This window comes from Streptomyces sp. PTL18, from assembly GCF_059510295.1.
In genome coordinates this window covers 227,707-440,572 of sequence record NZ_JCAJZO010000006.1, presented here as the reverse complement: position 1 = coordinate 440,572, position 212,866 = coordinate 227,707, and the positions used below count along the sequence as shown (strand labels likewise).

The 212,866-nt window shown below is 71.1% G+C and carries 199 protein-coding genes, 1 tRNA gene, 2 pseudogenes and 2 riboswitches (1 of these 204 cut by a window edge); of the genes and pseudogenes, 78 read left to right on the top strand and 124 right to left on the bottom strand.

Annotation, left to right across the window (positions count from 1 at the left end; genetic code table 11):
- From AC5WS8_RS15215 to AC5WS8_RS15205, 3 genes are all read right to left on the bottom strand, one after another.
- Nucleotides 1–812 (bottom strand): SAM-dependent methyltransferase (locus tag AC5WS8_RS15215; RefSeq protein ID WP_496103905.1); only part of this gene is annotated, 812 nt, incomplete at its 3' end.
- A 91-nt stretch (nt 813–903) separates the two neighbouring features.
- On the bottom strand, nt 904–1,158 hold the full coding sequence (locus AC5WS8_RS15210; RefSeq protein WP_496103904.1) for a DUF397 domain-containing protein: 255 nt from the start codon (nt 1,156–1,158) through the stop codon (nt 904–906).
- A complete protein-coding gene (locus AC5WS8_RS15205; RefSeq protein WP_496103903.1) occupies nt 1,159–2,019 on the bottom strand; it encodes a Sco1979 family transcriptional regulator in 861 nt (286 codons plus the stop codon).
- A 261-nt stretch (nt 2,020–2,280) separates the two neighbouring features.
- On the opposite strand from AC5WS8_RS15205, the gene AC5WS8_RS15200 reads away from it, so the two are divergent.
- Nucleotides 2,281–3,045 carry an ATP-binding protein gene (locus tag AC5WS8_RS15200; protein ID WP_496103902.1) on the top strand — a complete coding sequence of 255 codons (765 nt, stop codon included), beginning with the start codon at nt 2,281–2,283 and terminating at the stop codon, nt 3,043–3,045.
- A complete protein-coding gene (locus tag AC5WS8_RS15195; RefSeq protein ID WP_496103901.1) occupies nt 3,036–3,494 on the top strand; it encodes a hypothetical protein in 459 nt (152 codons plus the stop codon). Before AC5WS8_RS15200 ends, AC5WS8_RS15195 begins: the two co-directional genes overlap by 10 nt.
- Nucleotides 3,495–3,740: 246 nt before the next feature.
- Here AC5WS8_RS15195 and AC5WS8_RS15190 read toward each other — a convergent pair whose 3' ends face one another.
- The 4 genes from AC5WS8_RS15190 to AC5WS8_RS15175 form a co-directional block, all read right to left on the bottom strand.
- Complete coding sequence (locus AC5WS8_RS15190; RefSeq protein WP_496103900.1) at nt 3,741–3,914, bottom strand: DUF8839 family protein; 174 nt, start codon at nt 3,912–3,914, stop codon at nt 3,741–3,743.
- Nucleotides 3,915–4,106: 192 nt separating this feature from the next.
- Nucleotides 4,107–5,975 (bottom strand): FUSC family protein, encoded by a 1,869-nt coding sequence (locus AC5WS8_RS15185; protein ID WP_496103899.1) that lies wholly within the window; start codon nt 5,973–5,975, stop codon nt 4,107–4,109.
- 365 nt (nt 5,976–6,340) lie between these two features.
- The gene (locus AC5WS8_RS15180; protein WP_496103898.1) at nt 6,341–6,508 is read right to left on the bottom strand and encodes a hypothetical protein; all 168 of its coding nucleotides are present in this window, start codon (nt 6,506–6,508) and stop codon (nt 6,341–6,343) included.
- A 195-nt stretch (nt 6,509–6,703) separates the two neighbouring features.
- Nucleotides 6,704–7,405, bottom strand: coding sequence for a uracil-DNA glycosylase (locus AC5WS8_RS15175; RefSeq protein ID WP_496103897.1), 702 nt, complete (start codon nt 7,403–7,405; stop codon nt 6,704–6,706).
- Between the two features lie 111 nt (nt 7,406–7,516).
- Here AC5WS8_RS15175 and AC5WS8_RS15170 point away from each other — a divergent pair, with 111 nt between their 5' ends.
- Nucleotides 7,517–8,149, top strand: coding sequence for an RNA-binding S4 domain-containing protein (locus tag AC5WS8_RS15170; protein ID WP_496103896.1), 633 nt, complete (start codon nt 7,517–7,519; stop codon nt 8,147–8,149).
- Nucleotides 8,150–8,222: 73 nt separating this feature from the next.
- Here the strand turns inward: AC5WS8_RS15170 and AC5WS8_RS15165 are convergent, their stop codons facing one another.
- Complete coding sequence (locus AC5WS8_RS15165; protein WP_496103895.1) at nt 8,223–9,209, bottom strand: acyltransferase domain-containing protein; 987 nt, start codon at nt 9,207–9,209, stop codon at nt 8,223–8,225.
- Nucleotides 9,210–9,322: 113 nt separating this feature from the next.
- Here AC5WS8_RS15165 and AC5WS8_RS15160 point away from each other — a divergent pair, with 113 nt between their 5' ends.
- Complete coding sequence (locus AC5WS8_RS15160; RefSeq protein WP_496103894.1) at nt 9,323–9,595, top strand: DUF6343 family protein; 273 nt, start codon at nt 9,323–9,325, stop codon at nt 9,593–9,595.
- Nucleotides 9,596–9,641: 46 nt separating this feature from the next.
- Here the strand turns inward: AC5WS8_RS15160 and AC5WS8_RS15155 are convergent, their stop codons facing one another.
- The 4 genes from AC5WS8_RS15155 to rpsA form a co-directional block, all read right to left on the bottom strand.
- Nucleotides 9,642–10,022: a tetratricopeptide repeat protein gene (locus tag AC5WS8_RS15155; protein ID WP_366027749.1), complete on the bottom strand. Its 381-nt coding sequence runs from the start codon at nt 10,020–10,022 to the stop codon at nt 9,642–9,644.
- A 50-nt stretch (nt 10,023–10,072) separates the two neighbouring features.
- Nucleotides 10,073–10,681, bottom strand: coding sequence for a dephospho-CoA kinase (gene coaE / locus AC5WS8_RS15150; RefSeq protein ID WP_496103893.1), 609 nt, complete (start codon nt 10,679–10,681; stop codon nt 10,073–10,075).
- Between the two features lie 69 nt (nt 10,682–10,750).
- Nucleotides 10,751–11,689, bottom strand: coding sequence for a PAC2 family protein (locus AC5WS8_RS15145; protein ID WP_496103892.1), 939 nt, complete (start codon nt 11,687–11,689; stop codon nt 10,751–10,753).
- Nucleotides 11,690–11,960: 271 nt separating this feature from the next.
- Nucleotides 11,961–13,451: a 30S ribosomal protein S1 gene (rpsA, locus tag AC5WS8_RS15140; RefSeq protein WP_496103891.1), complete on the bottom strand. Its 1,491-nt coding sequence runs from the start codon at nt 13,449–13,451 to the stop codon at nt 11,961–11,963.
- Nucleotides 13,452–13,795: 344 nt separating this feature from the next.
- Here rpsA and AC5WS8_RS15135 point away from each other — a divergent pair, with 344 nt between their 5' ends.
- From AC5WS8_RS15135 to hrpB, 3 genes are all read left to right on the top strand, one after another.
- Complete coding sequence (locus tag AC5WS8_RS15135; protein WP_496103890.1) at nt 13,796–14,665, top strand: class I SAM-dependent methyltransferase; 870 nt, start codon at nt 13,796–13,798, stop codon at nt 14,663–14,665.
- A 143-nt stretch (nt 14,666–14,808) separates the two neighbouring features.
- Nucleotides 14,809–15,135 carry a hypothetical protein gene (locus AC5WS8_RS15130; RefSeq protein WP_496103889.1) on the top strand — a complete coding sequence of 109 codons (327 nt, stop codon included), beginning with the start codon at nt 14,809–14,811 and terminating at the stop codon, nt 15,133–15,135.
- Nucleotides 15,136–15,160: 25 nt separating this feature from the next.
- Complete coding sequence (gene hrpB / locus AC5WS8_RS15125) at nt 15,161–17,692, top strand: ATP-dependent helicase HrpB (protein ID WP_496103925.1); 2,532 nt, start codon at nt 15,161–15,163, stop codon at nt 17,690–17,692.
- Here hrpB and pgfA read toward each other — a convergent pair.
- The 3 genes from pgfA to AC5WS8_RS15110 all read right to left on the bottom strand — a co-directional run bounded on the left by pgfA (nt 17,682) and on the right by AC5WS8_RS15110 (nt 20,705).
- Nucleotides 17,682–18,674, bottom strand: coding sequence for a cell envelope lipid trafficking protein PgfA (pgfA, locus tag AC5WS8_RS15120; protein WP_496103888.1), 993 nt, complete (start codon nt 18,672–18,674; stop codon nt 17,682–17,684). The genes hrpB and pgfA overlap by 11 nt on opposite strands.
- A gap of 24 nt (nt 18,675–18,698) precedes the next feature.
- Nucleotides 18,699–18,833, bottom strand: a complete 135-nt coding sequence (locus tag AC5WS8_RS15115) for an SPW_0924 family protein (RefSeq protein WP_496103887.1) — start codon at nt 18,831–18,833, stop codon at nt 18,699–18,701.
- A gap of 138 nt (nt 18,834–18,971) precedes the next feature.
- Complete coding sequence (locus AC5WS8_RS15110; RefSeq protein ID WP_496103886.1) at nt 18,972–20,705, bottom strand: lytic transglycosylase domain-containing protein; 1,734 nt, start codon at nt 20,703–20,705, stop codon at nt 18,972–18,974.
- Between the two features lie 272 nt (nt 20,706–20,977).
- Between AC5WS8_RS15110 and AC5WS8_RS15105 the strand changes: the two genes are divergently transcribed.
- On the top strand, nt 20,978–21,823 hold the full coding sequence (locus AC5WS8_RS15105) for a DUF4184 family protein (RefSeq protein WP_496103885.1): 846 nt from the start codon (nt 20,978–20,980) through the stop codon (nt 21,821–21,823).
- Between the two features lie 247 nt (nt 21,824–22,070).
- Here the strand turns inward: AC5WS8_RS15105 and polA are convergent, their stop codons facing one another.
- The gene (polA, locus tag AC5WS8_RS15100) at nt 22,071–24,797 is read right to left on the bottom strand and encodes a DNA polymerase I (RefSeq protein ID WP_496103884.1); all 2,727 of its coding nucleotides are present in this window, start codon (nt 24,795–24,797) and stop codon (nt 22,071–22,073) included.
- 229 nt (nt 24,798–25,026) lie between these two features.
- On the opposite strand from polA, the gene AC5WS8_RS15095 reads away from it, so the two are divergent.
- The 9 genes from AC5WS8_RS15095 to AC5WS8_RS15055 all read left to right on the top strand — a co-directional run bounded on the left by AC5WS8_RS15095 (nt 25,027) and on the right by AC5WS8_RS15055 (nt 34,956).
- Entirely contained in the window at nt 25,027–27,306 is a 2,280-nt protein-coding gene (locus AC5WS8_RS15095; RefSeq protein ID WP_496103883.1) for an FdhF/YdeP family oxidoreductase, read from the top strand.
- 49 nt (nt 27,307–27,355) lie between these two features.
- Nucleotides 27,356–27,844 (top strand): PaaI family thioesterase, encoded by a 489-nt coding sequence (locus AC5WS8_RS15090; protein ID WP_496103882.1) that lies wholly within the window; start codon nt 27,356–27,358, stop codon nt 27,842–27,844.
- 63 nt (nt 27,845–27,907) lie between these two features.
- Nucleotides 27,908–28,330, top strand: a complete 423-nt coding sequence (locus tag AC5WS8_RS15085) for a hypothetical protein (protein WP_496103881.1) — start codon at nt 27,908–27,910, stop codon at nt 28,328–28,330.
- Entirely contained in the window at nt 28,327–28,935 is a 609-nt protein-coding gene (locus AC5WS8_RS15080) for a Tat pathway signal sequence domain protein (protein ID WP_496103880.1), read from the top strand. The genes AC5WS8_RS15085 and AC5WS8_RS15080 overlap by 4 nt, the downstream gene beginning before the upstream one ends.
- A 287-nt stretch (nt 28,936–29,222) precedes the next feature.
- A complete protein-coding gene (locus AC5WS8_RS15075; protein WP_496103879.1) occupies nt 29,223–30,452 on the top strand; it encodes a branched-chain amino acid ABC transporter substrate-binding protein in 1,230 nt (409 codons plus the stop codon).
- A gap of 112 nt (nt 30,453–30,564) precedes the next feature.
- Nucleotides 30,565–31,497, top strand: a complete 933-nt coding sequence (locus tag AC5WS8_RS15070; protein ID WP_496103878.1) for a branched-chain amino acid ABC transporter permease — start codon at nt 30,565–30,567, stop codon at nt 31,495–31,497.
- Between the two features lie 5 nt (nt 31,498–31,502).
- Complete coding sequence (locus AC5WS8_RS15065) at nt 31,503–33,329, top strand: branched-chain amino acid ABC transporter permease (protein WP_496103877.1); 1,827 nt, start codon at nt 31,503–31,505, stop codon at nt 33,327–33,329.
- 5 nt (nt 33,330–33,334) lie between these two features.
- A complete protein-coding gene (locus tag AC5WS8_RS15060) occupies nt 33,335–34,243 on the top strand; it encodes an ABC transporter ATP-binding protein (protein ID WP_496103876.1) in 909 nt (302 codons plus the stop codon).
- Nucleotides 34,240–34,956: an ABC transporter ATP-binding protein gene (locus tag AC5WS8_RS15055; protein WP_496103875.1), complete on the top strand. Its 717-nt coding sequence runs from the start codon at nt 34,240–34,242 to the stop codon at nt 34,954–34,956. Before AC5WS8_RS15060 ends, AC5WS8_RS15055 begins: the two co-directional genes overlap by 4 nt.
- An 80-nt stretch (nt 34,957–35,036) precedes the next feature.
- On the opposite strand, the gene AC5WS8_RS15050 is transcribed toward AC5WS8_RS15055, so the two are convergent.
- Nucleotides 35,037–35,687, bottom strand: coding sequence for an ANTAR domain-containing response regulator (locus tag AC5WS8_RS15050; RefSeq protein ID WP_496103874.1), 651 nt, complete (start codon nt 35,685–35,687; stop codon nt 35,037–35,039).
- 96 nt (nt 35,688–35,783) lie between these two features.
- Here AC5WS8_RS15050 and AC5WS8_RS15045 point away from each other — a divergent pair.
- Nucleotides 35,784–35,867 (top strand) — tRNA-Leu (locus tag AC5WS8_RS15045).
- A gap of 99 nt (nt 35,868–35,966) precedes the next feature.
- Here AC5WS8_RS15045 and pyk read toward each other — a convergent pair.
- The 6 genes from pyk to AC5WS8_RS15015 all read right to left on the bottom strand — a co-directional run bounded on the left by pyk (nt 35,967) and on the right by AC5WS8_RS15015 (nt 44,549).
- Nucleotides 35,967–37,403, bottom strand: a complete 1,437-nt coding sequence (pyk, locus tag AC5WS8_RS15040) for a pyruvate kinase (RefSeq protein WP_496103873.1) — start codon at nt 37,401–37,403, stop codon at nt 35,967–35,969.
- Nucleotides 37,404–37,752: 349 nt separating this feature from the next.
- Entirely contained in the window at nt 37,753–39,219 is a 1,467-nt protein-coding gene (locus tag AC5WS8_RS15035; RefSeq protein WP_496103872.1) for a lysine N(6)-hydroxylase/L-ornithine N(5)-oxygenase family protein, read from the bottom strand.
- Entirely contained in the window at nt 39,216–40,607 is a 1,392-nt protein-coding gene (locus tag AC5WS8_RS15030; RefSeq protein WP_496103871.1) for a pyridoxal phosphate-dependent decarboxylase family protein, read from the bottom strand. The genes AC5WS8_RS15035 and AC5WS8_RS15030 overlap by 4 nt, the downstream gene beginning before the upstream one ends.
- 189 nt (nt 40,608–40,796) lie before the next feature.
- Complete coding sequence (gene pepN / locus AC5WS8_RS15025) at nt 40,797–43,289, bottom strand: aminopeptidase N (protein WP_496103870.1); 2,493 nt, start codon at nt 43,287–43,289, stop codon at nt 40,797–40,799.
- A gap of 56 nt (nt 43,290–43,345) precedes the next feature.
- Nucleotides 43,346–43,903: a response regulator gene (locus tag AC5WS8_RS15020; protein ID WP_496103869.1), complete on the bottom strand. Its 558-nt coding sequence runs from the start codon at nt 43,901–43,903 to the stop codon at nt 43,346–43,348.
- A gap of 295 nt (nt 43,904–44,198) precedes the next feature.
- Nucleotides 44,199–44,549: a chorismate mutase gene (locus AC5WS8_RS15015; protein ID WP_496103868.1), complete on the bottom strand. Its 351-nt coding sequence runs from the start codon at nt 44,547–44,549 to the stop codon at nt 44,199–44,201.
- A 219-nt stretch (nt 44,550–44,768) separates the two neighbouring features.
- On the opposite strand from AC5WS8_RS15015, the gene AC5WS8_RS15010 reads away from it, so the two are divergent.
- Nucleotides 44,769–45,665, top strand: coding sequence for a hypothetical protein (locus AC5WS8_RS15010; RefSeq protein ID WP_496103867.1), 897 nt, complete (start codon nt 44,769–44,771; stop codon nt 45,663–45,665).
- Nucleotides 45,666–45,788: 123 nt separating this feature from the next.
- The gene (locus AC5WS8_RS15005) at nt 45,789–46,532 is read left to right on the top strand and encodes an ankyrin repeat domain-containing protein (protein WP_496103866.1); all 744 of its coding nucleotides are present in this window, start codon (nt 45,789–45,791) and stop codon (nt 46,530–46,532) included.
- Nucleotides 46,533–46,590: 58 nt separating this feature from the next.
- Here the strand turns inward: AC5WS8_RS15005 and AC5WS8_RS15000 are convergent, their stop codons facing one another.
- The 4 genes and pseudogenes from AC5WS8_RS15000 to AC5WS8_RS14985 all read right to left on the bottom strand — a co-directional run.
- Nucleotides 46,591–46,776 (bottom strand): hypothetical protein, encoded by a 186-nt coding sequence (locus AC5WS8_RS15000; RefSeq protein ID WP_496103865.1) that lies wholly within the window; start codon nt 46,774–46,776, stop codon nt 46,591–46,593.
- A gap of 77 nt (nt 46,777–46,853) precedes the next feature.
- Complete coding sequence (locus AC5WS8_RS14995; RefSeq protein ID WP_496103864.1) at nt 46,854–47,678, bottom strand: thiolase family protein; 825 nt, start codon at nt 47,676–47,678, stop codon at nt 46,854–46,856.
- A gap of 27 nt (nt 47,679–47,705) precedes the next feature.
- Nucleotides 47,706–48,326: a TetR/AcrR family transcriptional regulator gene (locus tag AC5WS8_RS14990; protein WP_496103863.1), complete on the bottom strand. Its 621-nt coding sequence runs from the start codon at nt 48,324–48,326 to the stop codon at nt 47,706–47,708.
- Between the two features lie 123 nt (nt 48,327–48,449).
- Nucleotides 48,450–48,920: pseudogene (locus AC5WS8_RS14985) on the bottom strand (VWA domain-containing protein); the annotation flags it as partial.
- A 48-nt stretch (nt 48,921–48,968) separates the two neighbouring features.
- Here AC5WS8_RS14985 and AC5WS8_RS14980 point away from each other — a divergent pair.
- From AC5WS8_RS14980 to AC5WS8_RS14950, 7 genes are all read left to right on the top strand, one after another.
- Nucleotides 48,969–50,453 carry a recombinase family protein gene (locus AC5WS8_RS14980; RefSeq protein WP_496103862.1) on the top strand — a complete coding sequence of 495 codons (1,485 nt, stop codon included), beginning with the start codon at nt 48,969–48,971 and terminating at the stop codon, nt 50,451–50,453.
- 232 nt (nt 50,454–50,685) lie between these two features.
- Nucleotides 50,686–50,976: a helix-turn-helix domain-containing protein gene (locus tag AC5WS8_RS14975; RefSeq protein WP_496103861.1), complete on the top strand. Its 291-nt coding sequence runs from the start codon at nt 50,686–50,688 to the stop codon at nt 50,974–50,976.
- Nucleotides 50,973–51,122 carry a hypothetical protein gene (locus tag AC5WS8_RS14970; RefSeq protein WP_496103860.1) on the top strand — a complete coding sequence of 50 codons (150 nt, stop codon included), beginning with the start codon at nt 50,973–50,975 and terminating at the stop codon, nt 51,120–51,122. Before AC5WS8_RS14975 ends, AC5WS8_RS14970 begins: the two co-directional genes overlap by 4 nt.
- 217 nt (nt 51,123–51,339) lie before the next feature.
- On the top strand, nt 51,340–53,970 hold the full coding sequence (locus AC5WS8_RS14965) for a phage/plasmid primase, P4 family (protein WP_496103859.1): 2,631 nt from the start codon (nt 51,340–51,342) through the stop codon (nt 53,968–53,970).
- A 14-nt stretch (nt 53,971–53,984) separates the two neighbouring features.
- The gene (locus AC5WS8_RS14960) at nt 53,985–54,254 is read left to right on the top strand and encodes a zinc finger domain-containing protein (RefSeq protein WP_496103858.1); all 270 of its coding nucleotides are present in this window, start codon (nt 53,985–53,987) and stop codon (nt 54,252–54,254) included.
- A 488-nt stretch (nt 54,255–54,742) separates the two neighbouring features.
- Entirely contained in the window at nt 54,743–55,216 is a 474-nt protein-coding gene (locus AC5WS8_RS14955) for a hypothetical protein (protein ID WP_496103857.1), read from the top strand.
- Nucleotides 55,216–55,461, top strand: coding sequence for a hypothetical protein (locus AC5WS8_RS14950; RefSeq protein ID WP_496103856.1), 246 nt, complete (start codon nt 55,216–55,218; stop codon nt 55,459–55,461). The genes AC5WS8_RS14955 and AC5WS8_RS14950 overlap by 1 nt, the downstream gene beginning before the upstream one ends.
- A 264-nt stretch (nt 55,462–55,725) precedes the next feature.
- On the opposite strand, the gene AC5WS8_RS14945 is transcribed toward AC5WS8_RS14950, so the two are convergent.
- Both AC5WS8_RS14945 and AC5WS8_RS14940 read right to left on the bottom strand, forming a co-directional pair.
- The gene (locus AC5WS8_RS14945; RefSeq protein ID WP_496103855.1) at nt 55,726–55,896 is read right to left on the bottom strand and encodes a hypothetical protein; all 171 of its coding nucleotides are present in this window, start codon (nt 55,894–55,896) and stop codon (nt 55,726–55,728) included.
- Nucleotides 55,893–56,273 (bottom strand): DUF6415 family natural product biosynthesis protein, encoded by a 381-nt coding sequence (locus AC5WS8_RS14940; protein WP_496103854.1) that lies wholly within the window; start codon nt 56,271–56,273, stop codon nt 55,893–55,895. The genes AC5WS8_RS14945 and AC5WS8_RS14940 overlap by 4 nt, the downstream gene beginning before the upstream one ends.
- 153 nt (nt 56,274–56,426) lie before the next feature.
- On the opposite strand from AC5WS8_RS14940, the gene AC5WS8_RS14935 reads away from it, so the two are divergent.
- Nucleotides 56,427–56,669: a GntR family transcriptional regulator gene (locus tag AC5WS8_RS14935; RefSeq protein ID WP_496103853.1), complete on the top strand. Its 243-nt coding sequence runs from the start codon at nt 56,427–56,429 to the stop codon at nt 56,667–56,669.
- A gap of 784 nt (nt 56,670–57,453) precedes the next feature.
- Here the strand turns inward: AC5WS8_RS14935 and AC5WS8_RS14930 are convergent.
- Nucleotides 57,454–57,711: pseudogene (locus AC5WS8_RS14930) on the bottom strand (VWA domain-containing protein); the annotation flags it as partial.
- Nucleotides 57,712–57,852: 141 nt separating this feature from the next.
- Between AC5WS8_RS14930 and AC5WS8_RS14925 the strand changes: the two are divergent.
- Nucleotides 57,853–58,764, top strand: a complete 912-nt coding sequence (locus AC5WS8_RS14925) for a rhomboid family intramembrane serine protease (protein ID WP_496103852.1) — start codon at nt 57,853–57,855, stop codon at nt 58,762–58,764.
- A gap of 175 nt (nt 58,765–58,939) precedes the next feature.
- Here the strand turns inward: AC5WS8_RS14925 and AC5WS8_RS14920 are convergent, their stop codons facing one another.
- From AC5WS8_RS14920 to AC5WS8_RS14910, 3 genes are all read right to left on the bottom strand, one after another.
- Entirely contained in the window at nt 58,940–60,403 is a 1,464-nt protein-coding gene (locus AC5WS8_RS14920; RefSeq protein ID WP_496103851.1) for a glutamate synthase subunit beta, read from the bottom strand.
- Nucleotides 60,396–64,991 carry a glutamate synthase large subunit gene (gene gltB / locus AC5WS8_RS14915; protein ID WP_496103924.1) on the bottom strand — a complete coding sequence of 1,532 codons (4,596 nt, stop codon included), beginning with the start codon at nt 64,989–64,991 and terminating at the stop codon, nt 60,396–60,398. The genes AC5WS8_RS14920 and gltB overlap by 8 nt, the downstream gene beginning before the upstream one ends.
- 366 nt (nt 64,992–65,357) lie before the next feature.
- Complete coding sequence (locus tag AC5WS8_RS14910; RefSeq protein WP_496103850.1) at nt 65,358–66,089, bottom strand: VIT1/CCC1 transporter family protein; 732 nt, start codon at nt 66,087–66,089, stop codon at nt 65,358–65,360.
- Between the two features lie 259 nt (nt 66,090–66,348).
- Here AC5WS8_RS14910 and AC5WS8_RS14905 point away from each other — a divergent pair, with 259 nt between their 5' ends.
- Genes AC5WS8_RS14905 through AC5WS8_RS14880 form a run of 6 tightly spaced genes read left to right on the top strand, consistent with a single transcriptional unit; the run spans nt 66,349 to nt 73,212 of the window.
- Nucleotides 66,349–67,530, top strand: a complete 1,182-nt coding sequence (locus AC5WS8_RS14905; RefSeq protein ID WP_496103849.1) for an ADP-ribosylglycohydrolase family protein — start codon at nt 66,349–66,351, stop codon at nt 67,528–67,530.
- On the top strand, nt 67,527–68,648 hold the full coding sequence (locus AC5WS8_RS14900; RefSeq protein ID WP_496103848.1) for an ADP-ribosylglycohydrolase family protein: 1,122 nt from the start codon (nt 67,527–67,529) through the stop codon (nt 68,646–68,648). Before AC5WS8_RS14905 ends, AC5WS8_RS14900 begins: the two co-directional genes overlap by 4 nt.
- 7 nt (nt 68,649–68,655) lie before the next feature.
- A complete protein-coding gene (locus AC5WS8_RS14895) occupies nt 68,656–69,825 on the top strand; it encodes an ADP-ribosylglycohydrolase family protein (protein WP_496103847.1) in 1,170 nt (389 codons plus the stop codon).
- A complete protein-coding gene (locus tag AC5WS8_RS14890) occupies nt 69,813–71,201 on the top strand; it encodes an ADP-ribosylglycohydrolase family protein (RefSeq protein WP_496103846.1) in 1,389 nt (462 codons plus the stop codon). The genes AC5WS8_RS14895 and AC5WS8_RS14890 overlap by 13 nt, the downstream gene beginning before the upstream one ends.
- On the top strand, nt 71,198–72,388 hold the full coding sequence (locus tag AC5WS8_RS14885; RefSeq protein WP_496103845.1) for a CaiB/BaiF CoA transferase family protein: 1,191 nt from the start codon (nt 71,198–71,200) through the stop codon (nt 72,386–72,388). The genes AC5WS8_RS14890 and AC5WS8_RS14885 overlap by 4 nt, the downstream gene beginning before the upstream one ends.
- A complete protein-coding gene (locus AC5WS8_RS14880) occupies nt 72,385–73,212 on the top strand; it encodes an HpcH/HpaI aldolase/citrate lyase family protein (protein ID WP_496103844.1) in 828 nt (275 codons plus the stop codon). Before AC5WS8_RS14885 ends, AC5WS8_RS14880 begins: the two co-directional genes overlap by 4 nt.
- A 67-nt stretch (nt 73,213–73,279) precedes the next feature.
- On the opposite strand, the gene lgt is transcribed toward AC5WS8_RS14880, so the two are convergent.
- From lgt to AC5WS8_RS14835, 9 genes are all read right to left on the bottom strand, one after another.
- A complete protein-coding gene (gene lgt / locus AC5WS8_RS14875; protein ID WP_496103843.1) occupies nt 73,280–74,266 on the bottom strand; it encodes a prolipoprotein diacylglyceryl transferase in 987 nt (328 codons plus the stop codon).
- Nucleotides 74,267–74,394: 128 nt separating this feature from the next.
- Nucleotides 74,395–75,171, bottom strand: a complete 777-nt coding sequence (locus tag AC5WS8_RS14870; protein ID WP_496103842.1) for a DsbA family protein — start codon at nt 75,169–75,171, stop codon at nt 74,395–74,397.
- A 94-nt stretch (nt 75,172–75,265) separates the two neighbouring features.
- Complete coding sequence (trpA, locus tag AC5WS8_RS14865; RefSeq protein ID WP_496103841.1) at nt 75,266–76,081, bottom strand: tryptophan synthase subunit alpha; 816 nt, start codon at nt 76,079–76,081, stop codon at nt 75,266–75,268.
- Nucleotides 76,078–77,364: a tryptophan synthase subunit beta gene (gene trpB / locus AC5WS8_RS14860; protein ID WP_496103840.1), complete on the bottom strand. Its 1,287-nt coding sequence runs from the start codon at nt 77,362–77,364 to the stop codon at nt 76,078–76,080. Before trpB ends, trpA begins: the two co-directional genes overlap by 4 nt.
- A gap of 65 nt (nt 77,365–77,429) precedes the next feature.
- A complete protein-coding gene (gene trpM, locus AC5WS8_RS14855; protein WP_496103839.1) occupies nt 77,430–77,669 on the bottom strand; it encodes a tryptophan biosynthesis modulator TrpM in 240 nt (79 codons plus the stop codon).
- Nucleotides 77,670–77,691: 22 nt separating this feature from the next.
- Complete coding sequence (gene trpC / locus AC5WS8_RS14850; RefSeq protein ID WP_496103838.1) at nt 77,692–78,501, bottom strand: indole-3-glycerol phosphate synthase TrpC; 810 nt, start codon at nt 78,499–78,501, stop codon at nt 77,692–77,694.
- Nucleotides 78,502–78,674: 173 nt separating this feature from the next.
- Nucleotides 78,675–79,133 (bottom strand): DUF2752 domain-containing protein, encoded by a 459-nt coding sequence (locus AC5WS8_RS14845; RefSeq protein WP_496103837.1) that lies wholly within the window; start codon nt 79,131–79,133, stop codon nt 78,675–78,677.
- Between the two features lie 92 nt (nt 79,134–79,225).
- A complete protein-coding gene (locus tag AC5WS8_RS14840) occupies nt 79,226–79,456 on the bottom strand; it encodes an HGxxPAAW family protein (RefSeq protein ID WP_496103836.1) in 231 nt (76 codons plus the stop codon).
- A gap of 219 nt (nt 79,457–79,675) precedes the next feature.
- A complete protein-coding gene (locus AC5WS8_RS14835; protein WP_496103835.1) occupies nt 79,676–80,314 on the bottom strand; it encodes a TIGR02234 family membrane protein in 639 nt (212 codons plus the stop codon).
- Nucleotides 80,315–80,537: 223 nt separating this feature from the next.
- Here AC5WS8_RS14835 and AC5WS8_RS14830 point away from each other — a divergent pair, with 223 nt between their 5' ends.
- Nucleotides 80,538–81,791 carry a S53 family peptidase gene (locus AC5WS8_RS14830; RefSeq protein WP_496103923.1) on the top strand — a complete coding sequence of 418 codons (1,254 nt, stop codon included), beginning with the start codon at nt 80,538–80,540 and terminating at the stop codon, nt 81,789–81,791.
- Nucleotides 81,792–81,794: 3 nt separating this feature from the next.
- Here AC5WS8_RS14830 and AC5WS8_RS14825 read toward each other — a convergent pair whose 3' ends face one another.
- Both AC5WS8_RS14825 and hisI read right to left on the bottom strand, forming a co-directional pair.
- Entirely contained in the window at nt 81,795–83,297 is a 1,503-nt protein-coding gene (locus AC5WS8_RS14825) for an anthranilate synthase component I (RefSeq protein ID WP_496103834.1), read from the bottom strand.
- An 11-nt stretch (nt 83,298–83,308) separates the two neighbouring features.
- Nucleotides 83,309–83,710, bottom strand: coding sequence for a phosphoribosyl-AMP cyclohydrolase (gene hisI, locus AC5WS8_RS14820; RefSeq protein ID WP_496103833.1), 402 nt, complete (start codon nt 83,708–83,710; stop codon nt 83,309–83,311).
- An 82-nt stretch (nt 83,711–83,792) separates the two neighbouring features.
- Here hisI and AC5WS8_RS14815 point away from each other — a divergent pair, with 82 nt between their 5' ends.
- Nucleotides 83,793–84,428 (top strand): TIGR03085 family metal-binding protein, encoded by a 636-nt coding sequence (locus tag AC5WS8_RS14815; RefSeq protein WP_496103832.1) that lies wholly within the window; start codon nt 83,793–83,795, stop codon nt 84,426–84,428.
- 122 nt (nt 84,429–84,550) lie between these two features.
- Here AC5WS8_RS14815 and hisF read toward each other — a convergent pair whose 3' ends face one another.
- From hisF to hisD, 8 genes are read right to left on the bottom strand one after another with little or no spacing between them, the layout of a single operon-like run.
- Complete coding sequence (gene hisF, locus AC5WS8_RS14810) at nt 84,551–85,306, bottom strand: imidazole glycerol phosphate synthase subunit HisF (RefSeq protein WP_496103831.1); 756 nt, start codon at nt 85,304–85,306, stop codon at nt 84,551–84,553.
- 25 nt (nt 85,307–85,331) lie between these two features.
- Nucleotides 85,332–85,724 (bottom strand): RidA family protein, encoded by a 393-nt coding sequence (locus AC5WS8_RS14805; protein WP_496103830.1) that lies wholly within the window; start codon nt 85,722–85,724, stop codon nt 85,332–85,334.
- A complete protein-coding gene (priA, locus tag AC5WS8_RS14800; protein WP_496103829.1) occupies nt 85,721–86,446 on the bottom strand; it encodes a bifunctional 1-(5-phosphoribosyl)-5-((5-phosphoribosylamino)methylideneamino)imidazole-4-carboxamide isomerase/phosphoribosylanthranilate isomerase PriA in 726 nt (241 codons plus the stop codon). The genes AC5WS8_RS14805 and priA overlap by 4 nt, the downstream gene beginning before the upstream one ends.
- A 3-nt stretch (nt 86,447–86,449) precedes the next feature.
- On the bottom strand, nt 86,450–87,097 hold the full coding sequence (gene hisH / locus AC5WS8_RS14795) for an imidazole glycerol phosphate synthase subunit HisH (protein ID WP_496103828.1): 648 nt from the start codon (nt 87,095–87,097) through the stop codon (nt 86,450–86,452).
- On the bottom strand, nt 87,088–87,252 hold the full coding sequence (locus tag AC5WS8_RS14790; RefSeq protein ID WP_496103827.1) for a hypothetical protein: 165 nt from the start codon (nt 87,250–87,252) through the stop codon (nt 87,088–87,090). The genes hisH and AC5WS8_RS14790 overlap by 10 nt, the downstream gene beginning before the upstream one ends.
- Nucleotides 87,253–87,255: 3 nt before the next feature.
- Nucleotides 87,256–87,849 (bottom strand): imidazoleglycerol-phosphate dehydratase HisB, encoded by a 594-nt coding sequence (hisB, locus tag AC5WS8_RS14785; protein WP_030783530.1) that lies wholly within the window; start codon nt 87,847–87,849, stop codon nt 87,256–87,258.
- Nucleotides 87,846–88,985, bottom strand: a complete 1,140-nt coding sequence (locus tag AC5WS8_RS14780; protein ID WP_496103826.1) for a histidinol-phosphate transaminase — start codon at nt 88,983–88,985, stop codon at nt 87,846–87,848. Before AC5WS8_RS14780 ends, hisB begins: the two co-directional genes overlap by 4 nt.
- Nucleotides 88,982–90,307 (bottom strand): histidinol dehydrogenase, encoded by a 1,326-nt coding sequence (gene hisD, locus AC5WS8_RS14775; protein ID WP_496103825.1) that lies wholly within the window; start codon nt 90,305–90,307, stop codon nt 88,982–88,984. Before hisD ends, AC5WS8_RS14780 begins: the two co-directional genes overlap by 4 nt.
- Before the next feature lie 309 nt (nt 90,308–90,616).
- Here hisD and AC5WS8_RS14770 point away from each other — a divergent pair, with 309 nt between their 5' ends.
- The 5 genes from AC5WS8_RS14770 (at nt 90,617) to AC5WS8_RS14750 (ending at nt 94,904) form a co-directional block, all read left to right on the top strand.
- The gene (locus AC5WS8_RS14770) at nt 90,617–92,197 is read left to right on the top strand and encodes an oxidoreductase (protein ID WP_496103824.1); all 1,581 of its coding nucleotides are present in this window, start codon (nt 90,617–90,619) and stop codon (nt 92,195–92,197) included.
- Nucleotides 92,198–92,373: 176 nt separating this feature from the next.
- Nucleotides 92,374–93,492 carry a hypothetical protein gene (locus AC5WS8_RS14765; protein ID WP_496103823.1) on the top strand — a complete coding sequence of 373 codons (1,119 nt, stop codon included), beginning with the start codon at nt 92,374–92,376 and terminating at the stop codon, nt 93,490–93,492.
- A gap of 11 nt (nt 93,493–93,503) precedes the next feature.
- The gene (locus tag AC5WS8_RS14760) at nt 93,504–94,244 is read left to right on the top strand and encodes an LON peptidase substrate-binding domain-containing protein (RefSeq protein ID WP_496103822.1); all 741 of its coding nucleotides are present in this window, start codon (nt 93,504–93,506) and stop codon (nt 94,242–94,244) included.
- 45 nt (nt 94,245–94,289) lie between these two features.
- Nucleotides 94,290–94,790 carry a Cys-tRNA(Pro) deacylase gene (gene ybaK, locus AC5WS8_RS14755; protein WP_496103821.1) on the top strand — a complete coding sequence of 167 codons (501 nt, stop codon included), beginning with the start codon at nt 94,290–94,292 and terminating at the stop codon, nt 94,788–94,790.
- 39 nt (nt 94,791–94,829) lie between these two features.
- Nucleotides 94,830–94,904 carry a hypothetical protein gene (locus AC5WS8_RS14750; protein WP_465269763.1) on the top strand — a complete coding sequence of 25 codons (75 nt, stop codon included), beginning with the start codon at nt 94,830–94,832 and terminating at the stop codon, nt 94,902–94,904.
- A 206-nt stretch (nt 94,905–95,110) separates the two neighbouring features.
- On the opposite strand, the gene AC5WS8_RS14745 is transcribed toward AC5WS8_RS14750, so the two are convergent.
- The 4 genes from AC5WS8_RS14745 to AC5WS8_RS14730 all read right to left on the bottom strand — a co-directional run bounded on the left by AC5WS8_RS14745 (nt 95,111) and on the right by AC5WS8_RS14730 (nt 99,043).
- Nucleotides 95,111–95,785 (bottom strand): AAA family ATPase, encoded by a 675-nt coding sequence (locus AC5WS8_RS14745; protein ID WP_496103820.1) that lies wholly within the window; start codon nt 95,783–95,785, stop codon nt 95,111–95,113.
- Between the two features lie 34 nt (nt 95,786–95,819).
- Nucleotides 95,820–96,641: an ABC transporter permease gene (locus AC5WS8_RS14740; RefSeq protein WP_496103819.1), complete on the bottom strand. Its 822-nt coding sequence runs from the start codon at nt 96,639–96,641 to the stop codon at nt 95,820–95,822.
- 103 nt (nt 96,642–96,744) lie between these two features.
- Complete coding sequence (locus AC5WS8_RS14735; protein ID WP_496103922.1) at nt 96,745–97,716, bottom strand: ABC transporter ATP-binding protein; 972 nt, start codon at nt 97,714–97,716, stop codon at nt 96,745–96,747.
- 121 nt (nt 97,717–97,837) lie between these two features.
- The gene (locus AC5WS8_RS14730) at nt 97,838–99,043 is read right to left on the bottom strand and encodes an NYN domain-containing protein (protein WP_496103818.1); all 1,206 of its coding nucleotides are present in this window, start codon (nt 99,041–99,043) and stop codon (nt 97,838–97,840) included.
- Nucleotides 99,044–99,264: 221 nt separating this feature from the next.
- Between AC5WS8_RS14730 and AC5WS8_RS14725 the strand changes: the two genes are divergently transcribed.
- Entirely contained in the window at nt 99,265–99,444 is a 180-nt protein-coding gene (locus AC5WS8_RS14725) for a hypothetical protein (RefSeq protein ID WP_496103817.1), read from the top strand.
- 126 nt (nt 99,445–99,570) lie between these two features.
- Here the strand turns inward: AC5WS8_RS14725 and dnaE are convergent, their stop codons facing one another.
- The gene (gene dnaE, locus AC5WS8_RS14720; RefSeq protein ID WP_496103816.1) at nt 99,571–103,107 is read right to left on the bottom strand and encodes a DNA polymerase III subunit alpha; all 3,537 of its coding nucleotides are present in this window, start codon (nt 103,105–103,107) and stop codon (nt 99,571–99,573) included.
- A 286-nt stretch (nt 103,108–103,393) separates the two neighbouring features.
- Here dnaE and AC5WS8_RS14715 point away from each other — a divergent pair, with 286 nt between their 5' ends.
- The 4 genes from AC5WS8_RS14715 (at nt 103,394) to AC5WS8_RS14700 (ending at nt 108,132) form a co-directional block, all read left to right on the top strand.
- Nucleotides 103,394–104,719 (top strand): DUF2252 domain-containing protein, encoded by a 1,326-nt coding sequence (locus AC5WS8_RS14715; RefSeq protein ID WP_496103815.1) that lies wholly within the window; start codon nt 103,394–103,396, stop codon nt 104,717–104,719.
- A gap of 69 nt (nt 104,720–104,788) precedes the next feature.
- Complete coding sequence (locus AC5WS8_RS14710; protein ID WP_496103814.1) at nt 104,789–105,475, top strand: hypothetical protein; 687 nt, start codon at nt 104,789–104,791, stop codon at nt 105,473–105,475.
- A 76-nt stretch (nt 105,476–105,551) separates the two neighbouring features.
- Entirely contained in the window at nt 105,552–106,364 is an 813-nt protein-coding gene (locus AC5WS8_RS14705) for a DsbA family protein (RefSeq protein WP_496103813.1), read from the top strand.
- Between the two features lie 106 nt (nt 106,365–106,470).
- A complete protein-coding gene (locus AC5WS8_RS14700; protein WP_496103812.1) occupies nt 106,471–108,132 on the top strand; it encodes an alkaline phosphatase D family protein in 1,662 nt (553 codons plus the stop codon).
- Nucleotides 108,133–108,154: 22 nt separating this feature from the next.
- On the opposite strand, the gene AC5WS8_RS14695 is transcribed toward AC5WS8_RS14700, so the two are convergent.
- The gene (locus tag AC5WS8_RS14695; protein ID WP_496103811.1) at nt 108,155–108,736 is read right to left on the bottom strand and encodes a dienelactone hydrolase family protein; all 582 of its coding nucleotides are present in this window, start codon (nt 108,734–108,736) and stop codon (nt 108,155–108,157) included.
- A 102-nt stretch (nt 108,737–108,838) separates the two neighbouring features.
- Between AC5WS8_RS14695 and AC5WS8_RS14690 the strand changes: the two genes are divergently transcribed.
- A complete protein-coding gene (locus tag AC5WS8_RS14690; protein WP_496103810.1) occupies nt 108,839–109,948 on the top strand; it encodes a mechanosensitive ion channel family protein in 1,110 nt (369 codons plus the stop codon).
- Nucleotides 109,949–109,958: 10 nt separating this feature from the next.
- Here the strand turns inward: AC5WS8_RS14690 and AC5WS8_RS14685 are convergent, their stop codons facing one another.
- The 6 genes from AC5WS8_RS14685 to AC5WS8_RS14660 all read right to left on the bottom strand — a co-directional run bounded on the left by AC5WS8_RS14685 (nt 109,959) and on the right by AC5WS8_RS14660 (nt 115,371).
- Nucleotides 109,959–110,699 carry an SDR family NAD(P)-dependent oxidoreductase gene (locus tag AC5WS8_RS14685; protein ID WP_496103809.1) on the bottom strand — a complete coding sequence of 247 codons (741 nt, stop codon included), beginning with the start codon at nt 110,697–110,699 and terminating at the stop codon, nt 109,959–109,961.
- Between the two features lie 73 nt (nt 110,700–110,772).
- Complete coding sequence (locus tag AC5WS8_RS14680; protein ID WP_496103921.1) at nt 110,773–111,480, bottom strand: cation:proton antiporter domain-containing protein; 708 nt, start codon at nt 111,478–111,480, stop codon at nt 110,773–110,775.
- Nucleotides 111,481–111,564: 84 nt separating this feature from the next.
- Nucleotides 111,565–112,041, bottom strand: coding sequence for a GNAT family N-acetyltransferase (locus tag AC5WS8_RS14675; RefSeq protein WP_496103808.1), 477 nt, complete (start codon nt 112,039–112,041; stop codon nt 111,565–111,567).
- Complete coding sequence (locus tag AC5WS8_RS14670) at nt 112,038–112,982, bottom strand: RluA family pseudouridine synthase (protein WP_496103807.1); 945 nt, start codon at nt 112,980–112,982, stop codon at nt 112,038–112,040. Before AC5WS8_RS14670 ends, AC5WS8_RS14675 begins: the two co-directional genes overlap by 4 nt.
- A 62-nt stretch (nt 112,983–113,044) precedes the next feature.
- Nucleotides 113,045–113,665, bottom strand: a complete 621-nt coding sequence (lspA, locus tag AC5WS8_RS14665; protein WP_496103806.1) for a signal peptidase II — start codon at nt 113,663–113,665, stop codon at nt 113,045–113,047.
- Nucleotides 113,666–113,742: 77 nt separating this feature from the next.
- Complete coding sequence (locus AC5WS8_RS14660) at nt 113,743–115,371, bottom strand: TraR/DksA family transcriptional regulator (RefSeq protein ID WP_496103805.1); 1,629 nt, start codon at nt 115,369–115,371, stop codon at nt 113,743–113,745.
- Nucleotides 115,372–115,981: 610 nt separating this feature from the next.
- On the opposite strand from AC5WS8_RS14660, the gene ileS reads away from it, so the two are divergent.
- Nucleotides 115,982–119,128 carry an isoleucine--tRNA ligase gene (ileS, locus tag AC5WS8_RS14655; RefSeq protein ID WP_496103804.1) on the top strand — a complete coding sequence of 1,049 codons (3,147 nt, stop codon included), beginning with the start codon at nt 115,982–115,984 and terminating at the stop codon, nt 119,126–119,128.
- Between the two features lie 206 nt (nt 119,129–119,334).
- Here ileS and AC5WS8_RS14650 read toward each other — a convergent pair whose 3' ends face one another.
- From AC5WS8_RS14650 to rsmH, 16 genes are all read right to left on the bottom strand, one after another.
- The gene (locus AC5WS8_RS14650) at nt 119,335–120,480 is read right to left on the bottom strand and encodes a DivIVA domain-containing protein (protein WP_496103803.1); all 1,146 of its coding nucleotides are present in this window, start codon (nt 120,478–120,480) and stop codon (nt 119,335–119,337) included.
- 52 nt (nt 120,481–120,532) lie between these two features.
- The gene (locus AC5WS8_RS14645) at nt 120,533–120,823 is read right to left on the bottom strand and encodes a YggT family protein (protein ID WP_103839876.1); all 291 of its coding nucleotides are present in this window, start codon (nt 120,821–120,823) and stop codon (nt 120,533–120,535) included.
- 52 nt (nt 120,824–120,875) lie between these two features.
- Complete coding sequence (locus AC5WS8_RS14640) at nt 120,876–121,508, bottom strand: cell division protein SepF (RefSeq protein ID WP_496103802.1); 633 nt, start codon at nt 121,506–121,508, stop codon at nt 120,876–120,878.
- Between the two features lie 129 nt (nt 121,509–121,637).
- Nucleotides 121,638–122,357, bottom strand: a complete 720-nt coding sequence (locus tag AC5WS8_RS14635; protein ID WP_496103801.1) for a YggS family pyridoxal phosphate-dependent enzyme — start codon at nt 122,355–122,357, stop codon at nt 121,638–121,640.
- Nucleotides 122,358–122,363: 6 nt separating this feature from the next.
- Nucleotides 122,364–123,092, bottom strand: a complete 729-nt coding sequence (gene pgeF, locus AC5WS8_RS14630; RefSeq protein ID WP_496103800.1) for a peptidoglycan editing factor PgeF — start codon at nt 123,090–123,092, stop codon at nt 122,364–122,366.
- Nucleotides 123,089–124,276: a cell division protein FtsZ gene (gene ftsZ, locus AC5WS8_RS14625; RefSeq protein WP_496103799.1), complete on the bottom strand. Its 1,188-nt coding sequence runs from the start codon at nt 124,274–124,276 to the stop codon at nt 123,089–123,091. The genes pgeF and ftsZ overlap by 4 nt, the downstream gene beginning before the upstream one ends.
- A 279-nt stretch (nt 124,277–124,555) precedes the next feature.
- Nucleotides 124,556–125,341 carry a cell division protein FtsQ/DivIB gene (locus AC5WS8_RS14620; protein ID WP_496103798.1) on the bottom strand — a complete coding sequence of 262 codons (786 nt, stop codon included), beginning with the start codon at nt 125,339–125,341 and terminating at the stop codon, nt 124,556–124,558.
- 22 nt (nt 125,342–125,363) lie between these two features.
- Entirely contained in the window at nt 125,364–126,455 is a 1,092-nt protein-coding gene (gene murG, locus AC5WS8_RS14615) for an undecaprenyldiphospho-muramoylpentapeptide beta-N-acetylglucosaminyltransferase (RefSeq protein ID WP_496103797.1), read from the bottom strand.
- A gap of 6 nt (nt 126,456–126,461) precedes the next feature.
- The gene (ftsW, locus tag AC5WS8_RS14610; RefSeq protein WP_496103796.1) at nt 126,462–127,781 is read right to left on the bottom strand and encodes a putative lipid II flippase FtsW; all 1,320 of its coding nucleotides are present in this window, start codon (nt 127,779–127,781) and stop codon (nt 126,462–126,464) included.
- Nucleotides 127,782–128,058: 277 nt separating this feature from the next.
- On the bottom strand, nt 128,059–129,489 hold the full coding sequence (gene murD, locus AC5WS8_RS14605; RefSeq protein ID WP_496103795.1) for a UDP-N-acetylmuramoyl-L-alanine--D-glutamate ligase: 1,431 nt from the start codon (nt 129,487–129,489) through the stop codon (nt 128,059–128,061).
- A complete protein-coding gene (gene mraY, locus AC5WS8_RS14600) occupies nt 129,471–130,544 on the bottom strand; it encodes a phospho-N-acetylmuramoyl-pentapeptide-transferase (RefSeq protein WP_388987537.1) in 1,074 nt (357 codons plus the stop codon). The genes murD and mraY overlap by 19 nt, the downstream gene beginning before the upstream one ends.
- Nucleotides 130,541–131,956 carry a UDP-N-acetylmuramoyl-tripeptide--D-alanyl-D-alanine ligase gene (locus tag AC5WS8_RS14595; protein ID WP_496103794.1) on the bottom strand — a complete coding sequence of 472 codons (1,416 nt, stop codon included), beginning with the start codon at nt 131,954–131,956 and terminating at the stop codon, nt 130,541–130,543. Before AC5WS8_RS14595 ends, mraY begins: the two co-directional genes overlap by 4 nt.
- A 4-nt stretch (nt 131,957–131,960) precedes the next feature.
- The gene (locus AC5WS8_RS14590; RefSeq protein ID WP_496103920.1) at nt 131,961–133,481 is read right to left on the bottom strand and encodes a UDP-N-acetylmuramoyl-L-alanyl-D-glutamate--2,6-diaminopimelate ligase; all 1,521 of its coding nucleotides are present in this window, start codon (nt 133,479–133,481) and stop codon (nt 131,961–131,963) included.
- Between the two features lie 180 nt (nt 133,482–133,661).
- Complete coding sequence (locus AC5WS8_RS14585) at nt 133,662–135,632, bottom strand: peptidoglycan D,D-transpeptidase FtsI family protein (protein WP_496103793.1); 1,971 nt, start codon at nt 135,630–135,632, stop codon at nt 133,662–133,664.
- 5 nt (nt 135,633–135,637) lie between these two features.
- The gene (gene ftsL, locus AC5WS8_RS14580; RefSeq protein ID WP_496103792.1) at nt 135,638–136,258 is read right to left on the bottom strand and encodes a cell division protein FtsL; all 621 of its coding nucleotides are present in this window, start codon (nt 136,256–136,258) and stop codon (nt 135,638–135,640) included.
- Nucleotides 136,259–136,364: 106 nt separating this feature from the next.
- Nucleotides 136,365–137,321: a 16S rRNA (cytosine(1402)-N(4))-methyltransferase RsmH gene (gene rsmH / locus AC5WS8_RS14575; protein ID WP_496103791.1), complete on the bottom strand. Its 957-nt coding sequence runs from the start codon at nt 137,319–137,321 to the stop codon at nt 136,365–136,367.
- 415 nt (nt 137,322–137,736) lie between these two features.
- Here rsmH and AC5WS8_RS14570 point away from each other — a divergent pair, with 415 nt between their 5' ends.
- From AC5WS8_RS14570 to AC5WS8_RS14555, 4 genes are all read left to right on the top strand, one after another.
- Nucleotides 137,737–138,279 (top strand): beta-class carbonic anhydrase, encoded by a 543-nt coding sequence (locus tag AC5WS8_RS14570; RefSeq protein ID WP_496103790.1) that lies wholly within the window; start codon nt 137,737–137,739, stop codon nt 138,277–138,279.
- A 280-nt stretch (nt 138,280–138,559) separates the two neighbouring features.
- A complete protein-coding gene (locus AC5WS8_RS14565; protein WP_496103789.1) occupies nt 138,560–139,588 on the top strand; it encodes an AAA family ATPase in 1,029 nt (342 codons plus the stop codon).
- The gene (locus AC5WS8_RS14560) at nt 139,588–140,946 is read left to right on the top strand and encodes a DUF58 domain-containing protein (RefSeq protein ID WP_496103788.1); all 1,359 of its coding nucleotides are present in this window, start codon (nt 139,588–139,590) and stop codon (nt 140,944–140,946) included. The genes AC5WS8_RS14565 and AC5WS8_RS14560 overlap by 1 nt, the downstream gene beginning before the upstream one ends.
- On the top strand, nt 140,943–143,444 hold the full coding sequence (locus tag AC5WS8_RS14555; RefSeq protein WP_496103787.1) for a transglutaminase TgpA family protein: 2,502 nt from the start codon (nt 140,943–140,945) through the stop codon (nt 143,442–143,444). The genes AC5WS8_RS14560 and AC5WS8_RS14555 overlap by 4 nt, the downstream gene beginning before the upstream one ends.
- Before the next feature lie 263 nt (nt 143,445–143,707).
- On the opposite strand, the gene AC5WS8_RS14550 is transcribed toward AC5WS8_RS14555, so the two are convergent.
- The 3 genes from AC5WS8_RS14550 to AC5WS8_RS14540 form a co-directional block, all read right to left on the bottom strand.
- Nucleotides 143,708–144,091: an SCO2097 family morphological protein gene (locus AC5WS8_RS14550; RefSeq protein ID WP_496103786.1), complete on the bottom strand. Its 384-nt coding sequence runs from the start codon at nt 144,089–144,091 to the stop codon at nt 143,708–143,710.
- 276 nt (nt 144,092–144,367) lie between these two features.
- Nucleotides 144,368–145,138 carry a methyltransferase gene (locus AC5WS8_RS14545; RefSeq protein WP_496103785.1) on the bottom strand — a complete coding sequence of 257 codons (771 nt, stop codon included), beginning with the start codon at nt 145,136–145,138 and terminating at the stop codon, nt 144,368–144,370.
- A 147-nt stretch (nt 145,139–145,285) separates the two neighbouring features.
- Complete coding sequence (locus tag AC5WS8_RS14540) at nt 145,286–145,825, bottom strand: SAV_6107 family HEPN domain-containing protein (protein WP_496103784.1); 540 nt, start codon at nt 145,823–145,825, stop codon at nt 145,286–145,288.
- 213 nt (nt 145,826–146,038) lie between these two features.
- Between AC5WS8_RS14540 and AC5WS8_RS14535 the strand changes: the two genes are divergently transcribed.
- The 4 genes from AC5WS8_RS14535 (at nt 146,039) to AC5WS8_RS14520 (ending at nt 151,524) form a co-directional block, all read left to right on the top strand.
- On the top strand, nt 146,039–146,845 hold the full coding sequence (locus tag AC5WS8_RS14535) for an ATP-binding cassette domain-containing protein (protein ID WP_496103783.1): 807 nt from the start codon (nt 146,039–146,041) through the stop codon (nt 146,843–146,845).
- Nucleotides 146,817–148,901: a YhgE/Pip family protein gene (locus AC5WS8_RS14530; RefSeq protein WP_496103782.1), complete on the top strand. Its 2,085-nt coding sequence runs from the start codon at nt 146,817–146,819 to the stop codon at nt 148,899–148,901. Before AC5WS8_RS14535 ends, AC5WS8_RS14530 begins: the two co-directional genes overlap by 29 nt.
- A 44-nt stretch (nt 148,902–148,945) precedes the next feature.
- A complete protein-coding gene (locus AC5WS8_RS14525; protein ID WP_496103781.1) occupies nt 148,946–149,593 on the top strand; it encodes a TetR/AcrR family transcriptional regulator in 648 nt (215 codons plus the stop codon).
- Nucleotides 149,594–150,015: 422 nt separating this feature from the next.
- Nucleotides 150,016–151,524, top strand: a complete 1,509-nt coding sequence (locus tag AC5WS8_RS14520; RefSeq protein WP_496103780.1) for a phytoene desaturase family protein — start codon at nt 150,016–150,018, stop codon at nt 151,522–151,524.
- A gap of 40 nt (nt 151,525–151,564) precedes the next feature.
- Here the strand turns inward: AC5WS8_RS14520 and AC5WS8_RS14515 are convergent, their stop codons facing one another.
- From AC5WS8_RS14515 to AC5WS8_RS14495, 5 genes are all read right to left on the bottom strand, one after another.
- The gene (locus AC5WS8_RS14515; protein WP_496103779.1) at nt 151,565–152,479 is read right to left on the bottom strand and encodes an SCO2102 family sporulation regulator; all 915 of its coding nucleotides are present in this window, start codon (nt 152,477–152,479) and stop codon (nt 151,565–151,567) included.
- Between the two features lie 55 nt (nt 152,480–152,534).
- Nucleotides 152,535–153,458 carry a methylenetetrahydrofolate reductase [NAD(P)H] gene (metF, locus tag AC5WS8_RS14510; protein ID WP_496103778.1) on the bottom strand — a complete coding sequence of 308 codons (924 nt, stop codon included), beginning with the start codon at nt 153,456–153,458 and terminating at the stop codon, nt 152,535–152,537.
- 119 nt (nt 153,459–153,577) lie between these two features.
- The gene (thiE, locus tag AC5WS8_RS14505) at nt 153,578–154,228 is read right to left on the bottom strand and encodes a thiamine phosphate synthase (protein ID WP_496103777.1); all 651 of its coding nucleotides are present in this window, start codon (nt 154,226–154,228) and stop codon (nt 153,578–153,580) included.
- Nucleotides 154,229–154,422: 194 nt separating this feature from the next.
- The gene (locus AC5WS8_RS14500) at nt 154,423–154,788 is read right to left on the bottom strand and encodes an Rv2175c family DNA-binding protein (protein ID WP_496103776.1); all 366 of its coding nucleotides are present in this window, start codon (nt 154,786–154,788) and stop codon (nt 154,423–154,425) included.
- A gap of 148 nt (nt 154,789–154,936) precedes the next feature.
- A complete protein-coding gene (locus AC5WS8_RS14495; protein WP_496103775.1) occupies nt 154,937–156,163 on the bottom strand; it encodes an NAD(P)/FAD-dependent oxidoreductase in 1,227 nt (408 codons plus the stop codon).
- A 124-nt stretch (nt 156,164–156,287) separates the two neighbouring features.
- Nucleotides 156,288–156,401, top strand: a riboswitch (TPP riboswitch).
- Here AC5WS8_RS14495 and thiO point away from each other — a divergent pair.
- The 5 genes from thiO (at nt 156,399) to AC5WS8_RS14470 (ending at nt 161,741) form a co-directional block, all read left to right on the top strand.
- The gene (gene thiO / locus AC5WS8_RS14490; RefSeq protein WP_496103774.1) at nt 156,399–157,598 is read left to right on the top strand and encodes a glycine oxidase ThiO; all 1,200 of its coding nucleotides are present in this window, start codon (nt 156,399–156,401) and stop codon (nt 157,596–157,598) included. (Overlaps the previous riboswitch by 3 nt.)
- Nucleotides 157,595–157,795, top strand: coding sequence for a sulfur carrier protein ThiS (gene thiS, locus AC5WS8_RS14485; RefSeq protein WP_496103773.1), 201 nt, complete (start codon nt 157,595–157,597; stop codon nt 157,793–157,795). The genes thiO and thiS overlap by 4 nt, the downstream gene beginning before the upstream one ends.
- Before the next feature lie 3 nt (nt 157,796–157,798).
- Nucleotides 157,799–158,593: a thiazole synthase gene (locus AC5WS8_RS14480; protein WP_496103772.1), complete on the top strand. Its 795-nt coding sequence runs from the start codon at nt 157,799–157,801 to the stop codon at nt 158,591–158,593.
- Between the two features lie 286 nt (nt 158,594–158,879).
- The gene (gene pknB / locus AC5WS8_RS14475) at nt 158,880–160,793 is read left to right on the top strand and encodes a Stk1 family PASTA domain-containing Ser/Thr kinase (RefSeq protein ID WP_496103771.1); all 1,914 of its coding nucleotides are present in this window, start codon (nt 158,880–158,882) and stop codon (nt 160,791–160,793) included.
- 48 nt (nt 160,794–160,841) lie between these two features.
- Entirely contained in the window at nt 160,842–161,741 is a 900-nt protein-coding gene (locus AC5WS8_RS14470) for a deoxyribonuclease IV (protein WP_496103770.1), read from the top strand.
- 19 nt (nt 161,742–161,760) lie between these two features.
- Here AC5WS8_RS14470 and AC5WS8_RS14465 read toward each other — a convergent pair whose 3' ends face one another.
- Nucleotides 161,761–162,393: a sulfite oxidase-like oxidoreductase gene (locus AC5WS8_RS14465; protein ID WP_496103769.1), complete on the bottom strand. Its 633-nt coding sequence runs from the start codon at nt 162,391–162,393 to the stop codon at nt 161,761–161,763.
- A gap of 151 nt (nt 162,394–162,544) precedes the next feature.
- Between AC5WS8_RS14465 and bfr the strand changes: the two genes are divergently transcribed.
- Nucleotides 162,545–163,024 (top strand): bacterioferritin, encoded by a 480-nt coding sequence (bfr, locus tag AC5WS8_RS14460; protein ID WP_496103768.1) that lies wholly within the window; start codon nt 162,545–162,547, stop codon nt 163,022–163,024.
- Between the two features lie 7 nt (nt 163,025–163,031).
- Here the strand turns inward: bfr and AC5WS8_RS14455 are convergent, their stop codons facing one another.
- Both AC5WS8_RS14455 and AC5WS8_RS14450 read right to left on the bottom strand, forming a co-directional pair.
- Nucleotides 163,032–163,256 (bottom strand): (2Fe-2S)-binding protein, encoded by a 225-nt coding sequence (locus tag AC5WS8_RS14455; protein WP_496103767.1) that lies wholly within the window; start codon nt 163,254–163,256, stop codon nt 163,032–163,034.
- A gap of 140 nt (nt 163,257–163,396) precedes the next feature.
- A complete protein-coding gene (locus tag AC5WS8_RS14450) occupies nt 163,397–164,749 on the bottom strand; it encodes a class II 3-deoxy-7-phosphoheptulonate synthase (RefSeq protein WP_496103766.1) in 1,353 nt (450 codons plus the stop codon).
- A 72-nt stretch (nt 164,750–164,821) separates the two neighbouring features.
- Here AC5WS8_RS14450 and AC5WS8_RS14445 point away from each other — a divergent pair, with 72 nt between their 5' ends.
- Nucleotides 164,822–164,935 (top strand): trp operon leader peptide, encoded by a 114-nt coding sequence (locus AC5WS8_RS14445; protein ID WP_496103765.1) that lies wholly within the window; start codon nt 164,822–164,824, stop codon nt 164,933–164,935.
- A gap of 101 nt (nt 164,936–165,036) precedes the next feature.
- Nucleotides 165,037–166,977, top strand: coding sequence for an anthranilate synthase family protein (locus AC5WS8_RS14440; RefSeq protein WP_496103764.1), 1,941 nt, complete (start codon nt 165,037–165,039; stop codon nt 166,975–166,977).
- 59 nt (nt 166,978–167,036) lie between these two features.
- On the opposite strand, the gene AC5WS8_RS14435 is transcribed toward AC5WS8_RS14440, so the two are convergent.
- From AC5WS8_RS14435 to AC5WS8_RS14420, 4 genes are all read right to left on the bottom strand, one after another.
- Entirely contained in the window at nt 167,037–168,065 is a 1,029-nt protein-coding gene (locus AC5WS8_RS14435) for a 6-phosphofructokinase (protein ID WP_496103763.1), read from the bottom strand.
- Between the two features lie 212 nt (nt 168,066–168,277).
- Nucleotides 168,278–168,925: a response regulator gene (locus AC5WS8_RS14430; protein WP_496103919.1), complete on the bottom strand. Its 648-nt coding sequence runs from the start codon at nt 168,923–168,925 to the stop codon at nt 168,278–168,280.
- Between the two features lie 50 nt (nt 168,926–168,975).
- Nucleotides 168,976–170,220 (bottom strand): MacS family sensor histidine kinase, encoded by a 1,245-nt coding sequence (macS, locus tag AC5WS8_RS14425; RefSeq protein ID WP_496103762.1) that lies wholly within the window; start codon nt 170,218–170,220, stop codon nt 168,976–168,978.
- Between the two features lie 38 nt (nt 170,221–170,258).
- Entirely contained in the window at nt 170,259–171,008 is a 750-nt protein-coding gene (locus AC5WS8_RS14420; RefSeq protein WP_496103918.1) for a lysophospholipid acyltransferase family protein, read from the bottom strand.
- Nucleotides 171,009–171,158: 150 nt separating this feature from the next.
- Here AC5WS8_RS14420 and AC5WS8_RS14415 point away from each other — a divergent pair, with 150 nt between their 5' ends.
- The 3 genes from AC5WS8_RS14415 to AC5WS8_RS14405 all read left to right on the top strand — a co-directional run bounded on the left by AC5WS8_RS14415 (nt 171,159) and on the right by AC5WS8_RS14405 (nt 173,251).
- Nucleotides 171,159–171,938, top strand: a complete 780-nt coding sequence (locus tag AC5WS8_RS14415; protein ID WP_496103761.1) for an alpha/beta hydrolase — start codon at nt 171,159–171,161, stop codon at nt 171,936–171,938.
- Nucleotides 171,931–172,497 (top strand): hypothetical protein, encoded by a 567-nt coding sequence (locus tag AC5WS8_RS14410; protein ID WP_496103760.1) that lies wholly within the window; start codon nt 171,931–171,933, stop codon nt 172,495–172,497. The genes AC5WS8_RS14415 and AC5WS8_RS14410 overlap by 8 nt, the downstream gene beginning before the upstream one ends.
- A gap of 304 nt (nt 172,498–172,801) precedes the next feature.
- Nucleotides 172,802–173,251: a DUF3885 domain-containing protein gene (locus AC5WS8_RS14405; protein ID WP_496103759.1), complete on the top strand. Its 450-nt coding sequence runs from the start codon at nt 172,802–172,804 to the stop codon at nt 173,249–173,251.
- On the opposite strand, the gene AC5WS8_RS14400 is transcribed toward AC5WS8_RS14405, so the two are convergent.
- A complete protein-coding gene (locus tag AC5WS8_RS14400) occupies nt 173,233–173,817 on the bottom strand; it encodes a YrhB domain-containing protein (RefSeq protein ID WP_496103758.1) in 585 nt (194 codons plus the stop codon). The two genes, AC5WS8_RS14405 and AC5WS8_RS14400, sit on opposite strands and share 19 nt — an antisense overlap.
- Before the next feature lie 423 nt (nt 173,818–174,240).
- On the opposite strand from AC5WS8_RS14400, the gene AC5WS8_RS14395 reads away from it, so the two are divergent.
- Both AC5WS8_RS14395 and AC5WS8_RS14390 read left to right on the top strand, forming a co-directional pair.
- Entirely contained in the window at nt 174,241–174,564 is a 324-nt protein-coding gene (locus AC5WS8_RS14395) for a hypothetical protein (RefSeq protein WP_496103917.1), read from the top strand.
- Between the two features lies 1 nt (nt 174,565).
- Entirely contained in the window at nt 174,566–174,733 is a 168-nt protein-coding gene (locus AC5WS8_RS14390) for a pRL2-8 (RefSeq protein ID WP_496103757.1), read from the top strand.
- 230 nt (nt 174,734–174,963) lie between these two features.
- On the opposite strand, the gene AC5WS8_RS14385 is transcribed toward AC5WS8_RS14390, so the two are convergent.
- From AC5WS8_RS14385 to AC5WS8_RS14350, 8 genes are all read right to left on the bottom strand, one after another.
- The gene (locus AC5WS8_RS14385) at nt 174,964–176,247 is read right to left on the bottom strand and encodes a hypothetical protein (protein WP_496103756.1); all 1,284 of its coding nucleotides are present in this window, start codon (nt 176,245–176,247) and stop codon (nt 174,964–174,966) included.
- A gap of 84 nt (nt 176,248–176,331) precedes the next feature.
- Complete coding sequence (locus AC5WS8_RS14380; protein WP_496103755.1) at nt 176,332–176,706, bottom strand: hypothetical protein; 375 nt, start codon at nt 176,704–176,706, stop codon at nt 176,332–176,334.
- 168 nt (nt 176,707–176,874) lie between these two features.
- A complete protein-coding gene (locus tag AC5WS8_RS14375; RefSeq protein WP_496103754.1) occupies nt 176,875–177,654 on the bottom strand; it encodes an endonuclease/exonuclease/phosphatase family protein in 780 nt (259 codons plus the stop codon).
- Between the two features lie 280 nt (nt 177,655–177,934).
- Nucleotides 177,935–178,888: an ROK family glucokinase gene (locus AC5WS8_RS14370; protein WP_496103753.1), complete on the bottom strand. Its 954-nt coding sequence runs from the start codon at nt 178,886–178,888 to the stop codon at nt 177,935–177,937.
- Nucleotides 178,889–179,014: 126 nt separating this feature from the next.
- Complete coding sequence (locus AC5WS8_RS14365; protein WP_496103752.1) at nt 179,015–179,500, bottom strand: DUF5304 domain-containing protein; 486 nt, start codon at nt 179,498–179,500, stop codon at nt 179,015–179,017.
- Nucleotides 179,501–179,590: 90 nt separating this feature from the next.
- Entirely contained in the window at nt 179,591–180,760 is a 1,170-nt protein-coding gene (locus AC5WS8_RS14360) for an ArsA family ATPase (protein WP_496103751.1), read from the bottom strand.
- 141 nt (nt 180,761–180,901) lie between these two features.
- Nucleotides 180,902–181,345 (bottom strand): SRPBCC family protein, encoded by a 444-nt coding sequence (locus tag AC5WS8_RS14355; RefSeq protein ID WP_496103750.1) that lies wholly within the window; start codon nt 181,343–181,345, stop codon nt 180,902–180,904.
- Nucleotides 181,346–181,551: 206 nt separating this feature from the next.
- Complete coding sequence (locus tag AC5WS8_RS14350; RefSeq protein ID WP_496103749.1) at nt 181,552–182,349, bottom strand: metallophosphoesterase family protein; 798 nt, start codon at nt 182,347–182,349, stop codon at nt 181,552–181,554.
- 306 nt (nt 182,350–182,655) lie between these two features.
- On the opposite strand from AC5WS8_RS14350, the gene AC5WS8_RS14345 reads away from it, so the two are divergent.
- Complete coding sequence (locus tag AC5WS8_RS14345; protein WP_496103748.1) at nt 182,656–184,452, top strand: AMP-dependent synthetase/ligase; 1,797 nt, start codon at nt 182,656–182,658, stop codon at nt 184,450–184,452.
- A 23-nt stretch (nt 184,453–184,475) separates the two neighbouring features.
- Here AC5WS8_RS14345 and AC5WS8_RS14340 read toward each other — a convergent pair whose 3' ends face one another.
- Nucleotides 184,476–186,098 carry a GMC oxidoreductase gene (locus tag AC5WS8_RS14340; RefSeq protein WP_496103747.1) on the bottom strand — a complete coding sequence of 541 codons (1,623 nt, stop codon included), beginning with the start codon at nt 186,096–186,098 and terminating at the stop codon, nt 184,476–184,478.
- 140 nt (nt 186,099–186,238) lie between these two features.
- Nucleotides 186,239–187,381: a glycosyltransferase family 4 protein gene (locus tag AC5WS8_RS14335; RefSeq protein ID WP_496103746.1), complete on the bottom strand. Its 1,143-nt coding sequence runs from the start codon at nt 187,379–187,381 to the stop codon at nt 186,239–186,241.
- A gap of 147 nt (nt 187,382–187,528) precedes the next feature.
- Between AC5WS8_RS14335 and AC5WS8_RS14330 the strand changes: the two genes are divergently transcribed.
- Complete coding sequence (locus AC5WS8_RS14330) at nt 187,529–188,755, top strand: glycosyltransferase 87 family protein (RefSeq protein WP_496103745.1); 1,227 nt, start codon at nt 187,529–187,531, stop codon at nt 188,753–188,755.
- A gap of 258 nt (nt 188,756–189,013) precedes the next feature.
- On the opposite strand, the gene AC5WS8_RS14325 is transcribed toward AC5WS8_RS14330, so the two are convergent.
- The 5 genes from AC5WS8_RS14325 to AC5WS8_RS14305 all read right to left on the bottom strand — a co-directional run bounded on the left by AC5WS8_RS14325 (nt 189,014) and on the right by AC5WS8_RS14305 (nt 194,393).
- Complete coding sequence (locus tag AC5WS8_RS14325; RefSeq protein WP_496103744.1) at nt 189,014–190,207, bottom strand: hypothetical protein; 1,194 nt, start codon at nt 190,205–190,207, stop codon at nt 189,014–189,016.
- Between the two features lie 31 nt (nt 190,208–190,238).
- Nucleotides 190,239–191,282, bottom strand: coding sequence for a C40 family peptidase (locus AC5WS8_RS14320; protein WP_496103743.1), 1,044 nt, complete (start codon nt 191,280–191,282; stop codon nt 190,239–190,241).
- A gap of 217 nt (nt 191,283–191,499) precedes the next feature.
- Complete coding sequence (locus tag AC5WS8_RS14315; RefSeq protein ID WP_496103742.1) at nt 191,500–192,531, bottom strand: C40 family peptidase; 1,032 nt, start codon at nt 192,529–192,531, stop codon at nt 191,500–191,502.
- A 238-nt stretch (nt 192,532–192,769) separates the two neighbouring features.
- Nucleotides 192,770–194,119, bottom strand: coding sequence for an NYN domain-containing protein (locus AC5WS8_RS14310; protein ID WP_496103741.1), 1,350 nt, complete (start codon nt 194,117–194,119; stop codon nt 192,770–192,772).
- A gap of 34 nt (nt 194,120–194,153) precedes the next feature.
- Nucleotides 194,154–194,393 (bottom strand): hypothetical protein, encoded by a 240-nt coding sequence (locus AC5WS8_RS14305; RefSeq protein ID WP_496103740.1) that lies wholly within the window; start codon nt 194,391–194,393, stop codon nt 194,154–194,156.
- Nucleotides 194,394–194,550: 157 nt separating this feature from the next.
- On the opposite strand from AC5WS8_RS14305, the gene AC5WS8_RS14300 reads away from it, so the two are divergent.
- Together AC5WS8_RS14300 and AC5WS8_RS14295 are read left to right on the top strand one after the other, a co-directional pair.
- Complete coding sequence (locus AC5WS8_RS14300) at nt 194,551–195,282, top strand: rhomboid family intramembrane serine protease (protein WP_496103739.1); 732 nt, start codon at nt 194,551–194,553, stop codon at nt 195,280–195,282.
- On the top strand, nt 195,279–195,560 hold the full coding sequence (locus tag AC5WS8_RS14295; RefSeq protein WP_496103738.1) for an Lrp/AsnC family transcriptional regulator: 282 nt from the start codon (nt 195,279–195,281) through the stop codon (nt 195,558–195,560). Before AC5WS8_RS14300 ends, AC5WS8_RS14295 begins: the two co-directional genes overlap by 4 nt.
- Before the next feature lie 64 nt (nt 195,561–195,624).
- On the opposite strand, the gene AC5WS8_RS14290 is transcribed toward AC5WS8_RS14295, so the two are convergent.
- From AC5WS8_RS14290 to ctaE, 8 genes are all read right to left on the bottom strand, one after another.
- Nucleotides 195,625–197,001, bottom strand: coding sequence for an aminotransferase class V-fold PLP-dependent enzyme (locus tag AC5WS8_RS14290; RefSeq protein WP_496103737.1), 1,377 nt, complete (start codon nt 196,999–197,001; stop codon nt 195,625–195,627).
- A gap of 204 nt (nt 197,002–197,205) precedes the next feature.
- Nucleotides 197,206–197,322: riboswitch (SAM riboswitch) on the bottom strand.
- 80 nt (nt 197,323–197,402) lie between these two features.
- Complete coding sequence (locus AC5WS8_RS14285; protein WP_496103736.1) at nt 197,403–197,573, bottom strand: hypothetical protein; 171 nt, start codon at nt 197,571–197,573, stop codon at nt 197,403–197,405.
- A 27-nt stretch (nt 197,574–197,600) separates the two neighbouring features.
- Complete coding sequence (locus tag AC5WS8_RS14280) at nt 197,601–197,957, bottom strand: PRC-barrel domain-containing protein (RefSeq protein WP_496103735.1); 357 nt, start codon at nt 197,955–197,957, stop codon at nt 197,601–197,603.
- Nucleotides 197,958–198,051: 94 nt separating this feature from the next.
- Nucleotides 198,052–199,116, bottom strand: a complete 1,065-nt coding sequence (gene trpD, locus AC5WS8_RS14275; protein WP_496103734.1) for an anthranilate phosphoribosyltransferase — start codon at nt 199,114–199,116, stop codon at nt 198,052–198,054.
- A gap of 137 nt (nt 199,117–199,253) precedes the next feature.
- Nucleotides 199,254–200,891: a cytochrome bc1 complex cytochrome b subunit gene (gene qcrB, locus AC5WS8_RS14270; protein WP_496103733.1), complete on the bottom strand. Its 1,638-nt coding sequence runs from the start codon at nt 200,889–200,891 to the stop codon at nt 199,254–199,256.
- Complete coding sequence (gene qcrA, locus AC5WS8_RS14265; RefSeq protein ID WP_496103732.1) at nt 200,888–201,943, bottom strand: cytochrome bc1 complex Rieske iron-sulfur subunit; 1,056 nt, start codon at nt 201,941–201,943, stop codon at nt 200,888–200,890. Before qcrA ends, qcrB begins: the two co-directional genes overlap by 4 nt.
- Nucleotides 201,940–202,752, bottom strand: a complete 813-nt coding sequence (gene qcrC / locus AC5WS8_RS14260) for a cytochrome bc1 complex diheme cytochrome c subunit (RefSeq protein WP_496103731.1) — start codon at nt 202,750–202,752, stop codon at nt 201,940–201,942. The genes qcrA and qcrC overlap by 4 nt, the downstream gene beginning before the upstream one ends.
- Nucleotides 202,753–202,817: 65 nt before the next feature.
- Nucleotides 202,818–203,438, bottom strand: a complete 621-nt coding sequence (ctaE, locus tag AC5WS8_RS14255) for an aa3-type cytochrome oxidase subunit III (protein ID WP_468238903.1) — start codon at nt 203,436–203,438, stop codon at nt 202,818–202,820.
- A 179-nt stretch (nt 203,439–203,617) separates the two neighbouring features.
- On the opposite strand from ctaE, the gene AC5WS8_RS14250 reads away from it, so the two are divergent.
- Nucleotides 203,618–204,019 (top strand): response regulator, encoded by a 402-nt coding sequence (locus AC5WS8_RS14250; RefSeq protein WP_496103730.1) that lies wholly within the window; start codon nt 203,618–203,620, stop codon nt 204,017–204,019.
- Between the two features lie 28 nt (nt 204,020–204,047).
- Here the strand turns inward: AC5WS8_RS14250 and AC5WS8_RS14245 are convergent, their stop codons facing one another.
- From AC5WS8_RS14245 to ctaC, 4 genes are all read right to left on the bottom strand, one after another.
- Complete coding sequence (locus tag AC5WS8_RS14245) at nt 204,048–205,304, bottom strand: L,D-transpeptidase (RefSeq protein ID WP_496103729.1); 1,257 nt, start codon at nt 205,302–205,304, stop codon at nt 204,048–204,050.
- Between the two features lie 131 nt (nt 205,305–205,435).
- On the bottom strand, nt 205,436–205,834 hold the full coding sequence (locus tag AC5WS8_RS14240; protein ID WP_496103728.1) for a cytochrome c oxidase subunit 4: 399 nt from the start codon (nt 205,832–205,834) through the stop codon (nt 205,436–205,438).
- On the bottom strand, nt 205,831–207,564 hold the full coding sequence (gene ctaD, locus AC5WS8_RS14235) for an aa3-type cytochrome oxidase subunit I (protein WP_496103727.1): 1,734 nt from the start codon (nt 207,562–207,564) through the stop codon (nt 205,831–205,833). The genes AC5WS8_RS14240 and ctaD overlap by 4 nt, the downstream gene beginning before the upstream one ends.
- Nucleotides 207,561–208,520 (bottom strand): aa3-type cytochrome oxidase subunit II, encoded by a 960-nt coding sequence (gene ctaC / locus AC5WS8_RS14230; RefSeq protein ID WP_496103726.1) that lies wholly within the window; start codon nt 208,518–208,520, stop codon nt 207,561–207,563. Before ctaC ends, ctaD begins: the two co-directional genes overlap by 4 nt.
- A 270-nt stretch (nt 208,521–208,790) precedes the next feature.
- On the opposite strand from ctaC, the gene AC5WS8_RS14225 reads away from it, so the two are divergent.
- On the top strand, nt 208,791–210,167 hold the full coding sequence (locus AC5WS8_RS14225) for a cysteine desulfurase/sulfurtransferase TusA family protein (RefSeq protein WP_496103725.1): 1,377 nt from the start codon (nt 208,791–208,793) through the stop codon (nt 210,165–210,167).
- 24 nt (nt 210,168–210,191) lie between these two features.
- Here AC5WS8_RS14225 and AC5WS8_RS14220 read toward each other — a convergent pair whose 3' ends face one another.
- Nucleotides 210,192–211,166 carry a carbohydrate kinase family protein gene (locus AC5WS8_RS14220; RefSeq protein WP_496103724.1) on the bottom strand — a complete coding sequence of 325 codons (975 nt, stop codon included), beginning with the start codon at nt 211,164–211,166 and terminating at the stop codon, nt 210,192–210,194.
- Nucleotides 211,167–211,298: 132 nt separating this feature from the next.
- Here AC5WS8_RS14220 and AC5WS8_RS14215 point away from each other — a divergent pair, with 132 nt between their 5' ends.
- Both AC5WS8_RS14215 and AC5WS8_RS14210 read left to right on the top strand, forming a co-directional pair.
- On the top strand, nt 211,299–211,514 hold the full coding sequence (locus AC5WS8_RS14215) for a hypothetical protein (protein WP_496103723.1): 216 nt from the start codon (nt 211,299–211,301) through the stop codon (nt 211,512–211,514).
- Nucleotides 211,515–211,675: 161 nt separating this feature from the next.
- Nucleotides 211,676–212,866, top strand: the 5' portion of a protein-coding gene (locus AC5WS8_RS14210; RefSeq protein ID WP_496103722.1) for a hypothetical protein. Its footprint extends 339 nt past the window's final position; the window shows 1,191 of its 1,530 coding nt (coding positions 1–1,191); it begins with the start codon at nt 211,676–211,678; its stop codon lies beyond the right edge, outside the window.

Genomic DNA, 212,866 nt, shown 5'->3' with positions numbered 1-212,866 from the left:
CCCTTGCGCGCCACCGCCCCGTAGCCCGGAATGATCCCGTCGTCCTGGCCGGGGACCGGTTCGCCGAGTTCCGGGTGCCATCTGTGGACCACTTCGACGCCGGGGTCGACGAGGTCGAGGCCGTCGAAGAAGCGGGCGAACTCCTCGCGGGAGCGGAGCGCCAGCGTGACCCCGGCCGCCTTGAGCTTCTCCGTGGCCGCCGCCGACTCCTCCGGTGTGAAGTCGGCCGTGGCGTGGGTCATCACCAGGCAGCTGCCGGGCGGCAGTTCGGACAGCAGCCGATCGACCAGTTCGTGCGCACCGTCCTCGTCGGAGACGAAGTGCAGCAGAGCGACAAGCGACAACGCCACGGGCCGGGAGAAGTCCAGGACCTTCCCGGCTCCGTCGAGAATGGTCGCGGGGTCCCGCACGTCGGCCTGCAGGTACTCGGTCACGCCCTGGGGCGTGCTGCGCAGCAGGGCAGCCGCGTGGGCCAGCACGATCGGGTCGTTGTCGCAGTAGACGACGCGTGCGTCAGGCGCGATCCGCTGGGCCACCTGGTGCAGGTTCGGTTCGGTCGGGATGCCCGTGCCGACGTCCAGGAACTGTCGCACGCCGTTGTGGGCCAGCCAGCGTGTGGCGCGGTGCATGAACGCGCGGTTGACGCGCGCCATCACCGGCACCCTCGGGTCGAGGGCGAGCATCTGCCGGCCCATCTCCTCGTCGACGGGGTAGTTGTCCTTCCCGCCGAGGTACCAGTCGTACATGCGCGCCGGGTGCGGTCTGCTCGTATCGATGACGACGGCGTCCTGGGCGGGGTCCTGCCCGGTCATGAGGAACTCCGTAAGGGTCTGGGGAACTCGGTGGTCAACTGAACGCCAGGGTGGTGATGCGGATGACAAGCGCGGGGGCCCAACAAGGTGGTCATGACAGCAGGAAGTCGGCCTCCCCCGCCTTGGCCCCTTCGATGAACGCGGTCATCTCGTCGGAGGTGTAGATCAGCGCGGGCCCGTCCGGGTCCGTGGACTGGCGGACGGCGATCCGGCCGTCGGGGAGCTTCATCGCCTCCAGGCAGTTGCCGCCGTTGCCTCCGCTCCACGGCTTGTGCCAGCCCTCGCTGCCCAGTTCACGAGCCGGCATGCCGTTGTAGACGCGTATGCGCGGCGTGATGCGATCCATTCACAGCTCCTCGCGGAGATCCTCGAGGATCTCCTTCGTGCGTTGTGCAGGGGCGGCCTGGGCCGCCATGCGGTCCATGACCTCGAGGTGGGTCGCCACCTCGGTGCGCGCGTCCAGATAGACGGCGCCGGTCAGGTACTCGCTGTAGACCATGTCCGGCAGTTCCGGCATGGCGAAACGGAACAGGACGAAGGGGCCGTAGGTGCCGGGATGGGGACCGGAGGAGAACTCGAGCACCTGCAGCGTCACATGGGGCAGCCGCGTGACCTCCAGCAGCCGTTCGACCTGGGCCCGCATGACCGCGGGGCCGCCGACCGGGCGGCGCAGCGCGGTCTCCTCCATCACGGCCCAGACGCGGGGCGCGTCGTCGCGGGTGAGCAGTTCCTGGCGCTGCATGCGCAACGCCACGTGCCGCTCGATGTCCTCGGGCCTGGTCTGTCCGATGGCACCCGACCTCAGTACCCCTCGGGCGTAGTCCTCGGTCTGCATGATCCCGGGTACGAAGTGGGGTTCGTACTGGCGGATGAGCGCCGCCGCGCCCTCCAGGCTGACGTACAGCGAGAACCAGCCCGGAAGAATGTCGTGAAACCGCTGCCACCAGCCGGGCTTGTTGGCCTCCTCGGCCAGTTGGACGAAGGCCTCGGCCTCCTCGTCGCTGACCCCGTAGGCCTTCAGAAGGAGTTGCAGGTAGGGGATCTTGAGGGCGACTTCCGCGGTCTCCATGCGGCGGACGGTGGCGGGTGCGACGCGCAGGATGCGCGCGGCCTCCTCCCGTTTGAGGCCGGCACGTTCACGCAGGTCCAGCAGACGCCGGCCGAGAACGACCTGACCGACCGTCGGCGCCGAGCGCGGCTCGCTCACCTCGCACCTCCTCCCGTCCCAGTGGGCGCTGACCTGCCGGGGCGACGTCGTTCGGACTCTTTCCGCACCGCCACCCACGACGTTCGATCACGGCTCACGGACTTTCGACGCGGGCCCCGGACTCGGACGTCCGTGCCTCAGATCCCAACTGGCGCCGTTCGGCGTGCCGTTGCGAGCAGTGTGCCATGTCCCTTCTCGGCGTCACACAGCACTCTGCAATTTCCAGAGTGACTCTTGCCAAGTGTTCATGTCACGGCGATAGTGGCAAGCGTGATTCCGCCCGCGTCGTTAGCAACAGACGCCCCCGCAGACCGACCCGGCCTGGGTGGCGCCTCAGGACTGCGCCCCGGCACGGCCGCCGAACGCCGGTTCCGTTTCGAGCTGGCCGCGCATCCGGGTTCCGTCGCACGGGCGCGGCAGCTGACGCGTGCCCGGCTGGCCGGGTGGGCGGTGTGCGAGGACACGTGCGACACGGCCGTCCTGGTCGTCTCCGAACTGGTCACCAATGCGATCGTGCACACCGCCGGGGAGCATGTCGTGTGCGAACTGCACGACGAGGACGACCTGGTGCGCATAGCCGTGCGCGACGAGGGATGCGCACCCGGTGAACCGCGGCCCGCACCGCGGCGCCCCGAGGAGGAGCACGGGAGGGGGTTGCTTCTCGTAGCGGCCCTGTGCCGCGCCTGGGGAGCCCAGGAGGCAGGGGTCGGTCTGTTGGTCTGGGCCGAACTGGCACGCGGCGCCGACCGGTCGGCGCCCGCCCGGCTCCCCCGCCCCACTCAGCCGTCCGGGGACCTGCCGTGTTCCGGCGACAGGTCCCGGGAGCGGAAGGAGGCGGCGCCACGTCCCGATCTCGGCGGAGGAGGCGGCACGATGACGCGGTCCGACCCGGGCTGGAGCGCCAAGAAGCCGCCCGCGGACGACGGTGCGCGCTTCGACCTCGGCTGGAGTGCGAAGCGCCCCCCGGCGGACGGCCGGGGTTCCGGGGCGGAGCCGCCGTCGGGAACGGGGAGCGCATGGGCGTGAGGGGGACGTGGGCCGCGGGGCCCGGCTTCACCCGGGTCCCGACCCTGGACTCCCTGGTCCGTGTCGACCGGGCGCGGCGGGCGTCCGCCACGGCGCCCGGACGACTCCCTCTGCCCGACGACACGACCGTCCCGCTCGGCTGCGACGCGGTGGCCGCGCCCGCCCGCTACGGGCCCCTGGTACTGCCCAGACTGCCGCGGCTGGGCTGTGTGTACGCCGACCGGGCCGACTGGTGGTGGATCGTGCCGTCCGACTCCGATGTCGCCATGGACTGGCCGGCACCCAGCCGCTACGCCCGCGGCGCACTCGTTCCGGACCCGGAGGGGGTCCCCGAGCTCATCCACCGGGCGGACGGCAGCGTGCCGTACACCCCGCCGATCCCCCTGTATCTGGCGCTGTGCTGGGTCACGGGCACCACTCCGGCATGGACACGCCCGATCAGCACATGACCGTGCCCCCGCCCCATCACGCGGAGACGCGCACAATGACACGACACGCGCACGTGTGCACCACGAACCCACGGACGAGTACCTCACGAATCCGAGCACGCATGCGCCCGTAGGGCATCACCCGGGCGCACGCTACGAAGACCACGCACGCGCGCCCCCGGCCTGCACGGCGTGTGCCGGTGCCGAATGCGCCCACGCGTGCCCCGACACATGCGTGCACGCGCCCTGCCGAACCGACCGGCGCGGTCACTCGGCGGCGTCGGCCCCCCGCACGACCACCAGGAACGCGTCCGTCGCGAGGTCCATCACGACCTCCGCGGGCTGCCCCTCCAGGCGCCGCGCCTGCGCGAACTCCTCCGCCGGCCACGAGCCTCGCGGCCCGCCTGCGGGAAAGCGCGCCAGCACTGTTCGCCCGTTCACCCTGTACCTCCTTGCAGCGCCGTGTTCCGGCGAGCCGATCACGGTCGGCTCCTAGAGTTAAACGCATCTCTTTGGGGGAACGGCGCGTCCGGTGCGGCTACTGAGACGCATTTGACACGTGGCCCGTGCGAAATCGCGGTGAATTCATCGGAACAGCCCGGTTGGTCCCGCCGGAAGCCGGGACGGCCTCGGCTACACCGCCAGGGGCAGTTGAGGGCTCTCCTCCGTGTCCAGTCCGGCGTGCGCGCGGCGCTCGGCGAGTTCGTCGAGGAGTTCGGCGAGCCGTCGGCGGTGCCGGGACGTGAGATGTCCGATGTCGTCGAGGTGCACGGCACAGGCGGTGGTGGTGTCGATGAGCCGTTCGAGCGTGACGGCCACCTCGTCCGTGCCCTCGGTGTGCCGGGCGAGGGCAGGGTGCTCGGCGGCGGCGAGGTCGATCGCGAGACGGGCCTCGGCGAGCGCGCGGTAGGCCTCGCGGCGCAGCGCCCAGCGCCCGAAGCGGTCGTCCTCCCGGGTCAGGACGTGCGCGAGGTAGGCGTGTGCGGCCTCCACCGCACGTCCCAGCCGGGCGCGTACGGTGCCGCCGCGCTGCCCCGGCGCCGGCAGGTGCCCGACGAGCAGCACGATCCCGCAGGCCAGGAGTGTCTCCCCGATCCTGCTCCAGGAGGCCTGCGACTCGCCGCCGACCATGACCAGGGCGAGGACGAGGACGGTGACGACGGTGGTCTGCGCGGCGAAGTGCCGTGTGGCGACCGGGACGAGCGCCCCGCACAGCGTCACGATCACGACGAGCCCCGCGGGCCTGGGCACGACGGCGGCGAGGGCGGCGAAGACGGCGGCACCCAGCACCGTCCCGGCCGCCCGGCACAGCACACGGGAGACCAGCGGTCCGAGATCGGGCTTGACCAGGAAGACGGCGGTCACGGGGAGCCAGTACCAGTGGGTGTGGTGCCCGTACCAGTGGGTGCGATGCAGGGCCTGCGCGATGGCGGCGCTGGCACCGAAACCGAGGGCGACACGGAGTCCGTACTCGCGTCCCCCGGCACCGAGGACGATGCTCAGCACGGAGGTGGCGGTACGGCGCTGGGCGTGCAGGCCGTGTCCGTCGCCGCCCCGGTCGAAGGTGTCGGCGGCGTGCAGGAGGGCGTCGTCGAGGGCGCGCAGAGCGGCGGCGTCGCGGGTCGGTGCGGGCAGGGGTCCGGTGTGCGTGTTGCCGCGGACGGCGGCGGCGAGGCGGCGCGGCCCCTCCGCTGCCCGCGCGGGAACGGGGTCCCCGGCCCAGGCGAGCGCGGTGGCGGCCTCGGCGAGGGGGAGAGCCGCGGCGTACTGCGCATGCAGGCGCCGTTCGGCCGGGGAGAAGGACGCGTACCGCCGCAGCCGGGGCCCGGCGAGGGCGTCCTGGGCGTGGTCCAGGGCAGCGGTCAGGGCCGCCCTGCGCGCGGTGGCGTCCGAAGTACCGGTGGCGAGGAGCAGGTCGGCGACGGCGTCGTACACCTCGGCGACGGCGTCACGTTCCCCGTCGAAGCGGTAGTCGCCTGTAGTCGCGCCGGACGTGGGCAGCACCAGGCGCAGCGCCAGCAGCCAGCCGGCGCCGGCGAGGAAGGCCAGGGCCCGCTGCCAGCCGCTCTCCGGCAGCGGCATCCCGGCACCGATGGCCGCGCCGACGAGCAGCTGGGTACCGGCCCCGGAGGCGACGGGGCCCACGGCGCTGACGGCTCCGGCGAGGAGTCCGAGGGCGGTGAGCACGAGGGTGAGGAGGACGGCTTCTGTGTGCTGCCCGGCGTACGTCCCGGTGAGCAGCCCACCGGCCCCCGCGAGCGCGGGCACCCCGAGGCGCTGCACGGAGGCCCGTCGGCTGCCGGGCCGGTCGTTGATCCCTGCGAGCAAGGCCCCGAGGGCGGCGAGGACACCCGCCGGCGTACGCCCGGTGAGCAGGGCGGCCAGCAGCAGCGGCCCCGCCGCGAGGGCACCCCGGACGACGGCGCTCCAGGGCACGGGGCCGCGCTGGGCGCGCAGGGCGTGGGCGAGCCAGGGGGGCAGGGCGAACGCGGGACGCGACACAGGGCTCCTGTCCGGACGAGGGCGGGGGTGTGCCTTCGGGCGACGGTGGCCGGGCGGTGTGGGGTCAACGGTAGGGCGTGTTCCCGGAGCGAAGGGGGCGTGAACGTTTCGGCGGTGTGAAAGGGCGGGCGGTCCTTGCGTTCTTTATGAACGCAAGTCCGTGTGGGCGGGGACCGGGAAGGCGGACGTGCCCTGCGATGTCACCGTCCGGTGTCGGCGGCTTCCCGCCGCGTCAGCGCGGCCGCGATGAGGGACCGGCGTCCTTGAGCCGGCCCGCGTCAGCGTGCTCGGCTGCGCGTCCAGGGGCTCCATGACTCCGGCGATGCCGCGCAGACCGGCGCGCTCCAGCAGCCGTTTCTCGTTGGTCACCCACTCCCCTCGTCCGGCGGGAACGGCGTGCGCCGCTTGGCCGAGGCCACCGCGGGGGCGCCCGCGACCTCAGTGAGGCGGCCCTTCGGGACGTGGTTGGCCCGTGCGTACGCGAGCGTGGCGCGGGCCGTGTCGTACCTCCGCCCGGCGGCGGAAGCGCGCATTCTTCCCGGGGTACGACCGCGGGCACGGGAGTGCGCCTCGCACGCGGTTGACGGCGAGCTCCGCCACCACCAGGTGGCTCGTCCGTTTCCACCACCGGATCCCCGCCACGGCGGCAACAGCCTGCTGATGTCCGTCAGGGAACCGGTCGACGGTGCGGCACCTGTTCGGAGGCGAACTGTCCGTGTGGAGCGCGGTCACGCCTCGGCCGGCAGCCCCGCCGCCTCCGCCGCCGTGCGCAGCACGTCCCGCAGCATCTGAGGGGTGAGCCGCCCGGTGAAGGTGTTGCGCTGGCTGACGTGGAAGCAGCCGAAGAGCTCCAGTCCCTCCAATGACACGCGGGCCCCGTGGCCGAAGCCCGGCCGCGGCCGGGGTACCACCCAGCCCGCCTCCCCGAGTGCGGTCAGCGCGGCCTGCCAGCCGAAGGAGCCGAGCGCGACGACGCACCTCAGCGACGGACGCAGCAGCCGCAGTTCCTGAACCAGCCACGGCCGGCAGGTGTTCCGTTCCTCGGGCGTCGGCTTGTTGGCGGGCGGGGCGCAGTGCACGGGCGCGGTGACGCGTACGCCGTGGAGCTCCAGGCCGTCGTCGGCGGCCACCGACGTGGGCTGCGACGCCAGTCCCACGGCGTGCAGCGCCGCGTAGAGCACGTCCCCGGACCGGTCCCCGGTGAACATCCGCCCGGTCCGGTTTCCGCCGTGGGCGGCGGGGGCAAGGCCGATGACGAGCAGCCGTGCGTCCGGCGGCCCGAAGCCCGGCACCGGCCGCCCCCAGTACGTCCAGTCGGCGAACGCGGCCCGCTTGGCCGAGGCCACCTCCTCGCGCCATGCGACCAGGCGCGGGCAGGCGCGGCATCCCGTGATCCGCTCGTCCAGCCGGGCGAGGCTGCTGCTGTCCATGCCTCCACGGTAGGACCGGGCGAGGGGGACTCCTGCGGCACCCGGCCGACCGGTGATCAGGCGCGGAAAAGGCGTCCGGTCCACCCGGCTCGGCGAGCTAAGGTCGGAGGCATGGCTTCTGAAGGCGCGGACCACGAGACGGCGGGCGGGGACTCCGGGGCGCGCCGCGGCGGCGACCCGGACCGGCGGGAGGCCGGCGCGGGCGCGGAAGGCCGGACCACCGGCACCGGAGGCTCCGCCGCCCCGACGGCCGCCGATCCGAAGACCGCTGCCGCGGTGGCCGCCGCGGAGGCGGCCGGCCCCGGGAGCGGGGAGAGCGTCCGCATCGACAGCTGGATCTGGTCCGTACGGCTCGTCAAGACCCGCTCGATGGGTGCGGCTGCCTGCCGGGGCGGCCATCTGCGGGTGAACGGCGAACGCGTGAAGCCCGCGTACAGCGTGCGCGTCGGCGACGAGGTGCGCCTCAGGCACGAGGGCCGGGAGCGTGTCGTCGTGGTGAAGCGTCTGATCCGCAAGCGCGTCGGCGCCCCGGTGGCCGTCCAGTGCTACATCGACAACAGCCCGCCCCCGCCACCCCGCGAAGCCGTCGGCCCGGCAGGTGTCCGCGACCGTGGCGCGGGCCGGCCCACCAAGCGCGACCGCCGCGAGATCGAGCGGCTCCGCGGCCTGGCAGCGGCGGGTGGCGGCTTCGCGAGCGGTTCGGGCACGCAGGGCCGCTCCGGGGGCCGGAGCCGGCCCGAATGATCACGTCGGGGTCGTGCCCCGTGGCCGGTCCGCTGTCACTCGACGGGGCGGAACGTGCGGGGGCCGAACGGCTTCACAGCGGGAACCAGCCGTGGCCCCCGTACCAGTGCCCGCCCGACCGCAGATGATCCCCCACCGCCCGCTCCACGCTGCTGCGCCGGGGCAACTCCCCGACCGGCAGCTCCGGGTCGCCGAAGACGAAACCTACCGGTGCCCCGTCGTCCGGTGCCGTGTCCTGGTGGGCGAGCCGGAACCGGTTCTGGAAGCGGATGATGTTGGAGTCCTCCGGGAGATACCGCTTGAGCTGGGGATCGAGGAGCCAGGAGTGGCACACGGCGATCTCATGGCGCTCGTCCGGGTAGTGCCGGGCGAAGAAGGCCCGTGCCTGCGCCAGGGACCGCTCACAGGCGGACGGTGACAGCGGGCCCCGGAAGTCGGGTATGTGCAGGCTCAGGCAGTGGTCGCCGGGTCCGAACGCCCGGCCCGCCGCCCCGATCGCCTGCCCGGTACGTTGCCCCAGCCGCGCCCGCTGGAACTGCAGCCGTCCCAGTTCGAACAGCTCCCCGTGGAAGTGCAGCGCGATCCACCAGGGGAACAGCAGCCCGCCCGTGCCGTGCCGTCGGCGGTGCACCGCCATGTGCCGGCCCAGGTCGGCGAGCGTGCGCCGGGACACCTCCTGGGGGATGCCGCGCTCGCGGTGGTACGCCCGCACGTACGGCAGCGCCGCGACGAAGACGTACACGGGGAAGAGCCGGCCCAGCGGCCCCGCCGACGCGGGGAACCGCGGTGGCTCCCAGCCCTTGCCGATCTCCCCCATGTCCCGCACCAGGCGGGCGACGCACCGCTCCAGCAGCGTCGTCACCCCCGGGTCCTGGTGGAGCCCGGCGCGGTGGGCGACGAGTTCGTTGATGTCCTCGTGGGGCACGGAGAGGTCGAGCAGGACATCGGGCAACTCGTCCGCGTCGGGCAGGGCGGCCCCCACGCCCGTGTCGCCGGCGCCGTCGAGGTCCCTCAGCCACTCGGCAAGCCGGGCGTCAGCCCGCAACGTCTGGAGCAGCACCGTCGCCTCCCCGCACGGATCCGGCCCCGCTGCTGTGCGCGGCCGCCCGGATCCGGTCGCCCTCCCATGGTGAACGTGCACCACGAAGGGTACTGGAGCCCTGAGGAGCAGTGATGGCGATGCGGACGGGCAGTGAACCGACGACGGCCCGCAGTGCACTGCGGGCCCGCTTCTGGCTGAGCCTGTGGGGTCTGGTGTGGGCCACCTTCGGCCTCGTGGCGTTCGCCCTCCTCGGCAGGCCGGGCTGGGCGGCCGCATGCGGTGCGCTGTGGCTGGTCGTGGCGGCGGACCTGACGGTGATCGTGCGGCACATCCGTCAGGGTCCGCACTGGCAGCCGGGCCGTGACGTGCCGCCGTACCTGCCGCCGGAACGCCGCGACAGGTAGCCACCGAGAGGATCGTGCCGGCCATGCGCGCACACCTGCCGGGGCCCTAGGAGTCGAAGCGTGCCGCCTTCAGGTACTGCGGGTTCGGGTCCAGGGCGGCGGCCAGCCGGAAGTGCCGCTTCGCCTCGTCCGGCCGGGCTTGGCGCTCGTACGTGCGGGCGAGGGCGAAGTGCGCGTACGCGTTGTCCGGCTCGCGTTCCAGCACGATGCTGAACTCCAGTTCGGCCGGTCGCAGTTGCGCGGCGGCGAAGAAGGCACGCGCACGCAGCAGCCGGGCGGCGGTGTTCTCGGGGTGGGCGGCGATCACGCCGTCGAGCAGTTTGACCGCGCCCCGGGGGTCCCGTGCGGCGAGGAGTTGCTCCGCGGCGCGGAAGTCGATGACATGCGTCTCCGGAGTGGGTCCGGTGGAATCGCTGGTCTCGGGCACGGCAGATTCCTTCCCTTGCTGCAGCGGTTCAACGCCCCCGGAGGCGGCCGCTATTCCTGTGAACGCCGCGCTCTGCGGACGAGTTCCTCCCATACGTCCCTTACGCGCTGCCTCAGCTGCTCCAGGGGCGCATCGTTGTCGATCACGATGTCCGCGACGTCCAGACGCTTCTCGCGGGGCGCCTGGGCGGCCATGCGGGCGCGTGCGTCCTCCTCGGTCATCCCGCGCAGGCGGACCAGCCGGTCCAGTTGGGTGGCAGGGCTCGCGTCCACGACGATCACGACGTCGTAGAGCGGGGCGAGTGCGTTCTCGGCGAGGAGGGGGACGTCGTGGACGACCACGGCGTCCTCGGGAGCGGCGCTCTCCAGTTCGCGGGAGCGGGCGCCCACCAAGGGGTGCACGATCGAGTTCAGGACCGCCAGTCTGTCCGGGTCGGCGAAGACGATGGAGCCGAGCCTGGGGCGGTCGAGGCTGCCGTCCGGGGCGAGGACGTCCTCCCCGAACGCCTCGACGACCGCCGCGAGCCCGGGGGTGCCGGGAGCGACGACCTCGCGCGCGATGCGGTCCGCGTCGATCAGCACGGCGCCGCGCTCCACGAGCAGCCGCGACACCTCGCTCTTACCGGCACCGATACCGCCGGTCAGCCCTACCTTCAGCATGACGGGAAGCTTACGGCCCGGCACTGACGGTGTGGACGGCAGGCGGTCGGCCGAGCTGTCCGCCCGGGTTCAGCCGTCGCCCTCGCGCTCCGCGAGAAAGCGCTCGAATTCCTGTCCGATCTCGTCCGCGGACGGGATCTCGAGGGGCTCGGCGAGCATGTTGCCGCGTGTCTCGGCGCCCGCGGCGGCGTCGTACTGGTGCTCGAGCCCCTCGACGAGTCGCACCAGGTCCTCGTCGCCTTCCCGGATCTGCCGTTCGATCTCCGTCTGCGTGCGGTGCGCGTCGTTGCGCAGGGAGTGCGCGACGGCCGGCAGGACGAGACCGGTGGCGGCCGTGATGGCCTCCAGGACGGTGAGCGCGGCGTCCGGATACGGGGAGCGGGCGATGTAGTGGGGGACGTGCGCGGCGACGCCCAGAACGTCGTGTCCGGCCTCCGCGAGCCGGTATTCCACCAGGGACTCGGCACTGCCCGGTACCTGCGCCTCCTCGAAGGGGCTGCGGTGGCCCGGTACCAGGTCGGTACGGTTGCCGTGCGGGGTCAGGCCCACCGGCCGGGTGTGCGGCACGCCCATGGGGATGCCGTGGAAGTTCACGGACAGCCGGACGCCGAGCCGCTCCACGATCTGCCCCACCGCCGCGGCGAACCGCTCCCACTCCACGTCCGGCTCGGGCCCCGACAGCAGCAGGAAGGGCGCTCCGGTGGCGTCCTGGAGGAGACGCACCTCGATCTCGGGGACCTCGTAGTCGGTCCAGCGGTCGCGGCGGAAGGTGAGCAGGGGGCGGCGGGCGCGGTAGTCCACGAGCCGGTCGTGGTCGAAGCGGGCCACGACCTGCTGGGGCAGCGCGTCGAGGAGCCGGTCGACGATCAGGTCGCCGGTCTCACCCGCGTCGATGTATCCGTCGAAGTGATAGAGCATGACCAGTCCGGCCGATTCCTGGGCGAGCGCCATGTCGACGACGGCGAGGCCCTTCGGCTCCCATGCGTACAAACCCTGCGGATCAAGCACTGTAGACCGCTCCTCCTCGTGTTCGTACGGACACAACGCGGGCCGGGGGCACGGGCATTCCCCGTGCGTGCTCCGGCAGCGCGGTTTTTACCGGCCTTTCGTCGCTGTTCGCACTCCGCCGTGGGCACTCTGCCGGGGGCCTCCTGGCCGCTTTCGGGTTCACCGCGGCGGAGTGGTGCGGCATCCGCGGCCCAGGACCGAACACGCTGAGGGCCCGCCCCCTGGTGGGGGCGGGCCCTCAGTCATCCGCTAACGCCTGGCGGGCGAGCGCTCAGCTCTGGCCGCCTGCCAGCTTCTCACGCAGGGCCGCCAGCGCCTCGTCCGACGCCAGGGCGCCGGAGTTGTCGCCGCCCTCGGAGGAGTACGAACCGCCGGACGCGGCCGGAGCGGCGGCCTCGCCACCCTCGGCAGCGGCAGCGGCGTCCGCCTCGCGGGACTTGATGACCTGCTGCTGGTGCTGCTCGAAGCGGGTCTGCGCCTCGGCGTACTGGCGCTCCCACTCCTCGCGCTGCTTCTCGTAGCCCGGCAGCCAGTCGTTGGTCTCCGGGTCGAAGCCCTCGGGGTAGATGTAGTTGCCCTGGTCGTCGTAGGACGCGGCCATGCCGTACAGGGTCGGGTCGAACTCGACCGCGGTCGGGTCGGCACCGAAGGACTCGTTGGCCTGCTTGAGGGACAGCGAGATCCGGCGACGCTCGAGGTCGATGTCGATGACCTTGACGAAGATCTCGTCGTTGACCTGGACGACCTGCTCCGGGATCTCCACGTGGCGCTCGGCCAGCTCGGAGATGTGGACCAGACCCTCGATCCCCTCGTCCACGCGGACGAACGCACCGAACGGAACCAGCTTCGTGACCTTGCCGGGCACGACCTGGCCGATCTGGTGGGTGCGGGCGAACTGCTGCCACGGGTCTTCCTGGGTCGCCTTCAGCGACAGGGAGACACGCTCGCGGTCCATGTCGACGTCGAGAACCTCGACGGTGACCTCCTGGCCCACCTCGACGACCTCGGACGGGTGGTCGATGTGCTTCCAGGACAGCTCGGAGACGTGGACCAGGCCGTCGACGCCACCCAGGTCCACGAAGGCGCCGAAGTTGACGATCGAGGAGACGACACCGGACCGGACCTGACCCTTCTGCAGGGTCGTGAGGAAGGTCTGGCGGACCTCGGACTGGGTCTGCTCGAGCCAGGCGCGGCGGGACAGGACCACGTTGTTGCGGTTCTTGTCCAGCTCGATGATCTTCGCCTCGAGCTCCTTGCCGACGTACGGCTGCAGGTCGCGGACGCGGCGCATCTCGACCAGGGAGGCGGGGAGGAAGCCGCGGAGGCCGATGTCGAGGATGAGACCACCCTTGACGACCTCGATGACGGTACCGGTGACGATGCCGTCCTCTTCCTTGATCTTCTCGATGGTGCCCCAGGCACGCTCGTACTGGGCGCGCTTCTTCGAGAGGATCAGGCGGCCTTCCTTGTCCTCCTTCTGGAGGACCAGGGCCTCGATCTCGTCGCCCACGGCGACGACCTCGTTCGGGTCGACGTCGTGCTTGATCGAGAGCTCGCGGCTCGGGATGACACCTTCGGTCTTGTAACCGATGTCGAGCAGGACCTCGTCCCGGTCGACCTTCACGATGACGCCGTCGACGATGTCGCCGTCGTTGAAGTACTTGATCGTCTCGTCGATCGCTGCGAGGAACGCTTCCTCGTTACCGATGTCGTTGACCGCTACCTGCGGGGTGGTGGCGGTGGTCTCGGTGCTGCTCGTCATGTGGAAAAGGGCTCCGGTACGGACATTGAAGTCGTAGGTACTGCTCACGCCGGAGCCCGTTTCGCTCTGCAGAAGCCGGACAGCCAAGGAAGCGCCCCACCAGCCGACCGGTGATGGCGCCTCGACAACCGAGGGGACATACAACAGATGCGAGCGCAGCCTGCTACGTCTGAGGTGCGCAGGCCCGCAGCGCAACTTGTAGCATACGGGGGCAGCCGGACAGGGTCAATGCGCGAAGGCGCACACCCGGGGCGGATCGCCGCATTTCCGGCACAAGTCGTCGTGCACCACCGGCCGCACCCGGCCGACGCCACGAGACCGCACAGGCCACAGGACCCTTTTCCGTGACACCGCCGCGTCGGGCTGGACGGAAGAGTACGACGAGGGAGCCCATCATCCAAGAGCCCGAACAGTTCGAGCCGGAAGCCACCCGACGTGCGGCGGGTGTCACGGAGAGTTCCCGGGCCAACCGGGGCTGGTGGGACCGGAACGCCGACGAGTACCAGATCGAGCACGGCACGTTCCTCGGCGACGACCGCTTCGTCTGGGGGCCCGAGGGCCTGGACGAGGTCGACGCCGCGTTGCTCGGCCCGCTCGAGGACCTCAAGGGCAAGGACGTCCTGGAGATGGGCGCCGGCGCGGCGCAGTGCTCCCGCTGGCTCGCCCGGCAGGGCGCCCGCCCGGTGGCCCTCGACCTCTCCCACCGCCAGCTCCAGCACGCCCTGCGGATCGGCGCCGGCTTCCCCCTGGTGCAGGCCGACGCCTGCGTCCTGCCCTTCCGGGACGCCTCCTTCGACCTGGCGTGCTCGGCGTACGGGGCGCTGCCGTTCGTGGCGGATCCGCGACTGGTGCTGCGCGAGGTGCACCGGGTGCTGCGCCCCGGCGGCCGTTTCGTGTTCTCGGTGACCCACCCGATCCGCTGGGCGTTCCCGGACGAGCCGGGTCCGGAGGGCCTCACCGTGTCGGCCTCCTACTTCGACCGCACGCCGTACGTCGAGCAGGACGAGCGGGGCCGGGCGGTCTACGTCGAGCACCACCGCACGCTCGGCGACCGGGTGAGGGACATCGTGTCGTCCGGCTTCCGGCTCGTCGACCTGGTCGAGCCCGAGTGGCCGGCCTGGAACACGTCCGAGTGGGGCGGGTGGTCGCCGCTGCGCGGCGGGCTGGTCCCGGGAACGGCGATCTTCGTCTGCGAACGGGACCAGCGGGTCTGAGACCCCAGCGGGGCGGTTCCGGCCGATTCGCAAAGGTGGCGGCCGTGCGCGCATGCCGGCCGCACCGGCAGGGCACAACCGGTGAGTCGACATATCGCCCTCGAGGCCGCGGTCCGCGCTGCCAGGCGGTGGGGGGTACGCACATGCACGTCTGCCCGGTCTGCCGGCGAGGGGACAGGACCGTCCGGCTCCGCACGTACTGGAGGACGCTGTCGCCCGGGGCGCGGGCCGGGGCGCCGCACCTGGCGCGGCCCGCGCTGGACGAGGAGCGCTGGGCGGCGCCGTTCGGGCTGCTGGCCCTGGGCTGTGCCCTGCTCGTCTCGGACGTGTGGCTGGGGTTCGTCGGGCTGGCCGGCGGGGGCGTGTGGCTGGTGTCCCTGCGCGGGAGCGTCGCGCAGGCGGCCCGGCAGCGGGCCGACTGGCGCAGGCAGATGTTCTGCCTGCGCTGCCACCATGCCTTTCTCCCGTGACGCGACCGCCTGGAACACTGGTGCGGTGATCCGCCACGACGCCCTGGACCGCCTGCCCGTCCGTACCGCCGTCCCCGCCCTCCGGGCCGCTCTGGGCGAGCACGGTACGGCGGTGCTGTGCGCGCCGCCGGGTACCGGCAAGACGACGCTGGTGCCGCTCGCCCTGGCGGGGCTGCTGGGCGGCGGTCCCGCTCGGCGGGTGGTGGTGGCCGAGCCGCGGCGGATCGCGGCGCGTGCGGCGGCCCGGCGGATGGCGTGGCTGCTGGGCGAGAGGACCGGTGAGAGTGTCGGCTGCACCGTGCGCGGGGAGCGGGTGGTCGGGCGGCACACGCGCGTGGAGGTCGTCACCACCGGTGTGCTGCTGCAGCGGCTCCAGCGGGACCAGGAGCTGGCGGACGTCGACGTGGTGGTGCTCGACGAGGTCCACGAGCGGCACCTGGACGCCGACACGGTCGCCGCCTTCCTGCTCGACGTGCGTCAGACCCTGCGGCCCGAGCTGAAGATGGTGGCGGCCTCCGCGACGACGGATGCCGGGGGCTGGGCACGGCTGCTGGGCGGTGCCCCGGTCGTCGAGGCGGAGGACGTGTCGTACCCCGTGGAGGTGGTGTGGGCGCCTCCCGCGCGCCCCGTGCGGCCGCCGCACGGGATGCGGGTGGATCCGGCGCTGCTCGCGCACGTGGCGTCGGTGGTGCGGCGGGCGCTCGCCGAGTGCGAGGGGGACGTGTTGTGCTTCCTGCCCGGCGTCGGGGAGATCGCCCGCGTGGCGGGTCGGCTGGGGGATCTGGGCGGCACCGAGGTGCTCCGGGTGCACGGGCGGGCGCCGGCTGCCGTGCAGGAGGCCGTGCTGTCGCCGGGCTCGGGGCGGCGCGTGGTGCTGGCCACGGCCGTGGCGGAGTCGTCCCTCACCGTGCCGGGGGTCCGGGTGGTCGTCGACTCCGGTCTCGCGCGGCAGCCGCGGGTCGACCATGCGCGGGGGCTGAGCGCGCTGACGACGGTACGGGCCTCGCAGGCGGCGGGGCGGCAGCGCGCGGGCCGGGCGGGGCGTGAGGCGCCGGGCCGGGTGTACCGCTGCTGGCCCGAGGCCGAGGACGCGCGGCTGCCGCGCTTCCCGGCGCCGGAGATCCTGCTGGCCGATCTGACGGCGTTCGCCTTGCAGGCGGCGTGCTGGGGCGATCCGGACGCGTCCGGGCTGGCACTCCTCGACGCACCACCGGGTGGGGCGATGGCGGCGGCGCGCTCGGTGCTGACGGCGATCGGCGCGGTCGACGCGGCGGGGCGGGCCACGCAGCGGGGCGTGCGGATGTCCCGGCTGGGGCTGCACCCACGGCTGGCGCGGGCGCTGCTGGACGCGGCCCCGCTGGTCGGCGCGGAGCGGGCCGCGCAGGCGGTGGCTCTGCTGAGCGAGGAGCCGCCGCGGGAGTACGGCGACGACCTGGCGGCCGTGTGGCGGGCGGCCCGGTACGGGGGCGACGCGTACGCGGCGCGCTGGCGGGAGGAGGCGCGCCGGCTGCGGGCCGCGGCGGGCGGCGCGCCGGTCGGCCGGGCCGAGGCGGGCGATGCCCCTGTCGCCGGCGCCGAGGTGCGCGACGACCATGCGGTGGGACTCGTCGCCGCTCTTGCCTTCCCGGAGCGGCTCGCGCGGGCCGACGGCGGCTCGTGCCTCATGGTGAACGGCACCCGCGCCGAGCTGAGGGAGGGATCGGGGCTGCGTGGTGCCCCGTGGCTGGCGGTGGCCGTGGCGGACCGGCCCGTCGGTGCCGGGCACGCGCGCGTGGGGCTCGCCGCAGTGGTCGACGAGGAGGTGGCACGGTGGGCGGCCGCGGCACTGTACGCCACGGGCGAGGAGGTGCACTGGGCCGAGGGGGATGTCGTCGCCCGGAGTACCGAGCGGCTCGGGGCCGTCGAGCTGGCCGTTCGGCCGCTGCGGGACCCCGATTCCGCCCTCGTACGCCGGGCGCTGCTCGACGGGCTGCGGCAGGAGGGCTTCGGTCTGCTGCGGTGGTCCCCGCAGGCTCATGTACTGCGGCAACGGCTCGCCTTCCTGCGCCTCCACCTGGGCGAGCCATGGCCGGACGTCCGCGACGACGCGCTCCATGCGCGCGTGGACGAGTGGCTGGAGCCCGAGCTGAGCCGTGCCCGGCGGCGGGCCGACCTCGCCCGGATCGACGCGGGGCAGTCCTTGGCCCGGCTGCTGCCCTGGTCCACGGGGGAGGCGGCCCGGCTCGACGAACTCGCCCCGGAGCGGATCACCGTCCCGAGCGGGTCCGCGGTGCGGATCGACTACGCCGACCCCGAGCGGCCGGTCCTCGCCGTGAAGCTGCAGGAGATGTTCGGGCTGCAGGCCTCGCCCGAGATCGCCGGTGTGCCCGTCGTGGTGCACCTGCTCTCCCCCGCCGGGCGGCCCGCGGCCGTCACCGCCGACCTCGCCTCCTTCTGGCGGGACGGCTACAGGGCCGTACGGGCGGAGCTGCGCGGCCGGTACCCCAAGCACCCCTGGCCGGAGGACCCGGCCACCGCGGAGCCGACCCGGCACACGAACGCGCGGCTCAGGCGGTGACCGGCTCGCGCTCCCCGGCCGCGGCGGGCTCCGGGTCGTCCGGGCGGCGGCCGCGCGCCTCCAGGTACAGGGAGAGCGCCAGCAGGACGGCGCCGAGGACCAGGAGGCCCCACGGCAGGGCGGACGTCAGCAGCAGGATCAGCAGGCGGTCGTGCTTGACCAGGGCGACCGTCGAGGCGATGTAGTCCTCGCGCATCTTCACGTCTCCCGCGAAGACGGTGACCCGGTCACGGCCCCCGAGGAGCGTGCCGCCGCGCAGTTCCTCCCTGTGGATCTCCTCGCCGTAGACGGGCGCGCCGGTCAGGGGTTCGACCCAGAATTTCCGGATCGTGGTGTACCAGCGGGTCGTGCCGGTCCTCGCGACCGACTCCGGGGTGATGCCCTTGACGGGCATGACCTTCGGGAAGGGGACCTTGGTCCACGGGATCGTCTGCTCGAAGCAGTAGACCCTGACGCCGCGGAAGGTCTGCGTGCCCTTGTAGTGGATGGGGGCGGTGACGCGGGCCTGCGCGTCGAAGTACTCGTAGTCCCGCTTCTGGGTCAGGAACGGCCATTTGAACTCGATGCCGTCGCGGTGGACGGGGTCGCCGTCGACCATCTCACCGGTGGCGTGGACGGGTTCCTGGCTGTGGGCGTCGAAGATGTATCGCTCCGGGATGCGGGACACCATGGCGCCGTGGGGCCCCTGCACGTAGGACAGGCCGTCCCAGACGACCACGTCACGGCCCGCGGTCTGCTCGATCTTCGCCGCGGCCTCCACGTCGCCCTTGAGGGTCTGCACGATGGTGACGTCGGGGACCGTTCGGGACGTCATGGTGCCGTAGTCGAGGAGGGTGGCGTTCTTCGCCTCGAGCACCATGGTCTGGTACTCGTTCGCGGGGACCTCGGCCAGGCGCGGGAAGGCGTACCAGCGCAGCAGTGGGGCCAGCGCCGTGCAGAACACGGCGAGGGCGAGCAGGATCAGACCGGCCTTGCGGCGCATCTCGGCGTCCTCCCTGCGCGTGCGTCACGGATGGCTGGGGACCGTCGTCAGCAGTGGTTTCGGGGAGGTCGTGCCGGACGGCGAGCCCAGGGCCGTCAGGGCGAAAACCAGGACGAACGCCGCGACCAGGCCGATCGCGGCGGCGACGAGGGCGCGCATACGGGCCTCCCCGTGGCTGGCAGCTGATGCACCGTCAGGTCCGGCACCGTAGCAACGAGCGTGCGAGATGAGAACAGAGCGCGCGAAAAGGCGGCGGCGCCCCTCCGTCAGGGAGGGGCGCCGCCGTGCGTTCCCGGCTCAGGAACTCGGGCTGGGTGTCGGGCTCGGGCTGGGGGACGCGTCGGCCGCCGCCACCTTGAGCTCGACCGTCAGGGTGGCCCCGCCCGCGGTGGTGATGCGGAGCAGGAACGTGCCGGTCGTGTCGTCGGCGTACAGCTTCGGCAACTTCAGCAGGCCGTTCGCGTCGGTCCTGAGGTCGGTGAGGGTGCGTACGGTCTTGCCGTTCGCGTCCTTGAAGTAGGGGCCCTTGTCGTTCTCGGTCGGGTCGTCGGCCGACTTGACGAGGGTCGCGGTGGCCGCGACGCCGTCCGCGACGGCGCCCTTGTAGGTGGCCTTCACCTCGACCTGGTCCGCGAACTCACCGCCCGGTGTGCAGGTCAACTCGGTGTCGCCGGTACGGACGAGGGTGTCCGCCTGGCGTTCGACGACGGTGGCCGAGTAGTCGAGACCGGTGACCGTGCGGCCCACGACCAGCGCGCGGACCGTGAAACCGCCGGTCTTCCGGCCGGCGACGAGCACGGGCGCGGCGGCCTTGCCCGAGCTGTCGGTGACGACGGTCGCGACGGTCTCCCCGCCGGTGAAGGTGGTGTCCGTGTCGCCGATGACCGTGAACCGCACGCGCACCTTCGGCACGGCCTTGCCCGCCTTGGTGACGGCCTTCACCACGATCTGCCGGTCGAAGGTGTCGCCCGTCTTCGCGGAGAGTTCCCCGGTGCCGCCGTCGGCCAGGTGGTCCACCGTGTCGGTGGGGGTGGGGGCGGGCGGCGTCGGCTTCGGCGGGGTGGGCCTGTTCGTGGACGGCGGGGTGGGGGTGGGGCTGGGGCTCGTGCGTCCGCCGGGCTTGGAGGTGCCGGGCTTGCCCGTCCTCCGCGGCCCCGGGTCGTGGTTCGCACCGGAGGCGTGGCCACTGCGGTGCGAGGGCAGGGTGCCGGTGCCGTCCGGGATCGAGTGGGTGCCCTTGCGGTAGTACTCGTACCAGGACAGAACGGTGTTCAGGTAGTCCTGCGAGTTGTTGTAGCCGAGTATCGCGGCGTTGATGTCGGTCTGGACCGACAGGTCACGGTCCCCGCGGCACAGATAGTGCGCGGCGGCCAGGGCGGCGTCGTAGACGTTGTTGGGGTCCTTGACGCCGTCGCCGTTGCCGTCGCGGCCCGCCCACGCCCAGGTGGACGGGATGAACTGCATGGGCCCGACCGCACGGTCATAGGTGCTGTCGCCGTCGTAGGCGCCGTTGTCGGTGTCCTTGATGCTGGCGAAGCCGTTGCCGTCCAGGACCGGGCCGAGGATCTTCGTGTATGTGGTGCCGTCCGCGTCGACCCGGCCGCCGTCGGCCTGGCCGGACTCCACCTCGCCGATGGCGGCGAGGAGTTGCCAGGGCAGGTTGCAACCCGGCTTGGAGCGCTGGAGTTCCTCCGCGGCCTTTTTGTACGCGTCGAGAACGGTGGCGGGGATGCCGGCCTCTCCGGCGCCGGGAGAGCCCGTGGTGGGCGTGGCGGTAGGGCCGGGGGACTCGGTGGGGCTGTTGAGCGGCGGCAGGTCGGTGTAGTAGCCGCCGTTGCCCGTGGCGGTGCCATCGCCGCTGACGGTGCCGCCGGTCGTCTCGGGGGTGGACTGCGCGCCGGTCGCCTGTCTGCCCTGGCCGTCGGTGGCGACTCCCGGAGCCTGGGACGCCGCCAGAGCCGCGACCGCGGCCGCGGCCACAGCGCTGGTTGCCGCCCCCTTGCGCAGCCTCCTGCCGAAACGCGCCGCCATTGAGTGAACCCCTCCCGTCGACGACCTGGTGTGTGCTGCCCTGTTGTGTCCGTGTTCGACCACCCACCCGGGCGCGGCAACCCAGTGACCCTACGACAACTTGCGACCCGCGGACACCGGTTGGTGCCCGATATTCACCAGTTGGCCATGTCCGCTCCGGCTGGACGCACAAACAGGGAGGGGCCGCCTCACCATTCTCATCCCTCCCTCATACTGGACGTTCGTGATCGCCGGGTGGTTGTGCTCGGTCAACATCTGCGGCAGGAGGCGTCGTGCCGTTCACCCTCAGCCATGCCGCGGCCGTCCTGCCGGCCGTACGCAGGGACGGGTCGGGGCGGGGGCAGCTGGTGCCCGCCGTTCTCGTCGCGGGGTCGCTCGCGCCCGACATGACCTATTTCGCGGCGAGTGTGGTGTCCGGAGGCATGGAGTTCGGTACGGTCACGCACTCCTTCACCGGGGTGTTCACCGTCGATGTGCTCATCGCCTGGGCGCTGGTGGGGGTGTGGCTGATACTGCGGGAGCCGTTGGTGGCGCTGCTGCCACCGGCGACGCAGGGTCGGGTGGCGGCGCTGGTGCGCTGCGGTACGCCGCTGCGCAGGGTCTCGTTCCCCCTGGTGGCGCGGTGGTACGTCTCCGCGGTGCTGGGTGCGCTGACGCATGTGGTGTGGGACGCGTTCACCCATGCCGACCGGTGGGGAGTACGGCTGTTGCCGCAGCTTGCCCGGCCGATGACGGGTGTGCCGCTGTACACGTGTCTGCAGTACGGGAGTTCGGCCGCGGCGGGCCTGGTGATCGCGGTGTTCGTGGCGGTCGCGCTGCGGCGGGCGCCGGCCGGTTCGCCGACGGTGCCGGTGCTGTCGTGGGCGGACCGGTGGCTGGCGGCGGCGGTGATCGGCGGGTGCGCGGCAGCGGGGGCGGCGCAGCGGGCGTCGCGGTGGTGGGCCTACTGGGGAACCCACGCGAAAGCGTGGGAGGTGATCCCGCCGGCGTGCTTCGGGGCGGGCGCGGGACTCGCGGTGGGGCTGGCGCTCTACGTGACGGGGGTCAGGGCCCTGCGTCGCACGGCGCCGGACGGCCACGGCAGCGGCCGGGAACCGGCCCGGCCGGCGTCGCACTGATCTCCTCGGCCGACGGCAGGTGGGTTGCGCGGACAGCGGGTGCCTGCGCGGACAGCGGGCCGCAAGCCACTGGTTCCGCCCTGAGACGCCCCCGGGGCGTCCGGCGCCGGGGAAGCCCGGGGCGGGCCGGGTCCGGTGGGCCGCCTCGCCGAAGGCCCACCGGTCGGGTCGACGGTGACCGACGGGCCACCGGTCAAGGCCACCTGCCGCGCGCCCGGAGGCCGCGCGGCCCCTGCCCGCCGCGGGCTCAGTGTGCCGCCGACTCCCAGTCCGTCCCGTAGCCCACCGAGACGTCCAGCGGTGCCCTCAGCCGCACCGCTGCCGCCATTTCCCGGCGGACCAGTTCCTCCGTCCGCTGCCGCTCGCCCGGGGCGATCTCCAGGACGATTTCGTCGTGGACCTGCAGCAGCATCCGGGACCTCAGGTCCGCCTCACGCAGCGCCCGGTCCACGTTCAGCATGGCGATCTTGACGATGTCCGCCGCCGTGCCCTGGATCGGGGCGTTCAGCGCCATGCGTTCCGCCATCTCCCGGCGTTGGCGGTTGTCGCTGCTCAGGTCGGGCAGATAGCGGCGGCGGCCGAAGAGCGTCTCGGTGTAGCCCGTCGCCCTCGCCTCGTCCACCACACGGCGCAGATAGTCCCGCACCCCGCCGAACCGCTCGAAGTACGTGTCCATCAGCGCCCGCGCCTCGGCCGCCTCGATGTTCAGCTGCTGGGACAGGCCGAACGCCGACAGCCCGTACGCCAGGCCGTACGACATGGCCTTGATCTTGCGGCGCATCTCCGCGTCGACCGCGTCACGTCCGACCCCGAAGACCTGGGAGGCGACCGTGGTGTGCAGGTCCTCCCCGGAGGTGAACGCCTCGATCAGGCCCACGTCCTCGGACAGGTGGGCCATCACGCGCAGCTCGATCTGGCTGTAGTCCGCGGTCATCAGGGATTCGAAGCCCTCACCGACCACGAAGCCGCGGCGGATCGCCCTGCCCTCGTCCGTGCGCACCGGGATGTTCTGCAGGTTCGGGTCCGTCGACGACAGGCGGCCCGTCGCCGCGACCGTCTGGTTGAACGTGGTGTGGATGCGGCCGTCCGTCGCGATCGTCTTGATCAGGCCCTCGACCGTCACCCGCAGCTTCGCCTGCTCACGGTGGCGCAGCATGATCACCGGCAGTTCGTTGTCCGTCTGGGTCGCCAGCCACGCCAGCGCGTCCGCGTCCGTCGTGTAGCCCGTCTTCGTCTTCTTCGTCTTCGGCAGGCCCAGCTCGCCGAAGAGGACCTCCTGGAGCTGCTTGGGCGAGCCCAGGTTGAACTCGTGCCCCGCCGCCGCGTACGCCTCCTTCACCGCCTGCTGGACGGCGCCCGCGAACATCTGCTCCATGGCCTCCAGATGCGTGCGGTCCGCGGCGATGCCGTGCCGCTCCATCCTCGCCAGCAGGGCGGAGGTGGGCAGCTCCATGTCGCGCAGCAGATCCGCCGCACCGGCCTCCCGCAGCTTCTCCTCGAACGCCTGGCCCAGGTCGAGGATCGCCCGGGCCTGGATCATCAGCGCCTCGGCCTCGGCGCCCTCGTCCGTGCCGAAGGCCAGCTGCCCGTCGGCCGTGGCCGCGGGCGCCAGCTCACGGCCCAGGTACTCCAGCGAGAGCGCGTCCAGCGCGAAGGAGCGGCGGCCCGGCTTGACCAGGTACGCGGCGAGCGCCGTGTCCATGGTCACGCCCTGAAGGGACCAGCCGTGCTCGGGAAGGACGCGCATCGCGCCCTTGGCGTTGTGCAGCACCTTGGGCCTCGCCGGATCGGCGAGCCACTCCGCGAACGCCCTCTCGTCGGCCTCGTCCAGCTCCGCCGGATCGAACCAGGCCGCCGCCCCGTCGGCCGCGGCGAGCGCGATCTCGGCCACCGCGCCCGTGCCCAGCGCCCACGAGTCGACCGTGGCGACACCCAGGACCTGCGTGCCGTGCTCGGCGAGCCACGGCTTCAGCTCTCCCGCGCCCAGCACCACGCCGTCCAGCTCGACGCCGTCCGCCGCGACCGGGGTCGCCGGGGCCTCCTCGGCACCGGGATCGACAGCGAAGAGCCGCTCGCGCAACGAGGGGTTCCTGATCTCCAGGGTGTCCAGGACCACGGCCACGGTCTTGCGGTCGTACGGGGCGCGCTTCAGATCCGCGACCGCCTTCGGCAACTGCACCTGCCGCTCCAGCTCGGTCAGCCGGCGGTTCAGCTTCACCGACTCCAGGTGGTCGCGCAGGTTCTGCCCGGCCTTGCCCTTGACCTCGTCGACGCGCTCGACCAGCTCCGCGAACGAGCCGAACTGGTTGATCCACTTGGCGGCCGTCTTCTCGCCGACGCCCGGGATGCCCGGCAGGTTGTCCGACGGGTCGCCGCGCAGCGCCGCGAAGTCCGGGTACTGCGCCGGCGTCAACCCGTACTTCTCGAGCACCTTCTGAGGGGTGAACCGGGTCAGCTCCGAGACGCCCTTGGTCGGGTACAGCACCGTCGTGTGCTCGCTGACCAGCTGGAAGGAGTCGCGGTCACCGGTGACGATCAGCACCTCGAAGCCCTCCGCCTCGGCCTGGGTGGCGAGCGTGGCGATCACGTCGTCCGCCTCGTACCCCTCGACTGCGAAGCGGGCGGCGTGCATGGCGTCCAGCAGCTCGCAGATCAGCTCCACCTGGCCCTTGAACTCGTCCGGGGTCTTGGAACGGTTCGCCTTGTACTCGGTGAACTCCTCGGAGCGCCAGGTCCTGCGGGAGACGTCGAAGGCCACCGCGAAGTGTGTGGGCGCCTCGTCGCGCAGCGTGTTGGCCAGCATCGACGCGAAACCGTAGATCGCGTTCGTCGGCTGGCCGGTCGCGGTGGTGAAGTTCTCCGCGGGCAGCGCGAAGAACGCGCGGTAGGCCAGGGAGTGCCCGTCCATGAGCATCAGCCGGGGACGGTCTCCGCCGGTGGTCTTGTCGGTCTGCTTCGATGCTGTCTCTGCCACGCCCCCGATCCTGCCACGCCCCACTGACACTCGGCCTCGGGCGCCGGTCGGATCCGGCGTACCGCTGCGCTCGCTCACCGTCGCCCCGACCGCCACCCCGGCCTCGGCGCGCGCCGTCGTCGGCAGCCATGGCCGCCGCGCTCCGCAAACCCGGCCGTCCCCGATGTCGGTGGCGCGTGCGAGGATGCGCAGACACAGGTCACAGGTGCACGCGAAGGGGAGGGCCGCGATGGCCGGCAAGCCGCCCATGGACGATCCGGTTCAGGACGCTCCGCAGGTCGCCGGGCCGCAGCACGCCGCGGCGGGGCTGCCGGCGATCGGGCACACCCTGCGCATCGCCCAGCAGCAGATGGGTGTGCGCCGCACCGCGCTGACCCTCCTGCGCGTCAACCAGAAGGACGGCTTCGACTGCCCCGGCTGCGCCTGGCCCGAGCCGGACCACCGGCACAAGGCCGAGTTCTGTGAGAACGGCGCGAAGGCGGTGGCCGAAGAGGCCACCCTGCGCCGGGTCACCCCAGAGTTCTTCGCCGCGCACCCGGTGACCGATCTCACCGGCCGCAGCGGCTACTGGCTGGGCCAGCAGGGACGGCTGACGCACCCCATGTACCTGCCGGAGGGCGCCGACCACTACGAGCCGGTCACCTGGGAGCGGGCCTTCGACATCATCGCGGAGGAGATCGCCGCCCTGGACTCCCCCGACCAGGCCGTCTTCTACACCTCCGGCCGCACCAGCAACGAGGCCGCCTTCCTCTACCAGCTGTTCGCCCGCGAGCTGGGCACCAACAACCTGCCCGACTGCTCCAACATGTGCCACGAGTCGTCGGGCTCCGCGCTCTCCGAGACGATCGGCATCGGCAAGGGCAGCGTCCTGCTCGAGGACCTCCACAAGGCGGACCTGATCATCGTCGCCGGACAGAACCCCGGCACGAACCATCCGCGCATGCTCTCCGCCCTGGAGAAGGCGAAGGAGAACGGCGCGCGGATCATCAGCGTCAACCCGCTGCCCGAAGCCGGCCTGGAGCGGTTCAAGAACCCGCAGACACCCAAGGGCCTCACCACCGGCGCCGCACTCACCGACCTCTTCCTGCAGATCCGCATCGGCGGCGACCAGGCCCTCTTCCGTCTCCTCAACAAGCTGATCGTCGAGACGGAGGGCGCGGTCGACGAGGAGTTCGTCCGCGCGCACACCCACGGCTTCGAGGAGTTCGCGCAGGCCGCCCGCGCCGCCGACTGGGAGGAGACGCTGGCCGCGACCGGCCTCACGCGCGAGGAGATCGAGAAGGCCCTGCGGATGGTCCTCGCCTCCCGGCGCACCATCGTCTGCTGGGCGATGGGCCTGACCCAGCACAAGCACGCGGTGCCCACCATCCGGGAGGTGGTCAACCTCCTGCTGCTGCGCGGCGACATCGGCCGCCCGGGCGCCGGCGTGTGCCCGGTGCGCGGTCACTCGAACGTGCAGGGCGACCGTACGATGGGCATCTTCGAACGGCCCGCGCCCGCCTTCCTGGACGCCCTGGAGAGGGAGTTCGGTTTCGCGCCGCCGCGCGAGCACGGCTACGACGTCGTCCGGGCCATCCGCGCCCTGCGCGACGGCGAGGCGAAGGTCTTCTTCGCGATGGGCGGCAACTTCGTGTCCGCCTCCCCCGACACCGAGGTGACGGAGGCCGCCATGCGGCGGGCGCGTCTCACCGTGCACGTGTCGACGAAGCTGAACCGCTCGCACGCCGTCACCGGCGCGCGCGCCCTGATCCTGCCCACCCTCGGCCGCACCGAGCGCGACCTCCAGGGCAGCGGGGAGCAGTTCGTGACCGTCGAGGACTCCATGGGCATGGTGCACGCCTCCCGCGGCCGGCTGGCGCCCGCGAGCCCGCACCTGCTCTCCGAGCCGGCCATCGTCTGCCGCCTCGCCCGCCGGGTGCTCGGCGACGGCAGCAGGGTGCCGTGGGAGGAGTTCGAGAAGGACTACGCGACCATCCGCGACCGCATCGCGCGCGTGATCCCCGGCTTCGAGGACTTCAACGCGCGCGTGGCGCGCCCGGGCGGTTTCGCGCTCCCCCACGCGCCCCGCGACGAGCGCCGCTTCCCCACCGCCACCGGCAAGGCCAACTTCACGGCGGCCCCGGTGGAGTACCCGAAGCTGCCCGAGGGCCGGCTCCTGCTGCAGACCCTGCGCTCCCACGACCAGTACAACACCACGGTCTACGGCCTCGACGACCGCTACCGCGGCATCAGGAACGGCCGCCGCGTCGTCCTCGTCCACCCCGAGGACGCCCGTGCGCTCGGCGTGGCGGACGGCTCGTACGTCGACCTGGTCGGCGAGTGGAAGGACGGTGTCGAACGGCGCGCCCCCGGCTTCCGCGTCGTGCACTACCCCACCGCGCGAGGCTGCGCGGCCGCCTACTACCCGGAGACCAACGTGCTGGTCCCGCTGGACGCCACCGCCGACACGAGCAACACCCCCGCGAGCAAGTCCGTGGTGGTCCGCCTGGAACAATCGGCAACCGACTGAGCGTTTGCTCAGTCGGAGTGACCCACCACCACGAACGGAGCCGTGCCCCATGGGCGAGCAGCACACCGTGAAGTTCCCCCAGGAAGTCGTCGACGAGTACGCCGCGCTCGGCGTCGACCTGCCCGCCCTCTTCTCCGCCGGGCACCTCGGCACGCGGATGGGCGTCCAGATCGTCGAGGCCTCGGCGGAGCGCGTCGTCGGCACCATGCCCGTGGAGGGCAACACCCAGCCGTACGGACTGCTCCACGGCGGCGCCTCCGCCGTCCTCGCCGAGACCCTCGGCTCCGTCGGCGCCATGCTGCACGGCGGCAGCTCCAAGATCGCCGTCGGTGTCGACCTGAACTGCACCCACCATCGCGGAGTGCGCTCGGGCCTGGTCACCGGCGTCGCCACCCCCGTGCACCGGGGACGCTCCACGGCGACGTACGAAATCGTGATCACCGAGGAGAGCGGCAAGCGTGTGTGCACCGCGCGTCTCACCTGCCTGCTGCGCGACGTGAAGCCCGGCGACGAGGCACATCTGCACACGGCCGGCTGAGCCGCCGAAGCCCGCGCCCGCAGCGCCGTTGCCCCCGGGCACCCGGCGGCATAGCGTCATGGCATGACAACGGGAGGAGTCCCGCGGCCGGGGCTGACGGCGCTCGGACACCGGCTCGCAATGGCACTGCTGACGGGCGCGTTGGCCACCGGCTGCGGCGCCCCCGGCCGGAGCGGCGCGGCGAGCACGGAGCGGCCCGCCTCCGCCACGGCGTCACCCCGGGCCACGCCCGACGAGGAGTTGTGCACGCGGGTCGTCTCCTACTGGTCGCGCAGGGTGCTGGACACCCGGACCTACGGCGACTACCAGTCGATGGGGCTGTCCAACGGCCAGTACGAGATCCTGCGGTCGGTCGTGGAGGCCGCGCGAACCGAGAAGAAGCTGCACGGCCCCCGAGCCGCGGACAGGTTGATCGACCGTCAGGTCCGCGAGGGCTGTGCCGCCTGGTACCGCACCGGCGGCCCGACCAAGGGCCCTTGGGGTTGAGCGGCGTGGGCCCCGTCGAGCCGGGCGAGGGCACGCGCGCGGGGGACATGGAGCGGGAGGACGTCCCCGGTGTCCGTCACGGCCCCCTGAGCCGGCTGTCCGACCGGCACCGCCGGGCCGCCCTCACGGCCGCGGCAGCCGCCGTCCTCCTCGCGGGCGGCGGCTACCTCTACGCGACCAGGCCCCACGAGCCACCGGCCCCGGCCCCGCCGTACCCCTCCCAGGTGGTCGACGTCACCTACCTGCACACCGAGGTCACACCTGCGAGCGCACCCGTCAGGAGCTTCGGTCTCGAGGTCGCACTGAATGTGCTGTCCGGCCCGCCGGTCACCGTGACCCGGATCACCCAGCCCTACGCCGGTCTGTCACTGACCTCCGCACCCGCGGTCCCCTTCCGGACGGCGGGAGGATCGACGCGCAAGATCACCATCACCATGCATGTGACGGATTGCGGGAAAGTCCCGGAGAACGCCGGACTCCCTTTCCTGGACGTAACTCTGCGTAATACACGCGCAATAGAGGTTCACAGCTACATCCCTGGATCACGGTATGCGCACGACCTCTCAGAAGCACTGCAAGTCGCCTGCAGCAACCGCTCCGCGTAATCACCAAAACAGCCGAGACACCTGAACGCACCATGTGCCGTCCTGCGCGTTCTCACTATGCGGACCGGGCGAATCAGTCCGAATTCCGCTCTTCCACCCACCCGACACCGCTCTGCATTACCCGGTGTCATAACAAGAGCGTCACAGCCTCGTTCAACCTCTCCTTTACCTCCCCCACACGCGCTTAGAGTCACGGCCAGTCACCGCGCGGTCTGAATGTCACTTCGGCCCAGCGCTCGACTCGGCCGCTTCCAGGGGGGAGGGCCGTGCCAGGGAAAGGACTGATCGTGCGTCAACGTTCGCTCATCGCCATCACCGCCGCGCTGGCGGCGGGAGCACTCACCCTCACCGCCTGCGGCTCGCGCGACGGCGGCAAGAGCTCGGATTCCGGCAACGGCGGCACCACCGTCACCATCGGAGTCGACGCGCCGCTGACCGGCGACCTGTCCGCCATGGGCCTCGGCATCAAGAACTCGGCCGACCTCGCCGCCAAGAACGCCAACAAGCAGAACTACGTCAAGGGCATCACCTTCAAGATCGAAGCCCTCGACGACCAGGCGCAGCCGTCCGCCGGCCAGCAGAACGCCACCAAGCTCGTCGCCGACAGCAACGTCCTCGGCGTCGTCGGCCCGCTGAACTCCTCCGTCGCCGAGTCGATGCAGAAGGTCTTCGACGACGCCAAGCTCGTCGAGGTCTCCCCCGCCAACACCGGCCCCGCACTCACCCAGGGCCCGGACTGGCAGACCAAGAAGGTACGCCCCTACAAGTCGTACTTCCGTACCGCCACCACGGACGCCATCCAGGGCCCCTTCGCCGCCCAGTACATCTTCAACGACGCCAAGAAGAAGAAGGTCTTCGTCATCGACGACAAGAAGACCTACGGCAAGGGCCTCGCCGCCACCTTCACCGACGAGTTCAAGAAGCTCGGCGGCCAGGTCGTCGGCACCGAGCACATCAACCCCGACACCAAGGACTTCTCCGCGGTCGCCACCAAGGTGAAGAACTCCGGCGCCGACATCGTCTACTACGGCGGCGAATACCCGCAGGCAGGCCCCCTGAGCAAGCAGATCAAGGCCGCCGGCGCCAAGATCCCGCTGGCCGGCGGCGACGGCATCCAGGACAAGACCTACGGCCAGCTGGCCGGCCCCGAGGCCACCGGCGACCTCGCCACCTCGGTCGGCGCCCCCGTCGACTCCCTCCCCTCGGCCAAGCAGTTCGTCGCCGACTACAAGGCGGCCGGCTACAAGGAGGAGTACTCGGCCTACGGCGGCTACTCCTACGACTCCGCCTGGGCGATCATCGAGGCCGTGAAGAAGGTCGTCGACGACAACGGCGGCAAGCTCCCCTCCGACGCCCGCGCCAAGGTCACGGCCGCCATGCAGAACGTCTCCTTCGACGGTGTGACCGGCAAGGTCTCCTTCGACGAATTCGGTGACGCCACCAACAAGCAGCTCACCGTCTACGCCATCAAGAACGGCGTCTTCACGGCCGTCAAGTCCGGCACCTTCACCGGCTGATCCAACCCGCACCACTCAAGAGCCGCGCGGGGCGCTGTTCCACTGGCGTCCCGCGCGGACTCGCATCCGGCCTCATCCGTCGAACTTTTCCGAACGTCTCGGAGGACATGCGGTGAACGAACTGCCGCAGCAGCTGGTCAACGGCCTGCTACTGGGATCCATGTACGGGCTGGTCGCCATCGGCTACACAATGGTCTACGGCATCGTCCAGCTCATCAACTTCGCCCACGGCGAAATCTTCATGACCGGCGCCTTCGGCGCCCTGACGGTCTACGCCTACGTGCTGCCCGACGGCACGTCCATGTGGATCGCCCTGCCGCTGATGCTCGTCGGCGCCGTCCTGGTCGCCGTCCTGGTCGCCGTGGGAGCGGAACGATTCGCGTACCGCCCCCTGCGCAACGCCCCGCGCCTGGCACCCCTCATCACCGCGATCGGCCTCTCCCTCGCCCTCCAGCAGGCGGTCTGGGCCTGGTACCCGGACGCCAAGTCCGCGCGCACCTTCCCGCAGATCCACGGAGGCCCCTTCCACATCGGCAGCGTCACCATCCAGACCGGTGACATCTTCCTCCTCGCCGCGGCCCCCACCAGCATGGCCATCCTCGCCTACTTCGTCATGAAGACCCGCACCGGACGCGGCATGCAGGCCACCGCCCAGGACCCGGACACCGCCAAACTCATGGGCATCGACACCGACCGCATCATCGTGATCGCCTTCGCCCTGGGCGCCACCTTCGCCGCGGTCGGAGGAGTCGCCTACGGCCTCAAGTACGGCCAGATCGACTTCAAGATGGGCTTCCTCCTCGGCCTCAAGGCCTTCACCGCGGCCGTCCTCGGTGGCATCGGCAACATCTACGGCGCCATGATCGGCGGCATCGTCCTCGGCATCGCCGAAACCCTCGCCGCCGCCTACATCGCCGACCTCCCCGGCATGGCGAAGTTCGGCAGCCAGTCCTGGGCAGACGTCTGGGCCTTCGTACTCCTCATTCTCGTGCTCCTGTTCCGGCCCCAGGGCCTGCTCGGCGAGCGCGTCGCGGACAGGGCGTGACACCGATGACCACACAGACCACCGCACCCGACACCCCCAGCACCCCCACCACCGGCACGAACACGGGCCTCATCGGCATCCCGCCGCACATCGGCCGCGCCCTCGCCACCGCCGGCGGCGCCCTCACCATCGCCTCCACCTTCCTCTGCTGGACGTGGACCGACGCCTTCCCCGGCAACCTCACCATCAACGGCTACCCCGGCGGCCTGCAGATCCTCGTCCTCATCGGCGGTGCCCTCACCACCCTCTTCGCCCTCGCCTCCTACGGCGTCAAGGGCCTCACCTGGCTCGTGCCCGCCGGCGCCGACGCGGCCGTCAAATTCGCCGCCCTCACCGCCTTCGCCACCGCCTGGTACACCGTCATCTCGATCAGCGTCGAACTCGGCGGCCTCGTCAACCTCCAACCCGGCGGCTTCATCGTGGCCGTCACCAGCCTCGCCGCCCTCCTCGGCGCCCTCGCGCTGCCCTTCGAACGACCCGAGCCCGACCCGATCGACCCCGACGACACGTCCTGGGAACACTTCAAGCACAAGGCCGCCCACCAGTGGCAAACGGTCAAGGCCGCCTTCTCCTCCGGCACGGCCCGCCCCGTGGGCAAGCTGCCCGCCTACGCCGAAATCCTGATCATCGTCGCCGTCCTCGCGCTCGGCCTCACCGTCTTCACCTACGGCATCGGCACCCAGTACGACGAACTCTTCGTCGGCTTCCTGATCACCGCCTGCTTCGGCTTCGCCGCCCTCAACAAGTCCGGCCTGATCAACCACGCCTCCCAGATCACCGCCCGCCACCAGAACATCACCATCTGCGGCGCCTTCGTCGCGGCGGCGCTGTTCCCCTTCACCCAGACCGACGACCAGTACGCGACCCTCGGGGTCTACATCCTGATCTTCGCCACCGTCGCCCTCGGCCTGAACATCGTCGTCGGCCTCGCCGGCCTCCTGGACCTCGGCTACGTCGCCTTCCTCGGCGTCGGCGCCTACGCCGCAGCCCTGGTCTCCGGCTCCCCCAGCTCACCCTTCCACGTGCACTTCCCCTTCTGGGCGGCCGTCATCATCGGCGCCCTCGCCTCGCTCGTCTTCGGCGTCCTCATCGGCGCCCCGACCCTGCGACTGCGCGGCGACTACCTCGCCATCGTCACCCTCGGCTTCGGTGAGATCTTCCGCATCACCGCCAACAACCTGGACGGCACCTCCGGACCGTCCCTCACCAACGGCTCCAACGGCATCTCCTCGATCCCGAACCTCGACATCCTCGGGTTCGACTTCGGCGCCCAGCACAGCATCGCCGGGTTCACCATCGGCCGCTTCGCCAACTACTTCTTCCTGATGCTGATCATCACCGCCCTGGTCGTCCTCGTCTTCCGCCGCAGCGGCAACTCCCGCCTCGGCCGAGCCTGGGTCGCCATCCGCGAAGACGAGACAGCCGCCCTCGCCATGGGCATCAACGGCTTCCGCGTCAAGCTCATCGCCTTCGCCGTCGGCGCCTGCCTCGCCGGTCTCGCCGGCACCGTCCAGGCCCACGTCACCTACACGGTCACCCCCGAGCAGTACCTCTTCGCCGGCCCCATCCCACCCAACTCCGCCTTCCTGCTCGCCGCAGTCGTCCTCGGCGGCATGGGCACCATCAGCGGCCCCCTCATCGGCGCCGCACTCCTCTTCCTCATCCCGAACAAGCTGCAGTTCCTCGGCGACTACCAGCTCTTCGCCTTCGGCGTCGCACTCATCCTGCTCATGCGCTTCCGCCCCGAGGGCCTCATCCCCAACCGGCGCCGACAGCTCGAATTCCACGAAGAGGCGGAACCGCCCGCAGTCCTCAGCAAGACAGGGGCCTGAACACGATGACCACCGACACCACCACCAAGGACGCCACCGGAGCCACCGCCCCGGGCCAGGCCGTACTCGACGCACGCGGCGTCACCATGCGCTTCGGCGGACTCACCGCGGTACGAGGCGTCGACCTCACCGTGAACAGCGGCGAGATCGTCGGTCTCATCGGCCCCAACGGCGCCGGCAAGACCACCTTCTTCAACTGCCTGACCGGGCTCTACGTCCCCACCGAAGGCGAAGTCCGCTACAAGGGCAACGTCCTGCCCCCCAAATCCTTCAAAGTCACCGCCGCAGGCATCGCCCGCACCTTCCAGAACATCCGCCTGTTCGCCAACATGACCGTGCTGGAGAACGTCCTCGTCGGCCGCCACACCCGCACCAAGGAAGGCTTCTGGTCCGCCGTCCTGCGCGGCCCCGGCTTCCACAGGGCGGAGGCCGCCTCCCGCGAACGCGCCATGGAACTCCTGGAATTCGTGGGCCTGGCAGGAAAAGCCGAACACCTCGCCCGCAACCTCCCCTACGGCGAACAACGCAAACTCGAGATCGCACGCGCCCTGGCCAGCGAACCCGGCCTGCTCCTGCTCGACGAGCCCACCGCCGGCATGAACCCCCAGGAAACACGGACCACCGAGGACCTCGTCTTCGCCATCCGCGACAAGGGAATCGCCATCCTCGTCATCGAGCACGACATGCGATTCATCTTCAACCTCTGCGACCGCGTCGCCGTCCTCGTCCAGGGCGAAAAGCTCATCGAAGGCGACAGCGCCACCGTCCAGGGCGACGAACGCGTCATCGCCGCCTACCTCGGCGAACCCTTCGAGAACGCCCCCGGCGAGGATGAGATCGCCGAGGTGGAAGCCGCCGAAGCAACGGCCGGGACCACGACGGACGCCGCGCCCGGCAAGGAGAACGACCGATGACCGCACTGCTCGAAGTCGAGGACCTCAGGGTCGCCTACGGCAAGATCGAGGCCGTCAAAGGCATCTCCTTCAAAGTCGACGCCGGCGAGATCGTCACCCTGATCGGCACCAACGGCGCCGGCAAGACCACCACCCTGCGCACCCTGTCAGGCCTGCTGAAGCCCATCGGCGGACAGATCAAGTTCAACGGCAAGTCACTGAAGAAGACCCCCGCCCACCAGGTCGTCTCCCTCGGCCTGGCCCATTCCCCCGAAGGGCGGCACATCTTCCCCCGCATGGCCATCGAGGACAACCTCCGCCTCGGAGCATTCCTGCGCAACGACAAACAGGGAATCGAAAAGGACATCCAGCGCGCCTACGACCTCTTCCCCATCCTCGGGGAACGCAGGAAGCAGGCCGCGGGCACCCTCTCCGGCGGCGAACAGCAGATGCTCGCCATGGGCCGCGCCCTGATGTCCCAGCCCAAACTGCTCATGCTCGACGAACCCTCCATGGGCCTCTCGCCGATCATGATGCAGAAGATCATGGCGACGATCGCCGAACTGAAATCCCAGGGCACCACCATCCTGCTCGTCGAACAGAACGCCCAGGCGGCCCTGTCCCTGGCCGACCACGGCCACGTGATGGAGGTCGGCAGCATCGTCCTGTCGGGCACCGGACGGAACCTGCTGCACGACGAATCGGTACGCAAGGCGTACCTCGGCGAGGACTGAGCACGCGCCCTCGGGCACACGAGGAGGCCCGCACCCCGCGACGACGGGGTGCGGGCCTCTCCCACGTGCTGCCGGCGATGTCAGCCCTTGGCGGCCTTCTTCTCCTCGGCGTCCTGAATGACCGCCTCCGCGACCTGCTGCATCGACATACGACGGTCCATCGAGGTCTTCTGGATCCACCGGAACGCAGCAGGCTCCGTCAGCCCGTACTCCGTCTGGAGAACCGACTTCGCCCGGTCCACGAGCTTCCGCGTCTCCAGCCGCTGTGAGAGGTCCGCGACCTCCTTCTCCAGCGCCTTCAGCTCAGTGAACCGCGAGACGGCCATCTCGATGGCCGGAACGACGTCACTCTTGCTGAACGGCTTCACCAGATACGCCATCGCACCCGCGTCCCGAGCCCGCTCCACCAGGTCACGCTGCGAGAACGCGGTCAGCATCAACACCGGGGCGATACGCTCCTCGGCGATCTTCTCCGCCGCGGAGATACCGTCGAGCTTCGGCATCTTCACATCGAGAATCACCAGGTCGGGCTTGTGCTCACGGGCCAGCTCGACGGCCTGCTCACCGTCGCCGGCCTCACCGACGACGGAGTAGCCCTCCTCCTCGAGCATCTCTTTGAGGTCGAGCCGGATGAGCGCCTCGTCCTCGGCGATGACCACACGGGTCGTCAGCGGAGGCACGTGCGACTTGTCGTCGTCGGGTACGGGCTGGGGCGACTCGGCGGCGGTCAACGGGGACTCCTCGTTCAGGGCAGGGGTACTGCTTTTCAGAAGCCTACCTAGCTGAACTCGGCAGGGGTCACCGGGTACACTCCGATCAGTGCTCTCGCCGGGTTGGCGGAACAGGCAGACGCTGATGTCTCAAACACATCTGTCCGAGAGGACGTGCGGGTTCGAGTCCCGCACCCGGCACTCCCAGTAAGCGGAGGACCACGTTCGCGTGGTCCTCCGCTTTTCGGTGCACACAGTCACCGCCATTGACGCAGAGTGACGGCCCCCGGGGCTGACCCCCTACTTCGGGCTGTCGTCCTCGCCGATGTGGTGGACTCGGACCATGTTCGTCGAGCCCGACACCCCCGGGGGCGAACCGGCGGTGATGACCACCACGTCGCCCTTCTCGCAGCGGCCGTACTTCAGCAGCAGCTCGTCCACCTGGTCGACCATCGCGTCCGTCGACTCCGCGTGCGGGCCGAGGAACGTCTCCACGCCCCACGTGAGGTTCAGCTGTGAGCGTGTCGCCGGCTCGGGGGTGAAGGCGAGGAGCGGGATCGGGGAGCGGTAGCGGGAGAGGCGCCGGGCGGTGTCGCCGGACTGGGTGAAGGCGACGAGGAACCTGGCGCCGAGGAAGTCGCCGATCTCGGCTGCGGCGCGGGCGACGGCGCCGCCCTGGGTGCGGGGTTTGTTGTTCTCGGTGAGGGGTGGCAGGCCCTTGGCGAGGAGGTCTTCCTCCGCCGCCTCGACGATGCGGGCCATCGTCCTGACGGTTTCGATCGGGTAGTTGCCGACGCTGGTCTCGCCGGAGAGCATCACGGCGTCCGTACCGTCGATGACCGCGTTCGCGACGTCGCTCGCCTCCGCCCTGGTCGGGCGGGAGTTCTCGATCATGGAGTCGAGCATCTGGGTGGCGACGATGACCGGTTTGGCATTGCGCTTGGCCAGTTTGACGGCGCGCTTCTGGACGAGCGGGACCTGTTCGAGCGGCATTTCCACGCCCAGGTCGCCGCGGGCGACCATGACGCCGTCGAAGGCCGCGACGATGTCGTCGATGTTCTCGACGGCCTGGGGCTTTTCCACCTTGGCGATGACGGGGAGGTGGCGGCTTTCTTCGTCCATGATGCGGTGGACGTCCTTGATGTCCCGGCCGCTGCGGACGAACGAGAGCGCGATGACGTCGAAGCCGGTGCGCAGGGCCCAGCGGAGGTCGTCCTCGTCCTTTTTGGAGAGTGCGGGGACGGAGACGGCGACGCCCGGGAGGTTGAGTCCCTTGTGGTCGGAGACCATGCCGCCTTCGAGGACGGTGGTGTGGACGCGGGGGCCGTCGACGGAGGTGACCTGGAGGCAGACCTTGCCGTCGTCGACGAGGATGCGTTCGCCGGGGGTGACGTCGTCGGCGAGCCCGGCATACGTCGTTCCGCAGGTCTGGCGGTCTCCTTCCACGCCGTCCTCGACGGTGATGGTGAAGGTGTCCCCGCGTTCAAGGAGTACGGGGCCTTCGGTGAAGCGGCCGAGTCGGATCTTCGGGCCCTGAAGGTCGGCGAGGATTCCGACGCTGCGGCCGGTTTCGTCGGCGGCCTTTCGTACGCGCTGGTAGCGCTCCTCGTGTTCGGCGTGGGTGCCGTGGCTGAGGTTGAAGCGGGCGACGTCCATTCCGGCTTCGACGAGTGCCTTGATCTGGTCGTACGAGTCGGTGGCGGGGCCCAGGGTGCAGACGATTTTTGCTCGGCGCATGGTGTGAGCCTATGACTTACCGGTCGGTAGAGAATTCGACGGACGTGACTACTCAACAACCTTTGGGTGAAGCCTTGTTATCAAGTGTTGAATTGTGCGATGGTCCGCTCCGATGAGCATCCGGCTTCCCGTATCAGAGATCCGGCTTCCGGTATCCGGGTCCCGGAATTGCCCTGGCATATTCACAGGCGCGGCGGTGTCATGGTGACCGCGGGCGGCGGTGATGCGGGCGATCCCGGGGTCGGCGTCGAGGCGCGCCTCTCCGCGGACGGCGAGGAGGGGGGCGCCGGGGGTGCCGTAGGGCGCGGGCTGTGCCGGGACGGGGTTGGCGGTCGTGGGTCTCACTGTGTCACCGGGGGCTGTGCTCTGCCCGGCCGGGCGCGGCGGTCGGCGGGTGTCCGGCCGGTCGTCGTTCGTCGGCGAGCGGGGTGAGGATCTCGGGCCGTCGGGTGGGGGGGATGTGGTCGGGTTGCTGGAGTCCGAAGGTGGTGAAGGCGGTTCGGCGGGGCAGGGGGTAGGGCTCCTTGCCGGTGAGGGTGTTGAGGATGGTGGCGCTGCGCCAGGCGGCGAGGCCGAGGTCGGGACTGCCGACGCCGTGGGTGTGCAGTTCGGCGTTCTGGACGTAGACGTGTCCGGTGACGGTCGGATCGAGCACCATGCGGAAGTGGTCGTCGATGCGGGGGCGGCCGCGCGCGTCGCGGCGCAGGTGGGGGTCGAGGCCGGCGAGGAGGCGACCGAGGGGGCGTTGGCGGTAGCCGGTGGCGAGGACGACGGCGTCGGTGGTGAGGCGGGTGCGGGTGTCCTGCTGGGCGTGTTCGAGGTGGAGTTCGATTCTGGTGGTGCCGACACGTCCGGCGGTGCGGACGCGGACCGCGGGGGTGAGGACGGTGTCGGGCCAGCCGCCGTGGAGGGTGCGGCGGTAGAGCTCGTCGTGGATGGCGGCGATGGTGCAGGCGTCGATGCCCTTGTGGAGTTGCCACTGTGCGGAGACGAGGCGGTCGCGTACGGGTTCGGCGAGGGCGTGGAAGTAGCGGGTGTAGTCGGGGGTGAAGTGTTCGAGGCCGAGCTTGGAGTACTCCATGGGGGCGAAGGCTTCGGTGCGGCCGATCCAGTGGATCCTCTCGCGGCCGGCGGGGCGGTGGCGCAGCAGGTCGAGGAAGACTTCGGCGCCCGACTGTCCGGCGCCGACGACGGTGATGTGGTCGGCGGCGAGGAGGGTGTCGCGGTGCCGGAGGTAGTCGGTGGCGTGGATGACGGGGATGCCGGGGGTTTCGACGAGGGGTACGAGGGGTTCGGGCACGTGGGGTTCGGTGCCGATGCCGAGGACGATGTTGCGCGCGTGGGTGCGGCCGAGGTCCTGGGGTCGGCCGGCTGCGTCGAGTCGGGTGTAGTCGACGTCGAAGACGTCTGTGTCGGGGTTCCAGCGGACGGCGTCGATCTGGTGGCCGAAGTGGAGTCCGGGGAGGTTGTCGGCGACCCAGCGGCAGTAGGCGTCGTATTCGGCGCGTTGGATGTGGAGGCGTTCGGCGAAGTAGAAGGGGAAGAGGCGGTCGCGGGCTTTGAGGTAGTTGAGGAAGGACCAACGGCTGGCGGGGTCGACGAGGGTCACCAGGTCGGCGAGGAAGGGGACTTGGAGGGTGGCGCCGTCGATGAGGAGGCCGGGGTGCCAGTCGAAGCCGGGGCGTTGTTCGTAGAAGGCGGTGTCGAGTTCGGCGAGGGGGTGGGCGAGGGCGGCGAGGGAGAGGTTGAACGGGCCGATGCCGATGCCGACGAGGTCGCGGGGTGCGTCAGGTGCGCAGTGGGTGGGGGTGGTCATCGGGGCGTGCTTCCTTCCACCAGGTTCAGGAGTGCGGCCAGGTCGCCGGGCCGGGTGTGGGGGTTGAGGAGGGTGGCTTTGAGCCAGAGGCGGCCGTCGAGGCGGGCGCGGCCGAGAACGGCGCGGCCGTCGTTCAGGAGGGTGCGGCGGACGGCGGCGACGGTGTCGTCGGTCGCTCCGGCGGGCCGGAACAGCACGGTGCTGATGGTGGGTGGGGCGTGCAGTTCGAAGGCGGGGTGGGCGCCGAGGAGGTCGGCGAACTCGTGTGCGCGGGCGCAGACCTCGTCGACGAGGGTGCCGAGTCCGGTGCGGCCGAGCGTTTTGAGGGTGACGGCGATCTTGAGGATGTCGGGGCGCCGGGTGGTGCGCAGGGAGTGTCCGAGGAGGTCGGGCAGGCCGGCGGCGGTGTCGTCGTCGGCGTTGAGGTAGTCGGCGCGGTGGTGCAGGGCGCGCAGGTCGTGGGGGTCGCGGACGGCGAGGAAGCCCGCGGCGATCGGCTGCCAGCCGAGTTTGTGCAGGTCCAGGGTGACGCTGTGGGCGTGCTCGAGGCCGGTGAGGAGGGCGCGGTGGCGGTCGCTGAAGAGGAGTCCGCCTCCGTAGGCGGCGTCGATGTGGAGGCGGGCGCCGTGGAAGGCGCTGAGGTCGGCGAGGTCGGGCAGGGGGTCGATGAGGCCGGCGTCGGTGGTGCCGGCCGTGGCGGCCACCAGAACGGATGGGTGGGGGCCGGGCCGGTCGGTGAGGGCGGCGTGGAGGGTGGCCGGGTCCAGGGTGCCGCGCGGGGTGGGGAGGACGACGGGTTCGGGCAGTCCGAGGAGCCAGGCGGCGCGGGTGAGGGAGTGGTGGGTGTTGGCACCGCAGACGAGGCGGACGGTGCCGTGGGCTTCGCGGGCGAGGAGGAGGGCGAGCTGGTTGGCTTCGGTGCCGCCGGTGGTGACGAGGGCGGCGGGGCCTTTCGCGTCGCGGGAGGCGGTGTCGCCGTAGACCTCTTGGGCGAGGGCCCGGGTGAGGAGTGCTTCGAGTTCGGAGGCGGCCGGGGCCTGGTCCCAGGAGTCGAGGGAGGGGTTGAGGGTCGAGGCGGCGAGATCGGCGGCGGTGGCGACGGCCAGGGGTGGGCAGTGCAGGTGGGCGGCGCACAGGGGGTCGGCGGGGTCGGCGGCGCCGGCGGCGAGGGTGTGCACCAGGGCTCGTAGGGCGTCGGGGTCGCCCTTGTCGGGCAGCACGTCACCGGCTGCGTCGCGCACCCGGGCGGCGACCGTGGCGGGGCCGCCCGCGGGCAGGGGGCCGCCGCGTGCTCGTGCGCCCTCCTGCAGGGCGTCGAGGACGGTGGCGAGCAGTGGCCGCAGGGCGCTCGGTCCGTCGGGTCCTGAGGCGAGGGGCGGCAAGCTCATGGGATGTCCTCCCGGGCGGGCGGCAAGGGTAGTCAAGCCTGGCGGCAAGGGGGTTGGACACGCCCGAAGAGGACAACGATCAGGCCTGAAAGGAGGCACTGCCCTGGTGGTGGGAGGAAGAGGCCGGGGCTGCGGGGGCGGCGCCCGGCCGGCGCCCGGTGGTGAGCCGGGCGCCGGGCGGCGGCGAGGCTATGCGCCGCGGACGCGCAGGGCCCGGGCCAGGTCGTCGAGTTCGTCGACGAGCCTGCGGCGAAGGGCCGGGACGGGGTCCGCTTCGCGCAGGCACCGTTCGCCGCGGCGGAGGGTGTCTTCGCGCACGGCATGGCGGGGGAACGCCCAGCGGCCTGCGGCGATGGCGATGGCGGGGCCGCGGCGCGCGGCGACGGCGGGCGCGTCGGTCCAGTAGCGGTCGACGTATTCCTCGACGAGGTCGGCCTGTTCGGGCTGCCAGAAGCCCTGGGCGGTGGCGGTGAACAGGTAGTTCGACAGGTCGGTCCGGTCGTCGGTGGCGAACATCGCGTCCCAGGCGTGCCGTTTGGCTTCCGCGTCGGGCAGGGCGGCGCGGCAGCGGGCGGCGCCTTCCTGGCCGGTGGCGCTGGGGTCGCGGGCGAGTTCGTCGGCGATGGCGGCCTCGTCGACGGCGCCGAGGACGGCGAGGCGGCCGAGGACGCGCCAGCGCAGTTCGGGGTCGAGTTCGGGTCCGCCGGGCACGGTGCCGTCGGCGAGCCAGGCGGCGATGGTGTCGGGGTGGGCGGCGGCGTCGATGAAGTGGCGCACCGCGATCAGGCGCAGTCCTGGGTTGTCGCCGTCCTCGGTGCGGCGGATGAGGTCGCGGCACAGTCCGGTGAGGGTGGTGAGGGCGGCGGGGCGGGCGGCCGGGGGCAGGTAGCGGTCGGCGATGTGGCCGGAGGCGAAGGCGAGGACGCCGTCGACGAGGGCCAGGTCGGTTTCGTGCGGCAGGTGGGTGCGGGCGGTGTCGAGGTAGGTGGTGGCGGGCAGTCGGCCGTCGCGGACGGCGTCGCGCAGGGCGTTCCACACGACGGCGCGGCTGAGTGGCTGGGGCAGCCCGGCGAGGGCGCTCCGGACGGTTTCGAAGGACTCGGCGTCGAAGCGGACCTTGGCGTAGGTGAGGTCGCCGTCGTTGAGCAGGAGGAGGTCGGGGCGCTTGCCGAGGGGTTGGGGGGCGGTCTGCGGGACGTCGAGGTCGAGTCGTTCGCGCAGGGCGAGGGTGCCGTGGTCGGCGATGTGGCGGTCGTAGAGGCCGACGCTGATGCGGTGCGGGCGGCTGCCGTCGTGCTCGACGGTGAGCGTGTAGGTGCCGTCGTCGGTCCGGGTGAGGTGCGGGGTGAGGGTGTCGACGCCGGTGGTGCCCAGCCAGGCGTCGGCCCAGGCGTGCACGTCACGGGCGGTGGCGCCGGCCAGGGAGTCGATGAAGTCGGCGAGGGTGGCGTTGCCGAAGCGGTGGCGGGCGAAGTGGGTGTTGATGCCGGCGAGGAAGTCCTTCTCCCCGAGCCAGGCCACCAGTTGCCGCAGCGCGGAGGCGCCCTTGGCGTAGGAGATGCCGTCGAAGTTGAGGAGCGCGGAGGCGGTGTCGTCGACCGCTTCGGGGGCGACGGGGTGGGTGGAGGGGCGCTGGTCGGCGTCGTATCCCCAGGCCTTCCGGACGACACCGAAGTCGGTCCAGGTGTCGGTGAAGCGGGTGGCTTCGGTGAGGGTCTGGTAGCCCATGTACTCGGCGAACGACTCGTTCAGCCAGATGTCGTCCCACCAGCGCAGGGTGACGAGGTCACCGAACCACATGTGGGCCATCTCGTGGGCGATGACCATGGCGCGGGTCTGGCGCTGGGTGTCGGTGACGGCGGAGCGGTAGACGAACTCGTCGCGGAAGGTGACCAGGCCGGGGTTCTCCATGGCGCCGGCGTTGAACTCGGGGACGAACGCCTGGTCGTAGGAGTCGAAGGGGTAGGGCTCCTCGAACTTCTCGTGGTAGCGGTCGAAGCACTGGCGGGTGATCTCCAGCAGTTCGTCCGCGTCGCTGTCGAGGTGGGGGGCGAGGGAGCGGCGGCAGTGGAGGCCGAAGGGCAGCCCGCGGTGCTCGGTGGTGACGGAGTGCCAGGGGCCGGCGGCGACGGCGACCAGGTAGGTGGAGATGAGGGGGGTGGTGGCGGCGTGCCACAGGCCGTCGCCGTCGTGGGTGGTGATGCCGTTGGCGAGGACGCTCCAGCCCTGGGGTGCTTTGACGGTCAGGTCGAAGACGGCCTTGAGGTCGGGCTGGTCGAAGGCGGCGAAGACGCGTTGGACGTCGTCCAGGAACAGTTGGGTGTAGACGTAGGTCTCGCCGTCGGTGGGGTCGGTGAAGCGGTGCATGCCCTCGCCGGTGCGGGAGTAGCGCATGACGGCCTCGATGCGCAGTTCGTGCCGGCCGGCGGTGAGGTCCTTCAGGGGCAGCCGGTTCTCGACGAGGGTGGCGGGGTCGAGGGGGTGTCCGTCCAGGGTGGCGGAGCGCAGCTCGGCGGGCTTGAGTTCGACGAAGGTGTCCCCGGCCGCGCGGGCGGTGAAGCCGATGACGGTACGGGAGTCGAAGGTCTCGTCGTCGCCGGTCAGGTCCAGGGAGATCGCGTAGCGGTGGACGTCGAGGAGCCGGGCACGGGTCTGCGCTTCGTCGCGCGTCAGTACGGACATGGGGGACATGCTGCCTGATGCCGCCGATCGGTCACAGGGGCGGTCCGGTACACACCCTATGTCCGTCCGTCGTCGCGTGCGCTGGTGGGTGCGCGGGGCGGCTCCGGGGCGTGGTCGTCGCGCTGTCCCGGAAGGCGGGGCTCCGGGTGTGGCAGGGCGCGCGCCGGGAGTGTGGAGCCTTCCTTGAGGCGGGCGCGCAGGGCGCGGACCTCCTGTTCCAGGGTCCGGGAGCGCTGGTGGGCGTTGTAGAGGTAGCGGACCTTGGTGCGCAGGGCCCAGGGGTCGACAGGCTTGGTCACGAGGTCGGCGACACCGAGTGCGAAGGCGGCGGAGGTGAGTTCGGCGTCGATGCCGAAGCCGGTGAGGAGGATGATCGGGATGTGCTGGGTCTGCTCCACGCGCCGCATGTAGCGCACGACGTCGAGTCCACTGACCTTGGGCATGCGCACATCCAGGAGCAGGAGGCCGACCCGGCCGCGCAGGACTTCCTTGAGTGCGGCGTCGCCGTTGGTCGCGCGGGTCACGCGGTAGCCCAGGGGGGCGAGGGCGCTTTCCAGCGCGTACAGCGTGTCCACATGGTCGTCGACGATGAGAATCCTGGCATCAGACGGCATGGCCCGAGGTCCCCTCGCTTGGGCAACCAGCTTATGCCGGAACCGTCTTACCGCGCGCACCTTTGACCGGACAACGAGCCTTTCGGCCGATTCGGAAGGCGTACACGTGAACGACGGGCGTTCGATCGATCGAGCATGCGTCCACCGACCGTCGTCCGTTCGGGATGGGCCCGGCAGCCGTGCACCGGATTGCGTCCGTGCGCCCGACCGGTGCGCCCGGCCCGTCCGGCACGTTCCGCTACGGCGGGGCGCGTCCACCCACGGGCGCGGTGCGGGAGGCGTGGCCGGCGCGGGGTCACTCGGTGGGGGTCTCCGTCGCCGACGTGGTGTCCTCGGCGATGCGCTCGTGGTGGCGGATGACCTCGGCGATGATGAAGTTGAGCAGTTTCTCGGCGAACGCGGGATCGAGTTTCGCGCTCTCGGCGAGCCGGCGCAGCCGGGCGATCTGAGCGGCCTCCCGGCCCGGGTCGGCGGGGGGCAACTGGTGCGCGGCCTTGAGGTGGCCGACCTGCTGGGTGCACTTGAAGCGCTCGGCGAGCATGTGGACGACGGCGGCGTCGATGTTGTCGATGCTGTCGCGCAGCCGGGCCAGTTCGGCGCGGACGGCCGGGTCGACGTCTGAGGCGGTGCTGTGGCGGGTGGTCATGGGCGACCACCCTACGGTGCGCGCGCCTGCCTGATCTTCGGCGTCCGCAGTGCGGATCGCTCCCCTCCGTGCGGCGTGCGCGCCATCGTCCGCCCAGGGCACACCATCCGGGTGGCAGGGCGCACCACCCCGGTGGCAGGGCGCCGCGCGTACGCCCCGCCACCGACCGCGAACGCGCCTACAGTGGAAGCACAGCCGGCGTCTCCAGGGGGTGCGGACGTGGCGAACGGCGGACCGGTCGAGCACGGCTTTCCACATCTGGACACGGTGCGGACGGCCATCACCGCGCTGTACAGGCGGCTCTCGTACGACACCATCCGCACCTTCGCGACCAGCGTGCTCCCCGGCGACGTGGCCTTCTCCGAGCAGGACGACCTGCACCTGGGCGCACAGCGGGTGGCGCGCGAGCTGGTGCGGCACTACCGGCTGCCGGACGCCCGGATGATCGTCAGCTTCCGTGAGATGACGCACGCGGCGAACGTCGAACTCGCCGCGGGCCCGGAGTACTTCGTGGAGCTCAACGACCGCTTCCGCACCCATCGCCGGGACATCGGCGCGGCTCTCGCGCACGAGGTGATGCATGTCTATCTGCACCGTCTCGGCCTGTCCTTCCCCGGCACGCGCGACAACGAGATCCTCACCGACACGGCGGCGACCTACCTGGGCGCGGGCTGGCTGCTGCTGGACGCCTTCCGCGAGGACGGGGTGTCGTCGCAGAAGCTCGGCTACCTCACGCCGGAGGAGTTCGGCTACGTCCTCGCCAAGCGGGCGCTGCTGTTCGGGGAGGACCCGGCGGTGTGGTTCACCAGCCCGCAGGCGTACTCGGCGTACACGAAGGGCATGGCGCGGGCCCGCCGCGACGAGCAGCAGCCGCCGCTGACGGCGGCCGGCTGGGCGGGCCGCCGACGCTACGCCAGGGACCGCCGTTCCGCCCAGGACCACCTGGTCGTCGGCCCGCACGCGGGCGTGCCGTACTCCTTCACCCCGGCGGGCCGCGACTCCCTGGGTGTCTGCTTCCCGTGCCCGACCTGCCACCAGCGGATCCGGGTGCCGGTGCGGGGGCGGGTGCGGGCGCGCTGCGGGCTGTGCCGCACCGTACTGGAGTGCGACACATGAGGTGCCGGCGTCTGCCCGAGCGACCGGAGTGCGGCCTGTGAGGGGTTCGACGGCGGCACGGAGGTGGCAGAGAACACCTCATATGTCTTTGCGCCCGCGCCCTCGCGGAGCGAGGGTCGAGGCATGAACACGCACGAGCCGCCGGGGCTGTTCGCGGCGGTGTACGCAGGGGACGAGGACGCGGTCCTACGGCTGCTGCGCACGGGTACGAGCCCCGAGTCGACGGATGAGGACGGCCAGACGGCGCTGTATCTGGCGGCGGTGAGCGACGCGCCGGGCGTCGCACGGCTGCTGCTGGCGGCGGGCGCCGACCCCGACCGTCTCAGCGCGGGCGCCGACGCCCCCCTGTGCGGCGCCGCCTGCGGGGGGCACACCGAGGTCGTACGGGCGCTGCTGGCGGCCGGAGCGGATCCGGATCTGGAGGAGGGGTACGGGTTCCGGGCGCTGACATGGGCGGTGCAGCGGGGCCACGCCGAGGTCGTCCGGCGGCTGCTCGCGGCCGGCGCGAACCCGGACCTGCCCGGCCCCACCGGGGAGCCTCCGCTGGTGGCGGCCGCCCGCCGCGGCTCCCCCGCCTGCGTACGGGCCCTGCTGGACCACGGCGCGCGGGCTCGACGGGAAGCCCTCTGCGAGGCGCGGCGCTGGCTGGCGCTGGACGTCGCGGCGGAGCTCCGCGCGGGGCTCGAGGCGGCGTACGGCCCGGGGCACGAGTACGTCACGCGGCGCTGGGAGCAGGAGCCCGGCACGGTGACCGTCGAGGTCCGCCTGGTGCGCGACGGCCGGCCGGCGGCGGGGAACGACCAGCAGACGGGACACCGCCTGATCGTGGGCCTGCTGGAGGCGGGACCCAGCGCCCTCACCGGGTGAGGCGCACAAGTGGGGGACGCGGGCCTCACGGCCCGCACCCCCACCGCTCCCGTGGCGCTCACGGCTCCTGGGACACTCGCTGCCCCTGCGTCGCCCAGCCCTCGTGCGCGGCCACCGCCCGCCGGGGCAGCGCCGTGCACAGCGCCGCACACACCACGAACGCGCCCGTGACCCACGGCATCGCTCGGGTCAGCGCCCGTGTCGGCCCCTGCGAGAGATGCTCGAAGAACACGGTGCCGACCACGGCCGCCCCGAGCGCACCGCCGAACTGCTGGGCCGTGGCGCACGACCGGGGACTGCTCGCGGCGTCCCCGGAAGGCGTCAGACCCGTTCGATGACCGTCACGTTGGCCTGGCCGCCGCCCTCGCACATCGTCTGCAGGCCCAGGCGGCCACCGGTGCGCTCGAGTTCGTTCAGGAGGGTGGTCATCAGCTTGGCCCCCGTGGCCCCCAGGGGATGACCCAGGGCGATGGCGCCACCGTTGACGTTGACCTTCTCCGGGTCGGCGCCGGTCTCCTTCAGCCAGGCGAGGACGACCGGGGCGAACGCCTCGTTGATGCGGCCCTCGTCGAGGGCGCGCACCGCCCGCCGGTGCGAGCGGAGGGCGTACTCCTCCTGTTCGCGGCGGGTGATGCCCCACTCGGCCGCGATCATCTCGGCGCCGACGAACTGGTTGACCGGCTGGTCGCCGTAGCGGGCCCGCCAGCCCTCACTGCCCGCGAACGGCCCCTCGGTCAGGCCGAGCGGTTCGGCGGCCTGACGGAAGGCGAAGGCGATCGGGATCTGCGACATGCTCTGCACGCCGCCCGCCACCACCAGGTCCTGGGTTCCGGACATGACGGCCTGCGCCGCGAAGTGCACGGCCTGCTGGGAGGAGCCGCACTGCCTGTCGACGGTCACGCCGGGCACCTCCTGCGGCAGCCCGGCGGCCAGCCAGCAGGTGCGGGCGATGTCCCCGGCCTGTGGCCCGACGGTGTCCAGGCAACCGAGGACGACATCCTCCACGGCTGCCGGGTCCACACCCGAGCGCTCCATGAGGGCTTTCAGGACGTGTGCGCCCAGATCGGCCGGATGGACCCGGCTGAGCCCGCCCCGGCGCCGGCCGACGGGGGTGCGGACCGCTTCGACGATGTAGGCCTCGGCCATGGTCGGCTCCTTGACTGCGGTGCACGGCTAGGTGCGCACGGCGATCCCGTCGAGCACCATCGACAGGTACTGCCGGGCGATCTCCTGCGGGCTGTGCCGTCCACCGGGCCGGTACCAGGAGGCGGCGACCCACACGGTGTCGCGCACGAACCGGTACGTGAGCCGGACGTCGAGGTCGGACCGGAAGACCCGGTCGGCGACCCCGCGCTCCAGGGTGGACAGCCAGGCCTGCTCGAACCTGCGCTGCGACTCGGCGAGGAACGCGAACCGTTCCTGCGCCGCGAGCTGCCTGGACTCCTTCTGGTAGATCGCGACGGCGGCGCGGTGCCGGTCGATCTCCCGGAAGGACTCGGTGACCAGCGCCTCGAGCGTCTCGCGAGGGCCCAGGCCGGCGTCCAGGACGGTGTCGTAGCCGGCCCAGAGCTCGTCGAGGAAGGTGCGCAGGATCTCCTCCAGCATCGACTCCTTGGAGTCGAAGTGGTAATAGAGGCTGCCCGCGAGCATCCCGGCGTGGTCGGCGATCGTGCGAACGGTGGTGGCGTTGTAGCCCTGCTCGGCGAAGACCTCGGCGGCGGTGTCGAGGAGCTCGCGGCGACGGGCGGGCGCGGCGGTCGCCTGGGGCTTCTTGTCGGTCGGCTTGGTCGGCACGGATCCATTGTGTTCCGGGGGGCGGGTCCGCCGCACCGCTCCAGGGGTGCCGGTTGCCGACGGCGACGACCTCTCCGGTCAGGTAGGGCGAACAGCCGGACGCCAGTGGGAGATCATGTCGGCTCAGGCCACGATGCCCCGTTCCCGCGCCGCCGCAAGCCACTGCGGGAACTCGGCGACCAGGCGGTCGTACAGCTCCGCGTCGGGCACCGTCCGCGGGTCCTCACCGGCGTGGAAGAACCCGGCATTGTCGACGACCCGCTTCCCGGGCACCGCCAGCTCGTCGAGCCTGCGCAGGAACTCGAACTGCTTGCTCCCCGGATCCCCGAAGCCTATGAACTGCCAGAACATGGGCAGCTCGGCGGCCTTGCACAGGTACCGTTCCGCGGCAGCTCTGTCGGTGGGGCCGCCGTCGGTCTGGAAGACGACGAGCGCGGGGTCCCCGGAGCCGCTGTCGAGGTAGTGGTCGATGACGGCGTCCATCGCCACGTGATAGGCGGTCCTGCCCATGTGCCCGAGCCCGGCGACGATCCGGTCGATGCGACCGCGGTGGTCGGCGAGGGAGATGTCGGTGACGGCGTCGATGTCCGTGGACAAAGTTCTACGTATGGTCCCCCTGAGAGGACACCACCAGGAGGGGACATGACCACGACGGCCAGGGAGTACCTGCGCGTCTCGAAGGGCAAGGGGCGCGTTGCCCGCAGCATCACCGACCAGCACCGGGACAACATCAACGCCGAGAAGGAGCACGGCCCGTGGGAATGGGGTGAGGCGTACGCCGACACGGGCAGTGCATCGAAGTTCGCCCGGAAGACACGGGATGACTTCGACCGGCTCATGGCCGATCTGGAGTCCAAGGAATTCGGCGACCCGGGGACCGTGCTCGTTCTGTGGGAGATCTCCCGTCTCGCCCGTGAGACCGGTAAGGGCGTGGCCCTGGTGGACGCCGCCGAGTTGGGCGGATACCTGATCCACGTCACCAGCCTTGACCGCACCTTCAACCCCCAGAACTACGGGGACCGCCACAGCCTGATCTCCGGCATCAACGATGCCGAGAAAGAGGCCAGGCTGTTGTCCGTCCGTACGCTGCGCGGTGTGAACTCCGCGTTGGATGAGGGCAGGCCGCACGGGAAGACCCCGTTCGGGTACGCCAGGGACTACGAACTCATTGACGGCCGTCCACGGCCCGTGAGGCAGTACCCGAACCCCGAAGAGGCACCGCTGGTACAGGAACTGTTCCGGCGCGTCCTGGGGACGCCTGAGAAGGCGCCTGAGTCCATCCGGGCGGTGGCCATGGATTGGGAGCGGCGCGGCATTGTCAGCCGCGAGAATGGGGCCACGTTCTCACCGCAGAACCTGCGCCAGATGCTCATGCGTAAGGCGTACATCGGGGTCCGTGTCCACGGTGGCAGTGAGCGCCCTGGTAACTGGCAACCAATCATCGAGCCGGAGACCTTCGAGGCCGTACAGCGGTTGCTCGCCGATCCGTCACGGAAGACGCACACCACGACCAGCGTGCGCCACGTCCTCACCGGCACGCTGCGCTGCGACCTCTGCGGTGGACGCATGGGGGTCCGTAAAGGCAGCAACCGCCAGATCCGCCCGGTGTACGCCTGCTACGCGTACGGGCATCTGCGGATCGATAAGGCGGAGACGGACGCCATCCTGATCGGAGACACGGAACACCCCGGCGTGATCCTGGACTATCTGTCCGACGAGAACCTGATTGCCGAACTGTCCGGCAGCAGCGACGACACCGAGTTGTCCGCCGTGCGCGCCGACATCGCCACGGCGCGCACCACCCTGGAGGCGTTCGAGACGGAGGACCCGGAGACTCCGGCGGAGGCGCGCATCATCGCCCGGAAGATCTCCACCTTGGAGTCCACCATCAGGGAGTTGCAGGAGCGCGAGAGGACCCTCACAGCGCCCAATCCCCTGGCGTCCATGTTCGAGGTGGGGCCGGGCGCTGCGGAGCGCTGGGAGGCCACGGAGGTCACCGCGCAACGCGCTATCGCAGCCCTGCTGTTCGCCCCTGGCGTAATTGGACAGCCTCACGTTCGGCGAGTCGAGGACAGTGAGTCAGAGTCGGTTATGGACAGGCTCCGGTTCGTAAAATCCGAGGACTGACCAGCCAGGATGCCCGTCTTCTAGTGGGCACGCCTTAGGTAAAGAGACAGCACAACTCAAAAGTAAAGGCACCACAGAACGGCCGTGGGGCGGGTGGAACCCCCCTCATGGCCGTTCTTTCTGCCCGATACATTTGGTACTGCCGTTGGGAAAGGAGAGTCCCCGGCCGTAACGACGCGGTGTCGTTGCGTCGGCCTGCTCTCCTGAAGGAATGGCAATGCACTGTGCCCCAGTGCCATCCGATCTGATCGGACCCAATCGCGCGGCGGAGATACTTCGTATCGGTCGCACCACGGTCTACCGCATGATCGAGCGCGGCGAACTGACCGGATACAAGGTCACGTCCGGACTCACCCGAGTGTCTGAGGCAGAGGTGCGCGCGCACATTGACGTGACCACCCCGACGGCCCTGGACCTTTACGTCCGGCGCGTTGTCGACAACGCCCCCGCGCTTACCCCAGAGCACCGCGAAAAGCTGCTCTCTCTGCTCGCACCTGCGCCTTCACAGGATCAGGCTGCGTGAACCATCACCACCCGATGAAAGGCACAACCATGTCTGAAACAGAACCCGAATGGGTCGCACGGCTCGAAGAAAAGATCGACCGACTCTTGGGGGCGTTGGTCGACTGCGTCTTCGAGGACAACACCGAGGACGAGACAACTGACTGACCAATGAGAAACCGCCCCGGGTCAGGTACACCGGGGCGATCTCAATCACCACCCGATGAAAGCAGCATGACATGACGACGTAGCGCATAGGGACCGGCCGGAGGAGAGGAGCCCCGCCTAGTGCGGGGTCTGACGTCCCAGTCCCAAAACCGCAACCGCCCCGGAGAGGGAGAGGAATCCCACCGGGGCGGTCACACCAAAAGGAGTTACCTCCAGCATGGCACATGCTTTGCCTCTTCCGTCCTCTCCAGAGGCGGAGCCGGACTTCCTTGGATGGGCTCTCTTCTACGCCCAGCAAGGCTGGTCAGTTTTCCCGCTGCGCCCCCTCTCGAAGGTTCCTGCCACCGCCCACGGCTTCAAGGACGCGACCACCGACCCGGAGGTCATCTCCGCATGGTGGACCCAGACCCCGAACGCCAACATCGGCATTGCTACGGGGATCTCGGGCGCGCTCGTGGTGGACGTGGACACCAAAGCCGGGAAGGTGGGCGCGAAGACCTACGCCGAGTTGGTCTCGGAGTTCGGCGAGTTCCCCGAGACCTTCACCGTGCAGACCCACTCGGGCGGGTGGCATCACTACTTCCTGATGCCGGAGCCACGGCTCGGGAACACGACCGGCACCATAAAGGCCGGACTCGGGCCGGACATCGACACCCGGGGGGATGGCGGATACGTCGTGGCCCCGCCCTCCGTGGTGGAGGACAACGGCGTACGCGGTCAGTACCGGGTCACCGTGCAGGCTCCGCCCGCAGAACTCCCGGCATGGGTTGCCGACAAACTGACCCCTCGAAAGCCCTACGCGCGCCCAGGACGGCCGAGTGCGGTCCCGGAGGACCGGACGGCCGTGGACACCCCAGAAGGCTTCCAGGGGACCCCTGAGGGGCTGCGTAAGCGCGTTGCTGTCCTACTTCAGGAGATCCGAGATCTCCCGGTAGGCGGTCCAGCCACGCAGCCGGTCAACGACCGCGCCTTGTGGCTCGGGCATTTCGTGCCCCGCTATCTCCATGAGGACGAGATCCGTGCGCAGTTGTGTGCGGCCGTGGAGTCCTGGAAGGACGGCCACGAGAAAGGGTTCAAGGCCATCGATACAGGGCTCAGTGACGGCATAGCCCACCCACGGGAATGGCAGGAGCGGCGCACGCGACGGACTGCGCCCCGCACTAGCGATCAATTCGAGGACTCGTTCCTTGCGGAGTCCGTGGTGTCCGACGTTCTGGCCGGTATATACCGCTTTGTTCCAGGGCTCGAATGGAAAGCTTGGACCGGCAAAGTCTGGCGTCAGTGCGACGAGTTGGAGGTGGCCGAACAGGTCCGACAGTGGGCAGTCCGGCAATACCAGGGCGCTTTGAATCAGGAGCGCCAGGAGCCGGGCAGTGTCCCCATGGAGGTCATCACCGGATGGCGACGGGCATTGAGGGCCGACAAACAGACCACCATCCTGAAGATGACTCGGGGTTTTGAGGGCGTGTTCACCACGCCTGAAGAACTCGACCGCGACCACGACAAGCTGAACGCTCAAAACGGCGTGGTGGACCTCATCACGGGTGAACTGCTGCCGCATGACCCGGACTTCCTCATGACAAAGGTGGCGGGCGCGGAGTACCGCCCTGGCTATCGGCACCCGGACTGGGACAAGGCATTGGAAGCCGTGCCGGGGGACATCCGCGATTGGCTTCAACTCCGGCAGGGACAGGCGGCCACCGGGCATACACCGCCGGATGACCTACTCGTTGTCTTCCAGGGTTCGGGTGAGAACGGGAAGACGACCGAAAACGCGGCCGTTGCAAAAGCCCTGGGTGACTACTTCACGTTGCTCTCAGACCGTGTGCTGATGGCAGATCCATCAGCACATCCCACCGAACTCATGGATCTGATGGGCGTGCGTTTCGCCGTCCTGGAAGAAACGCCGGAGGCACGCAGGCTGGACACGCAGCGTCTCAAGCGCACGGTAGGTACGCCGCAGATCAAAGCCAGGCGGATGCGTCAGGACCCGGTGACGTACACCGCCACGCACGCCATGTTCATCTCTACGAACTTCCGGCCGGAGATCACAGAGACCGACCACGGGTCATGGCGCCGCCTTGCACTGGCCACATTCCCCTACCGCTTCCGTAAGCCTGGGGAAGAGTTGTTGAGCCCGGATGACCGGCATGGAGACCCGGGGCTCAGGGCTCGATGTGAAAACGACCCTGACGTGCGTGCGGCGGTACTCACCTGGCTGGTCGAGGGTGCGCAGCGCTGGTATGCGGCCGACAAGGTAATGCCACCGCTTCCCGAACGGGTTGAGGCCGACACCTTTGAGTGGCGCAAGGAATCGGATATGGCGCTCGCGTTCATCACCGAGCAGTTGGTGTTCGACCCGGACCGGCATGTCCGTGCCTCCGATCTCCTGGAGGAGTTGAACCGGTGGTTGGCTGAGAAGCGGATGAATGCGTGGAATGCCAAGACCGTGGCAACGCGGCTCGGAGGACACGACGAGTTCCGCCGCCGGGGCGTGGTCAACAAGCCGGTGAAGGCGAGCGAGAAGATCTCGGAGCCCGTCCGCGAGCCCGGGTTCTTCGAGCCGTACAAGCCCCGTCCGTCGACCTACAAAGCATGGGTCGGTGTCCGCTTCCGCACGGCCACGGACGATGTGGAAGAAGCCATCCAGGACACCGGAGAGGAGCCTCCGGTTACCGCAGTTACCGCAGCGGTTGTTCCTCCTTACGAGACCTCGTTTGCCCAGAGTTACAACCCTTCCGGTAACTACGGTAACTGCCCTGGTCAGAGCCAGTCCCCGACTCCGATTCGGCGCGCTGGCCGTCCGTTCGTACCCCCGGGCGGCAATGACGCGCCGCCCGCCGCATAGCCCTAAGGAGACCCGTGACTCACATCGACCGCCGCGCGATGGACGCGGCGTACACCACGGCCCTTGAGCAGTTCTGGGCCACTCACCCGATGCCGGAGCCCATGGAATTCCCGTGCCCGCAGTGCTCCGCTCCGGCCGGGGACCCGTGCGTCATGAACAACGGCAGGACAGCCCCTCACGCCTCCCGTGCCGTCCGGGCGATACGGGCCGCTATCAAGTGGGCCAGGGATGGAGAACGGGCCGCAGAGGCGGCCGTAGAAGCGCTGCACGAGTCCGAGCTGTAACCCGCCGCATAAGAACTGTGGCCACCCCCGGATGCCTGCCAGGGGTGGCCACCAATCCCATTCCGAGTGGTTGGAAGAAGGAGGAGGTGATCGTATGTCGCCCATACCCGTGATCGCCATGTGCGGTCTCACACGGCCACGCCGTGAGGACAGCCCTTGTCTGCGAAAGCCAGGGCATCGAGGACATCACCGGGACCGGTTCGGTATCCAGTGGCCGAACAGGGAGCGGCGAACAAAGCGTCAGCCCTATGTCCGGCCAGGCCTTGACCGATTCCCTGGGCAGCCTGGCCGGTATCTCCCGCCGCACAAGCGGGAGCCTGTTCTCGCGAATGCCGAATAAGGCCAGGTCACCCCGATCGCCGGCTCGGGGGATCCATTTCCTCGGTACTGTCGTTCCCGACGGGATCGCCCGGCCCCCGTCCAAAGAAGTCCGGAGTGGAACTCATCCCCTGTGTCCCGGGGGATGGCGACCTGAAAGGGGACCTGCCGTGGACTATGGCATGGGCTACAACTACGGCAGCGGCGACGGCTACGACGCCGACGAGTACGAAGTAGAAGAGCAGCCCCCGCAGCGCCAACGGCGCGACGGACGGGGCCTTAGGCAGTACGCGCAGAGCGTCGCCAAGGAAAACGCAGACTTGAAGGAAAGGCTGCGAGAGCTGGAGGAAGCGAACCGCGATTTGCTGGCCACTGGCCCGCAGTCACCGGGGTACGCCCCTCAGAACGGCCAGCAGCCAGGTGGATATGCACATCCGCGCTCGCCGATGCTCACTCCGGAAGAGCAGATGCAGATGCAGCGGATGCAAGAAATGGGCGTTGTGGGCGTCGCCCCGCCCATGGGCTCTGATCGCGAGCAGGCCGCCCGGATCAACGCGGCTCAGAGTCCGCAGGAACTCATGGAGTATCTGCGGAGCCAGGGCAACACGAACGGCACCCAGAACTACCAGGGAATGGGGTACTGATGGACGCGAACATCCGAGCAGTCCCGGGCACCGACCTTTCCGGTGATCCTGGCCACGAGGGCGGCTCTCAGCCCATGAACGCGCTCAAGGGTGGCTGCGCTGCGGCCTACACCCAGCAGCCGCTCAGCGGGGCGAACACGGGCGCACAGCGCCCCGGACCGAACGCCACGGACTCCGAGTCTCCCGACTCCGGGTTCATGGGCGGTTCCATGCAGACCTACTCCGGGCCGACGGCCGGAATCTGAGCATGCGTCTGTGAGGCGTGCATTCACGCTGAGGATCGTTCAGGCGTCATGACCTACCGGCGCGAATGAGGCCCGACAGGCGCAGAGAAAATCCCCCGGGTGACGGACCGGGGGATTTCTCTTTATTTATGCCTTCAGAGGCTGCATTTCCCTTGAAATTGAAGGGAATGGGTCAGTTCTTTGGGACATGCGCGCGGAAGGGTGATGACTACTCCCCTCCTCCCCGTTCATCCCCCGCACACTCCCCCGCGCGCAGCGCTCCCCCTACGGCTCTTGTTGCCCTTCCTGGTCTTTCGGGTAGAGCCTGCGCCATTCGGCGTCCCGCTGTGCGGCACGCTGGCGCAGGGTGCGGATGTCTTCTTCGGTGGCCTTGATGCTGGCGCGTGCCTGGCCGATCAGCCACATGGCGACCATTCCGGCGATGAACTCGGTCACGTACCCGCCAGATTCTCGTAGTGGTCGCACAGGGCGTTGACGGAGCGGGCCAGTTTCCTTGCCACGGCCAGCCGTACGGCCGGGGTTGCCTCGGTCCATCCCAGGCGCAGCCGCATTCGCGCTTCTCCTGAGCACGCCATGGCGCATGCCCTGGGAACGTCGTCCGCCGGTAGAGGCCTGGCCATGTTCTCGACTTCGGGGATGAGAAGTTGGAGGTGTCCGCGCAGCAGCGCGTTCAGCGTCTCCAGTTCCTCCGGTTCGGGTGCCGGGAACTCCGGGTCGATCAGGCGCAGTGCGCGACAGCGCATTTCGGCCACGTCCGGCGGGCGTGGGTCCGCCTGTTCGATCTGGGGTGGCATGGCGGTAGGTTTCGACATGTCGGCACTCCTCGGGTGTCGGCCACGCCCCGGGAGCCCTGATCCGACTCGCCGGGGTCCTTTCGGCTCCCACGGTATCTGGGTGTACTACCCCCTGCTACCCCCCATGGGTAGCTATGGCAGGACTAGGGCAGTCACCTAACGTCCCGGATCATGAGCGCTATCGACCGTGAGGGACCCGTTCCGCCGTACCGGCAGATCGCCGATGACCTTCGTCGGCAGATCAAGGACGGCACCATCCCCATGGGTCGTCGCATTCCGAGCATCGTGGAGATGGAGGCCACCTACGGGGTGGCCCGAGACACGCTGCGCAAGGCCGTTCAGGTGCTCAAGGACGAAGGACTCGTGGAGACCGTCACCGGTATGGGGATCTTCGTCCGCCAGCCGCCGGAGTAGAGCCCCGACTCGTTGACCACGTACTTGTTGGGGTTGCCGCGCTTACCCTCGTTTGAAACGACGGTATTCCGTTCGTCCTGGTCACCGACCCTGAGAGGTCTGGCGCGCATGTGAGGGGTGGGTTCAGCCCAGCCCAGCAGCCCCGGTTTAACACCCCCGGGTCAGAGCCGGCGGCTCAGCCCTCTGACCTGCGAGGATGCGCGCCAGCGGCGCGGCGGGGACGTTTGCGCTCGCGTTGCTCGCCTGTGGCGCAGGCTCGGCGCAGTCCGCTGGCCTGCGGGTTCGTCTACATGTACGGACTGTGCGGCGTTGCTGGGCAACGAGGCGCAAAGCATGGCAACGATTGACCCACGGAAAAGTCACGGCCAGGCAATGCCGGGATGCCTGCGCCGTGCATGCATGGCCAGTGAAACAGCGGTGCCGTGCTGGCCGCGCGTTCAGCGCGTGCATCTCTTCCAAGGGCAAGATCACCTGCGTGATCACGGGCATCGGAGTGACCTACGGGATGCCACACATGGAGAGCCTTGAGCGTGGCCGTGCTGGCACGGCTCCGGCGGGGCCAGTGCTGGCCGCCCAGGGCAGCTCTGCCAGTCTCCGGCGGACCGGCCGGACGGCCGGAGCGGGGCGCCCTGTCGGCCGTCTCAGGGGCGCCCAGAGGGGCGAGTGTTTGCAGTCAGCAAATCCAGCGTGATCCGCATGACTATGCAGCGCTGTGACCTGCGGTGATGTCCGGACCATGATCACGGGCTCTGGTCACCGAACGTGCTACCTCATGTGGAACGTTGTCCGTGGAGAAGAAGAAGACCGGCACGCTGCCGTCGTCGTCGAGGTGTGCGGACAGCCCGAGCACGCGTTCGGCGAGCGCCTGCACGCTGCCGTCCTTGTAGTACGGCCGCATGGAGCCGGAGTGGTCGACGACCAGATAGACGGCGGCCCGCTGACCCCCGAGCCCGTGCTTGCGCAGCGAGACGCCGGCGGTTTTGTAGAGGCTGACCAGCGCGGGCGCGGTCTGCTCCACCTTGGTCAGGCTGATCGCTGCCATGCGGCTCCCTTTCGGTGCGGGCGGGCAGGCCGAGGCTACGTCACCCCAGCCCCGCGTTCCCTCCACTCACCGGCATTCGCTACCTTGTTCGCCGCCGTCCCCACCGGCTCGTTCCCGTCCCTTCCCGTCCAGGAGCCGGTCGTGCAGCCCGAGTCCGCCCTCACCGCCTGCTACCGCCACCCCAAGGTGGAGTCCCACGTCCGGTGCACGCGCTGCGACCGGTACATCTGCCCGGACTGCATGCGCGAGGCCGCCGTCGGGCACCAGTGCGTGGAGTGCGTCAAGGAGGGCGCGCGGTCGGTGCGCCAGGCTCGCACGGCGTTCGGCGGCCGGATCGCCACGGCACCGGTCGTGACGTACGTCCTGATCGGCCTCAACGTCCTGGCCTACCTGGGCGAGTTGGTGCGCCCGGCCATCGTGGACCGGTTCGCCATGCTGGGCGCCGGTCTCGTGGGTCCGGACGGCGGCCACTACCTGTGGACGCACCCCTGTCCGCCCGGGCTGCACGCCGAGGGACTCGTCGGCGGACAGTGGGAGCGGCTGCTGACCGGCGCGTTCCTGCACGTGCCGGCCACCGAGGCGACGTTCGGGGTCCTGCACATCGTGATGAACATGGTCGCGCTGTGGAACATCGGCCGGGTCGTGGAGGCACAGCTGGGCCGCATCCGCTACATCACGCTCTACCTGCTGTCGGCCCTCGGCGGCTCGGTCCTCGTGCTGCTGATCGCCCCGGACACCCCGACGATCGGCGCGTCCGGCGCCATCTTCGGTCTGGGCGCCGCCTACTACGTGATGGCCCGCCGACTGGGCGCCGACATGAGCATCGTCAACCGCTCCATGGCGGGCCTGCTGCTGTGGCTGCTGATCTCCGCGGGCCTCACGTCCTGGCAGGCGCACCTCGGCGGCCTGCTGACGGGCGGTCCGGTGACGGCGGCGTACGCGTACGTGCCCCGGGGCCCGCGCCGCGGTCTGCTCCAGGCGGCGGCGTGCGCGGGGGTCCTGGTGCTGCTGGTGCTGCTGACCGCGGGCAAGGTCACTGAGCTGACCGGCTGACAGGTGAGCCGGCACGGCCGGTGAGCACCCAGGCGTCGGCTGCCGGAGGGCGGGCAAGCGACGGCGCCTGCCAGTCGTCCGGTCGGGGACAGGTGGCAGGCGCCGTCTGTGTTCCGTACGCCGTTGTACGGGACGAATATGAGTGACCGTCAGGTCATCTGTCGTCGCGGGGACGTCAGACCATCAGCGCCCGGTCCGTCGGACGGATCGGGGCAGGCAGGTCGCTGGCGCCGGTGAGGTAGCGGTCGACGCCGCGGGCTGCCGAGCGGCCCTCGGCGATCGCCCAGACGATCAGCGACTGGCCGCGGCCCGCGTCACCGGCCACGAACACACCCGGCACGTTGGTCCGGAAGTCGGCGTCGCGCGCGATGCTGCCGCGCTCGTCCAGCTCCAGGCCGAGCTGCTCGACCAGGCCGTTCTGCTGGTCGGTGCCGGTGAAGCCCATGGCGAGGGTGACCAGCTGGGCGGGGATCCTGCGCTCGGTGCCCGGCTTCGGCGTCAGCCTGCCGTCGATGAACTCGACCTCGGTCAGGTGCAGCCACTGCACGTTGCCGTCCTCGTCGCCCTCGAAGTGGGTCGTCGAGACGGAGTAGACCCGCTCGCCGCCCTCCTCGTGCGCGGAGGTGACCTTGTACAGCATCGGGAAGGTCGGCCACGGCTGGTTCACCGGGTGCCGCTCGTCGTTCGGACGGGGCATGATCTCCAGCTGCGTGACGGAGGCCGCGCCCTGCCGGTGGGCGGTGCCCACACAGTCCGCGCCCGTGTCACCGCCGCCGATGACGACGACGTGCTTGCCCTCGGCAGAGATCGGGGCGGTGACGTAGTCGCCCTCCTGGACCTTGTTGGCCAGCGGCAGGTACTCCATCGCCTGATGGACGCCCTTGAGCTCGCGGCCGGGGACCGGCAGCTCGCGGGCGGTGGTGGCGCCCGCGGCGATCACGATCGCGTCGTAGCGCTTGCGCAGGTCCGACGCCTTCAGGTCGCGGCCGATCTCGATGCCGGTACGGAAGCGGGTGCCCTCCGCGCGCATCTGCTCGATACGGCGGTTGATGTGCCGCTTCTCCATCTTGAACTCGGGGATGCCGTAGCGGAGCAGGCCGCCGACGCGGTCCGCGCGCTCGTACACGGCCACCGTGTGGCCGGCCCGGGTCAGCTGCTGGGCGGCGGCCAGACCGGCGGGACCGGAGCCGATGACCGCGACCGTCTTGCCCGACAGGCGCTCGGGGGCCTGCGGCTTGACGTCCCCGCTGTCCCACGCCTTGTCGATGATCGAGACCTCGACGTTCTTGATGGTGACCGGCGGCTGGTTGATGCCGAGCACACACGCCGACTCGCACGGAGCGGGGCACAGGCGGCCGGTGAACTCCGGGAAGTTGTTCGTGGCGTGCAGCCGCTCGGAGGCGGCCGTCCAGTCCTCGCGGTAGGCGTAGTCGTTCCACTCGGGGATGAGGTTCCCGAGCGGACAGCCGTTGTGGCAGAACGGGATGCCGCAGTCCATGCACCGGCTGGCCTGCTTGCTGATGATCGGCAGCAGGGAGCCGGGGACGTAGACCTCGTTCCAGTCCTTGACGCGCTCCTGGACGGGGCGGGACTCGGCGACCTCGCGGCCGTGGTTCAGGAAGCCCTTGGGATCAGCCATTGGTCGCCGCCTCCATCATCTTCTCGTGGGTCTCGGTCTCGGTCAGACCGGCTCGCTCGGCGGCGTCCTTGGCGGCGAGCACTGCCTTGTACGTGCTGGGAATGATCTTGCTGAAGCGGGTCACGGCGGTGTCCCACTCGGCGAGGAGCTTCTCGGCCACGGTCGAGCCGGTCTCCTCCTGGTGGCGGCGCACCACGTCGTGCAGCCACTGCTCGTCGCCGTCGTCCAGGGCCTCGATGGCGCCGAGGTTGCCGGCGTTGACGTTGTCGCGGTTCAGATCGATGACGTACGCGACACCGCCCGACATGCCGGCCGCGAAGTTGCGGCCCGTCTCGCCGAGGACCACCGCGCGACCGCCGGTCATGTACTCGCAGCCGTGGTCGCCCACACCCTCCGCGACGACCAGCGCACCGGAGTTGCGGACGCAGAACCGCTCGCCGACCTTGCCGCGCAGGAACATCTCACCGCTGGTCGCGCCGTAGGCGAGCGTGTTGCCCGCGATGACGCTGTACTCGGCGAGGTGGTCGGCCGCACGGTCCGGGCGGACGACGACCCGGCCGCCGGACAGGCCCTTGCCGACGTAGTCGTTGGCGTCGCCCTCCAGTCGCAGGGTCACACCGCGCGGCACGAAGGCGCCGAAGGACTGGCCCGCGGAACCGGTGAAGGTGATGTCGATCGTGTCGTCGGGCAGGCCCGCGCCGCCGAACTTCTTCGTCACCTCGTGGCCGAGCATGGTGCCGACCGTGCGGTTGATGTTGCGGATCGCGACCTGGGCGCGCACCGGCTGGGCGTCGGCCTGGGAGTCCGCGTTCAGGGCGTCGGCGGCCAGCTTGATCAGCTCGTTGTCGAGCGCCTTCTCCAGGCCGTGGTCCTGCGCGATGACCTGGTGGCGCACCGCGCCCTCGGCCAGCTCGGGCACGTGGAACAGCGGCTCCAGGTCCAGGCCCTGCGCCTTCCAGTGGTTCACCGCGCGGGTCACGTCGAGGACCTCGGCGTGGCCGACGGCCTCCTCGATGGAGCGGAAGCCCAGCTCGGCGAGCAGTTCGCGGACCTCCTCGGCGATGAACTGGAAGAAGTTCACGACGAACTCGGCCTTGCCGGAGAACCGCTCGCGCAGCACCGGGTTCTGCGTGGCGATGCCGACCGGGCAGGTGTCCAGGTGGCAGACGCGCATCATGACGCAGCCGGAGACGACGAGCGGCGCGGTCGCGAAACCGAACTCCTCGGCGCCGAGCAGCGCGGCGATGACCACGTCACGGCCGGTCTTCAGCTGGCCGTCGGTCTGCACGACGATGCGGTCGCGCAGGCCGTTGAGCAGCAGGGTCTGCTGGGTCTCGGCCAGGCCGAGCTCCCAGGGACCGCCGGCGTGCTTCAGCGACGTCAGCGGGGAGGCACCCGTACCGCCGTCGTGACCGGAGATCAGGACGACGTCCGCGTGCGCCTTGGAGACACCCGCGGCGACCGTACCGACGCCGACCTCGGAGACCAGCTTCACGTGGATGCGGGCCTGCGGGTTGGCGTTCTTCAGATCGTGGATCAGCTGCGCCAGGTCCTCGATGGAGTAGATGTCGTGGTGCGGCGGCGGGGAGATGAGCCCCACGCCCGGCGTCGAGTGCCGGGTCTTCGCCACCCACGGGTACACCTTGTGGCCGGGCAGCTGGCCGCCCTCGCCGGGCTTGGCGCCCTGGGCCATCTTGATCTGGATGTCGTCCGCGTTGACCAGGTACTCGGAGGTCACGCCGAAGCGGCCGGAGGCGACCTGCTTGATCGCCGAGCGGCGCGCCGGGTCGTACAGGCGCTCCGGGTCCTCGCCGCCCTCACCGGTGTTGGACTTGCCGCCCAGCTGGTTCATGGCGATGGCGAGGGTCTCGTGCGCCTCCCGGGAGATGGAGCCGTACGACATGGCACCCGTGGAGAACCGCTTGACGATCGACGAGACCGGCTCGACCTCCTCGATCGGGATCGGCTTCCGGTCCGACGTGAAGCCGAACAGGCCGCGCAGCGTCATCAGGCGCTCGGACTGCTCGTTCACACGGGCCGTGTACTTCTTGAAGACGTCGTAGCGGCCGGTGCGCGTGGAGTGCTGGAGACGGAAGACGGTCTCCGGGTCGAACAGGTGCGGCTCGCCCTCGCGACGCCACTGGTACTCGCCGCCGATCTCCAGCGCGCGGTGCGCGGGAGCGATGCCGGAGGCCGGGTAGGCCTTGGCGTGGCGGGCGGCGACCTCCTTGGCGATGACGTCGATGCCGACGCCGCCGATCTTGGTGGCGGTGCCGCTGAAGTAGTTGCCGACGAAGGCTTCGTCGAGACCGACGGCCTCGAAGACCTGGGCACCTCGGTAGGAGGCGACGGTGGAGATGCCCATCTTGGACATGACCTTCAGGACGCCCTTGCCGAGGGCGTGGATGAGGTTGCGGAGGGCCTTCTCGGGCTCGACTCCGGGCAGGAACGTCCCCGCACGGACCAGGTCCTCGACGGACTCCATCGCCAGGTACGGGTTGACGGCGGCGGCGCCGTAACCGATGAGCAGGGCGACGTGGTGGACCTCGCGGACGTCGCCGGCCTCGACCAGCAGGCCCACCTGGGTGCGCTGCTTGGTGCGGATGAGGTGGTGGTGGACGGCCGCGGTGAGCAGCAGCGACGGGATCGGCGCGTGCTCGGCGTCCGAGTGGCGGTCGGACAGGACGATCAGGCGGGCACCGTTGTCGATGGCGGCGTCGGCCTCGGCGCAGATCTCCTCGAGGCGCGCGGCGAGGGCGTCACCGCCGCCGTGCACCCGGTAGAGCCCGGAGAGGGTGGCGGCCTTGAAGCCGGGCATGTCGCCGTCTGCGTTGATGTGGATGAGCTTGGCCAGCTCGTCGTTGTCGATCACAGGGAAGGGCAGGGTGACGCTCCGGCACGACGCGGCGGTCGGCTCCAGGAGGTTGCCCTCGGGACCCAGCGACGAGCGCAGCGAGGTGACCAGCTCCTCGCGGATCGCGTCCAGCGGCGGGTTGGTGACCTGGGCGAACAGCTGGGTGAAGTAGTCGAAGAGCAGACGCGGACGCTCGGAGAGCGCGGCGATCGGCGAGTCGGTGCCCATGGAGCCGATCGGCTCGGCGCCGGTCTTGGCCATCGGCGCGAGGATCACGCGCAGCTCTTCCTCGGTGTAGCCGAAGGTCTGCTGGCGGCGGGTGACCGAGGCGTGGGTGTGCACGATGTGCTCGCGCTCGGGCAGGTCGCCCAGCTCGATCTCGCCGGCCTCCAGCCACTCGGCGTAGGGCTGCTCGGCGGCGAGGGCCGCCTTGATCTCGTCGTCCTCGATGATGCGGTGCTCGGCGGTGTCGACGAGGAACATGCGGCCCGGCTGCAGGCGGCCCTTGCGGACGACCTTGGCGGGGTCGATGTCGAGGACGCCGACCTCGGAGCCGAGGACGACCAGGCCGTCGTCGGTCACCCAGTAGCGGCCGGGGCGCAGGCCGTTGCGGTCGAGCACGGCGCCGACCTGGGTGCCGTCGGTGAAGGTGACGCAGGCCGGGCCGTCCCAGGGCTCCATCATCGTGGAGTGGAACTGGTAGAAGGCGCGCCGGGCCGGGTCCATGGAGTCGTGGTTCTCCCACGCCTCGGGAATCATCATCAGCACGGAGTGCGGCAGGGAGCGGCCGCCGAGGTGGAGCAGCTCGAGCACCTCGTCGAAGGAGGCCGAGTCGGAGGCGTCCGGGGTGCAGATCGGGAAGATCCGCTCCAGCTTCTCCTGCGGTCCGAACAGGTCGGAGATCAGCTGCGACTCGCGGGCGCGCATCCAGTTGCGGTTGCCCTTGACCGTGTTGATCTCGCCGTTGTGCGCGACGAAGCGGTACGGGTGGGCGAGCGGCCAGCTCGGGAAGGTGTTCGTGGAGAACCGCGAGTGGACCAGCGCGACGGCCGTGGCGAAGCGGCGGTCGGACAGGTCCGGGAAGAAGGGCTCGAGCTGGCCGGTGGTCAGCATGCCCTTGTAGACGATCGTGCGCGCGGAGAGCGACGGGAAGTACACGCCGACCTCACGTTCGGCGCGCTTGCGCAGGACGAACGCGTTGCGGTCGAGGTCGATGCCCTTGCTCCCGCCGTCCGTCACGAACAGCTGGCGGAAGACGGGCATCGTGGAGCGGGCGGTGGCACCGAGCAGCTCGGGCGCGACCGGCACTTCGCGCCAGCCGAGGACGGTCATACCCTCCTCAGCGGCGATCGACTCGATCTGCGAGGCGGCCCCGTCGGCGCCGTCCTCGGGCAGGAACGCGATGCCGACGGCGTAGGCACCCGCCTCGGGCAGCTCGAATCCGGCCACCTCACGGAAGAAGGCGTCGGGCACCTGGGAGAGGATGCCGGCGCCGTCACCCGAGTCGGGCTCGGAGCCGGTGGCACCGCGGTGTTCCAGGTTGCGCAGCACCGTGAGCGCCTGCTCGACCAGCGCGTGGCTCGCCTCGCCGGTGAGGGTGGCCACGAAGCCGACGCCACAGGCGTCGTGCTCGTTGCGGGGGTCGTACATACCCTGCGCAGCAGGGCGAGCATCCATGAAGGACCAGTTCTGGCCATTCGCGGAGTGCTGGGACGGCTGGCGCGGCGTACGCATCGGCTCTCCCGTCGTCGTCATGTGGCATATGCAGGTGCCGAGGGACGACGTTGGCCCTCTGCGAAGAGTGCAAAATTTCGTGCAGGTTACATGATGGAGCGGTTCTCGGGAACCGGGATACACCGTTCCAACATGCGGACATCGCCGGGGCGTGGCGCGGTTTCACGCACGGCGATGGAAGTGGAGGGGGCGCAAGCGGACAGATCAGTGTCCGTCGACCCGGAGCGGAGGGCAACATCGCCCACCGTGAGGGGGTGCGGAGCAGGCGTCATTGCCCGCGGCGCTTACGGCTCATGCCCGCTGTTCAAGCATGCGAAACCGTCGAGTAACAACTATTTATGCGGTCCCTCGCATAACTAGCCCGCCCTATCGTACGGCCGTACCGAACAAAGTGCCCAGGACGTACGTCACACCGGCCGCGGCACCGCCGAGGGCGAGCTGCCTGAGCCCGCTGTACCACCAGCTGCGGGCGGTCACCCTGGCCACGACCGCGCCGCAGGCGAACAGGCCGACGAGGGCGAGAAGGACGGCGGGCCACAGGGCGTGGGCGCCGAGCAGATAGGGCAGGAGAGGCAGCAGGGCGCCGAGCGCGAAGGACCCGAAGCTGGAGACGGCGGCCACCACAGGGGAGGGCAGGTCGCCCGGGTCGATGCCGAGCTCCTCGCGGGCGTGTATCTCCAGAGCCTGCTCGGGATCACGGGAGAGCTGCCTGGCGACCTCACGCGCGAGGGCGGGCTCGACCCCGCGCGCCTCGTACAGCGCGGCCAGCTCCTCCTCCTCGTCCTGCGGGTGCTTCCTGAGCTCCCGCCGCTCGACGTCGAGCTCGGCCTCGACGAGCTCACGCTGCGAGGCGACGGAGGTGTACTCGCCGGCGGCCATGGAGAAGGCCCCGGCGGCCAGACCCGCGAGTCCGGTGATGATGATGGTCTGCTGGCTGACGGACCCGCCGGCGACACCCGTCATCAGGGCCAGGTTGGAGACGAGCCCGTCCATCGCGCCGAAGACGGCCGGGCGCAGCCAGCCACCGTTGACGTCACGGTGGGTGTGGTTGTCCCGGTGCGCCTCGTGCAGCGTCGCTTCGATCTCGATGATGGCCATGAGGGGTCCCCCCAGGAAGCTTAGGCAAAGCTAAGTTTGGACACGTTCTATCTTTCGACAAACAGAGAACTTACGCGGTGCATTTCCTTCCCGCCAGCAAGGGAAGGCTGGGCTAACCTGCACTTTTGCCTCCACGCGCTCATCCGTGACGATGACTGCTCACATGCCGGACGGGTGATGCTGAGGTCGGCGAGGCTCCGCGGCACGGTTCCGCGGGGACAGATCCGCACAGGGGGTGCCCGGAGAGGAGAGGCACCGTATGGCCATCGCCTGCAGTCCCCCGGTACCGGCGCCCGATGACGCCGCCGGTCCCCGGCAACGGGAACGGGCGCGCGGCGCGTTGCTCGGCCTCGCCGTCGGGGACGCGCTGGGGGCGCCCGCCGAGAATCTGGAGCCGTCCGAGATCAGGGCCCGCTGGGGCCGCGTCACGGGGTTCGTCGCCCCGAAGCCGTGCGGCACGGACGACACCGAGTACGCCATCTTCTCGGGGCTGCTGCTGGCCCGGCACGGCTCGGCGCTCACCGTGGCCCAGGTGGAGGCGGCCTGGCACGAGGGGATCGTGGACCGGGGCGAGGGGCCGCTGCGGGGAGCGGGCTTCAGCGAGCGCGGAACGCTGGAGAACCTGCGCCGGGGCCTTGCCGCCCCCGTCTCGGCGCAGCACCGGCACGCCTGGAGCGACGGGCTCGCCATGCGTGCGGCGCCCTTCGGGGTCTTCGCCGCGGGATGCCCGGCGGAGGCGGCGCGGCTGGCGGCGATCGACGGCTCGGTGAGCCATCAGGGCGAGGGCATCCACGGCGGCCGGGCGGTCGCGGCCGGTGTCGCGGCGGCGATGGCCGGGGCATCGCCGGGCGCCGTGGTGGCCTCGGCCCTCGCGGTCGTCCCCGAGGACTCGTGGACCGCCCGCTCGCTGCGCCGCGCTGTCGCCGAGGCCCGCCGGGGCGCCCGGGCGGTCCGCTCCGCGGTGGTGATCGACGGATACCCCTGGACGGACCTCGCGCCCGAGGCGGTCGCCCTGGCGTTCGGCGCATACGTGGCGGCGGACGGCGACTTCCGGGAGTCGGTGCTCACCGCGGTCAACATGGGCCGCGACGCCGACACCACGGCGGCGGTCGCGGGCGCCCTGGCGGGCGCGACCCGCGGGGTCTCGGCGATCCCCCGGGAGTGGGCGACGGCGATCGGTCCGGCACAGGGCCGCTGCCTGCCCTCCGTACAGGGGCACCACGTCCTGGAGGTGGCCGACCTGCTGACGCCGGGGGACGTGAGGAAGTGCGGGGCGGGGGGCACGGAGGTCCGGGCGGCGCGGCCCGGCGTGGAGGGCGACGGGAACGTACGACGTGACGGCGGAAGAGGCGGACGGCACGACGGCACGGAAGCCGGACGGCGTGGCGCACGGGCGCGGCCCGGCGCGGTGGCGTACGGCCGGACGGAGGGAGAGCCGTGAGCGGGGCGCGGCGGGTCGAGGGGCTGCTGCTCGGGCTCGCCGTCGGTGACGCCGCCGGGTGGCCCGCCGCCCGGCACCGGGCCGCACGGATGCCCGAGTGGACCCGGCGGCTGACCCGGGAGCTGGACGCCTTCGCCGAGCAGAACGCGACCACCACCCTGCCCGTGCCGATCGCCCTCAACCAGTCGCCGGAGCCCCTGCGGCTCGGACCGTCGGACGACGCCGAGTGGGCGGCCTTCGCGGCCGAGGCCGTACTGCGCGCCGATGCCGCCGGCGCGCTCGTCGGTCTCGACCGGCAGCGCGGGCTGCGTGCCGCCCTCGACCGGTCCTGGAACGCCCTCGCCGCCGAGGTCGCCGCCGCGGCCGACCGCACCCCCGAGGGCGAGTCCGCCGTCATGCCGTTGCGCGCCCGCATCTCCGTCCGCGCCGGCCTCGGCAACCTCTCCACCGGGCTGCGCCCGCCCGCCACCGGTCACGACAACCCGCACTACTTCGACGACGCGGCCTGCCTGCGAGCCTGCGGGCTCGCCGTGGCCCATCCCGGCGAGCCCGAACCCGCAGCCGAGCTGGCCGAGTTCGACGCCCGTTACACCCAGGACGGCGACGGGGTGCACGGCGCCCGCGCGATGGCAGCCGCCCTCTCCCTCGCCCTGTCCGGGGAGACGCTCGACATCTGTGTGAGGGCCGCGCTGGCCGAGCTCCCCGAGTCCACCGAGATCGGCCGCAACGCCCGGCACGCGCTGAAGCTGACCCACGACGCCGAGGGCGCCTTCTGCGTCGTCCCCCTGCTGGAGCATCAGATCGTCGACCACGTCTACAGCTACGGCGTCGCCGCCGCGGAGACCGTCCCGGTCGCCCTCGCCCTCGCGACGGCGGCCCAGGGGCGCATCGCGGAGGCCGTGCCCGCCGCCGCCTGCCTGTCGCGGGTGGCCGACTCCGCCCCCGCCCTCACGGGCGCCCTCACCGGAGCGCTCGGCGGCGGCGCGGCGATCCCACCGCCCTGGCGGGACGCCTGCCGCACCCTCGCGGGCTGCGCACTGCCCCACCTGACCGGCACGGACCTCGTACACCTCGCCGAACTCCTGGAGACGACGGAACTGCCCGCTCGCGGTGGATGATTCGGGCATGACGCCCACTCCTGACGAGACGGTCCCTCTGGACGAGCGCATCACCGGCGCCCTGGTCGGCGCAGCCGTCGGCGATGCGCTCGGCGGTCCTGTCGAGGGCCACTCCCCCGAGCAGATCGTCGAACGGCACAGCGGCCGGGTGCGCGGGATCGTCGGCCCCTGGCACGGTGACGCCTGGCGCACGGCCCGGCCCCTCGCCCCGTACCACAAGGGCGACGGCCATGTCACCGACGACACGTTGATGACACACGCGCTGGTACGGGTGTACGCGGCCGTCCGTGACCATCTCGACGCGTACGCGATCGCCGAGCACCTGGTCCCGGACCTGATGACGAACCCGCGCTGGATCCCGGAGCTGGAGGCGGAGGCACTCCCGCTGCACCGCGTCTTCCTGGCCGAGAAGTGGCTCGTGACACGGCTTCACCACGCCCATGCGGACCCGCGCGAGGCGGGCGTCGGCAACATCGTCAACTGCGGCGCCGCGATGTACATGGCGCCGGTCGGCCTGGTCAACGCGGCCAACCCCGAGGGCGCGTACGCCGAGGCCCTGGACATCGCGGGCGCCCACCAGTCGTCGTACGGCAGGGAGGCGGCCGGGGTGCTCGCGGCGGCGGTGGCGGCGGCCTGCGCACCGGGCGCGACACCGGACTCGGTCGTGGCGGCGTGCCTGTCGCTGGCCAAGGACGGGACGCGCGCCGCGATCGAGACGGTCTGCGAGACGGCCTCCCGCTACCCCGACTTCGAGTCTGCGCTCAGGCCGCTGCGGGAGGCGGTGGCGCCGTACGACACCGTCGGCCCCGACTACCGCACCCCGTCTCTGGGTGCCCGCCGCCCGTCCCGGCTGCACTCGATCGAGGAACTCCCGGTGGCGCTCGGCATGATGGTCGTGGCGCGCGGGGACTACCGTCACGCGGTGCTCGGCTCGGTGAACTACGGCCGGGACTGCGACTCCATCGCCACGATGGCGGGCGCGATCACGGGCGCGCTGGGCTCACCGGTCCCGTCCGACTGGGCGAAGGCGGTGGCCGAGGCGAGCCGCCTGGACCTGCGGGCCCCGGCCCGGACGCTGACGGAGGTCACCCGGGACGTCTTCGCCCGGGACCTGTGCCGTCGACGCTGCCACGAGGCGGCGTTCGCCGCGCTGGGGGGCTCCAGGTGCTCCGACTGACCTGGGTCCAGCCGGAGGACCTCCTCGGCCACGAACTCCGCCAGGCGGAACAGGACGGCCGGGAGCCGTCGGCGATCGCCGCGAGATGGAGGGCGGCGGGCGGCCCTCCGGCCCCCCTGACCGCCGGCGCGTCACCGGTACCGGCGTCCCCGTACCTGCGCCTGCTGGCCGAGGACCTGCTGGACGAACTGGCGGACCTGCCGAGCAGCTTGAGCGAGCACGAGCCGACGGAACTGTCGCGGATCAGGCGGCTGTGCCGCAGCTGGCCCCCTCCCCCGTCCGGAGGCCGTCGCGGCCCCCGGGCGACCCCCGCGGAGGCGCGCTTCGAAGCCGCCTGGCTCGGCCGGGCCGCCGGCTGCCTCCTGGGCAAACCGGTGGAGAGACTCCCCCTCGACGGCATCCGCCGACTCGCGAACGCCACCGGCAACTGGCCCCTGAACACCTGGTTCACAGCTCGAGGAGTCCCCGCGGAACTGGCGGCGAGGTACCCGTGGAACCGCCGCTCCGCGACCACCTCCCTCGACGAGAACATCGACGGCATGCCCGAGGACGACGACCTCAACTACCCGCTGCTGAACCTCCTGTTGCTGGAGCGCCACGGCAGGCACTTCACCACCACCGACGTCGCCCGCCTTTGGCTCGACGAACTCCCCGCCGCCCGCACCTTCACCGCCGAGCGCGTCGCCTACCGCAACCTCCTCTCCGGCATCGAACCCCCGCGCACCGCCCGCCACCGCAACCCCTTCCGCGAATGGATCGGCGCCCTCATCCGCGCCGACGCCCACGGCTGGACGAACCCCGGCGACCCGGCCGCCGCGGCCGAACAGGCGCACCGCGACGCCACCCTCACCCACACCGGGAACGGCGTCTACGCGGCGATGTTCACCGCGGCCGCCATCGCCGAGGCGGCCACCGGCGCCCACGACGTCCGCCACTGCCTGCGTACCGGCCTCGCCGTCGTCCCACCCGCCTCCCGTCTCGCCCGCGCCGTCCGCCACGCGGTCCGACTGGCCGAATCCACGGCCGACTTCGACGCGGTGGTCGACGCGCTGCACGCCGCCCACCGCACCTGCCACTGGGTCCACGCCGTTCCCAACACCGCCCTGATCGCCGCGGCCCTCACCCACGCCGACGGCGACTTCACCGGGTCCATCTGCCGTGCGGTGTCCGGGGGGTGGGACACCGATTCGAACGGCGCGACGGCCGGGAGCATCGCCGGACTGCTGGCCGGGCACCCCGGCGCGCTCCCAGACCGCTGGACCGCCCCGCTCAAGAACCGGCTCGCCACGTCCGTCGGCGTCTTCAACGGCGTCGGCTTCGACACCCTGGCCCACCTCACGCACCGCCTGGCCCACCTGGAGGCCCACCACTCATGACCACTCCCCTCGCCGGCCTCCGCGTCCTCGACCTCGCGACCCTCTTCGCCGGTCCCCTCGCCGCGACCCTCCTCGGTGACTTCGGAGCCGAGGTCATCAAGGTGGAGCACCCGGCCCGGCCCGACCCGTCCCGCGGCCACGGCCCGACGAAGCACGGCGTGGGGCTGTGGTGGAAACTGCTCGGCCGCAACAAGCGCACGATGACACTCGACCTGTCCAAGCCGGGTGGCCGTACGACCCTGCTGCGGCTCGCCGCGACCTCCGACGTGATCGTCGAGAACTTCCGCCCGGGGACCCTGGAGAAGTGGGACCTGGGCTGGGAGGAGCTGTCCGCCGCGAACCCCCGCCTCGTGCTCGCGCGGGTGACCGCGTTCGGCCAGTTCGGCCCGTACGCGCACCGTCCCGGCTTCGGCACGCTCGCGGAGGCGATGAGCGGGTTCGCGGCGATCACCGGGGAGCCGGACGGGCCGCCGACGCTCCCGCCGTTCGGGCTGGCCGACTCGATCACGGCCCTGGCGACGGCGTACGCGGTGATGACGGCCCTGGCGGCCCGGGAGCGCACCGGGGCGGGCCAGGTGGTGGACATGGCGATCATCGAGCCGATCCTCACGGTCCTCGGCCCGCAGCCGATCTGGTACGACCAGTTGGGCCACGTCCAGGGGCGCACCGGCAACCGCTCCCAGAACAACGCCCCGCGCAACACCTACCGCACCGCGGACGGCGGCTGGGTCGCCGTCTCGGCCTCCGCCACGTCCGTCGCCGAGCGGGTGATGCGCCTGGTCGGCCGCCCGGAGCTGATCGAGGAGCCGTGGTTCGCGACGGGCGAGGAGCGGGCCCGGCACGCGGAGGTGCTCGACGACGCCGTCGGCGGGTGGATCGCCCGCCGCACCCGCGCGGAGGTGCTGAAGGCGTTCGAGGACGCGGAGGCGGCGGTGGCGCCGGTGCAGGACGTTCGGGAGGTGATGACCGACCCGCAGTACGCGGCGCTGGGCACGATCACCACGGTCCCGGACGATCCGGAGCTGGGCCGGCTGCGGATGCAGAACGTCCTGTTCCGGCTCTCCGCCACGCCGGGCGCGATCCGCTGGGCCGGCCGTCCGCACGGCGCGGACACGCGGGCGGTCCTGACCGAGCTGGGCCTGACGGCCGCCGAGGTCGCCGCACTCCGGGCGGAGGGTGTCCTGTGACCCCGCTCACCCTGCTGTACGCGCCCGGAGACCGTCCGGAGGTGGTGGGCAAGGCGCTCACCGCCGGGGCGGACGTGGTGCTGGTCGACCTGGAGGACGCGGTCGCCCCGGACCGCAAGGCGTACGCGCGGTCCGCCACCGCGGAACGGCTCGCGCAGCGCCCGCCGGTACCGGTCCTTGTCCGGGTGAACGCGCTGGACAGCCCCTGGGGCGAGGCGGACCTGACGGCGCTCGCGGCGCTGGTGGGCCTTGCGGGTCTGCGCCTGCCGAAGGTGACGTCGCCCTCGGACGTCGTCCGCGTCGCGCGGCGTGCCGTCCGGGCCGACGGGACGGTCGTCCCCCTGCACGCCCTTCTGGAGACGGCCCTGGGGGTGGAGCGCGCGTTCGCGATCGCGTCCGCGCATCCGGCCGTGCGGGGCATCGCGCTGGGCGAGTCGGACCTCCGGGCCGACCTGGGCGTGCGGGAGGACGCAGGGCTCGACTGGTCGCGGGCGCGGGTGGTGGTGGCGGCCCGGGCCGCCGCGCTGCCGCCGCCGGCACAGTCGATCTACCCGGACACACGGGACCTGGAGGGGCTGGCGGTGTCCTGCGCGCACGGCCGCCGCCTGGGCTTCCTGGGCCGGGCGGCGATCCATCCCCGCCAGCTCCCGATCATCGAACGCGCCTACGCACCGACTCCGGAGGAGATCACCCGGGCGGAGGAGACCCTCAAGGCCGCCGCCCTGGACCAGGGCGCCCAGGCCCTCCCCGACGGCCGCTTCATCGACACGGCGGTGGTGCGAGAGGCGCACAGAACCCTGTCGTTGGCCCGCCGCAGGCGCTGAGCGCCGGACACGCGCGGGGGCGCCGTGCCCGGCGAGGACGGCGCCCCGGACAGCGTACGAACGCCCGTCAGCCCTTCGGGGCCGACTCGGCCTCGTCCCCGGAGGTCTCCGCGGTCGCCTTGGCCTCCGCCGTCCCCGTGGCCTGCGGAACTGTCGCCTTCTCGTCCTCCGGCTCCGGCTCGCCCTTCTTCTCCGGCTCCGCAGCCGAGTCGGCGTCCGCCTCGGCCTCGCCGCCGGAAGCGCCCGGCTCGACCACTGCCTCCCGGCCCGGCCGGACCCGCGACGACACGATGATGTACGTCACCGCCAGCAGGAACACCAGCATCGCGGTCCAGTCGTTCAGCCTGAGGCCCAGGATGTGGTGCGCGTCGTCGACCCGCATGTACTCGATCCAGCCGCGGCCCGCGCAGTAGGCGGCCACGTAGAGCGCGAACGCGCGCCCGTGTCCCAGCTTGAAGCGGCGGTCGGCCCAGATCACCAGGAACCCGACCCCGACGCACCACAGCGACTCGTACAGGAACGTCGGGTGGTAGTACCCCGGCACCCGCCCGTCCGTCGACGACGTGATGTGCAGCGCCCACGGCACGTCCGTCGGCCGCCCGTACAGCTCCTGGTTGAACCAGTTGCCCCAGCGTCCGATGGCCTGTGCGAAGGCGATGCCGGGCGCGACGGCGTCCGCGTACGAGGGAAGCGTGATGCCCCGGCGGCGGCAGCCGATCCACGCGCCGACCGCTCCCAGCGCGACCGCGCCCCAGATGCCGAGCCCGCCCTGCCAGACCTTGAAGGCGTCCACCCAGTCACGGCCCTCGCTGAAGTACAGCTCGTAGTCCGTGATCACGTGGTAGAGCCGCCCGCCGACCAGGCCGAACGGCACGGCCCAGACCGCGATGTCGGCCACCGTGCCCGCCCGGCCGCCCCGGGCGAGCCAGCGTTTGTTGCCGAGCCACACGGCTACGAAGACACCGATGATGATGCAGAAGGCGTAGCCGCGCAGCGGAATGGGGCCGAGGTACAGCACCCCGCGCGACGGGCTGGGAATGTAGGCAAGTTCCATGGCAGGAACGACGCTACCCTGCCGGACACGCAGCGTGGCAACCCACCCGGCTACGGGTCCATAACGTACGACTCCCCCGGCCTAGTGCCGCATCAGCGGACCGGGGGCGTCGCAGGCCCCCGGGGACCTCAGGACTTGTTGGCGGCCTCCACCATCTGCTTCAGCTTGGCCGGTGTCATCGTGCGGTCCTCGAGGAGGTTCTTGCCGCCGAGAAGCACCGTCGGCGTGCCGGTGAAGCGGGCGTTCTGGAAGGCGGTGTTCGACTTCACCACCCAGCTGTCGTGCGTGCCGTCCTTGACGCACTTCCGGAAGGACGGGCTGTCGAGGCCGTCGACCTTGCCTGCCAGCTCGATCAGCTTGTCCTTGTCCGCGTAGGTGTCCTGCGTCTCCTTCGGCTGGTTGTCGTACAGCACGTCGTGGTAGGCCGAGAACTTTCCGGCGTCCTGCGCACACGCCGCCGCGTTGGCCGCGGTGCGGGAGCCGCTGCCGCGCAGGTTTCCGTCGATCAGCGTGACCAGGTGGTACTCGACTCGGAGCTGCCCGGCGTCGACCAGCTGGTGGATCGTCGGGCGGTAGATGGTCTCGAAGGCCCGGCAGGCCGGGCAGCGGAAGTCCTCCCACACCGTGAGGGTCGACTTGGCGGAGTCCTTGCCGACGGGGATCGCGAGGGCGTCCTTGCCCGTCGCCCCGGAGGGTGCGATGGCGGGGCCCGAGGCGCCGCTCTTGCCGCTCTTGCCGGCGTTCGCCGCGAGGACGCCCACCACCGTCGCCAGCGCCAGGACACAGACGACCGAGGCACCCACGATCAGCGCGCGTCGGCGCTTGTCCGCGGCCCTCTGCTTCTGTCGCTCGACCGCCAGCCGCTCGCGGGCGGTGCGCTTTCCTTCACGGTTCTTCTCGCTCACGTCCGGCAGAACGAACCGGGGAGGCGCAGCGCGCCTCCCCGGTCCCAGGTCCACTCGTACGAGTGAGTTCGGTGAGCCGTCCGTCCCGGCGGGCTCATGCGTTGCCGCGTACGCCCTCGGCCAGCTCTCCAGCGAGGGTCCGCACCGCCTCCAGGGCCGCCGCCTCGTCGGGCGCGTCCAGCATCCGCTTGACGAACGCGGAGCCGACGATCACGCCGTCCGCGAAGCCGGCCACCTCGGCGGCCTGGGCGGCGCTTGAGACGCCGAGGCCGACGCAGACCGGCAGGTCGGTGGTGGCGCGGGTGCGCCGGACCAGGTCCTGGGCCTGCGCGCCGACCGTCTCGCGGGTGCCGGTGACACCCATGAGCGAGGCCGCGTAGACGAAGCCGGAGCCCGCTGCGGTGATCTCGGCGAGCCGTGCGTCCTTGCTGCTGGGCGCGACCACGAAGACGGTGGCGAGCCCGTGCTTGTCGGCGTGCTCCCGCCACAGGGCCGACTCCTGCACGGGCAGGTCCGGCAGGATGCAGCCCGCGCCGCCCGCCTCGGCGAGCTCTGCGGTGAAGCGCTCGACGCCGTAGCGGTCGATCGGGTTCCAGTACGTCATCACGAGGATCGGCTTGCCGGTCGCCTCGTGGGTCTCGCGCACCGTGCGCATCACGTCGGCGATCTTCACGCCGCCGCGCAGCGCGATGTCGTCGGCGGTCTGGATGACGGGACCGTCGAGGACGGGGTCGCTGTGCGGCAGGCCCACCTCGACCACGTCGGCGCCGCCGTCCAGGACCGCCTTGATCGCGGCGATGCCGCCGTCCACGGTCGGGAAACCGGCGGGCAGGTAGGCGATGAGCGCCGACCGGTCCTCCGCCTTCGCGGCGGCGAGGGTGTCGGACAGCAGCCGGATGTTCCCGCTCACAGGGCGTCCCCCTCGATCTCCGCGGTGTCGGTGTCGGCGTCCGCGGCGACGGACGCGTCGGTGTCGTACAGGCCGAAGTACCGGGCGGCGGTGTCCATGTCCTTGTCGCCGCGCCCGGACAGGTTGACGACGATCAGTCCCTCGCCGCCCAGCTCCCTGCCGACCTCGAGGGCCCCGGCGAGGGCGTGGGCGCTCTCGATGGCCGGGATGATGCCCTCGGTGCGGGACAGCAGGCGCAGGGCCTGCATGGCCGCGTCGTCGGTGACGGCGCGGTACTCGCCGCGGCCGCTGTCCTTCAGGTAGGAGTGCTCGGGGCCGATGCCCGGATAGTCGAGGCCGGCGGAGATCGAGTACGGCTCGGTGATCTGGCCTTCGTCGTCCTGCAGGACGTAGGACCGGGAGCCGTGCAGGATGCCGGGCTCGCCCGCGGTGAGGGTGGCGGCGTGCTCACCGGTCTCGATGCCGTGGCCGGCGGGCTCGCAGCCGATGAGGCGCACGCCCTCGTCCGGGATGAAGGCGTGGAAGAGGCCGATGGCGTTGGAGCCGCCGCCCACGCAGGCGACGGCGGCGTCCGGCAGGCGCCCGGCGCGCTCCAGGAGCTGCCGGCGGGCCTCCACGCCGATCACACGGTGGAAGTCGCGCACCATGGCCGGGAAGGGGTGGGGTCCGGCGACGGTACCGAACAGGTAGTGGGTGTGGTCCACGTTGGCGACCCAGTCGCGGAACGCCTCGTTGATGGCGTCCTTGAGGGTGCGGGAGCCCGACTTCACGGCGATGACCTCGGCGCCGAGCATGCGCATCCGCGCGACGTTGAGGGCCTGCCGCCGGGTGTCGATCTCGCCCATGTAGATGGTGCACTCGAGCCCGAACAGCGCGCAGGCCGTCGCCGTGGCCACGCCGTGCTGGCCGGCGCCGGTCTCGGCGATGACCCGGGTCTTGCCCATCCTCCTGGTGAGCAGGGCCTGCCCGAGGACGTTGTTGATCTTGTGTGATCCGGTGTGGTTGAGGTCCTCGCGCTTGAGGAACACCCGGGCGCCCCCGGCGTGCTCGGCGAACCGCGGGACCTCGGTCAGGGCACTGGGCCGGCCGGTGTAGTTGACGAGCAGGTCGTCGAGCTCGCGGGCGAACTGGGGATCGGCCTTGGCCTTCTCGTACTCGACGGCGACCTCGTCCACGGCGGCGACGAGGGCCTCCGGGATGAACTTGCCGCCGAACGCGCCGAAGTAGCCCTCGGCACTCGGGACCCGACCCTCCGGGTCGGGGATGAAGAACTGGCTGGGCATGCGGAAACCTCACGGTGAGTGTCGAAATACCTGATCGCCGTGGGGGCGGGGCTTGCCGGTCGGCCTCAGGCCGTCGGCGGCTCGTCGCGCTCACGCGGCGCAGCCGCGTGAGCGAGCACTGTCCCGCGCCCCTGGAAGGGGCGCTGCCATCGCATGCCGTTGACCTGGCCCGGCTCGTCACCGATGACGTACCGCACCCTGCGGCCGTGGACCCGGCGCGCGGGCGCGCGGCAGCCGCGGGGCCGGCAGCCGCGCGCGAGGCGGGCGTACGGGTCCCGGGCCGCCGGGGTGATCGGGAGGGTCATCGCAGCCAAGCCTAGCGAGGGATCAGCCGCGCCCGTGCCGCAGTGCCGGATGCGCGCCCGCCGCGACCAGGTCGGCGACCGCGGCCTTCGGATCGCGCCCGGTCACCAGGGACTCGCCGACGAGGACCGCGTCGGCACCCTCGTTGGCGTAGGCGATCAGGTCGTGCGGTCCGCGGACACCGGACTCCGCGACCTTGACGATCCCTTCGGGGATCTCCGGGGCGATCCGCTCGAACGTGCCGCGGTCCACCTCGAGGGTCTTGAGGTTGCGCGCGTTGACGCCGATGACCTTCGCCCCGGCGTCCACCGCCCGCTCGACCTCGTCCTCGTCGTGCACCTCGACGAGCGGGGTGAGCCCGATGGAGACCGCACGCTCGATCAGCGACTCCAGGGCCGGCTGGTCGAGGGCGGCGACGATCAGCAGCACGAGGTCGGCGCCGTACGCCCGGGCCTCCCACAGCTGGTAGGAGGTGACGATGAAGTCCTTGCGCAGCACCGGGAGGTCGACCCGGGCCCGGACGGCCTCCAGGTCGGCCAGCGAGCCGCCGAAGCGGCGCTGCTCGGTCAGGACGGAGATGACGGCCGCGCCGCCCGTCTCGTAGTCCGCGGCGAGCCCCGCCGGGTCGGCGATCGCGGCGAGCGCTCCCTTGGACGGGCTGGACCGCTTGACCTCGCAGATCACCTTGACTCCGTCACCGCGCAGGGCGGCGAGACCGTCCTTGGCCGCGGGAGCCTTCGCCGCGCGCTCCTTGAGCTCGTCGAGGCTGACGCGTGCCTGCCGCTCCGCGAGGTCGGCACGGACTCCGTCGATGATCTCGTCGAGCACACTCACGCGAGCGGCCCCCTTCCTGACGGTTGACGATGAGGTGAGGTCCGACGGGTCGGGCCTCGGTCCACCGGGGCCTCGGCAGAGGAAACCGATGGTCACTGTGATGGTATCCGGAGCATGGCCCAAGGCTCACATCCGGTGGACGCCGGTCCCACTACCTGGACATATACCCGTGATCAGGGATGCAGCCAGCCGCCGAACGGCAGGTTCCGCACCACGGTGAAGGCCAGCACGAGGGCGCCCAGGCTCCACAGCTGCACCGGCGTGAGGTCGATCCGCAGTGTCCGTCCCCGCGCCGCGCGCACCGCCCAGAGGGACCACACCACGGCGAGGACGAGCCAGCCGGCGACGGCGAGAGCGTTGTCGTGCAGCGCCGCCGGGACGTCCCCGTGCACGAGGGCGTGGGTGCTGCGCAGTCCGCCGCAGCCGGGGCAGTACACGCCGGTGCAGCGCAGCAGCGGGCAGACCGGATAGTGGCCGGGTTCATTGGGGTCCACGGCCCCGACGTAGGCGAAGGCCCCGGTGACGGCGGCGAGGATCCCCGCGGGTACCGCGAGGCGGCGGAGCACGGCTCCGCTTCCGGTGTCGCCGGGGTGCCGGGGCACGATGGGGGTTTCGGTATTCACCCCACGCATTCTGCCCGCCGGCCGCCGGGGGTGCGCGGGCACACGAGAGGCGGCTCCCGTACGCGCCGTGCGGGGCCGCCTGTCGTCCGCAGCCGGGGACCTCAGTGCTCCGTGGCCTCCGCGGCCTGGTGCGCCTGCGTCTTCGGCTGGCCGAGGCCCATCTGGCGCATGATGCCGCCGACGACGCCACCGAGGACGCAGATCGCGATGCCTGCCCAGAAGCCGACAGGCTGGGCCATCACGGTGAAGGCGCCCGCGACGCAGAAACCGATGAAGGCGATGATGACACCGGTCCAGGCGGCCGGGGTGTGACCGTGGCTGCTGCCCGCCATGACTTGCTCCTTGTTGGCTCTATGTGCGTGGGTGAGTCGAAGCTCGGCGCCCATTGTCCCGTACCCGTGCACAGGGGGTGAGCGCGGGGTCGGGCTGTCCCGTTCGGGGCCGCTGCGCCTCTCGGGCGCCGTTCGGGGCCGCTGCGCCTCTCGGGCGCCCGTTCGGGGCCGCTGGGTCTTCCGGGCGCCGTTCGACGCACCCGTCGGTCGTCGCGGCGTTCAGGCGCCGGTGGGGTCCTCGCCGCGGTCGAGGGCCTTCCACAGGTCCTCGGGGCGGTCGGGGTCGAGGGGCTTCGTGCGGCGCGGACGGGGCGTGCCGTCGCGCTCGTAGCGGCCGGACATCGCGGGCCACAGCCGGCCGTAGCGCAGGGCGAGCAGTCCGGCGAGAAGGAGCAGCGCGCCGCCCAGGGCCGCGATGTACGGCCAGGGGGAGTGCGTGAGCGCGGTCGCGGTCGCGGAGGTGTCACCGGCCGCCTGTGCCGCCTTCTCGTCGAGCGCCGAGCTGTCCGAGGCGCCGAGCAGCGCGGCGGCGACGGTGCCGGCGCCGGAGAGCGCGAGCAGCAGGGAAACGAGCAGGCGCCCGGTGCTGCGGACGGCGAAGACGGCGACGAGTGCGGCGAGGCCCACTATGGCGAGGGCCGCGGGCACACCCGTGACGTCGCTGCCCTTGGCGGTCAGCGCGTAGGCGCCGCCGGCCACCGTGACGGTCCCCGCCGACCAGCTCTGCCGGGTGGAGAGAAGCGCCACGGCCGCGCCGGCCGCCCCGCACAGCAGGGCGAGGGCGAGGCTGCGCCGGGCGGGCCGGGAGGGTACGGCGGCCTCGGAACGGGGGTGAGGTACGGCAGTCACGTACTCCACTATCGCCCGGGCCCCGGGCGAACCGTCACCCGGGTCCGTCAACCCAAGAGATCACCACGGTTTCCCCAGGGCTCCCTCAGTGGCAACCCATGCGTCACCCATTCAACGGCCAAGAGATGTCACAGCTTCAACCACCCACTTGTTGACGTGCCCAGGACATCCATAGGTTCTGCCCGCCGTCGTGCGTACCCCGCACGACCGGCTGCACCCGCGCACCCCCCACATGTCCCCCCTCTCACCCACTCGTGGAGGACGTAAGTTGCGCAGAACCCTTTCCTCTGTCGCCATGGCCTCACTGGCCACGGCTGCCCTGGCCCTGGCCGCGCCGGCCGTCCAGGCGGCATCGGCGACGTCCGCGGCACACGGCGTCACCTTCGCGCACTCCTGTGCGGCCCCGACGCAGAAGAACGTCATGGCCTGCAACGCCCTCAAGGTCACGTCGGGCACCCCGCAGTCCGCCCACGCGGAGAGCGACCTTACGGCCGCCGCCGCACCCTCCGGCTACGGCCCCGCCTCACTGCAGGCGGCCTACAACCTGCCCTCGGCAACCGGCGGATCGGGCCAGACGGTCGCGATCGTCGACGCCTACGACGACCCCAACGCCGAGGCCGACCTCGCCGTCTACCGATCCCAGTACGGCCTGTCCGCCTGCACCACGGCGAACGGCTGCTTCAAGAAGGTCGACCAGAACGGCGGGACCAACTATCCGCGCGGTGACTCCGGCTGGGCCGAGGAGATCTCCCTCGACCTGGACATGGTCAGCGCGGCCTGCCCGAACTGCAAGATCCTGCTGGTGGAGGCCGGTTCGGCGTCCATGACCAAGCTCGGGACGGCCGTGAACACCGCGGTCAGGCTGGGCGCGAAGTTCGTCAGCAACAGCTACGGCGGCAGCGAGTCCTCCAGCGACACGACGTACGACTCCTCGTACTTCAACCACCCGGGCGTCGCCATCACCGTCTCCTCCGGTGACAACGGCTACGGCGTCGAGTACCCGGCCGCGTCCAGGTACGTGACGGCGGTGGGCGGCACGTCGCTGAAGACCGCGTCGAACTCCCGCGGCTGGACCGACACGGTGTGGAGCGGCGCGGGCTCGGGTTGCTCCGCGTACGACGCCAAGCCGAGCTGGCAGACCGACAGCGGGTGTGCCAGGCGCACGGTTGCCGACGTCTCCGCGGTCGCCGACCCGAACACCGGCGTCGCGGTCTACGACAGCTACCGCTCGGCCACCGGCTGGATGGTCTTCGGCGGCACCAGCGCTTCGTCCCCGCTGATCGCGGCGACGTACGCGCTGGCGGGCGCCCCGTCCTCCGGCTCCTCCCCGGCGTCCTTCCCGTACGCCCACACCTCGTCGCTGTACGACGTGACCAGCGGCTCCAACGGCAGCTGCTCCGGTTCCTACCTGTGCACCGGCACGACCGGGTACGACGGGCCCTCCGGCCTCGGCGTCCCCAACGGCACGGCGGCCTTCACGGGCTGACCCTCACGGTGATGTGAGCCTGTTGGCCGTGTGCACCGCGCGGAGGACGGCGGCCGCCTTGTTGCGGCACTCGTTGTCCTCCGCGACCGGGTCGGAGTCGGCGACGATGCCGGCTCCGGCCTGGACGTGGGCCGTGCCGTCGCGCAGCAGGGCCGTGCGGATGGCGATGGCGGTGTCGGAGTCGCCCGCGAAGTCGAGGTAGCCGACGCAGCCGCCGTACAACCCGCGCCGGGACGGCTCGAGCTCGTCGATGATCTGCATGGCGCGGGGCTTGGGGGCACCGGAGAGGGTGCCCGCCGGGAAGCAGGCGGTGAGGACGTCGAAGGACGTGCGCCCGGCCGCGACCCGTCCGGTGACCGTCGAGACGATGTGCATCACGTGGGAGTACCGCTCGATCGACATGAAGTCGACGACCTCCACCGAGCCGGGCTCGCACACCCGGCCCAGGTCGTTGCGCCCCAGGTCGACGAGCATCAGGTGCTCGGCGCGCTCCTTGGGGTCGGCGAGCAGCTCCTCGGCGAGAGCCTGGTCCTCCTGCGGGGTGGCGCCGCGGTGCCGGGTGCCGGCGATGGGGTGGACCATGGCCCGGCCGTCCTCGACCTTCACCAGCGCCTCGGGGGACGACCCGACGACGTCGAAGCCCTCGAAGCGGAACAGGTACATGTACGGCGAGGGATTGGTGGCCCTGAGCACCCGGTAGACGTCCAGCGCGCTCGCCGTGCACGGCGTCTCGAAGCGCTGCGAGGGGACGACCTGGAAGGCCTCGCCCGCGCGGATGCGCTCCTTGATGTCCTCGACCGCCTCCTGGAAGTCCTCGCCGCCCCACCGGGCGGTGTACTCGGGCAGTTCGGAGGGCGGCAGGGCGGCGGGGGGCTGGGCGACCGCCCGCGTGAGGTCGGCCTCCATGGCGTCGAGACGGGCCACGGCGTCCGCGTACGCCTCGTCGACGCCGGTGTCGAGGTCGTTGTGGTTGATGGCGTTGGCGATGAGCAGGACCGAGCCCTCCCAGTGGTCCATGACCGCGAGGTCGCTGGTGAGGAGCATGGTCAGCTCGGGCAGCCTCAGGTCGTCCCGCTCGCCGGGGCCGATCTTCTCCAGGCGGCGCACGATGTCGTAGCCCAGATAGCCGACCATGCCGCCGGTGAAGGGCGGCAGGCCCAGGTCGTGGGCGAGGTCGCGGGGGGTGTGAAGGGCCTCGACGGTGGCCCTCAGGGCGGCCAGCGGGTCGCCGTCCGTGGGGACGCCGACGGGCGGGGTGCCGAGCCAGTGGGCTTGGCCGCCCCGCTCGGTCAGGGTGCCGGCCGAGCGGACGCCCACGAAGGAGTAGCGGGACCATTGGTACGCGGCGCGGCCGTTCTCCGCGGACTCCAGCAGGAAGGTGCCGGGGCGCTCGGCGGCGAGTTTGCGGTAGAGCGCGACCGGGGTGTCGCCGTCGGCGAGGAGCTTGCGCGTGACCGGGATGACGCGGCGGTCGGTGGCCAGCTTGCGGAACGTCTCGAGGTCCATGGCGGCCGACCTTACTGATCCGCGGCCGGTGGGCCGGAGGGGGCGTCCTTGAGCAGCACGTCCGCGTCGAAGCAGGTGCGGTCGCCGGTGTGGCAGGCGGCGCCGACCTGGTCGACCCTGACCAGCACGGCGTCGGCGTCGCAGTCGAGCGCGACCGACCTCACGTGCTGCACATGGCCGGAGGTGTCGCCCTTGACCCAGTACTCCCGGCGGCTGCGCGACCAGTAGGTGCAGCGGCCGGTGGTGAGGGTGCGGTGCAGCGCCTCGTCGTCCATCCAGCCGAGCATGAGCACCTCACCGGTGTCGTACTGCTGGGCGATGGCGGGGAGCAGCCCGTCGGCGCTGCGCTTGAGGCGCGCGGCGATCTCGGGGTCCAGGCCGCTGGGCCTTGAGGGATCAGGCGTGCTGGTCATGCGGACCATTGTGCCGCGCCACGCCGACATCCCCGGTCACCGTCCGCTGGGCGGACCGTCGCCCCGGTCGTACGCTGACTGCATGTCGACCCATGCCAAGCGTGAACGACTCCTCCTCGCCGACCTGTTGGAGGCCACGGGCCCCGCCGCGCCCACGCTGTGCGAGGGCTGGAGGACCCGTGACCTCGCCGCCCACCTGGTGGTGCGCGAACGCCGCCCGGACGCCGCCGGAGGCGTGCTGATCAAACAGCTCGCACCACGCCTGGAGAAGGTGATGGACGAGTACGCCGCGAAGCCGTACGAGGAGCTGATCCAGCTGATCCGTACCGGCCCGCCGCGCTTCTCGCTCTTCTCCCTGAAACAGATCGACGAGGCGGCCAACACGGTCGAGTTCTACGTCCACACGGAGGACGTGCGCCGGGCGCAGCCCGACTGGGCGCCGCGCGAGCTGGACCCGGTCTTCCAGGACGCCCTGTGGTCCCGCCTGGAGCGCACGGCCCGCCTGACCGGACGCGGCGCCCCGACGGGCCTGGTCCTGCGCCGCCCGAACGGCCAGACGGCGGTCGCCCACCGTGGCACCCCGGTGGTGACGATCACCGGCGAGCCCTCGGAACTGCTGATGTTCGCACTGGGCCGGCAGCGGGTGGCGGACGTGGAAATGGAGGGCGAGAAGGAGGCGATCACGAAGCTGCAGGAGACGAAGCAGCTGGGGATCTGAGGGAGCCTGCAGCTTCCGCGTCCGGCTTTCGATCCGGCTTTCGCGTCTGCCCGCGAGGAAGCCCCGGCCACCTCATGGCGACCGGGGCCCGGGTCCAGCGTGGCCTCACCTTGGGCGCGGCCTCACCTCACGGGATGCCCCGCCTCCCGCAGCGTCTGCTTCACCTCTCCGATCCGCAGGTCACCGAAGTGGAACACCGACGCCGCCAGCACCGCGTCCGCGCCCGCCGCGACGGCCGGGGGGAAGTGGCCCAGTGCGCCCGCGCCGCCGGAGGCGATCAGCGGGACCGTGACGTGCTTGCGGACGGCCGCGATCATCTCCAGGTCGTAGCCGTCCTTGGTGCCGTCCGCGTCCATCGAGTTCAGCAGGATCTCGCCCGCGCCCAGCTCCGCCGCACGGTGCGCCCACTCGATCGCGTCGATGCCGGTGCCGCGGCGGCCGCCGTGGGTCGTCACCTCGAAGGAACCCGACTCGGTGCGGCGCGCGTCCACCGAGAGCACCAGGACCTGGCGGCCGAAGCGCTCCGCGATCTCCCGGATCAGGTCCGGGCGGGCGATCGCCGCCGTGTTGACGCCGACCTTGTCGGCGCCCGCCCGCAGCAGCTTGTCCACGTCCTCGGCGGTGCGGACGCCGCCGCCGACCGTCAGCGGGATGAACACCTGCTCGGCGGTGCGGCGCACCACGTCGTACGTCGTCTCCCGGTTGCCCGAGGAGGCGGTGATGTCCAGGAACGTCAGCTCGTCGGCGCCCTCGGCGTCGTACACCTTCGCCATCTCGACGGGGTCGCCGGCGTCGCGCAGGTTCTGGAAGTTGACACCTTTGACGACCCGGCCGTTGTCCACGTCCAGGCAGGGGATGACTCGGACCGCCAGGGTCATGAATCCACGGCTCCTCTTGCTTCTTCTAGCCTCTGACGGCTTCCAGTTCCACTTCGACCAGGATGCGCGGGTCGACGAAACCCCCGACCACCAGCAGGGTCGTCACCGGACGCACCTGGTCGAACAGCTCCTTGTGAGCCCGGCCCACCTCGTCGACGTCGCGCTGGTGGGTCAGGAACATCCGGGTCCGGACCACCGACTCGGGGCCGAGACCGAACTCGGCGATCGCCTCCAGCGCACTGGTGAACGCCACCTTCGCCTGCTCGTACGGGTCGCCCTCCCCGTACAGCACGGTGCCCTTGAAGGACGTCGTGCCGCCCACCAGGACGCGGTCCCCCGCCGCGACGGCACGCGCGAAACCGAAGGACTCCTCCCAGGGACTTCCGCTCTGCACACGCCGTACGGCTTCCGACGTCATGACGACACAACCTCCAGGGCCTCTTCCAGGGTGAACGCCTTCGCGTACAGGGCCTTCCCGACGATCGCGCCCTCAACCCCCACTGGGACGAGGCCGGCGATCGCCCGCAGGTCGTCCAGGGACGACACGCCGCCGGAGGCGACGACCGGGCGGTCCGTCGCCGCGCAGACGTTGCGCAGCAGCTCCAGGTTCGGGCCCTGCAGCGTGCCGTCCTTCGCGATGTCCGTGACCACGTACCGCGCGCAGCCCTCCTTGTCGAGGCGCTCCAGCGTCTCGTAGAGGTCGCCGCCGTCGCGGGTCCAGCCGCGGCCTCGCAGGGTGGTGCCGCGGACGTCCAGACCCACGGCGATCTTGTCGCCGTGCTCGGCGATGACCTCGGCGACCCACTCCGGGGCCTCCAGGGCGGCCGTGCCGAGGTTCACGCGGGTGCAGCCGGTGGCCAGGGCGGCGGCCAGGGTGCCGTCGTCGCGGATGCCGCCGGACAGCTCCACCTTGATGTCCATGGCCTGGGTGACCTCGGCGATCACCGCGCGGTTGTCACCGGTGCCGAACGCGGCGTCCAGGTCGACCAGGTGCAGCCACTCGGCGCCCGCCCGCTGCCAGGCGAGGGCGGCCTCCAGCGGGGAGCCGTAGGAGGTCTCCGTGCCGGACTCGCCGTGCACGAGGCGGACGGCCTGGCCGTCGCGGACGTCGACGGCGGGGAGGAGTTCGAGCTTGGCCATGGTCTACAGGGTTCCGATCCAGTTGGTGAGCAGCTGCGCGCCGGCGTCGCCGGACTTCTCGGGGTGGAACTGCGTGGCCCACAGGGCGCCGTTCTCCACGGCCGCGACGAACGGCTTGCCGTGCGTCGACCAGGTCACCTTGGGGGCGCTCATCGCCGGGTTGTGCGTCTGGAGCTGCCAGTCATGGACGGCGTAGGAGTGCACGAAGTAGAAGCGCGCGTCCGCGTCCAGGCCGGCGAACAGCTCGGAGTCGGCCGGTGCCTCGACGGTGTTCCAGCCCATGTGGGGCACGACGTCCGCCTGGAGCGGTTCGACCCGGCCCGGCCACTCGGCGAGGCCCTCGGTCTGGACGCCGTGCTCGATGCCGAGGCCGAAGAGGATCTGCATGCCGACGCAGATGCCCATCACGGGGCGCCCGCCGGCCAGCCGGCGGTCGATGATCCAGTCGCCACGCGCCTCCTTCAGGCCCTGCATGCAGGCGGCGAAGGCGCCGACGCCGGGCACCAGCAGGCCGTCGGCGTTCATGGCACGGTCGAAATCGCGGGTGATCTCCACGTCGGCGCCCGCGCGGGCGAGCGCACGCTCGGCGGAGCGGACGTTGCCGAAGCCGTAGTCGAAGACCACGACGTTCTTGGCGGTGCTCAATTCCACACCTCCAGACGCATGACGCCCGCGACGAGACACAGTGCCGCGGCGATGGACAGCAGCACGATCAGGCTCCTGGGCATCTTCTGCTTGACGAAGGAGATGATCCCACCGACGAGGAACAGGCCGACGACGATCAGCAGGGTCGAGGTGCCGTTCATGGCCTACAGCGCGCCCTTCGTGGACGGGAGGATGCCGGCCGCGCGCGGGTCGCGCTCGCTCGCGTAGCGCAGGGCCCGGGCCAGCGCCTTGAACTGGCACTCCACGATGTGGTGGGCGTTGCGCCCGTAGGGCACGTGCACGTGCAGCGCTATCTGGGCCTGGGCGACGAAGGACTCCAGGATGTGCCGGGTCATCGTGGTGTCGTACTCGCCGATCATCGGCGCCATGTTCTCGGGCTCGGTGTGCACCAGGTAGGGGCGGCCGGAGAGGTCGACGGTGACCTGGGCGAGGGACTCGTCCAGCGGGACCGTGCAGTTGCCGAAGCGGTAGATGCCCACCTTGTCGCCGAGGGCCTGCTTGAAGGCGGCACCGAGCGCGAGGGCGGTGTCCTCGATGGTGTGGTGCGAGTCGATGTGCAGGTCGCCGTCGGTCTTCACGGTCAGGTCGAACAGACCGTGCCGGCCGAGCTGGTCGAGCATGTGGTCGTAGAAGCCGACTCCCGTGGCGATGTCGGTCCTGCCGGTGCCGTCGAGGTCGATCTCGACGAGGACCGAGGTCTCCTTGGTGGTGCGCTCCACGCGCCCGACGCGGCTCATGCGCTCTGCTCCTTCGGGGGTGTGGGGATGTCCCCCACCACGTTCAGTGGTTCACGGACCGCGTCGAGGAACGCGTCGTTCTCCTCCGGGGTCCCGGCGGTGACCCGCAGCCACCCCGGTACGCCGTTGTCCCGGACCAGGACGCCCCGCTCCAGGATCCTCCGCCAGGCCTCGTGCGCGTCGGGGAAGCGCCCGAACTGCACGAAGTTGGCGTCGGACTCGGTGACGTCGTAGCCGATGGCCCGCAGTTCGGCGACCAGCCGGTCCCGTTCCGACTTCAGCTGCTCGACGTACTTCAGCAGGGTGTCGGTGTGCTCAAGGGCGGCCAGGGCGGTCGCCTGGGTGATCGCCGAGAGGTGGTACGGCAGCCGGACGAGCTGGACGGCGTCCACGACCGCCGGGTGCGCGGCGAGGTAGCCGAGGCGCAGGCCGGCGGCGCCGAAAGCCTTCGACATGGTGCGCGAGACGACGAGATTCGGCCGACCTTCGAGCAGCGGCAGCAGCGACGCGCCATGGCTGAACTCGATGTACGCCTCGTCGACGATCACCATGGACGGCTTGGCCGCCTGCGCGGCCTCGTACAGGGCGAGGACCGTCTCGGGCGGCACCGCGTTGCCCGTCGGGTTGTTGGGGGTGGTGACGAAGACGACGTCCGGCCGGTGCTCGGCGATCGCCTTCTCGGCGGCCGGGAGGTCGATCGTGAAGTCCTCGTTGCGGGGGCCGGAGATCCAGCCGGTGCCGGTGCCGCGTGCGATGAGCGCGTGCATCGAGTACGACGGCTCGAAGCCGATCGCGGTGCGCCCGGGGCCGCCGAAGGTCTGCAGGAGCTGCTGGATGACCTCGTTGGAGCCGTTGGCCGCCCAGACGTTCTCGAGGCCGACGTGGTGTCCGCCGGTCTTCGTCAGGTACTCGGCGAGCCGCGTGCGCAGTTCGACCGCGTCGCGGTCCGGGTAGCGGTTCAGGCCGCGGGCGGCCTCGCGTACGCGCTCGGTGATCCGTTCGACGAGCGGCTCGGGCAGCGGGTACGGGTTCTCGTTGGTGTTCAGCCGTACGGGCACGTCGAGCTGGGGGGCGCCATAGGGGCTCTTGCCGCGCAACTCGTCCCGGACGGGAAGATCGTCGATTCTGAGGCTCACTTGCTCTCGGGCACCTTCCAACCGAACCTTGCCTTGATCGCCGCGCCGTGCGCCGGGAGGTCCTCCGCCTCCGCCAGCGTGACCACGTGGTGCGCGACCTCGGCGAGCGCGTCCTTCGTGTAGTCGACGACGTGGATTCCGCGCAGGAAGGACTGGACGGACAGGCCGGAGGAGTGGCAGGCGCAGCCCCCGGTCGGGAGCACGTGGTTGGACCCGGCCGCGTAGTCGCCGAGGGAGACCGGCGCCCAGGGGCCGACGAAGACGGCACCCGCGTTCTTGACGCGGTCCGCCACCGCGGCGGCGTCGGCGGTCTGGATCTCCAGGTGCTCGGCTCCGTACGCGTCCACGACGCGCAGCCCCTCGTCGATGCCGTCGACCAGCACGATCGCCGACTGCTTGCCGGCCAGAGCCGGCCGGATCCGGTCCTCGACATGCCTGGTGGCGGCGACCTGAGGCTCCAGCTCCTTCTCCACGGCGTCCGCGAGCTCGACGGAGTCGGTGACGAGGACGGCGGCCGCCAGCGGGTCGTGCTCGGCCTGGCTGATCAGGTCGGAGGCCACGTGCACCGGGTCCGCGGTGGAGTCCGCGAGGATCGCGATCTCGGTGGGGCCGGCCTCGGTGTCGATGCCGATCCTTCCGGTGAAGTAGCGCTTGGCGGCGGCGACCCAGATGTTGCCGGGGCCGGTGACCATGTTCGCGGGCGGGCAGGACTCGGTGCCGTACGCGAACATCGCGACGGCGGTCGCTCCGCCGGCCGCGTACACCTCGTCGACGCCCAGCAGGGCGCAGGCGGCGAGGATCGTCGGGTGCGGCAGGCCGTCGAACTCGGCCTGGGCGGGGGAAGCGAGGGCGATCGACCCGACACCGGCCTCCTGGGCCGGGACGACGTTCATGATCACGGACGACGGGTAGACGGACCGGCCGCCGGGCGCGTACAGGCCCACGCGCTCCACCGGCACCCACTTCTCGGTCACCGTGCCACCGGGCACGACCCGGGTGGTGTGCGTGCTGCGGCGCTGCTCGCGGTGGACGAGACGGGCGCGGCGGATGGACTCCTCCAGGGCCGCGCGCACGGCCGGGTCGAGCTGCTCCAGGGCGTCCTTCAGAGCCTGGGCGGGGACCCGGACCGACGTGAGGCGGACTCCGTCGAACTTCTCGGCGAAGTCGATCAGCGCCGCGTCGCCACGATGATGCACGGCTTCGCAGATCGGACGCACCTTCTCCAGGGCGGCCGCTACGTCGAAGTCGGCTCGGGGCAGCAGGTCGCGCAGGGCGGGGCCCTCCGGGAGGGCGTCGCCGCGCAGATCGATTCGGGAGATCACAGCCCCAATTCTCGCAGACGGCACCGCCGGGCCGGACGGCCGTATCAATGGCTGATACAGGGCGTGGGCGGGCGGACGGCTCGGTGGCGGGCCGGTCGGCCGCGGGTGAACGGGACGCATCGGTGGACGACACGGCGTGTCGCGGCGGAGCCCGGCGCGCGGTGAGGGCCGCGGGGCCAGGTGGCCTGATTCGGTGGGTGGGGGCCGTGAGGCGGAAGATCCCCTTCACCTTCAGCGTTCGGCCCGTCACACAGCGGGCATGAACGGTCGTACGAAACCCGCGAGTAGCCGAGGGGGGAAGGAAGCGTCGTGACCGAGGGTGCCGGCCTCCGTGTCGAGGACGTGCCGGACGGGCTGACCGCCACGGAGGCCGGAATGTGGCAGGCCTTCCGCAACGGCAGCGAGTACGACCTGCGCGACGGGGACCCCGCCGTGGACGATCCGCACGGCGGCCACCCGTGGGGGCCCGAGCGCAGCGTGCGGGCCCGGATCGTTGCCTGGCTGCTCCTCGACGGCCCGCCCGCGCTCGCGGGGCGGGTCTCGTCGCTGAAGCTGACCGGCGTGCGGATCACGGACGCGCTGGATCTCGCGGGCGGCACGGTCGTGCCGTACCTGGAGCTGAAGGGCTGCCGGTTCGAGAAGGAGGTCCTGCTGCCGGAGGCCCGTTTCACGACCGTGCGGTTCGTGGACTGCTCGGTGCCGCGTCTGGAGGCGGCGCGTGTGCACACGGAGGGCGACCTGCATCTGGCGCGCTGCCGGTTCCAGGGTGGTGTGCGGCTCACGGACGCGCACATCGGCACCGACCTGATGCTCAACCAGGCCGTCGTCCACCGGGACCGGCGGGGCCGCTCCATCTCCGCGGACGGACTGAGCGTCGGTCAGGACCTGCAGGCCGAGATGCTGGAGTCGTACGGGGAGTTCAGCATGCGCAGCGCCAAGGTCGGTGTCTCGCTGAGCCTGCGCGGCGCCCGGCTGGCCAACCCTTACTCCCGGCTGGCCCTCAACGCCCCGCAGCTGACGGTGGAGCGCACCCTGTACCTCACCCCTGCGGGCGTCGGCAATCCGCTGCAGAGCAGCGGCACCACCCCCGCCCGGGGCACCCGGGTGCAGCGCTTCGAGTGCCGGGGCGGGATCCGGCTGGACGACGGGCGGTTCGGGGACGCGGTCGACCTGGACCGGGCCCGGTTCGTCCTCGACGACGACCAGGAGCTGTCGCTGCGCCGGGTCCAGACGCCCGAGCTGCGTTTCCTGGGCGATCGGCCCGAGCGGGGCAAGGTGATCCTCTCGGGTGCCCGGATCGTGAACCTGGTGGACCGGTGGACGAGCTGGCCGGGACTCGGCGATCTCCACATGGGCGGTTTCGCCTACGAGAACCTCGTGCCGCAGGACGCCTTCCCGCTCGCCCGGCGTCTGGAGTGGGTGGCCGCGGCGACCGCGGAGTACAACCCGGAGCCGTACGAGCGGCTCGCATCCGTGCTGCGCAACTCCGGTGAGGACGAGGACGCGCGCGAGGTGCTGCTCGCCAAGCAGCGGCGCCGCCGCGAGACACTGCCGCTCGCGGCCAAGCTGTGGGGGTACGTGCAGGACTGGACGGTCGCCTACGGTTACCGGCCCGGCCGCGCCGCGGTGTGGATGGCGGTGCTGTGGGCGGCGGCGTCGATCGCGTTCTCGCACGCGAGTCATCCGCCGGTCGACAAGGAGGGGCATCCGGCGTGGAACCCCTCCCTGTTCGCCCTGGACCTGCTGCTGCCGGTCATCGATCTGGGCCAGGCGGGCCAGTGGCAGCTGAGCGCGGCCTGGCAGTGGGTGTCGACGGGGGTGATCCTGCTCGGCTGGATACTGGCGACGACGGTCGCGGCGGGAGCGACGAGGCTCCTGAGACGCAACTGATCCTGTTGACATACGGTGCTGCTGTTTCCTGGCGGGCCCACCGTGGCCGAAGAGACCGCACATAGAGGTCCATCACCGTGGAAACAGCCGCTTTTTACTCTTTCTTGGATCTCCCCGGTACAACCAAACGCGGGTTACGCATTCGTGCTGGCGCGCCGCCGACCTGCGGCTTTTCAATGGTCGGCACCATGGCACTGCTCCGACCCTTCACCCGTACGCCACGGATGGCTCGCACCTCCCCCCGCCTCACAGACGGGCTGCCCGCCGACGACGAGGTCCTTCTCGACGCGCCCGACGACCGTCTGGCGCCCGCCCTGGTCGCGGCGGGCCGCGGCGAGTTCGGCCCGGCGGCCCGACTGCTCGCGGCCACCCGGGAGGCCGCCGAGTGGGAGGACCGCGACCGGTATGTGACACGGCTCGCCGCCTTCGCCCGCTCGCGCGACGAATGGCTCACGGACTGGCAGAACGCCGCCCCGCACGATCCCGACGCCACTGTGGTCGGGGCACAGCTGGCGGTGGCCCGCACCTGGGAGTCGCCGGCCCGCGTCGAACTCCTCCACCGAATCTCCCCCCTGGTCGCCGCGGCGATCGAGAGCGATCCCCGCGACCCGGTGGCGTGGCGGTTGGCGCTCGACCACGCACGCGGCGCGCAGGCCCGCCAGACCGAGTACGAGCGGCTGTGGGCCGAGGCCGTACGGCGCTCGCCCCACCACTACGGCTGTCATGTCGCGGCCCTGCAGTACCTGTCGGCCGCGTGCAGCGCCCAGTGGGGAAGGACCCCGCACACCCCCGGCGACTCGCACTGGGAGTGCTTCGACTTCGCCGAGACGGCCGCGCAGGACGCCCCGCCGGGCTCCCTGGTGCAGGCGCTGCCCGTGCGCGCCGCCTTCAAGTACCTGACGGAGGGCGACGGGGTGGTCGTGGCCCGGGGACGGCTGGACGCGGCGGCGGACCGGGCGATCGCGCTGTCGTCGCGGTTCGCGGCCGCCGACCCGTGGCCCGCGGAGATCCGCAATCTCCTCGTCTTCGTCCTGGTCCGGCTGGAGCGCTGGCGGGACGCGCTCACGCAACTGCGCATGACCGGCCCGTACGCCACGTCGTTTCCCTGGGACCGGTTCTGCGAGGACCCGCTGGGCCGGTTCCTGGAGGTGCGGGAAGCGGTACGACGGGCGGTGGTGTCGCCGGTTCCGGCGCACGCGCCGGAGCGGCTTCTGCCGCCCGGCCCTCCCCCCGGCAGGCACCTGATCGGGCACCTGAACGACCACAGCGGCCACACGCCCTGCTGCGACCATTAGGCTTTCGGGTCGTGACCACCGTCCGGCTCCCGCTCTTCCCGCTGAACTCGGTGCTGTTCCCGGGGCTCGTGCTCCCGCTGAACATCTTCGAGGAGCGCTATCGCGCCCTGATGCGCGACCTGTTGAAGATCCCCGAGGACGAACCGCGCCGGTTCGCCGTCGTCGCCATCCGCGACGGCCACGAGGTGGCGCCGAGCGCGCCGGGCATGCCGGACCCCACGGCCCTGCCCGAGCGCGGGCCCACGGCCGGCTTCGGGGCCGACCCGGCCAAGGCGTTCCACGCGGTGGGCTGTATCGCGGACGCGGCCACGATCCGGGAGCGGGCCGACGGCTCGTTCGAGGTCCTGGCGACCGGCACGACCCGCGTCCGCCTGCTCTCGGTGGACGCCTCCGGTCAGTATCTGACCGCCGAGCTGGAGGAGCTGCCGGAGGAGCAGGGCGACGAGGCGGGCGCACTGGCCGAAGGGGTGCTGAGGGCGTTCCGGCAGTACCAGAAGCGGCTGGCGGGCGCCCGGGAGAGGTCCCTGTCGGCGGGCGCCGACCTGCCGGACGAACCGGCTGTGGTGTCGTACCTGGTGGCGGCCGCGGTGATGCTGGACACGCCGACGAAGCAGCGGCTGCTGCAGGCGCCCGACACCGCCTCCCGCCTGCGCGACGAACTGAAACTGCTGCGCGCGGAGACGGCCATCATCCGTAACCTGCCGTCGTTGCCGGCGACGGAGCTGACGCGGACGCCGACAAGTCTGAACTGACGCGCGAACGCCTTTGGGGACGGGAACGGGAGCGGGCACGGCCGGATGGCGAAGAAATCGAAGAAGCAGCAGCCGGGCGGCACACCGGCGACGGTGGCCCTGACGGCGGCCGGGGTGGAGTTCACGGTCCACGCCTACGACCACGACCCGTCCCACCCGTCCTACGGCGAGGAGGCAGCCGAGGCGATGGGGGTCTCCCCCGCCCGGGTGTTCAAGACGCTGGTGGCCGACGTGGACGGGGCACTCGTGGTCGGGGTGGTCCCGGTGGCGGGTTCCCTCGACCTGAAGGCGCTGGCCACGGCGGTGGGCGGCAAGCGGGCGGCGATGGCGGACCCGCTGCTCGCGGAGCGTACGACGGGCTACGTACGGGGCGGCATCTCCCCCCTCGGTCAGCGCAGGAGGCTCCGCACCGTGCTCGACGAGTCGGCGGCGTCGCACACCACGATCTGTGTCTCCGCGGGGCGCCGGGGCCTGGAGGTGGAGCTGTCCCCCGAGGACCTGGCCAAGCTCACGGAGGCGACGCTGGCACCGATCGCCCGTGCCTGACCACTCGACGTACGGCGTTTCCTCGGCTAGTACGGAAACATGTCGAAGAGGACACGCAAGCGCAAATGGCGCATGAAGAAGGGTCACGCCAACCACGGCCACCGGCCGGCGTGACCACCGCCCACGACCCCGACGCCGGGCAGGCCAGATCCAGCCCGTCCGGCGATCGAGGAGGGGGCCGAAGGCCGACAGCGGGCGTCTGCGGCGCAGCCCCGGCGACGGGCACAGCAGGGGCGGCGGGGGCGAGACCGCCACGGCACGCCCCTGACCGCTACGCCTACGGCCCCGACCGCTGGACGGCTGCGCCCGGGCCCTGACGGCTACGCCTGCGGGGCAGCCACCCCGTAGGGGTCCGGATCCCGCGGGGCGAACAGCGCCGTCAGCCCCAGGTGCACCACCAGCGCAGCCACCGACCACGCCAGCAACGCCCCCTTGGCCCCGAGCTTCAGCGGCGCGGAGAACGTCACTCCCCTGCCCACGTGCCGGGCGTGCGCGATCACGTTGGACGTGGGTCCCAGCCAGACCCCCAGGCGCCACGCGAGCAGCGATCCCAGCAGTCCGCCCACACAGAGCGCCACCACGAGCGGCACCCCGCCCCGCTTGCGCACCAGGAAGACCACCAGCGCGCTGAGCACGCCGAAGCCGGCCGCGAGCAGCGTGAACGTCCCGTCCACCCCGATCGCCTGTTCCCCCTCGCTGTCCTTCAGATAGACGACCCAGCCGTTGTCGACCCGGTCCCCGACCAGCGGCACGTGCGGCGCCAGCCACCACCACAGCACCCCGAGCAACGCCCCGGCGAGGGCGACGCCCACCGTGATCACGGCGGCCTCGCACACCTCGGTCTTCATCGCGGGCCCGTCCGCCCCGTACACGGCCGTGGCACCGTGCGGCGCGGGCCCCATCCCCACGGGCTCGGACACGGCGTGCCAGGCCTCGTGCGAAGACTGCGGGGACTGTTCGTGCGGGGGCGGGGGCGGAGTCAACGGAGCGGTCACCTTCACATCCTGCCAGGCGTGGCTGTCAGCCGCGTCACCGGACGGCCGCCCGGCGGTACGCCCAGGTCGCCATGGCCAGCGAGGCCACCCCGACGGCGGCGCACACGCCCAGGTCGCCGAGGACGAACGCCCAGTCCGGATGCCCGCCGAAGGTCCGCGCAAACGCCTCCACGCCGTACGTCGAGGGCAGCAGGTCCCGTACGACCTGAATGGCCTCCGGCATCCGATGCGCCGGCAGCACGCCCAGCAGCAGCGCCGCCGACATGCCCAACTGCCCGAGCAGTGTGGCCAGTTCGGGCCGTGGCGCGAGCAGTCCGAGGGCGGCGCCGAGCCCGGACAGCGCGGCGCCGGCCAGCGGGATCACCGCGGCGAGGACCCACAGGTGGGCGAGCGGCAGCCCGAACAGCACGCACCCGAAGACGGCGGTCACGAGGGTCCCGGGCACGGTGAAGGAGGCGTACGCCGCCGCGGCGCCCAGCACCACCGCGGCGGCCGGCACCGGCAGCGTGGCGTAGTGGTCGAGCCCGCCGCTGCCGCGCAGCTGTCCGAAGTACTGGGCGAGCAGGTTCAGTCCCACGTACGCGACCACGAGCACGGACGACCCGGCGACCACGGACCACGCGTCGCTCCCGCCGCCGCTCACCACCCCGCGCATCATGATCATGATGCCGATCGACTGGAACGTCGCCACGAACAGCAGTGGAATCCGCGCGACCCGGGCCCGCGACAGCTGGGCCCGGTAGACGGCGGCGAGCGACGGCCACAGCCGTGCCCGCGGCCCGAGGGCGGCGCCGTCCACGGCGCCGTCGTCCGTCGCCCGGGCGCCGGGCAGGACCCCGGCGGGTACGACACTCACCTCGCGCTGCTCCTCTTCGTTCTCCCCAGGGTTCCCCTGACGTTCGTCCCCAAGCCCGTGAAGTTCCCCTCGCAACTCCATACGGACACGACGCCCCTCACGCTCATGCCTTCACCAGCCCTTGGCCGCTGCCGCCGAGGGTCAGGTAGACATCCTCCAGGCTGGGTGCGGCCAGGGTGAAGTCGTCGAGGGCGGCGAAGGCGGCGCCCCCGGTGACGGTGGCGACGGCCGCGCGCGCCTCCTCGGGACCCATCCGCAGCGACCAGCGGCGCCCGGACTCCACGGCGCGGGTGCGCAGCGCGGCGACCTCGGGCACGTCCAGGGGGGCCCGCTCGCGCCAGACGAGTTCGACGCGGACCTCGCCGGCGACGCGCTCCTTGAGCCCGGCCGGGGTGTCGCAGGCGATGATCCGGCCCCGGTCGAGGACGGCGACCCGGTCGAGGACGGTCTCCGCCTCGATGACGTTGTGGGTGACCAGCACCACGGTCGTCCCGCGCGCGGCCCGCCGCCGGTCCACGGCGGCCCACACGGCGCGGCGGGCGACCGGGTCCATGCCGGTGGTCGGCTCGTCGAGCACCAGCAGCGGACGCTCCCCCACCAGTGCGGCGGCGAAGCAGGCGAGCCGGCGCTGGCCGCCGGACAGCTTCTTCAGCGGCCTGGAAGCGATCGGTGCGAGCCCGAGCTCGTCGAGCACGGCGTCCCGCTCGTCGCGGGCCTGCCGAAGGTCGAGCCCGCGCAGCCGTCCGGTGGTCTCGGCGGCGAGTGAGACGGTCAGCTCGTCGAGGGCGGTGGACTCCTGGCCGAGGTAGGCGAGGATGCGGGCGGCCCGCTCGGGGTGACGCACGATGTCGTGTCCCATGATCTCGACGCTGCCGCTGTCGGGCCGCATCAGCCCGGTGAGCTGGCGTACGAGGGTGGACTTGCCGGCGCCGTTCGGCCCGAGCAGTCCGAAGATCTCACCGCGCCGGATGTCCAGCCGTACGTCGTCGGTGGCCCGTACCTCGGGCGTCCCGGGCGCGCCGCGCCGCCCCCGCACCGCCGGGTAGGTCTTGGTCAGCCCGCGCACGGCGCACACGACGTCGTCACTGTGCCGTGGTGCCGTTGCGCTGCGCTTGCTCACAAAGGACGAGGGTAAAGGGTGCCGCCCGCCGAACGGTTCCCGGGGCCCGCACAGGCCGCGGTCCCGAGCGGCGTTCTCATTCGCCGGGGGGCGTCTCCGCCGCCGTGCGCTGGTCGATCTCCCGCCAGAAGCCAGCCCGGATCGCATACCGGTCGTGTTCGTCGATCTGGTCGTCCTTGTGGGCGAGCAGGCCGAAGCGGGCCGCGTACCGCAGCAGCTCACCGTCGATGCGGTGCGGCACCCGCGGATACATGGTCGACAGTTTCTGCAGGTGGGAGGGGTCGGCGAGGCGGGAGATCCACCGCCGGGCGAAGACCTGCCCCACCTCGTAGGGGTCGCCGCCGACCGTGGTGATGTCCTCCTCCCGGTCGGCCCACCGCTGCTCGGCGGTCGTCAGCAGCGCCAGCGTCGGCAGCGAGGCGGCCTCCGGCGACTCGGCCGCGACGGGCCGGTCCACCCAGCCCTTGTCGGACGACCAGCGCAGCGTCGCCCCGGCGGGCTGCTGCGCGGTCTGCGACGTCCGCAGCGCCGCGAGGTCCTTCGGGGTCGGTACGCCCTTGGTGACCGGCACCCGCTCCTGCGCGCCGTTGCGCGAGGCGACCGCCGGGACGTGGTCCTGCTCCGCGGCGGGCCGCTCCGCGGCGGCGGTGAGGGCCGACTCGGGCAGGGGCGCGGAAAGGATCGCGGCGATCTCCGGACGGGGCGCGGGCGGCGGCGCGCACACCCCGCCCAGCTCCTTGGGTCGCACGGCCCGGGTGATCCACGCCCGGTCGAGCACGCGTCGCTCGTCGGCCTCGGCGACCAGGTCCTCGGACTGGTTGTAGTCGCCGTCCGCGGCCTGCACGGCCCACAGGTGCACGGCGACCCCGTGCTCCTTGGCTGCCATCATGCCCGGCAGCAGGTCTCCGTCGCCGGTGACGAGCACGATGTCCGAGCAGGCGCGGTTGCGGGCCAGCTCGGTCAGCTCGGCGTGCATCGCGGCGTCGACGCCCTTCTGCGCCCACCGCCCGTCGCTGCGGGTCAGCGCGCCGAGGCGCACGGTGACCCGGGGCATCACCCGCAGTCGGCGGTGCTCCGGCTGGGGTACGCGGTCCGGTGCGCCGTCGAACCAGTAGATGCGCAGCAGTGGCCGCCCGGTGTCGTCCTCGGCGCGTTCTCGCAGTCCCTGGATGAGGGCGGCGTGGTCGACGGTGATCCGGGACCTCGAGGGTTCCCCGGCGAGGAGGCTGGCGGCAGCCCCGAGCAGATACCCGGCGTCCACCAGGACGATGCAGCGGTCCACGCGATCCACCCTCTTTCCGGGAGGTTTGCTTCGGGCTTGCTTCGAGTCTGCCCGACGGCGGTGAGGTTAACGGCCCGAACTCGATCTTCGGCGTGGCGTATCGGGGGGCCGGCTCGCGAAGGACGGTGTCACGCAGGGTAATTGTCCGACATGCGATTGATGTCAGCGTGTGTGAATCTGGTCGCGGCCCTGGCCCCTAGTCCCCCACAGGAGGCATCACCATGGCCAAGAACAAGAACCGCAAGCAAGCCGGCCCGCAGAACCGCTCCCCCAAGGCCGAGCAGGCGCAGGAGCACACCCAGCGGCCCGCGGCGGAGGCGCACGCGTCTCCGATGGCGCAGGCGCCGGGCAGCCCGGCGGACGCCACCCGTAAGAAGCAGAAGAGCTTCGGCCACAACTGACGCCCGCCCGAGGACTGGTGCCGAGGCCCGCGCGCGAGGGCCGACGCGCAAAAAGGGGCGCGCCCGTCATCGGGTGCGCCCCTTGTCGGCTGTGTGGCGCCGGGTGATCAGCCCGCCGCCGGGTGATCACCCGGCCAGGCAGGACGGGCCGAGCAGGACCTTGAGGTCGCCGTAGAGCGCGGGATCCGGCTTGACCCGGTGGCGGTCCAGGCGCAGGACCGTCGTCTTGCGCGGTCCCTGGAGCTTGATCCGCACCTCGCTGTCGCCCTTGTGCTGGCTGAGGATCTCGCCCAGGCGGCTCACCATCGGCGGGGTGACCCGCGTGGCCGGGATGGTGAGCACCACGGGCGCGTTGGCGCCCGCGTTGGACAGGTCCGGAACCATCAGTTCCATCGCGACCAGCCGCGGCACGTCCTCGCGCTTGTCGAGGCGGCCCTTGACGAACACCACGGCGTCCTCGACGAGTTGGGTGGACACCAGCTGGTAGGTCGCCGGGAAGAACATGCACTCGATGGAGCCCGCGAGGTCCTCGACCGTGGCGATCGCCCACGCGTTGCCCTGCTTGGTCATCTTGCGCTGCAGGCCCGAGATGATGCCGCCGATGGTGACGACCGCTCCGTCCGCGTGCTCGCCGCCGGTGAGCTGGGCGATGCCCGCGTCCGCCTTGTCGGACAGCACGTGCTCGAGGCCGAACAGCGGGTGGTCGGAGACGTACAGACCGAGCATCTCCCGCTCCTGGGCGAGCAGATAGGTCTTGTCCCACTCCTCGTCGGTGAAGGTGACGTCGAGGCCGAACCCGGGCTCGCTGCTCTCCTCCTCCATCCCGCCGAAGAGGTCGAACTGGCCTTCGGCCTCCTTGCGCTTGACCGCGACCACGTTGTCGATCATCGGCTCGTACTGCGCCATCAGGCCCTTGCGGGTGTGGCCGAGGGAGTCGAAGGCGCCGGCCTTGATGAGCGATTCCGTCGTCCGCTTGTTGCAGACGACCGCCTCGACCTTGTCCAGGTAGTCCGGGAAGGACGTGTACTTCCCCTTGGCCTTGCGGCAACGGATGACCGACTCGACGACGTTCGCGCCGACGTTGCGCACGGCGGAGAGGCCGAAGAGGATCACGTCGTCGCCCTGCGCGGCGAAGTTGGACTCGGACTCGTTGACGTTCGGCGGGAGCACCCGGATGCCCATGCGACGGCACTCGTTCAGATAGACGGCCGACTTGTCCTTGTCGTCCTTCACCGAGGTGAGGAGCGCGGCCATGTACTCGGCGGGGTGGTTCGCCTTCAGGTACGCGGTCCAGTAGGAGACCAGGCCGTACGCGGCCGAGTGCGCCTTGTTGAACGCGTAGCCGGCGAACGGGACCAGCACGTCCCACAGAGCCTGGATCGCCTCGTCGCTGTAGCCGTTCTTGCGGGCGCCCGCCTGGAAGATGACGAAGTTCTTCTCCAGCTCCTCGGGCTTCTTCTTGCCCATCACGCGGCGGAGGATGTCGGCCTCGCCGAGCGAGTAGCCGGCGATGATCTGGGCGGCCTTCTGCACCTGCTCCTGGTAGACGATCAGGCCGTAGGTGACGTCCAGGACCTCCTTGAGCGGCTCCTCCAGCTCGGGGTGGATCGGCGTGATCTCCTGCTGCCCGTTCTTGCGCAGCGCGTAGTTGGTGTGGGAGTTCATGCCCATCGGGCCCGGGCGGTACAGGGCCGACACGGCGGAGATGTCTTCGAAGTTGTCGGGCTTCATCAGCCGCAGCAGCGAGCGCATGGGGCCGCCGTCGAACTGGAAGACGCCGAGGGTGTCGCCGCGCTGGAGCAGCTCGAAGGTCGTGGGGTCGTCGAGCGGGAGGCTCAGGAGATCGATGTCGATCCCCTTGTTGGCCTTCACCATCTTGACGGCGTCGTCCATGATCGTGAGGTTGCGCAGGCCCAGGAAGTCCATCTTCAGCAGGCCGAGCGACTCACAGCTCGGGTAGTCCCACTGGGTGATGGTCACGCCGTCGGTGTGCCTCACCCAGACGGGGACGTGCTCGGTGATGGTCTCGCTGGACATGATCACACCGGCCGCGTGCACGCCCATCTGCCGCACCAGGCCCTCCACGCCGCGTGCGGTGTCGATGACCTTCTTCACGTCCGGCTCGTTCTCGTACATCGACCGGACCTCGCCCGCCTCCGAGTAGCGGGGATGGCTCGGGTCGGTGATGCCGGACAGCGGGATGCCCTTGCCGAGGACGTCCGCGGGCATGGCCTTGGTGATGCGGTCGCCCATCGCATACGGGTAGCCCAGCACGCGCGCGGAGTCCTTGATCGCGTTCTTGGCCTTGATGGTGCCGTAGGTGCCGATCATGGCGACCTTGTCGGCGCCGTACTTCTCCGTCACGTACCGGATCACCTCGACGCGCCGGCGCTCGTCGAAGTCGATGTCGACGTCGGGCATCGAGATGCGCTCGGGGTTGAGGAACCGCTCGAAGATCAGACCGTGCGGGATGGGGTCGAGGTCGGTGATGCCGAGGGCGTAGGCGACGATCGAGCCCGCGGCGGAGCCTCGGCCGGGGCCGACCGCGATGCCCTGGCGCTTGGCCCACATGATGAAGTCGGCGACCACGAGGAAGTAGCCCGGGAACCCCATCTGGATGATGACGTCCATCTCGTACTCGGCCTGCTTCTGGCGGTCCTCGGGGACACCGCCCGGGTAGCGGCGCTCCATGCCGCGGCGGACCTCCTCCTGGAACCAGGTGACCTCGGTGTACCCCTCGGGGATGTCGAACTTCGGCATGAGGTCGCGCTTGAGGAACATCCCTTCGGTGTCGACCATCTCCGCGATCAGCCGGGTGTTCTCGCAGCCCTCCTGCCAGGCGTCCGAGGAGTCGATGGCGTACATCTCCTCGGTGGACTTCAGGTAGTAGCCGGTGCCGTCGAACTTGAAGCGGTCCGGGTCGGAGAGGTTCTTGCCCGTCTGGATGCACAGCAGGGCGTCGTGGGCGGAGGCCTCGTGCGCGTACGTGTAGTGCGAGTCGTTGGTGACAAGCGGCGGGATGCCGAGTTTCCTGCCGATCTCCAGCAGGCCGTCGCGGACCCGGCGCTCGATCTCGATGCCGTGGTCCATCAGCTCCAGGAAGTACTTGTCCTTGCCGAAGATGTCCTGGTAGTCGGCGGCGGCCTTCAGTGCCTCGTCGAAGTGGCCGAGGCGCAGCCGGGTCTGCACCTCGCCCGAGGGGCAGCCGGTGGAGGCCACGATGCCCTCGGACCACTGCGCGATGGTCTCCTTGTCCATGCGGGGCCACTTCTGCAGCCAGCCCTCGGCGTACGCGTCGGAGGACAGGCGGAAGATGTTGTGCAGGCCGGTCCTGTTCACCGCCCACATCGTCTTGTGGGTGTAACCGCCGGAGCCGGAGATGTCGTCCCTCTTCTGGTGCGGCTGACCCCAGAGGATCTTGCGCTTGTTGCGCCGGGACTCGGGGGCGACGTACGCCTCGATCCCGATGATCGGGGTGATTCCGGCCTTCTTCGCGGAGTGGAAGAAGTCGTACGCCCCGTGGAGGTTGCCGTGGTCGGACATGGCGATGTGGGTCATGCCCATCTCGTTGCACGCGTTGAACATGTCCTTCAGCCGCGCGGCACCGTCCAGCAGCGAGTACTGGGTGTGGACGTGCAGGTGCGTGAACGGCGGCTTGGACACGGTTCGGGCCTCCAATATGCAAGTGTGGCGCGCAGCGCCTCGTTCAGGGGCGGTGGTCCGGCGACGGGCGGGCGTACGTCGACAGGGGCCCCACCGGCCTCGGACAGTCTGGGGGACAGCGTCGAAGTCTATGCCTCGGCACTGACACTCCGCGGGCCGCGGCGCGTACCTTCATGCGGAGAAAACGTGGGCACTCCCCCACCCCGCCGGTCGTTGGCGGGAGGGAATGTGGGGGAAGATCAGCCCTCGAAGATCACGCACCATCCGTCTCAGGAGGCACCCAGCGATGTCGGTTCCGCAGCTCAGCGCCGAGCAACGCGGTGAGGAGATCCTCGCCGTCTTCGACACCGCCTTCGGCGAGCTGCTCGCCGCCGACCCCGCCGCGTTCCGCGTGAAGTTCCGCAAGATGGCGGCCTCCGCGTTCGCGTTCTACCGGGGCACGGCGTGCCTCTTCTACCACGACCTGGACGCGGACAAGCGCGGCGGCCCGTACCTGGACGACCGCACCTCGCGGGTGTGGATCCACGGTGACCTGCACGCCGAGAACTTCGGCACCTACATGGACGCCACGGGCCGCCTGATCTTCAACGTGAACGACTTCGACGAGGCGTACGTCGGCCCCTTCACCTGGGACCTGAAGCGCTTCGCCGCGTCCATGGCGCTGATCGGGTACGCCAAGGCGCTCAGCGACGACCAGATCACCGAGCTGGTGCGCATCTACGCCGCGGCCTACCGCGAGCGCGTCCACGCCCTGGCCACGGGTGCCAAGAGCGACGAGGTGCCGCCCTTCACCCTGGACACCGCCCAGGGCCCGCTGCTGGACGCGCTGCGCGACGCCCGCTCGCTGACCCGTTTCGGTCTGCTGGACTCGATGACCGAGATCCGTGACTTCGAGCGCCGCTTCGCACCGGGCGGCGGCTCCGTCGAGCTGGACGCGGCCACCCGCTACAAGGTGCTCGCGGCCTTCGACGGCTATCTGGAGACGCTGCCGGAGACGTCCCTGGCCCGCCCGGACTCCTACCGCGTGAAGGACGTCGTGGGCCGCCGCGGCATCGGCATCGGCTCGGCCGGCCTGCCGTCGTACAACATCCTCCTCGAGGGCCACAGCGACGCCCTGGAGAACGACGTCGTGATCTACATCAAGCAGGCCCAGACCCCGGCCGTCTCCCGGCACATCACGGACCCGGTGATCCGCGAGTACTTCCGGCACGAGGGTCACCGCACGGTGATCTCCCAGCGCGCCCTGCAGGCGCACGCCGACCCGTGGCTGGGCTGGACCGAACTGGACGGCGCGGGCCAGCTGGTCGCCGAGGTGTCGCCGTACGCGGTGGACCTGGACTGGGGCGACATCGACGACCCGGAGGAGATCGCCTCGGTCGTCGCCGACCTGGGCCGCGCCACGGCCGCCATGCACGCGGCGGCGGACGACACCTCCGGCGAGTCCCTGGTGCCGTTCTCCACGGAGCGGGCCATCGACGCGGCCATCGCCGCCGACGAGGACGGCTTCGAGGGCCTGCTGGTGGACTTCGCGCACACCTACGGAGCACGCACGCGTGCGGACCACCAGATCTTCCTGGACCTCTTCCGCAACGGCCGCATTCCGGGTCTGTGACGGGACGGGCCCGGCACGGCAAACCTTTAGTGGTCTCTTACCGGACCGCATGACACACTCTCCACTGCTATGGACATATCCGGGACCCGCCTCAGAGCCGTACGCGCGGCGCTGTTCACGACACTGGTCGTGACCCTCAGCACCGCGTCGCACGTGCTGCTGTCCGAGGTCCCCCTGCCGGCGGGGACGGTGGCCGCCACAGCCGCCGCCGTCTTCGTCGTCGCGTACGCGCTGGCAGGCCGTGAGCGCGGCTTCGGAAAGATCGCCGCGCTGCTGGTGCCGCTGGAGCTGACCGCGGACACGGTCTTCACCACAGGCCAGCACGCCTGCTACGGCAGGGCGGGCGGCCCGGTCACCGGCCCGCTGCGCTCGGTGGGCCTGGACGTGCTGTGCAGCGGCGGCGGCGTGGGCACCCCGCTCAGCCGGGTCACCGGCACCGGCAGCGACCGGATCGCGGCGCTCCTGGCGCACGCCGACCCGGCGACCGCCTGGCTGCTGCTCGCCGCCCATGTGAGCGTGGGGCTGCTGGCCGCCGCCTGGCTGCGCCGCGGCGAGCGGGCGCTGGTCCAGTTGCTCGGCGCGGTCGCCGCGACCACGTTCCGGCCGCTGCTGCTCGCGGTCGCCGCGGTGACGGTACGGCTCGCGCCGGCCCGTCGGGTGCCGCGCCCCGCGCCCCGGATCGTCGCCCTGCGCACCCGCCTGTTCGTGCACTCCCCGGGACGGCGTGGACCGCCGTGCTCTCTCGCCCTGATCTGAGCGAGACCCCCGAGCACGACCAGTCCACCCTTTCGACTCCGCGCACGACAGTGCGCGTCCCACAGGAGATTCACCCATGAGCCAGCGGAACAGCCAGGCTGCGAAGACGGCGGCCCGTGAGCGGCTGCGCGCCGAGCGCGAGCGGCAGGCCAAGCGCGACAAGGTCAAGCGGCAGCTGATCGTCGCCGGGTCGGTCGTCGCCGTGCTCGCCATCGCAGGCGGCGTCGGCTACGCCGTCGTGCAGAACAACAAGCCCAGCCACTGGGAGGCCGCGAAGAGCGACAAGCTCGTCGCGCCGGCGAACACCTCCGGTCCGAACGGCACCACCGTGGTCGTCGGCAGGAGCAGCGCCAAGAAGACCCTGGTCATGTACGAGGACCCGCGCTGCCCGATCTGCGCCCAGTTCGAGCAGACGGTCGGTTCGACCGTCAAGAAGGACCTCGACGAGGGCAAGTTCAAGATCCAGTACGTCGGTGCCACGTTCATCGACACCAACACCCAGGGCGAGGGCTCCAAGAACGCCCTGAGCGCCCTGGGCGCCGCGCTGAACGTCAGCCCCGAGGCGTTCCTGGAGTACAAGACCGCGCTGTACTCGGCGAAGTGGCACCCGGAGGAGACCGAGGACAAGTTCAAGGACGACAGCTACCTGATCAAGGTCGCGGACTCCGTCCCCGCCCTGAAGGGCAACGCGGCGTTCCAGAAGGCCGTGAAGGACGGCACCTACGACAAGTGGGCGCTGGACATGTCCGACGTCTTCAACAAGAGCGGGGTCCAGGGCACGCCGACCCTGAAGATGGACGGCAAGAAGCTGACCGGTCCGGACGGGCAGAACGCGCCGATGACCGTGGCCGATTTCACCACGGCGATCGACAACGCGCTGAAGGCGTGACGGTCCCACTCCACGGGAGGACCCGAGCGGTCCGGTAGAAGAAGAGCGGGCGAACTTTCCGAGTTCGCCCGCTCTTTGCGCGTACTGGTCAGTAGTGTGCTCGGCCGTGACCAGTCGACACAGATCATCCGAGAGCAGCAACTCCCTTTCCCCGCGCCGTCGTACGGTCGTCAAGGCCGCGGCGGCGACGGCCGTTCTGGGCGCCCCGCTCGCCGCCGCCCTTCCCGCCCGGGCCGCCGTCGGCACACCGGCCTTCCTGCACGGCGTGGCCTCCGGCGACCCGCTGCCCGACGGCATCCTGCTGTGGACCCGGGTGACGCCCACCGAGGAGGCGACTCCGGGTTCCGGGCTCGGTCCCGACACCGAGGTGAACTGGGTGCTCGCCAAGGACAAGGCGTTCACGGCCGTCGTCGCCAAGGGGTCCGTCACCGCGACCGCCGCCTCCGACCACACCGTGAAGGCCGACGTCCGGGGGCTCGAACCGGCCACGGACTACTGGTTCCGCTTCGACGCGGGCGGCACCGGCTCCCCCGTCGCCCGCACCCGCACCGCGCCGGCCGCCGACGCCGCCGTGCCGGGCCTGCGCTTCGGCGTGGTCTCCTGCGCCAACTGGGAGGCCGGCTACTTCGCCGCGTACCGGCATCTGGCCGCCCGCAACGACCTGGACGCCTGGCTGCACCTGGGCGACTACATCTACGAGTACAAGACCGGCGAGTACGCGGCCCGCGGCACGGTGGTGCGCCCGCACGCCCCGGCGAACGAGATCATCACGCTCGTCGACTACCGTGTCCGGCACGCGAAGTACAAGACGGACCCCGACCTGCAGGCCCTGCACGCCAAGGCGCCGGTCGTCGCGATCTGGGACGACCACGAGTTCGCCGACAACGCCTGGTCGGGCGGCGCGGTCAACCACACCGAGGGCGCCGAGGGCACCTGGACGGCCCGCAAGGCGGCGGCGAAGCAGGCGTACTTCGAGTGGATGCCGGTCCGCCCGGCGATCGAGGGCACCACCTACCGCCGGTTGCGCTTCGGCAGGCTCGCCGACCTCTCCCTGCTCGACCTGCGCTCGTTCCGCTCACAGCAGGCGTCCACGGGCAGCGGTTCCGTCGACGACCCGGACCGTACGATCACGGGCCGCGCCCAGCTCGACTGGCTGAAGGCGGGCCTCAAGGCGTCCGACACCACCTGGCGGCTGGTCGGCAACTCCGTGATGATCGCGCCGTTCGTCATCGGCTCGCTCTCCGCGGACCTGCTGAAGCCGCTCGCCAAGCTCCTCGGACTGCCGCAGGAGGGCATCGCCGTCAACACCGACCAGTGGGACGGCTACACCGACGACCGCCGTGAACTCCTCGCCCATCTACGGGACAACGCGATCCGGAACACCGTGTTCCTGACCGGTGACATCCATATGGCGTGGGCCAACGACGTCCCCGTCGACGCGGGCACCTACCCGCTCTCCCCCTCCGCCGCCACCGAGTTCGTGGTCACCTCGGTCACCTCCGACAACCTCGACGACATCGTCAAGGTCCCCGAGGGCACCGTCTCGGCGGTGGCCGCGCCGGTCATCCGCGTGGCCAACCGGCATGTGCACTGGGTGGACACCGACCGCCACGGCTACGGCGTACTGGACATCACCGTCGAGCGTGCGCAGATGGACTACTACGTCCTGTCCGACCGTACGCAGGCGAGCGCCACCTCCTCCTGGGAGCGGTCCTACCGCACGCTCAGCGGTACACAGAAGGTCGAGCGGACGTACGACCCCGTGTAGCCCCCGTAGCGCCTCCGGCCCCTCACGAGGACGGCTCCAGGCTGTCCAGGAAGCCGAGCGCCACCCGCCAGGTGGCCTCGGCCGCCTCCTCGTCGTAGTCCGGCAGGTCCGGGTCGGTGTAGAGGTGGCCCGCGCCGGCGTAACGGTAGATCTCCACGTCCGCGCCCGCCCTGCCCAGCTGCAGATACCAGGCACTGAGCCAGTCGTCCGTCTCGAACGGGTCCGGCTCGGCGACGTGCAGCTGGACCGGCAGCGCGTCCACCGAGGCGTTCGCGGCGATGTCCGAGGTGCCGTGGAGCAGCAGCAGCCCGCGCGCCTTGTGGTCGCCGAGCGCCAGGGTCTGCGCGGTGGCGGCGCCAAGTGAGAAGCCCGCGTACACGAGCCCTCGCTCCGAGTAGGGGGCGGCGGCCAGGACGGCCCTCTTGAGCAGCTCTTCCTTCCCGATCTCGTCCTTGTGGGCCATGCCCTCCTCGACCGTCTCGAAGGTGCGGCCGTCGAACAGGTCGGGTGTCCACACCTCGTGCCCGGCGGAGCGGAGCCGGTCGGCCGCGGCCTGCACGGCCGGCCGCAGCCCGTACGTCGAGTGGAAGAGCATGATGTTCATGAGGCCATGGTGCCGGCCGGGACGGACAACGCCGTACGTGTCCGAGCGCCCGGGTGTTCTTGGCCACAGGTTCAGGCGAGCCCCAGTGGTTACGTTCCAGGGATGGAGAACGTACTGCGCCCGGTGATCGTCGTCGGCGGCACGGTCGGACTCACCCTGCTCATCGGGTGGGGCACGGACGTCCTGCTGCGCAAGGCGAACGCCCGGCACCCCGAGACGCCCCTGTGGGGGCTGCTGCGCCGCGGCCGCATCCCTTACCAGCTCGTGCTGTGCGTGGCCCTGCTGAGGGGCTCCTACGGCCAGGTGACGGTCCTCCGGGCCCATCAGGTCGGCATCGGCCGGACGCTCACCCTGGTGCTGATCGGTTCCGCGGCCTGGCTGGTGATCCGCATCGCGGCGGCCGTGGTCGACACGACGTACAGCCGCTACGCCCGCGCCCACCACGACCCGGCCCGGGTCCGGCGCGTGCGCACCCAGGTCACGCTGATCATGCGGGTGGTGTACGCGATCGTCGGGGTGGTGGCGGTCGGCGCGATGCTGCTGACGTTCCCGGCGATGCGGGCGGCCGGCACCTCCCTGCTGGCCTCGGCCGGCATCCTCGGCGTCGTCGCCGGTGTAGCCGCGCAGTCCACGCTCTCCAACCTCTTCGCCGGGCTGCAGATCGCGTTCGGCGACATGGTGCGGCTCGGCGACACGGTGGTCGTGGACGGCGAGTGGGGAACGGTCGAGGAGATCACCCTGACGTTCCTGACCGTGCGCACCTGGGACGAGCGGCGGATCACCATGCCGGTGTCCTACTTCACCTCCAAGCCCTTCGAGAACTGGTCGCGCGGCAGCGCCCAGATGACCGGCACCGTCTACTTCCACGTCGACCACACCGCGCCCGTGGAGGCGATGCGCGACAAGCTGCGCGACATCCTGCGCCACTGCCCGGCCTGGGACGGCCGTGCCTACGGCCTGCAGGTCACCGACTCCACGCCCACCACCATGCAGGTGCGGGCGCTGGTGACCGCCAAGGACGCGGACGACGTCTGGACGGTCCGGGTCACGGTGCGCGAGGAGCTCATCCGCTGGCTCTCCGAGGAGCACCCCTACGCGCTGCCGCGGGTCAACACGGCGAGCGCGATACCTCCGCCCGGCTGGAACGGCCACTCCTCGCGCGACGGACGGTTCCACAAGGCGTACGAGCAGCAGCGGGCGGGCCGGGGCTGACCTGCCCGCGTCAGCGTCCGCGTTCGGCACCGCCGTTGACCTGGATCACCTGCGCGGTGATGTGGCGGGCGCCGGGCGACGCCAGCCAGTGCAGGGTCGCCGCGACATCGCCGGGCGTACCGGCGCGGCCGGTCGACGTCTCCGCGATGCGCTGCCTGCGCCGCTCCGGCTCCATGGCGCCGCCGAAGAACTCGGTGTCCTCGATGTAGCCCGGCGCGACCACGTTCACCGTGATGCCACGCGGCCCCACCTCCCGGGCCAGATCGAAGGCGTAGGGGTGCAGGGCGGCCTTGGACCCGGCGTACGCGCCGCTGCCGGAGCCCCGGTAGGCGGCGATGGAGCTGAGGAACAGCACGCGCCCGCCGGGGGAGGCGAGCCGGTCCCGCAGGGCCTCCGTGAGCAGGGTCGCGGTCAGCACGTTCAGCCGGAAGTTGACGGTCCAGGTGTGCGCCACGGCTTCGAGCGGGTCCTCGGTGTCGGCCCTGGGCTCCAGACGTCCGCTGCCGCCCGCGTTGTTGACGAGGACGTCCACGGTGCCCAGCTCGTCGGCCACGAACCGGGCCACCCCGCGCACGGCGTGCGGATCGCTCAGGTCGGCCGCGTAGGTGAGCGCCCCGGGCACATCGGCCTTCTCCAGCACCTCCGCCCGGCGTCCGAGGAGCAGCACGCGGTCCCCGTCCGCGGCGAAGGCCCGCGCCGCCGCGAGCCCGATCCCCGTGCCACCGCCACTGATCACCACGTTGCGCGTCATGATCCGATCGTACAAAAGCCGCTTCCGGTGGGGCAGTCGTCCGCCGGGCGGGTCGCGGTCCCAAAGGCCGGTGTCAGCGCAGGCTGCGGACGTCCAGCCGGCGCAGCACCCGGTCGACGATCTCCGGGTCCGCACCGGGCTCGCTGCGCGTCGCCGGCACCTCGTGTGCCGCGCTCAGCATCTCCCCGTGGATCCTGCGCAGCCGCTTGACGCGCCGGGCCCGCTGCTCGTACGCCTCGCGCCGCTCCTCGTCCCCGAGGGCGGGGCTGATCCGGGCGCCGATGTCGAAGGCACGCCGCAGCAGCTGCTCGGACAGCTCGTCCGGCAGCTCCTCGACCTGCTCGATCTCCTTCAGCCGGCGCTTCGCCGCCTCGGGCGCGCGGACCGCCGGCACATGCTGACGCGGGTCGGGCGGCGCGACCAGGGCGCCGAGCGCCACCGCCGCGGCGACCGGCAGTCCCGGCACGACCTCGTGGGCGACGGCGGCCACGCACACGGTGGTGACGAACACCAGCGCGACGGCCAGCAGGAAGACGGGCCGCTTGTTCGCCGCGAACTGCCGCCACCACGTGCGACGCACCGCCGCGTACAGCAGCGGCGGCAGCAGCGCGGGCAGGATCAGCCCGGGCGGGATGTTGACGTTGGGCACGAAGTCGAGCAGGGCGAGCACGATCCCGAGCAGGGTCATCAGCACCGGCGCCGGCAGCCGGAGCCGGTCCCCGACCGGGACGCTCACCACGGCCCCGAGCAACAGCAGCACGAGCAGGGCCAGTTGGTCCACGGTGAGCGCTCCGGAAGGTTCGACGTTCACACAGCAGGCCTCAAGCCTGCCATTTCCCCCGTCTCACCGGTTTCTCCCGCTTCACTACAGAGAGCGCCGCATCGATCGGTGCGGTATCCCCGCGTCGGGGAACTCCGGCCCGTACGCCGAGTAGCCCAAGCGCTCGTAGAAGCCCAGCGCCTGGGTCTGCGCGTGCAGGTCCACCGCCGACAGACCACGCGCACGCGCCGCGTCCTCGATGGCCCGCACCAGCGCCGCCCCGACACCCAGCCCGCGCGCCTGCCGTGTCACGGCGAGCCGCCCGAGCGAACCCACGGACGCGTCGCCGCCGTTCTTGGCGGCGGCCGCCTCGCCGTACAGCAGCCGGCCCGCACCGAGCGGGACGCCGTCCTCCCGCACGGCCAGGACGTGCAGGGCATCGGCGTCGTAGGCGTCGTACTCGATGTCCTCGGGCACGCCCTGCTCGGCGACGAAGACCTCCTTGCGGACCGCGAAGCACGCCTCGCGGTCGGCGGGGCGCTCGGCGATCCGCACGACGTAACCGGCGTTCCCCGCGCTCATGCCCAGCTCTCCTCACGCACCTTGTCCAGCGCCTTCTGCAGGTCGGCGGGGTAGGCGCTCTCGAACTCCACCCACCGTCCGTCCGCCGGGTGCTCGAAGCCGAGCCGCACGGCGTGCAGCCACTGGCGGGTCAGGCCCAGCCGCTTGGCGAGCGTCGGGTCCGCCCCGTACGTCAGGTCGCCGACGCACGGGTGCCGATGGGCGGCCATGTGGACGCGGATCTGATGGGTGCGCCCCGTCTCCAGCTTGACGTCGAGCAGGGACGCCGAGCGGAACGCCTCGAGCAGGTCGTAGTGCGTGACGGAGGGCTTGCCGTCGGCCGTGACCGCCCACTTGTAGTCATGGGTGGGGTGGCGGCCGATGGGGGCGTCGATGGTGCCGCTGGTCGGGTCGGGGTGGCCCTGGACCAGCGTGTGGTAGCGCTTGTCGACCGTGCGCTCCTTGAACTGGCGCTTGAGCGACGTGTAGGCGTACTCCGACTTGGCCACCGCCATCAGGCCGGAGGTGCCCACGTCCAGGCGGTGCACGATGCCCTGGCGCTCGGCGGCGCCGGAGGTGGAGATCCGGTAGCCGGCCGCGGCGAGGCCGCCGATCACGGTCGGGCCGGTCCAGCCGGGGCTGGGGTGCGCGGCCACGCCGACCGGCTTGACGATCACGACCACGTCCTCGTCGTCGTGCACGATCTCCATGCCCTCGACCGGCTCGGCGACCACCTGCACCGGCGCGGGCGCCTGCGGCATCTCGACCTCGAGCCAGGCGCCGCCGTGCACCCGCTCCGACTTGCCGACCACCGCACCGTCGACCTGCACCTTGCCCGCGGCGGCCAGCTCCGCGGCTTTGGTGCGGGAGAAGCCGAACATGCGGGAGATGGCGGCGTCGACGCGCTCGCCCTCCAGGCCGTCGGGCACGGGCAGGGTACGGATCTCGGGAAGCGTGCTCACCCGTCGAGTATGCCGGACGGCTCCGTGCGCCCTGGTACGAGCCTGTGGACAACCCGGCGCCGTCAGTCCTTGTGGACGGTGCCGTCCGGGTCGAGGCCGCGGAAGGACAGCAGCACGATCAGGACGCCGCCGCAGACGATCGCGGAGTCGGCCAGGTTGAAGACGGCGAAGTGCTTGGGCGCGATGAAGTCGACCACCGCGCCCTCGAAGACGCCCGGAGAGCGGAAGATCCGGTCGGTGAGGTTGCCGAGCGCGCCGCCGAGGAGCAGACCGAGGGCGATCGCCCAGGGCAGGCTGTAGAGCTTGCGGGCGAGCCGGACGATCACCACGATCACCGCCGCCGCGATCACCGTGAAGATCACGGTGAAGGCCTCGCCGAAGCCGAAGGCCGCACCCGGGTTGCGGATCGCCTCGAGCTTCAGCCAGTCCCCGATGATCTCGATCGGCTCGTGGTGCTCCAGCTTCGCCACCACGATCAGCTTGCTGACCAGGTCGAGGGCGTACGCGAAGGCGGCAACCGCGAACAGGACCGCGATGCGGCGCCTGCCCCTCGGGCGCTCGGCGGCGCCGGAACCCGGCCCGTGGGCTCCGGAACCCTCGGCCGGGGCCCGCCCGTCGGACTGTTCCGGGCCGGCCGCCTCTGGGATGTCCGGCGTACCGATGATGCGCTCCGCCTCTGCCACGTGAATCCCTCAACCTAGGTGCCCTGACGGGACGAGACTACGACACCAACGCACCGGATCACGTGTTCAGGCGGGGCTCACGGGCGGCGTTCCCGCTTCTGCTTGCATTCCACGCACAGGGTGGCGCGCGGAAAGGCCTGCATACGGGCCTTGCCGATGGGGTTGCCGCAGCTCTCGCACAGGCCGTAGGTGCCGGCGTCGAGGCGTTCCAGGGCGTGTTCGGTCTGTTCGAGCATCTCCCGGGCGTTGTGGGCGAGCGCCATCTCGTGCTCACGGGTGATGTTCTTGGTGCCGGTGTCCGCCTGGTCGTCGCCGGCACCGTCCCCGGAGTCGCGCATCAGGCCGACCAGCGCCTGTTCGGAGGCGTCGATCTCGCCGCGCAGCCGCGTGGCCTCGGACTCCAGCTCGGCGCGCGCCTCGGTCACCTCCTCGGGAGTCCACGGGGCCTCTCCGGGGCGCACCGCCAGGTCGCCGGGCTCGGCCGCGGCGATCCTCGCCTTGGGGACCGCGGTGGGGTCCGTGTCCGCCGTGGCCGTCGCAGGAGTCTTCTTCGCAACCACCGTCGTGGCTCCCGTCTGCTTCGCGGCCTCGACCTCGCTCGCCTTCTTGGCCGTGCTCTTCTTGGCCGCACTCTTCGTGGGGGTGCTTTTCGTGGTGCCGCTCTTCGCGGCGCTCTTCTCGGCAGCGGCCTTGGAAGGGGCCGCCTTGTCGGCGGCCTTCTTGGCCGCCGTCTTCTTGGCAGCGGCCTTCTTCGCTGCCGCCTTCTTCGCGACGGTGCTGGTCACCGCAGCCTCCTTGCCGGGCGCCGCCTTCTTCGCCGCCGCCTTCTCGGGAACAGTGCCGGGTGCTGCCGCCTTCCTGGCAGCGACACCCTTGGTTGCCGCCTTCTTGATGACGGACTTCTTGGCCGCCTCCTTCTCCGGGGCGGCTTTCGGGGCGGCCGCCGCCTTCTTGGCCGGTGCCGCCTTCTTCGCCGCCGCCTCCTTCTTCGCCGCCGCCTTCTTGGCCGGTGCCTCCTTCTTGGCCGGTGCCTCCTGGGCGGTGGTCTTCGCCACCGCCTTCTTCGCGGTGGTCTTCTTCGCCACCGCCTTCCTTTCGGCCGTCTTCTTCACCGCTGTCTTTTTCACAGCTGTCTTCCTCGCGGCCGCGCCGGGGCTCTCCGCCTCCTCCTCGGTGACGGCGCCGGTCACCGCGGCCTTCTTCGGGACGGACTCCTTGGCCTCCGCTCCCTTGGGCGGGGTCCTCCCGGCCGTCGCCCTGCCGGTGACGGACTTCTTCGCATCCGCCTTCCTCGAGGCGGCGCTCCTGTTCGCCGCCGTCTTCCCGGCGACGCCGCCGGTCGCCGTCGCCTTGCCGGGCGCCGACTTCGACGCCGCCCGCCGCTCGGGGTCGCCCTCCTTCCCGGGGACCTTCTTCGAGGGTGCCGCCTTCGACGCCGTCCGCCGGGCGCCGGCCCGCTCGGCGGTCGCCCTGCTGGAGGCTGTTCTCCCCCTGGTCCGCTCGCCCGTCGCGCCGGCCGTCGCCCTCACCGCGCCCGGCCCGCCCATGAGGCCGAGCCGTCCGGCCCTCCCGACCGTCCGCCCCGCCCCCGCCGCTCGGGGGATCACCCTGCCGTCCACGTCCGTGACCGCCACAGCGCCGGAGACAGCCGCACCCGTGGTTCTGCCGGACGCCGACTGCTGTACGGCGGTCTTCTTCGCCACCATGGCCGCGGCCCCTTCACATATTGTGATATTGCGCGCGAATCGTGCTGGGACGATAAATCGACTTCTGGCCCGCGGCAACGGGGCACGCCCGCGAATCGCCCGCCACGCGCGTGCCCCGCGGCGAGCCTGCATCCGTTGTGCCCAGCTCTCCGGCCGGTAATCCGCCGAGCCCCCGCTCCCCGAATCCGTCAGACCGCCGTCTCGCCATTCGGGTCACCCGCAGACCCGCCGCGCCGCCGGACCCGGAGCGGGAAAACCGGTCGGCCGCCGTCCGTGCGGCGCCGTACACTGGGCGGAGCGAAAAGCGTGGATGGGGACGAGTAGCGGCGTACGCAGCCCAGAGCGACCCGGGGACGGTGTGAGCCCGGGGGCGAGCGCGACGTGAAGATCACCCCGGAGCCGCCGGAAGAACGCCCCAGCGTGAGCCGTGAGGGGTCAGTAGAACCGGCTTCGCGATCCCAATGAGGGGGCTCACCGGCGCGTACGGCGCACCGGGGGCCAAGGAGGGTGGTACCGCGGGAGCGCGCCGCACACGGCGTACGGGGAATGTCCGCAATTCCCGGCTCTCGTCCCTCCGACGGAAGGCAGCACGTCCGCCGGAGGAAGATCGATGACGCAGTACCGCCAGGTGCCCGCCCAGGTCGACCTGCCCGCGCTCGAGCACGCGGTGCTCGACTTCTGGCGCGAGCAGAAGATCTTTGCCAAGAGCCTGGAGCAGTCCGAGGGCCGCCCCGAATGGGTGTTCTACGAGGGTCCGCCCACGGCCAACGGCATGCCGGGTGCCCACCACATCGAAGCCCGCGTCTTCAAGGACGTCTTCCCGCGCTTCCGCACCATGCGCGGCTACCACGTGGCCCGCAAGGCGGGCTGGGACTGCCACGGCCTCCCGGTGGAGCTGACGGTCGAGAAGGAACTCGGCTTCAGCGGCAAGCAGGACATCGAGGCGTACGGCATCGCCGAGTTCAACGCCAAGTGCCGCGAGTCCGTGCTCCGCCACACCGACGCCTTCGAAGAGCTGACGACCCGCATGGGCTACTGGGTCGACCTCAACGACGCGTACGTCACCATGGACCCGACGTACATCGAGTCCGTCTGGTGGTCGCTGAAGGAGATCTTCGACAAGGGCCTGCTGGTCCAGGACCACCGCGTCGCCCCCTGGTGCCCGCGCTGCGGCACGGGCCTGTCGGACCACGAGCTCGCGCAGGGCTACGAGACCGTCATCGACCCGTCGGTCTATGTCCGTTTCCCGCTCACCTCCGGTCCGCTGGCCGGCCAGGCCGCGCTCCTGGTGTGGACGACGACCCCCTGGACGCTGGTGTCCAACACCGCGGTCGCCGCCCACCCCGACGTCACCTACGTCGTCGCGACGGACGGCGCGGAGAAGCTCGTCGTCGCCGAGCCGCTCGTCGGCAAGGCGCTCGGCGAGGGCTGGGAGACCACCGGCCAGACCTTCACCGGCGCCGAGATGGAGCGCTGGACGTATCAGCGTCCGTTCGAGCTCGTCGAGTTCCCCCGGACCCCGGACGGCACCCACTACGTGGTCAACGCCGAGTACGTCACCACCGAGGACGGCACGGGTCTGGTCCACCAGTCCCCCGCCTTCGGTGAGGACGACCTGAAGGTGTGCCGCGCCTACGGCCTGCCGGTGGTGAACCCGGTGCGCCCCGACGGCACCTTCGAGGAGGACGTCCCGCTGGTCGGCGGCGTCTTCTTCAAGAAGGCGGACGAAAAACTCACCGCCGACCTCCAGCAGCGCGGCCTGCTCTTCAAGCACATCCCCTACGAGCACAGCTACCCGCACTGCTGGCGCTGCCACACCGCGCTCCTCTACTACGCGCAGCCGTCCTGGTACATCCGCACCACGGCGATCAAGGACCGCCTCCTCGAGGAGAACGAGAGGACCAACTGGTTCCCGGAGACGGTCAAGCACGGCCGCTACGGCGACTGGCTGAACAACAACATCGACTGGGCGCTGTCCCGCAACCGCTACTGGGGCACCCCGCTGCCGATCTGGCGCTGCGAGGACGACCACCTCACCTGTGTCGGCTCCCGCGCGGAGCTGACCGGGCTGACCGGCACCGACCAGTCCGAGCTGGACCCGCACCGTCCGTACATCGACGAGGTCACCTTCGCCTGCCCGCACGAGGGCTGCGGGAAGACCGCCACGCGCGTGCCGGAGGTCATCGACGCCTGGTACGACTCGGGCTCGATGCCGTTCGCGCAGTGGGGGTACCCCTACAAGAACAAGGAGCTGTTCGAGTCCCGGTACCCGGCGCAGTTCATCTCCGAGGCCATCGACCAGACCCGCGGCTGGTTCTACACCCTGATGGCGGTCGGCACCCTGGTGTTCGACAAGTCGTCGTACGAGAACGTGGTGTGCCTGGGCCACATCCTCGCCGAGGACGGCCGCAAGATGTCCAAGCACCTGGGCAACATCCTGCAGCCGATTCCGCTGATGGACCAGCACGGCGCGGACGCGGTCCGCTGGTTCATGGCGGCCGGCGGCTCCCCGTGGGCGGCGCGCCGCGTGGGCCACGGCACGATCCAGGAGGTGGTGCGCAAGACCCTGCTCACCTACTGGAACACGGTCGCCTTCCAGGCCCTGTACGCCCGCACCTCGGCCTGGGCGCCGAGCGGGGCCGACCCGGCCCCGGCCGACCGTCCGGTCCTGGACCGCTGGCTGCTGTCGGAGCTGCACGCGCTCACCGACCAGGTGACGCAGGCGCTGGAGGCGTACGACACCCAACGGGCCGGCAAGCTGCTGTCCGCGTTCGTCGACGACCTGTCCAACTGGTACGTCCGCCGCTCGCGCCGCCGCTTCTGGCAGGGTGACAAGGCCGCGCTGCGCACGCTGCACGAGGTCCTGGAGACGGTGACGAAGCTGATGGCGCCGATCACTCCGTTCATCACCGAGCGGGTGTGGCAGGACCTGATCGTGCCGGTGACCCCGGGCGCCCCGGAGTCGGTGCACCTGGCGTCCTGGCCGGAGGCGGACCTGTCGGCGATCGACCCGGCGCTCTCGCAGCAGATGCTGCTGGTGCGCCGGCTCGTGGAGCTGGGCCGGGCCACGCGCGCGGAGTCGGGTGTCAAGACGCGTCAGCCGCTCTCGCGTGCGCTGGTCGCGGCGGCAGGATTCGAGTCCCTGGACAAGGAGCTGCACACCCAGATCACGGAGGAGCTGAACGTCTCGTCCCTGGCGTCGCTCTCCGAGGTAGGCGGTTCCCTGGTGGACACCACGGCGAAGGCGAACTTCCGCGCGCTGGGCAAGCGGTTCGGCAAGCGCGTCCAGGACGTGGCCAAGGCCATCGCGAACGCCGATGCCGCGGCGCTGTCCCTGGCGCTGCGCGAGGGCACGGCGTCGGTGGTGGTCGACGGCGAGACCGTCACCCTCGCCCCCGACGAGGTGATCATCACCGAAACCCCGCGCGAGGGATGGTCGGTGGCGTCCGACTCGGGTGCGACGGTCGCCCTGGACCTGGAGATCACCGAGGAGCTGCGGCAGGCGGGCCTCGCCCGTGACGCGATCCGGCTGATCCAGGAGGCCCGTAAGAACAGCGGCCTGGACGTCGCCGACCGCATCGCGCTGCGCTGGACCGCGACGGACCCGGCGGTCATCGCCGCCCTGAGCGAGCACTCGGGTCTGATCGCGGACGAGGTCCTCGCCACGGACTTCGCCCAGGGCGAGGCGGACGAGGCCTACGGTGAGCCGTTCACGGACGAGGGTCTGTCCCTGGCCTTCCGCCTGCGCAAGGCGTAAGGCTCACCCGGAGGCCCGGGCCCGCCGAAAAATCTCGGTGGGCCCGGGCCTTCGGCGTTGCGTCCGCACGCACAGCCGATCGCCGCTCCGAACACGAGCGCCAAGGCTTCGCACGAAAGAGATGCCACACGAAAGGGCGGGGCCCCGGACCGAGATCCGGGGCCCCGCCCTGAACGCTGCCGACGCCTACGGCGTCTCCACGAGCCTCAGTTGTCGTCCTCGTCGATGAGGAACCCGCGCATCGGCGAGGGCGCCTGGCCCATCGGCGACGGGCCCTGCGGGCGGACCGGCGCCATCGGCTGGGTCATCGCCGGGGACATCTGCTGCTGGCCACCGTAGGACGGAGCGGACGGAGCCGGGCCGCCGCCCATCGTCTGGTTGCCGCCGTACGACGGGGCGCTCGCGCCGGCCGGGGCCATCGACGGCGCCGACGGCGACGGCAGGGAGGCCGTGGCCGGGGTGCGCGGCGGGGCCAGCGAGTCGTCGGCCTGCGTCTCCAGCTGGCGCAGCTGCGACTCCAGATACGACTTCAGGCGGGTGCGGTACTCGCGCTCGAAGCCGCGCAGGTCCTCGACCTTGCGCTCCAGCGTGGCGCGGGCGGACTCCAGGGAGCCCATCGCGACACGGTGCTTCTCCTGCGCGTCCCGCTCCAGGGCGTCCGCCTTGGCACGGGCGTCACGCTCCAGACCCTCGGCGCGGCTGCGGGCCTCGCCGACGATCTTGTTCGCCTCGGCACGGGCCTCGGCGATCGCCTGGTCGGCGGTCTGCTGCGCCAGCGAGAGGACGCGCGCGGCGCTGTCGCCGCCGGGACCCTGGCCGGGCATGCCCGGACCACCCATGGGGCCGCCCATCGGACCGCCCATGGGGCCACCCATCTGCTGCTGCATCGGGGGCTGGCCACCCATCGGCCCCTGACCCATCGGCCCCTGACCCATCGGACCCTGACCCATCGGACCCGGTCCCTGGGGACCACCCTGACCGCCGCCGGGGCCGGCCGGCAGCTGCGGGGCACCGCTCGGCAGCTGGGGCGGGCCACCCATGGGGCCGCCCATCTGCTGCTGCGGCGGGCCCGATATCCCGGCGGGAACGGGAGCCCCGGGACCGCGCATGCCCTGCTGTTGGTGCTGCGGGTTCTGGTCCTCCGGGGGTTTGCGCATGTTCTGCTGGTTCTGCGCGGCGGCACGAGTGGCGGCGGCCAGTTTGGCGCGCAGGTCCTCGTTCTCCCGGAGCAGGCGGGTCAGTTCGGCTTCGACCTCGTCGAGGAAGGCATCGACCTCGTCCTCGTCATAGCCTTCTCGGAGGCGGACGGTCGTGAACTGCTTGTTCCGAACGTCCTCGGGGGTCAGCGGCATGTCTTCACCTCAACGTAGTCATCGGCAGTCGGCAAGACCGTATCGTCCACATTCACCTCGCGAAGCTGCCCACGATCGAGATCAGGATGTAGACGATGATCATCAGTACGAAGAAGGACAGGTCGAGCGCCACGCCCCCGAGACGCAGCGGCGGGATGAACCGCCGCAGAAGCTTCAGCGGTGGATCGGTGACAGTGTAGGTGGCCTCCAGAACGACCACCATCGCCTTGCCGGGTTGCCATGAGCGGGCGAACTGGAACACGTAGTCCATGACCAGTCGGAAAATCAGCACGACGAGGAAGCACATCAGCGCGATGTAGACAACCTGTAGGAACACGCCCATGGTCCGCGCTTCCCTCTCCCCTGCTCCCGTGCCGTCTTTCCGGTGGTGCGTCTCAGCTCTGGTTGAAGAACCCGCCCTCTGCGATGCGGGCCTTGTCCTCCGCCGTGACATCGACGTTAGCAGGCGACAACAGGAACACCTTCTGCGTCACCCGCTCGATGCTGCCGTGAAGACCAAACACCAAACCGGCCGCAAAGTCGACAAGTCGCTTCGCATCTGTGTCATCCATCTCAGTCAGATTCATGATCACAGGAGTGCCCTCACGGAAGTGTTCCCCGATGGTACGGGCCTCGTTGTAGGTCCGGGGGTGAAGCGTGGTGATCCGGTACGGCTCTCGTTCGGACACGACCTTGGGCATGATCACCGGTGCGTTCTTCTCCAGACTCTGGCGTTCTTGTGTGATGGATGCCACGGGCGCGATGCGGGCGGGGCGTCCGGATTCCGCGGGCAGCGAAGCGGAGGGGGACACGGGATCGCGCGGCGCCGGCGGCTGCACCACGCGTACCGATTCGTCCCGTTGGGAATGAAGTGCCTGGTGCGTCGGCTCATGCCGCCTGCGGTCCCGCTCCGGCTCCGGATCGAGCTCGGGTTCGAAGTCGTCATCGGGGTCGAATCCCCGGCCGTCGTACCCATCGTCCTCCACGAGGCCGAGGTAGACCGCCATCTTGCGCATCGCGCCGGCCATGCTCTGAGTCCTCCGCTCTGTGGTGGATCGGCTGACGACTGCCAAGTGCCCGCGATCCACGAGGTCGTTACACCCGCCTATCAGCGGTAATGACCATATTTTCTGCTGTGGTCCGACTTCTTGGCGACGTTACCCGAGCCTGGGGCGGACTCCGAGTACCGCAGTGCCGACGCGCACATGTGTCGCCCCGGCCGCAACGGCCTCCTCGAGGTCCGCACTCATTCCTGCCGAGACCATGGTGGCAGCCGGATGTGCCCTGCGCAGGTCGGTCGACAAATCCATGAGCCGTTCGAACGCCGCCCGTTGACGCCCCGCGTACTCACCCGTGAGCGGCGCGACCGTCATCAGACCGTCCAGCCGCAATCCCGGCGCACTCGCGACGAGGTCGCCCAACTCTTCGATTCCTTCGGGTGCCACGCCTCCGCGCTCCCCCCGGCCGCCCTCCCCCGCGTCGAGCGCGACCTGGAGGAGACAGCCCACCTCGCGCCCGGCCCGTACGGCCTCCTTGGACAGGGCCGTCACCAGCTTGGAGCGATCGACGGACTGCACGATATCCGCGTAACCGACCACAGATCGCACTTTGTTGGTCTGCAACTGACCGACAAAATGCCATGTAAGCGGCAGATCCGAGCATTCCGCCGCCTTCGGGGCGGCGTCCTGGTCGCGGTTCTCGGCGACGTGCCGCACGCCGAGTTCCGAGAGAACCCGCACATCGGAGGCGGGGTAGGTCTTGGTGACCACGATCAGGGTCACCTCCTCGCGCCCCCGGCCGGCGGCCGCGCAGGCTGCGGCGATGCGTTCCTCCACTTTCGCGAGGTTCGCCGCGATTTGATCCTTACGGTCCGTCATGCCCCATCAGTCCAGCCAGACATAGCCCGCGAGCCGACCGGTGGTCCGGTCGCGGCGGTACGAGAAGTGATCGTCCGACTCCAGCGTGCACACCGGCGACTGCGCCCGGTCGCACACCCCGAGCCGGTCGAGCTGAGCGTGCACGCCGGCGGTCACGTCGACCGCGGGAGTGCCCCAGCTCGTCTCGGCGTGTGCCGCCGGTTCGACGGCGGACACCTCGGCGCGCATCGCCTCCGGCACCTCGTAGCACCGGCCGCAGACCGCCGGTCCCGTGCGGGCGACGATCCTGGAGGGGGAGGCGCCCAGTTCCGTCATCGCGCGGACGGCGGCGGGGACGACCCCGGCCACCATGCCGGGCCGGCCGGCGTGGGCGGCGGCCGCGATCCCCGCGACAGGGTCGGCGAGCAGGACGGGGGTGCAGTCGGCGGTGAGCACCGCGAGGGCGAGGCCGCGCCGGGAGGTGACGATCGCGTCCACCTCGGGCACCGGATTTTCACCCCAGGGGGCGTCCACGACGGCCACGTCGGCGCCGTGCACCTGGTTCATCCACACCACCCGGGCCGGATCCAGGCCCAGCGACTTCGCGGCCAGCTCCCGGTTGGTGCGCACGGCGCCGGGGTCGTCGCCGACCGCGCCGCCGAGATTGAGCTCCTCGTACGGAGCGGCGCTCACCCCGCCCCACCGGTCGGTGAAGGCGAAGTGCGCGCCGCTCACGGTGTCGTGCTGTCCTATCACTTGAGGAAGTCCGGCACGTCCAGTTCCTCGGCCGCGCTGTCCGAGTAGGTCCGCGACGGCGGGACCGACGGCGGGGGCACCGGGAGGTCCGCCACCGGCTCCGGCGCGGGCTCCGGGGCCTCCTTCGGCGTGACGCTGCCGAGCGAGCCGAAGGTCGGGCGGCTCTCGACGGGGCGGACCGGCTCCTCGCGCTTGGCGGAGGACGAGCCGAGGACGTTCTCCCGCTTGGCCGGGGGCTGGCCGCCGTCGAAGCCGGCGGCGATCACGGTGACCCGGACCTCGTCACCGAGGGCGTCGTCGATCACCGCACCGAAGATGATGTTGGCCTCGGGGTGCGCGGCCTCGCTCACCAGCTGGGCGGCCTCGTTGATCTCGAACAGGCCGAGGTCGGAGCCGCCGGAGATGGACAGCAGCACACCGCGGGCGCCGTCGATGGACGCCTCGAGCAGCGGCGAGGAGATCGCCATCTCGGCCGCGGCCACCGCGCGGTCGTCGCCGCGGGCGGAGCCGATGCCCATGAGGGCGGAACCGGCTTCGGACATCACGGACTTGACGTCCGCGAAGTCGAGGTTGATCAGGCCGGGCGTGGTGATGAGATCGGTGATGCCCTGGACACCGGAGAGCAGGACCTGGTCCGCGGACTTGAACGCGTCGAGGACGGAGACCTGGCGGTCCGAGATGGACAGCAGCCGGTCGTTCGGGATGACGATGAGGGTGTCGACCTCTTCGCGGAGGGCCGCGATGCCGTCCTCCGCCTGGTTCGCGCGGCGCCGTCCCTCGAAGGTGAACGGGCGCGTGACCACGCCGATGGTGAGCGCGCCGAGCGAGCGCGCGATGTTGGCCACGACGGGCGCCCCGCCGGTGCCGGTGCCGCCGCCTTCACCGGCCGTCACGAAGACCATGTCGGCCCCCTTGAGGACCTCCTCGATCTCCTCGCGGTGGTCCTCGGCGGCCTTGCGGCCGACCTCCGGGTTGGCCCCGGCGCCGAGTCCGCGCGTGAGTTCCCGGCCGACGTCCAGCTTGACGTCGGCGTCGCTCATCAACAGAGCTTGCGCGTCGGTGTTGATGGCGATGAACTCGACGCCCTTGAGACCGACCTCGATCATCCGGTTGATGGCATTGACACCACCGCCGCCGACACCGATGACCTTGATGACTGCGAGGTAGTTCTGCGGTGCTGCCACGTCGAAGGCCTCTCGCCTCGAATTACGTTGCCGTCGTCCCGCGGGTGACCCGCGGCCCGACGGCGGATGCCGAATGGGACGGTCCGAACGCCGACCCGAACCCTAACGCTGAAGTTTAGGGTTACCAGTGTGTCTGTTCCTTGGACTCTTCCGAACAGGACACTAAGTCGACAAGTGGCGCCCGTTCAACGAACACGCCGAACCTCCCGTTTTTCTTTTCACCCTATGTGATCAGCCGTAGCAGTGCCCAACCAGGGTGCTGGCCTGCGCAGATGTGCGTCAACTCCCCGATGACGCCGGAGCGGTGGGAACGCTGACGTCGAAGTGCCGCGCACCCGACGCGGCTTTCATCAGCGCGGTCAGCGCGGCGGCCTTCGCACGGCCCCTCTCGCTGCTGCCCCACATCACCGTCCGGCCGTCGCCCAGCTCCAGCGAGATGGCGTCGTAGGAACGGACCCTGACCGTCCGGATGTCCCGCTTGACCAGGGCCGGTACGTCCTGGGCCACGCGCGCGGCCTCGCGGGCCATCCGGTCGGTTCCGAATCGGCGCCAGCCCGCCGACTTCGACACCTTCAATTCCAGAGCCGGGATGCCCTTCGGAGCCTGCCGAACCGTGGCGAACCGTACGCCCTCCCTGTCCACTTCGACGAACTTTCCGCCGGTTTTGACGACCAGGACCGGAGTACGTTCGGTCACTTTCAGCTCGATTCCATGGGGCCAGGAGCGGACGGCCTCAATCGCGTCAATTCGGGGCAGTTTCCGGCGCACACGCGCCTCGATCGCGTCGGTGCCGACGGAAATCAACGGCGATCCGATCCGCACTCCGGCCGCCTCACGCACCTGGGCCGGCGTCAGCACCCGGGTGCCGGAGACGGAGACATGCCCCACGCGCAGCCACGGCGAGCCGTACAGCAACCAGAGCGAGCCGCACCCCGCCAACACCGCCGCCAGCGAAAGGATGATGAGCATACGAAGGGTGAGCAGCCGCCGGATCCGGGGCGGCCGGGGCGGGCCGGGCCGAACCTGCTTGCGCTCTCCGCGCTCGGCGGTCGTCGGTCCGGCCACGGCTCCTGCCTTCCCTCACGTGTTACTGGTGGCGCGAGGCGATCGCCTCGTACACCATGCCGACCAGCAGCTCGTCGGCGTCACGGCGGCCGAACTCGCCGGCGGAACGCGACATCTGGTACAGCCGGTGCGGGTCGGCGAGCACCGGCAGGACGTTCTGCTGGACCCACTCGGGCGTGAGTTCCGCGTCGTCGACCAGCAGTCCGCCGCCGGCCTTGACCACCGGCTGGGCGTTCAGCCGCTGTTCGCCGTTGCCGACGGGCAGCGGAACGTACGCGGCGGGCAGTCCGACGGCGGAGAGTTCGGCGACGGTCATCGCGCCCGCACGGCAGAGCATCATGTCGGCCGCGGCGTACGCGAGGTCCATCCGGTCCAGATAACTTACCGGGATGTAGGGCGGCATCCCCGGCATCTGGTGCACCTGCGGCAGTTCGTTCTTCGGGCCGACCGCGTGCAGGATCTGGATGCCGGACTGCTGGAGGTACGGGGCGACCTGCTGGACGACCTCGTTGAGCCGCCGGGCCCCCTGGGAGCCGCCGGAGACCAGCAGCGTCGGCAGGTTCGGGTCCAGTCCGAACGCGGCGCGGGCCTCGGGCCGCATGGCGGCGCGGTCCAGGGTGGCGATGGAGCGGCGCAGCGGGATGCCGATGTAGCGGGCGCCGCGCAGCTTGCTGTCGGGGGTGGAGACGGCGACCTGTGCGGCGTACCGCGAGCCGATCTTGTTGGCGAGGCCGGGGCGTGCGTTGGCCTCGTGGATGACGATCGGCACGCCGAGGCGCTTGGCGGCCAGGTAGCCGGGCAGGGCGACATAGCCGCCGAAGCCGACGACGACATCCGCCTTGGTGCGCTCGAGGATCTGCTCGGCCGCCTTGATCGTGCCCCGCAGCCGTCCGGGGACCGTGATCAGTTCGGGGGTCGGCTTGCGCGGCAGGGGGACGGCGGGGATCAGCGCGAGTTCATAGCCCCGCTCGGGGACGAGCCTGGTCTCCAGCCCGCGCTCCGTGCCCAGGGCCGTGATCCCCACGGTCGGATCCTGCCTGCGCAGGGCGTCCGCGAGGGCGAGCGCGGGCTCGATGTGGCCGGCGGTCCCCCCACCGGCGAGTACGACATGCACCGAAATTCACCGCTCTCCGGACGAACGCGCCGCCGAGGCACGCCGTCGCATCGTGTTCCATCTCCGAGGCCCCCGGTCAGACACAGAGCCTCCCGCCCGCTTTCTACCAAAGCGGGGTTGCCGCATCGCAAGCGCCGCCCGCGCAGCGGGCTCGTCGCGCGCGAAGGCGATCAGCAGCCCGATGGCGAACATGGTCGGCAGCAGGGCGGATCCCCCGTAGGAGAACAGCGGGAGCGGGACTCCGGCGATCGGCAGCAGGCCGAGCACCGCACCCATGTTGATCACGGCCTGGGCCATGATCCAGGTGGTCACGCCTCCCGCGGCGTACCTCACGAAGGGGTCCTCCGTGCGTCCGGCCACGCGGATACCCGCATAGCCTAGAGCCGCGAACAGGGCCAGTACCGACAGCGTGCCCGCGAGGCCCAGTTCCTCACCGGTCACGGCGAAGATGAAGTCCGTGTGCGCCTCGGGGAGTTGTCCCCATTTCTCCACACTGGCACCGAGTCCGGAACCGAAGATCCCGCCCGAGGCGAGAGCGTACAGGCCGTGCACACCCTGCCAGCAGATGTCGTTCGGCCCCAGATCGGTCGCGCCGATGCAGGCCAGCCGGTTCAGACGGTGCGGGCTGCTCTCGATGGCGAGGGCACCGAGCACCACGGCGATGCTCAGCACACCGGCGAACAGGCGTGTGGGCGCCCCTGCCAGCCACAGCAGCCCGAACAGGATCGCGGTCAGGATGATCGTCGTACCCATGTCGCCGCCCAGCATGATCAGCCCGAGCAGCAGGAACGCCATCGGAACGAGCGGCACCAGCATGTGCTTCCACTGCGCGAGCAGCCGCTTGTCCTGCTTGCGCGCGATCAGGTCGGCGCCCCACAGCACGAGCGCCAGCTTGCCGAACTCGCTGGGCTGGATCTGGAAGGAGCCGCCCAGCGAGATCCAGTTCTGGTTGCCGTTGACCGCCATCCCCACCCCCGGGACCTGCACCAGGACGAGCAGGAAGAGGGCACCGGCCAGGATCGGGTACGCCAGTGCCCGGTGCAGCTTCACGGGCATCCGTGAGGCGACGAGCATCAGCAGGGCCCCGATCGCGGCCGCGAGGAACTGCTTGCGGAAGAAGTACGACCCGGGCAGCGACATCTGCAGCGCGGTGATCTGGGAGGCCGAGTAGACCATCACCAGACCCAGCACCGTGATCAGCAGACTGCTGCCGAGGATGAGGTAGTAGGCGGTGAGGGGCCTGTCCCAGGCCCGCCGGGCCCGCGCCACGAGCCGGGTGAGGGCGTTGTCGCGCGGCGGCGAGGCGACGGGGGGACGCTTCGCCACGCGCGGTGGGGTACGGCTACTCGATGCCACCGCTCACCTCGTCGTCGCCGTACCGCCGGCGGACAGCCGGGGAAACACCCGTGCCCCAACAGGCGACGTGCGCCCCGTCGCGACACCCGGCACGCTCTCCCAAGCTCTTCGAGCAGGGGGACCCCCGGAGCACGCACCGGATGCCGCTCCTTGACGGGCAGACGTTGCCTGCCGGGGCACTGGCCACATATGCCTCACGCGTCCCTCCAAGGGTCCCCAAGCCACCGGCGGTGGCCGGGACCCGTCGTCAGGCGTCCGCGCCCTCACCGAGTTCGCGAACGGCCTCCGCGAACGCATCCCCACGCTTGTTGTAGTTGGCGAACATGTCCATCGAGGCGCAGGCAGGGGCCAGCAACACGGTGTCACCCGGATGCGCCAGCTTCCGCGCCTCGGTCACAGCCGCCCGCATCGCCCCAGTGTCGGTCCGTTCGAGGTCCACCACGGGTACTTCCGGCGCGTGTCGCGCGAGGGCTTCGCGGATCAGCGCCCGGTCCGCGCCGATGAGCACCACGCCCCGGAGCCGTTGCGCCGCCCCCGCGACCAGTTCGTCGAAGGTGGCGCCCTTGGCGAGCCCGCCCGCGATCCACACGATCGGCTCGTACGCCGCCAACGAGGCCCCGGCCGCATGCGTGTTGGTGGCCTTGGAGTCGTCGACGTACGCGACGCCGTCCACGTCCGCGACGTGCTCGATGCGGTGCGCGTCCGGCCGGAAGGCGCGCAGGCCGTCCCGTACGGCCGCGGCGGGCACTCCGAAGGCGCGTGCGAGGGCCGCCGCCGCAAGGGCGTTGGCGATGTTGTGCGGGGCGGGCGGGTCGACGTCGGAGACCTCCGCCAGCTCCTGCGCGTTCTTCTGCCGGTTCTCGACGAAGGCGCGGTCCACCAGGATGCCGTCCACCACGCCGAGTTGGGACGGCGCGGGCGTGCCCAGCGTGAAGCCGACGGCCCGGCAGCCCTCCTCCACGTCCGCCTCGCGCACCAGGTCCTCGGTGGCCTTGTCGGCGACGTTGTAGACGCAGGCGACCCGATTGCCCTCGTAGACACGGCCCTTGTCCCTGGCGTAGGCCTCCATCGAGCCGTGCCAGTCGAGGTGGTCGGGTGCCAGGTTCAGCACGGCGGCGGAGTGGGCGCGCAGCGAGGGCGCCCAGTGGAGCTGATAGCTCGACAACTCCACCGCCAGCACGTCGTACTCCTCCTCGCCGAGGACGACGTCGAGGAGTGAGACCCCGATGTTGCCGACGGCGGCCGTGCGCAGGCCCGCCGCCTTCAGGATGGAGGCGAGCATCTGCACGGTGGTGGTCTTGCCGTTGGTGCCGGTGACCGCGAGCCAGGGCGCGGCGTCGGGGCCGCGCAGCCGCCAGGCCAGCTCGACGTCGCCCCAGACCGGCACACCCGCCTTCTCGGCGGCGGCGAACAGCGGCTTGTCCGGCTTCCAGCCGGGCGCGGTGACGATCAACTCGGTGCCTTCGGGCAGGGTCGCGCCGTCTCCCAGCCGGACCGTGATCCCGAGCGCCGCCAGCTCCGCGGCCTGCGCCCGGGCCCGCTCGTCGTCGCCGTCGTTGACCACGGTCACGACCGCGCCGAGCCCGTGCAGCACCTTGGCCGCGGGGACACCCGAGACGCCGAGCCCCGCGACGGTGACGTGCCTGCCCTGCCAGTCGGTCACTTTTCCGCTGCCCATCCTGCGTAGAAGATGCCCAGTCCGACGACCACGCAAATACCCTGGATGATCCAGAACCTGACCACCACCAGGACCTCGGACCAGCCCTTGAGCTCGAAGTGGTGCTGGAGCGGCGCCATCCGGAAGACCCGCTTGCCGGTGAGGCGGAAGGAGCCGACCTGGATCACGACCGACATGGTGATCAGGACGAACAGACCGCCCAGCAGCGCGAGCAGCAGCTCGGTGCGGGAGCAGATGGCGAGGCCGGCGAGCGCGCCGCCCAGCGCGAGCGACCCGGTGTCGCCCATGAAGATCTTGGCGGGTGAGGTGTTCCACCACAGGAAGCCCAGGCACGAGCCCATCAGCGCCGAGGCGACGATGGCGAGGTCGAGGGGGTCGCGCACCTGGTAGCAGGCCGACGGGTTGGTCAGCGTCATGGCGTTGGCGCAGGACTCCTGGAACTGCCAGACGCCGATGAACGTGTACGCGCCGAACACGAGCACGGAGGCGCCGGTGGCCAGGCCGTCGAGACCGTCGGTGAGGTTCACGCCGTTCGACATCGCGAGGATCATGAAGAGGGCCCAGATGACGAACAGCACCGGGCCGATGGTCCAGCCGAAGTCCTGCACGAAGGAGAGCTTGGTGGAGGCCGGGGTGTTGCCGTGGCTGTCGGCGAACTGCAGCGCCAGCACCGCGAAGGCGATACCGACGATCAGCTGTCCGGCCATCTTCGCCTTGGCGCGCAGGCCGAGCGACCGACGCTTGACGATCTTGATGTAGTCGTCCAGGAAGCCGACCAGGCCCATGCCCGCCATCAGCGCGAGCACCAGCAGCCCGGAGTAGTTCGGCGAGTAGCCGGTGATCACCTTGGACAGGAAGTACGCGGCGATCGTCGACAGGATGAAGGCGATACCGCCCATGGTCGGCGTACCGCGTTTGCTGGCGTGTTCGCGCGGTCCGTCGTCGCGGATGTACTGGCCGTAGCCCTTGCGGGCCAGCAGCTTGATCAGCAGCGGCGTGCCGACCAGTGTCAGGAAGAGGCCAATGACTCCTGCGAACAGGATCTGCTTCATCATCGGGCGGCAACCTCACCCTCGGCACCGGTCTCGAGCAGCGCCTGCGCCACGCTCTCGAGCCCGACCGACCGGGACGCCTTCACGAGTACGACGTCTCCCGGGCGCAACTCGCTGCGCAACAGGTCGATCGCCGCCTGTGCGTCGGACACGTGCACCGACTCCTCACCCCACGAACCCTCGTTATATGCGCCCAGTTGCAGCCAGGACGCTTCCCTGCCCCCGACCGCGACGAGCTTGCTGACGTTGAGCCGGACGGCGAGCCGTCCGACCGCGTCGTGCTCGGCGAGCGCCTCGTCCCCGAGCTCGGCCATCTTGCCGAGCACCGCCCAGGTCCGCCGTCCTTGGCCCATGGCGGCCAGCGCGCGCAGGGCGGCCTTCATGGACTCCGGGTTGGCGTTGTAGGCGTCGTTGACGATGGTCACGCCGTCAGGGCGCTCGGTGACCTCCATCCGCCAGCGGGAGAGGGAGCCCGCCTCGGAGAGCGCGACGGCGATCTCGTCTGCGGACATGCCCAGCTCATGGGCGACGGCGGCCGCGGCGAGCGCGTTCGACACGTGGTGCTCACCGTACAGGCGCATGGTCACATCGGATGCACCGGAGGGTGTGAGAAGTCTGAAGGCGGGCTGTCCGCTGTCCGTGAGCCGCACGTTCTCGGCGCGTACGTCCGCTTCGTCGGACTCTCCGAAAAGGATCACCTTCGCCTTCGTACGGGAGGTCATGGCACGCACATACGGGTCGTCGGCGTTGAGGACCGCGATGCCGCCGGCGTCCGCGGCGGGCAGGCTCTCGACGAGCTCGCCCTTCGCCTGTGCGATCTGCTCGCGGCCGCCGAACTCGCCGATGTGGGCGGAGCCGACGTTGAGCACGACCCCGACCTTCGGCGGCGTCAGCCCGGTGAGGTAGCGGATGTGGCCGATGCCGCGGGCGCCCATCTCCAGGACCAGGAACCTGGTCTCCTCGGTGGCGCTGAGGGCGGTCAGCGGCAGTCCGATCTCGTTGTTGAGCGAGCCGGGTGTGAACACGGTCGGCGCCTTGCGCTGCAGCACCTGGGCGATCAGGTCCTTGGTACTGGTCTTGCCCGCCGAGCCGGTGAGGGCCACGAGGGTCGCCCCCAGTCGGGAGACGACGTGACGCGCGAGGGCGCCGAGGGCGGCCTGGACGTCGTCCACGACGATCGCGGGCACGCCGACGGGGCGCGACGCCAGGACGGCGGCGGCGCCCGCCTCGACGGCCGCCTGCGCGAAGTCGTGGCCGTCCACGCGTTCGCCGACGAAGGCGACGAAGAGGCAGCCGGGCCCCACCTCGCGGGAGTCCCGGACGACCGGCCCGGTGACCTGGACGGACAAGTCCGGTATGTCATGCGTCTGCCCGCCGACGGCTTCTGCGATCTCGGCGAGGGAGAGGGCGATCACAAGTTCATCCCTGGGTCTTCTGGATAGCTTCGCGAAGCACCTGGCGGTCGTCGAAGGGACGGACCACTCCGGCGATGTCCTGGCCCTGTTCGTGGCCCTTGCCCGCGACGAGCACGGTGTCCCCCGGCCGCGCGCGGGCGACGGCGGCTTCGATGGCGGCGGCCCGGTCCTCGAAGACCTGGACCTCGCCGCGCTCGTGCGCGGGCACGGACGCGGCGCCCTGGAGCATGGTGGCGAGGATCGCGAGGGGGTCCTCGGAGCGCGGGTTGTCGGAGGTCAGTACGGCGGTGTCGGCGAGCCGGGCCGCGGCGGCGCCCATCGGGCCGCGCTTGGTGGTGTCACGGTCGCCGCCGCAGCCGATGACGACGTGCAGGCTGCCCTCGGTGACCTTGCGCAGGGCGCGCAGCACCGACTCGACGGCGTCGGTCTTGTGGGCGTAGTCGACGACCGCGAGGTACGGCTGCCCGGCGTCCACGCGCTCCAGGCGCCCGGGGACGCCCGGGACGGCGGCCACTCCGTCGGCGGCGGTCTGCGGATCCAGCCCGGCCTCGGCCAGGGCGACGATCGCGGCGAGGGTGTTCGCCACGTTGAACGGGCCCGGCAGCGGCGACCTGGCGGCGATCCGCTGCTCCTTGGGACCGATCACGGTGAACGTGGAGTCCAGCGGGCCGATGTGGACGTCCTCGGCACGCCAGTCGGCGTCGGGGTGGCCCTCGGCGGAGTACGTGACGACCGGGACGCCGGCCTCCCTGGCGAGCCTGCGGCCGTACTCGTCGTCGACGTTGACCACGCCGAGCCTGCTGCGCTTCTGCGTGAACAGCTGCGCCTTCGCCCGGAAGTAGTCCTCCATGCCGGAGTGGAACTCCATGTGTTCCGGGCTGAGGTTGGTGAAGACGGCGACGTCGAACACGCAGCCGTCGACCCGGCCGAGGACCAGCGCGTGGCTGGAGACCTCCATGGCGACCGCCTCGACCCCGCGCTCGCGCATGACCGCGAACAGGGCCTGCAGGTCGGTGGCCTCGGGGGTGGTGCGCTCGGACTTGATGCGGGTCTCGCCGATGCGCATCTCGACCGTGCCGATGAGCCCGGTGGAGCGGGCCGTCTTCAGGCCGCCCTCGACGAGATAGGCGGTGGTGGTCTTGCCGGAGGTGCCGGTGATGCCGATCTGGAGCAGATCGCGGCCGGGGTGGCCGTAGATCGTGGCCGCCAGCCCGCCCATCCGTCCACGCGGGTCGTCCACCACCAGGACCGGCAGTCCGGTCACGGCGGCGCGCTCGGCGCCCGTCGGGTCGGTCAGCACGGCGACCGCGCCGAGTCCGGCGGCCTGGGTGACGAAGTCGGCACCGTGCGCTCGGGCGCCGGGCAGGGCGGCGTACAGGTCACCGGGACGGACGGCGCGCGAGTCGTGGGTGATGCCCGTGACCTCGGCGGCTCCCTCCGGCGCGGTGATACCCAGCTGGCCGGCGAGCTCCGTGAGGGGGGTGGCGGAGACGTGAACCGGCCTGGGCGGTCCCGGATATGTCACGGAAGCGCCCTTATGGGTGGTGGAGGACTGATCAGCGTGTGGCACGGCGGTGAGCGTACCGGGCACACCCCCGCAGGAGCGAAGCGAGGGCGAGGGCGGGGTGGGGTTCCCGGGGTCGGGAGTGATCGTTGTCACGAGCTGTTCCTGGTCGGTCTTTCCCGTAGTGCTTCGTAGTGCTGATCATGGCGTGAACGTGACGGGCAGGTTCGCGGGAGCGGCTCCGGTGGGCGGGACCTGGAGGGTCTTCAGGGCGAACTCCATCACCTGCTTGAAGACGGGGCCGCAGATGTCGCCGCCGAAGTAGCTGCCCTTCGTGGCGTTCTGGATCGCGCAGTAGACGGTGATGCGCGGGTTGTCCGCGGGGGCGAACCCGGCGAAGGAGGACGTGTATCCGCGGTACGTGCCGGTGGCCGGATCCACGCGGTTGGCCGTACCCGTCTTACCCGCGACGCGGTAGCCGGGAATGCGCGCCTTGTTGCCCGTTCCCTGTCCGTCGTCCACGACGGCCTCCAGCATCCGGGCGAGCGCCTTCGCCGTCCTGTCGCTGACGACCCTCGTCCTCCTGGGCTCGGGGGCCGGGGTGAAACGGCCGTCCGGACCCTTCGTGCCGCGCACCAGGGAGGGCTCGACGCGCACGCCGCCGTTGGCGATGGTCGAGTAGACGGACGCGGCCTGCAGGGCGTTGATCGACACACCCTGGCCGAAAGGAATCGTGTACTGCTGGGAGGTCGACCACTTGTCGGGCGGCGCGAGGATGCCTGCGGTCTCGCCCGGGAAGTCCAGCCCGGTGGGGCGGCCGATGCCGAATTTGCGCAGGTACGAATACAGCACCCGGTTGGCCTCCGGCTGCGTCCTGCCGAGCTGGCCGGCCGCCAGGATGGTGCCGATGTTGCTGGACTTGGCGAGGACGCCGTTGAGCGTCAGGTACCAGGTCGCGTGGTCTACGTCGTCCGCGAAGAGCCGGTCGCCGCGGTGCAGCCGGTTGGGCACGGTGACGTGGGTCAGCGGAGTCGCGGCGTTCTCCTGGAGCACGGCCGCCATGGTCATGACCTTGGCGGTGGAGCCGGGCTCGTAGGCGTCCTGCAGGGCCGCGTTGCCGAGGGCGGCCGAGTCGGCGTGCGAGAGGTCGTTGGGGTCGAAGCCGGGCGAGTTGGCGAGGGCGAGGATCTGACCGGTCCGGGCGTCCTGCACCACGACGTACCCGCGGTCGGCCTTGGACTTCTTCACCTGATCGGTGATGGCGCTCTGCGCGGCCCACTGGATGTCCCGGTCGATGGTCAGTTCGATGTCGGTGCCGGCCACGGCGGGTGTCTCGGCGGAGCCCGCGGTCGGCACCAGACGGCCGCCGGACTGGGCGTAGCGGATCTTGCCGTCCTTGCCGGCCAGCTCCTGGTTCAGCTGCTGCTCGACGCCTCCGGCGCCCTTGCCGTCGGCGTTGACCCAGCCGAGTATCCCGGCGGCGAGGTCGCCGTTGGGGTAGACACGCTTGTTGGTGGGCTCGGCGAGGACCCCGGCGAGGACGTTGGCCGTGTTCGGGTCCGTCCTCGACTTGGCGGCGAGGGTGTTCTTCAGATCCTTGATCTGGTTCCACACCTGAGGCGTCTGACGGTGGGCGAGCAGCACGTACTGGGTGTCCGGGGTCCTCAGCTTCCTGGCGACCTCGGCGGTGTCCCGGCCGATGATCGGGGCGAGCAGCGCGGCGGCCTGCTCGGGCGCGTCCGCCACCTTGGTGGCCTTGGGCGTGAAGAGCGTCGGGTCGGCCGTGATGTCGTACGCGTCCACGCTGCTCGCCAGCTCGACGCCGTTGCGGTCGGTGATGTCGCCTCGGACGGCGGCCAGGGTGCGGCCGACGTAGCGGTTCTGGTCGGCCTTGGCGGTGTACGTGCTCGCGTCCACGGCCTGCACCTGGAGCAGCCGCACGACGAAGGCGGACATCACCAGCGTCAGTGCGAGGCCGATCAGGCGCAGGCGGGGGCGGGGGCTGCCCAACCGGATGGTGCGCGCGGCGGGACGGCGGCCCGGGGTCGGGCGGCGTGCCGGGGCCGGGCGGCGTACCGGGCGGCCACCGGAGCCCGGACGGCGCCGGGCGTCGGGGCGCACGGGCCGGGCGGGGCCGGGCACGCGGCGGCGCGGCGGTTCCCTGTCGGACACTTCCGTCACCTGCCGGGGGTCGGGGAGGGGTGTACGGGCGGAGTCGGGGAGGCGGCCGTGCCGACGGCCGGAGTCGGGGACGCGGCCGTGCCGACGGCCGGAGTCGGGGACGCGGCCGTGCCGACGGCCGGAGTCGGGGACGCGGCCGTGCCGACGGCCGCCGGACGGGTGGAGCCGGACGGCGACGGCGGTGCCGCCGGGGCGGGGCCGGTGCCGAGCGCCTCGGGCGGCCGCACGGCGGCCCCGCTCGCCGTTGCCTGCTGTCCGGCGGGCCCGGGGACGCCCTTGACCGTGCCGTCGGGGCTCAGGAAGGCGGGGTCGCCGCCGGGGACCATGCCGAGTTCCCGGGCCCGGCGCTGGAGGGCGTCGGGGGCGGAGTAGGCGTCCACGTCCCGCTGGAGGGCCTGCTCCTCGTCGGTGAGGCTCTTGGTCTGCCGTTGCAGGTCGCCGAGCTGGAACGCGCCCTCGCTGAGCGCGGAGTTCAGCATGAGGAGCCCGATGAGGCCGCCGCCGAGCAGCACGACGACGAGCAGGACGAAGGGGGTACGGGCGGCCCGGCTGCCGCCGGCGGGGATCAGCCGGGCGAGCCGGGCGGCCCGGCCGCCGAGTTCGGGTTTGCCGCTCACACGTCCTCCTGCCGCGCTTTCACACCCTCCTCGCGCCTCCTGCTCACTCACCCATCCCTTTCGTGCAGCTCACTCGGTTGTCGTACGGCTCACTCGGTGCCCCGGCTCACTCGACGTCCTCACGGACGCGCTCGGCACCACGCAGACGTGCCGGGGCCGCCCGGCGGTTCTCGGCGATCTCCTCCTCGGTGGGAAGTTCGGCACCGCGGGTGAGGAGCTTGAGCCGGGGCTGGTAGCGCTCGGGAACGACCGGCAGTCCGGGGGGCGCGGTACTCGCCGCGCCCGCCGCGAACACCTGCTTGACCAGGCGGTCCTCGAGCGAGTGGTAGGAGAGGACGGCGATCCGGCCGCCGACGGCGAGCGCCCTGACGGCCGCGGGGATCGCCCGTTCCAGGACGGCGAGCTCGCCGTTGACCTCGATGCGCAGCGCCTGGAACGTGCGTTTGGCCGGGTTGCCGCCGGTCCGCTTGACCGCCTGCGGGAGCGCGTCGCGGATCAGCTCCACGAGCCGGGCGCTGTTGGTGAACGGCTCCTTCTCGCGCTCGCGCACGATCGCGGACACGATCCGCTTGGCCTGCTTCTCCTCGCCGTAGGTCCGCAGGATCCGGACGAGATCGCCGGCCGGGTAGGTGTTGAGGACCTCGGCGGCGCTGATGCCCGCCGTCTGGTCCATGCGCATGTCGAGCGGGGCGTCCTGGGCGTAGGCGAAACCGCGCTCCGCCTCGTCGAGCTGCATGGAGGAGACACCGAGGTCGAAGAGCACGCCCTGGACGCGCGGGACGCCCAGCCGGGCGAGCACGCCGGGCAGTTCGTCGTAGACCGCGTGCACCAGCGTGGCACGGTCGCCGAAGGGTGCGAGGCGATCCCCGGACAGGCGCAGCGCCTCCTTGTCCCGGTCCAGCGCGATGAGCCGGGCTTCGGGGAACCGCGTGAGCAGCGCCTCGCTGTGGCCGCCGAGACCGAGGGTGCAGTCGACGACGACGGCTCCCGGCGCGGCGAGGGCCGGGGCCAGCATGTCCAGGCACTGCCGGAGCATGACGGGCACGTGTCGACGCTCGGACAAGGGGGCCTCTCAGATCCGGCGCGGCCGCATCGCACCGCCAGGTCACCGCCCGCTCACGAGGCGGCCTGCCGGCGCCGGAAGCGTCAGCCGACCGGGAGCGGGAGGAGGCCGAACCGTACGTACGCGCCGCGCACGCGGGGAGTCATCGGGGTCCGCCGACGTCTCCGGGTGAACAGTGGGCGGGGAGAACGTCTCGCCTCCCGCTTCGCGTCACTTTAGTCCACCCTCTCGCACGGTCAATCAACGGGATGCGCGTGGCGCCACCGGCCCGCCGCGGCAGCGGTATTCGAAAGTATTCACCCGTCCGGTGGATGTTTCCCGTCGCGTGTGGGTTACCTCACAACAAGCGGCGGTGGCGTTCTTTGTCCCCTCTCACAGCAGGCCGAGATCGCCCGTGACCAGTAACGTCATGAGTATGACGACTTCCGCATCCGTACCCGCCGGTCCCGAAGGCGCCATAGTCGGCTCCGTCACCGACCGCCTCGTCGAGGCCAACCAGCGCTACGCCGCCGCGTTCACCGATCCCGGGATGGACGCCCGTCCGGTGATCGGTGTCGCCGTCGTGGCCTGCATGGACGCGCGACTCGACCTGCACGCCGCGCTCGGCCTGAAGCTGGGCGACTGCCACACCATCCGCAACGCGGGGGGCGTGGTCACCGACGACGTCATCCGCTCCCTCACCATCAGCCAGCGGGCGCTGGGCACCCGCAGCGTCGTGCTCATCCACCACACGGGCTGCGGCCTCGAGTCGCTGACCGAGGAGTTCCGGCACGAGCTGGAGATGGAGATCGGCCAGCGGCCTTCCTGGGCGGTCGAGTCGTTCCGCGACGTCGACCAGGACGTGCGCCAGTCGATGCAGCGCGTGCGCACCTCGCCGTTCCTGCTGCACACGGACGACGTGCGCGGTTTCGTGTTCGACGTGAAGACGGGCCTGCTGCGGGAGATCGACCCGGCGTAACGGCAGGTTCGGGTCCCACCCCGTACTCAACCCGCCGTCAGCAGGCCACCGGGAAAAGTCCATTCGGACAAGGATCCCGGCCCTGGTACAGCAAAATGCCCGTAAGGCCGACATGTCGCGGCCAGTTATCCACAGCCGAGTGACACGAATCGGTAACGGCGGCAAGAATGCGGGTGTGACGTCACGCGGAGCTTCTCACGCGTGGTGTTCGTGTTTCGGGGTGGGCCGGTCCGCACAGCAGAGCGTCGGCCCGGAGAAAGAACGGGCCGAGGAGGGCCGGGTGACGACCTATGACGATCGAGCGAGCCTCACTGATCTGACCGCCACTGTGGAGCGCGTCCGCAGATCGGTGGAAGGGGTGATCGAGGGCAAGCCCGAGGTCGTACGGCTTTCGCTGACCGTGCTGCTCGCCGAGGGGCACCTTCTGATCGAGGACGTCCCCGGCGTGGGCAAGACCATGCTCGCCAAGGCACTGGCCCGGTCCATCGACTGCTCCGTGCGGCGGATCCAGTTCACGCCCGACCTGCTCCCCTCGGACATCACGGGCGTGTCCATCTGGGACCAGCAGCGGCGGGACTTCGAGTTCAAGCCGGGCGCCATCTTCGCCCAGATCGTGATCGGCGACGAGATCAACCGCGCCTCGCCCAAGACCCAGTCCGCGCTCCTGGAGTCGATGGAGGAGCGGCAGGTCACCATCGACGGCCAGACGTACGAACTGCCCAGCCCGTTCATGGTGGTCGCCACCCAGAACCCGGTGGAGATGGAGGGCACCTATCCGCTGCCCGAGGCCCAGCGCGACCGCTTCATGGCCCGTGTCTCCATCGGCTACCCCAGCCCCGACGCCGAACTGCAGATGCTCGACATCCACGGCGGGGTCAGTCCCCTGGACGACCTGCAGCCGGTGGCGCACGCCCACGAGATCGTGAAGCTGGTGGAGGCCGTCCGCGGCGTCCACGTCGCCGAGACGGTCCGGCGCTACGCGGTGGACCTGGTCGCCGCCACGCGCACGCACCCCGACCTCAGACTCGGCGCCTCGCCGCGCGCCACGCTGCACCTGCTGCGCGCGGCGAAGGCCTCCGCCGCCCTGGCCGGCCGGGAGTACGCACTGCCGGACGACGTGCAGGCGCTCGCCGTGGCCGTCCTGGCCCACCGGCTGCTGCCCACCGCCCAGGCCCAGCTCAACCGCCGCACGGCGGAGCAGGTCGTGCAGGAGATCCTGCAGAGCACCCCCGTACCCGCGACGCCCCAGCAGCCGTCCGGCCTCACCGTGTCCAGCGGCTTCGGTCAGCAGCCGCCCCGGAGCCTGTGATGACCCACGGGGGGACGGCGCGCACCGCCGAGGAGGGCCGGGGCGGGCTGCGCACCGCGCTCGCCGGGCTGACCACGCGCGGCCGGTCCTTCCTGGCCGCCGGTGTGGCCGCCGGGATCTGCGCCTACGTCCTGGGCCAGGGCGCGCTGCTACGGGTCGGGCTTCTGCTGGCGGTGCTGCCCCTGGCGTGCACGACCGTGCTGTACCGCACGCGCTACCGGGTCGCGGGCAGTCGCCGCCTGTCCCCCTCGCGGGTGCCCGCAGGATCCGAGGCGCGGGTCCATCTGCGGATGGACAACGTCTCGCGGCTGCCCACCGGTCTGCTGATGCTCCAGGACCGGGTGCCCTACGTCCTCGGGCCGCGCCCGCGGTTCGTCCTGGACCGGGTGGAGGCGGGCGGCCGCCGCGAGGTGTCCTACCGCGTGCGCTCGGACCTGCGCGGCCGCTATCCGCTGGGCCCGCTCCAGCTGCGGCTGACCGACCCGTTCGGGATGTGCGAGCTGACCCGCTCCTTCTCCACCTACGACACCCTGACGGTCATCCCGCGCGTGGAGCCGCTGCCACCGGTCAGGTTCGCCGGTGAGGCGCAGGGGTACGGCGACGGGCGGCAGCGCTCGCTGGCGCTGGCCGGCGAGGACGACGTGATCCCGCGCGGGTACCGGTACGGCGACGATCTGCGCCGGGTGCACTGGCGCTCCACCGCACGCTACGGCGAGCTGATGGTGCGCCGGGAGGAACAGCCGCAGCGGGCCCGGTGCACGGTGCTGCTGGACACCCGGGCGATCGCCTTCCAGGGTGCGGGCCCGGACTCGGCCTTCGAGTGGGCGGTGACGGGCGCGGCGTCCACGCTGGTCCACATGCTCGAACGCGGCTACTCGGTAAGGCTGTTGACCGACACCGGCAGTTCGGTGCCCGGTGAGGGCGCGGACGGGTTCGCGGGCGCGAGCCAGGAGTCCGCGGACGCGGCCGGGCTGATGATGGACACACTCGCCGTGATCGACCACTCGGACGGCGCGGGTCTCTCGCGTGCCTACGACGTGCTGCGCGGCGGGAACGAGGGACTGCTGATCGCGTTCTTCGGCGATCTCGACGAGGAGCAGGCCGCGGTGGCCGCCAAGATGAGCGGGCGCAGCGGCGGTGCGCTGGCGTTCGTGCTGGACGGCGACGCCTGGGCACGCGACGCGAGCGATGTGCCGGCCGCCGGGGACCGCAGCGAAGAGCGGTTGCGGCTGCTGCGCGAGGCGGGCTGGACCGCCCTGCCCGTGCCGCGAGGCGTGTCCCTGACGGACCTGTGGCGCGAGGCGGACCGGCAGCGCACGGGCGTGGGCGCCGTGAGCGCCACGGAGGGACGGTCATGAGCGGGCGGGCACGTCTCGCACTCTGTGCAGCAGCGGCGACGCTGATGACGTCGTGCGCCCTGCTGCCGTTGGTGTCCCCGGCGACCTGGCTGTTCCAGGCGGCGGCGCTGGTTGCGGTGGTGACCGCGGTGGGCGCGGCGACCCGGCGGGTGCCGCTGGCGCGTCCGCTGACCCTCGCCTGCCAGGTGCTGGTCGCACTGATGCTGCTCACCCTGGTCTTCGCCCGGGCGCAGTCGCTCGCCGGATTCGTCCCCGGCCCCGACACCTTCCGCCACTTCGGGGAGCTGCTGCAGTCGGGCAGGGACGATGTCGGGCGGTACACGAGTCCGGCGCCGCTGACGCCCGGCATCCGGCTGATGACGGTCGGAGGAGTGCTGCTGATCGGGCTGCTGGTGGACACGCTGGCGGTCACCTTCCGCGCGGTGGCTCCGGCCGGACTGCCGCTCCTCGCGCTGTACGCGGTGGCGACGGCCCTGTCGCACGGCGGAGCCGACTGGGTGTGGTTCCTGGTGGCCGCGGGCGGCTATCTGATGCTGCTGCTGGCCGAGGGCCGGGACCGGCTCTCCCAGTGGGGGCGGGTCTTCACCGGCGGCCCGCGCGCCCGGGGCGCGGACTCCGGGGGTGTGGTGGCTCCCGTGCGCACCGGGCGGCGGATCGGCGCGGTCGCACTGGGCGTCGCCCTGGTGGTGCCGCTGGCCCTGCCCTCGCTGCGGGGCGGGCTGCTGGACGGCACCGGGGCCGGGGTGGGCGCGGGGTTCGGCGACGGCAACACGATCTCCGCGGTGAACCCGCTGGTGTCGCTGCGCGACAGCCTGAACGTGGACCAGGACCGCCAGGTCATGGCGTACCGCACCAACACGGACGACGCCCAGGACCTGTATCTGCGGATCGTCGCCCTGGACGACTTCGACGGCACCACCTGGAAGCCCGCTCAGCGGCGCATCACCTCGGTGCCGGAGACGCTCCCGACGCCGACCGGGCTCGCGGGGAGCGTGCGGCGGACCGAGATCGAGACGCGGATATCGGCGGCGGACTGGTACGCGCAGGACTGGCTGCCGATGCCGTACCCGGCGACAAGCGTGCAGATCAAGGGCAGCTGGCGGTACGAGCCGGTGGGCCGCACGCTCGTCGGCGACCACGGGCAGAACACGCGGGGCGTTCAGTACGACGTCAAGAGTCTGATCGTGCAGCCGACGGCGGAGCAGCTGGCCGAGGCACCGGACCCGCCGGCGTCGCTGAGGCGCGAGTTCACGAAGGTGCCGTCGTCGTTGCCCGCGGTGGTGGCCCGGACGGCCCGCAGGGTGACGGCGGGGGCGTCGAACCACTACGAGGAGGCGGTCAAGCTCCAGGACTACTTCGCGGTCGACGGCGGCTTCACCTACAACACACAGGTGCAGGTCGGCACCGGACCGAACGCGATCGCCCGGTTCCTGCAGGACAAGCAGGGCTTCTGCGTGCACTTCTCCTTCGCGATGGCCGCGATGGCGCGGACGCTGGGGATTCCGGCGCGGGTCGCGGTCGGCTTCACCCCGGGGTCGCCGCAGGGGGACGGTTCGATGTCGGTGGGGCTGCGGGACGCGCACGCATGGCCGGAGCTGTACTTCGAGGGCGTGGGCTGGACCCGTTTCGAGCCGACCCCGAACCGGGGGTCGACCCCGTCCTACACGCAGTCGAACACGCCGAGCGGGGACATTCCGGTGGTGCCCCGGCCGTCGCTGTCGTCGTCGACGGCGCCGTCCACCGCACCGTCCGCGAGCGAGAGCTGCTCGGCGACCCTGCGGAAGCTGGAGGGGTGCCCGAGCCCGTCCGCGCAGCTCGCGGCGGGCTCCGGGGACGGCGGTCCGCCGTGGTACCGGGTGCTGGTGTGGACCCTGCTGGGTCTGGTGCTGGTGACGGTGCCGCTGACGCCGATGTTGTGGCGGCTCAGGAGCCGTTCGGTGCGGCTGGCCTCCGCACAGCATGCTCCGTCCGCGCTGCCGCTCGCCCGCGTCCGCCGCGGGGATCGCGGCGGTGAGGGAGCCGCGGACGACGTCGGGGTGACGGTGCTGCCCGGTGAGTCCGCCTCGAACCGGGCGGCCGAGGTGGCCGTGCAACACACCCTGGCCGTGTGGCGGGAGCTCACGGACACGGCGTGGGACTACGGCATCGCGCCGGACGACGCGCTGACCCCGCGGAAGGCGGCCGAGCGGATAGTACGGCTCGGTCGGCTGGACCGCGAGACGGCCGGGGCCGTGCACCGGGTGGCGGGCGCGGTGGAGCAGGTGCTGTACGCGCCGCAGCCACGGGCCGAGACGGGTCTGGTGGACGACGTGCGGAGGCTGCGCGCCTCGCTGCGCTCGACGGCCGGCCGGCGGACCCGCCTCCGCGCGACAGTGGCCCCACCGTCGGCGATGCGCGCCGTTTGGGCGGCCGCGGACCGCTGGGCCGACCTGAGGACCCGCTGGTCGGTCCGCTGGACGGCCCTGGTGCGCCGCCCGTCGGGCCAGCAGGAGAGCTGAGGCGGAGGCGCGGCCTGCCAGCAGGGCAGGCCGCGTCGGCTCTCGGCCGGCGGTACGGTCACGGGCTTGCGGGCAGGGCGGACGGCTCCGGCGCCGTAGTCCCACAGCGACGGGTCAAGGGGCGGGCACCGCCGGGCACAGCAACAGGGGCGACCGTCCGGTCGCCCCTGTGCGTCACGTTTTTCGGCCCGGCGCCCGAGGGAGGACTGCCGCCACTGGCCCTGTTCGTCTACTGGCCCTGTTCGTCTACTGGCCCTGTTCGTCTACTGGCCCTGTTCGTCCCGTCGGCGCTGCCAGCGCTGTTCGATGCGGTCCATCATGGAGCGTCGCTGGCGCACCTGTGGGCGGATGCCCGGCGCTGCCTGCTCACCCGGCTTGGGGACCTTGCGCCAACCGGTCACCACGAGCACCGCGCAGCCCAGCATGACGAGGAATCCCACCACGCTGACCCAGATCTGCTTCGCGACCATTCCGGCCATGAGGAGCGCGATACCCACGAGGAAGCCCGCGACCGCCTGGTAGACCCGCCGCCGGGTGTACGTACGCAGCCCGCTTCCCTCAAGCGCCGACGCGAACTTGGGATCTTCGGCGTACAGCGCTCGCTCCATCTGCTCGAGCATGCGCTGCTCGTGCTCCGAGAGCGGCACGGAGTCCTCCTCATCGTGCAGTCGCCGGGGCGACCGGGGGTCCCCTTCAGGATAGGCAGGGAATCGCCCCCTTGAAACCCGCCCCTCTACGCCAATTGGCCAACCGGAATCCGCCATGCCCGTCCCGGCTCACTGAGATCTTCATTCCCCAGCGGCCGCCCCGTCATGCCGGTCGGTCTCCCCCGATCATACGGCGCCAAGCGCCCGATCGGAGGGCCTGTGGCGTACTCCATCCGCCGCCAAGCCGCTGATCAGCGGGGCGTCACGACAGGCCGCTCAGGACTCGGCGGCCCCCTTGGTTTCGCCGAGCACGTGCAGCTGCGTCGCCACGGAGTGGAACGCCGGGGCCTCGGCCGCCGCGGCCTCCAGCCCGAGGAGTGCCTCCAGGGCGCCCGGCTCGGTGTCCACCAGCACTCCGGGCACCAGGTCCGCGAAGACCCGCACGCCGTGTACCGCGCCCACACGCAGGCCCGCGTCCTCGACGAGCGCGGTGAGCTGCTGCGCGGTGAAGCGGTGCGGCACGGGATCGCTCTCGCCCCAGCGGCCGTTCGGGTCTTCGAGCGCCTGCCTGGCCTCCTTGAAGTGCCCGGCGAGGGCCCGCGCGAGCACGGCGCCGCCGAGGCCCGCGGCGAGCAGGCTGAGGACACCGTCGGGACGCAGGGCGGCGACGGCGTTGCGGACACCCTCGGCGGGGTCGTCGACGTACTCCAGGACGCCGTGGCAGAGCACCACGTCGTAGCCGCCGGGCTCGACCACGTCGAAGAGGCCGTGTGCGTCGCCCTGCACGCCCTGCACCCGGTCGGCGACACCGGCCTCGGCGGCCCGGCGCTCCAGCGCGAACAGGGCGTTCGGGCTGGGGTCGACGACAGTGACGCGGTGGCCGAGGCGGGCGACGGGCACGGCGAAGTTGCCGCTGCCGCCACCGGTGTCCAGGACGTCCAGCACATCCCGCCCCGTGGCCTTGACGCGGCGCTCGAGGGCGTCCCTGAGGACCTCCCAGACCACGGCGGTACGCAGAGAGGCGCGGGGGCGAGTGGGGTCCGACACGGCAGTTGACTCCTCGGCGCGGCGCCGCCGGTGTTCGGCGGAGCGATCGGACGGCCTTCCGGCCCGTCACCAGGGCGGAAGACTTCAGGCGCCTCCACCCTATTGCCTCCGGTCCCCGGCCCGGCCCCCTCGCCCCACCGGGATCCGTCACCCCGCGTCCGGCATCTCCCGCTCGGCTTCCCGCCGTGGCTGCGGCAGCACCGGCTGGAGTACCAGCATCCGCTCGACCAGGCGCAGGAACATCGCCACGTCCCGTATCAGGTCGTCCGCGTCCCGGGTGCCGGCCGCCCCCCGGATGCCGGCCTCGGCGCGGGCACGGCGGGGGGCGCCGGAGGCGAACAGCGCCGCCCACTCGGTGAGTTCGGGAGCGATCTCCGGGAGTACTTCCCAGGCGCTGCGGATCTTCGCGCGGCGCCGCGCGGTCGGCTCCGGGCGCCCGCGCGCGGCGAGCACGGCGGCGGCGGTACGCAGGGCGGCCAGATGGGCCGTGGCGTACCGCTCGTTCGGTGTTTCGAGGAGGGCGGCCTCCTCGAGTGCGGCGCGGGCCTGGGCGAGCAGGTCGAGAGCGGCGGGCGGGGCCGTGGCGCGGCGCAGCACGGGGTGCACGTCGCTCGCCGGGCCGGTCAGTGAGGGGGCAGGGCCGGTGCCGCGGCGCCGACGTGCGGCGGCTGCGTGGTGGCTGGCCATGACGAACCTCCTGTCGTCTGTGTGACGGCACGCCCTGATAGGGGCTGCCGTATGTGCCCATCGTGGGGTATGGCACTGACAATCCGTTCTGACCTGCTCTTTTGCTTCGCTCAGAGGTTCGGGGTAGTTTCTATACTGACCAGTCAGTACAAAAAAACTGCCCTGTGACGCGGTCCCCCGACTGGGGGCCCCGCCCAGGGGAACGAGGGGCACATGGACATGCAGAAGACGGCGCCCGGGGTCGCCGTCAGTGCCGCCGGCTTCGGGCTGAAGGGACCACGCGGCTGGGCCTTCCGGGACGTCGGCCTCGACGCGGAGCCCGGCTCGCTCATCGCCGTCGAGGGCCCCTCGGGCTCAGGCCGCACCTGTCTGCTGCTCGCGCTCACCGGGAGGATGAGGCCGAGCGAGGGACAGGCCACGGTCGACGGGCACCGGCTGCCCAAGGGGATGTCCGCCGTGCGCCGGATCAGCGCGCTCGCGCACGTGCCCGGCGTCACCGACCTCGACCCGGCCCTCACCGTCGGCGAGCACCTGCGCGAACGCGCCCTGCTGGAAAGCAAGTTCGGGGACTCCCTGCGCGCGTGGCTGCGCCCCAGGAGTTACCGGGCGGCCGAGGCGGCACGCCGGATCGACACCGCACTCGCCGCCGCCGGACTCGACCCGGAAGAGCTGCCCAAGGGCCGCCGGACCGCCGTACGCGACCTGGAGCGGCTCGAGGCACTGCGGCTGTCGGTGGCGCTGGCCCTGATCGGCCGGCCTCGCCTGCTCGCCGTCGACGACACCGACCTCAAGCTGTCCCCCGCCGAACGGGCCGAGGTCTGGGACCTGTTGAGGTCGCTGACCGGGGACGGGACGACCGTCCTCGCGGTGTGCACCGAGGCCCCCGAGGACGCGGTCGTGGTCCCGACGGCACCCGGCGCGCGGCACGCGCGCCAGGAAACCACCCCCGACGAGCCGACCGAATACGGCGACGACGACAAGGAGACGGCGGATGCGCTCGCCGAAACTGGCCGCGCTTGAGCTCAGGCGGTTCGGCAGGGGAAAGCTGCCGCGTGCGGCGCTGGTCGCGCTCCTGCTGCTGCCGCTGCTGTACGGCGCTCTGTACCTGTGGTCGTTCTGGGACCCGTACGGGCGGCTCGACCGCATCCCCGTGGCGCTCGTCGACGACGACAAGGGGACGACCGTGGCCGGCCGGAAGCTCACCGCGGGCGACGACCTCGCCGAGGGACTGGTCAAGAGCGACACCTTCGAGTGGCACCGGGTGAGCGCCGCCGAGGCCGGGAAGGGCCTTGAGGACGGCACCTACTACCTCTCGCTGACCATGCCGTCCGACTTCAGCGCCCGGATCGCCTCCAGCTCCGGCGACTCCCCCGACACGGGCGCCCTCCAGGTGCGGACGAACGACGCCAACAACTACATCGTCGGGCAGATCTCCAAGACGGTGTTCGCCGAGGTGCGCGCGGCCGCCTCCACCAAGGCCTCGCGGTCGTTCCTGGACCGGATCTTCATCTCGTTCTCGGACATCCACGGGGCGACGGTGAAGGCCGCCGACGGCGCCGACCGGCTCACCGGCGGGATCGGCGAGGCGGAGAAGGGCTCCAAGGACCTCGCGGACGGGCTGAACGAGGCCGAGCAGGGCAGCGGGAAGCTGGCGAGCGGCCTGAGCAGGCTCGACAAGGGGGCGGGCGACCTCCAGGACGGTGCGCAGCAGGTCGCGGACGGCACCCAGGCCCTCTCCGACCGGGTGCACGGCGCGGCCGACCAGGTGCGGCCCTTCCTGAAGAAGGACGGCCGGCAGATCGCCGACACCGCGACGCTGGTGGCCGACTCGGCGGGCGTCATCAGCGGGCACCTCGACGCGTTCGTCACCACGGCCCCCGTCGCCGAGAAGGGCACTCGGGAGGCGTCCGAGGCGCTGGACGCGGTGTACCGGAAGCGCTGTGTGACCCAGGTCCTGCCCGACCCCGCGTGCGAGGACCTGAAGAAGGCGAAGGACGCCGCGGCGGACGCGGCGCGGCTCGCCAAGGACGTGAACACCGTGGTGCGGGACTACCACGGTGACATGACCGCCATGCGGCAGGACCTGATGACCCTCCAGCGGCAGGCCCGGGCGCTCGCCGAGGCGGCACCGCACCTGTCCGACGACCTCGACGACGCGGTCTCGAAGGTGGACGCGCTCAACAAGGGCGCCGCCGAGGTCGCCAGGGGAGCCCGGACCCTGCACACCGGCCTGGGCACCGCCCGGGCCGGGGCGGCCGACCTGCACTCGGGCGTCGGCAGGCTGGAGACGGGCGCCGTCGACCTGAACGGCGGCATGTACAAGCTCGCCGACGGCTCCGGGAAGCTCGCCGGCGGACTGCACGACGGCGCGGGGAAGATCCCCGACTACGACAAGCAGGACCGTGACCGGCGCACCCAGGTCATGGCGGACCCGGTGCAACTGGCCTCGCGGGACGTGCATCACGCGCCCAATTACGGCACCGGTTTCGCACCGTACTTCATCCCGCTGTCCCTGTGGGTGGGCGCGATGGTGGCGTACATGCTGATCCCGCCGATGAACCGGCGCGCGCTCGCGGCGGGCGCCTCCCCCTGGCGGATCACACTGGCGGGCTGGCTGCCGGTGGCCGCCGTGGGCGTACTGCAGACGGCCGCCCTGATGGCCGTGCTGCACTGGGCGATCGGTCTGGAGATGACGCGGGCGGCAGGGACGATCGGGTTCCTGTTCCTGGTGGCGGCGTGCTTCGGGGCGCTCGTCCAGTGGCTCAACGCCCGCTTCGGGGCGGCCGGCCGGATCCTCGTCCTCGCCCTGCTGATGCTCCAGCTGACGTCCGCGGGCGGCACCTACCCCGTGCAGACGTCGCCGGGCTTCTTCAACGCGATCCACCCCTTCCTGCCGATGAGTTACGTGGTCGAGGCGCTGCGCAGGCTCATCACTGGTGGGGGCCTGGGGCCCGTGTGGCAGGCGTGCGCCGTGCTCACGGCGTTCACGGCGGGCGCCCTCGCGCTGACCGCCCTGTCGGCCCGGCGCAGGCAGGTGTGGACGCTCGACCGGCTGCACCCGGAGCTGAACCTGTGAGGTCCGGGACATCCCACCGTGCGGTTCCTGTGAGAATCGGGGCCATGGAACGCAGCAGCGCCGCTACGTCGGGCGGCTCGAGCCGCCGTGAGGCGACCCGGCAGAAACTCTACGAGGCGGCCGTCACCCTGATCGCGGAGCAGGGCTTCTCCGCGACCACCGTCGACGAGATCGCCGAGCGGGCCGGGGTCGCGAAGGGCACGGTCTACTACAACTTCGCGAGCAAGTCGGTCCTCTTCGAGGAACTGCTGCGGCACGGTGTGGGGCTCCTCACGGCCTCCCTCAGGGACGCGGCCGAGCACAGCGACCGGGCGGGCGGGACCGGAGTGGACGCCCTGGACGCCATGATCCGGGCCGGTCTCGCCTTCATCGCCCGCTACCCGTCCTTCACCCAGCTGTACGTGGCCGAGCTGTGGCGCACCAACCGGGCCTGGCAGTCCACGCTCATGGTGGTCCGGCAGCAGGTCATCGCGGCGATCGAGGACGTGCTGCGCGCGGGGGTGGAGAGCGGCGAGTTCAGCGACGAGATCGACGTCCCGCTGACGGCCGCCGCGCTGGTCGGCATGGTGCTGGTGGCGGCGCTGGACTGGCAGTCGTTCCAGCCGGAGCGCTCCCTGGACGACGTCCACGCGGCGCTGTCGCGGCTGATCCAGGGGCGCGTGAGCGGCGGCCGGTGGGCAAACGGCCGGTAGGGACATGGATGCAGCCGGTGGTGCGCGGCGGACGAAGGCACCGGTTCGTGGTGGCCGCGTCCTTCGCGGGCCGCCTCGAACCGGCGCTCCGTCGTGCCCCCGTGTCCCCCGTTCGATCCCCGTTCGGTCCTTCCCCCGGGTCTCCCCCTGCCTCGCTTCCGCCGGAAAACGCGCCGGCGGAAGGAGCGGTCGAGGGCGGGCGCCGTTCCGCCGCCCCGTGTCGGCGGTGCCGGAGCCGTGCCCTTTCCCGTGCCCCTACTGTCTCGCCCGCACGGGTCGGACCCCATCCGCGCAGGTACTCATCTCTCCGTCTAGGTACGGATACTCAGGCCCAAGCGCTCACCCCAGGCATGAAGGCGGCGAAAAGCGCCGGTCACGGGCCCGCGACCGGATTGTCGGCGGCGGCCGATAAGGTCGCAGTCATGGCACGGATTGCGGTGATCGGCGCCGGGATGGGCGCGATGGCGGCCGCCGCCCGGCTGGCCGTCGCGGGCCACCGGGTGGTGGTGTACGAGCGTACGGAGACGTACGGCGGTGCGGTGCGCCGTTTCTCCCGCGACGGCTTCTCCTTCGACACCGGCCCGGGCCTGCTGCCGCTGCCCGCGGTCTGGCGCGACCTGTTCGTCAAGACCGGCAAGGAGCCGCTGGAGGACTGCGTCGAACTGGTCCAGGTGGATCCGTCGTCGCGGCACGTCTTCGCCGACGGCACCGAGGTGTCCCTGCCGAACGCGTCGCGCGCGGGTGTCGTCGCGGCCCTGGACGAGGCCCTGGGCGCGGGGGCGGGCGAGCGCTGGGGCGACTTCCTGGTGCGGGCCCGCGAGGCGTGGGACCGCACCCGTCGGCCGCTGCTGGAGGAGCCGCTGTGGACCGACTGGCGGGTGCTGGCGGAGAAGGAGCCGTATCCGGCGGTGCCGCACAAGCGCCTGCTGCGCACGCGCCGGGCCGCCACCCTCGCCGAGGTCGGCGCCTGGGAGCTGCGCGACCCGCGGCTCGCAGCCCTGCTGGAGAGCCACGCCCTGGGCCACGGCCTGGATCCGCGCGCCACCCCGGCGAGCGCGGCGGTACTGCCCTACATGGAGCACGCCTTCGGCATGTGGTACGTGCGCGGTGGGATGCGGGAGCTGGCGCGCGCCGTGTACGAGCGGTGCCTGGCCCGGCGGGTGGAGTTCGTCTTCGGCGCCGAGGTCACCGGGATCGTCGAGAAGGACGGCCGGGCGGCGGGGGTGGAGCTGGCCGGCGGGGCGGTGGCCGAGGCGGATCATGTGGTGGCGGGCATGGACGCCGGGCGACTGCACCGGCTGACGGATCACCTGCTCCAGGACGAGGACGACGTACGGCACGTGCTCGACGCCGCACGGCCCGGACGATTCACGGTGCTGCTGGCGCTGCGCGGACGGCGCGAGGCGGCCGCGGCGCAGCGGACGGTGGTGCACACGCCGGACAGGAGCGCGGAGCTCGATTCGCTGTGCTCCGTCGCCGTGGACGGCCTGCGGCCCACGGTGACCGTCCTGCGCCCGGACGACCCGGCGCTGCGCCCGGACGACGGGCACGAGTCCGTGGTGCTGTCCGCGGTGGCCCCGTCCGAGGAGGAGTGGGCCGTGGCCGAGTCCGCGGAGCGCTTCGCCGATCTCATGGTCAGGGCGGCGGCGGCCGCCGTCCCGGGGCTGCGGGAGCGCCTCCTGTGGCGCGAGATACGCACGCCCGGCCACATCGAGCAGGAAACGGGCGCCGAGCGGGGGGCCGTTCCGGCTCCCGCGCTCGCAGCGGGCGCCGGACGCTTTCTGCACCCGGCCAACACCACCCGCTTCCCCGGCCTTCATCTCGTGGGCGGCTGGTCGCACCCGGGCGGCGGTCTTCCCCACGCCGGGATGTCGGGCGCCCTGGTCGCCGGACTCATCGTGGAGGGACCGGGCTTCCGGGGATCCCAGTGACGGTCCCGGGGGCCGCGGTCCCAGCCCCGGCACCGGCCGGTCAGAAGCGGTAGTGCTCGTCGTAGCCGTAGCCGTTGCCGTGCGCAGTGCCGTTGCCCTGGTAGGGGTACGACTGCTCGGGCGGGAGTTCACCACCGAGCGCGTCGGTGGTGCGCTGCTGGGGCACCCACACACCGTCGGGCGGGGTCTCGCCGTAGCTGCCGGTGGCGTACTGGTCCTGACCGTACGCCTGCTGCCCGTACTGCTGCTCGCCTCCGTACGTGTCGTACGAGCCGCCACCATAGGTCCCCGTGCCCTGGTACGGGTCGGAGTAGGCGCTGTACTGCTGGCCGCCCTCGTAGCCGTAGTGCTGCTGCTGTCCGTACCCGGAGTAGCCGTCGTAGGCGTAGGCCTGCTGCTCCTGGGGCTGCCCGACGCCGGTCTGGGCGGTGTCGGCGTAGACGCCGTAGGAGCCGGTCTCCTCGGGCAGCGGCTGCGGCTCGTAGACGGCGGTGGCCTCGGCCGCGGTCTCCGCGGGCGGGGTGGTCCCCGGGCGGGTGAAGACGTCTTCGTGGTCGTCCTCGTCGTACGCGTCGTCATGACGGTACGTTCCGGCGGCCGTCGCGGGCGTCGGCTCCTGGCCGGTGTCCTCGGGCGCCTGCTCCTGGCGCGCCTTCTCGCCCCGGCGGCGCTTGCTGCCGGTGCCCGAGCCCTCGCGCGGGCGGTTGCCGACCGCCCAGCCGGAGGCGAACCCGCGGCGGAACGACAGGGTGACGTAGGTCTGCCCGACCGCGAAGGCGGCCGCGCCCACGGCGATGACCAGCACGGAGGGGATCAGGACGCCGAACACGACACCGAGGAATCCGACGAACGCGAGCAGCCGCCAGCGCAGGCGTGCCTTGTACTGCAGCAGCACCTCACCGAGCAGCCACAGCGCGACGATGCCGAACGCGATGTAGAGGACCGTCCAGCCCATGTACGCCCCTCTCCCAGTGGCCGCTACGCAGTGTGTCGCATACGGGTGCGGCGGTCTAGGCCCGCTGCGGGTGGTGCAGGCCCAGGTTTTCGTAGATCTCCAGCGTCGCCGTGGAGTTGTTGAGTGTAATGAAGTGCAACCCGGGAACCCCCTCGGCCAGCAGCCTCGCGCAGAACTCCGTGGCGAAGTCGATGCCGATCGAGCGTACCGCCGCCGGATCGTCCTGCGCCGCGAGGATCCGCTCCTGAAGTCCGTCGGGGAGGGCGGCGTTGCTGAGCTGGGGCAGCCGCTGAAGCATCCGCACACTGGTCACGGGCATGACCTCGGGGATGACCGGGGTGTCGCAACCGGCCGCGGCGACCCGGTCGCGCAGGCGCAGATACGACTCCGGCTGGAAGAACATCTGGGTGATCGCGTAGTCGGCACCGGCCCGGCACTTGTCGACGAAGTGCGTCACGTCGGTGTCCCAGTCGCCGGAGCGGGGGTGCATCTCCGGGAAGGCGGCGACGCCCACGCAGAAGTCGCCCGACTCCTTGATGAGCCGGACGAGTTCGGCCGCGTAGGTCAGGCCTCGGGGGTGCGGCACCCACTCGCCCATGGGATCGCCGGGCGGGTCGCCGCGCACCGCGAGCATGTTGCGGATCCCGGCGTCGGCGTACTGGCCGATGATGTTGCGCAGCTCGGCGACCGAGTGGTTGACCGCGGTGAGGTGGGCGACCGGGGTGAGCGTCGTGTCGGCGACGATCTGCTCGGTCTCCTTGACCGTGCCCGCACGGGTGGAGCCGCCGGCGCCGTACGTGACGGAGACGAAGTCGGGGGCGACCGCCTCGACCCTTCGCAGCGCATTCCACAGGTTCCGCTGGCCCTGGGGCGTCTTCGGCGCCGAGAACTCGAACGAGTACGTCGTTTTGCCGGTGGCGAGGATGTCGCGCACGGTCCGTGCGCGATCAGTCCTCGTGGATGCGGTTCCGAGGGCCATAGTCGCAGGTTAGCCAGGGGGCGTCGGTCCCCCAACCGGACGGCCGGTATTTGCCCGAATTGTCGACTTGTTGTCCACCCATCGGACAATGCGGCGCAGGACCGGCCTCCGCCACGCGCCTACGCGGTGCGCAGCCGCTTGGCGAACTCGGCCGCCGCCGCGCCGGGGTCGTCCGCCTCCGTGATCGCGCGGACCACCACCACACGGCGGGCGCCCGCCTCCAGCACCTGGTCCAGGTTGCCGAGGTCGATGCCTCCGATGGCGAACCAGGGGCGGTCGGTGCCGAGCGCGGCGGTGTGGCGGACCAGACCGAGGCCGGGGGCGGGGCGACCGGGCTTGGTGGGGGTGGGCCAGCAGGGGCCGGTGCAGAAGTAGTCCACACCCTCCTGGACGGCGGCCGCCCCGGCCTCCGCCTCGGTGTGTGTGGAGCGGCCCATGAGGATGTCGTCGCCGAGGACGGCGCGGGCCGCGGGGACGGGGAGGTCGCCCTGGCCGAGGTGCAGGATGTCGGGGCGGGCGGCGTGGGCGATGTCCGCGCGGTCGTTCACCGCGAGGAGCTTGCCGTGGCGGGCGCAGGCCTCGGCGAAGACCTGCAGGTGCTCCAGCTCCTCGGCGGCCTCCAGGCCCTTGTCGCGCAGCTGCACGATGTCGACGCCCCCGGCGAGGACCGCGTCGAGGAACTCGGCGAGGTCGCCCCGGCTCTTGCGGGCGTCCGTGCACAGGTAGACGCGGGCGTCGGCGAGCCGGGCGGTGCGGGTGGTGTCGGGCACGGTGGTGCTCCCCCGTTGTCGGTGGCGTACGGGCCGCTGCCGGGCGCGGCCGGCCGGGGCCGGAGCGCTTCTCGATGGACGGCGGCCCGTACGCGGACGGTTGTTTGTGTGCGGCCTGACCGGACGGAATCGGTCCGATCTGGTCAGGTGGAGTCGGGTCGGATCGAACCACGTCTCGATCAGGCCGGATCGGATCAGACGGCAAGCGCCTGGGCGCGGCGCTTCACCTCCGTGCCGCGATTCTCGCTGAGAGCCTGCGCGGGGGTACCGGGCAGGGTCGGGTCGGGGGTGAAGAGCCACTCGATCATCTCTTCGACCGTGAAGCCGTCGTCCCGCAGCAGGGTCAGGGTGCCGGACAGGCCCTTGACCACCTTGTCCTCGTCGATGAAGGCGGCGGGGACGTGCAGCGCCTTGTTCTCGCCTCGGCGGACGGCGATGAGCTGGCCCTCCTTGACCAGCTGCCGTACGCGGGTCACCTCGACACCGAGCATTTCGGCGATGTCGGGCAGGGTGAGCCAGGCGGGGACGAGAGCATCGATCTTTGCGTCAATCTCGGTCACGGGATCAAGCGTGCCATCCGGGACCGACAGTCGGAAGCGGGGCGCCTCCGGCGGGGTTACCCGGAGCGGGTGGCCTGCCGCCGGACGGGGGGTGGCGCGGCGGGTGGGTCGTGGAGTCCGGGCCGCCGTCGAAGCCGGTCGTCGGCCCCTACGCCGTCGCCTCCTTCAGCGGACGGGACGGGTCCGACAGGAGGGCCGGGTCCATGGGGGCACCCGATTCGATCAGGCGCCGGCCTTGCGCGAGGTCCCGGGGGCGGCCCACGGCCAGCAGGGCGACCAGGCGTCCCGAGCGCAGCCAGCAGACCGTCCAGGCCGCGCCCTCGGGATCGCCGCGCCACACGGTCGTGTCGGCGGACGCGTGGTGGCCCACGTACTGGACGAACCGGCCGAACTGCTCCGACCAGAAGTACGGCACCGGGTCGTACGCCGCCGGCGTCTGCCCGACGATGTTCGCGGCGACCGTGCGCGGCCCCTGAAGGGCGTTGTCCCAGTGGTGGACGAGCAGCCGCTCCTCGTAGCGGCCCGACGGGAAGGACGCGCAGTCGCCGACCGCGTAGACGTCCGGCACGGAGGTGCGCAGATGGTCGTCGGCCTGCACCTCGCCGTGCACGCCCAGCTCGATCCCGGACCCGGCCAGCCATGCCGTGGCGGGCCGGGCCCCGATGCCCACCACCACCGCCCCGGCCGGCACCCGGGAGCCGTCGTCCAGGACCACCGCGCCCGGCTCGACGCGCTCCACGCGCGCGTGCGTGCGCAGCTCGGTCCCACTGTCCGCGTACCAGGCCGCCATCGGCGCCGCGACCGCCGCCGGCAGCGCTCCCGCGAGCGGCCGGTCCGCGGCCTCCACCACGGTCACCGCGCAGCCCGCCTCGCGGGCCGCGGTGGCGAACTCGGCACCGATCCAGCCCGCGCCCACGACCACGATGTCGTGCTGCCGGGCCAGCACCGGGCGCAGCCGCTCGGCGTCGTCCAGCGTGCGCAGCAGATGCACCCCGGGGACGCCTTCCGCACCCGGCAGCTGAACGGGCTCGGCACCGGTCGCGACGACCAGGACGTCGTACGGGACGGGTCCCCGCTCGGTGTCCAGCTCATGGTCCCCGGGCCGCAGGCCCGTCGCCTCGCGGCCCAGCTGCAGCTCGATGCCCAGCGCCTCGAAGTCGACGTCGAAGGCGGAGCCCTCGGCCTTGCCGAGCAGCACGGCCTTGGACAGCGGCGGCCTGTCGTACGGCTGGTGCGGCTCCGCGCCGACCAGTGTCACGCTGCCGGTGAAGCCCTGTTCCCGCAGGGCGACCGCGGTCTGCACCCCGGCCATGCCCGCGCCCACGACGACGACGCGCCGTGCCGTGCCGCCCCGTGCCTGCGTCTGCTCGCTCACCTGATCACCATAGACAACTGACGGATTGTCAGTCAGGGGGCGTGCTGGGTGACGTCCTGCACAGCCGTCGGGCGACCGGAGGCTGTCTTACGAGGGCGGTGCCGCGAGGGCTAGGGTTGCCACCGTAAGCACTCGCGGGAGCCCGGACGTACCGGGCTGAGAGGGCGGCTGGGACGGCCTCCGACCGTACGAACCTGATCCGGGTCATGCCGGCGAAGGGAGGGGCTGGACACCCATGTCGCGTACACCGGACGAACCGTCGGCACCGCACGCACCGCCGACCGTGCCGGACGTCCTCGTCATCGGGGGTGGGATCATCGGGCTCGTGACCGCCTGGCGGGCGGCACAGCGCGGGTTCGCCACCGCCGTGGTGGACCCGGAGCCGGGCGGCGGAGCCGCGCAGGTGGCCGCCGGAATGCTCGCCGCCGTCACCGAGCTGCACTACGGCGAGCAGACGCTGCTGGCCCTGAATCTCGCCTCCGCGCGCCGCTACCCGGACTTCGCCGCCGAGCTGACCGAGGCCACCGGCCGGGATCTCGGCTACCGCCGCTGCGGCACGCTCGCCGTCGCGCTCGACGCCGACGACCGCGCCGAGCTGCGCGAACTGCATGCGCTCCAGCAGCGCTCGGGCCTGACGTCGGAGTGGCTGAGCGGGCGCGAGTGCCGCCGCCTGGAGCCGATGCTCGCGCCGGGCGTGCGCGGGGGGCTCAGGGTCGACGGGGACCACCAGATCGACCCGCGCCGCCTGGCCGCGGCCCTGGTGACGGCCTGCGAACGTGCCGGCGTGGTCTTCCACCGGGTGTGGGCCGAGCGGCTCGCGGTCGTGCGGGGGCGGGCGGCCGGGGTCAGGACCGCCGACGGCACCGAGCTCGCGGCCGGGCAGGTCGTCCTCGCCGCGGGCAGCCTCAGCGGGCGGCTCGCCGGCGTCCCGGACGACGTGCTGCCGCCCGTGCGCCCCGTGAAGGGGCAGGTGCTGCGGCTGACCGTGCCCGAGCGGTACGCGCCGTTCCTGAGCCGTACCGTGCGGGCCGTCGTCCGCGGCGGCGCGATCTACCTGGTGCCGCGCGAGAACGGCGAACTGGTGGTGGGCGCGACCAGCGAGGAGCTGGGCTGGGACACCGCGGTCACCGCGGGCGGGGTGTACGAGCTGCTGCGGGACGCGCACGAGCTGGTGCCCGGGATCACCGAGCTGCCGCTCACCGAGACCCGGGCGGGTCTGCGGCCCGGCTCCCCGGACAACGCGCCGCTGCTCGGCCCCACGGAGCTGGACGGCCTGCTGCTGGCCACCGGGCACTACCGCAACGGCGTCCTGCTCACCCCGGTCACCGGCGACGTCATGGCGCACGTGCTCACCACCGGTGAGCTCCCTGAGGAGGCCCGCCCCTTCACGCCCCGGCGTTTCACCGCCGCCGCACTCACGGAGCAGCCCATATGAACATCTCGGTCAACGGGGAGACCCACGAGGTCGCCCCCGGTGTCGCGCTCGACGCGGTGGTGCGGAGCCTGACCGCCGCCCCCTCGGGCGTGGCCGCCGCCGTCAACGAAACCGTCGTCCCGCGCGCCCAGTGGGCGTCGACGTCCCTCTCGGAGGGTGATCGCGTCGAGGTCCTCACCGCCGTCCAAGGAGGCTGACCCATGGCTGACGATCCCTTCGTCCTCGGAGGCACGACCTACTCGTCCCGGCTGATCATGGGGACCGGTGGTGCGCCCAGCCTGGACGTGCTGGAGCGGGCGCTGACGGCGTCCGGTACGGAGCTGACGACGGTGGCGATGCGCCGCGTCGACGCCTCGGTGCACGGCTCGGTCCTGTCCGTACTCGACAAGCTGGGCATCCGGGTACTGCCGAACACCGCGGGCTGCTTCACCGCGGGCGAGGCCGTGCTCACCGCCCGCCTCGCGCGCGAGGCGCTCGGCACGGATCTGGTCAAGCTGGAGGTCATCGCCGACGAGCGGACCCTGCTGCCGGACCCGATCGAGCTGCTGGAGGCGGCCGAGACACTGGTGGACGACGGTTTCACCGTGCTGCCGTACACGAACGACGACCCGGTGCTCGCCCGCAGGCTGGAGGACGCCGGCTGCGCCGCGATCATGCCGCTCGGCTCCCCGATCGGGTCCGGGCTCGGCATCCGCAACCCGCACAACTTCCAGCTGATCGTGGAGCACGCGCGCGTGCCCGTCATCCTGGACGCGGGCGCGGGCACCGCGTCGGACGTGGCACTGGCGATGGAGCTCGGGTGCGCGGGTGTGATGCTCGCCTCGGCGGTGACGCGGGCGCAGGAGCCGGTCCTGATGGCGGAGGCCATGCGGCACGCCGTGGAGGCCGGCCGGCTCGCCCGCCGGGCGGGCCGTATCCCGCGCCGGCACTTCGCGCAGGCGTCGTCGCCGACGGAGGGCATGGCCGGGCTGGACCCGGAGCTGCCGGCGTTCTAGTGCCGCAACAGACCACGTTCGCCCCGTCGCGACGCCCGGCACGCACGCTCGCCGCGTACGTCCGGTACGAGGGCTTCCGGCCGGCACTCCCCCAAGCTCTTCGAGCAGGGGTGCCCCCGGAGCACGCACCGGACGCCGCTCCTTGACGGGCACCGCGGCCGGAGCTTGACGGGCACCGCGGCCGGAGCCGGCCAGGAGAGGGGTGCGTCACAGGTCGGCTGCAGTCGGGCCCCGGTATACCCGCCGCGGCCGGTGGGTGACAGTGCGCCCTCGTAGACTCACCAGCGTGGATACGACCCTTCAGGACCCTCTCGTCGGGCAGGTGCTCGACGGCCGCTATCGCGTCGACGCGCGGATCGCGGTCGGCGGGATGGCCACCGTCTACCGGGCCCTGGACATCCGTCTGGACCGTGTGCTCGCGCTGAAGGTGATGCACCCGACGCTGGCCGTCGACGCCTCGTTCGTCGAGCGCTTCATACGGGAGGCCAAGTCGGTGGCCCGCCTCGACCACCCGAACGTCGTGCAGATGTTCGATCAAGGCGCCGACGGGTCGTACGTCTACCTCGCCATGGAGTACGTCGCCGGCTGCACCCTCAGGGACGTGCTGCGCGAGCGCGGGGCGCTGCAGCCCCGGGCGGCCCTGGACATCCTGGAACCGGTGCTGGCCGCCCTGGGGGCCGCGCACCGCGCCGGGTTCGTGCACCGGGACATGAAGCCGGAGAACGTCCTCATAGGTGACGACGGCCGGGTGAAGGTGGCCGACTTCGGTCTCGTCCGGTCCGTCGACACCGTCACCGACACCACGGGCACCGTCCTCGGCACCGTCTCCTACCTCGCCCCGGAGCAGATAGAGCACGGCGTGGCCGACCCTCGGGTCGACGTGTACGCGTGCGGGGTCGTCCTCCACGAGATGCTGACCGGCGTCAAGCCGCACCACGGCGACTCCCCCGCCCAGGTGCTCTACCGGCACCTGAACCAGGACGTGCCGCCGCCCTCGGCGGCCGTGCCCGGGCTGTCCGTGGAACTCGACGACCTGGTCGCGTCCGCGACCGCGCGCAACCCCGAGCTGCGGCCGCCGGACGCGGTGGCGCTGCTGGGTCAGGTGCTTCGGGCCCGGGGGGCGCTGACCGACGAGCAGCTGGACGCCGTGCCGCCGGGCGCCGTCACCGCGGAACACGACAACGCCGAGGACCGCACCAGTGTGATCCCGCGCCTGCTGCCGACCCACCCCGTGGGCGAGGACCGGGGAGCCGTCCTCAACCGGACCAGCCGGCTTCCGGCCGGTCCGCCCGGGCCGCCCCGGCGCTCGGCCCGGCCCCGGCGCGGGCTGCTGGCACTGGTCCTCGCCGTGCTGGTGGTGTTCGGTGTCGGCACGGGGGTCTGGTACATCAACTCGGGCCAGTTCACCGAGGTCCCGCCGCTCCTGGCGAAGACGGAGGCCGAGGCGCGGGCCCGGCTGAGGGAGGCCGGTCTCGAGGTCAGGCAGGTCAAGCACGCCTACAGCGACACGGTGAAGCGCGGCACGGTGATCAGCACCGACCCGGCGGTGGGGGCGCGGATCCGGTCCCACGACGCGGTGACGCTGACGCTGTCGGACGGCCCCGAGACGGTGCGGGTGCCCGATCTGAAGGGCTACCGGCTGGACAAGGCGCAGGTCCGGCTGAAGAAGGACGGCCTGGTGCCGGGCATGGTCACGCAGGAGTTCAGCGAGGACGTGCCCAAGGGCTCCGTGATCGGCACGGACCCGGAGGCGGGGACCGAGCGGCACGGCGGCTCGGCGGTGGCGCTCACCGTCAGCAAGGGCAGCCCGGTGGACGTGCCCGATGTCAGAGGGGCCTCCATCGACGACGCCACGTCACAGCTGCAGCAGGCCGGCCTGCAGGTGAAGATCGCCGACACGCAGGTCACCTCGGAGTACGACGCCGGGAAGGTCGCCCGGCAGTCGCCGGACGGAGGGCAGCAGGCAGCGGCGGGCGACACGGTCACGTTGACGATCTCCAAGGGCCGGCCGATGGTCGAGGTGCCGGACGTCACCGGGCAGCACGTCGACGACGCGAAGAAGGCACTCGAGGCCGCCGGTTTCCAGGTCGAGGAGGACCGGGGACTGCTGGGCCTGTTCGGCGACACGGTGAAGAGCCAGTCGGTCAAGGGCGGGGACAGGGCGCCGAAGGGATCGACGATCACCATCAAGATCCGCTAGCGGACCGGCCGAGGACGGGCGCCCGGGAGCCCGTGACACCCTTGGGGGGTGAGCACTGAGCAGTCCCCCGGCGTCCACGGCGCCTTCGGCCCCTCCCGCAACCCGATCGGCAGCCATGTCCCGGTGGCCGGTGGGCTGAACTCCGTCGGGCTGGCCTACGCCCGCGACATCGGGGCCGAGACGGTACAGGTCTTCGTGGCCAACCCGCGCGGCTGGGCGACGCCCGGCGGCAGTCCGCGTCAGGACGAGGAGTTCCGGGCCGCTTGCACCGCCGCGTCGATCCCGGTGTACGTCCACGCGCCGTATCTGATCAACTTCGGCTCGCACACCGGGGCGACCGTGGACAGGTCGGTGGAGTCCCTCAGGCACTCGCTGCGCCGGGGCCGGGAGATCGGAGCGCGCGGCGTGGTGGTGCACACCGGCAGTGCGACCGGCGGCCGGGACCGTTCCGTGGCGCTGAGGCAGGTACGGGAGCGGATGCTGCCGCTGCTGGACGAGCTGACGCACGACGACGACCCGTGGCTGCTGCTGGAGTCGACCGCGGGCCAGGGCGCCTCACTGTGCTCCCGCACCTGGGACTTCGGTCCTTACTTCGAGGCTCTGGACGCCCACCCGAGGCTTGGCGTCTGCCTCGACACCTGCCACGTCTTCGCCGCCGGGCACGACCTGACCGGGCCGGACGGGGCGCACCGGACACTGGAGACGCTGGTGGACACCGTCGGCGAGGGCCGGCTCAAACTGATCCACGCCAACGACTCACAGGAGGCGGTCGGCGCCCACCGGGACCGTCATGCCAACATCGGCGCCGGCCATATCGGCGAGGACCCGTTCCGTGCGCTGATGACACATCCGGCCACCGAGGGCGTGCCCCTGGTCATCGAGACGCCCGGCCGCAAGGAAGGGCACGCGGCGGACGTGGAGCGGCTGAAGAAGCTGCGGGACGGCTGAACCGGGGCTTCCCCGGACCTCAGAGCTCCGGGCCGTCCCCGGGCTCCTCCTGGTACGAGTAGCGCTGCTCCTTCCACGGGTCACCGATGTTGTGGTACCCGCGTTCCTCCCAGAAGCCGCGTCGGTCGGTGGTCATGTACTCGACGCCGCGGACCCACTTGGGGCCCTTCCAGGCGTACAGGTGCGGCACGATCAGACGCAGCGGAAAGCCGTGTTCCGCGGTGAGCAGTTCGCCGTCCTTGTGCGTGGCGAAGATCGTGCTGCCGGAGGCGAAGTCGGACAGGCGCAGATTGGAGCTGAACCCGTACTCCGCCCACACCATCACATGGGTGACGGTGGGCGCGGGCGGGGCGATCTCCAGGATCGTACGGGCGGGAATGCCGCCCCATTCGGCCCCGACCATGCTGAACTTCGTCACGCAGTGCAGATCGGCCAGGACGGTGGCGTACGGCAGGGACGTGAACTCCTCGTGGTTCCAGCAGTGCTTCTCGCCGTCCGCGGTGGCGCCGAAGACCCGGAACTCCCAGCGTTCGGGGCGGAACTTGGGCACGGGACCGTAGTGCGTGACCGGCCAGCCCCGCTGCAGTCGCTGTCCCGGCGGAAGCTGTGACCGTGCCGTTTCTCCAGATTCGCGCTCCACCGGATGACCCATGACTCCATCCTGACAGACCGCGGAGGGTGCACATGACCAGCCCCATCCCAATTCGGGCACATAGGACTAAGTGTGAACTTACTGGACGCCTCTCGGTGCCGGTGCCATCATGCGGCGCAGCCCGCCGTCCCCGCCTGGAAGGAGCCCCGCCATGCAGGGCGACCCGGAGGTCATCGAATTCCTCAACGAGCAGCTCACCGCCGAGCTGACCGCGATCAACCAGTACTTCCTGCACGCGAAGATGCAGGAGAACTTCGGGTGGTACAAGCTCGCCAGGTACACGCGGCGGGAGTCGTTCGACGAGATGAAGCACGCGGAGGTGCTCACCGACCGCATCCTCCTCCTCGAGGGGCTGCCGAACTACCAGCGGCTCTTCCATGTGCGGGTGGGACAGACCGTCAGGGAGATGTTCGAGGCGGACCGGCAGATCGAGGTGGAGGCGATCGACCGGCTCAGGCGCGGGATCAGGCTGATGCGGGAGAAGGGCGACATCACCTCCGCGAACATCTTCGAGTCGATCCTCGCGGACGAGGAGCACCACATCGACTACCTGGACACCCAGCTGTACCTGCTGGAGAAGCTCGGCGAGGCGCTGTACATCTCCCAGATCATCGAGCAGCCGGAGAGCTAGGCGCGAACTAGGCGGCTTCTTCCAGCCCGGACAGCACGGGTTCGGCGACCCCGCGGCGAGGGGACGCGCCGCGTCCCAGGAGCGCCTGGATCCTGCGCACACACGACCCGCAGTCCGTGCCCGCCTTGCAGGCGGAGGCGACCTGCCGCGGGGTGCGGGCGCCGTTCTCCGCGTGCTGCCTCACCTGGTGCTCGGTGATGCCGAAGCAACTGCAGACATACACGCGGTCCACCTCCCGCCGGACTCGATAAGGCAAACCTAACCTTACCTTCCTCGTCGGAGGTGCGACAGCGGAGTGGGGCGCGGATCGTGTGATCCGCGCCCCACTCGTGCGTCGGTCCGATACTCATGCGTCGGTCCGATGCCCGTCGGCTACTGGTCCCGGTACATCTCCGCGACGAGGAACGCCAGGTCCAGCGACTGGCTGCGGTTGAGCCGCGGGTCGCACGCCGTCTCGTAGCGCTGGTGCAGGTCGTCGACGAAGATCTCGTCACCGCCGCCCACGCACTCGGTGACGTCGTCACCGGTCAGCTCCACATGGATGCCGCCCGGGTGGGTGCCGAGTCCCTTGTGGACCTCGAAGAAGCCCTTGACCTCGTCGAGCACGTCGTCGAAGCGGCGGGTCTTGTGACCGGAGGCCGCCTCGAACGTGTTGCCGTGCATCGGGTCGGTCACCCAGGCCACCACCGCGCCGGACGCCGTGACCTTCTCCACCAGCTCGGGGAGCCGGTCGCGGATCTTGTCCGCGCCCATCCGGACGATGAAGGTCAGCCGGCCCGGCTCGCGGTCGGGGTCGAGGCGGTCGACGTACCGCAGCGCCTCCTCGGCCGTCGTGGTCGGGCCGAGCTTGATGCCGATCGGGTTGCGGATCCTCGACGCGAACTCGATGTGCGCGCCGTCCAGCTGCCGGGTGCGCTCACCGATCCACACCATGTGCCCGGAGACGTCGTACAGCTGTCCGGTGCGGGAGTCGACCCTGGTCAGGGCGGACTCGTAGTCGAGCAGCAGCGCCTCGTGCGAGGAGTAGAACTCGACGGTCTTGAACTCCTCCGGGTCGGCCCCGCAGGCGTGCATGAAGTTGAGCGCGTTGTCGATCTCGCGCGCCAGTTGCTCGTAGCGCTGACCGGACGGCGACGACTTCACGAAGTCCTGGTTCCAGGCGTGCACCTGGCGCAGGTCGGCGTAGCCGCCGGTGGTGAAGGCGCGCACCAGGTTCAGTGTCGAGGCGGACGCGTGGTACATGCGCTTCAGGCGCTCCGGGTCCGGCACGCGGGCCGCCTCGGAGAACTCGAAGCCGTTGACGGAGTCGCCGCGGTAGGTCGGCAGCGTCACCCCGTCGCGGGTCTCGGTCGGCTTGGAGCGCGGCTTGGAGTACTGGCCGGCGATACGGCCGACCTTCACCACCGGTACCGAGGCGGCGTACGTGAGCACGGCGCCCATCTGGAGCAGCGTCTTGAGCTTGTTGCGGATGTGGTCGGCGGACACCGCGTCGAAGGCCTCGGCGCAGTCGCCGCCCTGGAGGAGGAACGCCTCTCCCTTGGCGACGGCCGCCATCCGGGCGCGCAGCTGGTCGCACTCGCCCGCGAAGACGAGCGGCGGATACGACTCGAGGTCCGCGATCACTGCGCGCAGAGCCTCGGGGTCGGGGTACTCGGGCTGCTGCGCCGCGGGCAGGTCTCGCCAGGTGTTGCCAGCGCTCGGGCTGGTCTTAGCGTTCACGGTCACCCCTTAAACATTACGGGGTCGTGTCCATCGCTTATCGCTGCTCTCGACTGATGAGACGGCTCGTCCCGCCCGGTGCGGGGATCGGGTCTCCCGGTGCGGGGACGCGGGTGTAGGGTGCGGGGCGTGTTCGCGCACTCGACCCAGAACCAGAACTGGTGGTGGACCGCTCGTCCGGCGGCCCACTGACTGCGCATACGCACGACTTCGCGAAGGCCGCCCGAGGGGCGGCCTTCGGCGTTTTCGCGACCGGGCCGTTCCCTCTCACCTCACCGAGAAGGACACCGCCCATGAACCTGCCCGACCTGCTGGCCGACCCCCGGCCGTTCGCCCTGCTGCGCCGCCGTACCCCGGGACGCGACCACGACACCGTGGAGGTGCTGATCGGGCCGGTCGGCCGCTGTGAACGCCTGGCCGACCTGCCCGGCGAAGCCCTCGCCCTCGTCCCGTACCGCCAGCTCCGCGAGCGCGGCTTCGACGTCCGCGACGACGGCACACCGCTGCTGGCGCTCACGCCCGAGGAGTCGTACGAGATCTCCCTGGACCGGGCGCTGGCGCAGCTGCCGCAGCACGACGTCCGGGTGGAGGACGGGGGGTTCGACGTCGCCGACGAGGAGTACGCCGGGATCGTCGGGCGGGTGCTTCAGGAGGAGATCGGCCGGGGCGAGGGCGCGAACTTCGTGATCCGGCGGACGTACGAGGGCCGGATCCCCGGGTTCGGCCGAGCCGACGCACTCGCGTTGTTCCGGCGGCTGCTGGTCGGGGAGCGGGGCGCGTACTGGACGTTCGTCGTCTGCACCGGTGACCGCACGCTGGTCGGTGCCAGCCCCGAGGTGCATGTGCGGATGTCCGGAGGAAGGGGCGAAGGCGAAGCGCTCCCGGTCGAGGGCGGTGGTGGTGGACGGGCGGGCACGGTCGTGATGAACCCGATCAGCGGCACCTACCGCTATCCCGACAGCGGCCCGACCCCCGAGGACCTGCTCCGTTTCCTCGCCGACGGCAAGGAGACCGAGGAGCTGTCGATGGTGGTCGACGAGGAGCTGAAGATGATGTGCACGGTCGGCGACATGGGCGGGGTCGTCGTCGGGCCGCGGCTGAAGGAGATGGCCCACCTCGCGCACACCGAGTACGAGCTGCGCGGGAAGTCCACGCTGGACGTGCGCGAGGTGCTGAAGGAGACGATGTTCGCGGCGACCGTCACCGGGTCCCCCGTGCAGAACGCCTGCCGTGTGATCGAGCGGCACGAGGTCGGCGGCAGGGGCTACTACGCGGGCGCGTTGGCGCTGCTCGGCCGGGACGCCGGGGGCGCGCAGACCCTCGACTCCCCCATCCTCATCCGCACCGCCGACATCGACGCGGACGGACGACTGCGGGTCCCCGTCGGCGCCACGCTCGTACGTGGTTCCGACCCGGCGGGCGAGGTCGCGGAGACCCACGCCAAGGCCGCGGGGGTGCTGGCGGCGCTCGGAGTACGGCCCGGGCGGCCGCGCGAGGAGCACGTACGGCCGCGCCTGGCGGAGGACCCGCGGGTGCGGGCGGCGCTGGACGGGCGGCGGGAACGGCTCGCGCCGTTTTGGCTGCGGATGCAGGAACGTGCCTCGGAGCTGACCGGTCACGCGTTCGTCGTGGACGGCGAGGACACGTTCACCGCGATGCTCGCGCACGTCCTGCGCTCGACCGGTCTGCAGGTGGCCGTGCGGCGGTACGACGAGCCGGGCCTCAGGGAGGCGGTGGTCGCGCACTCGGGTCCCGTGGTGCTCGGGCCGGGGCCCGGCGACCCCTCGGACCCGGCCGATCCGAAGATGCGGTTCCTGCGGGCGCTGACGGCCGAGGTCGTGCGGGGCCACCGGCACGGGGTGCTGGGTGTCTGCCTGGGCCATGAGCTGATCGCGGCCGAGCTGGGGCTCGAGATCGTCCGCAAGGAGGTTCCGTACCAGGGCGCCCAGACGGAGATCGACCTGTTCGGGCGGCGGGAGACCGTCGGCTTTTACAACAGCTTCGTGGCGCGCTGCGACGACGAGGCGGCGGCCGAGCTGGCCGCGCACGGTGTCGAGGTCAGCCGCAGCGCGACCGGCGAGGTGCACGCTCTGCGGGGGCCCGGGTTCGCGGGCGTGCAGTTCCACCCGGAGTCGGTGCTGTCGGTGGGCGGCGCCGGGGTCGTACGCGAGCTGCTGGGCGGACCGGCCGCCGCGGGCACGAGCCCGTTCGCCGAGCGGCGGCCGGCGGTGTAGGCGACGGGGAGGGCGTGGCCGGGGCGGGACCGCCCCGGCCGGGCACCTCGGGGGCGGCGTCAGCCGAAGAAGACGCCGACCTCCTGGTACAGCTTCAGGTCGACCGTCTTCAGCTTGGCGGTGGCCTCGGAGAGGGGGACGCGGACGATGTCGGTGCCGCGCAGGGCGACCATCTTCCCGTGGTCGCCGTCGCGGACGCAGTCGATGGCGTGCAGGCCGAAGCGGGTGGCGAGCCAGCGGTCGAAGGCACTGGGGGTGCCGCCGCGCTGCACGTGCCCGAGCACGGTGGTCCGGGCCTCCTTGCCGGTGCGCTTCTCGATCTCCTTCGCCAGCCACTCGCCGACGCCGGAGAGGCGGACGTGCCCGAACGAGTCCAGCGACCCGTCCTTCAGCACCATGTCCCCGTCCTTCGGCATGGCCCCCTCGGCCACCACCACGATCGGCGCGTACGACGCCTTGAACCGGGACGTCACCCACGCGCACACCTGGTCGACGTCGAAGCGCTGCTCGGGGATGAGGATGGCGTTGGCCCCGCCGGCCAGCCCCGAGTGAAGGGCGATCCAGCCCGCGTGACGGCCCATCACCTCCACCACGAGAACGCGCATGTGGGACTCCGCCGTGGTGTGCAGGCGGTCGATCGCCTCGGTCGCGATGTTGACCGCGGTGTCGAAGCCGAAGGTGTAGTCCGTGGCGGACAGGTCGTTGTCGATGGTCTTCGGCACGCCGACGACGTGGACGCCGTACTCGTCGGACAGGCGCGCCGCGACCCCGAGGGTGTCCTCGCCGCCGATCGCGACCAGCGCGTCGACCTCCTCCTTGGCGAGGTTGTCCTTGATGCGGCGGATGCCGTTCTCCTGCTTGAGGGGGTTGGTGCGCGAGGAGCCGAGGATGGTGCCGCCGCGGGGCAGGATGCCGCGTACGGCGGGGATGTCGAGCCGGACGGTGTCGCCTTCGAGGGGGCCCCGCCAGCCGTCCCGGAAGCCGACGAAGTCGTAGCCGTACTCCTGCACGCCCTTGCGCACGATGCCCCGGATGACGGCGTTGAGTCCGGGGCAGTCGCCGCCTCCGGTCAGTACTCCGACCCGCATGGAAATGTCCCTTCGCCGCGATTGGCCTGATGCGGGTCACGCTAATAGTGACCCAGGTCACTTCGGCATGGGTAGGAGGGTCAATTCCGGTGAATTGTCCGCCAGTTGATCTCTGTCAATTCACTCGAAAGCGGGTTACCACTCCGGAAGTTGACGTGGTCGGGAGGTCTGTGCGCACGCTCCGGCCGGGCCGGGAAACCCGAGGGGCCGCTCTACTCGGCGTCCAGTCCGCGCTCGATGGCGTACCGGACCAGCTCCACCCGGTTGTGCAGCTGCAGTTTGCCCAGGGTGTTCTGGACGTGGTTCTGCACGGTGCGGTGCGAGATGACCAGGCGTTCGGCGATCTGCTTGTAGCTCAGGCCCTTGGCGACCAGACGCAGCACCTCGGTCTCGCGGTCGGTCAGCCGTGGTGCCTTCGGCTCGCCGGCGCCGGCGGCGGGGGCCGGTTCGGAGGCGAGGCGGCGGTACTCGCCGAGGACCAGCCCCGCGAGGCCAGGGGTGAACACCGGGTCACCGGCCGCCGTACGGCGTACCGCGTCGATCAGCTCCCGGGTGGACGCCGACTTCAGAAGGTAGCCGGTCGCGCCCGACTTGACGGCCTCCAGCACGTCCGTGTGCTCGCCGCTGGCCGACAGCACCAGGACGCGCAGCGCCGGGTTGGCGCCGACGAGTTCCCTGCAGACCTGGACGCCGGGCTTGGCGGGCAGGTTGATGTCCAGGACGAGCACGTCGGGTGAGACCGCCTGGGCCCGGCGCACGGCCTGCTCACCGTCCCCGGCGGTGGCCACGACGTCGAACCCCGACTCGGCGAGGTCACGTGCGACGGCATCCCGCCACATGGGGTGATCGTCGACCACCATGACCCTGACCGGGGCCTGCACGCGCCCGTCCGTCGCCGTGCTGTCCTCCGTCACCGCTGCTCCGCCTTCCCCCGTGCGCCCCTGGGGTCCCGCCCGTCCCTCACGGCCTTCGGTAGCTTCAGTTCCACTTCCGTGCCCTGGCCCGGGACCGAGATCCACTCGGCCGTGCCGCCGATGTCGCGCAGACGGCCGCGGATCGACTGGGCCACACCGAGGCGTCCCTCCTCCTCGGCCCGGGCCAGACGTCCCTCCGGGATGCCGGGGCCGTCGTCCCGCACGGTCACCACGATCCCGTCCGGCTCGTCCTCGACCAGGATCCAGGCGCGGGCCCCCTCCCCCGCGTGCCGGTGGACATTGTCCAGGACGGCGCCGACAGCGGCGGCCAGTTCCCGTGCGACCGCCGGGGCGAGTGGCACCGGGCAGGCCGGTTCGGACAGCGTCACCCGGGAGCCCGCGTACGGCGCGAGCAGGGTGCGCAGGTCGACCGGGCCCGCCTCGGCGTCCGGTTCGTCGACCGCGCGCACGGCCGCGCCGAGCGCCGCGTCCTGAGACACCCGTGACGGCGGCACCAGTCCCCCGGAGACCAGGGTGCGCAGCGCCACCTCCTGCTCCCCGGCCAGCCGGCCCAGTTCGGCGGCCTCACCGCCGAGCGCGGTGCCGCGCCGCTGCACCATGGCGAGCACCTGGAGCACGCCGTCGTGGATGTCCCGGGCCAGCCGCTCCCGCTCCCGGGTGGCGGCCTCGATCTCCAGCGCGCGGGCGAGGGTGCGCTCGGAGGCGCGGGCGACCTCGACGACGTAGCCGATCGCGATGGAGGCGACCCAGACGAGGACGACGTTGTGCACCGTGTCCCGGGCCGGGGAGCCGCGTTCGATCAGGTTCGCCACGGCGACCGGGGTGGAGGCGAAGGCCGCCCAGCGCCAGCCGCCCTTGAGCGCGTACGCCAGGACCGACCCGGCGGTCCATATGGACGGCAGGGTCGGGCCGCCCGAGGCGATCCGCTCGTGCGAGTCGGCGACGGGTGTGAGCAGGATGCCGGTGAGCGCGATGGTGAGGTCGACGGCCAGGAACCACCCGGCACAGCTCGCCGCGTTCGCGACCCGGGGAAGTGTGGCCAGCGTCCACACGCTCAGTACGAGGTAGTACGCGACCGCCGGCCAGGGCCGGGTGAACGTGTCGTAGGCGGTCGCGAAGAACCCGATCGCGTACAGCATCGTCAGGACCCGGTATCCGGCCAGGGCACGCCACAGCGGCTGCTCGACGGACATCCTGATGACACGCTCGCGCTGAGCCACGTCCCCCATCCCCCCGGCCGAGTCCCGCGGACCGTGCTCTACGAGCCCGTCGTCTCCGTCTGTGCTTCCCTCTGCGCTTCCTTCTGCGCCTGCTTCTCCGCCTTGGCCGCCTCCGCGATCTGCCGCTTGGCAGCGGTCGCGTAGATGTCGACGTACTCCTGGCCGGAGAGCTTCATGATCTCGTACATGACCTCGTCGGTCACCGCGCGCAGCACGAACCGGTCGTGCTCCATGCCCTGGTAGCGGCTGAAGTCCAGCGGCCTGCCGATCCGGATCCCCGGCCGCATCAGCTTGGGGACGATCTTCCCCGGCGGCTGGATCTTCTCGGTGTCGATCATGGCGACCGGGATGACGGGCGCCCCGGTGGCGAGCGCCACCCGCGCGAGGCCGCCGGGCTTGCCCCGGTAGAGGCGGCCGTCGGGCGAACGGGTGCCCTCCGGGTAGATACCGAACAGCTCGCCGCGCTCCAGCACCTCGATGCCGCTCCTGATGGCGGCCTCGCCCGCGCCGCGCGCTCCGGAGCGGTCGACGGGAAGCTGGCCGACGCCCTTGAAGAAGGCCGCGGTGAGCCTGCCCTTCACGCCGGGCGTGGTGAAGTACTCGGCCTTCGCGATGAAGGTCACCTTGCGGTCGAGCACGGCGGGCAGGAAGAACGAGTCCGAGAAGGAGAGGTGATTGCTCGCCAGGATCGCGGGGCCCTCGGCGGGGACGTTCTCGAGGCCTTCCACCCATGGCCTGAAGGCGAGCTTCAGCGGCCCCCCGATGGATACCTTCATCGCGCCGTACAACAACCGAGTGCCTCCTGTGTCTGTAGATCAGACCTTAACGCGCCCCGCCGACAAAGGATCCGACGACCCTGGTCGGTGTCAGTGCCGTCGCGTACGGTGAAGTACCTGCAATCGACGTGCCCCGCCCCTTTTCATGAACAGGAGACCGACGTGCCGGTCCTCCCCGGAGCCGAGCCGTACCGCCACGAGGGCGGGGAGGTCGGCGTCCTCCTCTGCCACGGCTTCACCGGTTCCCCGCAGTCGCTGCGCCCCTGGGCGGAGCATCTCGCCGAGCGTGGCCTCACCGTCTCGCTGCCGCTGCTGCCCGGGCACGGCACGCGCTGGGAGGACATGCAGCTCACCGGCTGGCAGGACTGGTACGGGGAGGTGGACCGCGAGCTGCGCGCCCTGCGCCGAAGCTGCGCGCGGGTGTTCGTGGCCGGCCTGTCCATGGGAGGCGCCCTGGCCCTGAGGCTGGCCGCCAGGCACGGGGACGCCATCCGCGGCGTCGTCGTGGTCAACCCGGCGAACAAGGTGCACGGCCTGTCCGCCTACGCCCTACCGGTCGCCCGCCACCTGGTGCGGACGACGAAGGGGATCGCCAGCGACATCGCCAGACCGGGCAGCGTGGAACTGGGGTACGACCGGGTGCCGCTGCACGCGGCGCACTCTCTGCGCAACTTCTTCCGGATCGTCGACGGCGAGCTGCCGCAGGTCACCCAGCCGCTGCTGCTGATGCACAGCCCGCAGGACCACGTGGTGCCGCCGGCCGACTCGGCCCGGATCCTGAGCCGGGTCTCCTCCACCGACGTGAGGGAGATCCTGCTGGAACAGAGCTACCACGTGGCGACGTTGGACCACGATGCGGACCGGATCTTCGAGGAGAGCCACGCGTTCATCGGCCGGCTCGCGCCCAGTGTCGGCAAGGAAGGGACGGCCGCAGGTGGCTGAGCACGACTCCGACCGCGAGGACCGCGAGCCGGACGAGAAGGGTGTGCCCTTCGACGAGGAGGCCGCGTGGGCGGCGATCGTCGCGGGGTACGGTGCGGAGCCGCCGGACCCGCCGGGCACGAAGCCGTTCAAGCCGGTCGAGGACCTGGCGCTGCCCGGCTGGGAACCGAACGGCGTCACGCTCAAGGACGACGGGACGAAGGACGAACCGGCGAAGCCGCTGGGCAGCTCGGTGTCCTTCGCCCCCGGGGTCGGCCCCCGGGACTACGTGGCCCCGGAGTCGGCCGAGGACGACTTCGACGAGGACGACGAGGGCCACTTCGTGCCGCCGGAGCCGCCGCCTCTGCCCGCGGCGGACACGACGGCGAAGTTCGCGTGGCTCTCGGTGATCGGCGGCCCGGTGCTGCTTCTGCTGGCCGTGGTACTCGGCTGGCCCATGACCTGGTGGCTCGCCACGCTCGGCGTCGGCGGCTTCCTGGGCGGCTTCGTCACCCTCGTCGCCCGCATGAAGCCGAGCGACGAGGGGGACGACGACCCGGGTCGCGGCGCGGTGGTCTGATCCCCTAGGCCGCCGCCCTCACCGGCACCAGCGCGACGGACTGGACGAAATTCGTCAAGCGCGACTGGACCGGGCCGCCTCAGCAGCCCGCGAAGTGACAGCTGAGAAGTCGGTTTCCCTCGGGGGTGAGCCCCGGCATCATGGTCGTCGGTAAGTCCATACGCGAGAGGGGCGAGTGCGGCGGGTGTCTGGAGACGGGCAGGCGGATTTGACGGAGCTGTGGCAGCAGCGTTGGCCTCGTTGCCCTCCGGTTGGGTACAAGCTCCGTGACCCGTATCGGGACGTTTGGGTACGTTTTCACAGCTTGCCAGAGTCGAAGCGGTACGCGGACGACGAGAGCGAGCACACCGTCATCCTGGAGCGCTACAACACCGTCCTCGATGAGTTGTTCGCTGGTGCGGACGTGTACGTGATCACTCCGCTCTGGACGACCGAAGCCGAGGTTCCGTCATCGCAACCCGTCACGGGCTATTGGCAGAGCTTGCTGGTGGAGGACGATCCTGACCCTGAGTTCCGCACGTACTGCCACCTCTTCGCCGCCCGCCGGCCCTGGCGGCGAGGCTGCATCGACGAGTCGCTCCGAGACATCTCCGACGACAAGGTGGCGGGCGTTCTCATCACCGACACCCGGATGCAGCGCATCCATCACCCCTACGACGGTGGCGCCGACGTCTTCCTCGCCACGTCCGAGGAACGGGACCGGGCGCGCGATCGGCATGCCGACTGGCTTTCCCGTCATCCGTCGGGTCTCTGACCGGTTCGGATCACTGCTCCACTCGAAATGGTCCTCACCGCAAGTACCGGGTTGAGAGGCTCCACGAGTTCCTTGGCGGCGACGGCCACGAGGCGCGCGGGCGCATCACCGTCCAGCAGGGCGCTCACGTACTCGATGGCCTCCGCAGGCGAGAGCATCGGCAGCCTCTGGCGCAGTGTCCGCACAGCGTGCATGCGTCCGTGTGTAGCGGCGACTCCGCAGAGCGCATCGTGCAGGTCGTCTACTGCAGTGTGGACCGGCAGCCCACGTATTCGGGCCCGGTAGTCGTTCTCCCACTCCCCGGTTTTCGCGGAGACGACGCCGATCTGGTGTAGTCCCCCGTCGACGCGGTCGACCAGGTACGGCCCATTGCCGACCAGCATGTACTTCGAGTTCCGAGTGCGTGCGAACTCCTCGGACTGCCAGGAGACGATCCACACCAGCTCGTGCTCCTCGACACGGACCACAGCCAACCTCACCGCGTCCGTGCTCACAGCCCGCCATTGCTGATAGTCGCGCTCCAGCTGTCCTTCGACAGCCCGAACGGCGGCTTCTCGCTCGATCACGCGTGCAGCATCCCGTACGGGCCCGGTTTCGACCAGCGAATTCCCACGGCTCAGGGCCACGCAGAAGGGGCCAACGAACCTTCTCGCCCAGGAATACGGCAGCTGCGGAACAAGTGCTCTGCGCCAGTACCGCTCAAGACCTTGGGGTCCTGCCTGGAGTGCTTCGACGGCACGCCCGCCGACCCCGCCTCCTACATCGCTCCCCCGGCCAAGCACCTGCTGGCCGCCTGATCCGAGAGGACCACCACCCATGAGCACCGCCCCTCTCGCCGCCTTCACCGAGCCCGACCGCCCGAAGAATCTGCTGGTCCGGTTCATCACGGTCGGCGGCAGCTACGTGAGACGTCACCGGCCCCGGCGAGCACTCGGAGAAGATCGCCACCACCAAGGCGACCACTCGGTGACGTCCAGACCCGCACGCGACTGGAGCGCGTCCGCGCCGCGGCCGGCATCGCCTCGCTGGCCCTCCAGCAGATCGAGGACGACCTCAGCGCCGACGACATCGACCAGGAGGAACTCGCCGCGAGCCTGCGCGAGCTCATCGAGGACACCGACCCGCCCGGCGGGTTCATGGCCTGTGTCGCGCAGCTGCTCACCGCCGCCGCGAAACGAGCCGAGCAGATCGAGCCCGACCGTGACGGTGACGCCTCCTGTCCGCTGTACGAGGCCGCCGCCCTGATCACCGACAACGCCGGGCAGCGGCTCATCTGGGCTGCCCGCGCCCTTCACCCACAAGGAGCCAGCTGAGATGGCGAACACCAAGGCGATGAACCCGCCCCGGGGGCAGTGCACGCAGTGCTGGTACCACGCCTACGCCAGCCGTGAGGCGCACGCCGGGCTCGGTCCGCGCGAGGACTGCCCGCAGTGCGTGGACCACATGAAGAACGGCCACCCCGCCCACATGATCGTCCGCTGACGGCGCTGCGCGAAGCCGCCGCCCTGCTCACCCATCACGCCGGGCAGCGCCCATCCAAGCTGCCCGGCACGCCTCACTCCCACGGAGAATCCGCATGACCGAGCTGATCTACCCGGAGATGCCCGATACTGGTCACCCGGGCTATTGGGAGTTGCGGAATGGTCGACCTTCCTCGGTCTGGCGCGAGCTGCTTGTGTACGACTCCTGGGGTGGACGTCGACCCGCTCGGGTTAGTTGGCTTCCCCCAGGTAGCTCAGGGCTTGGCGGAAGTCGTCGAGGGCGGGCCTGAACTCGCAGGCGGCGGTGTGGAAGGTCGATCGGTCGATCAGGATCCTGGCCAGTGTTCGCGTTCCCTCTGCCGGGTCGTGCTGAGACAGCTGACGGGCCAGGCCCACTCCGTCGTCGAACAGGTAGCGCACTCGCTCCGCGAACAGATGGGTGCGGTTCTCCCAGTAGACGGCGGAGCGGATGGCGAGAAGCCGGTGGAGGCGGACCAGTTCGGCCAGATGCTGGTCCGGATCCTGGGTGGCTCGCGAAGCGAGGGCATCCACTTCCTCCCGGAGGGCATGGCGGCTGTCGAAGTAGCGCTGCTTGGCATCGGGCGACCATTGCATGGGCGCCATCCCCGAAGGCGGACGCGGTCCATCGGCGGCAGGCCGATCGCTTTCGGCGCTGGAGAAGGTCAGCAGCACCGCCCAGAACGACGCTTGATAGCCACTCCAGGACTTCCGCTCACCGGTATCGGCCAACTCCGTCAGCAAGGCGAGTGCCTCTTGCCGCACGAGGGCTGCCTGCTCGTCTCGGTCGTGAGTGTCGAGCATCTGTGCGTACCCGATGAGCGAGTAGAGATGGCAGGCCATCGGGCCGCGGTCGTTCGCGGCTTCGGCCGCTTCCATGCTGACGAGTGTCTCGAACGCGGCGAGTGCTTCGCTGGACCGGCCGGCGTCGTGGAGAGCGGCGATCCACTCCAGCAGTGACCAGGCGAGACCCCCACTGCTGGGCCCGTCGGGCAGGATCGCTGCGACCAGCTCCGTCATGGCATCGGCAGCCTCGGCATACCGGCCTTCCTCAGAAATTCCGGCAGCCCACTCGCGCAGCCCTTGGACCACGGGCTTTCCCGACAGTTCGGCCTGCGCACGGCTGATGGCGAGCATCTCGGCGCGCATGGCGAGTCCTTCGGTGCGTCGGCCCACGGCGTACAGCTCTCTCTGACACGTGTCGAGGGCCCCGTACAGAACATCCGCACGGGCAGGTTCGGCCGGATCGATGGACCGCGCCACGGCCACCGCCTCCTCGCACAGCGCGAGGCAGGCCGCGTGCTTCTTGCCGGAGCTGGTGTCGTAACTCAGACGTTGCAGCGCCCTGGCCAAGAGCGGCAGGTACGAGGCGGGGCTGACCTGGGCGAGCACCCGGTAGGCGTCGACTTCCTCGCGCGGCGTGCGGCGACCCGATGCGAGCAGCATATTCCGCGCTCGCACGATGTCGTCCTGATCGACTTTCCCCGAGTGATTCATGACGGAGATTCTGGGTGCCCCAGAGAGGGCCGAACAAGGCTCCTCACCTGTGCCGTTCCTCCTACGAAAACGAGCTCTGACCTGTCATGATGGATGTGACATCACTTTTCCTGGGCGTACTGGCAACTGCGGCTGTTCGGACTTGCGGAATTCCCGACGTGCGAAGTCCGCTGCATAGCCGAGCCTTGTGTTGCCAGCGTCGTGGGACCAGGCCACCGCACAGGTGATAGATATGCCCAGTACGTCGCTCAACACCGACGCCGGGATCTGAGCTGCAAGATCCAGCAGTGCTGTGTTGCGGCTGGCACGAGCGCGGATGCCGACCCTGTTGAGCCGTACTGTCAGGTGGCTTGCGGTCATGGCCTGTCCGGCGCGACCGCCCGGGAAGAGCCACGGACCTTGCTCGTTCTGTCCCAGGACGGCGAAAGCCTGGCGGCTTTCGGCGAGTTCCAGGAGCAATGACCCTAGCGGCTCAGGAATTTCCACTGGTCGTGACCCTATGGCCCGCGGCCACCGCACGATCTTCGTTTGTCCACACACCAACCGATGATCACGCGGTGGCCGTACCCGTTTCCGACCGGGTACGGCCACAAGATCGCGAAACCAGACTGGAGTACTAGGCGACCCCTAGGCGATGTCCGGCGCCGTCGGAGCCGCGGGGACCCGCAGGGCGGCCAGCACCGGAAGGTGGTCCGTGGCCGCGGTGAGGTCCCGCTCCGTCACACCCGGGTGGCCGAGGGGGACCCCGCAGCCGAGGACCTCGATACCGCGCGTGGCGAAGACGGCGTCGATACGGCGTGGGGGGCCGGAGCGGGTCCAGGTGTGCTCGCCGCCCCAGGGCTCGGTGGCCCAGGCGTCCTGAAGGTCGGTGGCGAGGCGCTTGAAGGTGGGCCCGTCCGGGGTCTCGTTCAGGTCGCCGCCAGCGATCGCGTGCTCGACGCCCATCCCGGCGAGCCGGTCGAGGAGCAAGCCGCCCTGTTCCTGGCGTTCGTCGTCCTGCAGGCTCAGATGGCAGCCGATGACGCCGAGCCGGGCGCCGCCGAACCGCACGACCGCGGTCGCGAAGCCGCGGCGGTGCAGGCCGGGGGTGAGGGGCAGCAGGATGTCCTCGGTGCGCTCGACGGTGGCTCGCAGCGAGCAGAGCAGGGCCGGCCCCGCGGCGGTGGCACCGCCCGAGAGAACCACGAGGCCGGAGGCCGCGGCGAGGCGGGCGAGCTTCTTGCGCCAGCGGAAGAAACGGGGGGCCTCCTGGACGAGCACGAGGTCGGGGGCGCAGGCGCGGATGACGCGCGCGAGCGCTTCGGTGTCGTCGCGCATCGACCGGATGTTGTAGCTGAGCACCCGGAGGACGGCGGAACCGTCGGTTTCGGTTCCGGAGTCGGGCAGCAGCGGGTCGGAGGTCGCCATGCGGATCAAGATACGCCGTCGGTGGCGGGGTCCCGCCGGGGTTTCCCGCCCCCGCCGCCCCTACCCGTCCCGTCACGGGCGACCCCGACGAAGCCACCAGCCGCCACCGGAACCACGAACGACACTCGACCCAAGCCCTGCCCCACTCCACCCCACCCCACCCCACACACCGACACGGGGCTCCACCCCGGACCCGGCGAAGCCACCGGCTCCCGCCGGAACGGCGGCGCCCGCCGGGCCCCTGTGGGCGCAGCGGGCGCTGCCGTGCGTGGAACGGGTCTCACATGATCGGGTCGGGCTCCCGGGCCAGGTCCGCCGCGCCCACCAGGCCGGCCTTGTTGCCCAGCTGGGCCGCGATCACGTCGGCGACCGGGCGCCAGTTGCCGCCCACCAGCCAGCGCTTGTAGGACTTGCGGATCGGGTCCAGGACCAGTTCGCCCTCGTCGGAGAGGCCGCCGCCGACGATGAACGCCGAGGGGTCGAAGAGCGACGCCAGGTCGGCGAGACCCGCGCCGGCCCAGCGGGCCAGCTCCCGATAGGAGTCCACCGCCACCGGGTCGCCCTGGCGCGCGGCCATCGAGATGTGCTTGCCCTCGATGCCGTCGGGGGTGCCGTCGCCCAGTGACAGCAGCAGCTCGGCGTTCTCCGGCGTCGCGTTCGCACGCTGCTTGGCGTAACGGACCAGCGCGCGGCCCGACGCGTACTGCTCCCAGCAGCCCTGCGACCCGCAGCCGCACAACAGCCCGTCCGGGACCATGCGGATGTGTCCGAACTCGGCGGCCACGCCGAAGTGCCCCCGGCGCAGCTTGTTGCCGATGATGATGCCGCCGCCGAGGCCGGTGCCGAGGGTGATGCAGATGACGTTGCGGTGGCCCTTGCCCGCGCCGAACTTGTACTCGCCCCACGCGGCCGCGTTCGCGTCGTTCTCGACGACCACCGGGAGGCCCACACGGGCCTCGACCTTGTCCTTCAGCGGCTCCTGGCGCCAGTCGATGTTCGGCGCGAAGTAGACCGTCGAGCGCTGACGATTGACGTATCCGGCGGCCCCGATCCCCACGCCGACGATGTCGTGACCGGCACGGGCGCCCTCGACGGCAGCGGCAATGGCGTCCACGATGGCCTCGGGCGTGCCCGGAGTCGGCACCTTGTGGGTCGAGAGAATGTTGCCTTCCTCGTCGACCACACCGGCCGCGATCTTGGTGCCGCCGATGTCGACGCCGATGGTGAGTCCCATGAATCCCTCAGTTTCGGTCGAGCCCCGCTACGGCCAACCGTACCCGAGGGGCCGCGAGGGTGGGGGACGGCTCCCTCCGGCCCCCGAGACCCCGGCCTCGCCCTGCCGGGCTGTCGGGCCGCCCGGCTAGTCGAGGTCGATGTGCTCCCCGGGGCCTTCGTCCCCGTCCCCCTGTCGGCGGGGGTCCATGTCGCCGGACGTGCGGTGGGTCCAGCGCCGCTCCTGGGCCTCGACGGCGGATCGGTAGGCCGCGAGCAGCTCCGAGCCGGCCGCGGCGAGGTGGTCGAAGACCTCCGGGTTGCGCTCGATGACCGGCTCCACCGCCGCCTTGGCCTGCTGCACGACCTGGCGGACCACCTGCTGGGCCGTGCCCGAGGCCGCCGCACCGAGCAGCGGCGCCTGCAGGCCGGACAGCTTGTCCGCGACGGCGTCGACCAGTTTCTTCAGCTCCTCGGCGGCCGAGCCGGGCGGCGGGCCGTACTGGGCCCGACGGCGGGTCCTCTCCGCGGCGAGGTCCTCGGCGCATGCTGTCGCCCAGGCGTCGGCGTCGGTCACCCGCACGTCCTCGGCCTCTTCCTGAGCGGCGTCGGAATAGGGGCGCTCTTCGCTCATGGCGGACTCCTGACTGCGGTTCGTACTCCCGACGTTACCCGAACTGAGGTGCGTGCTTCATCGCGTGAGGCCCCGGGGCTCACACCGGACTCACGAGGGGCGCGGCCACAGCTGCGGGTCCGGGGCGAAACGGATGCGCAGCTCGCCTCCGCGCAGCGCCGCCCCGGCCACGGTGCAGCGGCGCAGCGCCGACGGGAGGGGAACGATGCGGCGGAACGGCCCCGCGGTCACCACGATCTCGTCGCCTCGCCGGAAGAGGTCCAGTTCCTCGCGTATCGCTCCGGGCAGCGGAATGTGCCACACGAGCACCCCGTCCTCGGCGAGCCGGTCGGTCACGGGCCACTCGACCGGGGAGGGCGCCGGGTTGACGTCCGGGACGGCGAGAGCGGCGAGGTCGTCGGCGCCGCGCGGGTCGCGGCCGAGGTGCGGGACGCAGTGCACGGTGTACGCGCCCTGCCACTCCTGAAGGGTCTTGCGCTGCTGGGCGGCGAGATGCTCGAACCAGGCGTCGTGACCGCCGTCCGGCAGGATGCGGTTGGCGACCAGGGCCTCGGGCCGCAGGGTGCGCAGGGCGAGGCCGGTGACGGCGGTACGGACCGCGTCCGCGGCGGCCGGGCCCGGTTCGGCGACCAGCCACACACTGGTGGCCCGGTCGGCGAGGACGGCTTCGACGGCGGCCAGTTCGATGTCCCAGCGAGCGGTGGTCTCGTACAGCCACTCGGCGGGCATCGGCACGCCCGCGAGCCGGCCGAGGACGGGACGCAGGGCGCGGGCGGCCTGCCGTTCGGGGGGGAGCAGCCGGCGCAGATAGCGGCGGAGTTCCTCGGGGAGGGCGAGGAGGACGAGCGCCTGCGGCACGGGAGGAAGGTCGACGACGAGGAGGTCGTAGGACTCGGACAGGGCGGCGTCGCGCAGGGCGCGCAGCAGGGCGAGTTCCTCGGCGCCGGGCAGGGGGGTGACCTCCTCCGCGTCCAGCGGGGCGGCGCCGAGGAGGTCGAGGGCGGTGGCCGCGCGGTCCTGGAAGGCCACGAGGTCGTCGCGGAAGCGGGCGGCCGCGTCCGGGCGCCAGACGGTGAGGCCGGGCGCGGCCTCGACGGGGCGGGCGCCGGTGGGGACGCCGAGTACGGCACCGAGGGTGTCGGTGCGGTCGGCGCTGAGCACGAGGGTGCGGGCGCCCTCCCGGGCGGCGCGCAGCGCGGTGGCCGCGGCGACGGTGGTCCGGCCGGAGCCGCCGGGACCGGTGATCAGGATGGTGCGCATGATCGTGAACGGTAACGGAGAGGCACCACTGCGGCGCGACAGCAACGGGCGCGCGCCGCGCCCCTCGCCTCTCCCCCGGCTCCCCGGACGTCACCTCGGCGGCGGTTCGGGGGCCGTCGCTTCCTCCCCCGGCCCCACTGGCTACTTCTCGCCCGACTCCACCCGCGTCTTCAGCCCGGCCAGCGCCCGGTCGATGATGACCTTCTCCGCCTTGCGCTTGATCATGCCGAGCATCGGGATCTTGACGTCGACGGTCAGCCGGTAGGTCACCTCGGTGGCGCCCGCTCCGGCCGGCTTGAGCAGGTACGAGCCGTCCAGGGAGCGCAGCATCTGCGACTTGACGAGGGTCCAGGAGACCTCGTGGTCACCCGACCAGGTGTACGCGAGGGTCTGGTCGTCCTTGATGGCGCCGGCGTCCATGACGAGGCGCACCTGCTCGGCGCGGCCCTGGCCGTCGGTGGAGAGGACCTCCGCCTCCTTCACCTCGCCCGTCCAGTCCGGGTAGCGCGCGAAGTCGGCGATCACCCGCATGACGTCGGCCGGAGCCGCCTCGATCGTGATGCTCGAGCTGGTGTGTTCCGCCATCGCCGTGGCTCCTCCAGATGCGGTCCGGTGAGGGAGGGTGGTGCGCCCGTGCGCATGTGCGCACGTGTGTGCAGCGTGAAGGCTACCGCGCACACGCGGCGCCGCCACCACCCGCCTGCGCTTCGGCCGACGGGGCCGGCCACCGCCTGCCTGCGCTCGGCCGACGGGGCCGGCCCACCGCCCGCCGCGCCGGGCCGGTGGCCCGCTCACCACTCCAGCACCCAGGGCTTCCCGCTCCCCGCGAAGTGCCCCACGTTCACGCACTCCGTCGTCCCGATCCGCATCCGGCGCGCCAGCGGCTGGTGGACGTGGCCGAACAGGGAGTACCGCGGCCGGGTACGGCGGATGGCGTCGAGCAGGGCCCGGCTGCCGCGCTCGAAGCGGCGCGCCACCGTGTCGTAGACCAGTTCCGGGACCTCCGGCGGGATGTGGGTGCACAGGACGTCCACCTCCCCCACCGCCTCTATCTTGGCCGCGTACTCCTCGTCACTGATCTCGTACGGGGTCCGCATCGGGCTGCGCAGGCCGCCGCCGACGAAGCCGAAGGTCCGGCCGCCTATCTCCACACGTTCGCCGTCCAGCACCCGGGTGCCCTCGCCGGCGTACTCGGGCCACAGGGTCGGGATGTCGACATTGCCATAGGTGGCGTACGTGGGGCTGGGGAACGCGGCGAACAGCTCGGCGTACTGCCGGCGCACCGCCTTCTCGATCGCGGCGGCTCGGTCCATGCCCACCCCGGCCCACAGCTCGGCGCCGAACGCACGCGCCTCCTCGTAGCGGCGTGCCGTGCGCAGTTCCACCAGCCGTTCGGCGTTCTCCGTGCCGAACAGGTCGGCGAAGATCCCGCGGGAGCGGTCGGCGTAGTCGATGAACAGGATCAGGTCGCCCAGACAGAGGAGGGCGTCCGCGCCCTCGCCGGCCCTGGCCAGGTCACGCACGTTGCCGTGCACGTCGCTGACCACGTGGACGCGTGTCCTGCTGTTGCCGCCGGGTGTGGGTGCCATGACGATCAAGCGTAGGGCGGTGGGGCACACCTGAACAGTGGCGACGGGACCTGAGGTTACTCGCCGGTAATTCAAGGGGTGGACTACTGTGCGTCGAGGAACGCCCACACGTGTGACGCACGGAACATCTCGACCGGACCCCCTGTCGGAAAAGCCATACCGACGGGTAACGTCCGGGCCGTCCAGTCGTGCTCAGGGTTTCAACCAGTGAATCCGGGAGGAGTCCCGAGCACCTGACCGAGCCTTGGACCGCACCGTCGCAGCACACAGAGTCGTGGCGTCGGCGCCCTGTGAGGAGCAGCAGTCTTGCGCGAGTTCAGCCTTCCGGCTTTGTACGAGGTCCCTGCGGACGGCAACCTGACCGACATCGTCCGCAGAAACGCCGCGCAGCATCCCGATGTCGCCGTCATCGCCCGCAAGGTGTCGGGCGCCTGGCAGGACGTCACCGCGGTCGCCTTCCTCGCCGAGGTGCGGGCCGCGGCGAAGGGACTGATCGCCTCCGGGGTCCAGCCGGGTGACCGGGTGGGCCTGATGTCGCGGACCCGCTACGAGTGGACGCTGCTGGACTTCGCGATCTGGAGCGCGGGCGGGGTCACCGTGCCGGTGTACGAGACCAGCTCCCCGGAGCAGGTGCAGTGGATCCTCAGCGACTCGGGCGCGACCGCCTGCATCGTGGAGCAGGACACACACGCCGCGGCCGTCGAGGCGGTGCGCGAGAAGCTGCCCGCCCTCAAGCACGTCTGGCAGATCGAGGCCGGGGCCGTGGAGGAGCTGGGCCGCGTCGGGCGGGACGTCAGCGACACGGCGGTCGAGGAGCGCAGCTCCCTCGCCAAGGCCGACGATCCGGCGACCATCGTCTACACCAGCGGCACCACCGGGCGCCCCAAGGGCTGTGTGCTGACCCACCGCAACTTCTTCGCCGAGTGCGGGAACGTCGTGGAGCGGCTGCGCCCGCTGTTCCGTACCGGCGAGTGCTCGGTCCTGCTCTTCCTGCCGCTCGCCCACGTCTTCGGGCGTCTGGTCCAGATCGCGCCGATGATGGCTCCGATCAAGCTGGGCTGTGTCCCGGACATCAAGAACCTGACCGACGAACTGGCGGCGTTCCGGCCGACGTTGATTCTCGGCGTGCCGCGCGTGTTCGAGAAGGTGTACAACTCGGCGCGCGCCAAGGCCCAGGCGGACGGCAAGGGGAAGGTCTTCGACAAGGCGGCGGACACGGCGATCGCCTACAGCAAGGCGCTGGACTCGCCGTCCGGTCCGTCCCTCGGTCTGAAGATCAAGCACAAGGCGTTCGACAAGCTCGTCTACAGCAAGCTGCGCGCGGTGCTGGGCGGCCGCGGCGAGTACGCCATCTCCGGCGGCGCTCCCCTGGGCGAGCGCCTGGGCCACTTCTTCCGCGGCATCGGCTTCACGGTCCTGGAGGGCTACGGTCTGACCGAGTCCTGCGCGGCCACGGCGTTCAACCCGTGGGACCGGCAGAAGATCGGTACGGTCGGCCAGCCGCTGCCGGGCTCGGTGATCCGTATCGCGGACGACGGCGAGGTGCTGCTGCACGGCGAGCACCTGTTCAAGGGCTACTGGAACAACGAGGCGGCGACCGCGGAGGCACTGGCCGACGGCTGGTTCCACACCGGTGACATCGGCACCCTCGACGAGGACGGCTACCTCCGTATCACCGGCCGCAAGAAGGAGATCATCGTCACCGCGGGCGGCAAGAACGTGGCCCCGGCCGTGATCGAGGACCGCATCCGGGCGCACGCGCTGGTCGCGGAGTGCATGGTGGTGGGCGACGGGCGGCCGTTCGTGGGGGCGTTGATCACGATCGACGAGGAGTTCCTCACCCGCTGGGCGGCCGAGCACGGCAAGCCGGCCGGTTCCACCGCGGCGTCGCTGCGTGACGACCCGGATCTGCTCGCCGCGATCCAGGACGCGGTCGACGACGGCAACGCCGCGGTGTCGAAGGCGGAATCGGTGCGGAAGTTCCGCATTCTCTCCTCCCAGTTCACCGAGGAGTCGGGCCACCTCACGCCGTCCCTGAAGCTCAAGCGGAACGTGGTGGCGAAGGACTACGCGGAGGAGATCGAGGCCCTGTACCGGAAGTAGTCGGGCTCTCTCCCCGTCTCACGTCATGGCGCGGTGTCCTCGGCGAGGACCCGCGCCATGGTGCGTTCCGCGAGCGCGGTGATGGTGAGGAAGGGGTTGACGCCGAGGTTGCCGGGCACGAGGGATCCGTCGGTGACGTACAGCCTGGAGTAGCCCTTCACCCGGCCGTAGTCGTCCGTCGCCTCGCCGAGGACGCACCCCCCGAGCGGGTGGTACGTGAAGTCGTCGGCGAAGACCTTGCTGCTCGAGCCGAAGAGGTCGTACCGGTAGATGGTCGAGTTGGCCGCGTTGATCCGGTCGAAGAGCTTCTTGGCCATGCTCACGGAGACGGCGCTCTGGGCGGCGCTCCAGCCGAGTTTCACGCCGTCGGTCGCGGGGTCGTACGAGAACGCGGCCCGCTGAGGGTTCTTGGTGATCGCCAGATAGAGGCTGATCCAGTGCTCGAAGCCCATCGGCAGCGGGGCGATCTCGGCGAAGACGGGATTGTCGGCGTTGGCCCAGTCGTCGATGCCCATCACGGGGATGGTGGACTCGTCGGCACCGACGGTGTCCCAGACGTGGTTGGCGCGGCCGAGCATCACGTTGCCGTTGGTGCCCCAGCCGGTGCCGACACTCGCGTCGAGCGCGGGCAGGGCGCCCGTCTCCCGTGCGCGCAGAAGGAGTTCGGTGGTGCCGACGCTGCCGGCGCCGAGGAACAGGTACGTGCACGCGTAGCTCTTGGTCTCGACGACTGCGCCGGACAGATCGATCCGGTCGGCGGTCAGTACGTAGGTGCCGTCGGCGGCTGCCCGGATCTCCCTGACCCGCTCCAGGGTGTTGATGGCCACGTTGCCGGTACCGAGCGCGGCGGCGAGGTACGTCTTGTCGAGGCTGCGCTTGCCGTGGTTGTTGCCGTAGATGACCTCACCGGCCAGTGCCGACGGGGTGGCGGTGCCGGCCGCCTCCTGCTGCATGTGGGCGAAGTCGTAGACGTTCGGCACGAAGGTGGTCTTCAGGCCGGTGTTCGCGGCGGCCTTCCGGGAGGTACGGGCGAACCGGTACCACTCGGTCGACTCGAACCAGGCGGGGTCGATCGCGTTGACGCCGAGCAGGGAGCGGGCGCGCGGGAAGTACGTGCCGTACATCTCGGCGGCGTCGACGGTGGGGAACTGCTCGCTGAAGTAGGACCGGACGGGTGTGACCGCCATGCCGCCGTTGACCAGGGAGCCGCCACCGACGCCGCGGCCCACGTACACGGACATTTCGTCGAAGTGCACGCGGTCGAGGACGCCGGGGTAGGGACTGATGTCCCGGTTGACGACGTCCAGCCAGAGGAAGGTGGCGAGCGGGGCCTCGGTACGGGTGCGGAACCACATGGATCTGCGGTCCGGGTCACGGGTGGAGCAGAACACCGTGCCGTCGGGGCCGGGGGTGTCCCACAGGCGGCCCATCTCCAGGACGAGGGTGCGGATGCCGGCCCGGCCGAGGCGGAGGGCGGCCACGGCGCCGCCGTAGCCGGAGCCGACGACGATCGCCGGGGCGGATTCGACTGCGTCGGGCTCTGCGGCGTTCGCCGACTGCAGGTCGATGCGGGTGAAGCCCAGTGCGGCCGCCGTTCGGAGGGCTGTCAGGCCCAGTAATTGACGGCGCGTCAGATTTTGTGTCATGGGCGCAGCATCGGCGGATTTTCGGGTTCCGGCTAGGGTCCGGGCGCCTTCCGGGGTGCCGTGTTCTCCGGCAGGGTGACTGCGGATCGTCTGTGGTTGCTCGCGCAGTCCCCCGCGCCCCGATCCGTACGCACCCTCCCTCAGAGAAGTTCCCTGAGTCTTTCCGCCAGCAGGTCCCAGCGCCACTTCTCCTCGACCCACTGCCTGCCGCGCTCCCCCATCCTGCGGCGCAGCTCAGGGTCTCCCAGGAGGGTGATGACGCGCTCCGCCGTCTCCTCCTCCGAGCCGCCCCGGACCACCCATCCCGTCTCTCCGTCCAGGACCGCGTCCGGGGCGCCCCCCGAGTCGCCGGCGACCACCGGGAGGCCCGTCGCGGAGGCCTCCAGGTAGACGATGCCGAGGCCCTCCACGTCCAGGCCGCCCCTGCGGGTGCGGCACGGCATCGCGAAGACGTCGCCCGCCCCGTAGTGCGCGGGCAGCTGCGACCACGGGACGGCGCCGGTGAAGTGGACGGCGTCGGCGACCCCCCTCTCGTGGGCGAGCCTGCGCAGGTCCCTCTCGTAGGGACCGCTTCCGACGATCAGGAGCACCGCCTCCGGCTCCCTGGCCAGGATGCGCGGCAGCGCACGGATCAGGGTGTCCTGGCCCTTGCGCCGGACCAGGCGGGAGACGCAGACCACCACCGGGCGGTCCGTGAGCCCCAGGCGGGCCCGGATCTCGTCGCCGCCCGAGCCGGGGTGGAAGGTCTTCTCGTCGACGCCCGGCGGCAGCTGCACCATCCGTCCGGCCGCCTGGGGGGTGAGCGCGGCGGCGATGCGGGAGCGGGTGTACTCGCCGAGGTAGGTGATCGTGTCCGTGGACTCGCCTATGCGGCGCAACAGGGTCCGTGCGGCGGGCAGTTGGGCCCATCCCGCCTCGTGGCCGTGTGTGGTGGCGACCAACCGCCGCGCTCCCGCACGCCGTAGCGCCGGTGCCATCAGGCCGAGCGGTGCCGCCGCCCCGAACCACACCGAGGTGCAGCCGTGCTCCCGCAGCAGCCCCACGGCCCGCCGGGTCACGGCCGGCGTCGGCAGCAGCATCGTCGTCCGGTCCCGTACGACGGTGAAGGGCTGCTCGGCGTCGAAGGCGGCCGTCGCCTCGGCGCCCTCCCGGCCGCGCTTCCAGGTGGAGGCGTAGACGACCAGCCGGTCGGGGTCCAGGCGCAGCGCCATGTTGTGCAGGAACGCCTGGATGCCGCCGGGGCGCGGCGGAAAGTCGTTGGTCACGATGAGGGTCCTGTGCATCGTCGTCGACAGTACCGAACGGGTCGTGCGACCGTACTCACAGCGCCGTACGGCCGCGTTTGCCGCCCCTCGCCCGGCTGGGCGCGAGATCATGGCCCCTCAGCGACAGTGGCAGCGGATACGTGAGGACAGGTACTGAAGGTGGACATGGCGGGCACACGACGCATTCCGGTCTGGCTGCTCGCCGCGTGGGCTCTCACCAGAGTGGTCCTGCTGCTGTTCGTGTTCAAGGTGTGGGTCTTCCCCGGCCCGGACGTCACCAGCGACGTCTCGGTCATCTACCAGGGCTGGTACGACACCCTGCGCACCGGCAGGTTCCCGCAGGGCGACGTCACCTGGCAGTACCCGCCCGCCGCGGCGCTCGCGATCCTGTCCCCCGGGCTGCTGCCCTTCCTTGCGTACGCGCAGGCGTTCTTCGTGCTCGCCTGCGTCGCCGACCTGGCGGTGTTCGGTCTCCTGGTGTACGCGGGCCTGAGGCGCGGCAAGTCCCTGCGCGGCGCCTGGGTGTGGGTGGCGGGGGTTCCGCTGCTCGGCCCGACGGTCTACGCCCGCTACGACCTGATGGTGACGGCCGTGGCGGTCGCCGCGCTGCTCGCCGGGATGCGCCGCCCGCGTCTCATGGGAGCGCTCGCGGCGTTCGGCGCGCTGGTGAAGGTGTGGCCGGTGCTGCTGCTGGCGGGCGCCGGCAGGCGCCGGGCCTGGATGTCGGCAGCGGCGACGGCGGGCGCGCTCGCCCTGCTGTTCACCCTGACGACCCCCGGCGCCTTCTCCTTCCTGACCGCCCAGCGCGACCGGGGGACCGAGGTCGAGTCGCTGGGTTCGCTGGTGTTCCATGTGGCCCGGCACCACGGCTGGGCGGGCCGGGTGATGCTCAACTACGGCTCGGTGGAGTTCCTCGGCCCCTACGTCGACTGGGTCAGCGCGGCGGCCCTCTTCCTGACCGTGATCGCGTTCGGCTGGCTGCTGCTGTGGCGGGTGAGCGTGCGCCGACTGCCGCCGCACGCGCTCGCGGACGCCGCCTTCGTGGGGGTGCTGCTGTTCACGCTCACGAGCCGGGTGATCAGCCCGCAGTACCTGGTGTGGCTGGTCGGGCTCGCGGCCGTCTGCCTGTGCTTCCCCGGCAACCGCATGGTCCTGCCCGCCGGACTGGTCCTGGCCGCCTGCCTCGCCACGGTCCTGGAGTTCCCGGTGTACTTCGCGAACGTCGTCGCGAGCGACCGGCTGGGCGTCACCCTCCTCGCCACGCGCAACGGCCTCCTGCTGCTGGCCACGCTGATCGCGGCCAGGACCCTGTGGCGCACCACCGTCTCCCGCCCGACGCCGACGGTGCCGCCCCAGACCGCCCGCACCCAGGAGACGCTCACACCCTCCTGACCGGCGCCTCTCGGTCGACGCCGGACCGACTGCCGACCCACGCGCCACGGTCGACGCCGAACCGACTCCAGGCCCACAATCCACGATCGACGCCCGGCCGACTACCGACCCACGCGCCAGGGTCAACACCGGGCCGACTCCAGGCCCACAATCCACGCTCGACGCCCGGCCGACTCCCCACCCGCACTCCACGCTCGACGCCCGGCCGACTCCCCACCCGCACTCCACGCTCGACGCCCGGCCGAACCTTCCGCTGAATCAGCCCAGTTGCGACCTCAGATACGCCCGCCACTGCTGCGTGAACCTCTCCAGGCTCGTGCCGAGCACCGTCCTGAGGCCGTTCTCGACCGCCCCTTCCCGCCCGGCGTGGTCGCCGACCGCCCGGTAGAAGGCGTCGAGCCGGGCCTCGCCCCAGCGGCCGGCGATCATCCGGCAGGCCATCCAGCCGCTTTCGTAGGCCTGCGCCAGTTCCCCCGCGTCCCCCGAGAAGGCGAAGCCGGAGTCCTGCGGCAGCGCGGACGGGGTGTGGCCGAGGCCGACGGCGCGGGCGAGTTCGGGGGCCACCTGGGCGGGGGCCCGGCCGGTGCCGCGATAGCCGACCCAGTCGGCGTACCCCTCGGAGAGCCACAGGGGTGTGGCCGCCGTGGTGTGGCGGCGGGTGGCCACATGGGTGGTCTCGTGGGTGAGCACGACCTGTTTGCCGAAGTCGCCCAGGACGGCGTAGGCGTCCGGGTTGACGGTGATCCGGTCCGCGGGCGCCGTCCCGCTCCCGCCCACCTCACCGGTGGTGACCGCGGCTATCCCCCGGTACCGGGACGCCGGAGCGCCGAGCAGCGCCGCCATGCCCTCCAGCGACTTGGGCACCAGCACCACGACCCGGCCCGGCCAGCCGGTCCCCCACGCCCCGGTGACGGCGGGCACCGCCCGGTCCGCGAGGCGCGCGTACTCCCGTAGCGTGTCCCGCGGTTGCCCGACTCCGAGGACCAGGCTGTGCGCGCCGGTGACCGTCTCGACCGTGCCCTGGTCCCACAGTTGCCGGGCGGCCTTCCGCGCGGGCTCGTCGGAGGTCACGTACCAGCGTCCGCCGGTGCGGATCAGCCGCACTGCGCGGGCGGCGGTGACCGGTGCCCGGTCGTACCCCCTGACGCGGTAGCGCAGTTCGGCGTCGGCGGTGGCCCGGTCACCGGTCAGGTGCAGGGCGGTGAGCCGGTACGACCAGGCGGCCAGCGGGACGGTGCGCAGATTGTCGAACCCGGCGGCGCCGGCGCTGCCGGTCTGGGTCGCGAGGAACGCGGGCCGGTCACCGTCCAGGACCGCCGTCGCCCGCCGGTCGAGCACCTGCCGCACGGCGGCCGTCCCGTTCGGGGCGGGGGCGGCGCCGCAGCCGACGAGTCCGGCCAGCAGCAGGACACAGCCCGCCACGACCCTCGACGCACGTCCACGACCAGCCACCGTCCGATCGTACGTGCCGCCCGCACAGCGGTCAGGGCCTGGTGACCGAGGCGATCGGCATCATGCCGACCGGGTCGTAGCGCACCGCCGCCCCCGGATGGGGTGCGTGGATGACCTGGCCGTTGCCGACGTACATCGCCACATGGCTGGCGTCGGAGCGGTAGACCACCAGGTCCCCGGGCTGGGCCTGGGACAGCGGCACCCGGCGGCCGGCGTACCGCTGTTCCTGCGAGGTGCGCGGCAGCCCGACACCGGCTCGCGCGTACGCCCACTGCATGAGGCCCGAACAGTCGAAGCCGCCCGGCCCGTTGGCGCCCCACACATACGGGCGGCCGAGCGCGGAGCGGGCCGCGGCGACGGCTGCCGCCGCGCGGGAGTCGCCCGCCACGGCCGAGGTGAGGGCGGGCACCGCGCCGGCGTCCCGGGAGGCCCGCTGGTAGGCGGTGCGCTCCTGGTCCGGCAGGGAGTTCAGCAGCCGCTGCGCCGCGACGAGTTTCCGCTCCACGGCCTTCTTGTGCTGCGCGACCGCGTCGCGGCTCTTCTCCAGTTCCGCGAGTTCACCGGCCACCACCGCGCGCTCCCCGGCCAACCGGCGCAGCGCACCCTGGAGTTCCTTCAGCTGCCCGGCCTGGCGGGCTCCGATCCGGTCCAGCACGGCCGCCTTGTCGAGGTACTCACCGGGGTCGTCCGACAGCAGCAGCGCGAGGGAGGAGGCGAGTGAGCCGGAGCGGTACTGGGCCCCGGCGAGCGCACCCAGCGCGTCCCGCATGCTGTTGACGCGGTCCTGCTGCCGGGCGACGCGGTCCTGTGCCCGGCCCACCTCCCTGCGCAGCGCGTCGACGCGTTCCGCTGCCTTGTCGTAGGCCTCGGTGGCCTGCTCCGCCTCCTGGTACAGCCGGTCCACCGTGGCCCGGGTGTCGCGTGGCGCGGCGTCGGCCGGCACGGCGCCCAGCGTCGCAGCGGCCGCCGCCGCGGCGGACAGTACGGCGGCGGCCCTCCTCAGGGCTCGGCCGGACTCCGCGGCGCCGGCGCCCTGGCGCATACCGGATGGTGCAAGGCGGCGATGGGACCCCACGACCGGTCGCTCTCCTTCCGCTGACGAACCACCCGCCGGGCGGCGGGGGAAACGCGGCAGACAGTAGCGGGATGATCACCGCGGGTCCAAAGACGCCGAGCGGCCGACAGAGCGACGCCCCGCCGCTGACGCAGGTCATCGGCGGGGCGTGGAGTCAGCGGAGGCCGCTGGAATTCGCTCGTTCGGGGGGTGTGGGGCGGCGGCCTGAAGGAAAGCGTCAGACCCGGACGCCGAAATCGAACGGCATGTCGCTCATCGCCTCGTAGCGCACGGTGGCACCGGTGTGCGGGGCGTGCAGCACCTGGCCGTTGCCCGCGTAGATGCCGACGTGGTCCAGGTTGTAGAAGAAGACCAGGTCGCCGACCTTGAGGTCGTTGACGTTGTAGATGCGGGTGCCGACGTTGGCCTGCTCCTGCGAGGTGCGCGGGAGGGAGATACCGGCCTGGGCGTAGGACCAGCCGGTGAAACCCGAGCAGTCGAAGGAGCTGGGCCCGGTGGCGCCGTACACGTAGGGGTCGCCGATCCTGGTCTGTCCGGCCTGGAAGGCCGCGAGGGCCCGGCTGGAGGCCGCGGCGGAGGAACCGCCGAGGACGGTGCGCGCGCTGTCCCGGCTGGCGCGGGCCTGTTCGGCCTGGAGAGCCGCCCGCTGCTGTGCGGTGAGGCTGTTGAGGAGCTTCTGCGCCGCGGCGAGCCTGCTCTGGACTTCCTGCTTCTTCTTCCCCAGTTCCGTCCGGGTGGCAGCGAGGTCCTTCAGCTTGTCGGTGGCTTCCTGCCGCTCCTGGGCCAGCTCGCGCTGCTTCTCCTGGATCTTCTTCAGCGCCTCGACCTGCTGGCTGCTCAACTGGTCGAGCGTGGACGCCTTGTCGAGGAAGTCGTCCGGGTTCGAGGAGAGGAAGAGCTGGACGGAGGGGTCGATGCTGCCGGTGCGGTACTGGGCGCTGGCCATGGAGCCGATGCCGTCGCGCAGCTGGTTGAGCTCGTCCTGGCCCCGGGCGACCTTGTCCTGCAGGGTGGAGATCTCCTTCTCCAGCTTGTCCTGCTTCTCCTTGGCCCCGTCGTACTTCTCGGTGGCCTGCTCGGCCTGCTGGTACAGCGCGTCGACCTTGGCCTTGACCTCGTCCTTGCTCGGCTTGGCACTGGGGGCGGCATTGGCGGCCTGCGCACTGAACGCGACAGCAGCGGCTGCTGCGGTGGTGAGCACGGTCACACGTGCACGGCTCGGCTGCTTGGGTCGACGGTGGGACGCCACGGAAGCGAGCTCCTTCTTCTGAGTGATCACCCGCTTGGAGGTTCGAGGCCAGACCCTAGTGACCTCATCGTGATGAGTTCAAATCCTCACACCAAAAAATCCTGTCACGCAAGGCATTCTTTGCACATGACACACAGCAAGTGAGAGGACCCTGACGCTACGTTGCGCGACGACTCTCTCAATTCAGGCATTGACCCTGTACGTTGCGCTTGGCGACGTAGGCGACCTTCAGCCGATTTCAGCCACGGGAGAGACGCTTCAGGAGCACGGCAGAGGCCACCGGACGCGCTCCCGCCCTCGCGACCCCGTCGGCCACCTCACGGTCCGTGGAAGCGACGATCACCGGACGGCCCGGCGGCTCGGCACGCACCAGCTGACGGATCAACTCGTCGGCGGTGACGCCCGGCTTGGAGAACAGCACCCGCACTCCGCGCGGCGGCGCGAGCAGCACCGGGGCGGCCAGTTCGGCGCCGTCGAAGACACAGGTGACCTCGGCGCCGGTCTGCGCGGCGAGTTGGGAGAGCTGACCGAGGAGCCTCAGTCGCTGCTTCTCCAGCGGCATCTGCGGATAGCCGGTCTTGGTGACGTTGTAGCCGTCGACGACCAGATGCACCTGGGGCAGTGCGAGCAACTGGTCGAGGATCGCGGGGTCGTTTTCGGACAGCGCACGTGCGGCGATGTCCTTCGGTGTCATTCGTCCCGGTTCGACCGCGTCCACGGTCTCCGCCGGGCGTACGGAGACCGGGGGCAGCGCCAGTTCGCGGCGCAGCCCCTGGGCCGCGTCGAGCAGGGTGTCGAGCAACAGACGTACCCGCATGTCCTCGACGCTGCGCCCCTCGCGCGCCGCCCTGCGCGTGGCCTCCAGGGTGGCCTCCGCCTCGGCCAGGCGCGCCTTGAGCCGCCGGGTCTCGCTCTCGGCGGCGGAGACCTGGGCCTGGCCCTCGGCGCGCACCGCCTCGACCTCGCTCCGGACCTTGCGCAGGGCGGCCTCGCCGCGCCGGACGTCGCTGAGGGCGGCGCGCAGTTTGCGGTGGAGCGAGTCGGCTTCCTTGCGGGCCGCGTCCAGTTCCGCCCGCAGCCGCTCGGTCTCGCCGCGGGTCTGTTCACGCGCGGCCGCCAGCTCCGCGCGCAGCCGCTCCAGCTCGGCCCGGCTCTCCTCGTCGGCGCGCTCGGCGTCGGCGCGCTGGGCCTCCTCGCCGGCGGCGGCCACCAGTTTCACCCAGCCCGCCGGGCGCAGTACGTAGGCCGCGGCCGCCACGTCGAGCGGGTCCGCGGCCGGGGGTGGCGAGCCGGCGTCCAGGGCACCGGTGAGCTGCGGCTGGGCCTCTCTGAGCTTCTCGGCGACGCGCTGCCGGAACAGCGCGTCCGTCTCCACGGCCGCCGCCATGGCGTTGCCGGCGAACTTGGCGCGGCGGGTCGGGGTGAACCGGGCGTACTGCCGCAGCTGTGCGGGCAGTTCGGCGAGGGTCAGCCCGCCGAAGGCGTCGGACACGATCTGCACGACCCGGCGGCGCACACCGTCGGGCAGCGGACGGTCGAGCACCTCAGCGGTGCCGTCGACCGGCTCCCCGCCTGTGGTCTCAGCCATCCCTCACCCCATACGCCCAGCGGGGCCGCCTCCCTCAGGAGCCGGCGCCCGGCCTGTCCACGAGCTCCACCTGGTCGACCGCGTTGCACCAGCGGCACCGCACCGACTCGATGGTCTCACTGACCACCTCGCGCTCCTCGACCTTCGGCTCCCCTGCCAGATCGAGGTGCACGTACTCGACGACCTTCGCGGAACGGGTCACGTCGAAACGGGTGAGGTTTCCGCAGAGCGCGCAGCGCCAGCGGGTCGTCTCCGTCGGCAGGGGAACCGTCATCGTGGCTGCTCTTCCTTCTTCCAGTCTCCGTGATGCGCCAGTTTCCCTGGAGCGTGTGGCTCGTAACCCTACGGCCTGGCGAGTACCCGCCGCCCGCCCGTTCCACGGCGGCGAGGCACTCTGTGCCGATCGGTCCGCTTACGCCATGCTCTGTGCCATGATCAGCACCTGGAGCAGGGCGGTCGTGGGAGCGCTGCGCGGACAGTCGGCGCCGGTGACGTACGGGCTGATCGTCCTGTGCTGCGCTCTCTTCGTCGCCGGACCGGCCGCCGGACTGAGTCCGGCCTACGGGAGCGGGGACGCGCTGCTCGCCGCGCAGCGGGCCTACTTCGCCCGCTGGGGGGTGGTGCCGGCGGAGTTGTTCGGCGGGGCGCCACGGGCGGCGCTGACGCCCGCGACCGCGCTGTTCGTGCACGGCAGCTGGGTGCATCTGCTGGGGAACATGCTCTTCCTCTACGTCTTCGGGGCCATGGCCGAGGAGCGGATGGGGCATGTGGAGTTCGCCCTGTTCTACCTGGGCTGCGGCTATCTGGCGCTGCTGGGGTACGCGGCGGCCAACGCGACCTCGGCACAGACGCTGGTCGGAGCGTCCGGGGCGATCTCCGCGGTCCTGGGTGCGTTCCTCTTCCTCTTCCCCAGGGCGCGGGTGACCAGTCTCTTTCCGTTCCTGTTCTTCCTGCCGCTGAGGTTCCCGGCCTGGGTGGTGCTGCCGTTCTGGGTGTCCCTGCAGTGGATGGCCGCGGGCCGTGCCGCCGAGGGGCCGGGGGTGGCGTATCTGGCGCACCTGGTGGGGTTCTCGCTGGGGTTCCTGTACGCGGGGGTGCGCCACGTGCGTACGAGTAGGGTGAAACCCCCAGCCGAGGCCCCCGAGGGAGAACAGCAGCCGTGATCACCGCGATCGTGCTCATCAAGACCAGCGTGGACCGGATCCCCGAGATCGCGGAGCGGATCGCCGCGCTGGATTCGGTCAGTGAGGTCTTCTCCGTGACGGGGACGTACGACCTGATCGCCATGGTGCGGGTGAAGGAGCACGAGGATCTGGCGGACGTCATCCCCGGGCGGATCAGCAAGATCCCGGGGGTCGAGGCGACGGACACCCACGTGGCGTTCCGTACGTACTCCCAGCACGACATGGAGGCGGCGTTCGCGATCGGGCTGGACTCCTGATCCGCCTGATCCGCCAGGGCTCATCCGGGCCGGGCCCGACGCCGCCCCACCGGCCCTGCGGGCTTCAGACCGCCGGGACGCAGCGGCCGTTCTCCGTGCGGTACCGCCACTTCGCGCCGTCGCTCACCAGTTCCTTCACGGCGTCGACGAAGCGCTCCACGTGCTCGTCGGGGGTGCCGGCGCCGAAGCTCACCCGGACGGCGTTGAGGGACCTCTCGCCGGGTGCGGCCTCGGGAGCGCCGCACTCGCCCTGGGCCCGGTGGTCGCTGCCGAGCAGGGTGCGCAGCAGGGGGTGCGCGCAGAACAGGCCGTCGCGGACGCCGATGCCGTACTCGGCGGAGAGCGCGGCGGCGAAGTGGGAGCTGTTCCAGCCGTCGACGACGAAGGAGATCACGCCGACGCGTGGGGCGTCGTCGCCGAAGAGGGAGAGGATCCTGACCTGGGGAACCTCGGCGAGGCCCTCCCTGACCCTGCGGATCAGGTGCTGCTCGCGGGCCACCAGGGTGTCGAAGCCGGCCTCGGCGAGGGCCTTGCAGGCGGAGGCGACGGCGTAGGCGCCGATCACGTTCGGGGAGCCGGCCTCGTGGCGGGCGGCCGTGTCGTGCCACTCCACGTCCACTCCCCCGTCCGTGCGCCGCGTGACCTTGCGGCTGGCGCCGCCGCCCGCGAGGTACGGCTCCGCCTGCCGCAGCCAGTCGGCGCGGCCGGCCAGGACGCCGGAGCCGAAGGGTGCGTAGAGCTTGTGGCCGGAGAGGGCGACCCAGTCCACGTCGAGGTCCTTGACGGACACCGGGTGGTGCGGGGCGAGCTGGGCGGCGTCCAGGACGACACGGGCGCCGTGCGCGTGGGCGGCCGCCGCCAGCTCGCGCACGGGCCACAGTTCACCGGTGACGTTGGAGGCGCCGGTGACACAGACGAGGGCCGGGCCGTGGCCCCCTTCGGCGGGCACGGTGCGGTCGGCGAGGGCGCGCTCCAGGGTCTCGACGGCCTGGCGGGGGGTGCGAGGGGCGTCGAGGTAGGTGACCTGGGCGTCCCGCCAGGGCAGCAGCGAGGCGTGGTGCTCGGTCTCGAAGACGAACACCCGGCAGCCGGCCGGGAGGGCGGCGGCGAGCAGGTTGAGCGAGTCGGTGGTGGAGCGGGTGAAGACCACCTGGTCGCCGTCGCGGCAGTCGAGGAACTCGGCGACGGTGCGGCGGGCGCTCTCGAACAGGTCGGTGGACAACTGCGAGAGGTATCCGGCACCGCGGTGCACGCTGCCGTAGTACGGGGCGTACGCCGCCACGTCGTCCCAGACCCGCTGCAGCGCCGGGGCGCTGGCCGCGTAGTCGAGGGCGGCGTAGGTGACGTCGCCGCCGGTGACGAGCGGGACGGTGACATCGCGGCCCAGAACGGGCAGCGGGGCGCAGACGGACGGGTCGACGGCAAGGGTGGAGACGGACATGGGTGCACTCCCGTGGGCAGGCGAGACCCACCGGTGCCGAGGCGCTCACGCACGAGCGCCAGAGGTGTTCACGGCACGGAGGGTGAAAAGGAAAGGAAGGGTTGCGGAGGCGGGGCTCTGCGGCCCTAACGCATTCGCTTGCTCACGGAAGGCTCCCTCGAACGACCAGGACCCCTGGTCCCACGCCTTCGAAAGCGTGCGAGGGGTCCGCGCTTGCCGCAGACCTCGCTGCCTGCGACCTGGTCTTCACCCGGGGCACCCCGCCACGGACGGAGGGTTGCCGGACAGCCGGCCGGGGCCGAATGACTGTCGCTCATGACCTGGTCAGGAAACTACGGCAGGTGATCGACCACCCGCAACTTCTGTCCGGATACCGGGACGGGGGACCCCGTCCGATGAGGTCAGCGGACCAGGTGGTGGCCCGAACGCCGCCCCCAGCGCATGCCGAACCCCACGAGGCTCGCCAGGAACACCACGATCCCGATGACCAGCAGGTAGAACAGCCCCTTCGCGACCACGCCGATGATGCCCAGGGCGACCGCCGCGAGGATCAGGAACAGGAAGACCGCCATGGTGACCACTCCCTCCGGCCCGGCAGATCAGCGGCGCGCCAGGCGGCGTCCGCGGTCGGCACCGGGCTCATAGGCCCTGTCATAGTGTTTGAAGATCTCCTCTTCCCGCTCGACCGGCAGGACGTCGTCCAGGCCGATGGACGGCGCCTTGCGCACCTGCCCTTTGGAGTGCGCCACCTGGACGTACCCGGGGCCCACGGTCGCCTCGTCGAGGGGGACGAAGACGAGCCTCTGCCGGGTCGGAATCCCGGTGCGGACGGTGGCCATGGCCGGTGTGTCGGTGGTGGTGTCGACATAGACCGCCTCGAGGGACCCGATCCTGCGGCCCTTGGTGTCGATCACGTCCTGGTTGCGCCACTCGCGGATATCGGCTGAATGGATCATGCCCAGCCTCCTTGCGGCCCGCGGGGAGAGCTGCCACCTGTCTCACTTTACTCCGGCCAGCCTGACCTGGTCTTTTCCGCGGGCGCGCACGGCGTCAGACGTTGCTGGCCGCCACCCATCGCTCCAGGGCCTGCTTGGCCGCTCCCGAGTCGATGGACGCGGCGGCCTTGTCCATGCCGGTGCGGAGCCGGTCCGCCAGCGGGCCGTCGCCCGGCTCCAGGGCGACCAGTGCGGCCGCCGAGTTGAGCAGGACCGCGTCCCTCACCGGGCCCGTCTCCCCGCCGAGGAGGCGGCGGGCGACCTCGGCGTTGTGGGACGGATCGCCGCCCCTCAGGGCCTCCACCGGCACCAGCTCGATGCCGACGTCCCGCGGGTCGAAGGTCTCCTCGGTGACCTTGCCGTCGCGGACGACCCAGACGTGGGAGGTGGCCGTCGTCGTCAGCTCGTCGAGGCCGTCGTCGCCGCGGAACACCAGGGACGAGTTGCCGCGCTCGGCGAGCACACCCGCGATCATCGGCGCCAGGCGCGGATCCGCGACGCCGACCGCCTGGGCCCTGACCTTCGCCGGGTTGGTGAGCGGGCCGAGCGCGTTGAAGACCGTCCGGATGCCCAGCTGACCGCGCGCGGCGGCGACATGGCGCAGCGCGGGGTGGAACTTCACCGCGAAACAGAAGGTGATGCCCGCCTCCTCGGCGACCTCGGCCACCCGCTGGGGTGTCAGGTCGAGGTTGACGCCCAGTTTCTCCAGGACGTCCGACGAGCCCGACGCGGACGAGGCCGCGCGGTTCCCGTGCTTGACGACCTTCGCTCCCGTGCCGGCCACCACGAGCGCCGACATCGTGGAGATGTTCACCGTCTTCGCGCCGTCACCGCCCGTGCCGACGATGTCGACCGTGGGACCCGACACCTCGATCACGTTGGCGTGCTCGTACATCGCCCGGACCACACCGGTGATCTCCTCGACCGTCTCGCCCTTGGCGCGCAGCGCCACCACGAACCCGGCGATCTGCGCGTCGGTCGCCTCGCCGCGCATGATGCGGTCCATCGCCCACGCCGTCGCGTCGGCACTCTGGTCGCGCCCCTCCAGCAGGGCGTTCAGTACCTCGGGCCAGGAACGGCCCGCCGCGGTGTCGCCTCCAGCGGGTGTCACAGCGCTCATAAGCCGCTCCTGGGTGGGTGTCCCGGACTACGGGACGCGAGTCTCGAACGGGTCCACCCTATCCAGCCGGGGGCATGGCGAAGGGCCCCGTCCGGACATCGGACGGGGCCCTTCGACTGTGGCGTGGCGTGCAGCGATCAGTGGTGGCCGTGGCCGCTCGTGATCTCCTTGTACTCCTCGACCGTGGGCTTGGCGATCTGGTTGTCATCGCCGTAGTAGGCCTTGCTCAGCTTGGCGCGGAACTTCTGCGAGCCCTTGATCTTCCGCTCGACGCCGTTCTCGTCGACCGTGGGGCCGAGCTCGACCGGCCTGTACTGCTCGTGCGCGGTGAGCGTGTGCAGCTGCTCCTGGCTGAGCGGCTCGTGGACCTCGATGAACTCACCGTGCGGCAGCCGCTTGATGATGCCCGACTCGCGGCCGTGCAGCACCTTGTCGCGGTCGCGGCGCTGCAGACCGAGGCAGATGCGCTTGGTGACGAGGAACACGACGACCGGCACCACGAAGAAGGCGACGCGGACGAACCAGGTGATCGCGTTGATCGACAGGTGGAAGTGCGTGGCCCAGATGTCGTTGCCACCGCCCAGCAGCAGCACGAAGTACCACGAGATCCACGCGGCGCCGAAGCCCGTACGGGTGGGGGCGTTGCGCGGACGGTCCAGGATGTGGTGCTCGCGCTTGTCGCCGGTGACCCAGGACTCGATGAACGGGTACACCGCGATCGCGACCAGGACCAGCGGGAAGACCATGAGCGGGATGAACACGCCCAGGACGAGCGTGTGGCCCCAGAAGCTGATCTCCCAGCCCGGCATCACACGGATCAGGCCCTCGGAGAAGCCCATGTACCAGTCGGGCTGGGCGCCCGTGGACACCTGGTCCGGCCGGTAGGGACCCATCGCCCAGATCGGGTTGATCTGGGCGATCGCCGAGACGGCGGCGATGACGCCGAAGACCAGGAAGAAGAAGCCGCCGGCCTTGGCCATGTACACCGGCAGCAGCGGCATGCCGACGACGTTGTTGTTCGTCTTGCCGGGACCCGCGAACTGCGTGTGCTTGTGGTAGATGACCAGGATCAGGTGGCCGACCACCAGGCCGAGCATGATGCCCGGAAGCAGCAGGATGTGGATCGAGTAGAACCGGGCCACGAAGTCGCCGCCCGGGAACTGCCCGCCGAAGAGGAAGAACGACAGGTACGTGCCGACGACCGGCACGGAGAGGATCGCGCCCTCCATGAAGCGGACACCGGTGCCGGAGAGCAGGTCGTCCGGGAGCGAGTAACCGGTGAAGCCGGTGAACATGCCGAGGACGAACAGCAGGAAGCCGAACAGCCAGTTGATCTCACGGGGCTTGCGGAACGCGCCGGTGAAGAACACGCGCATCATGTGCACGAACATGCCGGCGAGGAAGACCAGCGCCGCCCAGTGGTGGATCTGCCGGACCAGCAGACCGCCACGGACGTCGAAGCTGATGTGCAGCGTCGAGTTGAACGCCTCGCTCATCATCTGGCCCTGCAGCGGCACGTAACTGCCGTGGTACACCACCTCGTTCATCGACGGGTGGAAGAACAGGGTCAGGTAGACACCCGTGAGGATGAGGATGAGGAAGCTGTAGAGGCAGACCTCGCCCAACATGAACGACCAGTGGTCGGGGAAGATCTTGCGCATGTTCGACTTGGCCAGGGTGTAGATGCCCAGGCGTCCGTCGGCCCAGTCGGCGACACGCTCGCCGGCCGGTGCCCGTCCGCGCGCTGCGGACCCGTTGCTCGGTGTAGTGCTCATCCGCGCTCCCAGAATGCAGGGCCGACGGGCTGTGCGAAGTCGCCGAGCGCCTCGAGGTAACCGTCCGCGTTGACGCCGATGCGCAGCTGCGGAAGCGGGTGACCGGCCGGGCCGAAGATGACCCGGGCACCGTCGGAGAGGTCGAAAGTGGACTGGTGGCACGGGCAGAGGACGTGGTGCGTCTGCTGCTCGTACAGGGAGATGGGGCAACCGACGTGGGTGCAGATCTTCGAGTACGCCACGATGCCCTCGTGGGACCACGCGAGTTCCTGCTTGTCCTTGATGTTCTCCGGCTGCAGCCGGACGATCATCAGGGCCGCCTTGGCGATCTGGACCTGGAAGTCCTCGTCGGTCTCCTCCAAGCCCTCGGGCTTGGCGAAGGTGAGCGAACCGACCTGGACGTCCGAGGGACGCAGCGGCTGGTTCGTGTTCATGTTGACGAGGAGCTTGCCCTTGGACCACATGGTGTGGCGCAGCTTCGTCCCGGGCAGCGGACCGAGGTCGCGCAGCAGGAAGAGGCCGGAGAGCGGGAACATGGCGAGTGCGCCGAGCATCGTGGTGCGGATCAGCTTGCGGCGGCCGATCGCGGACTCCTTGGCGCCCTGCCGGAAGTCGGTCATGACCTTGGCCTTGACCTCGGGGGACGCCTCGACCGGGTGACGCTCGTCGGCGACCTCCACATCGGACATCAGGGTGCGGGCCCAGTGGACCGCGCCCGCGCCGATGGTGAACAGCGCGACGCCCAGCGTCAGGCCCAGCGCCAAGTTCATCGCCCGCGTGTGACCGATCGGGAACACGTAGACGATCTTGCTCTCCGGGATCACGATGTACGAGACCAGGAAAGCGATGGTGGCCAGCATCGACACGGTGAACAGCATGGCGACCGTGCGCTCGGAGCGCTTGGCGGCCCGCTCGTCGATGTCCTGGATGCGGGGCTCGTGGGGAGGCAGACCCGGATCGGCGAACGGGTTCTCCTCGTCCGCGACGGCTACCGCGCCGGGCTCGGTGTCCTGCTCAGCGGGCAGGTTTTCTTCGGGAATGTCGTGGCTCATGACTTCTTGGCCTTTGCGGTCCGGGCGGCGACCCATACGGCGACGACGATCAGCGCGCCGAGGCCGAAGATCCAGGCGAACAGGCCCTCGGGGACCGGGCCGAGGCCACCCAGGGTGAGGCCACCAGGGTTCACGCTCTGGTCACCGTTGACCGTCTTGAGGTACGCGATGATGTCCTTCTTGTTCTGCTGCGACAGCGTGGTGTCCGGGAAGGACGGCATGTTCTGCGGGCCGGTCAGCATGGCCTCGTAGATGTGCTTCGGGGCGACGCCGCCGAGGTTCGGCGCGTACTTGCCGTGCGTCAGCGCACCACCCTGCCCGGTGAAGTTGTGGCACTGCGCGCAGTTGGTGCGGAACAGCTCACCGCCCTTGGCGATGTCGGCACCCTCTGGGCTGTAGTCGTTCTTCGTCGGGATCGCCGGGCCGGCGCCGAGCGAGGCGACGAACGCCGCGAGCTGGTCGATCTGGGTCTGGTTGTAGACCTGCTTCTTCGCGGGCACCTGGGCGCCCTGCGAGGTCGCGGCGGGCATGCGACCGGTGCCGACCTGGAAGTCCACGGCCGCGGCGCCCACACCCACCAGGCTCGGGCCGTCGGAGCTGCCCTGACCGCTGGTGCCGTGGCAGCTGGCGCAACCGACCTCGAAGAGCTTCTTGCCCTCGTCGATGGCGAGGGACTGGGCGGTCGTATCGGCCTGCGCAGGGGTCGCGGGTGCGAACGCTGCGTACAGCCCCCCGGTGGCCGCCAGCGCGAGAAGTAGGACGACGACAGCCGCCAGCGGATGGCGTCGTCGTACGGAGAGCTTTTTCACGGATTACCCCGGTGTCAGGATCTTCTGCGTCGATGCTTCTGGGAATCGGATCGGACGGTCGCCGACTACTTGATCAGGTAGATCGTGGCGAAGAGGCCGATCCAGACGACATCGACGAAGTGCCAGTAGTAGGACACGACGATGGCGGCGGTCGCCTGCTCGTGGGTGAACCTCTTGGCCGCGTAGGTGCGGCCGAGCACCAGCAGGAATGCGATGAGACCACCCGTCACGTGCAGGCCGTGGAAGCCGGTGGTCAGGTAGAACACCGAGCCGTACGGGTCGGAGGACAGCGAGAGACCGTCCTTCTTCACCAGCTCGGTGTACTCGAAGATCTGTCCGCCGATGAAGATCGCACCCATGATGAAGGTGACGATGAACCAGCCCCGGAGCTTCTTCACGTCACCGCGTTCGGCGGCGAAGACGCCGAGCTGGCAGGTGAGGGAGGAGAGCACCAGGACCGTGGTGTTCACGGAGGAGAAGGGCACATTGAGGGAACTCGCCATCTCCTTCCAGTGAGCCGGCCCGGTCACCGATCGCAGGGTGAAGTACATCGCGAAGAGGGCCGCGAAGAACATCAGCTCGGAACTCAGCCAGATGATGGTTCCGACGCTGGTGAGGTTCGGCCGGTTGACCGACGGGTGCGCGTGCCCGGTTTCTACTGTCGTTGCTGTCGCCACGACCGACATTATGTCGGTCGCTTATCTCGCCCTCACTCCGGGGGGTGCCGTTCGGAGTGTCCGTACCGTCTGTAGTGCCCGGATGGCGCACCGAAGACGGCTGCGCGCCGGTGTCCACCCCGTGTTCCAGGGGGTAGCATCCGCACCGATGGTCCGTTCCGTACGACGACGACGTCCCGGAGGGAAGCATGCAGCCGACCGCCACGGTGCTGGTCTACAGCGACGACTCCAACACCCGCGCCCAGGTGCGGCTCGCGACCGGGCGCCGGCCGGCTCCGGACGTTCCCGAGGTGGAGTTCGTGGAGTGCGCCACGCCGGGAGCCGTGCTCAGGGAACTGGACAAGGGCGGCATCGACGTGTGCGTGCTGGACGGCGAGGCGGTGCCCATGGGCGGGATGGGCGTGTGCCGGCAGATCAAGGACGAGATCTTCGACTGCCCGCCGGTTCTGTTGCTGATCGCCCGGCCCCAGGATGCGTGGCTGGCGACGTGGAGTCGCGCGGACGCGGCGGTGGCGCTGCCGGTCGAACCGGTGGAGTTCGCCTCTGCCCTGGCTTCCCTGCTGCGACGCAAGGCCCTTCTGAGCGCCTGAGAGGGGCGCCCGCCGCTCTCAGGGCGTCTCAGACGCTCTCCGGGCTCAGCCGCGCCGTCAGCGCCGGGTTGGACGTGTCGGGGCTCAGGGCGCTGCCCTTCTGCCACTTCTTCCAGTCCACGTTCCAGTCGCCGAAGCCGTTGCCGAACGGTTCCATCTGTTTGCCGCCCGAGTTGACGACCTGGACGATGTCGCCCTGCCGGACCGTGTTGTAGAACCACCGGGCGTACGCGGTGCTCATCCCCGTGCAGCCGTGGCTGACGTTGGCGTACCCCTGGGAGCCCACGGACCAGGGCGCGGCGTGCACGTACTCGCCGCTCCAGGTGACCCGGGCCGCCCAGTAGACGTTCAGGTCGTAGGAGTCGCTGGAGCCCGCCGCGATGCCGATGGTGGTCCCGCGCATCCGTACGACGTAGCTCTTGTTCAGGATCACCTTGACGCCGTTGCGGGTCGCGTAGCCGGGCTTGCCGGTGGTGACGGGGATCTGCTTGATCGCTTCGCCGTTCTTGTAGACCGTCAGCCGGTGCGACGCCGCGTCCGTGACAGCGATGACGCTGTCCCCCATGGTCAGCTTCACGGGCTTGGTGTCGCCGCCCCAGAGGCGGTCGGCGATCTTCACCCCGGCGAGGTTGCTGTAGGCCGTGACGGTGGCGTGGGCGGGCCAGTAGTCCTTGGGGCGGTAGTGCAGTGTCTTGTCGTCCACCCAGTACCAGGAGCCCTCCACGGCGGGCACCGAGTCGACCCTGAGGGCGCGCTCGACGATGGCCCGCTGCGCCCTGTCCTTGACGGGCTGGCTGAGCGTGGCGGTGATGGGCTGCCCGACGCCGTAGGTCCCGGAGTCCGGGCCGAAGGTGACGTTCAGAACCGTCTGGGCCTTGGGGGTGCCGGTGTCGAACTCCAGGGTCTTGCGACCCGGGTTGCCGTCCTCGTCCTCCGTGCTGACCTGCACCGTGTAGTGGGTGCCCGCGGCCAGCGGTGAGGTGCTGTGCCAGCGGCTGCCGTCGGCGGAGAGCTCACCGGCGACGTAGCGCCCCCGGGAGTCCAGGGCGGTGACGTCCGTGATGCGCGCGTCCGAACCCGAGGCGGTGATCTCCAGTGGTTTGTCCGGGTCGACCTGCTTGCCGTCGCCGACCTGGGCGTTGACGTCGATGTCGTCCGCCGCGTCGTACGGCTTCGCCGCCGGGTCCCCGTCCGTCCCGCAGGCGACGAGACCCGCGCCGAGGGCGATCACCAGCAGGGTGCACCCGACGACCGTGCCGTTTTTCAAGAACGCTGTGTGGCTCATGCCCTCACGCTAGGAACGTCTGTCAAGCATGGCGCGCCGGGCAATCCGTGTGGGGGACGCCGAGCGTGGCAAAAGAGGGAGCCCGGACACTCCAGAAGGTGTGTCCGGGCTCCGGAAGAGCGGGGCTCCTGTTACTGGGTGCGGTTCTCGCCGCGGTAGTACTCGAAGACCCAGCCCCACAGGCCCAGCAGGATCAGCGGGGCCGAGAAGTACATCAGCCACCAGCCGATCGCGATCGCCAGGAAGGCGAGCGCGCCACCGACGCCGAGGGCGAGCGGCTGCCAGCTGTGCGGGCTGAAGAAGCCGATCTCACCGGCGTCGTCGGCGACGTCGGCCTCCTTGTTGTCCTGCGCTCCCGCGTCGACCCGCCGGGCCGTGAAGGCCAGGTAGTAGCCGATCATCACGCTCAGGCCGAAGGCCAGGAAGAGCGCGGTGGTGCCGGCCGGCTCCTTCGACCACACGCCGTAGACGACGGCCATGACGAGGATGAAGACGGACAGCCACAGGAACATCTTGCCCTGGATCTTCACTTGCCGGCCTCCTTGCCACCAGCGACGCCCTTGCTGCCGGCACCCGCGTACTCGAGCTGCTCGAGCGCGGCGATCTCCGGGTGGTGCAGGTCGAAGGCGGGCGATTCGGAGCGGATCCGCGGCAGCGTGAGGAAGTTGTGCCGCGGCGGCGGGCAGGAGGTCGCCCACTCCAGCGAACGGCCGTAGCCCCACGGGTCGTCGACGCCGACCGGCTTGCCGTACTTGGCCGTCTTCCACACGTTGTAGAGGAACGGCAGGATCGACAGGCCGAGCAGGAAGGAGGAGATCGTCGAGATCGTGTTCAGGGCGGTGAAGCCGTCGGCGGCGAGGTAGTCCGCGTAACGACGCGGCATGCCCTCGGCGCCCAGCCAGTGCTGCACCAGGAACGTGCCGTGGAAGCCGATGAACAGCGTCCAGAACGTGATCTTGCCGAGGCGCTCGTCGAGCATCTTGCCGGTGAACTTCGGCCACCAGAAGTGGAAGCCGGAGAACATCGCGAAGACGACGGTGCCGAAGACCACGTAGTGGAAGTGCGCCACCACGAAGTACGAGTCCGAGATGTGGAAGTCCATCGGCGGCGAGGCCAGGATGACACCGGTCAGACCACCGAACGTGAAGGTGATCAGGAAGCCGGTCGCCCAGAGCATCGGCGTCTCGAAGGAGAGCGAGCCCTTCCACATCGTTCCGATCCAGTTGAAGAACTTCACGCCGGTGGGAACGGCGATGAGGAACGTCATGAAGGAGAAGAACGGAAGCAGCACGCCGCCGGTGACGTACATGTGGTGCGCCCACACCGTCACGGACAGGCCGGCGATGGCGATGGTGGCGCCGATGAGACCCATGTAGCCGAACATCGGCTTACGGCTGAAGACCGGGATGACCTCGGAGATGATGCCGAAGAACGGTAGCGCGATGATGTACACCTCTGGATGGCCGAAGAACCAGAAGAGGTGTTGCCACAGCAGTGCGCCGCCGTTGGCCGCGTCGAAGACATGGGCACCGAACTTGCGGTCCGCCTCCAGGGCGAACAGCGCGGCCGCGAGGACCGGGAAGGCCAGCAGCACGAGCACACCGGTCAGCAGCACGTTCCACACGAAGATCGGCATGCGGAACATCGTCATGCCGGGGGCGCGCATGCAGATGATCGTGGTGATGAAGTTGACCGAGCCGAGGATCGTGCCGAAGCCGGAGAAGGCCAGACCCATGATCCACATGTCGGCGCCGACGCCCGGCGAGCGGACCGCGTCCGACAGCGGGCTGTAGGCGAACCAGCCGAAGTCGGCCGCGCCGTCCGGGGTGAGGAAGCCGCCGACCGCGATCAGCGAGCCGAACAGGTAGAGCCAGTAGGCGAACATGTTCAGCCGCGGGAACGCCACGTCGGGCGCGCCGATCTGCAGCGGCATGATCCAGTTCGCGAAGCCGGCGAACAGCGGCGTCGCGAACATCAGCAGCATGATCGTGCCGTGCATCGTGAACGCCTGGTTGAACTGCTCGTTCGACATGATCTGCAGGCCCGGACGGGCCAGCTCGGCGCGCATGAGCAGCGCCATCACGCCGCCGATCAGGAAGAACGCGAACGACGTCGTCAGATACAGCGTGCCGATCGTCTTGTGGTCGGTGGTCGTCAGCCACTTGATGACGACGTTACCGGGTCGCCTGCGCCGGACCGGCAGCTCGTTCTCGTACGACTCTGCTGCCGCGGCACCCTGGGGTTCGTTGAGGATGCTCACAGGTTGTTCGTCTCCCGGTTCTTCTCGTGGCTCGTCTGCGCGATGCCGGCGGGAATGTAACCGGTCTGCCCCTTCTTCGCGAGGTCCTTGAGGTGCTGCTCGTACGCTGCGGGCGAGACCACCTTCACGTTGAACAGCATCCGGGAGTGGTCGACGCCGCAGAGCTCGGCGCACTTGCCGCGGAAGGTGCCCTCCCGGTTGGGGGTCACCTCGAAGGCGTTGGCGTGGCCGGGGATGACGTCCTGCTTCATCAGGAACGGCAGCACCCAGAAGGAGTGGATGACGTCCCGCGAGGTGAGGATGAAGCGGACGGTCTTGCCCTTGGGGAGCCACAGCGTGGGACCGGGGTTGCCCGTCTGCGGGTTCCGCGTGGCGGGCGTACCGAAGTCGTAGACACCGCCGGCGTTCGCCGGGAAGTCGTTCTTGAACCGGTCCGGGATCGCGACCAGGTTCTTGTCGGTCTTCGCGTCGCCCGTCACCCCGTCGACGGGGGTGACGTAGTTGAAGCCCCAGCTCCACTGGTAGCCGACGACGTTGATCGTGACGTCGGGCTTCTTGGAGAGGCTGAGGAGCTTCGACTCGTCACGGGCGGTGAAGTAGAAGAGCACCGAGACGATGATGAGCGGGACCACGGTGTACAACGCCTCGATCGGCATGTTGTACCGGGTCTGCTGGGGAACCTCGACCTTGGTGCGGCTGCGCCGGTGGAACATCGCGCTCCACAGGATCAGGCCCCACACCAGCACGCCGACGGCGAGCGCGGCCGCCCAGGATCCCTGCCACAGGGAGAGGATCCGCGGAGCCTCTTCCGTGGTCGGGGTGGGCATACCAAGGCGGGGGAAGTCCTTGTATGTGCAACCGGTTGCGGTCGCCAGGACCAGGCCCGCGGTCAGTGCCTGCAGCAGCTTCCGCCGCATCGGGCGCCGCGGCGAGCGGTCGGAGCCGTTGGGACTCACGTAGCGCCTTCCCGAGAGTCTCGCCCGCGCGGTTGGCTGCGGCCTTCTCGCTGGTCGGTCGCCGCCCTGCGTCGGGCAGGGGTTTGGATGTTTATGCGGACCAAACCCTACTGGACGCGTTCCGGCGGGTTGCGGGGAGGGGTGCGGTACGCGCCGCGGGTTGCGCCGGGGCGCCTAATAGCTCGGGGGTGCGGCTTGTGTGGCGAGTGCGGTGGTTCGTTGTCGATCGCGCAGTTCCTCGCATCCCTTCCGGGCGATTAGCGTTGCCGTGTGGGTTACTTCGACGCTGCTTCCGGTGGTCCTCTTCACCCCGTTGCCCGGCAGGCTCTGCTGGCCTCGCTCGAGGAGGGGTGGGCCGATCCCGCCCGGCTGTACCGCGAGGGGCGGCGGGCGCGATTGCTGCTGGACGCGGCGCGGGAGACGGCCGCCGAGGCGGTCGGCTGCCGGCCGGACGAGCTGGTCTTCACCTCCTCCGGGACGCGGGCGGTGCACGCGGGGGTCGAGGGGGTGCTGGCGGGGCGCCGCCGGGTCGGACGTCACCTGATCGTGTCATCGGTCGAACACTCCTCGGTGCTCCATTCGGCGGAGGTGTTCGAGGCGTCGGGCGGCACGGTGACACAGGTGCCGGTCTCGCGGGCGGGCGCCGTCACCCCCGAGGAGTACGCGGAGGCGTTGCGTGCGGACACCGCACTGGCCTGTCTGCAGTCGGCCAACCACGAGGTGGGCACGGTGCAGCCGGTGGCCGGGGTGGCCGAGGTGTGCCGGGCGGCCGGGGTGCCGCTGCTGGTGGACGCGGCGCAGTCGCTGGGCTGGGGTCCGGTGGAGGCCGGCTGGTCGGTGCTGACGGCCAGTGCGCACAAATGGGGCGGGCCGTCGGGTGTCGGGCTTCTCGCGGTGCGCAAGGGGGTGCGGTTCGCGCCCCAGGGTCCCGCGGACGAGCGGGAGTCGGGGCGGGCGGCCGGGTTCGAGAACATCCCCGCGGTCGTGGCGGCGGCGGCCTCGCTGCGGGCGGTGCGGGCGGAGGCGGCCCAGGAGGCCCCGCGGCTGCGGGAGCTGACGGAGCGGATCCGGGTGCGGGTGCGGGAGCTGGTCCCCGATGTCGAGGTGGTGGGCGACCCGGTGCGCCGGCTGCCCGGGATCGTCACGTTCTCCTGTCTCTATGTCGACGGAGAGACGCTGCTGCACGAGCTGGACCGGGCGGGCTTCTCGGTCTCGTCCGGTTCGTCCTGTACGAGCAGCACCCTGACGCCGAGCCATGTGCTGAAGGCGATGGGGGTACTGAGCGGGGGCAACGTGCGGGTGTCGCTGCCGCCGGGGACACCGGCGGAGGACGTCGAACGGTTCCTCGCGGTGCTGCCGGAGGCGGTGGCGGGGGTCCGGGAGAAGCTGGGAGCGCCGTCCCCGGGGACCGCGGGGCGGGGGGACGCCCTGGTCGTCGACGCCCTCGGCAAGCGCTGCCCGATCCCGGTGATCGAGCTGGCCAAGGCCTTCCGGGACGTCCCGGTCGGCGGCACGGTCCGCGTCCTGGCGGACGACGAGGCGGCCCGCCTGGACATCCCGGCGTGGTGCGAGATGCGGGGGCAGGAGTACGTGGGTGAGGAGCCGGCGGAACGGGGTTCGGCGTACGTGGTCCGCCGGCTCTCGTAGGGGCGTGTCCGTGCCTGCCCGGCCTCAGGCCAGGTGTTCCTGGACCTCCGCGGCGGCCTCGTCCCCGTAGGCCTTGGTGAAGCGGTCCATGAAGTGGGCCCGCCGCAGCTGGTACTCCTGCGTGCCGAGCGTCTCGATGACCAGGGTCGCGAGCATGCAGCCCACCTGGGCCGCCCGCTCCAGGGTGACGCCCCACGCCAGCCCCGAGAGGAACCCCGCCCGGAAGGCGTCGCCGACCCCGGTCGGGTCCACCTTCGCCGTCTCATCGGGCACTCCCACCTCGATCGGGTCCTCGCCGACGCGCTCGATGCGCACGCCCCGGGAGCCGAGCGTGGTCACCCGATGGCCCACCCGGCCCAGGATCTCGCCGTCCGACCAGCCCGTCTTGGTCTCGATGAGCCCCTTCTCGTACTCGTTGGAGAAGAGGTAGGTCGCCCCGTCCAGCAGTATCCGGATCTCGTCGCCGTCCATACGGGCGATCTGCTGCGAGAAGTCCGCGGCGAACGGGATGGACCGGGAGCGGCACTCCTCCGTGTGGCGCAGCATCGCCTCCGGGTCGTCTGCGCCGATGACGACCAGGTCGAGGCCCCCCACCCGGTCGGCCACCGTCTTGAGCTCGATGAGCCGGGCCTCGCTCATCGCGCCGGTGTAGAAGGAGCCGATCTGGTTGTGGTCGGCGTCGGTCGTGCACACGAAGCGGGCCGTGTGCTGGGTCTCCGAGATCCGCACGGACTCGGTGTCCACCCCGTGTCGGTCCAGCCATGCCCGGTACTCGTCGAAGTCGGAGCCGGCCGCGCCGACCAGGATCGGCTTGGTGCCGAGCTGTCCCATACCGAAGGCGATGTTCGCGCCCACCCCGCCGCGGCGTACGTCGAGGCGGTCGACCAGGAAGGAGAGGGAGACCGTGTGCAGCTGGTCCGCGACGAACTGGTCGGCGAAGCGGCCGGGGAAGGTCATGAGGTGGTCGGTGGCGATGGAGCCGGTGACTGCGATACGCACGGCTAGGACACGCTCCTGGGGCGGAGGGGATGGACAGTTCACGCTACCCGGTCCACCAGCCCCTCTGAAGCAGGCAAAACTACCCGATAGTAGACCTTTCCCGGTGGGCTCGGGCCTGCCTACGGTGCCGTCATGACGAAGCTCGAGGTCCTCGGCAGCGCCCTGCCCGGCACGGAAGCGGAAGGAGACCTGGCGTCGCTGCGCGGCGACTGCGCTCGCATGGTCCCGCACTGGGCCGCCCCCGCGAAGACCGCGTCCGCGCCGGTCTCACCGTCCCTGATCCACGGGGTCAGCGTGCCGCCCGCCTCCGCCCGCCTTCTGGACGCGATGTCCGACTACGGGGACTGATCGCGGCGCCTGCCTGCAGGCGCACCCGCGAGGGAACCGCGCGCTCCCCCGCTGCGTCCCATCGCCGTCCCCCGTATGAGGGAGGCGGGATACGACCCACCGTGGCCTCTTCCGGCACGGCGGGGTCTCCTGGGACAGCGTGGACCCGAAGGAGCGATGCGGTGAACACCGAGCGACCCGACGACGCGAGCGAGACGGCGGACGTCCCCGAGGGCGGTGACGCAACCGTGCCGCGACGGCGTTCCCCGGTGGTGGTCGCCTCGGTCGCGGCGGCGGTCCTCTTGGTCGGGGGCGGCGGGGCGTACCTGGCCGCGAGCCTGTCCGGCAAAGCGGGCGGCTCCTCCGCGCCGGGCGGCGGCGGCGCTCCCCCGGCGCTGGCCCTGGACGGCTACGGCGGGGCGGGTACGCCGGGCATCGCGGCGGGCGAGCCGAACCCGTACGGCACGACGTACCGCGCGGCCGGCAAGCTGCCCGGCGGCCCCGGGTCGGCGCCGGTGTACCGGGCCAGGGGCGAGGTGACGCGGGAGGAGGTGACCCGGCTCGCCAAGGCTCTGGACGTGAGCGGCACGCCGCGGCGGGTGGGTGACTCCTGGACGGTGGGCGGCGGCAAGGACGGCGCGCAGCCGCTGCTGCGGGTGGCCGGGCAGGCACCGGGGGGGTGGACGTTCAGCCGGTACGGACCCGGATCCGACGACCTGTGCCGGAGCAGCAAGGTGTGCCCCTCCACCCGGGGCTCCGCCGCGGGCTCCCCGGTGAGCGAGGCCATGGCGGAGCGGGCCGCCGCTCCGGTGCTGAAGGCGCTCGGCCAGGACGACGCCGAGCTCGACGCGCACCAGCTCCTGGGCTCCCTGCGGGTGGTGAACGCCGATCCCGAGGTCGGCGGGCTGCCCACGCACGGCTGGTCGACCGGCATCCAGGTGGGCGGGGACGGCCGGGTGGTGGGCGGCAGCGGCAATCTGAAGGCGCCGGTCAAGGGAGCGACGTATCCCGTGCTGGACGCGAAGCGGACGCTGGAGCTGATGAACGGCGCGCCGTCCCACGGTCGCAAGGGCATCGGCGGCTGTGCCAGTCCGGTACCGGTCAAGGACCGGGACGAGAAGCCGTGCGGGGCGTCCACCGCGGCGCCGAAGCGGGCGTCGGCGACGGTGCAGGGCGCGGTGTTCGGGCTGGCCCGGCACTCCGTGGACGGCCGGGCGGCGCTGGTGCCGTCATGGCTGTTCGAGGTACGGCCGACGGGGGCCGGGGAGGGCCTCACGGTGACCTATCCGGCGATCGATCCGCAGTACCTGACCAGCCCGCAGCCGCCGGGGCAGCCGAGCGGCACGCCGGCGCCGGGCACGAGCGCTCCGGGT

Coding starts and splice junctions, on each gene's coding strand:
- AC5WS8_RS14540 (WP_496103784.1), bottom strand. CDS start 145,825: ATGGCCAGCCACCACGCAGCCGCCGCACGTCGGCGCCGCGGCACCGGC.
- AC5WS8_RS14830 (WP_496103923.1), top strand. CDS start 80,538: ATGTCCCCCCTCTCACCCACTCGTGGAGGACGTAAGTTGCGCAGAACC.
- AC5WS8_RS15170 (WP_496103896.1), top strand. CDS start 7,517: ATGGCTTCTGAAGGCGCGGACCACGAGACGGCGGGCGGGGACTCCGGG.
- AC5WS8_RS15030 (WP_496103871.1), bottom strand. CDS start 40,607: ATGAGCTTGCCGCCCCTCGCCTCAGGACCCGACGGACCGAGCGCCCTG.
- AC5WS8_RS15115 (WP_496103887.1), bottom strand. CDS start 18,833: ATGCGCGCCCTCGTCGCCGCCGCGATCGGCCTGGTCGCGGCGTTCGTC.
- AC5WS8_RS14840 (WP_496103836.1), bottom strand. CDS start 79,456: ATGGCGGGCAGCAGCCACGGTCACACCCCGGCCGCCTGGACCGGTGTC.
- AC5WS8_RS14685 (WP_496103809.1), bottom strand. CDS start 110,699: ATGACGCGCAACGTGGTGATCAGTGGCGGTGGCACGGGGATCGGGCTC.
- ybaK (WP_496103821.1), top strand. CDS start 94,290: ATGGCGAAGAAATCGAAGAAGCAGCAGCCGGGCGGCACACCGGCGACG.
- ctaE (WP_468238903.1), bottom strand. CDS start 203,438: ATGTCGGTCGTGGCGACAGCAACGACAGTAGAAACCGGGCACGCGCAC.
- AC5WS8_RS14815 (WP_496103832.1), top strand. CDS start 83,793: ATGTCGACCCATGCCAAGCGTGAACGACTCCTCCTCGCCGACCTGTTG.
- AC5WS8_RS14360 (WP_496103751.1), bottom strand. CDS start 180,760: ATGCGCACCATCCTGATCACCGGTCCCGGCGGCTCCGGCCGGACCACC.
- AC5WS8_RS14695 (WP_496103811.1), bottom strand. CDS start 108,736: ATGAACATCATGCTCTTCCACTCGACGTACGGGCTGCGGCCGGCCGTG.
- bfr (WP_496103768.1), top strand. CDS start 162,545: ATGCAGGGCGACCCGGAGGTCATCGAATTCCTCAACGAGCAGCTCACC.
- AC5WS8_RS15180 (WP_496103898.1), bottom strand. CDS start 6,508: ATGCGCGCTTCCGCCGCCGGGCGGAGGTACGACACGGCCCGCGCCACG.
- AC5WS8_RS14350 (WP_496103749.1), bottom strand. CDS start 182,349: ATGGCACCCACACCCGGCGGCAACAGCAGGACACGCGTCCACGTGGTC.
- AC5WS8_RS14920 (WP_496103851.1), bottom strand. CDS start 60,403: ATGGCTGATCCCAAGGGCTTCCTGAACCACGGCCGCGAGGTCGCCGAG.
- AC5WS8_RS15210 (WP_496103904.1), bottom strand. CDS start 1,158: ATGGATCGCATCACGCCGCGCATACGCGTCTACAACGGCATGCCGGCT.
- trpM (WP_496103839.1), bottom strand. CDS start 77,669: ATGACCCTCCCGATCACCCCGGCGGCCCGGGACCCGTACGCCCGCCTC.
- AC5WS8_RS14440 (WP_496103764.1), top strand. CDS start 165,037: ATGAACCTGCCCGACCTGCTGGCCGACCCCCGGCCGTTCGCCCTGCTG.
- AC5WS8_RS15175 (WP_496103897.1), bottom strand. CDS start 7,405: ATGGACAGCAGCAGCCTCGCCCGGCTGGACGAGCGGATCACGGGATGC.
- AC5WS8_RS14940 (WP_496103854.1), bottom strand. CDS start 56,273: ATGTCGAAACCTACCGCCATGCCACCCCAGATCGAACAGGCGGACCCA.
- hisF (WP_496103831.1), bottom strand. CDS start 85,306: ATGACCCTGGCGGTCCGAGTCATCCCCTGCCTGGACGTGGACAACGGC.
- AC5WS8_RS14645 (WP_103839876.1), bottom strand. CDS start 120,823: ATGGGCGTGTTCCTACAGGTTGTCTACATCGCGCTGATGTGCTTCCTC.
- AC5WS8_RS14530 (WP_496103782.1), top strand. CDS start 146,817: ATGCGCTCGCCGAAACTGGCCGCGCTTGAGCTCAGGCGGTTCGGCAGG.
- AC5WS8_RS14310 (WP_496103741.1), bottom strand. CDS start 194,119: ATGGCTGAGACCACAGGCGGGGAGCCGGTCGACGGCACCGCTGAGGTG.
- trpD (WP_496103734.1), bottom strand. CDS start 199,116: ATGAGCGCTGTGACACCCGCTGGAGGCGACACCGCGGCGGGCCGTTCC.
- coaE (WP_496103893.1), bottom strand. CDS start 10,681: ATGCTGAAGGTAGGGCTGACCGGCGGTATCGGTGCCGGTAAGAGCGAG.
- AC5WS8_RS14765 (WP_496103823.1), top strand. CDS start 92,374: ATGGTCGGCACCATGGCACTGCTCCGACCCTTCACCCGTACGCCACGG.
- AC5WS8_RS14435 (WP_496103763.1), bottom strand. CDS start 168,065: ATGCGGGTCGGAGTACTGACCGGAGGCGGCGACTGCCCCGGACTCAAC.
- AC5WS8_RS15110 (WP_496103886.1), bottom strand. CDS start 20,705: ATGGCGGCGCGTTTCGGCAGGAGGCTGCGCAAGGGGGCGGCAACCAGC.
- AC5WS8_RS14715 (WP_496103815.1), top strand. CDS start 103,394: ATGTCGGTTCCGCAGCTCAGCGCCGAGCAACGCGGTGAGGAGATCCTC.
- AC5WS8_RS15160 (WP_496103894.1), top strand. CDS start 9,323: ATGGCGATGCGGACGGGCAGTGAACCGACGACGGCCCGCAGTGCACTG.
- gltB (WP_496103924.1), bottom strand. CDS start 64,991: ATGCGTACGCCGCGCCAGCCGTCCCAGCACTCCGCGAATGGCCAGAAC.
- AC5WS8_RS14215 (WP_496103723.1), top strand. CDS start 211,299: ATGACGAAGCTCGAGGTCCTCGGCAGCGCCCTGCCCGGCACGGAAGCG.
- AC5WS8_RS14430 (WP_496103919.1), bottom strand. CDS start 168,925: ATGGTGGTCGACGATCACCCCATGTGGCGGGATGCCGTCGCACGTGAC.
- pgfA (WP_496103888.1), bottom strand. CDS start 18,674: ATGCGCCGCAAGGCCGGTCTGATCCTGCTCGCCCTCGCCGTGTTCTGC.
- AC5WS8_RS14555 (WP_496103787.1), top strand. CDS start 140,943: ATGAGCGGGCGGGCACGTCTCGCACTCTGTGCAGCAGCGGCGACGCTG.
- trpB (WP_496103840.1), bottom strand. CDS start 77,364: ATGCCCAGCCAGTTCTTCATCCCCGACCCGGAGGGTCGGGTCCCGAGT.
- AC5WS8_RS14390 (WP_496103757.1), top strand. CDS start 174,566: ATGGCGAACACCAAGGCGATGAACCCGCCCCGGGGGCAGTGCACGCAG.
- mraY (WP_388987537.1), bottom strand. CDS start 130,544: ATGATGAAGCAGATCCTGTTCGCAGGAGTCATTGGCCTCTTCCTGACA.
- AC5WS8_RS14465 (WP_496103769.1), bottom strand. CDS start 162,393: ATGGGTCATCCGGTGGAGCGCGAATCTGGAGAAACGGCACGGTCACAG.
- AC5WS8_RS14805 (WP_496103830.1), bottom strand. CDS start 85,724: ATGACGTCGGAAGCCGTACGGCGTGTGCAGAGCGGAAGTCCCTGGGAG.
- AC5WS8_RS14675 (WP_496103808.1), bottom strand. CDS start 112,041: ATGAGCGCGGGGAACGCCGGTTACGTCGTGCGGATCGCCGAGCGCCCC.
- pyk (WP_496103873.1), bottom strand. CDS start 37,403: ATGCGCCGAGCAAAAATCGTCTGCACCCTGGGCCCCGCCACCGACTCG.
- rpsA (WP_496103891.1), bottom strand. CDS start 13,451: ATGACGAGCAGCACCGAGACCACCGCCACCACCCCGCAGGTAGCGGTC.
- AC5WS8_RS15015 (WP_496103868.1), bottom strand. CDS start 44,549: ATGACCACCCGCCACAGCACCGCCTCAGACGTCGACCCGGCCGTCCGC.
- AC5WS8_RS14660 (WP_496103805.1), bottom strand. CDS start 115,371: ATGGTGGCGAAGAAGACCGCCGTACAGCAGTCGGCGTCCGGCAGAACC.
- AC5WS8_RS14370 (WP_496103753.1), bottom strand. CDS start 178,888: ATGGGACTCACCATCGGCGTCGACATCGGCGGCACCAAGATCGCGGCC.
- AC5WS8_RS15060 (WP_496103876.1), top strand. CDS start 33,335: ATGACCACCGACACCACCACCAAGGACGCCACCGGAGCCACCGCCCCG.
- murD (WP_496103795.1), bottom strand. CDS start 129,489: ATGGGCAGCGGAAAAGTGACCGACTGGCAGGGCAGGCACGTCACCGTC.
- AC5WS8_RS14365 (WP_496103752.1), bottom strand. CDS start 179,500: ATGAGCGAAGAGCGCCCCTATTCCGACGCCGCTCAGGAAGAGGCCGAG.
- metF (WP_496103778.1), bottom strand. CDS start 153,458: ATGGCCCTCGGAACCGCATCCACGAGGACTGATCGCGCACGGACCGTG.
- AC5WS8_RS14635 (WP_496103801.1), bottom strand. CDS start 122,357: ATGACGGACCGTAAGGATCAAATCGCGGCGAACCTCGCGAAAGTGGAG.
- ileS (WP_496103804.1), top strand. CDS start 115,982: ATGACGCAGTACCGCCAGGTGCCCGCCCAGGTCGACCTGCCCGCGCTC.
- AC5WS8_RS15020 (WP_496103869.1), bottom strand. CDS start 43,903: ATGCCGTCTGATGCCAGGATTCTCATCGTCGACGACCATGTGGACACG.
- AC5WS8_RS14290 (WP_496103737.1), bottom strand. CDS start 197,001: ATGTCCGTCTCCACCCTTGCCGTCGACCCGTCCGTCTGCGCCCCGCTG.
- AC5WS8_RS14520 (WP_496103780.1), top strand. CDS start 150,016: ATGGCACGGATTGCGGTGATCGGCGCCGGGATGGGCGCGATGGCGGCC.
- AC5WS8_RS14935 (WP_496103853.1), top strand. CDS start 56,427: ATGAGCGCTATCGACCGTGAGGGACCCGTTCCGCCGTACCGGCAGATC.
- AC5WS8_RS15090 (WP_496103882.1), top strand. CDS start 27,356: ATGGGCGAGCAGCACACCGTGAAGTTCCCCCAGGAAGTCGTCGACGAG.
- AC5WS8_RS14650 (WP_496103803.1), bottom strand. CDS start 120,480: ATGCCGCTGACCCCCGAGGACGTTCGGAACAAGCAGTTCACGACCGTC.
- AC5WS8_RS14690 (WP_496103810.1), top strand. CDS start 108,839: ATGGAGAACGTACTGCGCCCGGTGATCGTCGTCGGCGGCACGGTCGGA.
- pepN (WP_496103870.1), bottom strand. CDS start 43,289: ATGTCCGTACTGACGCGCGACGAAGCGCAGACCCGTGCCCGGCTCCTC.
- AC5WS8_RS15035 (WP_496103872.1), bottom strand. CDS start 39,219: ATGACCACCCCCACCCACTGCGCACCTGACGCACCCCGCGACCTCGTC.
- AC5WS8_RS15085 (WP_496103881.1), top strand. CDS start 27,908: ATGACAACGGGAGGAGTCCCGCGGCCGGGGCTGACGGCGCTCGGACAC.
- AC5WS8_RS14905 (WP_496103849.1), top strand. CDS start 66,349: ATGGCCATCGCCTGCAGTCCCCCGGTACCGGCGCCCGATGACGCCGCC.
- thiO (WP_496103774.1), top strand. CDS start 156,399: ATGTCGCGTACACCGGACGAACCGTCGGCACCGCACGCACCGCCGACC.
- AC5WS8_RS14980 (WP_496103862.1), top strand. CDS start 48,969: ATGACCACGACGGCCAGGGAGTACCTGCGCGTCTCGAAGGGCAAGGGG.
- AC5WS8_RS14245 (WP_496103729.1), bottom strand. CDS start 205,304: ATGAGCCACACAGCGTTCTTGAAAAACGGCACGGTCGTCGGGTGCACC.
- AC5WS8_RS14845 (WP_496103837.1), bottom strand. CDS start 79,133: ATGCGTGGGGTGAATACCGAAACCCCCATCGTGCCCCGGCACCCCGGC.
- qcrB (WP_496103733.1), bottom strand. CDS start 200,891: ATGAGCACTACACCGAGCAACGGGTCCGCAGCGCGCGGACGGGCACCG.
- AC5WS8_RS15195 (WP_496103901.1), top strand. CDS start 3,036: ATGGGCGTGAGGGGGACGTGGGCCGCGGGGCCCGGCTTCACCCGGGTC.
- AC5WS8_RS14330 (WP_496103745.1), top strand. CDS start 187,529: ATGGCGGGCACACGACGCATTCCGGTCTGGCTGCTCGCCGCGTGGGCT.
- AC5WS8_RS14910 (WP_496103850.1), bottom strand. CDS start 66,089: ATGGCCATCATCGAGATCGAAGCGACGCTGCACGAGGCGCACCGGGAC.
- AC5WS8_RS14570 (WP_496103790.1), top strand. CDS start 137,737: ATGACGACTTCCGCATCCGTACCCGCCGGTCCCGAAGGCGCCATAGTC.
- AC5WS8_RS14280 (WP_496103735.1), bottom strand. CDS start 197,957: ATGATCCATTCAGCCGATATCCGCGAGTGGCGCAACCAGGACGTGATC.
- AC5WS8_RS14710 (WP_496103814.1), top strand. CDS start 104,789: ATGGACATATCCGGGACCCGCCTCAGAGCCGTACGCGCGGCGCTGTTC.
- AC5WS8_RS15055 (WP_496103875.1), top strand. CDS start 34,240: ATGACCGCACTGCTCGAAGTCGAGGACCTCAGGGTCGCCTACGGCAAG.
- AC5WS8_RS15065 (WP_496103877.1), top strand. CDS start 31,503: ATGACCACACAGACCACCGCACCCGACACCCCCAGCACCCCCACCACC.
- qcrA (WP_496103732.1), bottom strand. CDS start 201,943: ATGAGCCACGACATTCCCGAAGAAAACCTGCCCGCTGAGCAGGACACC.
- priA (WP_496103829.1), bottom strand. CDS start 86,446: ATGGCCAAGCTCGAACTCCTCCCCGCCGTCGACGTCCGCGACGGCCAG.
- AC5WS8_RS14965 (WP_496103859.1), top strand. CDS start 51,340: ATGGCACATGCTTTGCCTCTTCCGTCCTCTCCAGAGGCGGAGCCGGAC.
- AC5WS8_RS14950 (WP_496103856.1), top strand. CDS start 55,216: ATGGACGCGAACATCCGAGCAGTCCCGGGCACCGACCTTTCCGGTGAT.
- AC5WS8_RS14355 (WP_496103750.1), bottom strand. CDS start 181,345: ATGGCGGAACACACCAGCTCGAGCATCACGATCGAGGCGGCTCCGGCC.
- AC5WS8_RS14515 (WP_496103779.1), bottom strand. CDS start 152,479: ATGGGCTGGACGGTCCTCTACATCGCGTTCGGCATCGTCGCGCTGTGG.
- AC5WS8_RS14825 (WP_496103834.1), bottom strand. CDS start 83,297: ATGGACCTCGAGACGTTCCGCAAGCTGGCCACCGACCGCCGCGTCATC.
- hisB (WP_030783530.1), bottom strand. CDS start 87,849: ATGAGCCGCGTCGGGCGCGTGGAGCGCACCACCAAGGAGACCTCGGTC.
- AC5WS8_RS14335 (WP_496103746.1), bottom strand. CDS start 187,381: ATGCACAGGACCCTCATCGTGACCAACGACTTTCCGCCGCGCCCCGGC.
- AC5WS8_RS15005 (WP_496103866.1), top strand. CDS start 45,789: ATGAACACGCACGAGCCGCCGGGGCTGTTCGCGGCGGTGTACGCAGGG.
- AC5WS8_RS14525 (WP_496103781.1), top strand. CDS start 148,946: ATGGAACGCAGCAGCGCCGCTACGTCGGGCGGCTCGAGCCGCCGTGAG.
- AC5WS8_RS14375 (WP_496103754.1), bottom strand. CDS start 177,654: ATGGCGACCTCCGACCCGCTGCTGCCCGACTCCGGAACCGAAACCGAC.
- AC5WS8_RS14895 (WP_496103847.1), top strand. CDS start 68,656: ATGACGCCCACTCCTGACGAGACGGTCCCTCTGGACGAGCGCATCACC.
- thiS (WP_496103773.1), top strand. CDS start 157,595: ATGAACATCTCGGTCAACGGGGAGACCCACGAGGTCGCCCCCGGTGTC.
- hisI (WP_496103833.1), bottom strand. CDS start 83,710: ATGACCAGCACGCCTGATCCCTCAAGGCCCAGCGGCCTGGACCCCGAG.
- lgt (WP_496103843.1), bottom strand. CDS start 74,266: ATGGAACTTGCCTACATTCCCAGCCCGTCGCGCGGGGTGCTGTACCTC.
- AC5WS8_RS14480 (WP_496103772.1), top strand. CDS start 157,799: ATGGCTGACGATCCCTTCGTCCTCGGAGGCACGACCTACTCGTCCCGG.
- AC5WS8_RS14995 (WP_496103864.1), bottom strand. CDS start 47,678: ATGGCCGAGGCCTACATCGTCGAAGCGGTCCGCACCCCCGTCGGCCGG.
- AC5WS8_RS14885 (WP_496103845.1), top strand. CDS start 71,198: ATGACCACTCCCCTCGCCGGCCTCCGCGTCCTCGACCTCGCGACCCTC.
- AC5WS8_RS14535 (WP_496103783.1), top strand. CDS start 146,039: ATGGACATGCAGAAGACGGCGCCCGGGGTCGCCGTCAGTGCCGCCGGC.
- AC5WS8_RS14340 (WP_496103747.1), bottom strand. CDS start 186,098: ATGACACAAAATCTGACGCGCCGTCAATTACTGGGCCTGACAGCCCTC.
- AC5WS8_RS14725 (WP_496103817.1), top strand. CDS start 99,265: ATGGCCAAGAACAAGAACCGCAAGCAAGCCGGCCCGCAGAACCGCTCC.
- AC5WS8_RS14285 (WP_496103736.1), bottom strand. CDS start 197,573: ATGGCGGTCTTCCTGTTCCTGATCCTCGCGGCGGTCGCCCTGGGCATC.
- AC5WS8_RS14385 (WP_496103756.1), bottom strand. CDS start 176,247: ATGAATCACTCGGGGAAAGTCGATCAGGACGACATCGTGCGAGCGCGG.
- AC5WS8_RS14705 (WP_496103813.1), top strand. CDS start 105,552: ATGAGCCAGCGGAACAGCCAGGCTGCGAAGACGGCGGCCCGTGAGCGG.
- AC5WS8_RS14560 (WP_496103788.1), top strand. CDS start 139,588: ATGACCCACGGGGGGACGGCGCGCACCGCCGAGGAGGGCCGGGGCGGG.
- AC5WS8_RS15130 (WP_496103889.1), top strand. CDS start 14,809: ATGCACGTCTGCCCGGTCTGCCGGCGAGGGGACAGGACCGTCCGGCTC.
- AC5WS8_RS14250 (WP_496103730.1), top strand. CDS start 203,618: ATGCAGCCGACCGCCACGGTGCTGGTCTACAGCGACGACTCCAACACC.
- AC5WS8_RS14640 (WP_496103802.1), bottom strand. CDS start 121,508: ATGGCCGGCGCGATGCGCAAGATGGCGGTCTACCTCGGCCTCGTGGAG.
- AC5WS8_RS14300 (WP_496103739.1), top strand. CDS start 194,551: ATGATCAGCACCTGGAGCAGGGCGGTCGTGGGAGCGCTGCGCGGACAG.
- AC5WS8_RS14305 (WP_496103740.1), bottom strand. CDS start 194,393: ATGACGGTTCCCCTGCCGACGGAGACGACCCGCTGGCGCTGCGCGCTC.
- AC5WS8_RS15095 (WP_496103883.1), top strand. CDS start 25,027: ATGGCCGGCAAGCCGCCCATGGACGATCCGGTTCAGGACGCTCCGCAG.
- AC5WS8_RS14790 (WP_496103827.1), bottom strand. CDS start 87,252: ATGAACGGCACCTCGACCCTGCTGATCGTCGTCGGCCTGTTCCTCGTC.